Source organism: Rhizobium sp. WSM409 (assembly GCF_057653825.1).
This window is the reverse complement of sequence record NZ_CM172794.1, coordinates 4,031,328-4,257,604: the sequence shown is the minus strand read 5'-3', so window position 1 is coordinate 4,257,604 and position 226,277 is coordinate 4,031,328. Positions and strand designations below refer to the sequence as shown.

The window sequence follows — 226,277 nt, the reverse complement described above, 5'->3', positions numbered from 1 at the left end:
AAAGGCCAGCGCCTCGCGCAGTGAGCCACCGGGGACATAGGCGAGCTGGGGAACGAAGAGCATGTCGTCGATCGGCGGCAGGCCTATCGTGCCGCTGCCGCACGGCCAGAGGCCGGCCATCGCCTGGAAGAGCAGCTTGCGATTGACGCTGTGATCGCCGTTGATCATGATTTTTTCGCCGGCTTTGATCACGACATTGGTTTCACGCAGACGGAAACCGCCGCATTCCTCGATGTCTTCACCGATCTTGGCGACGATCACCACGTCCTTCAGCGTCAGCGTGTCGGGCGCGGCGTTTTCATAGGCGATGCTGTCCTTCAGGTCGAAGTCCTCTTCCATCTCGACCAGCGCCTGGCGGAAATCGGTGACGCGCATCAGCGTGGCGCGCCATTCGGCGATCGGGCCGAAATTGGACACATACCAGCGCAGCGCCGTGTTGACCTGGTTGAAGGCACCGACGGACATCATCAGCTGGCCGAGGGTGAGTCCGCCGGAGAAATAGGCGGGGGCGGCAACGATGATCGGAATGACGATCACCAGCCAGCCATAGCCGGCCGAAACCCAGGTGAGATTGGTATTGGCCATAGCAAGCCGCTTGACGACTGTCAGGACCGAGCTGATATCGGTGTTGATGCGCCGACGCTCGTTCTCCTCGCCGCGGGCAACGGTAATTGCCGGCATGTTCTCATTGGCATGCATCAGCGTGAAGCGAAGCTCGGCTTCTTTCGAAAAACGGTCGGCATTGAGCTTCACCAGCTTGCGGCCGACCACCTGGCTCAGCACCGAGGCGGAAGCGGCATAGAAAATCGCTGCCCAGACCATGTAGCCTGGAATGGAGAAGCTATGGCCGCTGATGCGGAAGATGAAGCCGCTCGAAAGCTCCCAGAGCACGCCGATGAAGCTCACCAGAAGAATGGTAGACTGCAGCAGGCCGAGAACCAATCCCGTCGTGCTTTCGGCAAGGTTGCGGGAATCCTCGTGCAGACGCTGGTCCGGATTGACGCCGATCAGGCCGCTGGAGGCGAGCCGCAGCGCTCGCTTGCGCTTCAGCCACTGGTCGACCAGGTCGCGCGACAAACCTTCGCGCATATAGAGCGCCGTCATCTGATTCAGCCAGGCCTGCAGCACGTTGAGCAGCAGCAGCGTGCCGGCGATCATCGCGAAGATTTCGAGCTGGTGGAAGAATTCGCCGAGGTCGCGGCGCTCCAGCGAGTCGTAGAAAGGAGCATTCCACTCGTTCAGGATGACCTGGCCGTAGGACGTCGCCAGGATGACGAGGATCAGCACGGTGGCCAGAAACAGCACCTTGCCACGCACTTCCGAATTCCAGAATGCTGAGAACATGACGCCGAGGCGATATGTCAGGCTTAAATCATACCCTACCCTATCCTGCCTTCCGATGCCCGGCTTCCTCTCGATCTTATCTGCCATTACGCTTTTCCAAATCGCCCATGCCCCTATAAATAACATGGTGGCGTTACCGGTCTATCAACAGATTCTATCAGTCATTAAAGTGTGATGATGCTTGCATGAGTTTCTCCTGCATGTTTTCGCCAGTTGATTCGCAATCAGACTGGGTCTAATTAAGGCCTCCGTGGTGATTTGGCCGGCCGGCTTGCAGCCACGTTAAAAAAGTCGCTAAAGGGCCGCGTGCGGACCGGTAGCGATTTTTGTCGCCGCCGGTTTTTTGTTTTTGATCGAGTGACCGCAATGCCCATCAAGATCCCCGATACGCTGCCCGCCTTCGAAACCCTGGTTCAGGAGGGTGTGCGGGTGATGACCGAGACGTTGGCGATCCGTCAGGATATCCGACCGTTGCAGATCGGGCTGCTCAATCTCATGCCGAACAAGATCAAGACCGAACTGCAGATGGCCCGCCTCGTCGGCGCCTCGCCGCTGCAGGTGGAGCTGTCGCTTGTCCGTATCGGCGGCCACAAGGCGAAGAATACGTCCGAGGACCATCTGCTTGCCTTCTACCAGACCTGGGAAGAAGTAAAGCACCGCAAGTTCGACGGCTTCATCATCACCGGGGCACCGATCGAGCTTTTGCCCTATGAGGACGTCACCTATTGGGCGGAGATGCGGGAGATTCTCGACTGGACGGAAACGAATGTCCATTCGACGATGAACGTCTGCTGGGGCGCGATGGCGGCGGTCTATCATTTTCACGGCGTTCCGAAATACGAGCTGAAAGAGAAGGCCTTCGGCGTCTACCGCCACCGGAATCTGAAACCTTCCTCGATCTATCTCAACGGCTTTTCCGACAATTTCGAAGTGCCGGTGTCGCGCTGGACCGAAGTGCGCCGCGCCGATATCGAGAAATCCGAAAGCCTGGAGATCCTGATGGAGTCGAGCGAAATGGGCGTCTGCCTCGTGCACGAGAAGAGAGGCCGGCGGCTCTACATGTTCAACCATGTCGAATATGATTCCACCTCGCTTTCCGACGAGTATTTCCGCGACGTCAATGCCGGGGTGCCGATCAAGATGCCGCACAATTACTTTCCGCATAACGATCCGGCGCTTGCGCCGCAGAACCGCTGGCGCAGCCATGCGCATCTTTTGTTCGGCAACTGGATCAACGAAATCTACCAGACGACACCCTTTGATGTGGAAGAGATCGGCACCGACCTCTGACCGTTGCCGAGCGCGCCGCGAGCTGGTTCCGCCGCATTGCTGCTGCGGCTTTTCTTTCTGATCCGCCGGTTGCGGATCGAAGCAAATCCGGGCAGGTTCCTGTCCTGAACCCTACCACGCCGCGCGTCTTCGTCGGACGTGCAATGCACACTTTGAATCGCTGCAAATTCCCCAAATCGATTCCGAATTGCGGAATTTGCAGCAGAGATAGAATGGACGGACGATCATGTCGGATAAGTTGGAGCGGGACGTTTTCGGGCAGACGAAGGCGGGTGAGACCGTCTATCGGGTCGAGATCAAGGGGGGCGGGCTGACGGCCAAGATCCTGAGCTGGGGCGCGGTCATCCAGGATCTGCGTCTCGAGGGACATGACGCGCCGCTGCAGCTCGGCTTCGACGATTTCGACAGCTACCCCCTCTATTCATCCTATTTCGGCGCGACGCCCGGCCGCTGCGCCAACCGCGTCGGCGGCGGCAGGTTCACGCTTGACGACAAGGACTATCAGCTCGAACTGAATGAAAACGGCGTGACGCATCTGCATGGCGGCAGCGACAATATCGCCAAACGCAACTGGACGATCGTCGAGCATGACGTCGACCGCGTAGTACTGAAGATCGTCGATCCCGATGGCCGCGCCGGCTATCCCGGCAATTGCACCATCCAGGCGACTTTCCGGGTGCATGGCAATGGTGAACTGTCGATCACCTACGAATCGACCAGCGACCAGCCGACGCTCGCCAATGTCTGCCAGCACGCCTATTTCAATCTCGACGGCCGCGAAGATGCGCTTGGCCATGACATCATGATAGCCGCCGATCACTATCTGCCGACCGATGAGAAGCAGGTGCCGACCGGTGAAATCCGTCCCGTCGAGGGCACGGAATTCGATTTCCGCGAGATGGCGCCGATGAAGCGTTTCGTCGGCAGCGAACAAGTGTCCTACGATCATAATTTCTGCCTGTCCGCCGAGCGCACCGCCAAGCGGAGCGTCGCGCTTGCCCGCAGCCTCTATTCCGGCGTGTCGCTGGAAGTGCGCAGCACCGAGCCAGGCGTGCAGTTCTATGCCGGCTTCAAGCTTGACACCGGGGCTCCGGGCATCGGCGGGCGCAAATACGGTCCGTTCGCCGGCTTCTGCCTGGAGACGCAGGTCTGGCCGGATGCCATCAACCACCAAGGTTTTCCGAATGCGGTTCTGCGCCCCGGCGAAGTGCTGCGTCAGGAGACGGATTATATCTTCACCAAGAACTGAGCATCCTCCAGCGCCGGCGCGTTTCTAAACGCGCGGCGCTGCGGACGCACGACTGTCAAATTTGAGCGCTATGAAACCCTTGCCGGTCCGCCCGGCGAGGGTTTTTTGATTCCATGCTCGATTCCGACTTGCCGATTGGTTCTATATAGGTTCTATTGTGTGCCCATGGATAGAACCAGTCTGATAGCGGAACTGAACAGCCGCGGCCTGCGTGACGAGGCACTGACCGGGCCGCTTTACAAGCGGCTGGCGCAGACGCTGACTGGCCTCATTCAGGAAGGGCTACTGAAGCCCGGCACGGCGCTGCCGGGCGAGCGCGACCTTGCCGAGGCTCTGAAGCTCGGCCGTGTCACCGTGCGCACCGCCTATCGCGATCTGATGGCATCCGGTGCACTGGAAGCGCGCCATGGAAGCGGTACTTTCGTATCGAGCAGGGTGGAGCGCATGGAACAGTCGCTGTGGCGGCTTTCCTCCTTCTCCGCCGACATGCGCTCGCGCGGGCGTCTGCCGGCCGCACGGATATTGTCGCGGGCGGTCAATACGCCGTCGCCGGAGGAATCCTTCCTGCTCGGCCTCGGCGGTGACGAGCCGGTGCTGAGACTCGACCGCTTGCGCCTTGCCGATGGCCTGCCGCTGGCGATCGAACGCGCCGTGGTGCCGATCAAGTTCCTGGGGCACGATGCCGGCGGCGAGGGATCGCTTTACGATGCGTTGACGGCCAGCGGTCACAGGCCCGTCCGCGCGCTGCAGCGGCTGACGGCGGTCACGCTCGACCCGTCCTCCGCGGCGATCCTGAACGTCAAATCAGGCGCGCCGGCGCTTCTGATCGAACGTGTCTCGCGCCTGGAAGACCAGCGCGTCGTCGAATACACCCGCTCGCATTATCGCGGCGACGCCTATGATTTCGTTGCCGAATTGAGAATCGGAGATGACCTATGAATGACAACCAGTCACTGATGCTGCAGGAAGCCGGCCAATCGCCCGAGGTGGTGGCCATGCTGCTCGAAAAGGAAAAACCGGTCTTTGCCGAGATCGCCCGGCTGTTTTCGTCCGCCCGCCCGAGCGTGGTGACGACGGCGGCGCGCGGCTCCTCGGACCACGCTGCCACTTTTTTCAAATATCTCTTCGAGATCACCTGCGGCGTTCCGGTCGCCTCGGTCGGCCCGTCGATCGCTTCCGTCTATGGTGCGGCGCTGCATCTGAAGGGCGGTGTCCATTTCACCGTCTCGCAGTCGGGTGCCAGCCCCGACATCGTCGCGCTGCAGGATGCGGCGAAGAAGGGCGGAGCGACGACGATCGCCGTCGTCAACGTCACCGACAGCCCACTTGCGAAGCAGGCCGATATTGTTCTCGGTCTCAATGCCGGCGCGGAAAAGAGTGTCGCGGCGACAAAATCCTTCATCGCCTCGGTTGCAGCCCTTTCCGGGGTAACGGCTGCGATCGGCAGTGCGTCCGATTTGGCGGCTGCGCTCGGCAAGCTGCCGGAGGCACTGTCGGCGACCGCCGGGATCGACACGGCGGCAGCCGAGGAGGTGCTCTTCAACGCGACCTCGCTTTATACGGCCGGCCGCGGCCCGGCTTTCGCGATCGCGCTCGAAGCGGCGTTGAAGGCCAAGGAAACCTCCGGCCTGCATGCCGAGGCCTTCTCGCTGGCGGAACTGATGCATGGTCCGATGCGTCTGGTGCAGCCGGGCTTCCCGATCGTCGCCTTTGCGCCCGACGATGCGGCCTTCGCCAACAATGTCCAAGCGCTGGAACGCCTGCAGAAACTCGGCGCCACCACCGTCGGCTTCTCGACGCAGCCGCTCTCCGGTGTCCATCTGCGCGCGCCGACGACGGGCAACGGCCTCGTCGATCCGCTGGTGTCGCTGCTCGTCTATTACCGGCTGATCGAGTCGGTGACGCGCCGCAAAGGCTTTGATCCCGACAAGCCGGCAAACCTGCTCAAGGTGACGGAGACGGTCTGATGGTCCGCAAGATCTTCCTCGGCGCCCGCATCTTCGACGGCGAGCACTTCCATGACGACAAAGCCCTCATCGTTGCCGGCGGCCGCGTCGAAGCGATCGTCGCGAGAAACGATCTGCCGGACGGCGAAGTGGTGACGCTTGCCGGTGGTGTTCTGTCGGCCGGCTTCATCGATGCGCAGGTCAATGGCGGCGCCGGGCGGATGCTGAACGACGAGCCTTCCGCCGCCTCGATGGACATTATCGCCGGCGGGCACCGGCCCTATGGTACGACGTCGCTGCTGCCAACGCTGATCACCGATACATCAGAGGCCTCCATTGCCGCGATCGAGGCGGCCAAGGAGGCAGTGAAAATGAACCGCGGCGTCGCCGGTCTGCATCTCGAAGGTCCGCACTTGGCGCCTGCGAGGAAGGGCGCGCATCTGGCCGAACTGATGCGGCCGGTGGAGGACCGCGACGTCAAGGCTTTCATCCGGGCGCGCGAGGCGATCGGCACGCTGCTGGTCACCATGGCCGCCGAGCAGGTGACGGTTGCCCAGGTGCGCGAACTTGCGGAAGCCGGCGTCACCGTCAGCATCGGCCATTCCGATTGTTCGAGCGAGGCGGCGGAAGACCGTTTCGATGCCGGCGCGCGGGGCGTCACGCATCTCTTCAACGCCATGAGCCAGCTGGGACACCGTGCGCCCGGTCTTGTCGGCGCGGCAATCGATCATCCCTCAACCTGGTGCGGCATCATCGCCGATGGCCATCACGTAGATCCGAAGGCCTTGCGCACAGCGCTCCGCGCCAAACGCGGCGAAGGCAAGCTGTTCTTCGTCACCGACGCGATGTCGCTCGTCGGGTCGGAGAAGGATTCGTTCACGCTGAACGGGCGCACCGTCCGGCGTGAAAGGGGCGGCTTTTGCTCGAAGCTGGTGCTGTCCGACGGCACGCTGGCCGGTTCCGATGTCGACATGATCTCGACGATCCGTTACGGCGTCACCTATCTCGACCTGACGCTCGCCGAGGCCTTGCGCATGGCGACCCTTTATCCCGCGCGGTTTCTCAGGCTTGCCGATCGCGGCCATCTCTCGCCGGGCGCGCGTGCCGATCTCGTGCATCTCACCGATGCGCTTGCCGTCACCGCCACCTGGCTCAGCGGCGAAGCGGCCTAAAATCAAGGAGAAGTGGGATGACCGACATTACCGATGCCTATTTCTCCAACCTCATCGGCCGGCTGGAGGAACTGAAGCAGACGCTTGCCCAGCCGATGGCGCAGGCAGCAGCCGTCATCCTCGATGCTGCCCGAGGCGACAAGCGTGTCTATGTCTTCGGCACCGGCCATTCGCATATGCTGGCGGAAGAGGTGCACTATCGTGCCGGCGGGCTCGCCTTCACCGTGCCGGTGCTCGTCGGCTCGGCCATGTTGCATGAGGGCGCGGTCATCAGTTCGGTTTATGAGCGCACGCAAGGCCTGGTGCGGCCGATGCTGGAGCGTTACGGGATGCAGCCGGGCGATGTCATCATCATCGCCTCCAATTCGGGCGTGAACGCCGCGCCGATCGAGGCCGCCGACTATGCGCGCGAAATCGGCGCAAAGGTGATTGCCATCACGTCGATCGCCTATTCCTCAGCGATCGCCAATGGCCGCCGGCGGCTTGCCGACGTGGCCGATGTGGTGCTCGACAACGGGCTGCCGCCGGGTGACGCCGTTGTCGATCTCGAAGGCACGGGGCTCCGGGTTGGGCCAGTCTCGACGGCCGTCGGGGTGACCGTCATCAATGCGATCTTCGCCGAAGTCGCCTCGGAGCTTTCGAAATCGGGCGATGCGCCAATTTATCTCAGCGCCAACATGCCGGGTGCCGCCGAGATCAACCAGAAGCTCGTCAAGAAATACCGTCCGCGCAACCCGCATCTCTAGAGCACGATGCCGAATAGTGTGGCGGCGGATACAAAAAAGGCCGGCGCGAGCCGGCCTCTTCGATAGGCTGAAACTAGGATCAGTCCTTGGCGCGTTCGACGTAGGAATTGTCTTCCGTGGCGATGACGACGCGGGTGCCGGCATTGATGTGCGGCGGCACCATGGCGCGCACGCCGTTCGACAAAATCGCCGGCTTGTAGGAGGACGATGCCGTCTGGCCCTTGACGACCGGTTCCGTCTCCATGATTTCGAGCGTGACGTGGCGCGGCAGTTGGAGCGCCAGCGCAATACCTTCATGCATCGAGAGGATGCAGGACATGCCTTCCTGCAGATAAGCCTTGTCGTCACCCATTGTGGCGACATCGACGACGACCTGATCGTAGCTCGCCGGGTTCATGAAGTGGAAGCCTTCGCCGTCTTCATAGAGAAACTGGAAGGAGACGTCTTCGACGAAGGCGCGCTCGACCTGTTCGGTGGTGCGCCAACGCTCGGAAACCTTCACGCCGTCGACGATGCGGCGCATGTCGACCTGGGTGACCGGCGTGCCCTTGCCCGGATGAAAGTTCTGGGCGGTGAGAACGACGTAGAGCTTGCCGTCGACATCGAGAACGTTGCCCTTGCGGACCGAAGAGGCGATGACCTTGACCATAAGACTTCCTTGTAACTCGGCTTTCGGCGTCGTAGATGACTGTCGAGACGCCCCGAAGACGCAAATGTTTTTCTTTGGGGCGCAACTAACCTAAAATCCGGGAAATAGCCACCCCCCAATACCGGCTTCTCCGGCCAAGAAAGCTTGGAATGAACTCTTCGGCGAAAGCGTCCCCCTGGTGGACCCCGTCCGTGCATGCCGACCGCCGTCCGTTCCTGATCGGACGCAATGCGATCCAGGCGGCGTTGCGCGGGTTTTTCGCGCGCGAGGATTTCATCGAGGTGGATACGGCGGTGCTGCAGGTCTCTCCCGGCAATGAGGCGCATCTGCATGCCTTCGCCACGGAAGCACTGACGACGGATGGGCAAAAGGCGCCGTTCTACCTGCACACCTCGCCGGAATTTGCCTGCAAGAAGCTGCTTACGGCGGGCGAGGAGCGCATCTCGTGTTTCGCCCATGTCTATCGCAACCGCGAGCGCGGGCCGCTGCATCATCCTGAGTTCACCATGCTCGAATGGTATCGGGCCGGCGAAAGCTACGAGAGTCTGATGATGGATTGCGTGCGGATCCTGGCGCTGGCGGCGGAAACGGTGAAGACCGGGAAGCTTGCCTATCGCGGCGGCGAGAGCGACCCTTTTGCCGGGCCGGAGCGGATCAGCGTTGCCGAAGCGTTCCAACGTCATGCCGGCATCGATCTTCTCGCCTCGGTCGCCGCCGACGGTTCGACTGACCGCGACCATCTGGCGGCCGAGACGAAGCGCGTCGGCATGCGTGTTGCCGATGACGACGGCTGGGCCGATCTCTTCAGCCGGGTGCTGGTCGAAAAGATCGAGCCGCATCTCGGTTTCGGCCGCATCACCATTCTCGACGAATATCCGGTCTCGGAGGCGGCCCTTGCCCGTCCCTCGGCACGCGACGCGAGGGTTGCCGAGCGTTTCGAGCTCTATGCCTGCGGCGTCGAGCTTGCGAACGGCTTCGGCGAACTCACCAATGCTGCCGAACAGCGGCGACGGTTCGAGATCGAGATGGCCGAGAAGGCGCGGGTCTACGGCGAGACCTATCCTATCGACGAGGATTTCCTCGCCGCGCTATCGCTGATGCCCGAGGCAAGCGGTATCGCGCTCGGCTTCGACCGGCTGGTGATGCTGGCGACGGGAGCATCACACATCGACCAGGTGCTTTGGGCGCCGGTGGCGGAGTACGGACGATGAATGTCGTCAAACCGATCAAGAGCGTCGACGATCTTGTGAAAGCAGGGCTGGTCGCGCCTGCCGATCGCGTAGCGCTCGAGGAGGTGGCGGCGCGTTACGCGGTTGCGCTGACGCCTGCGATCAGCAAGCTCATCGATCGAGCCGACCCCGATGATCCGATCGCTCGGCAATTCGTGCCCGATGCGGCCGAACTCACGATCGCCCCGGAAGAACGCGCCGATCCGATCGGCGATCATGCCCACAGCCCCGTCGAAGGCATCGTTCACCGCTATCCCGATCGTGTCTTGCTCAAGGCCGTGCATGTCTGCCCGGTCTATTGCCGCTTCTGCTTCCGGCGCGAAATGGTGGGGCCGCAGGGCCTCGGCACGCTCGATGCGGCGGCGATGCGGGCAGCTTTCGATTATATCCGCGGTCACGAGGAGATCTGGGAGGTCATCCTCACCGGCGGCGATCCGCTGGTGCTTTCTCCGCGCCGGCTCGGCGAGATCATGGAGGCGCTTGCCGGGATCGCGCATGTGAAGATCATCAGGTTCCACACGCGTGTTCCGGTCGTCGACCCCGAGAAGATCGATGCGGCGCTGATTGGCGCGCTGAAGGCGAGCGGCAAGACGGTCTATGTCGCGCTGCATGCCAACCATGTCCGCGAACTGACGCCGGAAGCGCGGGCCGCTTGCGCCCGTCTCGTTGATGCCGGCATCGCCATGGTCAGCCAGTCGGTGCTGCTTAAGGGTGTCAATGACGATCCCGACGTGCTGGCGAAGCTGATGAAGGCCTTCGTCGAAATCCGCGTCAAACCCTATTATCTGCATCATCCGGATCTGGCGCCCGGCACCAGTCATTTCAGAGTGACGATCGAGGAGGGGCAGGAGATCGTCGAGGCGCTGCGCGGGCGGATTTCCGGTCTCTGCCAGCCGGCCTACATCCTCGATATCCCCGGCGGTCACGGCAAGGCCGTCATCAGTGGAAGCGCGATGCGGGCGACAGGCGACGGATGTTATTCCGTCACCGATTATCGTGGCGGCGAGCATTCCTATCCGCCGGCCGATTGAGACAAACGCGGCGTTTGCGTGTCATTTCTGTACTCTCCACGCCAGAAACCAGACTGTGTCGCAGTATCGAAATTATCTTAAGTCATTGATATAATGTGGTTGTTTACGACAATCCGGGAATGATCGCTAAAATCGTAACTATGAGCCTCAGTCATATTTAACTCAATAAATTAGCGGAATGTTCTGTTTTCCGCACTAAAAGAACGCTCATGACAAGGCGATGAACGCCGGTTCGGGATCATGAGAATCTTGGAGTGATGGGATGAATAAGGCAATCCGCGACCTCGTAGCCAAATTCGGCAAGCTTCCTGGGTCGATCGACCAGGTCGCCGACGACGCCGATCTTTATGCGGCAGGTTTGACGTCCTTTGCTTCTGTGCAGTTAATGCTTGGCATCGAAGAGGCCTTCGACATCGAATTTCCCGACAATCTCCTCAACCGCAAATCCTTCGCGAGCATCTCGGCCATCGCCAGGACCGTCGATCTCATCCGGGACAGCCGGAAGGTCGCCTGATGAATTTCCCCGTCAAGATCATGCAGGACGGTCTTGTTGCAAGGGTGGCCCGCGTTGCTGAAATCGCGGCGAAACACGCCGATGCCGTCGACGCCGAAGCCCGTTTCCCCAGGGAAGCCGTGGACGCGATGAAGGCCGAAAGGCTGCTCGGCATCCAGGTGCCGCGCCATTTCGGCGGCGAATCCGCCTCGATCACCGAGATCGCCGAATTGTGCTCGATGCTCGGCCAGGCCTGCGCCGCGAGCGCCATGGTCTTCGCCATGCACCATATCAAGCTGTCGAGCCTCGTTGAACACGGCGCCGACAGCGAATGGCATCGCAGCTTCATGCGCCGCATCGCCGCCGAACAGCTGCTGATCGCATCCGCCACCACCGAAGGCGGTATCGGCGGAAATCTGCGCAACAGCATCTGCGCGGTCGAGGTCGATGGCGACACGTGCCGCCTCGAAAAGGATGCGACTGTCATTTCCTATGGCTCGCACGCCGACGCCATCCTTATCACCTCGCGTGCCCACGCGCAGGCGGCTTCCTCCGATCAGGTGCTGACGGCCTTCCTCAAGGACCAGTACACGCTCGAGAAAACGCATGTCTGGAATACGCTCGGCATGCGCGGCACTTGCTCCGACGGCTTCCTGTTCAAGGGCGAAGCGCCGGCTTGCCAGATCCTGCCGAAGCCTTTCGCGGAGATCGCGGCGCAGTCCATGCTTGCCTCCTCGCACCTCTTATGGAGCGGCGTCTGGTACGGCATCGCCGTCGACGCCGTTGTGCGCGCCCAGGCTTTCGTGCGTGCTGCCGCCCGCAAGGCGCCGGATGCCCAGCCGCCGGGCGCGCTACGCCTCGCCGAGGTTTCGAACCTGCTGCAGATGGTGAAATCCAACGTGGTTGCCGGCCTCAAGGCCTATGAGGATGCCAAGGCCGATGCCGACAGGCTGTCTTCGATGGGATTTGCGGTGGCGATGAACAACGTCAAGATCGCCTCGTCCGAGATGATCCTGGAAATCGTCAACCATGCCATGCTGATCTGCGGCATCATGGGCTACAAGAACGGCACGCCCTTCAGCCTCGGACGCCATCTGCGCGACGCGCATTCCGCACAGCTCATGATTTCGAATGACCGCATCCTCGGCAACACGTCGAGCATGCTTCTTGTCCATAAGCAGGACACTAGCCTACTGGGGTGACAGTCATGGATATGCAGACCTCGTTTCTGGACCGGCTTTTCGAATCCGGTCTGCTGATCGATACCGGCATCGACGGGCTCTACGGCCGCAGCGGCCAGTTCGAAGACGTGATCGCTGCCTTCGAGCGCCTGATCGACACGTTCGGCGGCGCCGATGGTGCCGAAGCCATGCGCTTTCCGCCCGGCATGAACCGCGCCTTCTTCGAGAAGAGCGGCTACATGAAGAGCTTTCCGCAGCTCGCCGGCACGGTGCACAGCTTCTGCGGCAGCGAGCTCGATCATGTCAGCCTGCTGCAATGCATGGAAGTCGGCGAAGACTGGACCAAGGGGCAGGAGGCGACCGACATCGTGCTGACGCCGGCTGCCTGCTATCCGCTTTATCCGACGATCGCCAAGCGCGGCAACCTGCCGAAGACCGGCGGCCTCTTCGACCTGCAATCCTATTGCTTCCGCCATGAGCCGTCGAAAGATCCTGCCCGCCAGCAGCTGTTCCGCATGCGCGAATATGTGTGCATGGGCACAGAGCTGCACGTTACCGACTTCCGCCAGCGCTGGATGGATCGCGGCGTCGAGATGATGAAGGCCGTGGGCCTCGAGGTGACGATCGACGTTGCCAATGATCCGTTCTTCGGCCGCGCCGGCAAGATGCTCGCCAATAATCAGCGCGACCAGAACCTGAAGTTCGAGCTTCTGATCCCGATCACCTCGGCTGCCAACCCGACCGCCTGCATGAGCTTCAACTACCATCAGGATGCCTTCGGCACGAAATGGGGTCTCAATCTCGAAGACGGCAGTGTCGCGCACACCGCCTGCGTCGGCTTCGGACTGGAGCGCATCGCCCTTGCCCTCTTCCATCATCACGGGCTCGATGTGAAGCAATGGCCGGCCAGCGTACGGAAAGCGCTGTGGGGCTGAGCAAATCGATGACGTCGTTATTTTCGGGGGTATTTTCGGGAATCGACCCGGAAACCTACCGGGCGCATGCGCTGCATTCCGGCGAGCGCGCCTGGCCGGAAACCAATTGTTATGTCGATCTCTGGATCGAGGTTCTGGCGACATCAGGCGTTGCGCCAGAGGCGATGCTGGGTTTTACCCTGACGCAGGATTTCGAGGGCGACCAGTTCACCTTCTTCAAGGTGCCGCTCGAGGATCTCGAAGCGCTCTACGGCATTCGTGCGACTGAGCTTGCCATCTACGACCGTGTCGAACGCCATGTCGAGGTTCAGATCGCGCGTGCCCGCCTTTGCCTGATCGAAATGGATTCTTTCTACATGCCGGATACGCGCGGCACCGCCTACCGGCAGGAGCACGGCAAGACGACGGTTGCGATCAACCGGCTGGATGTTGCGGCCAAGCGCGTCGATTATTTCCACAATGCCGGTTATTTCCGTCTCGAAGGCGAGGATTTCGACGGGCTGTTTCAGCTGCATCTGACGGAAAACGACGCGCCGTTTCTGCCCTATACGGAATTTGCACGATTCCCGGAAAGGCCGGCAGACGACGCGCATCTGCGCGCGACCGCGCGGCGACTTGCCGGTTTTCATTTTGCCCGGCGTCCCCGCGAAAACCCGATCCGCGCCTTTGCCAGCGTCTTTCCGCAACAGGTCGAAGCGGTGGCGGAACGGCCGTTCGGCTTCTTCCATAAATACGCCTTCAACACGCTTCGCCAGGTGGGCGCCAATTTCGAGCTGGCGGCCGATTACCTCGCCTGGCTTTCCCCTGGTGAATTCGCGGCTGCCGCCGAGCATGCCGGGCGTATTTCGGAGGTGGCGAAATCGGTGCAGTTCCAGCTTGCCCGCGCCGTCACCCGCAGGAAGTTCGAGCCGTTGCAGGCAGCACTTGATCCGGCCGCCGATGCATGGGATTCCATGATGGCGTCGCTTGCGGGGCGAATCTGAGGCCGGAGATCTGACCATGCGGGGGCGTTTGGCGAGCATCGGTGCCGAGGAAAGTCTACTTTCCGAAGGCTGGAACCTGATCCTGACGGAGCCGGGCGCCTGCGCCGTGCCGCACGACATCCCGCTCTCCGCACAATTCATTCCAGCACCCGTTCCCGGCACCGTCGCCGCCGCGCTCGAAAAAGCCGGGCTCTTCGACCGGGAAAATCCCGAGCCGCTGAACACGCGGGATGCCTGGTATCTCTGCCGGCTTTTCGATGCCGAGCCCGGCGACGCGATCCTGCGTTTCGCAGGGCTGGCAACGCTCTGCCATGTCTTCCTGAACGGCCAGGAAGTCCTGTTTTCCGAGAGCATGTTCACGGCGCACGAGATTCCGGTGACGCTTTCGGGCGGCGACGAACTGGCGCTGTGCTTCCGGGCGCTTGGGCCCCGCCTGTCGGAGCCAGGCCCGCGCGCGCGCTGGCGGCCGCAGATGATCACGCCGGCGGGCTTGAAGAATTTCCGCACGACGCTGCTCGGCCATATGCCGGGCTGGTGCCCCGATATCCATGCCGTCGGGCCATGGCGGCCGATTTCGATGGTGCGGCGTCATCCCGTCTCGATCGACAATGTCTCCATCCGCGCCGTATTGGAGGAGAGTGGCGTCGGCCGTCTCAGCGTGTCCCTGCATAGCAATGCCGAGGATCCGGCGATGCTGCTGCGCTGCGGCGGGATGGAGCAGCCCTTCGAGAAGGTCGGCGACAGTCATTACTCGGCTATCCTCAAGCTTTCCGACATCGAGGCCTGGTGGCCGCATACGCATGGTGCTCCGCGTCTCTACGCGCTGACACTGGTTTCGGACGGGGTGGAATATCCGCTCGGCAGGACCGGCTTTCGACGTATCGACGTCGACCGTGGTGCCGATGGCGACGACTTCGCGCTTCTCGTCAACGGCGAACGCATCTTCTGCCGTGGTGCCGTGTGGACGACGGCCGATATCGTGCGATTGCCGGGCGGGCGGGCGGATTATGAGCCGCTCCTGCGGCTTGCCGCTGCAGGCGGCATGAACATGATCCGCATCGGCGGCACCATGGCCTACGAAACGCCTGATTTCTTCGCACTCTGCGACGAGCTCGGTCTGCTCGTCTGGCAGGACTTCATGTTCGCCAATTTTGATTATCCACGCAACGACAAGGCTTTTCTTGGTCACGTGCATGCGGAGGTCGAGGAATTCCTCCACGGCGTGCAGGCGTCGCCTTCGTTGGCCGCGCTCTGCGGCGGCAGCGAAGTCCACCAGCAGGCGGCAATGCTCGGCCTGCCGGCGGAATTCTGGAGCGGGCCGGTCACCGATGAAATCATCCCGGCGGTCGTCGCGCGCATGCGCCCCGATGTGCCCTATGTGCCGAACTCGCCCTATGGCGGAGCGATGCCCTTTTCGCCGAATGCCGGTATTGCCCATTATTACGGCGTCGGCGCCTATATGCGGCCAATTGCCGATGCGCGCCGCGCCGATGTGCGTTTTGCCTCCGAAAGCCTCGCCTTCGCGCATGTGCCGCAGCAAAGGACGCTGCAGCGTCATCTCGATGTGCCCGCCGTCCACAGTCCGCTGTGGAAGGCCCGCGTGCCCCGCGACCGCAGCGCATCGTGGGATTTCGAGGATGTTCGCGATTTCTACCTGCAGCTTCTCTACGGTTTCGATCCGGCTGAGCTGCGCCGCGAAGATCCGGAACGCTATCTCGATCTCTCCCGCGCCGTTACCGGCGAGGTGATCGAGGAGACTTTTGCCGAATGGCGGCGCAAGGGCTCCGCCTGCAACGGCGCACTCGTCTGGACGCTGCAGGACCTGTTGCCCGGTCCCGGCTGGGGAGTGATCGATTCCACCGGAGAGCCGAAGCCTGTCTGGTATGCGATGCGCCGTGCATTCCGGCCGGTGCAAGTGGTCTTCACCGACGAGGGAACGAACGGTCTCGACGTGCATGTCGTCAACGAGACGGATGCCGCGCTTGACGTGGAGCTCGAGGTCGTCTGCCTGCGCGGCGGAAAACAGCAGGTCGTCAGCGGCAGCAGGGCCTTCAAGCTGGCGGCAAGAGACACGGAGCGTCTTGCCTGCACCGCGCTGTTCGGCGCCTTCTTCGATACGACCTATGCCTTCCGTTTCGGGCCGCCGGCGCATGATGCCAGTGTGGCGCGCCTGCGCTCGCTGGCAGACGGCGCCATTCTCGCAGAGAGCTTCCACTTCCCGTGCGGACGGGGGAAGGCGCTGCATGACGCAGGGATCGAAGCATCATTCACCAGAGACGGCGACGACTGGTTCGTCGATCTCAGGACCGACCGGCTGGCGCAATCGGTGCATATCGACGTCGAAGGCTATCGGGCCGACGACGACTGGTTCCACCTTGCCCCCGGCGCGATGCGGCGTGTGCAGCTCCACGCGCTGTCCGGCGTGGAAAGCGATACTCCGCCTGCGGGCGAGATCAGAAGTCTAGGCAGTTCGCATCGTGTCGCAATCGAGGGCTGACGCCCCTGCGAAGGATGATGCCGATCCATTGGGAAAGAGCGTGATTTGAGAACGATATACCGCTTTCTGCGCGCCCATGTTCTGCAGCGGCTGATCCCGCGGTCGCGTCTTGCCTTCAATCCGCGCAGGCCGGTGGAAATCGTCGGCTATCTCTCGATGGCGGTCGGCGTTGGCGAATCGGCAAGGCTCTGCGCCGGCGCATTGACGGAAGCTGGGCGGGCGATTTCGCTCTCCGACGTCAGCACGCATCCTGACGAGAATTCCTTCGCCGGATGGACACCGTCGCATCTCTCCGCCGAACCCGCGGGGAGCCGGATCTGGCATCTCAATCCGCCGATGCTGCCGCGCGCGATCCTGAAGAAGGGCGTTGCGAATTTCACCCGCGCTTTCAACATCGGCTATTTCGCCTGGGAGCTCGAAGTCGTGCCGGCGGAGTGGCGCAATGCGATGCATTACATGAATGCCGTCTTCGTGCCGTCGGAATTCACCAGGCGGGCGATTGCGCCCCTCACTGCGGCACCGGTCATCGTCGTTCCGCATCCCGTCACCGAGAAGCCGGCGACCGAAGGAATGCGCCAGAAATTCGGCATCGAGGAAGACGCGTTTCTCGTCAGCTTCATCTTCAGCGCCGGGTCCTCGATCAACCGGAAGAATCCGCAGGCCGTCATCGAGGCCTTCAGGATATTTGCCGCCGAATGCCCCAGCGCCTTCCTGTTGATGAAGGCCAGCGGCAATATCGACAAGGATGAAGGCCTGCGAGAACTGATCGGCTCGGTCGCTGGCGACAGCCGGATCAGGATCGTCACCGACAGGCTGTCGGACTCCGAGATCAACGGCCTGATCCGCTGTTCCGACGCCTATCTTTCGCTGCATCGTTCCGAGGGTTTCGGGCTGACGGTGGCCGAGGCGATCATGCAGCGTACGCCGGTCGTTTCCACGGCCTGGTCGGGCACGGTGGATTTCTGCGATCCCGACAATAGCTGGCTGGTTGCCTCTCCCCTCATTCCGGTGGTCGATACCCATCCCGAATTTGCCGGGCTCGAAGGCGCGGTCTGGGCCGATCCCTCACCCGAGGCAGCAGCCGGGCATCTGAAGGATATCTTCCTCGCGCCTGAGCGAGCGCGTGAGAAGGCCGAGAAGGCGCGGGAGTTCCTGCTGCGCTACCTCGCCGAGAACAGCTATGACAAGGCGCTCAAGGCGCTGGAGGCGATGCAGACCGCCTAAGGTGACGTCGTCACTCCGCTTTATTTTAACATTTTCGCATTAGAGATGGCAGGTATGCGGCGGTAGGCCGATCCTGACGGATGGACAGATGTCGAAGGGTATTATCGCAAACTCGGTGATGAACGGGGCGGCAGGCATGCTGCTGCTTCTGACGGGCTTCGTTTCCTCGATCATAACCGCACGGTTGCTCGGGCCGGAAGCCAACGGCATCGTCGCCTTTTCGCTCTGGCTGGTGGTGACCGGCGCCTCGATCGCCGAGCTCGGCTCCAGCATCACGCTGCTGAAGACATTGCCGCAACTTTCGGCGGAAGGCTTCGACGCGCGCCGCCGGCGAGGTTTTGCCGCCATCCTCGTCAGCTTCATGATGTTCTCGACCGTCGTGCTGCTGGCGCTCTACGCGCTGTTCTTCCTGACCTCCGAAAAGATGCACTGGGCCGACACGGCGCCATCCGTCGCTCTGGTCACGGGCGTGCTGTTCTTCGTCCAAGCGATCGGTTCCTTCGTCAAATTCTACCTGATCGGCGAAAAGAAGCTGGGCGCCTTCTTTAAGCTGACGGTCGCCGTCTCGATCGTGCAGCTTGCCGGCGTTGCCGTCGGCGCCGTTTTCTACGGCGTCGAAGGCGTACTCGTCGGCTATGCGCTCGGCCAGCTGGTGCTGTTTTTCGCCACGCTGCCGATCCTTCTGGCGCGGCGCGACTGGTGCGGGGTCTCGCTGAAATATCTCGCCTCCTCCTCCGTCATCCTGTCGATCCAGTTCATCATCGATTCCATTTTCCTCAACCGGCTCGAGCTGCTCTTCCTGCAGCAGTTCTGGTCGGTGGAGATGGTCGGCTATTATGCCGTCGGCCTGTCGATCGCCAATATCGCGCTGCAACTGCCGATCCAGATGACCGGCAGCCTGCTGCCCTATTATTCCGAGCGACGGCACAGCAGCGACGATTCGACATTGCCGGTCGAGGTCTTTACCGCCGTTACCCGCAGCATGGCCTATATCGTGCTGCCGATGAGCCTGGGGCTTGCCGCGATCTCCAGCGAACTGGTGCTCGTGGTGTTCGGCGAAGCGTTCCGCCGCAGCGGGACGGTGGTGGCGCTGCTTGCGCTTGTTGCTCCCGCCTATACCTTCATGCAGATCCTCAGCCTCTACCTGCTGTCGATGGACAGGGCCCGCTCCCGCCTGAACATCAGTGTGATAGGTGGCCTACTGATGGTAGCGGGTTGTTTACTGATCGTACCTAGGCTTGCGGCCGAGGGCGCCGCACTCGTGCGCATCCTCGTATTCGTAGCGATGTCGGTGATGATGATCAGACAGACAGGATTCGGATCCCAGCTTTCGGGTCTCTACGCAAGCTTGACGAAGGTGACGCTCGCCTCCGTGCTGTGTGCTTGCGGAGCGATTTCCGTGCTGGAATTCGTCCATGGTCCGGCCGGATTGGTCGGCGCGATCATCGCCGGCGCATTCGCCTATTTTGCAGCACTCCGGGTGCTGCGCGCCGTGCCAGGCGAGGATGTCGAAGTCATGCGCTCCATTCTCGAGAAGATGCCATCCCTGCTGCGGCGACCGGTCGGCCAGGCGATCAATTTCATCGCGCCACGGCTTCCCGGCGATCCCGATCGCGCCAAGGTCGCGCCCGGCGAATTCTCGCTGGAACCGGCCGAGGGCGCGGGACGCAGCGCCGCCCTGCCTGTGGTCTTCGACGGTACGATCGGGCTGTTCATGCCTGAAAATCCTCTCGCCAAGAAACGTTCGGCCGCCGTGCTTTTCGTCAGCCCCTGGGGCTTCGAGGAGATGTGCAGCCGCAAATTCTTCCGGGTCGCGGCCGAGCACTTCTCGGATATCGGCGTGCCGAGCCTGCGCTTCGACTATCGTGGCACGGGCGATGCGCTTAATTTCGACGCACTGCCGGCGAGGCTGGAAACCTGGGAAGATTCGATCCGCGCGGCCGCCGACAAGTTGAAGTCGCTGAGCGGCTGCGACCGTATCATCCTCATCGCACAGGGCCTCGGCGCGACGCTTGCCCATCGCGTCGGTTCCTCGATCGAAGGCGTCGACAGCCTCGTCATGCTGGCGCCGGTGCTGAGCGGCCGGGCCTATCTGCGCGAACTCAACATGTGGTCCAAGATCATCGATGCCGATCTCGGCCTCGGCAAGGAGCATGTCCAGACCACCAAGGTGCAGATCGCCGGGCTCGTCATGCCCGAAGAGATCGCCGCCGAGCTCGGCAAGCTCAACATCACCTCGCCGCAGGGGCTCGCAACCTCCCGCTACCTGATCCTCGAACGTCCTGCCAAGGCCGACGATACCGGCTTTGCCGATGCGCTGAAGGCGCTTGGTGCCGATGTCGAGCAGAAGGCCTTCGAGGGCTATGACGAGCTCGCCACCAATCCGCTGTTTGCCAAGACGCCGATGGCTGTCGTCGGGCTGCTGACGACATGGCTGGAGACAACGACGACGCAGACATCCGCCGCCCATTCGCCGGCGGCGATCGACAACCCGCTGCTTGCCGGCGATGATTTTGCGGAAACGCCGGTCCGTTTCGGAAGCCACAATCATCTCGTCGGCGTCGTCAGCCGGCCGCTCGGCGAGATCAAGGGTAACGCCGTGCTCTTCCTGTCGACAGCCTATGACCGGCATGCCGGCTGGGGACGGACGACGGTAGACATGGCGCGCGAGCTCGCCCGCCAAGGCGTCGTTTCGCTGCGCTTTGATTCCGCCAATGTCGGCGACAGCCCGCCGCGGCCGGATGCGCCGGAACAGGTGCTTTATTCGGATACCCAGACCGGGGACGCGGTCGCCGCGCTCGACCTGCTCGAAAGCGTCGTCGCCGGCCCCGTCATGGTCGCCGGCCGATGCAGCGGCGGCTATGTCGCCTTCCGCGCCGGCGTTGCCGACGAGCGCTTGAAGGCTGTCGTGTCGATCAATCCGTTCGTCTATTACTGGGATCCTGACATGCCGGTGCGCAGGGAGCATGTCGTCTCCGTTCCCCGCAGCCTCGATGATTACAGCCAGCGCCTGGCGCGGCTCGACACGCTGAAGCGGCTGCTGCGCGGCCAGGTGGATGTCGTCTCGGCGTTGCAGAACATCGTCATCGCCGCCGGCCGCCGGCTGTCGCCGTGGATCGCGCCGGTGCTCGAGCTGCTTCCCGACCGGCGCCATATCGCCCGCGAGGTCCGGCACTCCTTCGCGCTGTTCGGCAAGCGCAAGGTGCCGCTGACGCTGATCTACAGCGAGGGCGATGTCGGGCTCGACCATGTCTACTTCCACTTCGGGCCGCGCGGCGCCAGGCTTTCCCGCTATCCGAACGTGCGCCTGCTGATGCTGCCGGATGCCGACCACAATCTGACGCCGCCGCAATCGCGCAAATTCGTGCTCGACGAGATCATTCGTCTCGCCAGAGCATGACCGGATTTCAGCTAAAGCATGTTGCGCAAAAGTGGGCAGCGGTTTTGCGCCGAAGACATGCGGCAAACAAAGACCTGAATTCCGGCAAGCGAATCTGAAAGATCGCGGCGCGCTTTAGGCGGGATCAGCTGCTTTCCGCGGCAACGACATCAAGCGATCTGTAGAGATCGATATAACGTCCGGCGACGATATCCCAGGAATAGCCGCGGGCGGCGTCGAGAAGCTCGGTGCGAACGGTCTCCGGCTGGCGCGAAAGGCCTTCATAGGCCGCTTCGATCGCCGTGGCGGCGCTCTCAGGATTGGTGAAATCGGCAAGCATGATTGCGGGATGCCGGGCGGCAAGCGTCGCAAAGGCATCGTTGGCGTTCAGCACCGGCAGGAGGCCGGCGCTCATCGCCTCCAGCGCCACCAGGCCGAAACCTTCATATTCCGAGGCGGAGGCGAAGAGCGAGGCTTCTGCGATGATGCGCCGGATGGTGTCGTTCTCGGGCGACACATGCAAGGTGACGCGGCCGGAAAGATGACGGCTTTCGATTGCGCCTTCGACATCCGCCCGGTTCAGGTCGGATTCGGCGCCGACAATGTCGAGATGCCATTCCCGGTCGCGGGTCTTCAGCTTGGCCATCGCATCGAGCAGGTGATCCAGCCGTTTGTTTACCGAAAACCGGCCGATCGTGACGATGCGGCGCTTTGCCCGACGCGAAGCGGTGTCGGCGAATTTGGCGATATCAGCGCCATTTTCGATCAGAAGGCTGTCGGGCACGATCTCGGAAAACTGCTTGAGGTCGGAGGCGCTGCAGCAGACGACGCGGCGGTAAGCCATCGCCGAAGCGCGGGTCAGCGTCCGGAACCAGATCTTCTTGATCGTCGCGTATTTCCGCGTGTGGAAGAAGCCGCCATGAGTGGTGACGATCATCGGCTTGCCGTGCAGCAGCCGGCCCCAGGCGAGCGCATCGAAGAAGAAGTCGATGGCATGGACATGGACGAGATCGGCATCGGCGAGATGGCGGAAAACCTCAGGCGCCAGCGGATAACGGCTGGTGCCGAACCAGGGAATGCGCACCACCTCGATACCGTCGATACCTTCGCGAGGCGGCAGCTTATCCTCTGGGGCGGTGAAGAGCGAATCCAGCGTGACGACGCGCACGCGATAACCGCGGCGTACCGTCTGGCGGGCGAGATTGGCGACCACGTCTTCGAGGCCGCCGCGGTTGGGCAGGAACTGGCGCACGACATGGACGATCAGCGGGGCTGTTTCCAACTGCGGCTTCGCGCGCGCCCAATCTGCCTCGACGATCGACATTTTCCACCTATCGCTGCACGTGCCGGCCTGCGCTGACGCGGGCCCGTGATAGCAACGACCAGACATGCCCGGCGTTAAGGCGCGGTTTAGGCGACGTCCTGCCAAGGCGATTCTTCGCGAAAAAGGTTAACCGTGTCTGACGGGGATTCAGAGCGTTTCCGTTTTTCTCGAATCACGGAAACGCTCTATCTCTTTTGTTTCACGCAATTCCGGACGCAAAACCGCTGCGCACTTTTGCTGGAATTGCTCTAGAACGCCTTGAAGGTTAGCGTCGTCAGCGAGCGGATGATGCCGGGAATATTGGCGATGTTGTCGTTGATGAATTTGCCGATATCCTGGCCTTCCTCGATATAGACCTTCAGCAGCAGATCGTAGTCGCCGCTGGTCGAATAGAGCTCCGAGACCAGTTCGGTCTGGTAGATGGCGTCGGCGACATCATAGGTCTTGCCGGGTGCGCATTGGAGCTGGACGAAGATCGGCTTCATGGAGATTTCCTGCAAAGTTGTTTGGATCGCATAATGGTCGAAAGCGCCATGCCGATGCAAGCCGTTCGTCACGCAGTCAGATTGGCGGCCGCTTCGGCGATGATCCAGTCGCGAAAGGCGGCAAGTGGCGCATAATCGGCACGCTCGGGCGGAAAGGCGAGATAATAGCGCTCGCGGCTCTCCATTTCACGGTCGACAGCGGCGACGAGATCGCCGCGCCTGATCTCCTCCTGCATCAGGAATGTCGGCAGCAGGGCGACGCCGAGGCCGGCGATCGCCGCCTGCGCGGCGGTGGCGAACTGATCGAAGAGCATGCCGTGCACATTTTCGAAGGAAACGCCGTTGCCGGCGAACCATTGCTCCCAGGCGTCAGGGCGCGTCGTCAGGTGCAAAAGCGGAGCAGCGAGCAGATCCTCTGGCGCTTTGATCGCATATCGCTTCAGAAAATCCGGACTGCAGGCCGGCACCGTGCGCTCCGACATCAGAAGCGCGAGTTCGGCGCCCGGCCAGTGCGGGTGGCCGAAATGGATGGCGGCGTCGATCGAATCGAGGCGAAAGTCGAAAGGCGAAAGCCGGGTCACCAGATTGATGGTCACGCCGGGATTGGCGACGAGAAAGCGTCCCAGGCGCGGCGCCAGCCAGCGCGTGCCGAAGGTCGGCAGGATGGCGAGATTGAGCGTGCCGCCATGCGGATTGGCGCGCAGGTTCAGCGAGGCGCTCGATATCCGCCGCAGCGCTTCGCGAATCTCGCGGGCATATCCGTCACCGGCAAGCGTCAGCAGCATGGTCTGGCGTTCGCGCAGGAAGAGCTCGACGCCAAGCTGCTCCTCCAGCGCGCTGACCTGGCGGCTGACGGCGCTCTGCGTCAGATCGAGTTCGCGCGCCGCTGCCGTCACGCTGCCGGTGCGGGCAACCGCCTCGAAGGCGGCGAGATGCGAGATCGATGGCAGAAAACGTCTAGACGTCAGCATGGTCATTCCGTTTCAGAATGGGCTATTTCCGAAATAGCGATATTTGCCGCTTTCTGGCGCGTGTAAAGAGGTTCATCCTGCAAAAACGGAATGAGCCGGAGTTTCCCAATGCCGCAAGCCTTCGTTTCCCCAGACCGCATCCGATCACTGTTTACCGAGTCGATGTCGCAGATGTACCGGGCGGAGGTGCCGCAATACGGCACGCTGATCGAACTGGTGGCGGATGTGAATGCCGGCTGCCTCGAAAACGATCCTGACCTGCGCGATCGCCTGGCCCGCGCCGGCGAGCTGGAGCGCATCGATGTCGAGCGTCACGGCGCTATAAGGCTCGGTACGGCCGACGAGCTTTTCACCATCCGCCGGCTGTTTGCGGTCATGGGCATGCAGCCGGTCGGCTACTACGATCTTTCGGTCGCCGGCGTGCCGGTTCATTCCACCAGCTTCCGGCCGATCGACGAGGCAGCACTCAACGTCAATCCATTCCGCGTCTTCACCTCGCTGCTGCGACTGGAACTGATCGAGGACGAAGGGCTGCGCGGCGAAGCCGAAGCCATTCTGGCGAAACGGCGGATCTACACGCCGCGCGCCGTCGCGCTGATCGAGCGCCACGAGCAGAACCGCGGCCTGACCGAGGCGGAAGCGACGGAATTCGTCGCCGAGGCGTTGGAAACCTTCCGCTGGCATGGCGAAGCGACAGTCAGCGCCGACACCTACAAGCGCCTGCACGACGCCCATCGGCTGATCGCCGACGTCGTCAGCTTCAAGGGACCGCACATCAACCATCTGACGCCGCGCACGCTCGATATCGACGCCGTCCAGGCCCGCATGCCGGAACGCGGCATCACGCCGAAGGCTGTCATCGAAGGGCCGCCGCGCCGTCATTGCGATATCCTGCTGCGACAGACGAGCTTCAAGGCGCTGGAAGAAACGATCGCCTTTTCCGATGATGACGGTGCGATTCAAGGGACACATACCGCCCGCTTCGGGGAGATCGAACAGCGCGGCGTGGCGTTGACGGCGAAGGGCCGGGTGCTCTACGACCAACTGCTCGCCTCGGTTCGCGGCGAGGTGCAGGTGGGCGCCGGCGGCGCCAAGGCCGGCGCCTACGATCACGAACTCGCTGCGCGTTTCAAGGCACTGCCGGATAGTTGGGACGAGCTGCGCAGGGCGGGTCTGGCCTTCTTCCGCTATTCCGCGACGCCTGCGGGCATTGTCGCCGCGGCCGGCAGCACGCTGCCCGGCGATCCGGAGGCGCTGATCGCCAAGGGTTATCTCGCCTTCACCCCGATCGTCTACGAAGACTTCCTGCCCGTCAGCGCGGCCGGCATCTTCCAGTCGAACCTCGGTACCGACCAGCAGCAGAACTATGCGACCCGCTCGAACCGTGACGCCTTCGAGGCAGCACTCGGTGCTACCGTTCAGGACGAGCTGGCGCTTTACGCCGAACGCCAGGCCGCATCGCTGGATTCGGCGCTGGCCGCGCTCGGCCTTGCGGGCCTGCCGTTGAAGACCGTTGCGTGAAATGGCAGGTTCAACACTTTCTTTTTTGCATTAGAGTATCCGCGATTTCGCTCTGATCGGACTGAGCCATGCTGAATGATCCGCGCTCCCACGGCCTCTGGGAAAAGACAGCGCCCGAAGCGCCGACGACCTCGCCTCTCGACGGCGCGGTATCGGCCGACGTCGTCATCGTCGGCGGCGGTTACACCGGCCTCTCTTCCGCCCTGCATCTTGCCGAAGCCGGGTCGAAGGTGGTGTTGCTGGAGGCGAAGGAGATCGGCTTCGGCGGTGCCGGGCGCAATGTCGGGCTGATCAATGCCGGCATGTGGGTGATGCCGAACGATCTGCCCGGCGTGCTCGGCCCGGTGCATGGCGAACGTCTGCTCGATCTGCTCGGCAATGCGCCGAAGCTGGTCATGGAGCTGATCGACAAACATCAGATTGCCTGCGAACTCGAACGGAACGGCACGCTGCATTGCGCGGTCGGCGCGGGCGGTCTGAAGGAGATCGAGGATCGCGCGGCGCAATGGTCTGCCCGCGGCGCAGCCGTGACGCTGCTCGACGCGGCGGAGACGGCAAAACGCATCGGCAGCGATGCCTATTCGGGTTCGCTGCTCGACAAACGCGCCGGCACGCTGCAGCCGCTTGCCTATGCGCGCGGCCTTGCCCATGCCGCCGTCAAGGCCGGCGTCGCCATTCACACATCCAGCCCGGTCATCGCGACGGAGCGCAATGGCAGCCGCTGGACCGTGAAGACGGCAAGCGGCGAGGTCAGCGCGGAGTGGATCATCGTTGCAACGGATGCCTACAGTACCGGCCCGTGGGAACAGGTGCGCAGCGAACAGGTGCATCTGCCCTATTTCAATTTCGCCACCGTGCCGCTGGGCCACAATCTGCGCCAGTCGATCCTGCCTGGGCGAGAAGGCGCATGGGATACCAAGGAAATCCTCTCCTCCTTCCGCATGGACCAGGCCGGCCGTCTCGTTTTCGGCAGTGTCGGGGCGCTGCGCAATACCGGACTGGCCGTACACAAGGGCTGGGCCAAACGCGCATTGAAGCGGCTCTTCCCTGTAATCGGCGACGTCGAATTCGAGTGTGAATGGTATGGCCAGATCGGCATGACCGACAATGCGCTGCCGCGCTTCCACAAGTTCGCACCTGGTGTCGTCGGCTTTTCGGGCTACAATGGCCGCGGCATTGCCCCCGGTACGGTCTTCGGCCGTACGCTGGCGGAGCATATCCTCGGCCGGCTTCCGGAAGCCGATCTGCCGTTGCCGCTGACTTCGCCCACCGAGCCAAGCTTCCGTGCACTCAAGGAAATATGGTACGAAGCCGGCGCTCAGGTCGCCCATTTCGCCGATGCCCGCTTCTGAGAAGCGATGCACGCTTCTGAGAATAATAAGATTGGAAACACGACAATGACCATCGCCGTCCTCGATCTCGCCACCGAAACCGCCAAGCTGCTTGCCGAACTCGGCGTCGATGCCGGCCGCTATCACGGCGGCACGCTTTCCGTCACCTCGCCGGTCACCGGCAAGGAAATCGGCAAACTCAGGGAACATTCCGTTTCCGAGACGAAGGCGGCGATCGAAGCGGCGCATCAGGCCTTCCTCGAATGGCGTGCCGTGCCGGCGCCGAAGCGCGGCGAACTGGTCCGCCTGCTGGGCGAGGAACTGCGCGCCTCCAAGGCGGCGCTCGGCCGTCTCGTTTCGATCGAGGTTGGCAAGATCACTTCGGAAGGTCTGGGCGAAGTGCAGGAGATGATCGACATCTGCGATTTCGCGGTCGGCCTTTCCCGTCAGCTTTACGGCCTGACGATCGCCACTGAGCGATCCGAGCACCGGATGATGGAAAGCTGGCATCCGCTCGGCGTGATCGGCATCATCTCCGCCTTCAACTTCCCTGTTGCCGTCTGGTCGTGGAATGCCGCACTTGCGATGGTCTGCGGCAATTCCACCGTCTGGAAGCCCTCGGAAAAGACGCCGTTGACGGCGCTTGCCGTGCAGGCGCTGTTCGAAAAGGCGCTGAAGCGTTTCGTCGCCGAGGGCGGTAGCGCACCGGCCAATCTGTCGACGCTGATCATCGGCGGCCGCGAGGTCGGCGAAGTGCTGGTCGATCATCCGAAGATCCCGCTGGTTTCCGCCACCGGCTCGACGGCCATGGGCCGCGCCGTCGGTCCGCGCCTGTCGCAGCGTTTTGCCCGCGCCATTCTCGAACTCGGCGGCAACAATGCGGCGATCGTCTGCCCGTCGGCCGATCTCGACCTGACGCTGCGCGGCGTTGCCTTCTCCGCCATGGGTACGGCCGGCCAGCGCTGCACGACGCTGCGCCGTCTCTTCGTCCACGAGAGCGTCTACGATCAGCTGGTGCCTAGACTGCAGAAGGCCTACGGCTCCGTCACCATCGGCAATCCGCTCGAAACCGGCACGCTTGTAGGACCGTTGATCGACGGCCAGGCTTTTAAAAACATGCAGGCAGCGCTTGGCGAGGCGAAGTCGGCCGGCGGCACGGTGACCGGAGGGGACCGCGTCGAAAGCGGTTCGACCGAGGCTTTCTACGTTCGCCCGGCGCTCGTGGAAATGCCTGATCAGACCGGACCGGTGGAGCACGAGACCTTCGCGCCGATCCTCTATGTGATGAAATACAGCGATTTCGACGAGGTGCTGGCGCTGCACAATGCCGTGCCGCAGGGGCTGTCGTCGTCGATCTTCACCAACGACATGCGCGAGGCCGAAACCTTCGTCTCCGCCCGCGGTTCGGATTGCGGCATCGCCAACGTCAACCTCGGGCCATCGGGCGCCGAGATCGGCGGCGCCTTTGGCGGCGAGAAGGAGACCGGCGGCGGCCGTGAATCCGGCTCGGATGCCTGGAAGGCCTATATGCGCCGCTCCACCAACACGATCAATTACGGCAGGACGCTGCCGCTGGCGCAGGGCGTCAAGTTCGACGTCGAATAAGCTGGCGGCAAAAGGCTGCAAAAGAGAGGCGGCGCTCGGGAAGCGCCGCCTTTTTTGCCAAATCGAGATTTATTCCCCTGTAATATGAAATATTTAGTCAAGATATTGTGATGGCTTTTCCGACCAAGCCAAACTTGAAATCGGCAGTCAGGAAAAATATACGCCTCTCATCGCCCTTGGAGAGCTCGGGTGACATCGTCACGGAGGCCATCATGAAAATTGCTCTTAACCGTTTTTCGCTCGCGCTTGCCGCTTCGCTTCTCTCCGCCACCGCGCTCGCAGGCAGCGCCCAAGCGCAGGACGAAGGTCTCGTCGTTTACAATGCCCAGCACGAAAGCCTCGGCCGCGAATGGATCGACGCCTTCTCCAAGGAGACCGGCATCAAGGTCACCATGCGCCAGGGCAGCGACATGCAGTTCGCCAACCAGATCATCCAGGAAGGCGACGCCTCCCCGGCGGATGTCTTCCTGACCGAAAATTCGCCGGCAATGACGCTGGTCGATGGCGCGGGCCTCTTCGCCCCCATCGAAAAGGAAACGCTGGATCAGGTTCCGGATCAGTATCGCCCGGCTGACGGCATGTGGACCGGCATTGCCGCCCGTACCACCGTTTTTGCCTATGACAAGACCAAGCTCACCGAAGACAAGCTGCCGAAGTCGATGCTCGATCTGGCAGATCCCGCCTGGAAGGGCCGCTGGGGTGCAGCACCTGCCGGTGCAGACTTCCAGGCCATCGTCGCTGCCCTGCTGCAGCTCAAGGGCGAAGATGCCACCAAGGCATGGCTGAAGGGCCTGAAAGACAATGCCACGCCCTACAAGGGCAACAGCGTCGCGATGAAGGCCGTCAATTCAGGCGAAGTCGAAGGCGCTGTTATCTATCACTATTATTGGTTCGGCGATCAGGCCAAAACAGGCGAGAACAGCAAGAATGTTGGTCTGCACTACATCAAGAACCAGGATCCGGGCGCTTTCGTCAGCGTTTCGGGTGGCGGCATCCTGAAGTCCACGCAGCACATGAAGGAAGCCCAGGCTTTCCTGAAGTTCCTGACAAGCAAGGCCGGCCAGGCAGTCCTCAAGGACGGCGATTCCTATGAATATGCCATCGGCAAGGATGCGCCCTCCAACGACAAGCTCACTCCGCTTGCCGATCTCAATGCCCCGAAGGTCGAAGCTTCGACCCTCGACAGCAAGAAAGTCGTGGAGCTGATGACGGCTGCCGGCCTGATCTAAAGCGTGGCGCGCCACACTTTAGATCTTTCGTTTTCCGCATGTCGTCGTCGCAAAACCGCGGCACACTTTTGCGCGACATGCTTAGACCTTTCTGCCGCAGGCGTCTTCCGGCCAAAACTATTGCATTTGGCTCAAGAAAACCTTAGGGCATGACGATATCCGGCAACCGCCTTTCAAAGGCGGTTGCCTTCCTTTTTCAGCGTGTAAAGGCATCGGCCTTGCTGCAGGACAACAGATTGCTCGCATCCGGCAACCAGGCGCCGGTCGCGCCGAGGGCCACGCGAATGGCTTTGCCGCGCGGACGCATGCCGCACGCTTCGGTGATCCTCCTCGCAACCGTCGTCGCGATCTTCAGTCTCGTGCCGCTCGGCTTCATCGGCTGGGTAACCTACGATGTCGGCTGGGAAACGGTGAAGGCCCTGGTCTTCCGGCCACGCGTCGGCGAACTTCTCGTCAATACGGTCCTTCTGGAATCGATCACCATCCCGGTGTCGATCGCGCTTGCGGTGACGCTCGCCTGGCTGACCGAGCGGACGGACATTCCTTTCGGCCGGCTCTGGGCCTGGCTGGCGATCGCTCCGCTCGCCGTGCCTGCCTTCGTGCACAGCTATGCCTGGGTCAGCCTCGTTCCCGGCATGCGCGGCCTGCAGAGCGGTGTCTTCGTCTCGGTCATCGCCTATTATCCGTTCCTCTACCTGCCGGTCGCCGCAGCGCTGCGCCGTCTCGATCCGGCTATCGAGGATGCCGCGGCCTCGCTGGGCCTCAATCCCTGGCGCGTCTTCTTCCGCGCCGTGCTGCCGCAGCTCAGGCTCGCCATCTGCGGCGGTTCTCTGCTGATCGCGCTGCATCTGCTTTCGGAGTACGGCCTGTTCGTGATGATCCGGTTCGACACGTTCGCGACGGCGATCGTCGACCAGTTCCAGTCCTCCTACAACAGCCCGGCCTCCAACATGCTCGGCGGCGTGCTCGTCGCCTGCTGTCTTTTTCTGCTCGGATTCGAGGTGTTGGTGCGCGGCAACGAACGTTATGCCCGCGTCGGCGCGGGTTCGCCACGCCCGACGGACCGCCGCCGCCTGGGCTGGTTGGTGGTGCCCGCCGTTTTGCTGCCTGTCCTCCTGGCGGTTCTGACGCTCGGCGTCCCGTTGGTGACGCTTGGCCGCTGGCTCTATCTCGGCGGCACCGATATCTGGCGCATCGAGGTCGGCAGCGCCTTCCTGCAGACGATCGTGCTTGCCGTCGTCGGCGGCGTGCTGGCGACGATTGCGGCAGCACCGATGGCCTGGCTTTCCGTGCGGGCGCCCGGCCGCCTCCAGCGCGTGCTCGAAGCCTGCCACTATTATGTCGGCTCGCTGCCGGGCGTCGTCGTGGCGCTGGCGCTGGTGACCATCACCGTGCGTCTCGTGCTGCCGCTCTATCAGACCTTCGCAACGCTGCTCGTCGCCTATGTGATGCTTTTCCTGCCGCGCGCCATGGTCGGGCTGCGTGCCAGCATCGCCCAAGCGCCGGTGGAACTGGAGCGCGCCGCGATGGGTCTCGGCCGCACCCCGGGCCAGGCGGTGCGGCAGATCACCATGCGGCTTGCCGCACCCGGAGCGGCTGCCAGCGTCGCGCTGGCCGCACTCGGCATCACCAATGAACTCACGGCGACACTGATGCTGTCGCCCAACGGCGTCGACACGCTGGCGACGAAATTCTGGTCGCTGACCAGCGAGATCGATTATGTCTCGGCCGCCCCCTACGCCTTCATGATGGTCGTGCTGTCACTGCCGCTCACCCTGATGCTCTATACCCAATCGAAACGGACCGCCGGCCAATGACGCTGCTCACGATCGAAAACATCAGCAAGCGCTATGGCCCCGTCCAGGCGCTGAAGGATATTTCGCTCGAAGTCTCGGCCGGAAGCCGCACGGCCGTCGTCGGCCCGTCCGGTTCAGGCAAGACGACGCTGTTGCGCATCATTGCCGGCTTCGAGCAACCCGATGTCGGCAGGGTGACGCTGGACGGCGACCTGCTCGCGGACGGTCCGGCGACAGTACCGGCGCATAAACGCGGCATCGGCATCGTCTCGCAGGACGGCGCGCTGTTTCCGCACTTAAGCGTTGCAGAAAATATCGGCTTCGGCTTCGAACGAAGGGCAGCCGATCGCGAGAAGCGCATCGTCGAGTTGCTCGATATGGTCGAACTCGACCGCGGCATGCTGGCGCGGCGTCCGCATCAGCTTTCCGGCGGGCAGCAGCAGCGCGTGGCGCTCGCCCGCGCGCTCGGCCGTAAGCCGCGGCTGATGCTGCTCGACGAACCTTTCTCGGCACTCGATACCGGCCTGCGTGAAAATATGCGCAAGGCGGTTGCGCGCGTGCTGCAGGCGGCCGGCATCACCACCATTCTCGTCACCCATGATCAGGAAGAGGCTCTGACCTTTGCCGATCAGGTCGCGGTTCTGAGGGAGGGACGGCTGATCCAGGCCGGGTCGCCGCAATCCTTGTACCTGCATCCGCGCGATCGCGAGACGGCACTGTTTCTCGGCGATGCCGTGCTGCTTCCCGCCATCATCCGCAACGGCTTGGCAGACTGCGCCCTTGGCCATGTCGCCGTCGAAGGCAGCCGTCAGGGCAAGGCGGAGATCATGCTGCGTCCCGAGCAGATTCGCGTCGTTGCCGATGAAGGCGATCGCAACTATGGCGGGCGTGTCGTCGAAGTGGAATTCGGCGGCGCAGTCTGCACCGTCGCCGTCTCGCTCGAAGGTGTGGCGTTGCCGCCGATCCTTATCAAGACCTCGAGCGTCGCTCTTCCGGCGCGGGGAGACCTCGTTCGCCTCGATATCGCCGGCAAGGCGCATGTCTTCGAGAACTGATACCATGCGACAGCTCTAAAGCGCGTCACGATCTTTCAGATTCGCTCCTCGCACTTTAGGCCTTTGTTTTTACGCATGTCGTTGTCGCAAAACCGCTGTACACTTTTGCGCGGCATGCTCTGGACCTAGCCGACCTTGCGTACCACTTCTTCGGGCTCGATGCCTTCGAGCCAGCCACCGGTAAAGCCGGCGCGCTCGAGCCCGAGGCGGATGACCGGCGATTGCCGCATCAGTTTCCAGATGAAATCCGAACGGTCGTTCTCGATGGTCATGACGACAAGGCCCTGGTCGATGCCGACGGTGCGGTCGTCGACCCAGCCTTCCGGCCGCTTGGTCTTGACCGTCGGATTGAAGCCGCCGGGAAAACCGCCTTCCAAGAGCAGGTTCGGATAGGTGGTCAGAAGCGCCTTGGTGCCGTCGAGAGCCGCCTGCTTGTCGTAGGGCAGGCAGGCAAGGGCTGCCCAGGGTGCGATCGTGCCGTCATCCGGGCCGAGCGGCGCTCCGCGGGCGGCGTAACCCAGAACCTTCGGCTGGCGGCCGCCACGCATGCGCCGTGTCGGCGGCGGGCCGTCACAGGCAGAGAAACCCCAGATATTCCTGTTGTAGCCGACGAACTGGCCGGGATTGCGTTCGGCATAGTCACGCTGGACGTTGATCATCACCTGCGTGTTGCGGAAATAGTCCCAGTTTCGCTCCGCCATCGGCTTGTCCTGAATGGTGCGGAAATCGATCCAGGCATGCGAGAACAGGTGGATGAACAGCGGCCCGGCATAGAGATAGGACTGCTCGCCATGCAGCATCCAGGAATAGCTTGACGTAAAGGCGTCGTAGCTCGATTGCGGTATCGGGTGCGTCGGCGAAGCGAGCGCCAGCGTATAGAGGATGATCGCCTCGTCGAAGCCATGGTAGCGCCAGCGCAAGAAGCCGGAAGAGGGCTTCCAACCCATGGCAATGGTGTCGCCCTTGTTCAGCGCCCAGCGCCAGTCGACGCGCTCGTAGATGAAGGTCGCGAGTTCCCGGATTTCGGTTTCCGTCTCGTCGTCTTCCCGATTGAAATATTGCGCAGCCGTCAGGATGCCGGCGACGAGCAGCGCCGTGTCGATGGTCGAAAGCTCGCTGTTCCAGGCGCGATGGCCGGTATCCATGTGCAGGAAATGGTAGAAGAAACCGCGGTGGCCGGTCGCGTGGCGTTCCTCGCCCTGGCGCGCCTCGGCAAAGAACCGCAGCGTGTTGACCGTGCGTTCGGCTGCCTCCTCGCGGCTGATCCATAAACGCTCGACACCAACAGGATAAGAGGAAAGCGCAAAGCCGACGGCTGCGATGCTGCACGGAACCCCGCCGATCGACGTATCCGCCACCAGGCCATTTTCGGGATTGGTATATTTCAGGAAGTACTTGAACGCCGAATGCTGCAGCCTGTCGACGAGTGCTGCATCAATGTCTTCAATCCGTTGCAGCATAGGCTCCTACCCAACTGTTGCATCGCCCCATGCTTCAACATGGGGGCCGTCCCCGGGCAAATCAAACCTTTTTGATTCGCAAGGATAAGAGAACACAAAAGGGTGGAATCGGTCGTTAATAATTATCGGCAAAATAATATCTAGCAGAAGTCATATAAGCGGTGCAGCAAAAAAGACGGTCCGCGCGCCACCGGCGCGGGTTATTTTCCCGCAATACTTGTTATCCTGATGCTTTGGAGAGTGGTTTTTTCGCGTTCAGGCGGCTTCATCGACCCTCACCAGATGGCCTGCCGTCACTTCCCGGTATCGGCGTGGCGGCGCGACGTAGCCGACCGGGCGGACAGGGCTCTTGAGCTCGTCGGTTCCGAGGTTGCGCTTGATGCCGCGCCGTGAGGGGTCGGGAACCGGCACAGCTGCCATCAGCTTCTTCGTGTAGGCATGCTGCGGGTTGCTGAACAATTCCGCACGTGGACCGATCTCGACGATCTCGCCGAGATACATCACCGCGACGCGGTGGCTGACGCGCTCGACCACCGCCATATCGTGAGAAATGAACAGGAAGGCGAGGTTGAGGCTTTGCTGCAGGTCCATCAGCAGATTGCAGACCTGTGCCTTGATCGAGACATCGAGGGCTGAAACGCTTTCGTCGGCGACGATCACCTTCGGATCGAGTGCGAGCGCGCGGGCGATGCAGATGCGCTGGCGCTGACCGCCGGAAAATTCATGCGGATAGCGTTTCATCATATCGGGTTTCAGCCCGACGCGTTCGAGAAGATCGGCCGCCTTGTCGCGGGCCTGGGCGCCGGTGCCGAGGCCGTGTTCGGTGATGGGTTCGGCGACGGCCGCGCCGACGGTCATGCGCGGGTTGAGGCTGGCGAAGGGATCCTGAAAGATCATCTGGATGCTGCGGCGCATCCGTCTGAGACTGGCCGCGTCAAGGCTCAGCACATCATAACCGTCGAGGCTGACACTGCCGCCGTTCGGCTGGACGAGGCGGGTAATCGAGCGACCGGTGGTCGACTTGCCGCAGCCGGATTCGCCGACGAGCGACAGCGTCTCGCCCTGGAGGAGATCGAAGGAGACATCCTCGACCGCATGGATCGCGCCGGTCTTGCGGCCGAGCAGGCCGCCGCGGATGTCGAAACGGGTAACGAGGTTCTTGACTTCGAGGATCGGTGTTCGCCGGCGGTCGACGGTATCGGCCACCTCGATCGGCTCGCGGCGTTCGCCGGTCGTGGTATCGACGACTGGGAAACGCAGCGGCCATTTCCGGTCGGCCATCGAGCCGAGGCGCGGCACGGCCGAGAGCAAAGCGCGGGTATAGGGATGCCTGCCGCGATGGAAGATGTCGTCGGTCGTGCCGGTTTCCACCGCCTCGCCGCGATACATGACGATGGTGCGGTCGGCGATTTCGGCGACGACACCCATGTCGTGGGTGATGAAGAGAACGGACATGCCCTCTTCTTCCTGCAGCATCTTGATCAGGTCGAGGATCTGGCCCTGGATCGTCACGTCGAGTGCTGTCGTCGGCTCATCGGCGATCAGCAATTTCGGCCGGCTGGCGAGCGCCATGGCGATCATCACGCGCTGGCGCATGCCGCCTGAGAACTGGTGCGGATATTCGTCGAAGCGCGAGGCGGCGTTGGGGATGCGGACCTTTTCCAGCAGGCGCACGGTTTCGGCCCGCGCCTCGGCCTTGCCGATATCGCCGTGGCAGGTCAGCGCTTCGGAGATCTGGCGGCCGATGGTGAAGATCGGATTGAGGGAGGTCATCGGCTCCTGGAAGATCATGGCGGCGTCGTTGCCGCGCACCCGGCGCATCTCCTTTTCCGAAAGGGTGAGAACATCCTTGCCGTTCAAGGTGATGGCGCCATCGATGCGGCTCGATCCCTTGGCGAGAGAAGCCGCATGATCGAAAGGGAGGTGACGCTCTTGCCCGAGCCGCTTTCGCCGACGATAGCCACCGTCTCGCCTGGCATGACGTCGAAGGAGACGTCGCGCACCACCGGCTTCCAGTCGCCATCGACGAGGAAGGAGGTCGTCAGGTTCCTGACCGAGAGAACCGGGGAGGCGGGGGCTGAAGAAACATCAAGCATGTCGTTGCCTTGTTCTATCTGGTTCACGTCTTCAAAGGCGTGGCGAAGGAGGCCGAAGGCCTGCCTTCAGCAATGCGGGCCGCTTCCAGCGCCGCGATCTTTTCATCGATCTCGCGCCTGTCCGTCATGCCGTTCGGATTTTGCCGCGTCGCCATCGTCTCGGCGACATGCAGGTAACGTTCACCCGCCACCGCGTGCAGGCGAACAAGTTCGGCGAGCGGATCGGGATGATCGTCGGCGCGGAGGCTGAGCCACGGATAATCCTGGTCGCGATGGATGATGAGGGCGGCGGACTGCCTGCCGCGCTTGTCGCCGCCGGCATCCTCGCCTACCTGCATCGCCAGCAGCAGGCGTTCGGCCAGCGGCTTGTCCATTGCCTTGTTGTAGGTGGCAAGTGTTTCGGCGACGACGTCGGGACCCGCGAGCATGTTGCCGGCGACCGAGACGTTTTCGTCGATCAGATGCCCCGCCCAGTCGATGCATGCGGGACCGGTGAAGGCGGCGTTGCGCCCCTTCGCATCGATGAGGTGCAACTGCCGCTGATTGCGGCCGGCGTCACGCCCAGTGAGCTGGGTGATGATCTCCTCCGGCGCCTTGCCTGCAGCCAGCAGCGACAGGCCGTCGACGCCGTAAAGCGGGCTGACGAAGGCCTGGGTAGCAACGGCGCCGATGCCGCCGCGAATATGCGGCACCAGGGCGCCGACGGCAAAGAAGCGGCTCGCGACGGCGATGCCGAGATGACCGGTCGAGGGATCACGGGCGACGATAGACCAGGTCATGACTATCTCCCGATCGCATAGGCCTGCATCAGGCGCGGGGTGGCTGCAGCGCGCAACAGTCCGTCGGCATCGCGTCTCGCGGCGGTCAGCCGGCCGATCGTCCAGGGATCGGCGACCGTCAGCTTGTGACCCTTGCGACGCAGGGCATCAAGGACATCAGGGCCGAAATTCGCTTCCGCCATCAGGCTGCCGGGTTCGCGGGTGCGCGGATAGAAAGAGCCCGGAAAATGCGAGGTGTGGAACAGCGGCTGGTCGATCGCCGCCTGCAGGTTCAGCTTGTGATTGATATAACGCAGGAAGAAGGAAAGCTGCCACTGCTCCTGCTGATCGCCGCCGGGTGTGCCGAAGGCCAGTGTCGGGCGGCCCTCATAGAGGCCGAGCGACGGTGTCAGCGTCGTGCGCGGCCGCTTGCCGGGCGCAAGCGACGTCGGCAACCCTGGTTTCAGCCAGAACATCTGGGCGCGGGAATTGAGGCAGAAGCCGAGGCCGGGCACGGTCGGCGAGGATTGCAGCCAGCCGCCTGATGGCGTGACGGAGACTATGTTGCCGTGGCGGTCGATGACGTCGATATGCACGGTGTCGCCGCGCTTTTCGGAAAGATGCGCCATGGTCGGCTCGTAGACGGCGCCGGTCTTGGAATCCGCGCCGAGCATCTTCATCGTCAGATCATGCTGCGCTTCGAAGCCAGGCACGATGCCGGGGCGAAGATCGAAGGAGGCGTCTGTGCCGACCAGCTTGCGGCGCTCGGCGGCATAGGTCTCCGACAGCAGATGCGCGATGGGAATCTCCGAAAAGTCAGGATCGCCGTAATAGACTTCGCGGTCGGCGAAGGCGAGCTTCATCGCCTCGACGACGGTGTGGACGAAATCGGCGCCAGCGGGATCCATCGCGGCGAGATCGAAGCCTTTGAGGATCGACAGGGTCTGCAGGAAGACCGGACCCTGGCCCCAGGGGCCGATCTTGGCGATCGTCCAGTCATGATAATCATAGGTCAGCGGCTCCTCGATCGTCGCCGACCAGTTCGCCATGTCGGCGGCAGTCAGGACGCCCTTGTGGCGGCTGCCGCTTGCATCCATCACCTCGGCGGTCTTCAGATAATCGTCGATCTTCTCGGCAACGAAGCCGCGATAGAAGGCGTCGCGGGCCGCCTGCACTTGCGCTTCCCGGCCGCTTTTCACTTCCGCCTCGGCGATGACGCGCTTCCAGGTTTCGGCAAGCACCGGATTCCTGAAATTCGCATGCGCTTCGGGCGCGCTGCCGCCTGGCAGCCACGTCTCGTAGGAGGTCGGCCATTCCTTCTCGAAGAAGGCGGCGAGCCCCTTGATGGTGGCGGAGACGCGCGGCAGCATCGGATGGCCGTGCTCGGCGTAATAGATCGCCGGTTCCAGCACATCGCGCACGCTCATCGAGCCATAGTCGCGCAGCATCAGCATCCAGCCATCGAAGGAGCCGGGGATGACGGTCGCAAGCAGCCCGTCGCCGGGGATCAGGCTCAGGCCCTCTGCCGTATAGTGTTCGATCGTCGCACCGGCGGGGGCAGGGCCTTGCGCGCAGATGACCTCGACCTTGTCCTTCTTCTTCGAATAGATCACCGCCGGCATATCGCCGCCCGGACCGCAAAGATGCGGCTCGACGATCTGCAGCACGAAGCCCGTCGCCACTGCCGCGTCGAAGGCATTGCCGCCCTTTTCGAGAATGCTCATGCCGACGGCCGAGGCGATCCAGTGCGTCGAGGTGACGACACCGAAGGTGCCGAGGATCTCGGGACGGGTGGTGAATGCGGTCATGTCAAATGTCCTTTCGAGAAATCATGCTTCGCGCGGATCGAGCGCATCGCGCAGGCCGTCGCCTAAAAGATTGAAACCGATGACGACGAGGAAGATCGCGGCACCCGGCCACATCGCCATCCATGGCGCCTGGGAGAGGAAATTCTTGGCGACGTTCAGCATCGAGCCCCAGCTCGGCGCCGGCGGTTGTTGCCCGAGACCGAGAAAGGAGAGGCTTGCCTCGGCGATGATCGCGGTGGCGATGGTCAACGTCGCTTGCACGAGGATCGGTGCAAAGACGTTCGGCAGGATGTAGCGGGTGATGATGCTCGAGGACCGGAGGCCGATCGAGCGGGCACCCTCGACATATTCTTCGATCTTGACCGAAAGCACCTGGCCGCGCGTCAGCCGCACGAAGACGGGCATGGCGGAAAGGCCGATCGCAATCATCGCATTGGTCAGGCTCGGGCCGAGAAAGGCTGCGAGCGCGATCGCGGTGATGAGGAAAGGCATGGCCAGAAAGGCTTCGGTGATGCGCGAGATCACCATGTCGATCCAGCCGCCGAAATAACCGGAGATAAGGCCGAAGGGCACGCCGATGACAACGGCGATCGCCACCGAGAAGACGCCGGCCATCAGCGAAGCCTGCGCGCCCCAGATCATTCGGGAAAGAATGTCGCGGCCGATGTCGTCGGTGCCAAGCCAATGGGCGGCGGACGGGGCCTTGCGGATCGCCGACCAGCTTGTGGCGTTCGGATCGGGAATCGGAAGGAGGGGGGCGGCAATGGCGAGGATTGCGAAGAAGGCGATGATCGCAAGGCCGACGAGCGCACCCTTGTTGGCCTTCAGCTTGCGCCAGGCACGGCTCGGCGAGCGGTCGATCGCAGAGGGAATGACGGTCTCTCCGATCGCGGTCATAGGGCGGCCCTCATGCGTGGATTGAGCAGGACGTAGAGAATGTCGGCCAAGAGGTTCATCAGGATGAAGCCGATCGCGGTGCAGATCACCACACCCTGGACGACGGCGTAGTCGCGGTTGAAGACGGCGTCGACGATGAGCTTTCCGAAACCCGGAATGGTGAAGATCTGCTCGGTCAGCACGGCACCGGCAAGCAGTTCGCCGAAGAGCAAGGCAGTCAGCGTCACGATCGGCAGCATGGCATTGCGGAAGCCGTGTTCGAGCACGACCGAGCTTTCAGCCAGCCCCTTGGCGCGGGCGGTGCGGATGTAATCGGTGCTGAGGACGCTCAGCATCGCTGAGCGTGTATGCCGCATTAGGGTCGCGGCCAGCGCATTGCCGAGCACGAAGGAGGGCATCAGCATGGTTTCCAGCGAACGCAGCGGATTGCTGAAGAAGGGTTCGTAACCTGATGCCGGCAACCAACCGAGATTGACCGAAACCAGCAGGATCAGCATGATGCCGAGCCAGAAATTCGGGATCGACAGACCGGTCAGCGCGATGATGTTGGCGAGATAGTCGATCATCGTGTTCTTCTTGACGGCCGCCAGGATGCCCATCGGCACGCCGATGACAAAGGCGAAGATCATCGACATGATGGCGAGCTGGATGGTGACCGGCAGCTTTTCGGCGATGAGCTGCAGAACCGGCTGGTTGGTGCGCAGCGAAATGCCGAGATCGCCTTGCAGGGCCGCACCCAGCCAGCGGACATATTGATAGGGCACGGGATCGTTCAGCCGGTATTTCTCGCGCAGGAATTCGAGAACCTGCGGGTCGCGTTCCTCACCGGCCATGGCGAGGATCGGATCGCCGGGCAGCAGCTTCTGCAGCGAGAAGACGAAGACCGAAATGATCAAAAGCGTCGGTATGGCGACCAAGAGCCGTTTGGCGATGTAGGTGTACATGGGCGATCCTGACACGACTGGGGTCATGCGGCGGAGGGTTTCCGCCGCATGATTTGCTGGATCAAAAAGTAGAGCATGATGTCGTCCGAAAACCGCTCACACTTTTCGGCATCATGCTCTAGGGATCAGCCGGCTTTCTTGACGCCGACGAGGCGGATCATGCCATCCGGCGACGGAACGAAGCCGGTGATGTTCTTGTGCAGCGCCCAGATCCAGGACTGATGGCCGAGATAGATGATCGGCAGATCGTCGTTGAGGATGACGGCGGCGGCATCGTATTTCTGCTTGCGCACGGCATCGTCGGTCGAAGCACGAGCTTCGTTCAGCAGCTTGTCCACCTCGGCGTTGCAGTATTTCGTGTCGTTGATGCCGCCCTTGCAGGTGATGAACTGATGGATATTGCCGTCGGGATCGACGCGGCCGGACCAGTCGGAACGGCTGAGCTGATAGTTGCCGGCGGTCTGCTCGCTCAGCAGCGTGGCGAATTCCGTCGACTTCAGGCTGACGTCGAAGCCGGCTTCGCCGACCATCGACTGGATGATCTGCATCATCTGCATGGCAACGGGATTGTTCGGGATCTGCAGCTCGATCGGCACGCGGTCGAAGCCGGCTTCCTTGATCAGCGCCTTGGCCTTGTCGAGATCGCGGGCGGGGACGGGAATATCCTTGTCGAACCACGGGCTGCTCGGCGGGAAGGGCTGGTTGCCGGAGACGGCCGTGCCTTCATAGACGATCTGGTTGACGGCATCGCGGTCGATCGCCAGCGAGAAAGCCTGGCGCAGGCGTTTGTCCTTGCCGAAAGGATTGTCGGCACGCGCGCCGTTGCCGATATTGGTATAGAGCGCCATGTAGCCGGTGCCGACGGCGTCGGCATAGACCAGGCTCGAATCCGCCTTCACGGCTTCAGCATCGGTCGCGGCCAGGCGCTCGATCATGTCGAGATCGCCGGAACGCAGATTGGCGAGGCGCACCGTCGTATCCGGGATCGGCAGATAGGTGAGCTTGTCGATGAAGATCTTGTCCTTGTTCCAGTAGTCCTGGAACTTTTCGAGCACGATGCGATCCTGCTGGATGCGTTCGACGAACTTGAACGGACCGGCGCAGACCGGGTGATCGCCGAACTTGGCGCCGAGCTCCTTGGCGGCCTTCGGCGAGACGATCATGCCGGCGCGGTCGGAAAGCTGGGCAAGAAGGGTGACGTCAGGCGCCTTGAGGGTGAACTTGACCTCGTATTCGCTTGTCGCCTCGACCTTTGCGACCGAGGTCAGCTCGCTCTTGCGGCGTGATTCCGGCAAGGTGATGTTGCGCTCGATGGTGGCGACGACGGCTTCGGCGTTGAACGGGGTCTCGTCATGGAACTTGACGCCTTGGCGCAGCTTCATGGTGAGCTCTTTGCCGTCGGCCGACCAGCTCCATTCGGTGGCAAGCTGCGGCACGATCTTCAGATCCGGCGAGACGTCGACCAGCTTGTCGCACATTGCAGTATAGACGATGCGGCCGACGAAGGTGCGTGACTGCGCGGGATCGAGCACGTCGGCATCGTCCTGCAATCCGATCTTCAGGTCGACGGCGAAGGCAGGAAGCGCAAACAGCGCGCCGGCAACGGTGGCGGTCAGCAATTTGGCGATCTTCATTCCATTCTCCTCTGTTCTGTTTGTTTGGTTTTGGCTTCCATTCCGGCGGTTATGGCCCGCCCGTCTCTCTTCTCCCTGCTCACCTCGCTGTTCAGGCGAGGGTCTTGTCGACCTCCGTTTCGCTATGATCGAGCGAGGTGATGCGGATGAGGCTTTCCTGCAGCGTCAGCAGATGCTGGCGCATCGCTTCGCCCGCCCTGGCAGGATCACGAGCGGCGATCGCATCGACGATCGCCGTGTGCTGACCGAAGGTGACGGGCCGCGTCCGGCTGGCGCTGCGGGCGCGCTCGCGGATCGTCTGCCAGGCCTCGTCCTGGCGCACCCGGTTGATGACGTCGAAGATGGTGAGGAAGAAGCCGTTGCCGGCGCATTGGGCGATCTGGCGGTGCAGCGCCCCGTCCCAGAGTTCGCGGCCGTCGGCATCGGTGCTTTCGTAGATCTTCTTCACCAGATCATACATGCGCTCGATATCGGCGGCCTTGGCGCGCATGGCGGCAAGCTGGGCGAGCTGCGGTTCGATGCGCAGGCGCACTTCCATGACTTCCATGAGATCGGTGCCGGCAACGATCGAGCCGACATGATCGCTCCAGCCGTCGGGGCGCGGGCCGGCATAGGTGCCGGAGCCTTGGCGGCGCCAGATGCGGCCCTCAGCCTCCAGCACTTCGAGGGCACGGCGGACGGCACGGCGGCCGACGCCAAGCATTTCCGAAAGGGTGCGCTCGGTCGGCAGCTTGCCGTCGGCGTCGAGACTGTCGGACCGCAGCAGAGCCCTCAGCCTCTCCAGCGCATAATTCGAATTGCCCTGCGTCTCATCCATCGGCATTCGCTTAAATGGTCCGTACCAATTTTCTATTGGTTCAGTCCAAACCAAATAGCGCCGACCGTCAAGCGCTTTTTTGTGCAAATCCAAATCTGCCCGTTTTTTGCTCAAATCCCGCTATTGCCGCGATACGGGAAAGCAGTCGATCGCGGCGACAGGGCGGCGCCGCGATCGACAATGTCATCCAGAAAATGCAATTGGTTCAGCTGAAGCTCAGGCCAGCGTCGAGCGTGCGGAGAGAAAAACCTGCGGCTCGAAGGCAAAATCCTTGTCGAAAGGATAGGTCGGACGCTGCTTGCGCAGCCGCGGCAGGCGCTCGACGAACTGATCGACGACCCCTGTTGATAGCGCCATCAGGTTCGGATTGGCGATCGGCGCCAGTTCCGGCGAGAGATAGCCCGATTTGACGACGATGATGCTGGCCTTGTGTGGGTCGAGGCCGAGCCGGGTGAAGTCGACGATGTTGTGATAGGGCCGACGCTTGGCGGAGAGCACGAGATCGATACCACTGACCGAAACTACCGCCTGGCGGTCTGTGGGATCTGATGTCTCATGCAGGAACTTGACCGTGAAGCGGCCGTGAACGGGCTTGCTACCCTGGGTGTCGAGCGAGGCGCCGACACTGAGCTCCAGTTCCGCACCGATGCCAGCGGCATAACAGGCCTCGGTCGCCGCCTTGTCGGCGATGCCGGCAAAGACGACGCCGGTGGCGCCCCTGGCAATCAGCTCTGCCAGCACATCAGCCCGGTCCCCAACGCCGCCGCCGGTCGGGTTGTCGCCGGATTCGGCAAGCACCACAGGAGCGGTCGGGCTTGCGATCGCCCTTTCGACACATTCCTCGAGCGTGCCGGTCTTGCAGCCGAAGACAAAGTCTTCGCGCGCATCCCAATAAGCCCTCGCGAGGCGTTTGGCCTCGCGCTCCAGCACGGTGCGGTCGGTGCCGGTCATGATCGCGGCGGCGGTGGCGCGCGGTTCGTCGGCCCAGACATAGCCGACCATCAGCGATGCATCCCAGACGCCGTCGATCGCATCGATCCCGGGCAGCATGTCATAGAGGCTCTTTGCCGGCTCATCGACGGTGCTGGTGCGCTCGCCGGGCAGCACGACCGGGATCGGCACCCAGAGCACGACCGGCCTCTCGCCGGTTTTCAGGCTCTTTACCAGCATGGAAACGGAGCGGCGCATCGTCTCTTCGACATCGATATGCGGCGCAGTGCGGTAGGTGGAATAGATATCGAGCGCATCGATGATGCGTTGCGTGACGTTGCCGTGCAGATCGTAGCTTGCCGAGACCGTGCAATCCTTGCCGACCAGCGCACGGGCCGCGCTGATCCAGTCGCCTTCCGCATCCTCCATGCCCTCGACATACATGGCGCCGTGCATGGCGAGATAGAGACCGTCAAGCGGCAGCATCGGCTTCAGCCGCTCGAGGAATTCACCCTTGAAGGCCTCGTAGGTGGCACGCGAAACCGGGCCGCCGGCGATGGCGCGGGCATGGATCGTCGGCAGAAATTCGGCAGCGTAATCCCTGAGGAAGGCGAAATACGGCGCTTCCAGCAGCGCCGCGCCGCGCAGCACGCGGAAATCCTTCTCCTCGTTCAGGACGGGGTTGTATGTGCTGCATTCGATATGAATGCCACCGACGGCGATGCGCATGGGAAACCTCAGTTGATGTTGGGAGCAGTCAGAAAGTTATGGGCGATGCTGGCAACCCGGCTCCAGCGCCGGTATCGACGCGCCGGGTGCGGATCTGTGTCGGTCGACTGAGTTGTGCTGCGATAAACTGAACATTCGGGATCCGATCCGCAGACGCGTCCTTTTGCCTCGACAATAAGTTTACAAACGAACCAATCAACCAAAATAAATTACAATCTTGATCTTCTAAGCCGGCGTCGAGGTCGAAAGTGCCGTAATCGGTGAGCCTCCGACCGGCTCGGTTTCTTCCGTCGGATGCCGCGGGCCGATTGTTGCCGACAAACGCGGCCGCATCGCCATAAAGAAAAAATCCCACTTCGGGATCCCGAAATTTCCCCGCTTCGGGATCCCGAAATTCGTCGCGTTTTGGGTGGTGTCGCCGCGAGGAAACATCCAATGATTTCAACACCGCAACCAATTTCGGGATTCCGAAGTGCTATATAGATTATGGTGGGGGTCTGGCTGGCCGATGAATTCAGCGCAGCGCCTCGACAGGTTCGCCGAACAGTAAGTCGATGCGCCCACCCACTCAGAGGCTATCCGTCGTATTCTTCGAGAATGGTTATCCAGCTCATGGATTCCTGCCAAAATGAGCTCGGAGCAGCGCAAGGCGTCAAATCTGCTCTTGCCGTGCGTTGGCGCAAGGGCGTCTATCCCGGCGCTAAGCAGACATTTAATTTTATTTGAGAAACTGGAGCGGGCGAAGGGATTCGAACCCTCGACCCCAACCTTGGCAAGGTTGTGCTCTACCCCTGAGCTACACCCGCTCAATCCACATCGGTCCGGGGTAGTTGTTGGACCGTGGGCGCCGCCTCGCGGCGACCGGCGCTATATGGCCTAACGGGTTTTCAAATGCAACAGGGAAATGACGGAGAGGCGAAGAAAAATTCTGGTGTTCGCTGACGCCCGGCGGAAAGGCCGCAAATGCGGGGCAAAGCGTCGGTCGCAAAGATTGCCAAACGATGTGGACCGCCTTAATCAGGACGCCTCGCTTTTTTCCCTTCCTGTCCAATGGATTGCCCGATGTCCGAAAATGCCCCGAAGACAAGAGAAGAATTGTTTGCCTTCCTCGACGGGCTCGGCATCGCCCATAAGACGGTCGACCATGCGCCGGTTTTCACCGTGGCGGAATCGGTGGCCCTGCGCGATGAAATCCCCGGCGGCCACACCAAGAACCTGTTCGTTAAAGACAAGAAGGACAGATATTTTCTGCTGACCGTGGAGGAAAATGCTGCCGTCGACCTCAAGCAAGTGCATAATGCCATCGGCGGCTCCGGCCGGGTCTCCTTCGGCAGGCCGGAGAAGCTGATGGAGTATCTCGGCGTTGCTCCGGGCTCGGTCACGGCCTTCGGTGCGATCAACGATACCGCTGAGAATGTCACCTTCGTGCTCGATGCCGAGCTGATGGCGCACGAGATCGTCAACTGCCATCCGCTATCCAATGATGCGACGACCTCGATTGCGAGCAGCGATCTCATCCGTTTCATGGAAGCGACGGGACATAAGCCACTTGTCTTGAAAGTGACGTCCTGACATACGATTTTAGCGCTAAAGCGCGTCTCGATCTTTTAGATTCGCCTGCCGCGCTTTAGTCTTTGGTTTTGCGCATGCCTTTATCGCAAAACCGCCATACAGTTTTGCGCGACATGCTTTAGCAAAGACGCCGGCAGGATCGGCGCGGCGGGAGATACCTATGAGCGGCAGCGACAACCCCTATAATGCTTCCTTCGGAAATCAGATGACGGCGACGACAAACTTCGGTGCTGCGCCGGAACCCGCGGCTGCGGCCAGCAGCTACATCACGGAGACGACGACCGCGAATTTCGCCAAGGACGTCATCGAGGAATCGCGCAAGCAGCCGGTACTGGTCGATTTCTGGGCACCCTGGTGCGGCCCGTGCAAGCAGCTGACGCCGGTCTTGGAAAAGGTCATCAACGAAGCCAAGGGCCGCGTTCGGCTGGTCAAGATGAACATCGACGACCATCCCTCGATCGCCGGTCAGCTCGGCATCCAGTCGATCCCCGCCGTCATCGCCTTCGTCAACGGCCGTCCCGCCGACGGTTTCATGGGCGCGGTGCCGGAAAGCCAGATCCAGCAGTTCATCGACCGGATCGCCGGTCCGGCCGGCGCCGACGAGGCGGCCGAAATCGAAGCGGTGGTTGCGGAAGCGGCGGAACTGCTTGCCACCGGCAATATCGACGAGGCCGCTCAGCTCTACGGCGCCGTGATGCAGGCCGATCCCGAGAATGCCAAGGCGCTTGCCGGCATGGCCGAATGCATGATCGCCGCCAACCAGCATCAGCGGGCGCGCGAAATTCTGACGGAATTGCCGGAAGAGCTGGCGAAAGACGCCGGCATCCAGGCCGTGCTGATGAAGCTCGAGCAGATCGAGGAGGCCCGCAAGCTCGGTGATCCCGTTGCGCTCGAGCGTGAACTGGCCGCCAATCCCGATGACCACGAAGCGCGGATCAAGCTTGCCAAGATCCGCAATGTCGAAGGCCGGCGCGACGAAGCGGCCGACCATCTGCTGCTGATCATGCGCAAGGACCGTGCCTTCGACGATGACGGCGCCCGCCGCCAGCTGCTGCAGTTCTTCGAGGTCTGGGGCTTCAAGGATCCAGCGACAGTTGCAGCGCGGCGCAAGCTTTCGGCGATGCTGTTTTCGTAGGGCGCCGCGCATCCCGCAGCACGCGCCACGGTCGGTCTATCGCATTGAATCGGTGCAGGATCTTTTCCGAGAACCGATTCCGATTTTCGGCGTACGAGTTAAGTTTCGAGCATCTGCCCTTGCGTTTTCGGACGAGGGCACCACATTCTCGTCAGGACGGGCAAGCCCGTTACAAGAATGCGGGACGGTTTCATGCAAGTCGGGAATGCCAGATACCTGAAGCCGGGCGATCTGCCTGATGCGATCGCTGTCTTCCCCCTGACCGGCGCCCTCCTGCTGCCGGCCGGGCAGCTTCCCCTTAACATTTTCGAGCCGCGCTATCTGGCGATGCTGGATGCAGCACTGACCGGAAACCGGCTGATCGGCATGGTGCAGCCGGCATTCGGCGAACACGAGGACAAGGGCGGCGAGCCCAACCTTGCCGCCGTCGGTTGCCTCGGCCGCATCACCTCTTTCGCGGAGACCGGCGACGGGCGCTATATCGTATCGCTGACCGGCGTCTGCCGCTTCCGGCTGCTGGAGGAGAAAGCGACCAGCGATCCCTTCCGCATCTTCCGTATCGCCCCTTTTATCGCCGACCTCTCGGCCGCGAACGAGGAGGAGGCGGTCGATCGCGCAGCGCTTCTGACCGCCTTCAAGGCCTATCTCGATGCCAACAAGCTCGAGGCCGACTGGGAGAGCGTTGAACGCGCGAGCAATCTGACGCTGGTCAATTCGCTGGCGATGATGTCGCCCTTCGGGCCGGCGGAAAAGCAAGCGCTGCTGGAGGCGCCTGACCTGAAGACGCGAGCCGAGACGCTGATCGCCATTACCGAAATCGTGCTGGCGCGCGTCTTCGGTGACTCTGACACGGTTCTGCAGTAGACTTCAGCCATGGACGAAAAACTCAGCCGCGTCGATCCAAAGTTGCTCGATCTCCTGGTCTGCCCGCTCTCCAAGGGCCGGCTTTCCTATGATCGCGAGCAGAATGAACTTGTCTCGGAAAAGGCGCGGCTTGCCTATCCGATCCGCGACGGCATTCCGATCATGCTGGTGTCAGAGGCTCGCCGTCTTGATGAATAGAGCGTCCTTAGCGTTTCCGATTTCGAGTTATGCGCAAGCGCCTCTTTAAATCGTCTCTCCGGCAAGCAGCCGCGGATTGTCCTTTGCCGTCGTTCCGGCCGCCTGGCCGATGAAGAAGGATTTGAGGCGTGGCAGCCGGTCGACGATGCCGAGTCCGACGTCGCGGGCGATGCGGATCGGCGTTGCGTCGTTGGAGAAGAGCCGGTTCAAGACGTCGGTCGTCACCCCCATACGGAAAGTGTCGAAGCGGCGCCAGGTTTGGTAGCGCTCTAGGATATTGATCGAGCCGATATCGAGGCCGAGGCGATCGGCATCCACGATGGTTTCGGCAAGTGCCGCCACATCCTTGAAGCCGAGATTGAGGCCCTGCCCCGAAATCGGGTGGATACCATGGGCGGCGTCGCCAGCCAGCGCGAAACGCGGCGCGACGAAGGAGCGGGCGAGCGTCAGGCCGAGCGGGAAGGCACGCTTGTCGCCGATCACTTTCAGGCTCCCAAGCTTGTGGCCGAAGCGGCGTTCGAGCTCTTCCTCGAAGATCAGGTCGTCGGCGGCGACCAGCCGGTTGGCATCCGGCGTGCGCTCCGTCCAGACGAGCGAGGAGCGGTTGTTCTTGAGCGGCAGGATGGCGAAGGGGCCGGCCGGCAGAAAATGTTCCTCGGCGCAGCCGTCATGCGGCCGCTCGTGTTCGACGGTCGCAACGATGCCGGACTGGCCGTAGTCCCAGGTGACGGTTCTGATGCCGGCGAGATCGCGCAGTTTCGAGCGCACGCCGTCGCAGGCAACCAGCAGCCGGGTTTCCAGCGCGCTGCCGTCCGAAAGCGTGACGGTGACATGGGTGTCGTGGGTCTTCAGCTCCGTGGCGCCGAGCCCGTGGCGGATGTCGATGCCGAGCCGGTCGCAGGCGCCGCGCAGGGCGGCGACCATCGCAACATTCGGGATCATATGGGCGAAAGGCCGGCCATCGGCCACTTCGCCGTCGAAGGTCAGAAAAACCGGACGCACCGGATCGGATGTCTTGGAGTCGGTAACGATCATTTTGGTGATCGGCTGGGCTTCCGGCTCGATCTCGTTCCAGATGCCGAAGACCTCGAGCATCTTTGCCGCCGCCGCGATGACGGCGGAAGCGCGCGTATCGTTTTTCCAGACATGCTCGGGGGCCGCCTCGACGACGGCGACATTCAGATGGGGTGCTGCCTGTTTGACCGCGACAGCGGCGGAAAGGCCGACATAACCCCCGCCCACAACCAGCATGTCCAACATCGCGCCGCTCCCGTACCTTGTGCCTCAGATGTGCTCTATATAGATCATCGCAACTTCACTTCCTACCGCCGGGAGACATAGAAATGACGCGCGAGACATCAGAGCCTTCGGCGATGGAGACGCTGCTTTCGACGCTCGACCTCGAGCCGATCGAGGTCGATATCTTCCGCGGCCGCAGCCCGAAGGTCGGCTGGCAGCGGGTCTTCGGCGGCCAGGTGATCGGCCAGGCGCTGATGGCGGCGCAGCGCACCATCGAGGGCGAGCGTTTCGTCCATTCGCTGCATGCCTATTTCATGCGTCCCGGCGATCCCTCGGTGCCGATCATCTACCAGGCGGAGCGCATCCGCGACGGATCGAGCTTCAATACGAGGCGCGTCGTCGCCATCCAGCACGGCAAGGCGATCTTCGCGCTGTCGGCCTCCTTCCAGGTGGAGGAGCCGGGCTTCGAACATCAGATTACGATGCCCGATGTCGAGATGCCGGAGGCACTGCTCGGCGAGCAGCAGATCAAGGAACAGTATCTCGCGCACGCGCCGGAGGCGATCCGAAAATACTGGCAGCGCGAGCGGCCGATCGAGATCCGTCCCGTCTCGCTGACGCATTATTTTTCCGACAGGAAGCTCGATCCGAAGCAGGACGTGTGGGTACGTGCCACCGGCCCGGTTCCCGACGACCGGCTTTATCAGGCGGCGGTGCTTGCCTATCTTTCGGACATGACGCTGCTCGATACGTCGCTCTATGCGCACGGAACGTCCATCTTCGACCAGAGCCTGCAGGTGGCGAGCCTCGATCATTCCATGTGGTTCCACAGACCCTGCAAGCTCGACGACTGGCTGCTTTATACGCAGGACAGTCCGTCGGCTTCTGGCGCCAGAGGATTAACCCGGGGTAGCCTATTTACGCGATCGGGTGAGCTGATTGCCTCTGTCGCGCAGGAAGGTCTGATTCGGAAAAAGGCAAATGAATAAATAATGTGCATCTTTTCGAATTTGCGCGTTATTTGTGCGCTTATCGGCCGGTCATTTGCCTGTTTATTGGCATTATTTATTATAACCTTTACTTTTCAATAACTTAAGACATGCCTTGAATCTGGCACGCCCCTTGAATGTATATCGCCGGTCGCTGTTCAGGAACGTCAGCGGCAAGGAGAGTCGGCTCCGCGCCGAGGATAACGAAGGATGGGAAACCAGATGAAAATTGTGATGGCCATTATCAAGCCGTTCAAGCTCGATGAGGTCCGCGAAGCCCTTACGGCGATCGGTATTCAGGGGCTGACCGTAACCGAGGTGAAGGGCTACGGGCGCCAGAAGGGGCACACCGAAATCTATCGCGGCACCGAATATGCAGTCAGCTTCCTGCCGAAGCTCAAGATCGAAATCGCTGTTGCATCGGAACTCGTCGACAGGGCGGTCGAGGCCATCGCGGCATCGGCCAAGACCGGTCAGATCGGCGACGGCAAAATCTTCGTCTATTCGATCGACCATGCCGTGCGCATCCGTACGGGCGAAACCGATTCAGAAGCGCTGTAAGAACGGCAGATCAAGGAGCTTTTTCCAATGTCAATTTCGAAGTTTTCTTCCACCTTTGCGCGGCTTTGCGCAGCTTCGGCCGCCCTTCTGGCGCCGGCCGTCGCTTTTGCGCAGGAGGCTGCACCAGCTGCTGCCACCGCCGCTGCTGCTCCTGCTTTCACCATGGACAAGGGTGACAATGCCTGGATGCTCGTCTCCTCGGCGCTCGTCCTTTTGATGACCATCCCCGGCCTTGCGCTTTTCTACGGCGGTCTCGTGCGCGCCAAGAACATGCTCTCGGTGCTGATGCAGGTATTCATGATCACCGCCGTCGTGGCGCTGATCTGGGTGACTTACGGCTATTCGCTTGCCTTCACCGACGGCGGCTCGCTGAACAGCTTCGTCGGCGGCTTCTCCAAGGCCTTCCTCGCCGGCGTCAATACGTCGTCGCTCGCTGAAACCTTCTCGAAGGGCGTCGCCATTCCGGAATACACCTTCATCGTATTCCAGATGACCTTTGCCTGCATCACGCCTGGCCTGATCGTCGGCGCATTCGCCGAACGCATCAAGTTCTCGGCCGTCATGCTCTTCGTCGTGCTCTGGGTCACCTTCATCTACTTCCCGATGGCACACATGGTCTGGTTCTGGGGCGGTCCGAGCTCCTACACCTCGCCGGCCGGACTGATCTTCTCCTATGGCGCAATCGACTTCGCCGGCGGCACGGTCGTTCACATCAATGCCGGTATTGCGGGCCTCGTCGGCGCCATCATGCTCGGCAAGCGCACGGGCTATAAGAAGGAAATCATGGCTCCGCACTCGATGACGCTGACCATGGTCGGCGCCTCGCTGCTCTGGGTCGGTTGGTTCGGCTTCAATGCCGGCTCCAACCTCGAAGCCAATTCCTACGCCTCGCTTGCCTTCATCAACACCTTCGTCGCCACGGCTGCCGCCGCTGTGTCCTGGTGCATCGTCGAAACCCTCACCCGCGGCAAGGCTTCCATGCTGGGTGGCGCTTCCGGCGCGGTTGCCGGTCTCGTCGCCATTACCCCGGCGGCAGGCTTTGCCGGCCCGATGGGCTCGATCGTTCTCGGCCTGATCGTCTCACCGGTCTGCTACTTCTTCGTCGACGTCGTGAAGAACAAGTTCAACTACGACGACAGCCTCGATGTCTTCGGCGTCCATTGCGTCGGCGGCATCATCGGCGCTCTCGGCACCGGTATCCTCGTCAACCCGGCGCTCGGCGGTGCAGGCATCGTCGATTATTCGACCGCCGATTTCGCAGCCTCCTATGCCGGCACGGCAACCCAGGTCTGGGCTCAGGCCAAGGGCGTGCTGACGACGCTGCTGTGGTCGGGTATCGGCTCGGCGATCCTCTACAAGATCGTCGACGTCGTCATCGGCCTGCGTGTCACGGTCGAAGCCGAACGCGAAGGTCTCGACCTTTCGACCCACGGCGAAGCCGCCTACCACTCTTCCTGATCACAGGGTTTGCGGCGCCCGGCAGAAGGGCGCCGCTTCACGGCCCGTCGCGGCCTATCTAACCATAGACCGCATTTGGCCCGGACCTTTCAAGGTTCGGGCTTTTTTCATTTCCCGGTCCGGAATTGTCGTCCAGGCATGCATGGTTAACATCGCTTTAACCCGGCTCTGATTAGGTAGAGCGGACGCATTTTGGCACGGCGAAGCGTCAGCGATTCGCGTGTCCTCAGGCATTGGACGGGTTAGACACATGGCAAGAAGCACGTCGCCGGCAATGGATGGCCGTCCGGATCGGTTCTCCTTCTCGGCATTCATGCTGCGGCAGATCCAGGCGCTCATCGGCTTTGCGATCTTTCTGCTGCTGGCGTTCTGCGTCGCGGCGCTGGCGACATGGAATGTTGCGGATCCGAGCTATTCCTATGCGACCGCCAACCTGCCGACGAATATTCTCGGTTACAGCGGGGCTGCCTTTGCCGATATCGTCATGCAGTTCCTCGGGCTTGCCAGCGTCGTTTCGATGCTGCCGATCGTCGCCTGGGCGCTGACGCTGATCTCCGGCCGCCGCTTCAGCCGTATTCCGGCCCGTGGCGGCGCCTGGTTGGCCGGTTCGGTGCTTTCCTGCGCCATCATCGGCTGCTTTCCGCCGCCGCTCACCTGGCCGATTCCGAACGGCATCGGCGGCGTCGTCGGCGACATGATCCTGCGTTTTCCCGCACTCTTCGTCGGCGCTTATCCCACAGGCACCTTCGCCATGGTCGTCGGCTGCATCTTTGCCGCGCCGACCGCCTGGATGATGCTCTTTGCCTCCGGCCTGGTCGGCCGCAGCGACGCCGACGAGGAGGTCGAGGAGGAGTACGTCGATACGCGCAGTAGCAAGGCCCGCGTCGTCGGAGACGAGGACGAGGAGGAGGACGAATCCCGCTGGGTCGCTCTTAGCGGTGCCGTGACGCATGCCTGGTACATGAGCCAGGGCCGACTGAGGCGGCTCTTCGGCATGGGGCCGCGCAAGCGGCGCCAGGGCGATTACGAATCACCTTATGATTTTAACGATGACGAGTTCGGTACGCTGAACGAACCCGTGCGCGCCAAGGCGCCGACCGCCCGCGGCGAGCGCATGGAGCCTTCGATGGAACCATCGATGGGGTCAAGAACGGCTTCGCCACGGCGTATCGTCTCCGCGCCGTCGATGTCCATCGATGACGACGACGACAATGACGACGACCTGCCCTTCGATACCGATATGCCGCCGCGCCCGGCCGATATCCTGCCCGACGACGATGAGGACGGCGACTGGATGATCCGCGCACCGGCAAAGGCCGCCGGCAAGCCGGAACCGCGCGTCGTCCCCGTGGTCGCGCGTCCGAAGCCCAGCGCCCGCATCGAGCGGGAGGCGCAGGGCTCGTTCATCCGTCCGGAGGGCTTCCAGCTTCCCTCGATGCATCTGCTCGCCGAACCGAAGAATGTCGTGCGCGACTCCACGCTTTCGGCCGATGCGCTGGAACAGAATGCCCGCATGCTCGAAGGCGTGCTTGAGGATTTCGGCGTCAAGGGTGAGATCATCCATGTCCGCCCCGGCCCGGTCGTCACGCTCTACGAACTGGAGCCGGCGCCCGGCATCAAGTCGTCGCGCGTCATCGGCCTTGCCGACGATATCGCCCGCTCGATGAGCGCCATTGCCGCCCGCGTCGCCGTCGTGCCCGGCCGCAACGCGATCGGCATCGAATTGCCGAACCAGACGCGCGAGACCGTCTATCTGCGTGAACTCATCGCCTCCCGGGATTTCGAGGGCAGCAAGGCGAAGCTCGCCATGGCGCTCGGCAAGACGATCGGCGGCGAAGCTGTGATCGCCGACCTCGCCAAGATGCCGCATCTGCTCGTCGCCGGCACCACCGGCTCCGGCAAGTCGGTCGCCATCAACACGATGATCCTGTCACTGCTTTACCGCATGACGCCGGAACAATGCCGGCTGATCATGATCGACCCGAAGATGCTCGAGCTCTCCGTCTATGATGGCATCCCGCATCTGCTTTCGCCTGTCGTCACCGATCCGAAGAAGGCCGTCGTCGCGCTCAAATGGACCGTTCGCGAGATGGAAGAGCGCTACAAGAAGATGTCGAAGATCGGCGTGCGTAACATCGACGGCTTCAACACCCGCGTCGAGCAGGCGCTGTCGAAGGGCGAGGCGATCTCGCGTACGGTGCAGACCGGATTCGACCGCCACACCGGCGAAGCGATGTACGAGACCGAAGAATTCGATCTGCGGCCGATGCCCTATATCGTCGTGATCATCGACGAGATGGCCGACCTGATGATGGTCGCCGGCAAGGATATCGAAGGCGCCGTCCAGCGTTTGGCGCAGATGGCCCGCGCCGCCGGCATACATGTGATCATGGCGACACAGCGTCCGTCGGTCGACGTCATCACCGGCACGATCAAGGCGAACTTCCCGACCCGCATCTCCTTCCAGGTGACCTCGAAGATCGACAGCCGCACCATCCTTGGCGAACAGGGCGCCGAGCAGCTGCTGGGCATGGGTGACATGCTCTACATGGCGGGCGGCGGGCGTATCCAGCGCGTGCACGGCCCGTTCGTTTCGGATGTCGAGGTGGAAGAGATCGTCTCCTACCTGAAGACCCAGGGCTCGCCGCAATATCTCGACGCGATCACCGCCGATGATGACGAGGATGGCGATTACGGCGGCGGCGGCGGCCCGGCCGGCACGTCCAATCTTTCCGAATCGGAAGATCCCTACGACCAGGCGGTCGCCATCGTGCTGCGCGACGGCAAGGCATCGACATCCTACGTCCAGCGCCGCCTCGGCATCGGCTACAACCGTGCTGCCTCGCTCGTCGAGCGCATGGAGAAGGAGGGCATCATAGGACCGGCCAACCATGCCGGCAAACGCGAGATCCTCGTTCCCACAGAAGGCGACATCCTCGACCGCTGACAGAACAGGCATATATTTCCAATACAGCCGCTTTTCCGGAAACCTGATAGCGCCGAAGCCGTTACCTCTCGCAGGCCGATCGCAACGCCTTGAAGACGCCGCCTTTCGGCAGCATGCAGATCGCATAAAGGAGATTTAGATGAGTCACTCCGATACCTTCCTCTCCGGCCTGACGGTAACGCGCCGCGACCTTCTCGGCGCCTTTGCCGTCGCTGCGATAGCGAGCGCCATTCCCCTTGGTGCTTATGCGCAGGCGGCAGCTCCCGCCTCCGGCACGGCGCAGGCGATCGCCGATCATTTTTCCGGCGTCACGACGATGCAGGGCGAATTCGTGCAGTTCGGCCCGCGCGGCGAACAGACCGGCGGCAAGTTCTTCATCCAGCGCCCCGGCAAGCTGCGCTTCAACTATGACGATCCGTCGCCGATGCGGGTGATTGCCGATGGCAAGAACGTCGCCATCGGCAATATGAAGCTCAAAACCTGGGATCTCTATCCGCTGTCCAAGACCCCGCTCAGCCTGCTCCTCGCGCAGCATATCGATCTGTCGGCGGGCATGGTGAAGGGCGTGAAGGAAGAGTCTGACCTGACGACGATCGCGCTCGGCAACAATACGGTGTTTGGAAACTCGACCATCACCATGATGTTCGACCCGAAGACTTACGACTTGCGTCAGTGGACGATCACCGACAATCAGGGCAAGGACACCTCGGTGATGATCTTCAATGTCAAAACCGGCATGCAGTTCGAGGATCGCGTCTTCCGCGTGCCCTATGAGACCATTCCAGGCACGCCGCAGTCGCGCGATTGAGAGCTTTTCGGTTGATCGCCGGCCGCTTTTACCAGATCCGGATGTTTTCAGGCCGATTGGCTTGAAAACATCCGGATCTCAATCAACGATTTGAGCATGATGTCGTCCGAAAACCGCTCACACTTTTCGGCATCATGCTCGTGGCTGGTTCCCTCGCGTCCGCCTTTGTTTTAAAGCCCTTTCATGAAAGCGCTTCGCGTCGAGCCGCGGTTCGGCCGGCATGCGAGGCATTGGACGCGAGAGGGTATGGGCATGGGTTTTTCGATCACCACCTGGAACATCAATTCGGTGCGGCTGCGCATGCCGATCGTCGAGCAGCTCGTTCTCAAGCACAGGCCCGATATTCTCTGCCTGCAGGAAACCAAGGTGACGAACGACCTGTTTCCGGCGGCACCGCTCAGGGCTTTGGGCTACAATCACATCATCATCCATGGCCAGAAGGGTTATCATGGCGTGGCGATCGCCTCGCGCATTCCGTTGACCGAGGATCACCGGCAGGATTATTGCGGCATCGGCGATGCGCGTCACATCTCGGCGATCTTCGAGCGCGGCAATCGTCGGGTTCGGCTGCATAATTTCTATGTCCCGGCCGGCGGCGACGAGCCGGATCGCACGATCAATCCGAAATTCGGCCACAAGCTCGATTTCATCGAAGAGATGAAGCTGCTGAAAGCCAATGGCGAGGCCAACACTTCAGCCATCCTCGTCGGTGACCTCAACATCGCGCCGCTGGAGCATGACGTCTGGTCGCACAAGCAGCTTCTGAAGATCGTCAGCCATACGCCTGTCGAAACCGAGGGGCTGATCGAGGTGATGAAGCGCGGCGCCTGGCTCGATCTCATGCGTCAGCATGTGCCTGAAAACGAGAAACTCTACACCTGGTGGAGCTACCGCGCCAAGGATTGGGAGGCCGCCGACCGCGGCCGCCGTCTCGACCATATCTGGTCGTCGTCGGATCTCGGGCCGCATCTCAAGCGAATCGAAATCCTGAAAGAGGCGCGCGGCTGGGACCGGCCCTCCGACCACGTACCGGTGACGGCGCATTTCGATTTCTAGGGCGATTCGGTCCAGCTTTTTGTAAAGGGCAGAAGCGCTCTAACTGGGGTCAGTTGAAGCGATAGAATTGACTTGCGGCCTTTGCCGCGAGTTCGGCGAGATTGTCGCGGATGCGGTTCTCGATCAGCCGGGCTGCGTCCGGATATTCTTCGATCAGCCGGTGGAAGAGGGCGCGGGTGATGCGGATGATGCTGGTGTCCTCGCGCGCTACCGCGGTGAACTTGCGCTCCACCAGGGTTACCAGCGCCAGCTCGGAAACCAGGGTTCCGGGACCGGCGATCCCCTCTGTCCTCTGCATGCCGTCGCTGCTCGTCGCGCTCAGCTCCAGGCTGCCGCTGAGGATGACATAGGCACTCTCGGCGGGTGAGCCCTGGCGAAACAGCATCTGGCCGGCAGCGATCATGCGCCGGTCGGCGCCAAAGGCGATCAACCGCAGCTGATCCTCGTTCATGTCCTTGAACAGAGGAAGCTGCGCGAGCATGTGGATGTCGTCGGTCAGCGCCATGCGGGCTTTTCGCCTTAGAGCAATTCCAGCAGAAGTGCGTCGCAGTCTGCGTTCGGAATTGCATGAAAACAAAGAGATAGGCATTTCCGTGATTCGGAGAAAAACGGAACTGCTCTAGGGTATGATCTTGTAGCCGCCGTTTTCCGTGACGAGGATTTCGGCATTGGAGGGATCTCGCTCGATCTTCTGGCGCAGGCGATAAACGTGGGTTTCCAGCGTATGCGTCGTTACGCCGGAATTATAGCCCCAGACCTCTTCGAGCAGCACGTCGCGGGTGACGACCTTCTGTTCGGCGCGGTAGAGATAGCGGATGATCGCCGCTTCCTTTTCCGTCAGTCGGATCTTCTGGCCGTTATCGGTGGTCAGGAGCTTCTGGCTGGGCTTGAAGAGGTAAGGGCCGACGGTAAAGGTCGCGTCCTCGCTCTGCTCATGCTGGCGCAGCTGCACGCGGATGCGGGCGAGCAGCACGGCGAAGCGGAAGGGCTTGGTGACATAGTCGTTGGCGCCGGCTTCGAGGCCGAGGATCGTGTCGGAATCGGTATCGTGGCCAGTCAGCATGATGATCGGCGCCTTGAAGCCGCCCTTGCGCAGCAGCTTCACTGCCTCGCGGCCGTCCATATCGGGCAGGCCCACATCCATGATCAGCAGGTCGATCGGCGTCGCGCGGGCGGTCGCGACACCTTTGCCGGCGTTGGCTTCCTGCAGAACCGTGAATTCCTCATACAGCGACAATTGCTCCGTCAGCGTCTGCCGAAGGTCATCGTCGTCATCCACCAGAAGAATGGTGCGTGCGGTCATGCCGTTTGCGTCCTCATGTTAAGTCCCCTAGTCCTACGCCAAATTCCTGGTTTGGCAAGGATCGGGCAGCGGGCTGTTGCCGGGTCGGTTTCGATATGATTTCAATCGAAGCCCCAGACAAGGCACGACATGCGAGAAAAATGGAAAAAGCAAGGCAGAGGCGGGGTATGACGCCGTCGACGATGGTGGTGCGTGCTGCGCCGGGACGCAAGAACCGGGCGATCGTCCGGCTCGGCGCCATCACCGTGCCCGCTGCGATCGGCCGCTCCGGCCGCACAGTGATGAAACGCGAGGGCGACGGCGCCACGCCGATCGCCTCGATGAGGTTGATATCAGGCTTCCGGCGCGGCGAGCGGAATGGCCGGCTCGTCACTCCGCTTTCCATCCGCCGCATCCGCCCCGACATGCTCTGGTGCGATCAGTCCGACAGTGCCAGCTACAACCGCCTCGTCCGGGCGCCGTTTTGCGCAAGTCATGAGGAAATGCGGCGCAGCGACGGGCTCTACGATATCTGCCTGGTGATGGACTGGAACATCTCCTCGCGTGCGCGCAATCGCGGCTCGGCGATCTTCTTCCATCTCATCAGGCCGGGCTACGAGCCGACGGCGGGCTGCGTGGCGGTAAGCCTGCGCGACATGCGCCGCCTGCTGCCTCACCTTCGAAAGGGAACGATTGTCCGCGTCGTCTGATTGTCTTCCGGATGCGGTCGCCTATATGCTGTCGGTGACCGAACGCTCCGGCTGAAATGCGTTCAGGGACGTCCGCAAGAGCGGGCGCAATTCATGCCTCGTCCAATTCTTCAAACTCCCGGAGATATATTGTGACCGCTCAACCTATCATCACTTTCCATGACGGACATTCCATTCCGCAAGTCGGCCTCGGCGTCTGGCAGACGCCGCAGGACATTGCCGCTCCCACCGTGCGCACGGCGATCGCCGCCGGCTATCGTCATATCGATACGGCTTCCGGCTACGACAACGAAGAGGGTGTCGGCGAAGGCATCCGCTCTTCCGGCCTCGACCGCAAAGACATCTTCGTCACCACCAAACTCAGGAATACCGATCAAGGCTATGACAATACGCTGCGTGCATTCGAGGGCAGCCTGAAGAAGCTCGGTTCCGAGTACGTCGACCTCTACCTCATTCACTGGCCGTCGCCGCATCGCGGCCTCTATACAGAGACCTGGAAGGCTTTCGCCCGAATCCGGGAAGAGGGTCGTGCCCGTTCGATCGGCGTGTCGAATTTCAATCCCGAACATCTCGAGCGTATCATCGGCGAGACCGGCGTCGTTCCCGTCATCAACCAGATCGAGCTGCATCCCGATTTCCAGCAGAAGGTGGCGCAGGAGGCTCATCAGAAGCTGAATATCGCCACCGAATCCTGGAGCCCGCTCGGCCAAGGTAAGTTCATCTCGAACGCCGATATCGGTCAGATCGCCAAAAAACATCAGAAGACGCCGGCTCAGGTGATCATTCGCTGGCACATCGATACCGGCCTCGTCGTCATCCCGAAATCGGTGACGCCGTCGCGCATCGAGGAGAACTTCCAGGTGTTCGACTTCAAGCTCGATGCCGACGACATGGCCGCGATCGCCAAACTCGACAGCGCCGGTGCCCGCATGGGACCGGATCCGATAACGGCGACCTTCTGATCGTCGTCTCAATCATTGCCAAGGCAATCAACGGCCGCCTCGGGAGAGATTACCCGCGGCGGCCTTTGTATGACGGGCCTGCCGCTTCAATAATTACATTTGGACGAGCCGTTGGTCGGGGTAAAACCGAAGTTGCAGGCATTGTTCAGGCGCTGCGGACGCCCGATCGAACCGGTATAATCGTCCGAAGCGAAGGCGCGCGAGGGATACCAATAGCCATTCGAGCTCTTGATATAGCCGGGCCGGGCGCTGCTATAGCCACGATAGCCATTGAGAGACGGTGCCTTGTTTTGCGCGACCTGTTGCCACAAGCCGGAAGAGACCGTGATCGGCGGTGCTGCCGGATGGATCGGCGCAGCCGCGGCGGCATCGATCGATGCCAGCGATACGAACAGGCCCAGGATGGTTTGCGGCAGGCGTCCTGCCATTTTCTGTCTCATGGCTATTCTCCCAGATCACACAACGCGGAACTTTGCTCCTGCATAATTCCTTAAATCGGAATCGATTTAAGGATGAAATTATGCAGCAATCCAAAGTGTTACAGCGTCCTTTGCGCGTCTGAAAAGACCCGCGCGCTGTAGCGCCGCCAGGCCAATGATCGCCGAAACCGGCAATGGACGCCCGAAAGCGTGTCTGTCGAAAGTCGCGCGAGATGCGTCTGAAAGCGCCATCTCGATGAAGCCACAGGCACTCTCCGATGTCGATTGCCCGAACGGGTGAAATCGAGAACGCGGGTCATTCACTGACGAGCCCATGGGAGCATTATCCACCAGGTGCCGAAGGCACGGGGTGCCATAAATGCGAAGCCCACCGATGCGCAGGGGCATCGGTGGGCTTTTGATTGTTATCCGTTTCGACGGATCAGTTCCACTCGCGGATATCGACGAAGTGCCCGGCGATCGCGGCTGCAGCGGCCATTGCCGGCGAGACGAGGTGCGTGCGGCCCTTGAAGCCCTGACGGCCCTCGAAGTTGCGGTTCGAGGTCGAAGCGCAGCGTTCGCCCGGCTTCAGACGGTCGTCGTTCATCGCAAGGCACATGGAGCAGCCCGGTTCGCGCCAGTCGAAACCGGCGGCCTTGAAGATCTTGTCGAGGCCTTCGGCTTCCGCCTGTTCCTTGACGAGGCCGGAGCCCGGCACGATCATCGCGTCGACGGTTGAGGCAACCGTCTTGCCTTCGACGACCTTGGCGACTTCGCGCAGATCCTCGATGCGGCCGTTGGTGCAGGAGCCGATGAAGACGCGGTCGAGCGTGATGTCGGTCATCTTCGTGCCCGGCTTCAGGCCCATATAGTCGAGCGCGCGCCACTTCGAGGTGCGCTTGGTTTCGTCCGGAATGTCATCCGGGTTCGGAACGATGCCCTGGACGGAGATGACATCCTCGGGCGAGGAGCCCCAGGAAACGATCGGCGGCAGGCTGGCGGCGTCGAGGACGACGACGCGGTCGTAATGAGCGCCCTCGTCGGTCTGCAGCGTCTTCCAGTAGGCGATCGCCTGTTCCAGCGCCTCGCCCTTCGGCGCGCGCGGCTTGCCCTTGATGTATTCGAAGGTCTTTTCGTCCGGGGCGATCAGGCCGGCGCGGGCGCCGCCCTCGATCGTCATGTTGCAGACGGTCATGCGGCCTTCCATCGACAGCGCGCGGATCGCTTCACCGGCAAATTCGATGACGTGGCCGGTGCCGCCGGCCGTGCCGATCTCGCCGATGATGGCAAGGATGATGTCCTTGGCGGTGACGTGCGGCGGAAGCAGGCCGTCGACCCGCACCAGCATGTTCTTGGCCTTCTTCTGGATCAGCGTCTGGGTCGCCAGCACATGCTCGACCTCGGAGGTGCCGATGCCGTGCGCCAGCGCCCCGAAGGCGCCATGCGTCGAGGTGTGGCTGTCGCCGCAGACGATGGTCATGCCAGGCAGGGTGAAGCCCTGTTCCGGACCGACGATGTGGACGATGCCCTGGCGCTTGTCGCTTGCCGAATAATATTCGACGCCGAATTCGGCGGCGTTGGTGGCCAGCGCTTCCACCTGGATGCGGCTTTCCTCGTTCTTGATGCCGAGATGGCGGTCGGGCGAGGTCGGAACGTTGTGGTCGACGACGGCGAGCGTCTTTTCCGGCGCGCGAACCTTGCGGCCGGTCATGCGTAGGCCTTCGAAAGCCTGCGGCGAGGTGACTTCGTGGACCAAGTGGCGGTCGATGTAGAGAAGACAGGTGCCGTCCGGCTGTTCGTCGACCAGATGATCGTCCCAGATCTTGTCGTAGAGGGTACGCGGTGCGCTCATGGCGTTAAGTCCGTTTTTCTGAAGCTTTTGGAAAATCGAGAATGGCAGATCAGGCTCCGCCGGCCGTCATTCGATCAACGAAGTCGGCTGTTGAGCGCACCAGACACACACGCAAAAAACCGCGCCGGCAGGCGATAGTGATCCTGCAGCACGAAAATATGCGCACCAATGCATCTGAACTTGGATTCCATGGCCTGCATATACCAACTTTCCGCCGCCTGGGCAATGTTCTGCCAAAAGCCCTATGGGGTCAGCAAAAAGCGGTTATAAGGTCGAATATCCCTTGGGTGAAGCCGCTGCTCAATTCCAGCTACAGCTCAGTTCGTCTTGAAAGCAACTATAGCCGACATTGCCCGCCAAGCAGCGTAGGAGTGATCGATAAGATCCCGGGCCTAAGGTACGGCAGTAGCCAAATGATTTTTCTGAGACGATCGCCCAGTGCTCAGCGAGCTTCTTCTTTGCGTCAGCTTCATCCTGAAGGCACTTGTTAGTCTCGACATTCTTTTCATCGGCGTTCAGCATCTTTGAGGTTAGCCGGACACAGAACGAGCCGTCATATTCAGGCAACTCTGCTGCTTGCAGAGAATTCGATGTTGCAACAACGGGTACCAAAAGAAGCGACGCGACCGAAAATTCCAAGAGTGATATTCTCATAGCGTTTTTCCGCGACAGGTCAGCTTTCCCGAATAGCATTTTTCGCCGACAGCCAGCGAAAGACAGCCCATAAGCTGCTGATATGATTTCGTTTCGTTCTTGGTTCCCTTGTATTTCATACAGATTTTCATGTCATCGTCGGTGACCAGGAACCAATGTTTCTGCAATTGCTCCTTGAAGCGATTTTCGAAATTATTGCATTGCATATAGGCAAGGAAACGCTGGGCGGGCTTGATCGGATGTTGCGATACTTCTTCGCAGTAACCCTGGAAGACGGGCAGTTCGGCAGCCTTGGTCGAAAATGATATCGTGCTGATAAGAACAAAGACCGCCAAGAAAAGGGAGATGGGCGCTGTCATTCAAAAATGCTCCAAGATTTTTGCAACCTAAAAATTGCTCTTGGGGAAATGCAAGTAAAAAGTTGATGCATTCACCGCGACTTCATCCATTTCTCCGTCCGCCGGAGCGCCAGCGACAGGCCGATCGTCAGGATCAGATAGATATAGGTGACGATCGAATAGGTCTCGAAGAAGCGAAAAGAGCCGGCGGCATAGACCTTGCCCATCTGGGTGATGTCGGCGACGCCGAGCACGGAGACGAGCGAGCTGTCCTTCACCATCGAGACGAAATCGTTGGAGAGCGGCGGGAAGATCACCCGGATCGCCTGCGGGAAGACGACGGAGCGAAAGCGCCGGTAGCGCGACAGGCCAAGCGCCTTGGCCGCCTCGATCTGGCCGAGATCGACCGACTGGAAACCGGCCCGGAAGATTTCGGCGATGAAGGAGGAATAACCGACCGTCAGCGCGATGATCGCTCGCCACATCAGCGACAGGTCGCGCACCAGGATGGGCTCGGCCATGCCGGATGTCACCAGCGGCGAAATCAGGAAATTATAGGCTGCGACCAGAGCCGGCGCGCCGACGAAGGCGACGTAGAACAGCAGCACGAGGATCGGTATGCCGCGGATGATCTCGATGTAGAATCGCGCAATCTGACGCAGCACCTGGCTGTCGGCCATGCCGAGCAGGCAGATGCCGAGGCCGAGCACGGTGGCGAGCACGAAGGCGACCAGCGTGACGAAGACGGTGACGCCGACACCGTTGACGACGGTGCGGAAGACCTGGGCGTATATATCGTTGGCGACGATGACGACGGCAAGGACGATGCCGATCGTGACGAGGGCGACCAGCCACCAGGGATAGTCGTCCTTGACGTGTCTGTCGGGCGATGGTCGCAAGGCCATCAGCGGCTGCTCGGCGTCATTCGCCCATCTTGTAGTCGAGGAACCACTTCTTGTTCAGCCCATCCAGCGTGCCGTCGGCCTTGAGTGCGGCGATGGCGGCATTGACAGGGGCGACGAGGTCGGACCCTTTCGGGAAAATGAAGCCGAAATCTTCGGTGCCGAGCGGTTCGCCGATCAGCTTCAGGGCGCCGTTCGAGGCATCGACATAACCCTTGCCGGCGGTGCCGTCGGTCAGCACGACGTCGACATCGCCGGCCTTCAAGGCCTGGACGGTGGCGCCGAAGGTTTCGAAGAGCTTGATACGCGGGTTCTGCTCGTTGCCATCAAGCACTTCATAAACGGCGGTGTAGAAGGGCGTGGTGCCGGGCTGCGCGCCGACCAGGCCGTCCTTGAATTCGCCGAAGGACTTGGCATCGGTGAAGCGCTTCTCGTCGCCACGCACCAGCATGAACTGCTGCGAGCGCATATAGGGATCGGAGAAATCCACCTTTTGCTTGCGGTCTTCCTTGATGGTGATGCCGGTCATGCCGATGTTGTACTGGCCGTCGGAAACTGCCTGGATCATCGCGTCCCAGCTGGTGTTCTGGTATTCGACCTTGAAATTCAGCCGCTTGGCGATCTCGTTCATCGCATCATATTCCCAGCCGATCGCCTTGCCGGATTTCGGATCGACGAATTGCAGCGGCGGATAGGCATTCTCGGTGACGACGACGACGCTCTTGCCGCCGAGATCGGGCAGCTCGGCCGCCGATGCGGCGAGGGGTAGAAGAGCAAGGGCGGCGAAGCTCGCAAGAACGGTACGACGAAACAACATTGAACGGTTCCCCAAATTGAACGGCAAAAACTGTCACGGAAGATAGGCCCGAGGCAAGGCCGCCCACTGCGTGCCCGCGCAAAAAATAGAAAAGGCGACCCGAAGGCCGCCTTTCCAAGCAAAGAATTTTGCGTGGCGCAGATCTTATTCTGCTGCCGGTTCCGCTGCAGCGGCGGCTGCTTCTGCGGCGGCCTTTTCAGCAGCGGCCTTGGCTTCCGCAGCTTCTGCTGCTGCCCTCTCGGCGGCGAGCGCCTGAGCTGCTGCAACCTTTTCAGCTTCGATGCGTGCCTTTTCCTCGGCAATGGCGGCGCGCTCGGCGTCGTTGAGCTTGCGGGCGCGGACGCCGGTGTCTTCAACAATACGGGCAGACTTGCCGCGACGGTCGCGCAGGTAATAGAGCTTGGCGCGACGGACCTTACCGCGGCGAACGACGTCGACGCTTTCGATCATCGGCGAGTAGATCGGGAATACGCGCTCGACGCCTTCGCCGTAGGAGATCTTGCGGACCGTGAAGTTTTCCTGCAGGCCGCCGCCGGAGCGGGCGATGCAGACGCCTTCATAGGCCTGAACGCGGGTACGGGTGCCTTCCGTGACCTTCACGTTGACGCGGACGGTGTCGCCCGGGGAAAATTCCGGAAGCGTGCGCTTGGCTTCGATCTTGGCGGCCTGTTCGGCCTCAAGCTGCTGAATGATGTTCATCGTCTTAACCTTTGGTTCTTCTGAAACAGCCAGAGCGCTCAACACTGATCCTTCGGAACTGGCCTCAGGACTTTGCCCGTCAAGGGCGGGAGCGGATTCGCCATTCTTTGTTTGCTGGCAGACGGGGATAAACCCCATTTCCGCGTGCGCCAATACACGAAAGGCCAGGGCTTGTCATCCCTTGGACGGCATTTTTGTCAAAAGGGCTGCAAAATCAGCCGTTTTTCTCACTTTACAGCGCCGATCGTCTTTTCAGACGCGCTAAGGACGCTGTAACATTTTGAATCTCCGCATCGCACTTTCCGATATTCGATCCCGATTTTTGGGCCGATGCGCTAGTCTTTTTCGAGCAGATCCGGCCGCCGCTGCCGCGTCAGCCGCACCGCTTCCTGATGCCGCCATTTCTCGATGGCGCCGTGGTTGCCCGAGGTGAGGATCGCGGGGATTTCCCTGCCCTCCCATTCCTGCGGCCGGGTATAGTGCGGATGTTCCAGCAGTCCGCCTTCGAAGCTTTCGTGCAGGCCGGAAAGATCGTTGCCCATGACACCAGGCAGGATGCGGATGATCGCATCGAGCACGATCAGCGCCGCCGGCTCGCCGCCTGATAGGACGTAGTCGCCGATCGAGACCTCTTCCAGGCCGCGCGCCTCGATCACCCGCTGGTCGATACCCTCGAAGCGGCCGCAGACGATGATGACGCCGTCGCCCGCCGCGAGCTCGCGCACACGCTCCTGCGTCAGCGGCCGGCCGCGCGGGCTCATCAGCAGTCGCGGGCGGGTATCGTTTTCTGAGGCGCTGTCGATCGCACGCGCAAGAACGTCGGCCTTCAGCACCATGCCGGCGCCGCCGCCTGCCGGGGTGTCGTCGACGGTGCGGTGTCTGTCGGTGGCGAAGTCGCGGATCTGCACCATGTCCAGCGACCATTGCCCCCGCTCCATCGCCTTGCCGGCGAGCGAGAAGCCCAGATGCCCCGGAAACATTTCCGGATAAAGTGTCAGCACGCTCGCCCGGAAAGCCATCACTTCTTCTTTTTCGGCTTGTCGGGAGTGAATTTCGAAAGCTCTTCGGGATCTTCGACCAGCCCCGCCGCCAGCGGATCGATCAGCAGCGTGCCGGCCTCGAGGTCGATCTCCAGTACCGAGGCTTCCGAGAAGGGGATCAGCACCGGGCGTTTGCCCGGACCTTTGAGTTCCAGCAGGTCGCCGGCGCCGAAATCGAACACGCCGGTGACCGTGCCATAGCTGACACCCTTGTCGTCACGCGCCTCGAGCCCCTCGAGGTCGGCGTAGTAGAACTCGTCGTCCTCCAGCTCCTCGTCCGGCAGGTTGTCCCGCTCGATATAGAGTTCAAGCCCGTTCAGAGCCTCGGCGGCATTGCGGTCGTTGACGCCGCGGAAACGGACGACGACGACATTCTTCATCTCGCGGATTTCGAGGACTTCGAAGCTGCGGCCGTCCATGCTGTGCAGATGGCCGTAGTCGCCAAGCGCGCCGGGATCGGCCGTATAGGCCTTGGCGCGCACCTCGCCCCGGAGGCCTTGCGCGCCACCGATCGTCGCCATCAGAACGGGGTTTTCAAGCTTGGTCATGGGTTCCTTCATGTGAAGCCGAAAGACAGGTTTCTCATAAACGAAGTGCAGGCGATTGGAAACGAAAACGGGCGGCATGTCGCCATGCCGCCCGCTCGAAGAGAATGTCGCGATTATTCCGCGGCGTCGGCAGCAGCAGCCGCAGCGTCGGCGACCTTCTGAGCCTTTTCGGCGGCGCGTTCCTGGGCGCGCTTACCGGGCTTTGCCTTGACCGGGTTGTTCTTGACTTCGCGCTTGGCAACGCCGGCCTCATCGAGGAAGCGCAGAACGCGGTCGGTCGGCTGAGCGCCGTGTTCGATCCAATGCTTGATGCGCTCGGCGTTCAGCTGAACGCGCTTCTCATCGTCCTTGGCAAGCATCGGGTTCCAGGAACCGAGGTTTTCGAGGAAGCGGCCGTCACGCGGGCTGCGCGCATCGGCGAGAACGACGTGGTAATACGGGCGCTTCTTGGAACCACCGCGGGCGAGACGAATTTTCAGTGCCATGTTCTTTACTCCTTGGGCTTTTCTTGACCGCTATCTTGAGCGGTACGGGTTATCGGGCTGCAGCGCTCTGTTCAGCGTGATCCGCAGCGATCTGCTCATGATGCCGGATGACTTCCTTGATGACGAAGTTCAGAAACTTCTCAGCGAAATCCGGGTCCAGATTGGCGGCTTTCGCCAGCTGGCGAAGGCGTTCGATCTGGTATTCCTCGCGCGCCGGGTCGGCCGGCGGCAAATTGTATTTGGCCTTCAGCACGCCGACCTCTTTGGTGCAGCGGAAGCGTTCGGCCAGCATGTGCACGAGAGCGGCATCGATATTGTCGATCGACTGACGATAGCTCGCGAGCTGGGCTTTGACGTTTGGATCAATCATGGGGCAAGCGATCCTTTCACTTCTTCTTCGGCAATCCGGGCAATCCCGGGAAACCACCGCCAAGGCCCGGCAGCTTGGCGCCGCCGAGGCCCGACAAACCACCCGGCAGACCGCCGAGACCGGGCATGCCCCCACCCGGTTTTCCAAGCCCCGCCGCTTCCGCCTGCTTCTGCAAGGCCTCGAGCTGCCGGGGATCGATATTCGAGAGATCGGGCATGCCGCCACCCATGCCGCCCATGCCGCCGCCGAGCCCCATCTTGCCGGCAAGGCCGCCCATCATCTGTTTCATCATGCCGCCTTTGCCCTTGCCGCCCATCATCTTCATCATGTCCGCCATCTGGCGGTGCATCTTCAGAAGCTTGTTGATGGCGGCGGCATCGGTGCCGGAACCGGCGGCGATGCGCTTCTTGCGCGAATGCTTGAGCAGGTCGGGATTGGTGCGCTCGGCTTTGGTCATCGACTGGATGATGGCGATCTGGCGGCCGAAAAGCTTGTCGTCGAGGCCGGCTGCGGCCATCTTGTCCTTCATGCCGGCCATTCCGGGCATCATGCCCATGATGCCGCCCATGCCGCCCATCTTCTGCATCTGGCGCAGTTGGTCGGCGAGGTCATCGAGATCGAACTTGCCCTTGGCCATCTTGGCGGCCATGGCGGCTGCCTTCTCGGCGTCGATGTTTTCCGCCGCGCGCTCGACGAGCGAGACGATGTCGCCCATGCCGAGAATACGGTCGGCGATGCGGCGGGGATGGAATTCCTCCAGCTCGTTCATCTTCTCGCCGACGCCGATCAGCTTGATCGGCTTGCCGGTGACGGCACGCATCGAAAGAGCGGCACCGCCGCGGCCATCGCCGTCCATGCGGGTCAGCACCAGACCGGTGATGCCGACGCGTTCGTCGAAACTGCGGGCGAGGTTGACGGCGTCCTGACCTGTCAAACTGTCGGCGACCAACAGGATTTCATGCGGGTTCGAGCGCTTCTTGATGTCGGCCATCTCGACCATCAAGGGCTCGTCGATATGCGTACGGCCGGCGGTGTCGAGGATGACGACGTCATGGCCACCAAGCTTTGCGGCTTGAACGGCACGAGCAGCGATATCGGTCGGCGACTGGCCTGATATAATAGGCAGCGTGTCGATATTGGCCTGAGCGCCGAGCTGGCGAAGCTGCTCCTGCGCGGCCGGACGGCGCGTGTCGAGCGATGCCATCAGCACCTTCTTCTTCTCGCGCGTCGACAGGCGATGGGCGATCTTCGCCGACGTCGTCGTCTTGCCGGAGCCCTGCAGGCCGACCATCATGATGACTACAGGGGCAGCGGCATGAAGGTCGACGCCAACGCCTTCGCCCCCCAGCATCTCGATTAGTTCGTCATGCACGATCTTGACGACCATCTGGCCGGGCTTGATCGACTTCAGGATCTCGGCGCCGACGGCCTTTTCACGCACGCGGTCGGTGAAGGAACGCACGACGTCGAGCGCGACGTCGGCCTCCAGCAACGCACGGCGAACCTCACGCAGCGCTGCGGAAACATCGGCTTCCGAAAGCGCGCCACGGCCTGTCAGTCCATTCAGAATGGATCCAAGACGGTCCTGGAGGTTTTCAAACATCGGCTCTTCCTTGATACGTTTCGGGCGGGTTTGGATATGCCCGGAAACGTCGTGCTTTTCCTTGACGAAAACAAGACGCAAAGCCAAAAAGCACCCGAGGGCGCATCGCGCTGTCGGGTGTTGACCTCCGGGATCTTAAGGTCCCGGTCGGCGGCTCGGAGTCATGCGGCTCGTCGCGGATTGGGCGCGATAAACAGGAAAGCCGCGCGAAAGTCAAGGCAATGCGGACAAATGACCGCATGACGGACTTCTCAGAACCCGTGTGACGAGAGGGCGGTGGCGTTCGCCGTCGTCTCACTCAGCGGTTGTGGCAAAAGTACACATTCAAGCAAATCGATGTAATGGCTCGCGCAATCCCCCAGGGTTTAAGGTTTTGACGATAAATATTCCAGTCGGGGCCTGAATTCGCTGGCAACGCCAGTTGCAAATTATTCGGCGTGTGATTCTACTTTCTACTTAAGTGCGTCCTGTAAGATGATTCGTGAATATCCTTGATGCCGAATGAATCGGCGGAGATATCGAATGCTAAATGCTGATATTGAGAGCTGGGCGCTGGCGCGGGCCCATCATATTGTCCTGAACGAAGGCCTGAATCTTGCAAAGGCGGCACAGGATCTGGATCGCAAGCGGTCCCGCTCGCTGGTCTACGAGCTGAGAAAGGTCATTACCGCAGCTATTGTCGAAGCCCATGCTGCGTCTTTCGATCCCGACGGGGCGCAGCGGTAAGAGCCGAACTGCTGCCTCAATGGGTCAGCGGGCCGCAACGCCTGCCCGGCACTCACCCACTGGTAATTCCTTCGCATTTCCGCCATATACACCGGAAAGACAGACGGAATGATACCCATGAGCGCAACGGTCGAATTCGCGAGGATGAACGGGCTTGGCAACAAGATCCTGGTTGTCGACATGCGCGGCCGGCCGGACAAGGTGACCCCGGCGGCAGCGGTCGCGCTCAATGCCGATCCGCACACGGAGTTCGATCAGATCATGGCGATCCATGATCCGAAGGCCGAAGGCACCGATGCCTTCATCGATATCCTGAATTCCGATGGCTCGAAGGCCCAGGCCTGCGGCAACGGTACGCGCTGCGTCGTGCAGGCGCTTGCCGCCGAGACCGGCAGGAAGGTCTTTACCTTCCAGACGGTCGCCGGCATCCTCAACGCCGTCGAGCACGAGGACGGGACGATCTCCGTCGATATGGGTCGGCCGGTGTTCGATTGGGACAAGATCCCGCTGGCGGAAGAATTTCACGACACCAGCCGCATCGAGTTGCAGATCGGTCCGATCGACAATCCGGTGCTGCATTCGCCTTCGGCAATGTCGATGGGCAATCCGCATGCGATCTTCTGGGTGGACAGGGACGTGATGTCCTATGACCTCGCCCGTTTCGGACCGCTGCTCGAAAACCATCCGATGTTTCCCGAGCGCGCCAATATCACGCTGGCGCAAGTGACCTCTCCGACATCGGTGACGACGCGCACCTGGGAACGCGGCGCGGGACTGACGCTTGCCTGCGGCTCGGCTGCATGTTCGGCTGCCGTCAGTGCTGCGCGCACCGGCCGCACCGGCCGCAAGGTGACGATCAATGTGGCAAGCGCCAAGCCACCGGCCACACTTTCCATCGAATGGCGCGAGCGCGACGATCACGTGATCATGACCGGTCCGGCCGAATGGGAATGGTCGGGCAGGCTCGATCCTTCGACCGGTCTCTGGTCGCACGAGGGTACCCGAGAGGCGGAGGCGCAGTGAGCGGCATCGAGGTCATTACCTTCGGCTGCCGCCTCAACACATATGAATCCGAAGTGATGAAGGCGCAGGCTGAGAAGGCCGGGCTCAACAACGCCATCCTGGTCAACACCTGTGCCGTGACCGGCGAGGCCGTGCGCCAGGCCCGCCAGGCGATCCGCCGGGCACGGCGCGACAATCCGCATGCCCGCATCATCGTCACCGGCTGCGCCGCGCAGACGGAAAAGCAAACCTTCGCCGCGATGGCAGAGGTCGATGCCGTGCTCGGCAACGAGGAAAAGCTGACGACCGCTTCTTATCGCGGCCTGCCGGACTTCGGCGTTTCGGCCGAAGAGAAACTTCGCGTCAACGACATCATGAGCGTCAAGGCGACGGCGCCGCAGATGGTCAGGCACATCGACGGCCATGTGCGTGCCTTCATCCAGGTGCAGAATGGTTGCGACCATCGCTGCACCTTCTGCATCATTCCCTATGGCCGCGGCAATTCCCGCTCGGTGCCGATGGGAGCCGTCGTCGATCAAGCCCGCAAACTGGTCGACGGCGGTTATCGCGAGATCGTGCTGACCGGGGTCGATGCCACCAGCTATGGCTGCGATCTGCCCGGTGCCCCGACGCTCGGGCTTTTGGCCAAGACGCTGCTGAAACAGATCCCTGATATCCGCCGCCTGCGGCTTTCCTCGATCGACAGCATCGAAGCCGATGCCCATCTGATGGATCTCATCGCCGACGAGCCCCGTTTCATGCCGCATTTGCATCTGTCGCTGCAGCATGGCGACGACATGATCCTGAAACGCATGAAGCGCCGGCATTTACGCGCCGATGCGTTGCGTTTCATCGAGGATGCGCGCCGCCTCCGCCCCGAGATGAGCTTCGGCGCCGATATGATTGCCGGCTTTCCCACCGAAACCGAAGAGATGTTCGACAATGCCGTGCGATTGGCGGAAGAAGCCAATATCGCTCATCTGCATGTCTTCCCCTATAGTCTGCGTCCGGGCACGCCGGCCGCCCGCATGCCGCAGCTCGACCGGTCGCTGGTCAAGGATCGTGCCGCAAAGCTACGCGCCGCTGGACATAGGCTGCATCAATCCCATCTCGATCGGATGATCGGAACCCGGCAATGGCTGCTTGTTGAAAACAACGGCCTGGCGCATACGGAGAACTTCACGCTGGTCGCAGCCCCCGGCCTTCGTCCCGGCGAACTTGTGCCGGTCACGATCACCGGCCACAATGGCAAGCATCTCGACATGCAATTGACGGCCGCAGCAGCGGCCTGACTTTCACGGAATCCCCATGGCGCTCAGTTTCATCAAAAAGGTCTTCACCTTCGGCAAGCCGGCTGAAGAACCTGTGCCTGCGGCCGTGGAAAGGGAGCTGGAGCCGCGTTCGCGCGACGAAGATCTGCCGGTTGCCGACGATCCGGTGCTGGCCGAGGAAATGGATACGGCCGGCGGACCGGCTGCCGATATTGACGAGGGCGGGGTCGAAGCAGCGGTTGCTGAAGATGATGTCGAATCCTCAATCCTGCCCGCCGCCGACCAGCTGAACGACATGGGTGTCGTGCCGCTCTCATTGCTGGAAGCCGAGGCAGCAGCGGAGGCGGAGGCGGAAGCTGAAATCCAGGCGGTCGCCGAACCCGTTGCGGAAATACCCGCTTCTGTCCCTCTGGAACATCTCCCGCACGAGGCGGCAGATCCTGTGGAGACCGGAGCGCTCGAACAGCCGGCTGACCTCGAAGAGATCGTCGAAAAGCTTCCGGAAGAGGTTCCGGCTGAGCCGGAAGAGATTCCGACTGAGGATGATGCAGGGCTGGATTCGCCCTCCCAGCCAATCTCCCCACCTGTGGGGGAGATGCCCGGCAGGGCGGAGGGGGATAGCCCCGCGGCAGAACCGGAGATTGGCTCTCCCATCCTCCCCAGAGGCTTTGCCACCGGCCCGAAGGTCGTCGAGCCGGAGCCCGTTGTCCTGCAGCCAAAACTCAGCTGGTTCCAGCGCCTGCGCAATGGCCTTGCACGCACCTCTTCGCAGCTGACCGGCCAGATCACCGCGCTCTTCACCAAGCGCAAGCTCGATGACGAGACGCTGCAGGATCTCGAGGACCTGCTGATCCAGGCCGATCTTGGTGTCGAGACCGCCATGCGCGTCACCGACACGCTCGCCTCTGAGCGCTATGGCAAGGATGTCACCGGCGAGGATGTCAGCCGGATCATGGCGTCCGAAATCGCCAAGGTCCTGAAGCCGGTCGCCAAGCCGCTGCAGCTCGACCTCTCGCACAAGCCGCATGTCATTCTCGTCGTCGGCGTCAACGGCACGGGCAAGACCACGACGATCGGCAAGCTTGCGGCAAAGCTTTCCGGCGCCGGGCTGAAGGTGATGCTGGCCGCCGGCGATACGTTCCGTGCGGCGGCGATCGAGCAGCTGAAAATCTGGGCCGACCGGACGAATTCCGAATTCATCGGCACCAAACTCGGCGCCGATGCCGCCGGCCTTGCCTATGATGCCTTCGAACAGGCGAAGGCGAAAAAATGCGACGTGCTGATCGTCGATACCGCCGGCCGCCTGCAGAACAAGGCAGAGCTGATGGCCGAGCTCGAGAAGATCGTGCGCGTGCTCGGCAAACTCGATCCCGATGCGCCGCATACTGTGCTGCAGACGCTCGATGCCACGACCGGGCAGAACGCGCTCAGCCAGGTCGAGATCTTCCGCAACGTCGCCGGCGTCAACGGGTTGATCATGACCAAGCTCGACGGCACGGCGCGCGGCGGCATCCTCGTCGCCATCTCCGCCAAGCATAAGCTGCCAGTCTATTTCATCGGCGTCGGCGAGGGCGTCGAGGATCTGGAGCCGTTCGAGGCCGAGGATTTTGCCCACGCCATTGCCGGACTTGGGCAATGATGCCACAGATATGCCGCCAAAAGCCTGCAGGCCAAGGCCGCGACAGGTTTCCAGGAAAACAGGTTTGAAGAACGCATGAGCACCGAAAGCGATATCACCCCGTCTGCTGCCGACCGGCATCATCCGCTGCTGAAACTGGCGCTGGAACTCGGGCCGCTGATGATCTTCTTCTTCGCCAATCTGCGTGGCCAGTGGCTGGTGGAGACGTTTCCCGCTCTTTCCGAATTGGGCGGACCGCTGTTCGTCGCGACCGGCCTCTTCATGGCGGCGACGATCATCTCGCTGATCGTTTCGAAGGTCGTGCTCGGCCATCTGCCGATCATGCCTTTTGTATCCGGCCTCGTCGTCGTCATCTTCGGCTCGCTGTCGATCTGGCTGCAGAACGAAACCTTCATCAAGATGAAGCCGACCATCGTCAACGCGCTCTTCGGGGTGGCGCTGCTCGGCGGACTGGCTTTCGGCAAGTCACTGCTCGGCTACGTCTTCAACGCCGCCTTCCAGCTCGATGCCGAGGGCTGGCGCAAGCTCACCATTCGCTGGGGCATCTTCTTTCTCTTCCTTGCCGTGCTGAACGAAGTCGTCTGGCGCAACTTTTCCGACGGTACCTGGGTCGCCTTCAAGGTCTGGGGCACGATGCCGATCACCATCATCTTCACGCTGGCGCAGATGCCGCTGGTGCTGAAGCACAGCATCAACCTGGAAACGGAAGGCGAGAAGTGAGCGCTGCAGAGGCCGAATACCGCGTAAGACACCAGACCTTTTGGTTCGCCGCCTGCCTTGCGGTTCTGATCATTCAGATTGCCGCCGAATATATGATGGGCCGCGTGCCGATCTGCGCCTGCGGCACTGTCAAGCTGTGGGAGGGTGGGGTCAATACCAGCGGCAATTCGCAGCATTTGTCGGATTGGTATACGCCGTCACACATCATCCACGGCTTCCTGTTTTACGGGCTCGCGCATCTCATCCTGCGCGGCAAGCCGCTGGCGGCAAGGTTGCTGCTGGCGCTCGTCATCGAATCCGGCTGGGAGCTGCTCGAGAATTCACCTCTCATCATCGACCGCTACCGCACGGCAACGATCGCGCTCGATTATTACGGCGACAGCATACTGAATTCGGCGATGGACACCGTCTTCATGTGCGTCGGCTTCTTCTTCGCGCGGCGCGCGCCGGTGGCGCTCACGGTTGCGATCGCCATCTTCTTCGAGATTTTCACTGGCTACGTGATCCGCGACAACCTGACGCTCAACGTTGTCATGCTGATCTGGCCGGTGGAGGCGATCAAGGTCTGGCAGAGCGGGCTTTAAGGCTTTTCCGGAGACGAAACTACGAAGCCGGCTTGCCGAGCGCCTTTTCCATCGCTGGAAAAAGCCCTTCCTTCAGGCTGATATCGTCGAAGGGGCCGACGCGCTTGTAGAGGATCGTGCCGTCAGGCCCGACCAGATAGCTTTCCGGAATGCCGTAGACACCCCAGTCGATCGCTGCCTTGCCGTTCGGATCGACGCCGATCGCCCGAAAAGGGTTGCCGAGCTCGCCGAGGAAACGCAGGGCGTTGGCGCTCTGGTCCTTGTAATTGATGGCGACGATATTCAGCCGTCCGTCCTTTGCCAGTTCTTTCAAGACCGGATGTTCGTCGCGGCAGGGGAGGCACCATGAGGCGAAGACGTTGACGAGGGTCAGTTTGCCCTTGATTGCCGCATCGGTCAGCGCCGGCAGGTTGGCGCCGTCGAGCGGCGGCAGGTTCAGCGCCGGTGCCTTGGTGCCGATCAGGGCGGAGGGAATTTCTGCGATGTTCTTGCCATGGAAATCCTGGTCGTAGAGCATCTTTGCGGCCGTGGCAGCGATGCCGCCGAAGACGATGAGCGGCAGCAGCGCCAATGCGTAACGGCTCAGCCCGCGCGGCTTGGCGGCGGTGTTTTCCGGCGTGTCGTTCATTCGCCATCCCCCACGCTGTCCTTGGGGCGCGCCGAACGGCGGCGGATGCCGGCAGCCTCAAGGGCTGCAAGTTCCCTGCGGCGGGCGCGGCCGTCGGCCCAGGTCCAGGCCGTGACGGCAATCGTCACCAGGGCTGCAAAGCCATAGGAAGCGTAGACGTAGAAGGCATGCGTCACGGCTATTCCTCCCGGCTCGCCATGCGGGCAGCAAGACGGCGCTGGGCGGCAATGCGGCGGCGCCAGATCTCGTTCCTCATCGCCATGATGTGCAGCGTGAAGAAGAGCAGGGTGAAGGCGATCGCCATGACGAAGAGCGGCCGCAGGAATTCCGGATCGATCGCCGGGCCGTCGAGGCGGAGCACGCTTGCCGACTGATGCAGCGTGTTCCACCACTCGACCGAGAATTTGATGATCGGGATGTTGACGAAGCCGACGAGGATGAGCACGGCGCTGACGCGCGCGGCCTTCGACGGATCGTCGATGGCGCGGCCGAGCGCAATCAGCCCGAGATACATCAGGAAGAGAACGAAGACGGAGGTCAGCCGTGCATCCCAGACCCACCAGGTGCCCCACATCGGCTTGCCCCAGAGCGAACCGGTGACGAGTGCAAGCAGGGTAAAGGCGGCGCCGAGCGGGGCTGCGGCTTTGGCGGAGACATCGGCCAGCGGATGGCGCCAGACCAGCGTGCCGATCGCCGAGACGCTCATGATCGTATAACACATCATCGAAAGCCAGGCCGAGGGCACATGCACATACATGATGCGCACGGTCTCGCCCTGCTGGTAATCGCCTTCGGTGGCGAAGCTTAGATAGAGGCCGACCGCGAAACAGAGTGCGGTGATGCCGGCCAGCCACGGAATGGCGTGCGCCGCCAGCGCCAGAAACCGCGTCGGGTTGGCGAGGTCACTGAATTTGCTGATGGCAAGGCTCGTTTCGCTCATGTCCGCTTCCTTACCTTGAACCGGCTTTTCCCGCAATCGAACGGCCCATCAATCCGCTGTGTTTCGTAGCGCCAGGGCGGCGGCTGCCGGGCCGATGACCGCGAAGAAGAGCGTCAGGGCAATGAGGATCAGGAAGGGTGGCAGGAAGGGGGCGGGATCCTCGACTGCGGCATAGGTGGCGCTGACGCCGAAGATCAGCACCGGAATGGTCAGCGGCAGCACGAGGATCGAGACCAGCAGGCCGCCGCGGGGCAGCGCCACGGCAACGGCAGCACCCACGGCGCCGATGAAGGTGATGGCGGGCGAGCCGACCAGCAGCGTCAGCATGGTCGCGCCGATCGCCGTCTCGTCCATGTTCATGAAGAGGCCGAGCAACGGCGAGGCGATAACGAGCGGCAGGCTGGTGGCCGTCCAATGGGCAAGGCATTTGACCAGCACGGTCAGGACCAGGGGCGTTTCCTGAATCAGCATCAGGTCGAGCGATCCGTCGTCGCGTTCGGCCTGGAACAGGCGGTCGAGGCCGAGAAGGGCGGCGAGCAGCGCGCCGATCCAGACGATGGCGGGGCCGATACGCGACAGCAGTTTGAGATCGGGACCGACGCCGAAGGGAATGACGGCGACGATGGTGAGGAAGAACAGCACGCCGATCAGCGCACCGCCGCCGGCACGGATCGAGAGTTTCAGGTCGCGGAAGAAGAGGGCGGTCATGCGTGGCGGCTCTCTGCATGTGCGGTGGACGGGGTCGCTACGTCGAAAAGCATCAACCCCATACCCCATGATCCACACCGGCAAAGCCCGTCATCTTCAATTCCTGCGAATTCCTCAGCCCCAGCGGCTGATGCGTTGCCGCCAGCACGATGCCGCCCCTTGCCAGATACGCTGTGATCAAATCGGCAAGCAGCCCGTCGGCGTTGGCATCGAGTGCCGCGGTCGGCTCGTCGAGGATCCAGACGGGACGGTGGGCGACGAGCAGTTTGGCGAAGGCTATCCGGCGCTGCTGGCCGGCGGAGAGATAACCGAAGGGAAGGTGGGTGATGCCGGAAAGGCCGACGGCGTCAGCGGCGTCCTCGACGGAAAGGGCGGCAGCGGAGCCTGTATTGCCGAGAAAGCTGCGCCAGAAATCGAGGTTTTCTGCAACCGTAAGTTCGTTCTTCATCGCATTTCTATGGCCGAGGTAGTGGCTTACTTCGCCGGCATGTCTGTCTGCCCCGCTCTCTCCATCGTGAAATTTGACGGTGCCTTTTTCCGGCCTGAGGAGGCCGGCCACGACACGCAACAAAGTGGACTTTCCCGATCCATTTCTACCGGTCAGGACAAGCGCCTCGCCTGCTGCCAAGTGAAAGGAAATGTTAACGAAAATGAGATCCTCACCGCGCCTTGCAGCCAGATTTTCGGCGGTGAGATGCATGCGTCGGCTCTTTCTTGGTTTCGGCTCGCGGCGGGGTCAAAAAATGTCCGATTTTGACTGTGCTCGGGTATGGCAAGTTTTTAGGAAATTATCTATAAGACCTGCAACCACGCCAGCGGTCGGCGTGAATTTCATCCTTGCGCCGAACTTGGAGCGTCTGTTCCACGTGCGGACAGCGGAAATGGCCGTACCCGCATCCTGATGTGCATTAAGTGCATAGGCGTTCGCACGACTGTGTTGGCTATCAGAAACGGGGTATCTCGTGTCTAAATCTCTTGACAGTTTCAATTGTCGTTCCACGCTTTCCGTCAACGGGAAGGACTATGTCTATTACAGCCTGCCCAAGGCTGAGGCAAACGGTCTGGCCGGCGTGTCGAAGCTTCCCTATTCGATGAAGGTGCTGCTCGAAAACCTGCTGCGCTTCGAAGACGGCCAGTCGGTCACCAAGGAGCACATCCTGGCTGTCGCCGAATGGCTGAACAACAAGGGTGCGGTCGAAAACGAAATCGCCTATCGCCCGGCGCGCGTGCTGATGCAGGACTTCACCGGCGTTCCCGCCGTCGTCGATCTTGCCGCGATGCGCGACGCGATGGTGTCGCTCGGCGGCGATCCCGAGAAGATCAACCCGCTCGTTCCCGTCGATCTCGTCATCGACCACTCCGTCATCGTCGACGAATTCGGCACGCCGCAGGCCTTCGCCCGCAACGTCGAGCTGGAATACCAGCGCAACGGCGAGCGCTACCGTTTCCTGAAGTGGGGCCAGCAGGCCTTCAAGAATTTCCGCGTCGTGCCTCCCGGCACCGGCATCTGTCATCAGGTCAATCTCGAATATCTCGGCCAGACCGTCTGGACCAAGGAAGAGGACGGCGAGACGATCGCCTATCCGGATACTTGCGTCGGCACCGACAGCCACACGACGATGATCAACGGTCTCGGCGTTCTCGGCTGGGGTGTGGGCGGTATCGAAGCGGAAGCTGCGATGCTCGGCCAGCCGGTCTCGATGCTGCTGCCCGAAGTCATCGGCTTCAAGCTGACCGGCAAACTCAAGGAAGGCGTCACGGCGACCGACCTCGTTCTCACCGTCGTGCAGATGCTGCGCAAGAAGGGCGTCGTTTCGAAGTTCGTCGAATTTTTCGGCCCCGGCATGGACAACATGCCGCTCGCCGACCGCGCGACGATCGGCAACATGGGCCCGGAATACGGCGCGACCTGCGGCTTCTTCCCGGTCGACGGCGAAACCATCAACTACCTCACCATGTCCGGCCGCACGCATGACCGGATCGCCCTCGTCGAAGCCTATTCGAAGGCCCAGGGCATGTGGCGCGAGGGCGACGGTTCCGAGCTCGTCTTCACCGATACGCTGGAACTCGATCTGAACGATGTCGTGCCGTCGATGGCCGGCCCGAAGCGTCCGGAAGGCCGCATTTCGCTTGAGAACATCGCGACCGGTTTTGCCGGCTCGATGGATGCCGACTACAAGAAGCCCGGCCAGTTGAACAACCGCTATGCCGTCGAAGGCACCGACTTCGATCTCGGCCATGGCGATGTGGCGATCGCCGCCATCACGTCGTGCACCAACACCTCCAACCCGTCAGTGCTGATCGCCGCCGGCCTTCTTGCCCGCAACGCCGTTGCCAAGGGACTGAAGACGAAGCCGTGGGTGAAGACCTCGCTGGCACCGGGAAGCCAAGTCGTCGGCGAATATCTCGCCAAGTCGGGCCTGCAGGCCGACCTCGACAAGCTTGGCTTCAACCTCGTCGGTTTCGGCTGCACCACCTGCATCGGTAATTCCGGCCCGCTGCCGGCACCGATCTCGAAGACGATCAACGACAAGGGCCTTATCGTTTCCGGCGTTCTGTCCGGCAACCGCAACTTCGAAGGCCGCATCTCGCCCGACGTGCAGGCGAACTATCTCGCATCCCCGCCGCTGGTCGTCGCTTATGCGCTTGCCGGCACGGTGCAGACGGATCTGACCAAGGAGCCGATCGGCGAGGACCAGAGCGGCAACCCGGTTTATCTCAAGGACATCTGGCCGACCTCGAAGGAAGTTCAGGAATTCATCCTGAAATACGTGACCCGCGAGCTTTACGAAAGCAAGTATGCCGACGTCTTCAAGGGCGACGTCAACTGGCAGGCCGTTCAGATCCCGCCGGGCCAGACCTATGCCTGGGACGACAATTCGACCTATGTGCAGAACCCGCCCTACTTCGTCGGCATGGGCAAGAAGGGCAGCGGCGTTTCCGACATCAAGGGCGCCCGCGTCCTCGGCCTGTTCGGCGACAAGATCACCACCGACCACATCTCGCCCGCCGGTTCGATCAAGGCGGCATCGCCGGCCGGCGCCTACCTCATCGACCACGACGTCGCCGTTGCCGACTTCAACCAGTACGGCACGCGCCGCGGCAACCATGAAGTGATGATGCGCGGCACCTTCGCCAATATCCGCATCCGCAACCACATGCTCGGCCCGAACGGCAAGGAAGGTGGCTACACCATCCATTACCCGTCGAAGGAAGAGACCTCGATCTATGACGCCGCGATGCAGTACAAGCAGGAAGGCGTGCCGCTCGTCATCTTCGCCGGTGTCGAATATGGCAATGGCTCCTCCCGCGACTGGGCTGCCAAGGGCACCAACCTGCTCGGCGTCAAGGCGGTGGTCGCCCAATCCTTCGAGCGCATCCATCGCTCGAACCTGGTCGGCATGGGCATCATCCCCTTCGTCTTCGAAGAGGGCACGACCTGGCAGAGCCTCGGCCTCAAGGGCGACGAACTCGTCACCATCGAAGGTCTGGAAAAGATCAAGCCACGCGAGAAGAAGATCGCCAGGATCACCTATGGCGACGGCACCGTGAAGGAGGTTCCGCTGCTGTCGCGCGTCGATACGCTCGACGAGGTAGTCTACCTCAACAATGGCGGCATCCTGCAGACGGTTCTGCGCGACCTCGCTGCCTGATTTTTAAGACACTCACATGATAATGGCCGCCGGAGAGCAGTTTCCGGCGGTTTTTCTTTGCGGCGACAGTCTTTAAACGGGGCTCACGATGATTTGTTTTACGCAAGTTCCCGTCTAGCTACGTCTCACCCGTTCGTGACTTTTCGTTTGAACCCGGAAGGATTATTCGTACGTTCATATGTCAGGGCCTCCGGTTCCAACATGCCGTCGGCGCTGAAAAAGAGGTGCAGGTGAATGTCCCCCCGTTTTTTGATTCCGCTGATCGCCGGCGTTGTTCTCTCGGGCCCGTTGCAGGCCGAAGACGGCACACCGAAAGGTGTCGTCGAACTCTTCACGGCGCAGGGCTGCTCCTCCTGTCCTCCTGCTGATGCCGCTTTCCGCAAGCTGGTGAACCAGGGCGATGTCATCGCGCTCGCCTATCATGTCGATTACTGGAACTATCTCGGTTGGGCCGATACGCTGAGTTCCAAGGAAAATACCGAGCGGCAGTATGGCTATGCCAAGACAATGGGCCGCAGCAACGTCTACACGCCGCAGGCGATCGTCAATGGACGCGGCCATCTGGCCGGCGCCGATCTCAATGGCATCAACAGCCAGATCGACACCTATAGCAGCGAAGGCAATGGGCTGACCGTTCCGATCAGTGCCGCGATGCGCGGCGATGAGCTGGAGATCAAGATCGGCGCGGGACAGGGCAAAGCCAATGTCGTGATGGTCTATTTCGACAAGGAAAAGACCATCGACGTCGAAAAGGGCGAGAACAGCGGCCAGAAGATCTCCTATCTCCACAGCGTCACCAATGTCGAAACCGTCGGCATGTGGGACGGCAAGGCGACCAGTCTGACGCTGCCGGCCAGCGTGCTGCAGCGGCCGCAGCTCGAGGGCTGCGCGATTCTGCTTCAATCGGCAACCGCAGACGGCGATCCGGCTGCGATCCTTGGCGCGACCGTGGTGATGGCTGGCAAAAATATCTGAAATTTCATCCGGCTGCGGATGAAATGCTGGGGCGGCCCGGCCGAGCGTATTCGGGGCTGGGGTTAAGGTCGATACGCTCCGCCGGGCCCTTTGGCGCGCTGGCGCCAAACTGGAGCTCATAAATCTCCTGCAAATGAGGCGCTGTTTTGACTGAAATGCGGCGCTGCGGAGAAAGCGTTGGCCTGCCCAGCGCCCTTGCCCGAGAGACGCGCGGCGCTGTAGTGCGGCTGAATGTGACAGCCGGCACTCTTGCAATTTGCGGCAGCTCGGGCAAACTGTCACTCTCCTGTCATATGTGGAGGCCTTGTGAGACTGATGACAGATCAGCCGGATTTGCGACACGGCGAAAGCCGTTCCGTCGACCACAGTTCCTCAGTCGTCGTCGATCTCAGGGAATACAAGCAAAGCAAGGACCCGCTTCCGGTGACCTTCCACCGGCGCGAACTGGACGCGATCCTCTGGATCTACGGTCGGATGGTCGGTGATGGTGAATGGCGCGACTACGCCATCGATCACCTGAAGGACAGGGCGGTCTTTTCCGTTTTCAAGCGTTCCGGTGAAATGCCGCTCTTCCGCATCGAGAAAAACCCGAAGCTCGCCGCCAAGCAGGGCGCCTATTGCGTGATCAGCGTCAACGGCACGATCCTGAAGCGCGGTCACGAGCTGAACCAGGTGCTGAAGGTCTTCGACAAGGCCCTGAAGCTCGTCGACAAGTAAACCATATCAGCCGTTAAACAGCGTGCCGGGATAGGTCGACGGGTCCGGATCTGCGCTCATACCCTCACCGAGGGCGCGCTGCATGAACATCGTATCCAGCCAGCGGCCGTGTTTGTAGCCGGTGCCCTTCATCAGACCAACCTCCTCGAAGCCGGCCGTGCGATGAAGCGCGATCGAGGCGGGGCTGGCGCCGCCGATGACGGCTGCCATCTGCCGAAAGCCGAGGGTGGTGCAACGGATGATCAGTTCGGCGAGCAGCGCCTTGCCGATACCGCGGCCGCGGGCTTGCGGCGCCAGATAAATCGAATCCTCGACCAGCCAGCGATAGGCGGGACGCGTGCGAAAGGCCGACGCATAGGCGTAGCCGAGCAGGGTTCCATCCGCATCGGTTGCGGCAATATAGGGATATTGCTGGCCGACGATCGCCGAAAAACGCAACGCCATCTCGGCCTCGGAGGGCGGCACGATCTCATAGCTCGCGACGCCGTTCAGGACGGATTCGCGATAGATATCGGCAATGGCGGGAATATCGGCTTGTGTGGCGTCGCGCAGGAGGAAGGACATTTTGGCGGCAGGTCCGTTGGCGAGGATGTGTCTTCCTAAAACCATCCCGCGAAAGCCTGCGCAACAAAAAAGGCGGCCTAAGCCGCCTTTTCGATCTCAGTCGGTCCTGCTTATTTACGGTTGCCCATGAACTGCAGCAGGAACATGAAGAGGTTGATGAAGTCGAGATAGAGCGTCAGCGCACCCATGATCGCCTTGCGACCGGCCACGGCAACGTCATCGGCTTCCAGGTACAATTCCTTGATCCGCTGGGTATCGTAGGCGGTGAGGCCTGCGAAGATCAGGACGCCGAGCACCGAGATGGCGAACTGCACGGCAGACGACGCCAGGAAGATGTTGACGATCGAGGCGATGATCAAGCCGAAAAGACCCATCATCAGGAACGAACCCATCGCCGACAGATTACGCTTCGTCGTGTAGCCGTAAAGCGACAGCGCGCCAAAGGAGGCGGCGGTGACGAAGAAGGTCTGAACGACGCTCTGACCCGTGTAGATCAGGAAGATCGATGAGAGCGACAGGCCGACGAGCGCGGCGTAGACCGCAAAGGTCGTCTGGGCGGCGGCCACCGTCATCGTATTGATCCGGAAGCTCAGGAAGAACACCAGAGCGAGCGGCGCCAAAATGACCACCCACTTCAGCGGGCTCACATAGATCGCCTGACCGAAAGCGGTCAGCTCGCCATTGGCGAAGGCGAATTGGAACGACAGATATGCGGCCACACCGGTGATCGCCAGACCCAGCGCCATCAGGTTGTAGACCTTGAGCATATAAGCGCGCAGGCCTTGATCAATCATCTCGCCGGTCTGAGCGCGGCTTTGATAGTTACGAAGATCAGCCATAGTTTCCTCTTACAAGCTCCGATGGAAATACGGTGTCGGGGTTTTCGACCCGGGCGCCGCTGCGGAGCTCCAGCATGCCTGCGGATAATATGAGGCTTTCGCCGTTTGCAAACAAGAGGCTTGCAAAGGCTCGATCGGTTAAATCGCCGTAAGGTGAAGGGTTTGGGTGCCGCTGCCCGGTCAAAGCTCGCGCAAGACGGGTGCCGCCTTCTGCCCGAGGATGCGCCAGGTGCCGATCAGGCCGATGCCGACGGTGAGGACGAGCGCGGTGACAAGCGTCAGTCCCGCGACGTCGGGCAGAAAGGTCGAGGGCAGACGCATGATGCGGGCGACGATGAACCAGGCGGCGACGCTGCCGGCGATCAGCGCGAAGATCGCAGTCGCGAGGCCGAGGATTAGATATTCGTAGCTGAAGGCGCGGATCAGCATGGCGCGCGTGGCGCCGAGCGTCTTCAGCACCACCGCGTCGTGGGTGCGCGCCCGGTTTCCGGCGGCAAGCGCGCCGGCAAGGACGAGGATGGAAGCGAAAAGGGCGACGGAGGCCGCAGCGCGGATCGCGGTCGCGAGCTGTGCGACCAGCTGGTTGACGATATCGATCGCGTCCTTGACGCGCACACTGGTGATCGTCGGATAGGTGTTGGTGACGGTTTTCAGGATCGCCGCATCTTCGGCCGGTGTCGAAGAGGGATCGGTCAGGGTCGCCAGCCACGCATGCGGGGCGCCGCGGAAGGTATTCGGCGAGAAGACCATGACGAAATTGATCGACAGCGATTCCCACTCGACGCGGCGCAGATTAGCGATTTTCGCCGTGATGTTGCGGCCGAGCACGTTGACGGTGACTTTATCGCCGATCTTGAGGCCGAGCTCATGTGCCTCTTCCGAGGAGAAAGAGACGAGTGGCTCGCCGCTGTAATCCTTGTCCCACCATTTGCCTTCGGTGAGGGCGGCGTTGTCAGGCAGGGTTTCGGCATAGGTGATGCCGCGATCGCCGTTCAGCACCCAGCGGCCGGCGGCCGGCACGTTCATCTTGGTGACGTCCTCGCCGTTGAAGGCGATGATCCGGCCGCGCAGCATCGGCACTTCGACGAGCTTGCCCTGCGGCGCTTGGCTCTGGACGAGATTGCGGAAGGCGCCGACCTCGGCGCTTTGGATATCGACGAAGAAGAAGTTCGGCGCACCCTCGTTCATCCGGCCGGTCAGCTGCCGGCGCAGGTTCCCGTCGATCAGGGTCAGCGTCACCAGCAATGCCAGGCCAAGGCCGAGCGAGAGCACGACTGAGGGCGTCAGTGCGCCGGGGCGGTGAATGTTGCCGATCGCAAGCCGCAGTGCCGGCGAATTGACGCGCGGGCTGCGGCGCGCGAGCCAGGCGATCAGCGCGGCGACCAGGCGCAGGACGACGAAGGCGAAGACGATCGCGCCGACGAAGACGACGGCGATGAAGCGGTCATAGGCGGTGAGAATAGCAAGCCCTGCAAGGGCGGCCATGAACAGGGCGGCAAGCAGGATGTAGGGCCAGGAGGGCAGGTGCCGGGCCTCGAAGCCTTGCTCGCGGAAAAGTGCGGTCGCCGGCACTTCGCGGGCGTGGCCGAGCGGCAGGATGGCGAAGGCGAGCGTCGTCAGGATGCCGAAGAGCGTGGCGAGCAGCAGGGCACCGGGGTAGAGGGTCGGCGCGGTCGAGACCGGCAGGAATTGCGCCAGGAACTGCGCGGCCAGCATCGGCGACAGGGCGCCGATGACGAGGCCGATCAGGATGCCGCCGAGAGCGATGATGGCGATCTGGAAGAGATAGATCAGAACGACGACCTGCGCCGGCGCACCGAGACATTTGAAAGTGGCGATGGTGGTGCGCTTGGCATCGAGGAAGGCGCGCACCGCATTGGCGACACCGACGCCGCCGACGATCAGTGCGGTGAGGCCGACCAGCGTCAGGAACTGCGAGAAGCGGGTGATGTTTTCGGTGAGCGAGGGCGCGGCACGGTCGCTGGTGCGGATCGCCCAGCCGGCGGAGGGGAATTCCTTCGAGGCGCGCGCCTGGATGCCCGACATCGCGCCCTTGTCGCCCAGCCGGATCTTATAGGCATGTTCGACCAGGCTTCCGGTCTGGATCAGTCCGGAGGCTTGGAGCGCCTGGCGGCTGACAAGCAGGCGCGGCGCAAAGCCAAAACCTTCCGACAGTGCATCCGGCTCGGTTTTCACCGTGCCGGTGATGCTGAGCTTGACGTTGCCGAGCAGCAATTCGTCGCCCACCGCAAGCCCGAGCCGATCGAGAAGCAGTGGCGCTGCGACCGCACCATAGGTGCCGCCTTGGCCCGAAAGCAGGGCTGCAAGCGAATAGTCCGGCTCGGCCACGAACTTGCCGTAGAGCGGGTAAGCGTCATCGACGGCCTTGACCTCGACCAGCGCCTGATCGGAACCGTCGGGCTTGCGGGCCATTGAGCGCAGGCCTGTCGACACTGAAACGGTGCCGAGGCCTTCGAGGAAACCCAACTCCTCAGGCGTGGCTTCGCGGTTGTTGAGTTCGAAACGGACGTCGCCGGCCAGCAGTTCCTGCCCCTGCGAGGCGATTGTGTCGGTGATCGACTGCGAAACGGAATTGACGGCGGCAATCGCGCCGGTGCCGAGCGCGATGCAGGCAAGGAAGATGTAGAAGCCGCGGATGCCGCCGCGCAGCTCGCGGAGCGCCAGGCGAAAAGCGAGCGAGACGCGTGGGGTGATTATCCTCATGCGATCGCCGCTTCGCTGCGGCGGGCGGCGCTGTCGCCTTCGATCCTGCCGGAGCGGACGCGAATCTGGCGCGAGCATCGGTTTGCGAGCGAGACGTCGTGGGTGACGAGAAGCAGGGTCGTGCCGCGTTCGGCCTGCTTGGCGAACAGGAGGTCGGCGATCTGGCGGCCGGTCTCGGTATCGAGATTGCCGGTCGGCTCGTCGGCGATCAGCAGGGCAGGCGAGGGGGCGAGCGCCCTGGCAATCGCCACGCGCTGCTGTTCACCGCCGGAAAGCTGACCGGGATAGTGGTTCAGCCGTTCGCCGAGGCCGACCGATTTCAGCTCGCGATGAGCGATCTCAAAGGCGTTGCCGACATTGGCGAGTTCGAGCGGCACGGCGACGTTTTCCAGCGCCGTCATGTTGGCGATCAAGTGGAAGGACTGGAAGACGATGCCGATGTTGCGGCCGCGGAAATCGGCGACCTGGTCCTCACTGAGGCTATGGAGCGGGGTATCGTTGATGTTGATCTCACCGCTGTCGAGCTTCTCCAGTCCCGCAAGCACCATCAGCAGCGTGGACTTGCCGGAGCCGGAAGGGCCGACGATGCCGACGGATTCGCCGGCCGCGATATCGAGATCGATGCCCTTCAGCACATGGACGGAGGCGGCTGCGCTGCCAAGGGTCAGATCGGCGCCCTTCAACTCGATAATGGTTTTTGCCAACAGAAATCGCCCTATATAAGTCCGTAATCGAATGGCCGCATAACGGCACTTCGCCAATCTAGGGAAGCTGGAATGAGATTTAAAGTTGCCGCCCTTCAATTCACCGTCATCGCAGTCTCGCTGATCCTTGCCACTGCAGCCAATGCCCGGACGATCAATCTCGTCGGTTTTGGGGACAGTTTGATGGCGGGCTATCAGTTGCCGCCCGGCGACGGCTTTCCGGAAAAGCTGCAGGCGGCCCTGAAAGCGAAGGGCCTCGACGTCGCCATCGCCAATGCCGGGGTCTCCGGCGACACGACGACAGGGGGCCTTGCGCGCATCGACTGGTCGGTACCCGACGGCACCGATGGGGTCATTCTCGAGCTTGGCGCCAATGACGCGTTGCGCGGCATCCCGCCAGAGGAGAGCGCGAAGAATCTCGATCAGATGATTACCCGGCTAAAGGAGCGTGGGATTGCCGTACTGCTCGCCGGTATCATAGCGCCGCCGAACATGGGAGCGGATTATGCCGCACGATTCAACCCGATCTATCAGAAGCTCTCGGAAAAACATGGGCTTCCACTCTATGCCTTCTTCCTCGACGGCGTCGCACTGGAGGCTGGGTTGAAGCTCGACGACGGCATGCATCCAAATACGAAAGGTGTCGACGTCATGGTCGAAAAGATGGAGCCTGCTGTCACAAATTTCGTCGAAACGATTTCTTCTGTGAAGAAATAGGGGCTTGCGCGGTTATTGATTGCATGATTCCGTGTGAGCACCTGCAAAAGATTCGGGGAGTGCTCGTGATGCCGAGACTGTTTACCGCCCTCGAAATTCCGCGCAATGCGGCGATGAGTCTTTCATTGCTGCGCGGTGGCCTCCCCGGAGCACGATGGATCGATGTGGAGAATTACCACATCACCCTGCGCTTCATCGGTGATGTCGACGGCCGCACGGCCGATGAAATCGTTGAACGCCTCGACCGGATCGAGCGGCCGGAATTCCAGTTCCGGCTGGAAGGCATCGGTTCATTCGGTTCGAAGAAACCGCATTCGGTCTGGGCCGGCGTCTCGCAATCGCCTGAAATGTATGCCCTGCAGGGCGAGATCGAGCGGATCTGCCAGCGCATCGGCCTGCCGCCGGATCCCCGCAAATTCATGCCGCATGTGACGCTGGCGCGGCTGAAATCCTCGCGGCTCGACGACGTCGTGCAATATCTGGCCGGACGCGGCAACTTCCACACAGCAACCTTCACCGCACCGCGCTTCGTGCTGCTTTCGTCACGCGAATCGGTCGGTGGAGGGCCTTACCTCACCGAGGAAGTGTTCCCGTTGCACGAGGCACGCTCGACGCCCAGCGTTTCGAGCAGCCTGCAGCAGCCGGTCAAGAGCCTGGTGTAGACCAGTTCGAAACCTTCAGGACCGCCATAATAGGGATCGGGAATATCCTCTCCCGTTCCCAGCGCGGCATCACCGAAAAGGTGGATATTCGCCCCATGCGGCGCGCTCTTTTCGAGCGCCGCCAGGTTGTCGCGGTCCATGGCAAGGATCAGATCGAAATCCATGAAATCCCTCGACTGAATGCGCCGGGCGCGCTGCCCCGATATGTCGATGCCGTGGTTTTTCGCGGTGGCGATCGAACGCCGGTCGGGCGGATCGCCTTCATGCCAGCTGCCGGTGCCGGCGGAAGCGACCGTAAAATCGCCGGTCAAGCCGGCCTCGGCGACGAGGTGGCCAAAAATTCCCTCCGCGAGCGGAGAACGGCATATATTGCCCATGCAAACGAAAAGGATGCTGATGCGTTTCATCGGTGAACCTGTCGGACAGAGAAGAGGAGCATGGCATGAAAATGGAAAAACTGGAACGGACGGCGGTTGAGGCTGAGCTGACCGAGCTTTCGGGCTGGGCGCTCAATGATGCGGGTTCGTCAATATCGAAGACGTTCAAGTTCGCAAATTTCGTCGAGGCTTTCGGTTTCATGACGCAGGCAGCACTTGCGGCCGAGAAGCTCAACCACCATCCCGAATGGTTCAACGTCTATTCCAGGGTGGATGTGACGCTGAACACGCATGATGCCGGCGGGCTGACGGAGCTGGATTTCAAGCTCGCCAAAGCCATGGAGAAGGCTGCGGCGCGACGTGTTGCTTGAAAGCGGGGCCGATTGAAAGGGGCCGATTGAAAGACTGGGCGCCGTCACCATATGTTCGCATGGACAAAAGGGATGCAGGGATGGACGAGGTCAAATTCGGGGAAATCCTGTTGCCGGGCGACGAGGACACGCAGAGCCGGCGCGAGAAGACCGTCAGGCAGAAATTCTGGCCGACATTCCGGCGGGCCGTGCGGCAGATCCCGTTCTCGCGCGATGTCGTTGCCGGTTTCTATTGCGCGCTCGATCCGCAGACGCCGACGAAGGTGCGCGGCGTACTGCTTGCAGCACTCGCCTATTTCGTCATGCCGATCGACATGATCCCGGATATTTTCGCCGTCATCGGCTTTTCCGACGACATCGCCGTGCTCTCGGCTGCCTTCGCCATGGTGCGCGGCCACATCCGGCCGGGCCACTACGAAGCGGCCGACCGCGTTCTCGCCGATCGGCCGGAAGAAGCGATGAAGACGATCTAAAGCGCTCTAGTCACGCTTTAGATCTTTGATTTTCCGCATCACGTCCTACCAAAACCGCTGCCCACGTTTGGGCGACATGCGTCAGGCGATTTCGCGTTCCAGCACCTTGCGGAGCTTGCCGAAGGCAAGCCGGATACGCGACTTCACCGTGCCGAGCGGCAGTCCGGTCGCTTCGGCGATCTCCGAATGCGATTGACCGAGGAAGAAGGCGGCTCGCAGCATGTCGCGCTGTTCCTCCGGCAATTGGCCGACGGCGGCGCGTATCTTGGCGTCGCGATCGTCATTGGCGATGATTTCTTCCGCGCCGATATCGGCCGGCGGCTGCAGGGCCGGATCGGTCTCATCGAAGATGCGGGTGTTGGCGCGCCGCTGCATGTCGATGCGGCGGTTACGGGCAATACGGAAAAGCCAGGTCGAGAGGGAAGATCGCGTGGCATCGTAGAGCTCTGCCTTGTGCCAGAGCACGATCATGATCTCCTGGACCAGTTCCTCGGCCTCGCCTGATGTCATCCTCTGGCGCATCAGCCAGGCCTTCAGGCGGGGTGCGAAATAGTCGAACAGGATGGAAAAGGCCTGCTGGTCGCGATCGTTCGCGACGGCCTTCGCGAGGGCAGCGAAACGCTGTCTTTCCTCGGCATCCATATCCCCTCACCAGCCCCCTACGGCAATAATTTCGTCTCGGATTTCCAAGTCTTACTGAGGTACAACGGATTTGGGAAAGGTCAAACTCTTGCCTGAATCTTTGTGTCTTAAATTCAGCCGAACGGACGGCCAGTGCCATTGGGGCACGGTGTCGCGGTCGATACCGTCAAAGGGGCGAAAATTGACACTCGAGCTGAAATGACACAGGCACATACAAATCGCAGCTATCGTTGACCATTTGGTAACCTGAATTAAGTCAAAATAAAGCAGATCGTGATTATGCGGCGCCCGCTATGATCGCTTCGGGCCTTGAATCGCAAGAACCGGCAGGAATCCATGTTTGTAAAAAGTATCGTATCCGCTCTCGCACTCACCCTTGTTATGGCCGGAGTTGCGACAGCGCAGCAGGCCGCGCCGAACCGCATCCAGCAGTTCCAGGCATGGGGCGCTTACTCCTACAAGTCGGGCAGCAGCACCGTCTGCTACGTGCTGTCCGTTCCGACGGCAAAGCAGCCGGCAAGCGTCGACCACGGCGACAATTTCTTCATCGTCTCCCAACGTCCGGGCCAGAACATCTCCTACGAGCCGCAGGCGATGATGGGCTACACGGTCAAGGAAAATTCGAAGATCAACGTCGTCATCGACAACAAGACCTTCGTAATGTTCACCAAGGACAAGGCCGGCTGGGTCGAGAACGCGGCGCAGGAGCCGGCCCTCGTCGCCGCGATGAAGACCGGTCATTCGATGACGGTCAATGCCGTTTCGCGCAAGGGCACCGGCACCTCCTACAGCTATTCGCTCTCGGGTATCTCGGCTGCGCTGAAGCAGATCGAAACCTGCAAGTAAGCTTTTTTGTTGTCAGAGCTTCGAGGGCCGGCCTTGCGCCGGCTCTTGTCGTTTCCATCTATAGTGACGCGCGGGCAAAATGATGCTAAAGGCCGCGCAACAGCGGACAGATCGCGATATCAGTCGCCGTTCCGCCATTCAATTTCTGCCAATGTGCCGTCATGCACCCGCCAGTCTTCCGGCTTAGCCCTGAAGTTCGCAGGGTTTGCGGGGCGGTTACGTGTTCGAATTCGGGATGAAAGACTATGTCCGTCATGGATGCGATTGATGTCATCACGCCTCAGGCGCCTCGTGCCGCTTCCGGCTTCGAGAAGCCGTCCCTGATCGGGCTGTCACGCGAGGAGATGGGGGCGGCACTCCGGGAAAAGGGTGTGGCCGAGAAGCAGATCAAGATGCGCGTCTCGCAGCTCTGGAACTGGATCTATGTGCGCGGGGTCTCTGACTTCGACCATATGACGAATGTCGCCAAGGACATGCGGGAGATGCTGAAGCAGCATTTCACCATCGAACGTCCCGAGATCGTCGAGGAGCAGGTCTCCAACGACGGCACGCGCAAATGGCTGCTGCGCTTTCCCGCCCGCGGCGCCGGGCGTCCAGTCGAGATCGAGGCCGTCTACATTCCGGAAGAGGGCCGCGGTACGCTCTGTCTTTCCAGCCAGGTCGGCTGCACGCTCACCTGTTCCTTCTGTCATACCGGGACACAGCGTCTGGTGCGCAACCTGACAGCGGAGGAAATTCTTTCGCAGCTGCTGCTTGCCCGCGACCGGCTTGGGGATTTCCCGGACCGTGAAGCGCCGCAGGGCACGATCATGCCTGCCGAGGGCCGCAAGGTCAGCAACATCGTCATGATGGGCATGGGTGAGCCGCTTTATAACTTCGATGCCGTCAAACAGGCATTGCTGATCGCCACGGATGGTGACGGCCTGTCGCTGTCCAGGCGCCGCGTGACGCTTTCTACTTCTGGCGTTGTGCCGGAGATCTTCCGCACCGGCGAGGAAATCGGCGTCATGCTGGCGATTTCGCTGCATGCGGTGCGCGACGATCTGCGCGACCTTCTGGTGCCGATCAACAAGAAGTATCCGCTGAAGGAGCTGATCGAAGCCTGCCGGACCTATCCTGGCCTTTCGAACGCACGGCGCATCACCTTCGAGTATGTGATGCTGAAGGATGTCAACGACAGCCTGGAAGACGCCAAGGGGCTGATCAAGCTCCTGAAGGGCGTGCCGGCAAAGATCAACCTCATTCCGTTCAATCCGTGGCCCGGCACCAATTACCAGTGTTCGGACTGGGAGCAGATCGAGAAGTTCGCCGATTTCATCAATTCGGCAGGCTATGCCTCGCCGATCCGCACACCCCGCGGTCGCGACATTCTTGCCGCCTGCGGCCAGCTGAAATCGGAGTCGGAACGCATGCGCAAGACCGATCGTTTGGCCTTCGAGGCGATGATGATTGCCAATCACGGCGCCGACGACTGATCAGCAAGTTTGATCCTCGCTACAATTCTCCGCGATTGATTTCAGGGGGCACTTTTCCTAAAAGTGCCCCCAAAATCATTCAGGAGGATCCCCATGCGCCCGATTTTGCTCGCTCTTGCCGCCACTTTGGCCCTTTCCCTGCCCGCAAAGGCCGATGATGTCACCGTCGCCGTGACGGCGATCGTCGAACATCCGGCGCTGGATGCGGCGCGCAAGGGCGTTCTCGATGCGCTGACGGCTGCCGGCTACAAGGAAGGCGAGAACCTGAAATTCGTGTTCGAATCGGCGCAGGGCAATCCGGCGACGGCAGCCCAGATCGCCCGCCAGTTCGCCGGTGACGAGCCCAATGTCATCGTGCCGATCTCGACACCCTCGGCCCAGGCCGTCGTCTCCTCGACGCGCGACATTCCTGTCGTCTTCACGGCCGTGTCCGATCCGCTCGGCGCCCAGCTCGTCAAGAACATGGACAAGCCCGGCGGCAATGTCACCGGCCTCTCCGATATGTCGCCGGTCGCCGAGCACCTCGCGCTGATCAAGGAAATCCTGCCCGATGTGAAAACCATCGGCTATCTCTACAATTCCGGCGAGGCGAATTCCGTTTCGCTGCTCGCCGTGTTGAAAGCTGAAGCCGAAAAGGCTGGCCTGAAGGTAGTCGAATCGGCTGCCACCAAATCGGCCGAGGTCCAGGGTGCGACACGCGCGCTCGTCGGCCGCGCCGATGTGATCTACATTCCGACCGACAACACGATCATCTCCGCGCTCGAAGGCGCTGTCGCGGTGGCCGAGGAGAGCAAGCTGCCGCTCTTTACCGCCGATACGGATTCGGTTTCGCGTGGCTCGATCGCTGCCCTCGGCTTCAACTATTATGATGTCGGCAAGCAGACCGGCGAGATCGTCGTGCGTGTGCTGAAGGGCGAGAACCCGGGCGACATCGCGGTCAAGACTGCCGCCGGCAGCGACCTCGTCGTCAACAAGGCGGCGGCCGAGAAGATGGGGGTCACGCTGCCGCAGAGCGTGCTTTCCCGCGCTACCAAAGTCATCGAATAAACAAGGCGACTGCCGTCGCTGATCGAGTTTGCAGCCGCTCCCGTTCCACACGGGGGCGGCTGATGGTATTAAAAGCCTGATGTTTCGCGCAAGGCGCGGAGCGGAAACGGACAGAAGAGGGGCGGAAGCCTTGAGCCAAATCGCATTCTGGGGGGGCGTCGAACTCGGACTGGTCTATTCCTTCGTCGCCCTTGGGGTCTATCTCGCCTTCCGTGTTCTGGATTTCCCTGACCTGACGGTCGACGGCTCCTTTCCGCTTGGCGCGGCGGTGACGGCCGTGCTGATCATTGCCGGCGTCAATGCCTGGCTTGCGGCGCTGATCGCCATGGCGGCCGGTGCCGCCGCGGGCATGGTGACGGCGCTGCTCAACGTGCGCTTCAAGATCCTCAATTTGCTCGCCTCGATCCTGACGATGATCGCATTGTTTTCCGTCAATCTGCGCGTGATGGGCAAGCCCAATGTCGCGCTGATCAATGCCGACACGATGATCAGCCCGTTCTTCGGCCATGGCCTTCGCGATTTCTACGTGCGGCCGCTCTTTGTCGGTGTTCTCGTCGTCATCGCGCTCATCCTGGTCTGGCGTTTCCTTGAGAGTGATGCCGGCCTGGCAATGCGGGCGACAGGCGCCAATGCAAGGATGGCGCGGGCCCAGGGTGTCGATACCAGCCGGCAGATCTATCTCGGCATGGCGATCTCCAATGCGCTGGTGGCGCTCGGCGGCGCGCTGTTTGCCCAGACGAACGGCTTTGCCGACGTCACCTCGGGCGTCGGCACGATCGTCGTCGGTCTGGCGGCCGTCATCATCGGCGAGACGCTGCTCGGGCGGCGTGGTCTGCTGATCGCGCTAATCGGCTGCGTGCTCGGCTCGATCCTCTATCGCATCGCGATCCAGCTGGCGCTTTCGAGCGACGTCATCGGCCTGCAGGCGTCCGACCTCAATTTCGTCACCGCCGTGCTGGTGACCGTGGCGCTCATCCTTCCCCGTTTGCGTGGAGGTGCCGCGTCGTGATCAACCTCAAGAACATCAAGGTCGTTTTCGGGCGCGGCACGCCGCTGCAGAAGCAGGCGCTCTCGGGTGTCAGCCTGACGATCGAGGAAGGCTCCTTCGTCACTGTCATCGGCTCGAACGGCGCCGGCAAATCGACGCTGCTCGGTGTGCTCGCCGGCGATGTGCTGGCAAGCGAAGGGCAGGTGCTGATCGGCAATGCCGACGTCACCCGCAAGACGACGGCGGCCCGCGCTGGGCTGGTCGCGCGTGTCTTCCAGGACCCGCTGACGGGAAGCTGCGGTGCGCTGTCGATCGAGGAGAATCTCGCGCTTGCCGCGCGCCGCGGCGAGCGGCGCGGGCTCGTCTCGGCGCTTGGCGCAAAACGGCGCGATCATTTTCGCGAAAGGATCGCCGAGCTCAATCTCGGGCTGGAGAACCGAATGAAGGACCGCATGGACCTGCTTTCCGGCGGCCAGCGGCAGGCGGTCTCGCTCGTCATGGCGACGCTGGCGGGCTCGGAGGTGCTGCTGCTCGACGAACATACGGCGGCGCTTGACCCCGGCATGGCGGAATTCATCATGGGCCTGACCCAGAAGATCGTTTCCGAGCGCAAGCTGACGACGCTGATGGTGACGCATTCGATGCGCCAGGCGCTCGATTATGGCCACCGCACCGTGATGCTGCATGGCGGCGAGATCGTGCTCGATGTCGCCGGCGACAGCCGCAAGACATTGCAGGTCGAGGATCTGATCGCGATGTTCCGCAAGATGCGCGGCCAGACGTTGGATGATGACGCGTTGCTGATCGGCTAGGCCGACAGCGGGCTGATCGGTTAGCGGGCAGCTGATCGTTTCACGACTCCTCAGAGGCCAGGGGGACCGTCATCAAGAGCAGACTTCCACCAGCACGCGATGGCCGTACTGGTTGAGCCATTCCGGCTGGCATTGTTCGGGGTCATAGTCGTCATCGCCGAAGAACAGTCGATTTCTATCATGGAAGGCGAAACGGCCGTCGCGGTGTCCGCCAAAATGGCCGGCTCCGCCGAAATGATGCGCTCCGAAGCCGCGATCGGCGAAAGTGCCTCCGCCCATATGCGCACCACCGCCGAAGTGGCCGCCGTCCCGCGAGAAGCCGCCACCGCCATGGCCTCCGCCGCCGTGAGCTAAGGCAGGTGTTGTCGCTGTAAGGGACGTGGCTGCAAGCGTCAGCGCAACAACTCCTGCTGTTATGATATTGCGGAACGTAATCATGGACTTATCCTTTCAAGGCAGCTCTTCGTGAGCCGTAAAGGATATGTGGGCAGCGAAGGTGGCGTGGCCTAGCCACAATTGCCGACTTACGATCATATGTTGATCACAAGTAATCGCGCGAAAGGCATGGAATAATTTTGGAAGACGGCGAAATTCGCGGTGACTGCCTGCTCCGGCATGGCGTCTCGCGAATATTGGTGTAGCTGGCGGCGGATCGTTTCACGACCGCGGGCGGATCGATCAACCGACCGCGGGCGGATTGCTGCGCAACCGCGGGATTGCTGCGCAACCGCGGCTATCTCGCCTGGGTGAGCAGGATCTTTGCGGCGAAAACCGAGAAGACGCCGGCGAAGGTGTAGTCCATGCCGCGGAGCACTTTCTTGTTGTTCTGCAGCCATGAGGCCAGCCAGTCGGCGGCAAAGACGACGCTGGCGTTGACCGGCATGCCGATCAGGATGAAGCAGAAGCCGAGAAAGAGCAGCTTTTGGGTGACGGCCGGATCGCCGGCGCTGACGAATTGCGGCAGGAAGGTCATGAAGAAGATGATGACCTTGGGGTTCAGAAGATTGACCCAGAAGCCCGAGGAGATGTTGGAAAGTGGCGTGCCCTTCTGCTCCTCGACCTTGGCGACGGTGAGCTTCGAGCCGAAGCGGATAGCCTGCACCGCCAGCCAGAGCAGATAGGCGGCACCGCCGGTCTTCAGGATCAGGAAGGCGGTCGGCGAGGCGGTGATCAGCGCCGAAATACCAAAAGCGACCAGCATGGTGTGGACGACGATGCCGAGGCTGGTGCCGACGACAACGAAGAGCGCCGCCTTCTTGCCCTGGGCCAGCGCGCGGCTGATCGACAGCGTCATATCGGGGCCTGGGGTTGCCGCAAGCAGCAGCGTCGCGGCGGCGAAGGCGAGAAGGGTCGGCAGGCTGGGCAGGAAATCCATGACACGCTCCGAAAGCCGGAAAGATCCGACGATCTCTTACCCGGCTTTCGGAAAATTACCAATCAAACCTTCTGATGGCGCCGATTACTTCTGTTCGAGGAAGGCCTTGAACTTGTCGGCATAATCCTTGTGCCAGCGTGACAGCGGCGGCCGGTTCTCGACGATATCGCCGGCTGCCCAGAGCATGCGGCGCTCGTCGACCGGACGCGCGACGTCATTGTCGGGGCAGAGAATATAGAAATCGCCGCGTTCGAGGCTCTCGACCATGAAATCGACCGTCTGCTCGGCGGTCCAGGCAGCGGCCGGTTTTTCGGCGCGGTCGCCCTTGGTGAGGCCGGTGAAGACGAAGCCTGGGATCAGAAGATGGGCGGAGATCTTTCCGCCTTCGGTATTGCGAAGCTCGTGCTGCAGCGCTTCGGTAAAGACTTTCACGCCTGATTTGGAGATGTTGTAGGCGGGGTTGCCGGGCGGCGTGGTGATGCCCTGCTTGGAGCCGGTGTTGATGATCAGGCCCGGCTCGCCGTGCGACAGCATCTTCGGGCCGAAGGTGCGCGTGCCGTTGATCACCCCCATCAGGTTGACGGCAAAGATATTGTCCCAGTTCGCCTGCGGGCTGAAGATCGAGGTTTCCGGGCCGATGCCGGCATTGTTCATCAGTACGTGCACACGGCCGAAACGCTGGAGCACGGCGCGCTCGAGCGATTCCAGCGAGTCTCTGCTGGCGACGTCGGTCTCGACCGCCATCACATTCTCCTCGCCGGCAATGGCCTTGAGTTCATTGGCCGCGTCGGCCAGCCGATCGCCGCCGAGATCGGCAATGGCGACGCTCATGCCGCATCCGGCGAAATATTTCGCCGCGGCAAGACCGATGCCGGAGGCGCCGCCGGTGATGACGGCAACATTGGACTTCTTGAAAATGTCTTGAATATTCGTCACGGGGGCAACCTCTCCTCGAGCATTTGCGGACGCTGGCGAATATGGGCTCCGCTTTGGCGCTGTCAAACGGTATCGGCACCATCCCGTCGCACTTGGTCTTGCGTCACGCGCCAATCTCGCTAAAAGTGCCGCGACACCGGGTTTTCGCCGGCCTTTTATGCAACGGACCTCATCATCATGGCATCATACAAAGACGTGAAGAAAGTCGTTCTCGCCTATTCCGGCGGCCTCGACACCTCGATCATCCTGAAGTGGCTGCAGACGGAACTCGGCGCCGAAGTCGTCACCTTCACCGCCGATCTCGGCCAGGGCGAAGAGCTGGAGCCGGCGCGCAAGAAGGCCGAGATGCTCGGCATCAAGGAGATCTACATCGAGGATGTGCGCGAGGAATTCGTGCGCGATTTCGTCTTCCCGATGTTCCGTGCCAATGCCGTCTATGAGGGCGTCTACCTGCTCGGCACGTCGATCGCCCGTCCGTTGATTTCCAAGCATCTGATCGATATCGCCAAGAAGACCGGCGCCGATGCGATCGCCCACGGCGCGACCGGCAAGGGCAACGACCAGGTCCGTTTCGAACTGTCCGCCTATGCCCTGAACCCCGACATCAAGATCATCGCGCCTTGGCGCGACTGGGCGTTCAAGAGCCGCACCGACCTGCTGGCCTTTGCCGAACAGCATCAGATCCCGGTTGCCAAGGACAAGATGGGCGAGGCGCCGTTCTCCGTCGACGCCAACCTTCTGCATTCCTCTTCCGAAGGCAAGGTTCTCGAGGACCCCTCCAAGGAGGCGCCCGAATATGTGCATATGCGCACCATTTCGCCTGAGGCTGCACCCGACAAGGCAACGACCATCAAGGTCGGCTTCGAAAAGGGTGATGCGGTTTCGATCAACGGCGTGCGCATGAGCCCAGCGACGCTCTTGGCTGCGCTCAACAATTATGGCCGCGACAACGGTATCGGCCGTCTCGACCTGGTCGAGAACCGCTTCGTCGGCATGAAGTCGCGCGGCGTCTACGAGACCCCCGGCGGCACGATCCTGCTTACGGCGCATCGCGCCATCGAATCGATCACGCTCGACCGAGGTGCTGCCCATCTCAAGGACGACATCATGCCGCGTTATGCCGAGCTGATCTATTACGGCTTCTGGTTCTCGCCGGAGCGCGAGATGCTGCAGGCGCTGATCGACAAGAGCCAGGAGCATGTCGAAGGCGAAGTGACGCTGAAGCTCTACAAGGGCAATGTCATGGTCATCGGCCGCGAAAGCGACAAGTCGCTCTATTCCGACAAGCTCGTCACTTTCGAAGATGACCAGGGCGCCTACGACCAGAAGGATGCGGCCGGCTTCATCAAGCTCAACGCGCTGCGCCTGCGCACGCTCGCCAAGCGCAATCTCGTGAAGTAATCACGGGTTCCCTTCGAACCGAATATCAGCCCGCCGGCATTGCCGCGCGGGCTTTTTCGCGGAATGAGGTAGCAAACCAGCAACTCTTAGAGCGTCTGGATGACCGGATTTGCGCAAGGAGCAGTAGTTGGCCCAGGGTGAAGGAATGACCGTTACGGGGCCGACTGCCGACCGTCCGCTGTTAGCATACCCGACGAGAAAACGGACATTCGGGCACTCCGCGCCAAGGTCTGGGAATGGCCCAAAGCCGTCGCTAATCATTGCTCTGCAGGCAATAATTTTGGATGTAAGCCTGTCGGTTGAGCGCCTGCTGTGTTCACTGAGCCTCCAGCATTTCAGCAGCCTTTGTGTATCCGCCGCCCATTCCGTCGAGGAAATGAAGATGAGAGCCCTTGTTGCCGGAAGGTACCAGGCAAGTCATGAGCGCGTGGGACTGCCGGTGTAGCCCAAACCTGATGTCACCACGATTTCTGGCGCGGACAAGCAGAGCTTCGACCACTCCGATCTGTTCGGCCGTGCAATCCAGCGTCAAACGTAGAACGTCGTCGTATCTGCGATAGTCCGAATTCGCGACGACATCGGCCCATGCTGCGCCGCTGAGATAGTCTTCGACGTCCTGCGTGATGACGATGTCGTTAGGTACCGGGTGGGAATGTCGCTCTCCTGTGTCGAAAACCGCCACGATTTGCTTGGCAAGCTTCGCGAACATCGTGGACCTCGAATGGTCGCAGGGTTCCACGAGGAGGGAAAGTATTTCGCCGCTCCGGCTGGGGATCGGTGCCCATTCGCAAGTCAGGCCGCTCAGGTTCGCGGAGGTGTCCGTGACGTTGTCGGCGATCCCATACTTTCCGGATTTGATCTGCCGATCAGCCCAGTTAAGTCCGCCGCCAGCAAACATCGAATAGATAGCAGTTTCGGATGCTGAGAATCGAGCAGTACGGACATCTTTACCCCCTGCACGGATTTCTCTCACCGAGACCAGGCCAGCCCGGAGATCAAGCTGGAAGACGTCGCGGACGTGTCCAACGGTCTGCCGGAGCGCCGCCGTCGCTGTTTCCAGTCTGTCGGGATGGAAGGCGAACGCGGCACCGTCGCCTCGAAACACGAATGGGAAATCGAAGCTGTTCCAGGCGTTCCCCAATGCCGCGATGGCCGATGCGCCCGCGTAATTGACGTCCTTGTAGCGTCCCGCATTCACCGCAGAAGTGGAGTTCACGACATCCGTAATCCCGACAAGCCATTCGTCAGGCAATGGCTGGTAGATCGTCGTGTCAAGCAACTCGGCAAAATCATGATGGGCGTGACGTTTAGTGCTGAATCTGAACATTGCATTTCCTCCAGACATTTCGACGTCGCTGTTTGTGCGGATGGCTTGACAGCTCGATGATTGTTGGGTCTGCCCGTTAAACCGGACAGACCCAAAAGGTCGCGCTTAGATGAGATTGGTGACGACGTCGATATTGCCGTGCGTTGCCTTCGAATAGGGGCAAATGCCGTGGGCGGCATCGAGCAGCTCGCGAGCAATCACCGGGTCGATGCCGGGGACGCTGACATTGAGGCGGGCACTGAGGAAGAAGTTGCCATCGTCATTGTTCAGATCGATTTCAGCGTCGACTGATATCCCGGCAGGGAGCTTGATCTGTTTTCTGGAGGCCACCAGTTCGATGGCTCCCATGTAGCAGGCGGACCAGGCGGCTCCGAACAGGTTTTCGGCGGCAGGATGCGGCTGCTTCATCTTGATGTCCAGAAAGCCATCGGCGCTGCGAGCATCGCCATCGCGGCCATTGGTGTTGTGTGTCTTACCAGTGAAGAGAACCTTGGAGGTCATGGCGAAATTCCTTTTGGTAGCTGTTGATGATTGAGCGTCTGCACCGCTGTGCTGACCAAAGACCTACCTCGCCGAGTCCGGGATCGCACGTTATGCGTTGCTAGCTGTTAATAGCTGCGATTAACGGCACACGAGCACCGCATAAGCGAAGCCCGTCCACACGGGGGGCTCGCAGGCCAACGGATGCTGCTTCCGATAAGCATCGGGCCGTTATCAAGATCTCACAACACCTAACGTGTGAACTCCACGTCCCCAGCGTACCCCTTGAAGCAGCACAGTCGTGCAGACGATCAACCTGTTTCCAAGGAGAATGATCATGACCGCTATCAAGACTGACGTTATCGACGAGGATCGCCGTCGCCTTCTGGCTGCTGCAGCGTCCGGCATTGCTGCCCTGGGCATCGCAAGTTTGCTTCCCGCGGGTTCGACTGCCGCAACGGAATCCGATGCCATCCGCCCGTTCCGGGTGAACGTTCCAGAGGCTGATCTCGCCGACCTTCGCTATCGCCTTGCTCACACCCGCCTCCCCGAAAAGGAGACAGTCAAGCGATTTCTCCCAGGGTGTACCGCTCAAAACCACCAAGCAGTTGCTCGATCACTGGCAGAACAAATACGACTGGCGCAAGGTCGAAGCCCGGATCAATGCCGTGCCGAATTTCATCACCGAGATCGATGGGCTGGACATCCATTTCATCCATGTTCGTTCCAAGCACGAGAACGCGCTTCCTCTGATCGTGACCCACGGATGGCCGGGCTCGATCATTGAGCAATTGAAGATCATCGGGCCGCTCACCGACCCGACAGCCTACGGTGGCAGTGCCTCGGATGCATTTCACATCGTCATCCCGTCGATGCCAGGATATGGCTTTTCCGGAAAGCCTGATGCGACCGGCTGGGGACCAGAACGGATAGCGACGGCATGGATCACTCTGATGCGGCGTCTGGGCTACAAGCAATTCGTTGCGCAAGGCGGCGATTGGGGCGCAGTCGTGACCGATATGATCGGTGTGCAGGCTCCTCCGGAATTGCTCGGCATCCATACCAACATGCCAGGAGCGATCCCCAACGACATCAACAACGCATCCTTTGTCGGAGCCCCTGCTCCAGCAGGGCTGTCGGACGAAGAAAAAGCCTCCTACCACCAGCTCGTCTCCTTCTACAAGAATGTCTACTACGCATTTCTGATGGGCACGCGTCCCCAGACCCTCACGGGCTTGTCGGACTCACCCATCGCACTCGCGACCTATATGCTCGATCATGACAGGGCGAGCCTGGCGATGATCGCACGATCATTCGACGGCCAGGATGAGGGTGTGAGCCCTGACGATGTCCTCGACAACGTGACGCTGTTTTGGCTGACAAATACCGGCGTATCCGCCGCGCGGCTCTATTGGGAGAACAAGCTCGTATTCTTCGCTCCGAAGGGCGTCAAGGTGCCGGTCGCAGTCAGCGTCTTCCCAGACGAACTCTACCAGACGCCCCGCGCCTGGGCCGAGAAGGCTTATCCAAACCTGGTTCACTACAACAAGCTTCCGAAGGGTGGACACTTTGCAGCATGGGAGCAGCCGAAGCTCTTCACAGACGAGGTCCGTGTCGGCTTTCGCAGCCTGCGGAAGTCCGGCTGATCTTATCAGGCGAGCGCCCCAACCGGCGCTCGCCGCTCAAGGGATATGTCCATGAACAACACCATGCATCTGATCTACACGGCAATCACCGAAACGACAGGCGGGCGTCAGAACGGGATCGCCCGCAGCACCGACGGCGTGCTCGACATCAGGCTTTCAGAACCCGGTTCGGCCCGAATCGGCACCAATCCCGAACAGCTCATGGCTGCCGCCTGGTCGGCGAGCTTCGCAAGCTCCATGGCGAAGGTCGCCAGAGAGACCGGAGTGAACCTTCCCGCCAACGTCAAAATTCATGCCGAAGTCGATCTGTCATCGGACGACGATCAATCAATCCTCGGCGTTCGGCTCGCCATTCAACTTCCCGGTTTGGAAAGAGACGTCGCTTCCTCTTTGATCGAAGAGTCGCGGCGGATATGTCCTTTTTCCAGGGCTACACGGGGCAATGTCGAGGTCGTATTCAGGATCGGGTGAGAGCGCGCTGCGGCAGTATTCGTCCTCAATAGCCTCAGCAGTGCGATTGGAGTATAAGGAGCCAGTGGGGACGGCTGGGGCAAAGCCATGAACATAGGCGGCGACGTTAAAGCGGAGGAGTTATCCTTCGGTCCGTTCCGTTTGAGTGTCGGCCAACGGCTTCTCGCGAAGGACGGGGTTCCGATAAACCTCGGGGCGCGTGCACTGGACTTGCTGGTCGCTCTCACCCTCGCTCCCAATGTCATCGTCAGCAAGCAAGACCTGATATCCCGCGTCTGGCCTGATGTCATCGTCGATGAAGGCAGCCTGCGTTTCCACATGACAGGCCTGAGGAAGGCGCTGGGCGACGGTCACGATGGAGCACGGTACATCACCACTATTGCCGGACGGGGCTATTGTTTCGTCGCGCCAATCTCACGATCCGGTCTCCTTCGACAAGTCTCCGCCGAACTCGATTTCCGTTACGCTATTCTGCCGGGCCGACCGGATCGCATGGTCGGCCGAGAGCAGGATGTTCTCGCGCTGACCGAAAAGCTGATGGCCTCGCGAATGGTCACCATTGTCGGCGTCGGCGGTGTCGGAAAGACGACCGTCGCCACGGCAGTTGCGCATCACCTCGCTCCCACATTCAAGGGAGCAGTCCTGTTTGCCGATTATGGCATGTTGAGCGATCCGGCTCTAGTCGCGGCCGGGATCGCGTCGATGCTTGGTTTGTCCGTCAGCTCCAGCGATGTACGTCCCAGTTTGATTGCCTACCTCCGCGACAAGCAAATCATGCTGATACTCGATACCTGCGAGCATCTGATTGATGCCATTGCCGATCTCGTGGCCGCCATTGTCGAAGCCGCCCCTCAGGTCTTTCTGCTGGCAACAAGTCGCGAGGCGTTAAGGATCGAGGCCGAAAGCGTCTACCGGCTAGATACCCTCGCTTTCCCCCCGGATGACCTGGAACTTACGACCGACACGATACTTGCCTTTCCAGCGACTCGGCTGTTCGTCGAACGGGCTGCGGCGAGCGGTGCCAATCTCAATCTCAGCGACCAGGATGCCCGCGTCGTCGCGAGTATTTGCCGAAAACTCGATGGTATGGCGCTTGCGTTAGAACTCGCCGCCAGACGCGTCGAGAGCTATGGCCTCCTTCAGACCGCCAAGCTGCTCGATCAGCATCTGACATTGGGATGGGCGGGATCGCGAAACGCACCGCCGCGACAAAGGACCCTACAGGCGACGCTCGACTGGAGCTTTGGACTTCTAACAGACCTGGAGCGCATGGTGCTCCGGCGGCTTGCCGTTTTTGTCGGCGACTTCACCCTCGACGCCGCGCTGGAGGTCATTTCCACAGCGGACATGGCGCCCTCGGCCATATTCGAGGCACTGGACAATCTGGTCGCCAAGTCTCTGCTCGCAACGCGGCCGGCAGGGGCGACGATGCGCTACCGCTTGCTGGATACGACACGTGCCTACGCGCTCCATGCGCAGACGGACGAGGACCGCGCCGGATTGAATGCGCGTCACGCGACCTATTGTCAGCGTTGGCTGGAGCAATTCGGACCGGATTGGCCGACGCTTTCTACGGGGCCTGAGCGATTACCGTATTTCGTGAGCATCAACAACGTGCGGGCGGCACTGGAATGGGCGTTCGGGGAGCATGGCGATATCGACGTCGGCATCAGGCTTGCGGCTGCTGCTGTACCTGTGTTCCAGGTGATGTCACTTTTCCCGGAGTGCCAGCGATGGTCGAAACGGGCGGTTCTTGCACTGGATGAGGCGTTCAGGGGAGGCGTCGAGGAAATGCACCTACAAGCCGGTCTGGGAATTTCCCGGATGTATCTGCAGGGAGGCCGCGAGACACCGCAGATCGCTCTTGGTCGCGCCCTCCATATTGCCGAGGACCGGGGGAACACGCTCGACCAGTTGCGCATACTAGGTCCGTTGCACATGTTCAGCCTTCGGATAGGAGATTTTAACGCCGCTCTTGATTATGCCCGGCGGTGTTCGGCAATCGCCGCCACTCTTGATGACGCCGCCACTGTCGAACTGGCGCACTTCTTCCTCGGCAATTCGCTGCACTTTACCGGTGATCTTCGCCACGCCCGCACCGAACTCGAAGCGGCTACAAGAAGCGAACATCAGCCACAACGAACACCTGCAAGCTACGTCGGCTTCGAGGGAAAGCATCTCGCTGGCGGAATTCTTGCACGGAACCTTTGGCTACAAGGCTACCCGGAGCAGGCCGACGTCCAAGCGCGACAGGCGATCAGCGATGCCGCTAAGTTGGATCACTCGCTGACACTCTGCATCGCACTGCTTGGAGGCATTGCAGTCTTCCTATGGCGGGGCGACGTGCCGAGTGCCGAGGAACACATTGAATGGCTGGTCTCCCGTGCGGGGCTACACAACCTGTCTCCCTACGTGTCGGTGGCTCGGGGTTTCGAAGGCGAACTGGCCATCCGTCGGGGACAGGTGAAGCTGGGGATCGAGACACTCAGACGATGCATCGAGAAGCTTCATGCATCCACCTACGAGGTGTTCACGACGATGCTGGAGCTGTCCCTTGCAAAAGGACTGGCACTGATCGGAGAGCGCGAGGAAGGGATGGCCCGGATCAACAAGACCATCGAACTTGTCGAGAGGAACGGCGACCTTTGCTATATGCCGGAGCTGCTGCGCGTGAAGGCAGGTTTGCTGTCGATCAATTCCGCAACCGACGCCGAGGCTTGCTTGGTCTCGTCTTTGGAAAGAAGTGCCAGCATGGGTGCACATGCCTGGGAGCTGCGGGCGGCAACCGATCTGGCCGCACTGATGGCCAGCGACGGTAGGTTACGCGAGGCTCGGGTACTGCTGACGCCAGTGTGTGAGAGATTTGAAGAGGGTATGGACACGACAGACGTGATGGCCGCAGACACACTACTACAAAACCTGTCATAACCTCGCGAGTAACTGAAGTGGCTGCTTTTGGTGCACAGGGGGACGGAGACCGTGCCCAAGACGATGTCCGCTTTCAGGAAGCTGCGAAGCCGCCCTCTATGGTCGACATGGGCGCGCAAAGCGGCCTTATCCTTCTAAAGCGAAAAAGTTCGCTTAGGGCCGAAATCCGCTCCGCTTTTCGTGCTAATGCAACCACCCTTGACGAATGCCTGCGATTGCCTAGTCTGCAACATCATCCTCCGGAGCATTTCCATGACGCAGTCTTTGCTCTTCGGCGCCTTTCTGGCGGCGCTCTTTTACGTGCTCATTCCGGGACCCGCCTTTCTGCAGCTGCTCGGCATCGGCGCCGGGCAGGGGCGCAAGGCCGGCGCCTTCTTCATGATGGGGCATCTGGTCGGGGATCTCATCTGGTCGTCGCTGGCGCTGATCGCGATCGTCGGCGCAAAGACGATAGGAACCTTGGTCTTCGACCTGCTCGGCCTTGCCTGCGGCTTCTACCTCGCCTGGATCGGCTGGAGCGCCGTCAATGCCAAGCCGAAAGCGGAGGGGCAGGCGCTTGTTGTGGTCGAGCGGCCGTTTCGCCGCGGTCTTATCTTCGGCGTTACCAATCCGAAGGGTTATCCGGTGGCGCTTGCCACCTTCACCGCACTCGTTGCAGGCTCGGCCGGTGCGCTCGATTTCGAGGCGTTGCCGGTGCTGCTTGTCGTGTCGTTCGTCGGTTTCGTGACGGCCGACATCATCCTGATCGGCATCATCGGCGCCGGTACGGTGCGGCGCTTCTATCGTGCCCATGAGCGGCTGATCGTGCGCTGCTCCGGCGTGCTTTTCATGGGATTTGCCGCTCAGGCGCTCTGGCACGCAACGCCCGGCCTGCTCGGCTGGCGCAAGGCCTGACCTAGATTTTCGGCATCATGCCCCGATCAGCCATCCAGGAAATTGACGATCGATTTCAGCGTCTGGACCTCGTCGGCATCGCCGATCGACATGGCGACCTGCAGCTGGTTCTTGTAATAATCGAGGAAATTGAAGCTGGTGCCGTCGGTCACGCTGGAGAGATCGACGATGTTGCCGAGCGGATCGATAGCATGCATCGGCAGCGGTTCGGAGATCGCGGCGTAAGTGTTCTGATCGATCAGGCCGCTGTCGAAACTCTGGCGTGCGTAATTGCGTAGTTCTCCAGGGCTGACCGCGGTGAAATCCGGGCCTTCGCCAACATCGTCTTCGATCTGGAACGAGGCCGGGGCGGGAGCTCTGGTCTCGATTTGAATATCAGAGGTCTTCGAACTTTTTGCGTTATTAGGATTGTTTTTAAAAAGCAAACTCTGAGAAGACCGCACAGAAAAAATTTCCATGGCGCATGTCCCCTTACAAGAAGAACATCGGAAAACTAGCGTCTGTGCGTGATTCGCGTCAATCGTTAACGATTGGTTAATTTTCACGTATCAATTGTTGTCCACCGGATTTGGCAGGCGCCCGCCGGATTTGCGAGGCGAGGCAAAAGGTCCTTCCCGGCAACATACCAATTCTACGACGGCTCTCCTATATTGCCGATTCACTTGCATGCCAAAAAGGAATTCCCCGATGTCCTCTTTCCATGATTTCAATCCAGCGCTGGTGACCTGGGACGGTCTTCACGGTCTGCCGCGTTTCGATGCCTTGAACGACGGCGATTTCGCCGCGGCCTTCGAAGCCGCACTTGCCGCGCATGAAAGGGAGATCGACGAGATTGCCGGAAACGGCGATGCGCCGACATTCGACAATACGGTCGTGGCGCTGGAGATTGCCGGAGACGCACTGTCGCGCGTTTCGTCGCTATTCTGGAACAAGGCGGGCGCGCATACCAATGATGTGATCCAGGCGCTGGAGCGGGAGATCTCGCCGAAGATGTCGCGCCACTATTCGAAGATCGGGATGAATGCAGCGCTTTTTGCCCGCATCGACACGCTCTGGGAGAGCCGCGACAGCCTGGGCCTGACGCTCGAACAGACACGGGTGCTGGAACGCCACTGGAAAGGCTTCGTCAAATCGGGCGCCAAGCTTGAGAAGGCCGAGCAGGAAAAACTCGCCACGATCAATGAAAAGCTTGCCGGCCTCGGGACGCAATTCGGCCAGAACGTGCTGGCCGACGAAAAGGCCTGGGCACTTGTGCTTTCCGATGGCGCCGAGCTCGAGGGCCTGCCGGAATTCCTGCGCGACGCGATGGCGGGGGCAGCGCGCGAACGCGGCGAGGAGGGCAAATATGCGGTGACGCTGTCACGCTCGATCATCGAGCCGTTCCTCACCTTTTCGGAGCGCCGTGATCTACGCGAGCAGGCTTTCAAGGCGTGGGTGGCGCGCGGTGAAAATGATGGTGAGACGGACAATCGCGCCGTCATCAGGGAAACGCTGGCGCTGCGCCATCAGGTGGCGACGCTGCTGGGCTACGGCAATTTCGCCGAGCTGAAGCTCGACAATACGATGGCGAAGACGGCGGAGGCCGTAAACGGCTTGTTGCGGGCTGTCTGGGCGCGAGCGGTGAAACGCGCCGGCGAGGAGGAGATCGATATCGCCGCACTGATCGCCGAGGAGGGCCGGAACCACGAGGTCATGCCCTGGGACTGGCGCCACTATGCCGAAAAGATCCGGGCGCGGAAGTTCGATTTCTCCGAAACCGAGCTCAAGCCTTATCTGCAGCTCGAGAAGATTATCGAAGCCTGCTTCGACGTCGCCGGCCGACTGTTCGGCGTCCGGGCCGTCGAGAAGAAGGGCGTCGCCGCCTATCACCCTGACGTTAGGGTGTTCGAAATCAGGGACCGCGAAGACAAGCTCGTCGCCCTCTTCCTCGGCGATTATTTCGCCCGCAGTTCGAAACGATCAGGCGCCTGGATGAGCTCGCTGCAATCGCAGCACAGGCTGGAACTGAAGAACGGCCGCCACGGCGAATTGCCGATCATCTACAATGTCTGCAACTTCGCCAAGCCGGCGGAAGGCAAGCCGGCGCTGCTTTCGCTCGACGATGCCCGCACGCTATTCCACGAATTCGGCCATGCGCTGCACGGCATGCTTTCGAACGTCACCTATCCCTCGGTTGCGGGCACCGGCGTCTCTCGCGATTTCGTCGAACTGCCGTCGCAGCTCTATGAGCACTGGTTGACGGTGCCCGCTATCCTGAAGCGTTACGCCGTGCATGTCGAAACCGGCGAGCCGATGCCGCAGGCCCTGCTCGACAAGGTGCTTGCCGCCCGGACCTTCAATGCCGGCTTCAATACCGTCGAGTTCACCTCGTCGGCGCTGGTCGACATGGCGTTTCACACGAGAACGGCCGTCGAGGACCCGATGGCGGTGCAGGCCGAGGTACTGGCCGAGATCGGCATGCCGAAGTCGATCGTCATGCGCCATGCGACGCCGCACTTCCAGCACATCTTTTCGGGAGGCTATTCGGCCGGCTATTACTCCTACATGTGGTCGGAGGTGCTCGACGCCGACGCCTTTGCCGCCTTCGAGGAGACGGGAGACGCCTTCAACGGCGAGATGGCGCGCAAGCTCAAGGACAATATCTATTCCGTCGGCGGTTCGGTCGATCCGGAAGACGCATACAAGGCCTTCCGCGGCAAGCTGCCGAGCCCGGATGCGATGCTTGTCAAAAAGGGACTTTCGACCTTCGAGGAATTGACAGGCAGCGACGCCTAAGACAATTTGATGACACGCTATGATGCGGCGGGGCGACAGCCTTGCCGCAGCTTTTGCGCGTTCCCCCCTTTCGCAAACGCAAAAAAAACTGTATGGACGCCCCAAACTAATAGGCGCGTCCTCTAGAGCGTGCGCCCCAGCCTCAGAGATTTCACATATGTCACTTCGCAATATCGCGATCATCGCGCACGTTGACCATGGCAAAACGACCCTGGTGGATGAGCTTCTCAAGCAGTCCGGCTCGTTCCGCGAAAATCAGCGTGTCGCTGAACGCGTGATGGACTCGAACGATCTCGAAAAAGAACGCGGCATCACCATTCTCGCCAAGGCGACCTCGGTGGAATGGAAGGGTGTCCGCATCAACATCGTCGACACCCCTGGCCACGCCGACTTTGGTGGTGAAGTCGAGCGCATTCTCTCAATGGTGGATGGCGCGATCGTTCTCGTCGACTCCTCTGAAGGCCCGATGCCGCAGACGAAGTTCGTTGTCTCCAAGGCGTTGAAGGTCGGTCTTCGCCCGATCGTCGCGATCAACAAGATCGACCGTCCGGATGGCCGCCACGAAGAAGTCATCAACGAAGTCTTCGACCTCTTTGCGAACCTCGACGCGACCGACGAGCAGCTCGACTTCCCGATCCTCTACGGTTCCGGCCGCGACGGCTGGATGAACGTCAATCCGGAAGGTCCGAAGGATCAGGGTCTTACGCCGCTTCTCGACCTGGTGCTCAAGCATGTTCCGGAGCCGACCGTCCACGAAGGTCCGTTCACGATGATCGGCACGATCCTCGAAGCCAACCCCTTCCTCGGCCGCATCATCACCGGTCGTATCAATTCCGGGTCCATCAAGCCGAACCAGGCCGTGAAGGTTCTCCACGCCGACGGCAAGACGATCGAAACCGGCCGTATTTCCAAGATCCTCGCTTTCCGCGGCATCGAGCGCACGGCAATTGACGAAGCGCATCAGGGCGACATCATCGCGATTGCCGGCCTTTCCAAGGGCACGGTCGCCGACACCTTCTGCGATCCTTCGATCACAATACCGTTGCCGGCGCAGCCGATCGATCCGCCGACCGTCACCATGTCCTTCATCGTCAACGATAGCCCGCTGGCCGGCACCGAAGGCGACAAGGTGACTTCACGCGTCATCCGCGACCGTCTCTTCAAGGAAGCGGAAGGCAACGTCGCCCTGAAGATCGAAGAAGCCGAAGGCAAGGATTCGTTCTACGTGTCCGGCCGCGGCGAACTTCAGCTCGCTGTTCTCATCGAAACCATGCGTCGCGAAGGCTTCGAGCTTGCCGTGTCGCGTCCGCGCGTCGTGATGCACAAGGATGAAAACGGCCAGCTTCTTGAGCCGGTCGAAGAAGTCGTCGTCGACGTCGACGAAGAACATTCCGGTGTCGTCGTGCAGAAGATGTCCGAGCGTAAGGCCGAAATGGTCGAGCTGCGTCCGTCGGGCGGCAACCGCCTTCGCCTGCGTTTCTACGCACCGACCCGTGGCCTGATCGGCTACCAGTCGGAGCTGCTGACGGATACGCGCGGCACGGCGATCATGAACCGCCTGTTCCACGACTATCAGCCCTACAAGGGTGTGATCGGCGGCCGCGTCAACGGCGTGCTGCTCGCCAACGCTCCCGGCGAAGCCGTCGCCTATGCGATGTTCAACTTGGAAGATCGCGGCCCGATGATCATCGAGCCGGGTGAAAAGGTCTATGCCGGCATGATCATCGGCATCCATTCGCGCGACAACGACCTTGAAGTCAACGTCCTGAAGGGCAAGCAGCTCACCAACATCCGCGCCGCCGGCAAGGACGAAGCGGTGAAGCTGACGCCGCCGATCCGCATGACGCTTGATCGCGCGCTCTCCTGGATCCAGGATGACGAGCTGATGGAAGTGACACCGAAGAATATTCGTCTGCGCAAGATGTATCTCGACGCAAACGATCGCAAGCGTTTCGAAAAGACGAAGGCGGCGCTCTGAGCGCCATTCAAAGTGCTGCAGCGTCTTGGGTCTCTCGAAAAGAGGCGCGGCGCTGGAGAGAAATCCTCCAAAACCCCGGCCGTCGCGCCGGGGTTTTTTATTGTGCGCCGCGTCGATTCCGTCTTGTGACAATCGTTAAAAAAGCGTTAACTTTTGATCGTCGTCCACATATCAAGTCTGTGGGCAATCGATCACAATGCCTCTGTGCATATGGTTAGTTGCCTTCGGCGGGACCAGAGTAAACGTTATGAAGACGTTGTCGATCGATGTCCGGCGGGCCGAGCCGCAAGATGCCCGAGCCATATCGGAAACACATAGGCTTGCCTGGCAACACACCTATGCAGGCATCATTCCGCATCGCGCACTGACGCAGATGATCGAGCGGCGCGGCGAAAGCTGGTGGCGCAAGGCAACGCGCGGACCGGCGACGCTGCTGGTTCTCGATGTTGCCGGGACAGTCGCCGGCTACGCGACGCTCGGGCTCAACCGGGCCCGCGCCCTGCCGCAGGAAGGCGAGATTTACGAGCTCTATCTTCGGCCAGAGTATCAGGGCATCGGTCTTGGCAGGATGCTGTTCGGCGAAGCGCGCCGGCTCTTGAAGTCGCTCGGCTGCAACGGGCTGGTCGTCTGGTGCCTCGAGGATAACGAGACCGCCAGCCACTTCTACCGCAATCATGGCGGCGTCGATTTCTGCGAAGGCATGGAAAGTTTCGACCACAGGCAATTGAAGAAGATCGGCTTCATCTGGAGCTGAATGGCCATTCAAAGTGCCACAGTGTCCTTCGGCGTCTGAAAAGACGCGCGGCGCCGGAGTCGGCGGTCGCCTATCTCCTATTAGAAACTTTTGATGTGAATGTGGCCCGGTGCAGTCAAGCATTGGTGCTGTGCCATGTTGCGTTGCCACATGAAACTGATTATCTGGCTGCCAGCACATTCAACCTCGCGGGAGCTTCTTATGCGCATCGACGCCATTGCAATCGGTAATAATCCACCTGAGGACGTCAACGTTATCGTCGAGGTTCCGGTCGGCGGTCATCCCATCAAGTATGAGATGGACAAGGAAGCCGGCACACTGGTGGTCGATCGTTTCCTCTATACGCCGATGACCTATCCGGGCAATTATGGTTTCGTGCCGCACACGCTGTCGGAAGATGGCGACCCGATCGACGTGCTGATCGCCAGCACCCGCCCGCTGGTTCCCGGCTGCGTCATCAATGTGCGCCCGATCGGCGTCCTGAAGATGGAAGACAATTCCGGCAAGGACGAGAAGATCATCGCCGTGCCGTCGCCGAAGCTGACGCTGCGCTATGAAAAGGTGAAGGACTACACCGATCTTCCCGAGATCACGCTGAAGCAGATCGAGCACTTCTTCGAGCACTACAAGGATCTGGAACCCGGCAAGTGGGTGAAGATCTTCGGCTGGGGCGACTCCAAGGAAGCAGGCGAACTCATCCTCGAAGCCGTCGAGCGCGCCAAGAAGAAAGGCTGATCGCTCAGCCTAAAAATATCTCGAGCTTTTTTACCAAATCCTCCGGATCGCCGTCGATCCGGAGGATTTTTTTGCGCGCGGTCTCACCCGAGACGAGGCTGACGCTGGACTTGGGAATGCGCAGGGATTTTGCGATCAAAAGGATAAGCGCCTTGTTGGCCTTGCCTTTCTCGGGCACGGCGGTGACGCGTGCCTTCAGGAACGCTTCGCCCTCGCCGTCGGCCTCGATGCCGTCGAGCACGTCTCGCCCGCCATTCGGCGTCAGCCGGACGGCGAGGCGGAGATGGTCATCGAAAAGGCTCCAGGGACGGGTCAAGCGACCAGCGGGTACAGCGTGGTCCAAAGCAAGGTGCGCAGGAAGAAGATGATCAGCAGCAGGATGATCGGCGAAATGTCGATGCCGCCAAGGTTCGGCAGCCGGCTGCGGATCGGCTTCAGCACCGGTTCGGTGACATTATAGAGGAATGTGCCGACCGAATTGACGAACTGATTGCTGGAATTGATAACATTGAAGGCATAGAGCCAGGAAAAAATGGCACTGGCAATCAGGATCCAGGTGTAAATATTCAAAGCCAAATCAATGGTTTGAAACAGCGCAAACATCATCGTCTCCAATTCGTTGTTGACAGACATGTAGACATTGGCGACTAAACGAGCAAGTGCCGTGTGGAAACGCACGGTGAATCATGTTTAACGGGCGGCTTTGCCGCTATTCCGGCACCCGTCTCCTCGGAAAACCTCCATGTCGTTTTCGCCCACCGGAGACCGTTTTGCCGCGTTCCGGCATTCGTCCTACACGCGGTTCTTCTTCGCGCGCTTCCTGCTTTCCTTCTCGCAGCAGATCGTCAGCGTCGCCGTCGGCTGGCAGATGTACGACCAGACGGGCAGCGCGATCTATCTCGGTTTGATCGGTCTTGTGCAGTTCCTGCCGTCGCTGCTGCTCATCCTCGTCACCGGTTCGGTGGCCGACCGGTACAATCGCCGGGCGATCGCCGCCCTCTGCTCGCTGGTGAGCGCGCTCTGCACGCTGGCGCTGCTTGTCATGACTTTGATGGGAAGCTTTACGCCGCTGCCTGTCTTCGCGGTGCTTTTGATCTTCGGCATCGAGCGCGCCTTCATGTCGCCGGCGGTGCAGTCGCTGGCGCCCAATCTCGTGCCGGAGGAGGCGCTCTCCAATGCGATCGCCTGGAATTCGTCGTCCTGGCAGCTCGCGGCAATCACCGGGCCGGTGCTCGGTGGCCTGCTCTACGGTATCAGTGCGCCGACTGCCTATACGGTGGCGGTGATCTTTTCCGTGCTCGGTGCGGCCCTTCTCTACATGATCCCGAAGCCGGTGCAGAAGACGACCGGCGAGACTAAGAGCTGGGCGATGATCCTCGGCGGCTTCAGTTTCATCCGCGCCGAAAAGGTGGTGCTCGGGGCGATCTCGCTCGATCTGTTCGCCGTGCTGCTCGGCGGGGCCACGGCGCTGATGCCGATCTTCGCACGTGATATCCTCACCCTCGGTCCCTGGGGGCTCGGACTGCTACGCGCCGCACCCGGACTTGGCGCCATCGTCATGGCGATCTTCCTGGCCGCCTATCCGCTCAGACATCGCGCCGGCATCTACATGTTCATCGGCGTCGCCCTGTTCGGCATCGGAACGATCATCTTCGGCATCTCGACCAACACCGAGGTCTCGATCGCGGCGCTGGCGTTAATGGGGGCGGCTGACATGGTATCGGTCTATGTGCGCGAGAGCCTGATTGCGCTCTGGACGCCGGATCAGCTGCGCGGCCGCGTCAATGCGGTCAACATGGTCTTCGTCGGCGCTTCGAACGAGCTTGGGGAATTCAGGGCGGGCACCATGGCGGCGCTCTTCGGCGTGGTGCCGGCGGTTGTCATCGGCGGGATCGGGACGCTTGTCGTGGCGGCGATCTGGGCGTCGAGTTTCCCCAAACTGCGTGGGATCGATACGCTCGACGCGCCCACATCGTCGGAATCGATTTAAGGAAGGTTACGCACGAAGAGCGATAGAAGACGTCGCCTTCGCCGTCTTTCCCTCGAAGACGATATCGAGGAATTCGGTCAGCCAGGCTTTCAGCGGTGCGTCGAACAGCATGCGGCCTTCGAGATGTTCGCGGCCCTGCTGGGCGTTCGGCAGGATGAAGCGATGGGCGCCATGCACGACCCAGCGATGCATCATCACCCGGGTCAATTCGGCATGGAACTGCAGGCCCCAGGCGTTGCCGTCGTAGCGGAAGGCCTGGTTCGGATAGGCATCGCCTTCGGCCAAGAGGTCGGAGCCACGCGGCAGCTCGAAGCCCTCGCGGTGGAAATGATAGACCATCTTCGGCCAGTGCATCAGCAGGCGACCCTTCTCGGTCGGGTGCAGCGGATACCAGCCGATCTCCGTCGAGCCGTCGGCATTCGACTGCACCTTGCCGCCGAGATGATGCACCAGCATCTGCGCGCCGAGGCAGATACCGAGATAGGGACGGTTTTCCCGAAGCGGAACGTCGATCCAGTCGATTTCCTTCTTGATGAAGTCATCGGGATCGTTGGCGCTCATCGGCCCTCCGAAGACGACGGCGCCGGCATGGTCTTCAAGTGTTGTCGGAAGCGGCTGGCCCAGAACCGGGCGACGGATATCGAGGCGGTAGCCCTTTTCGACGAGCAATTGGCCGACACGGCCAGGGCTCGACCGCTCCTGATGCAGGACGATGAGGATCGGGCGCCCGTCGCGGTTCAGGTTTTGCTCAGTCGGTATCATCTTGCGCAACCTGGACATCTGTCACCCTGGCGGCGGCCTCCTGCCGCTTCTGGATGCGCTCGCGCGAGGAGACGCCGAGCAGATCGGCGATACGCCAGATCACATGGTCTTCCATCTCGCTGCGCTCGCCATCGGCATAGACGATGTCCCAGAGGACGCCGATCAGCTCGAGGCGTTGCTCGGTATTGAGATGGCGTTTCAGGTCGGCGGTGAAGCGATAATAGTCGACGGCGGAGCTTTCGGCCTCAAGGCCGGCGGCTATCAGAGCATCGAGCTGCTTGCCGTCGAGTGCATACTGCTCCTTCAGAAGCTTGCGCAGCCGCTTCTTTTCGCTGGCTTTGATCTGACCGTCGGCCTCCATGACCTGCATGCAGAGCGCTGCCACTGCGATGCGGGGATCATCAGGGGCAAAACCTTTCTTCGGGTGGTCGGCGGTGAGATTCTGGAAGAATGCCTGAAAGCGTTCGAACATGCGGTTTTCGTTCCATTTCAAAAAAGGCGGAGCCGTGTCTTGGGTTCCGGTTCCACCCTGGGATCGCGAACGCCGGGATCATCCGGCAGTCCGCCAAAGAAAGGTTTTGCCTCGCTCGGTGCGGGCGCCTTATCGCTTACGGCCGGTTCGACGGGTTTCGGTTTTGCCGATGTCGGTGCTGGTGCCGGTGCTGGTGTGGGGCGCACAGCCTCGGCAATCGTCGCGGCGCGTTCCAGCTCAATGATGCGATGGTCGTTAACCGGGCTTTCCGGCCTGACGTCACGCAGCGGCGGCAACGTCTTCAAAGCCGTTTCGATCGAGGCCGGCGCCGAACCGTCTTCGAGCGCACCCTCGATCTGGCCGAAGGGCGCCTTCCACTCGAAGGCATCGAGACGGCCGGTCACCGGCGATACCGGCAGCCACTTGTCGGACACGAAGCCGTCTGCAACCCAGGCCGGATCGCGCGGCGCCTTGAGCGCCTGGGCCAGCCAATGGCGCACGCGACCCTGGTCTCCGGTTTCGGCTTCTTCGATGTCGGCCAGCAGCAGGTAGGCGGCTTCACGCGGCTGCATGCGGGCCGCCGCTTCCGCCTTGGCGCGCGCCTTGGCGAATTCCTGCGCGTCGAGGGCTGCCTGGGCGACGACGAGAAGAGATTCGACGTTGTTCGGGCGCTGCCCTTCCAGCCGCTCAGCGCGCTTCAGCCGGTCGAGCGTGGAATCGCCGCTGCGGGCCCTCACATAGGCTTGTCCGATCTCAGGATGAGGTGCGGATTTCCATGCCTGTTCGAGGATCGAGGCGGCCTTGCGCACGCCGCCTTCGCGAAACAGCGCTTTTGCGGCAATGAGGGCCGCCGGAATGAAATCGGCGGCAAGCTTCAGCGCCTGCAGCGCATCGTCGCGGGCACCCGTCGGGTTGCTTTCCAGCTTCTCGCCGGCGCGCGCCGTCAGAAGGACGGCGTGCAGACGGTTGGCTTCGGACTTCTCGACGACGCGGGCAGCCTTTTGCTGTTCGAGCAGGCGGATCGCATCGTCCCAGCGGCCGGCTTGGCTGCGATATTCGAGCGTCGCCTGTGCGGCCCAGGGAAGATATGGCGCGTTGTCGGCAGCCTTTTCGGCATATTGGCGGGCGGCCTCGTTGGCCCCGAGACGGCGGGCTTCCAGATAGAGGCCGCGCAGACCGAGTTCGCGTGTCTCGGGATCGTTGGCCATGGCCTCGAACTTGGCGCGTGCCTCATCATGGCGGCCTTCGATCAAGGCGGCCTGAGCCTCAAGCAGGTTGATCAGCGGTTCCTGATCGGCGCGGATCAGGCCGCGCGAGCGGGCAGCCATCTTGCGGGCGAGCAGCGCATTGCCGGCGCCGGCAGCGATCAGGCCGGTCGACAGCGCCTGATAACCGCGGTCCCGCTTGCGGGCGCGGAAATAACGCGTCACCGAATGCGGCGAGGTCCAGACCAGACGGACGAACCACCAGGCGATCATTACGGCGGCGACGAGGGCGATGATCGCGCTGGCGGCTACGATCAGTTTCGTCTGGTAGATCTGGCCTTCCCAGATCAGCGAGAGGTCGCCGGGACGATCGGCGAGCCAGGAGAAGCCATAGGCAAGAAGCAGCACGAAGAGGGCGAAGACGACAAGGCGGATCAGCATGGTCTCATCCCTCCTTGCCGGTGCCGGAGACCGCTTTCGACAGCGCCCCGCCGACCAGTTCCTCGACGCGGATGCGCGCTTCGAGCGATTGCTTGAAGGCGGCGGACGCCTGTTTGCCGAGGGCGGGCAGGCTGTTCCATTCGGCGGAAGCGCCGGGCAGGTCGCCGTTCTTCACCTTCTCCTCCATGCGGGCGGCAATGGCTTCGACGCTTTCACCCTCGATATTGCCGACGGGACGGACGCTCACCAGCGACTTGGCACTCGACATCAGCCGGTCCGACCAGCTTTGATTCGGATCCGGCTGGTTGACGGCTTCGACGATCGCGGTGGCGACATCGGGAACCTCGCCCACCAGCTCGGTGCGTGAGGGAATGCCGGTTTCGGCAAAGGCTCTAAGGTCGGCGACGGCTGGATCGTCGGGTGCGACACCGGCGAAAGTGTCGAGTTCGGCCAGGAACGGGCCACCGCGATCGATCGCCGCCTTCAGGGCGGCAGCCGCGATAGCCCGGGCAACGGCGACGTCCTCGCGCGGCTCGTTCAGCTTCTTTTCGGCCTCTTCGAGGCGCTTGGCGATATCGGCGCCGTTCGTCGTCTGCTGCTCGGATGACTGGGTAAGCGTAGAGCGCAGTTGGTCGACCTGACCGGTCAGCTCCGCAATCTTCTGGTTGAGTGCCTCGACATTTGCCGAATCGGCCGGTGCGCCGGCTGCGGGGGCCTTTGCAGCCGTTTCCAGCGCAGCGACGCGTTTCGCAAGCTCGCCGTCATCTGTGCTCGCCGGATTGGCGGCAAGGTTGGCGACGGACTGCTTCAGGCCGTCGATCTCACCGGCAAGATCGGCCGTCTCCGGCGAGGTCGTCTGCGGTGCGGAGGAGCCTGGGAGGTAACCGGCATACTGGATAGCGCCGGCGCCAAGCAGCGCCACGAGGCCGCCGAAGATGCCCGCGGCAATGAGACCGGAGGTGCCGGCGCTCTTCGGCGCAGGCTGTTCGGGAGGAGGGGTAAAGGACGGTTCTGGAGCTGCCGGTTCCTCCTCCGGGGCGTCCATCACAGGCTTCTCTTCATATTCGGCATGCGACGCAGTCTCGGTTTCGGACGGCAGGCCGACATCGGCCGCAGCGGTGCTGTCGGCGTCGGCAGTTTCCTTGTTCACCGGTTTTTCGGTATCGGCCGCAGCGGCGAATTCCTGTGCATCGAGGTCGATCGTGACCGGCTCGTCGGCGCTCTTCGAATGGCGTGGCGGGTTTCCCGATACCATGAGGTCCTCTTTATCCTGCATTGCAACGAAACTAGACAGTGATGCCAGTTAAGGGAAGAGGTTAGATCAAATTTGGGCGGTTGGAGCCTTCAAAGCAGCGACAGAAGACTTTTCTCATCCGCCATCGGTGAAATTGTTACGTTTTTTTGGAGTGCCGCCGGAACGGCCTTTGCCACCGCCTCGCTAAGGCAGAGAAGGCGGATCCCACTGTGTTCCGGCCCGGCTGATAGGAGTTCCGGCAGACGAAAGAAATCCTCAGCCGTCTGGCGGGAATAGAAGAGGATGGCATCCGGGTAACTGTTAGCGAAGATCGCGTCGATCTCGGCGGGATCGGGGACGGCCGGCTGCATGCGGTAGCATTCGGCGACGGAAAAATGGATGCCGAGTTCGCGCAATCGCCTTTCAAAAGTCTCGGCGCGCGGGGTGCCAGCGAGGTAGAGCAGCGTGCCCGGTTTTTCCGCCGCGACGAGATCGGCGAGATCGCGGCCATTGCCCTGGGATGAGGCGACCGATCGGAAGCTGAGGCTGCGCGCCTCTTCCGCCGTCGTTTCGCCGACCGCAAAAAGCGGGCGGGCAAGATGCGGGTGAAGTTGCTCGCCGAGTGCGGAGAGGACCCTGATGGCTTCGGCGCTGGTCACAGCGATTGCGCCGTCGGTGGTTGTAAGCGCGGCTGCGGCTTCGGCGCTGTCGTGCAGCGGCTGACGCAGCGGCAGCAGCAGCGGCTCATGGCCCAAATCGCGCAAACGTTGTGCGGTTCTAGTCGCCGAATGCGCGGGGCGGGTGACGAGCACGCGCATGGCCGCTTCAGTGCCAGTCGTCGAAAAAGGCGCTGCCGGCCCTGGCGCGCACGTCCTGGCCGGCGCGGGTGCCGAGTGCTGCAGCATCGCGGCGGTGGCCGTCGGTCGTTACCGCATGCTGGCTGCGGCCGTCGGGGGTGATGATGAGGCCGGAGAACCGGATCAGGTCGCCTTCGCAGACGGCATAACCGCCGATCGGCGTGCGGCAGGAGCCGTCGAGTGCGGCGAGGAAGGCGCGTTCGCAGGAGACGGTGTCGAAAGTCGGGCCATCGTTAACTGGCGCCAGCAGATCGTCGACCCTGGCATCGCCGATACGGCTTTCGATGCAGATCGCTCCCTGCGCCGGCGCCGGCGGGAAGGTGTCGGGATCGAGGATATCGGTCAGCACGTCGACCTTGCCGAGACGCTTCAGGCCGGCAAGCGCCAGCAGGGTCGCATCCACCTCGCCCTCTTCGAGCTTGCGCAGGCGGGTTTCGACGAGGCCTCGGAAGGTGATGACGTTGATGTCCGGCCGCATGCGGCGGATCAGCGCCTGGCGGCGGAGCGAGGAGGAACCGACGGTGGCGCCATGCGGCAGGTCGATCAGTTTGCGCGCGGTGCGGCCGATGACGGCGTCGCGGATATCCTCGCGCGGCAGATAGGCAGAGAGATAAAGCCCCTCGGGCAACTTCGTCGCCATATCCTTAGCGGAATGCACGGCGAAATCGAGCTCGCCGGCGGTAAGCTTCTGTTCGAGCTCTTCGGTGAACAGCCCCTTGCCGCCGATCTCGGCCAGCGACCGGTCGGTGATGCGGTCGCCCTTGGTCGTCAGCACGACGATCTCGAACATGTCTTCGGGCAGATGATGCGCCGCCATCAGCCTGTCGCGGGCCTCATGCGCCTGGGCAAGCGCCAGCGGGCTGCCTCGCGTGCCGATCCGGAAAGGTTTTGTTTGCATCCGTTCTATTCCGTTGTTACCGGAGTTCTCGTAAACGGGTTTCCATCCCATCGCAATCAACGAACAGGCTTCATGGTTCCCTTTCTGCGCATCCTTGGCATCGAAACGAGCTGCGACGAGACCGCCGCGGCGGTCGTCGAGCGCGATGCTGAGGGGCATTCCAACGTGCTGTCGGACGTGGTGCTTTCCCAACTCGACGAACATAGCGCCTATGGCGGCGTGGTGCCCGAGATCGCCGCACGCGCCCATGTCGAAGCGCTGGACGAGCTGATCGAGGAGGCGCTGAACCGCGCCAATGTGTCGCTCGATGATGTCGACGCCATAGCCGCCACGTCGGGGCCGGGGCTGATCGGTGGGCTGCTGGTGGGGTTGATGACCGGCAAGGCGATCGCCAGAGCTGCCGGCAAGCCGCTCTATGCGATCAACCATCTCGAAGGCCATGCGCTGACGGCGCGGCTGACGGACGGGCTTTCCTTTCCCTATCTGATGCTGCTCGTCTCCGGCGGCCATACCCAGCTCATCCTGGTGCGCGGTGTCGGGCAATACGAACGCTGGGGCACGACGATCGACGATGCGCTGGGCGAAGCCTTCGACAAGACGGCAAAGCTGCTCGGCCTGCCCTATCCCGGCGGCCCGGCGGTGGAGCGGATGGCGCGGGACGGCAATCCCGATCGGTTCGATTTTCCGCGGCCGCTGGTCGGCGAGGCAAGGCTCGACTTCTCCTTCTCCGGCCTGAAGACGGCAGTGCGGCAGGCGGCGCAGGATATCGCGCCGCTCAGCGATCAGGACGTGGCGGATATCTGCGCCTCGTTCCAGAAGGCGGTTTCGCGGACGCTGAAGGACCGTATCGGCCGTGGCCTGCAGCGGTTCAAGACGGAATTTCCCGCGACATTCCCTGCTACTGGCCCAGCGACTGGCGAAAAGCCGGCGCTCGTCGTTGCCGGCGGCGTCGCCGCCAATCTCGAACTGCGCGGCACACTGCAGGCACTGTGCGACAAGAACGGCTTCCGCTTCGTCGCGCCACCGCTGCACCTCTGCACCGACAACGCCGTGATGATCGCCTGGGCAGGACTGGAACGGATGGCGACCGGTGCCGCACCGGATACGCTCGACGTGCAGCCGCGTTCGCGATGGCCGCTCGATTCCAATGCGGAAACGCTGATCGGCTTTGGAAAACGAGGGGCCAAGGCATGAGTGAAAACATCGCCGTCGTCGGATCGGGGGCTTTCGGCACGGCGCTTGCCGCCGTCATCGCGCTTGCCGGCCGCAGCGCCGTGACACTCGTCGGGCGTAATCCGGCGCTGATTGCCGATCTGAAGAGCGAACGGCTGCATGATGCGGTGCTGCCCGGCATTCTCCTGCCCGATACGCTGGAATTTTCCGCCGAGGCGGATGCGATCGCTGGTGCCTCCATCGTGCTTTTTGCGATGCCGTCGCAGGCGCAGGCCGATGCGACGCGGCAATACGGCCCTTACCTTGCCAAGGATGCCGTGGTCGTCACTTGCGCCAAGGGCATCGAGCGGGCGACCGGCAATCTTTTGACCGACATGCTGGAACGGGAACTGCCGGATCATTCCGTCGCCGTGCTCTCCGGTCCGGGTTTTGCCGCCGATATCGCCAAGGGCTTGCCGACGGCGATGGCGATTGCGGCAGCCGACATGGAGATCGCGGAGCGGCTCGCTCAGGCCATATCGGGCCGGACCTTCCGGCTCTACGCCTCCAACGACCGGATCGGTGTGCAGCTCGGCGGCGCGCTGAAGAATGTGCTGGCGATCGCCTGCGGCATCGTCGAAGGCCGTGGCATCGGCGATTCGGCGCGTGCGGCGCTGATTGCGCGCGGGCTTGCCGAGATGTCGCGTTTCGTCGTCGCCAAGGGTGGACAGGCGGATACGGTGCGCGGGCTTTCCGGCCTCGGCGATCTGGTGCTGACGGCGACGAGCCATCAGTCGCGAAACCTGCGCTTCGGCATCGCGCTCGGGCGCGGCGAAAAGACCGATTCCCTGCAGGGTGCGCTGGTGGAAGGCGCGTTTGCCGCTTCCATCGCCTCGCGGCTTGCGGCGGAATTGAAGGTCAGCATGCCGATCACCGATGCCGTTTCCGCCATCATCGACGGCAAGCTCGATATATCAGAGGCGATAGAGCAGCTGATGACGCGTCCGATCACCACCGAATAGGAGACAGACATGCTTTTCGCCCTTCTCTGCAAGGATAAACCGGGACACCTGAACGTGCGCATGGATACGCGTCCGACGCATATCGAGCATCTGAACAAGCTGAATGCCGAGGGTACGCTGAAGATCGCCGGCCCGTTTCTCGATGACGACGGCAAGCCCTGCGGCAGCCTGATCATCGTCGAAGCGGAATCGAAAGAGGCGGCGCGTGCGCTTGCCGATGCCGATCCCTATGCCAAGGCCGGACTATTCGAAAGCGTCGACGTCAAGGCCTATAACTGGGTCTTCAACAAACCGGAGGCGTGAGCATGGCGCACTGGCTCTATAAATCCGAACCCGCCTCCTGGTCCTGGGAGCAGCAGAAGGCTGCCGGCGAAAAGGGCACGGAATGGACCGGCGTCCGCAACTATCTGGCGCGCAACAACATGCGGGCGATGCAGATCGGCGACAAAGGGTTCTTTTATCATTCCAATGATGGACTGGAGATCGTCGGCATCGTCGAAGTCTGCGCCCTGTCGCATCCCGATTCTTCCGCCAAGGGCGATCCGAAGTGGGATTGCGTCGATATCCGCGCCGTCATGGACGTGCCGAAGCCGGTGACGCTGAAGGATGTCAAGGCGAGCGAGAAGCTCGCCAAGATGGCGCTCGTCACCTCGATGCGGCTTTCGGTGCAGCCGGTCACCGAGGAAGAATATCTCGAAGTCTGCCGGATGGGCGGACTGGACAATCCGCCGCGTTGAAGACTGATCCGCAAGCCTTCATCCGCGCCAATACCAGCCTGATGCCGCCGCCGCATGTGCCGGAGATTTCGCTCTATCTGGCAAGCGAGGCGCATGAGCTCTGGTTGAAGACGGAGGAGGAACTGGAGGCGATCGGCCTGCCGCCGCCCTTCTGGGCTTTTGCCTGGGCAGGCGGGCAGGGACTGGCGCGCTACGTTCTCGATCATCCCGAGACCGTGCGCGGCAAGCGGGTGCTGGATTTCGCCAGCGGTTCCGGCCTTGTCGGCATTGCGGCTGTGATGGCCGGTGCCCGGGAGGTCATGGCTAGCGATATCGATCCCTGGGCGGAGGCGGCGGTCCGGCTGAATGCCGAGGCCAATCGCGTTTCGCTCGGATTTATCGGCGCCGATCTGATCGGGCAGGCTGTCGATGCGGATGTCGTGCTTGCCGGCGACGTCTTCTACGACCGCGCTTTCGCCGATGCGCTCGTTCCCTGGTTCGCAAAGCTGGCAGCTGACGGCAAGTGGGTGCTGGTCGGCGATCCCGGACGCAGTTACCTGCCGCGGGATCGGCTGGAATTCTGCGCGGTTTATGAGGTGCCGGTAACGCGGGCGCTGGAGGACAGCGAAATCAAGAAGACGACGGTGTGGCGCTTCGCTCGGCACGAGATATCCAAAATGTTCCCGACGAACTTAGCCTGACATCACCGAGCTGGCTTATGACGGGATAGCGTGCATATTCACACGGGCTATCCGCAGAGCGTTGATCAACGGGGGAACTTATGACGATCTACGACGAGCTTCGCAAAGCACCGTTCAACCTCGACGACGCTGCGATATCCTGGACCCGCGACGTCTATGCCTCGCTCGATCTCGATGACAAGATCGGCCAACTCTTCACCTTGATCATGATCGGGACGGATGAAGAGGATTTCAAACGCATTGCTTCACTAAGACCGGGTGGCGTAACCCGCTTCTTCACGGCCGACCTCGAGCTCGAGCGGCGGGTCATCTCCGACCTCGTGGCCAAGAGCAAAGTCCCGCCCATCATCAGCGCAGACCTCGAAGGCAGCCGTCATTCCTTCGCTTTCGGCACTCCGGTGCTGGGCCAACTTGGCCTTGCCGCCGTCGACGACGTTCAGGCGACCGAGAAAAGTTCAGAAATCTTGGCACGCGAGGGCCGCGCGATGGGGGTGCGCTGGTCCTTCACGCCGGTCATCGACATAAATACCGCGTTCCGATCACCGATTGTCGGTACGCGGTCATACGGCTCCGATGTCAACAAGATCGAGCGGCACGCGGTTGCCCATGTTCACGGTCTCCAACGAAATGGCGTTGCGGCGACCGCAAAGCACTGGCCGGGCGAGGGATATGACGACCGCGATCAGCACCTCGTTACGACGACCAATCCGCTTTCCATGGACGAGTGGAAGGAAACCTTCGGTCGGCTCTATAGAACGCTGATCACCGAAGGCGTGTTGGCAATCATGAGTGGGCACATTTCCCTTCCGGCCTATATTCGATCGAAGATGCCCGATGCCGGGCTTGAAGCTTTCCGACCGGCCTCGGTTTCCCGGTTGCTGAACGTTGATCTTCTCCGAGACGAACTCGGCTTCAATGGTATCATCGTCTCTGACGCGACACCCATGGGAGGGCTGTCCGCCTGGGGCCACCACCTCGATACGCTGCCTGATATCATCGCAAATGGCTGCGACATGATCCTCTTCAGCGATGAACCTGAGGAGGATATGGCAGCGGTCAAGGCTGCCGTCGAAGATGGGAAAATTACTCCGGAACGACTTGAGGAAGCGGTTCTTCGTGTGCTGGCGCTCAAGGCGCATCTCAAACTTTTTCAACCGTCAGACGTCCTCCCCGATGCGGCGGAAGTGCGCCAGCTGCTTGCGCATCCAGACAATGTCGCTGCATCAAGGGAATACATCGGCCGCTCACCTACGCTTGTGAAGGACGTCAATGGTATCTTTCCGCTCGATCCGGCGAAAACAAAGCGCGTGCTGCTGGTCGACGGCGGCATCATTCATCCGCTCATGCCGCAGCCACTGGAATTCTTGCTACCCGAGCTGTTGCGGAAGGAAGGTTTCGAAGTCACGATCGACCGATCGGACATCGTGCCGACCCCCGACGACTTCGACCTCGTCCTCTACGCGCTAGGCGACGAGTCGCTGCTCGTGCGAGGTCGGATATTCGTCGACTGGCATAAGATGGGTGGTGGGGGCCTTTTCAAGGCCATGTACCGACCCTGGACGAATATTCCCTCCGTAATGATCTCCTTTGGGCATCCCTATCACCTTTACGATGCGCCGCGCGTACCGGCCTATATCAATGCGTACTCCACCATGGACAGCGTCCAGGAAGCCGTCGTTGATTGTATGCTCGGTCGCAAGCCCTTCCTCGGCACCAACCCGGTAGACCCTTTCTGTGGCCTTGAAGATGCGCGTTATTGAAGTCGTCGGGAGCAGAGGCTGCCGGCCTATTGGAACGGGGCAACAGGCGCGTTCCGATCATTCGCGATCGCCCCGACCAGAAGATGTCAGCCGGCGATCAAAGGCGGCTTCATACACCATCGTGGCGGCAAGATCAGCCAACGCCGTTCCGACTGCCTTGTAGCGAGTGATCTCATCGTTGGACGTCCGCGCGCGTCGGCGTGTTCGCATCATGGCCAGCGCTTTACTCACTTGAGGAAAGGGAGAATGATATCTGCAGTCCGGCGGTCTTTTGGTGAAGCTCGCTTAGTCGGAACGATCAGATCGCCGCACGTCCCACAGCGAGTTCCAAGGTTCAAAATGCAGCACTTCGACACAGATGCGCTCGCGACCTTCGTGGCAGTGGCCGACGCCGGTGGCTTTACTGCAGCAGGGACGAGGATCGGCAAGTCGCAAGCGGCCGTCAGTCTCATCATCGCCCGTTTTGAAGAACAGATCGGGCGGAAGCTGTTTGACCGGACAAGACGCGGCGTGCACCTGACTGAAACAGGCGAGATCTTGATTGGCTATGCCCGCCGTATCATTGCGATCGAGGACGAGGCGCTGGCAGCGCTCGATCCAGGTGCCATGCGCGGCTATGTCCGTCTTGGAATGCCGGACGACTACATCGAGCTATTTGGCAAGCCTTTGATCGAAGAGTTTTCGCGCGCCAATCCCCGTATCCAAGTCGAGATCCAGTGCGACTTCTCCCGCTCCCTCGAGGCGATGGTCGAACACGGCACTATCAATCTCGCTATCATCACTCGTGCACCGGATTCGATCGTCGGCGAGTTGCTGCGTCGCGAGCCGCTGGTCTGGTGCGGACCTCCAGATGGGCAGATTGAGCGGCAGCGCCCCCTCCCTCTTGCCTTGTTTCCGGAGAAGGATTGTCGAGCACGGCCCCATATCGTCCACGCTCTCACCCAGGCCGGCATCGGATGGCGAGCGGCATGGACATCCTCACATCTGCCGTCGATTCAGGCGGCGCTGGATGCGGGTGCCGCGGTTACAGCTTTGCCGGCCTCGGTTGTCGCTTCGCGACACCGCCGTCTGACCGCGGAAGCCGACGGCCTGCCGTCGCTGAAACCGCTCGAGATCGCCCTTCTCGTTCCACATGGCGCGCGCGCCGCTGTTCGCACGGTCGCCAGCTTCGTCCGCTCGCATTTTCAGCAGCTTTGACACTATCTACTGGTCGCCGTGATCAGGGTCGCGATCCGGTAAACGGCCAGTTGCAAGGCATATGGTTTTCAGGATCCCAAAACAGCAAATTGGCTAGGCCGCCATGTCTCTTGCTGCGTCTTCAAAAATACCGATCATCTCGTCGATAACGCCATCGGTGTGGGCATTGGAAAGATAGAGACGACCGAAGGCAAACGGCATGATCAACAGCCCGCGGCGGCGCAGCGCCTCATGAAGTTTGAGGGTCATGACGGCATTTGCCCTGTCCAGCGTCTCTGCGTAGTTCGAGGGCGGGCTATCGGCAAACCAGATTGTGAACACAGACCCCTCCCCAGAGGTTGTAACCGCCCTGCCATGACTAGCAAAAGCTGAATTTATGCCATGCCTTAACCGCTCGCCGCGCGCCAGCAAGGCAGCGTAATCGAGGTCTCTCAGAAGCTGAAACGTTGCGGTGACGGCGGCTGTGGCCACAGGATTGCCGCTGTAAGTCCCGGCGCGGTTGACTGTACCCTCTTCTGCAAGCGCCATGAGGTCGGGTCGACCGACGACAGCGGCCACGGCGACGCCACTGCCGATGGCTTTGCCGACGGTGGCCAGATCTGCTTCCACCTCCATGCTATGCCCCGTCAGCCCGAAACGCGTGCGAAATCCCATCAGCACTTCGTCGAGAATGACAAGCGCGCCATGGCGCCGCGCCGTCGCTTCCACATGAGCAAGATACCCGGGCGCTGCCGGGATGCATCCCGCATTGGCCAGCATCGGTTCCAGGATGACGGCAGCGATGCCACTGTTTTCCGCGAACAGTTGATCGACGTCATCGAAGTCGTTGAAGCGCAGCAGCGTGGTTCGCTCGTGCACTGGCCTTGCATTTGTGAGCATTGCCGCATCGGCGGATCCCGCCTGGCCCAGCGTGACGTCGTCATACCAGCCATCATAGCCGGCAGCCATTTTTGCGATATAGGAGCGGCCGGTGGCAGCGCGAGCGAGCCGGCAAGCGAGATGAACAGCCTCACTACCGGTATTGGTGAAGATCGCCCGCGAGAGGTGTCGTGTCGCAGCGGTCAGCACGCTGGCAGCTTCCTCCTCTCCAGCATGGGCAAAGGCCGGCATCGGCCCGTTGCGCAGGGCGGCAGTGACGGCCTCGACAACCAGCGGATTCGCATGGCCGATCACCGTCGCCCCAAATCCGAGCGCCGTATCGATATACTGGCGCTGTCTGTCGTCCCAGATATAGGCGCCTTGGGACCGTCGGGCGACAAAGGGTTTGCCGTCCATCGGTGGCAAGGCCCGCCCGGCGCTGGAGATTCCCCCAACCAGATGTGTCGACATAATGTTTGTCCATTCGTAACGGCCGGTACCTGGCCTAGAACCCGAAGTAGCGCGGCAGCCATTCCGTCGTCTCCGGAATGAAGGCGACGAGCAGGAGGCAGATGTTGCTGGTAATGAAGAACGGGATAAGCCTGCGCGTAACCGCGTTCACGCCGACCTTGGCGACGTTGCAGACGACGAAGATGTTGGTGCCCACCGGTGGCGTGAACAATCCGATACCCAGTGCCATGGTGAAGATCAGACCAAGTTGATAGGGCTGAAGCCCGGCTTCGATGCCGATCGGATGTAATATCGGTGCGAGGATGATCAATGAAGGCCCAAGGTCCGCCCAGGTGCCGACGAAGGTCAGAAGCGCCAGAATCAGTAGGATGGTGATTGTCGGACCGGCTCCCCAAGCATGAAGGAGCCCGGCGGTCCATTGCGGTATCTGTTCGACGGTCAATATCCAGGAGAATGGAACCGAGACAGCCATGATGATCATAATTGCGCCGGTCATGCGCACCGTCTCCACCCCGATCTTCCAAAGGCCAGCCAAGGTAATTTCGCGGTAGAGGACGCCTCCGACCAGAAGAGCCCAGACCACTGCCACGAAAGCAGCCTCCGTCGTTGTCGCAAGCCCGCTCAGCATGGAACTGAGAACCGCAATTGGCATCATTAACGCAGGCAGTGCCCGCAAAAGGTGCTTGCTGAAGCTTGTTACGGTCGGACGGGTCTCCGACTTTGGAAAGTTCTCCTTCACCCCGACCCACCAGGCCGTGAGCATGAATGTGACCGCCAACATAAGACCCGGAATGATGCCTGCTGCAAATAGCCCACCAATCGATGTATCCGTTATGACCCCGTACATGATCATCACAACGCTCGGCGGCAGGATGATGCCGAGCGTGCCGGCTGCGGCCGTAACTGCTGCAGCGAAGTCTCTTGGATAGCCCCGTTCGGCCATCGCCGGGATCATGATGGCGCCGACAGCACCCGTGTCGGCCGTGGCCGATCCGGTGATACCACCATAAATCATGCAGGTCGCGACATTGACGACACCCAATCCTCCTCGCACCCATCCGACCATGTCATTGGCAAGGTCGATGATCCGGCGTGTCAGGCCACCCTCATTCATGATGCCGCCGGCGACGAGAAACAGCGGGATGGACGCCAATGAAATGGAATCGGCTCCCATATAGACCTGTTGCGCAAACCAGGAGGGTGGGAGCGGAACCAGGCCGAAATAAATGACGACAAGGGTGGAAAACGCGATCGACCATGCGACCGGCACACCAGTGTAGAGCGTGATGGCAAAGACGCCGAAGAGAACCAGAAGTGTCATTGCCTACGCTCCCGGAATGCCGAAACAATACGAGCAATGGCGATGACGGCGAGAGTGGCGCCCATGAAGACGATGATGCTCTGAACGGTCCAACTCGGCGCGCGCATAACGGGGGTCGGAACAAATCCCGTGCGCGCAAGCATGGCCTTGCCGCTCCTCAGAAAGGCGGCGGCAACGGTGAGCAGGATGAGATTGTGATAGATGCGAAACCAGCGGTTCCGGCCACTGGTAGACGTGTTGCCGTCGATGGAAACGTTTTCGCCGGCGACCTCCGACAGAACAGCACCAATCGCGGTCGTCCACAAGAACAGGATGCCGACCATTTCAAATGACCAAGTGATTCCGGAAAGACCGAGATACCGGCCTACGGCACCAAGCCCGGTAGAAAGGATTAGGGCGACGACAACGAAGACACCAACGATCGTCATCACGAAGACCGCTGAAGAAGCGAGGCGTTTCATGGGGCTTTCCATCAAAGGAGGACGTGGCTGCACAGGCAACGAATACGGCAAGGACACGTCGGGGGACCGATCGAATCCTCGCCGCAGGCATTGCCTATTTTCCGGCTGCTGCCGAGCGCACGGACGACACCAGATCGTCGCCCCATTCCGCCCCGAATTTCACATAGACAGGATCAACCATCGCACGGAAGGGTGTCGTGTCCACCGTCGTTACGGTGACGCCCTTCGACTTGAGGTCCTCAATGACCTGGGCATAGACTTCGTCGAGTTTTCCGCGGTACCAGATCGTCGTCTCTTCGACTGCCTTGGTCACCGCAGCCTGGTTTTCCGGGCTCAGAGCGTCGAAGCGCTCCTTGTTCATGAACCAGTAATTCGGCGTCCAGATATAGTTCGAGACCGATAGGAACTTCGCGCTTTCGTACCATTTCTGATCCGCGAAATCGCGTATTTCCGGCTCCACGCCGTCGACCACATGCGATTGCAGCGAGGTATAGACTTCCCCGAAAGGAATCGATTGCGGCAGGGCACCCAACTGTTCGATGGTTGCAAGAATGACGGGGTTCGGCGGCGTCCGCAGCTTCAGACCCTTGATATCCTCCGGCGTGGCGATTGATTTGCTGACGGTTGCAAATTGACGGAAACCGGAATCAAGCGCGCCGAGCATCTTGAAGCCGTTGTCGGCACCCGTATCGAAGACCTTTTTCCCGATTGGTCCGTCGAGAAAGGCGTGCGCCGCTTTTGCATCGGAAAACAAGAAGAACGGCAAGGTGACGACGTTGAGCTTCGGATCGATCGCATCCGCAACGCCGCCTAGCCCGATATCGATGGAGCCGGAACCGACACCATCGGCGATCGGTCCCTCATCGCCCAACTGACCATCTGGAAAAATCTGGACGGTAAGGCCGCCCTTGGTTTCGCCGGCGAGCTTGTCGGCGAACATGACGACGGCCTCCTGAATGAGGCTCTTCGAGCTTGACGCGTGGGCGAGCCGAAGAGTTTCGGCATTCGCTTGGCCGGTGCAAAGCAACAGGATGCCGGCGATGGTGGACATGGAAAGGCGACCGGCGTGAGCCCGCATGATATTGAATTCTAACATGTTACCCTCTGTGTCATTGTTATGACCAAGAGTATGTGCGGCCTTTCTCAGGGGTACAATCGGTAAAGCAACGTCTTCGATCAGGAAACGTTATGTTGCTATATCAGATCGTTATGCTGCGCCGCTTGTCACGCACCTGTCCCAAATTAACCCATTAATTAGCATTCGCTTGCATGCGCGGACTGCGATGCTACCGTCGCCGGCATCGTGGGGGATCGCGTATGACAATTGAAGAGCTGATCGATTTACAGGAAGCAGGCTCAAGAGCGCGGGTGCTCGGCCTGAAGGCTCATGAAAACCCATACCTCGCCGCCCATAGGATGCCGACTGGTGATACCGGTGCTCTCGGGGATTGGCTTGCGCGTCACGACGCGTGGAAGTTCGGTTGGGAAGCGGAGGACGCTAGCCGCGAAGGTAGGATTGCTGCGCACTTCAAGGAGCTGATCTCGATTGCCAAACGAGGTGCGCTCGATGCGTAACGTTAGGTTTTCCTGCCTCGTCACGGCGAAGGATCGGCACCTCTTTCACCATCGGATTACCAGCGTTCAGGTCTATTCGAAGAGCGGCGAGATCACCATTTCCGGCACCAGCACCAGGCCCTTGTCGGTTATCCGGATTTCAGGGATGACCGACAGCGGGATAAGGTTGAAGCCCATATAGGCGATGGTGCAGCCTGCCTTTTCCCATTCGAGCTTCAAGGCCTTTACCTCGTCGGCGACCTGGTGCACGCGCTTGTCGGACAAAAGCCCGGCGATCGGCAGCGGCACCATGGCCGTCACCTTGCCGTCCATCACGACACAGACGCCACCCTGCTTTTCTTCGATCGCGTCGAGCGCCACCTGCATGTCCGCGGCATTGGTGCCGGCGACGATGATGTTGTGGCTGTCGTGGCCGACCGAGGATGCGACAGCGCCTTGTTTGAGCCCGAAGCCATTGAGCAGTCCGTGGGCGACATTGCCGGCAGACTTGCCGTGACGTTCTACCACCGTCACGAAGCAGAGGTCGTGCTTGTCGAAATGGGTTTGCCAGTCATTGGCCGGTTCCAGCGTGACGGTGACATGGCCGAGGGTGATGCCAGGCAGCTCCGTCTTGATCGTATGAGCGACGACCGTCTCTATCGGTAGGTCCGGTGTCAGCTTGAGATTTTTTGGCAGCTTGACCGTGTGGTAGGCGGCGTCCGGATAGCGATACGGTTTCGACAGGGCTTCGTCGAGGATCGGCGTGATCTTCTTGCCGTCGACGACGAGCTCGCCGCCATACCAGGTGCTAACAGGCGTAAGGTCGTCGCTGAGAAGCACCAGGTCGGCGCGGCGTCCGCCGCCCAGACCGCCGATTTCGCCTTCCATGCCGAACCGCGTCGCGCCGTGCAGCGAACCCATCGCCCAGGCCTGTTCCGGCCTCATGCCGTATTTCACGGCTTCGCGCGTTACCCAGTCCAGGCCGAAGGCGAGCAGATCTTCCGCATCACGGTCGTCGGTGCAGACGGCAACGCGCTTGTGGGAGGCGCCGAGCTCGGTGATCGTCTTGATCGCCTGCGGCAGCGAATGCCAGGGGGTCGTCGGCGGGCCGCCGCGCAGGAAGATCCACACGCCGGCTTCCAGCAGGTCGTCGGCAATGTCGCGGTCGATAGCTTCATGCGTGTCGGTGACGCCGGATGCGGCATAGGCGGCAACGAACTCCCGTCCGTAGACATGGCCCGACACCGGCCTGCCGCGCTCGAGTGCTGCAGCCAGGATCGCATGGCTGCGCTCGTCGCCCATTGCAACGGGGACAAAATCCATCTTCTCACCGAGAGCCACGGCTTCCGGCCACTTGTCGAACAGGGCGGCGATCTTGTCCGGTGTCAGGTCGCCACCGGCTGTTTCCAGATCCGGCGTCGTCGCCGGCACGGTGCTCGGCACGGTCAGGAAGATCGACAGCGGCGCCTGCCGTGCATCCTCGAGCATGGCCTCGACGCCGGCGACGTCCATGACATTGCCGATCTCGTGGCTGTCGCAGAAGATCGTCGTCGTGCCGTTGAGGAGCGCCGCTTCGGCATAGGCGCAGGCCGTCACCATCGAGGATTCGATATGGATATGCGGATCGACCAGACCGGGCGCGATGATGCCGCCCCTGGCGTCGTAGAGCTTGGCGCTCGCGCCCCTGTAGCTGCCGGCCGGCTTCACGGCTGCGATGCGGCCCCCCGAAATCCAGACTTCGCGTCCGTCGAGAAAGCGCTCCGAATAGGTGGACAAGACGCGTGCGCCCTGGATGACCAGGTCGGGTTCGCGACGAGCGGAGGCGACATCGGCAAGACGGCGGGTCATGGTCGAGAGCGGCTGAACGGAGAAGCGGGTAAGCGTGCTCATGTAAACCTCATTTCCAGGCTCGGGGAGGACTGGCGAGATTGTAAGGAACGCCGCCGGCGGAAGGAAGCACGAATAGTTCTTGTCTCTGGCCTCAAACGGATGCCAGTCAGCGTTTCCCGCGAACTGCCAGAACGGCTTCCGCAAAGGTGTCGATCTGGCTGGCCTGCAGCCCGGCGACATTGATGCGTCCGTCCTCGACGATGTAGATCGCGTGCTGCTCGCGCAGCATCACGGCTTCTCCGGGTGTCAGGCCGATCAGCGAAAACATGCCTTTGTTCTTGGCGAGGAAATCGTAGTCGCTGCCATTGGTGAAACGCCGGAACGAGGCAGCAAGCCCCTGGCGCAGCGACAGAATGCTGGAGCGCATATCGTCCAGTTCGGCGCGCCAGTCGGCCGAAAGCGCCGGGTCTTCCAGGACGGTGCGAACGATAGCCGCGCCATGATCCGGCGGCATCGAATAGACGAGACGGGCTCGCACTGTGAGTTGCGCCTTGGCTGCATCCGCCCGATCCGCGTTCGCGGCGAGAATGAATGCGGCACCCGTACGCTCGCGATAGATTCCGAAATTCTTCGAGCATGACGAGGAGACGAGCATTTCCGGAACCATGCCGGTGAGCAGCCGTACCACGAAGGCATCGTCCTCGAGACCCTCGCCAAACCCCTGATAAGCGATATCGACCAGCGGAACGAGCCCGCGCTCGGCGATGATCTCTGCCAGCGCCTGCCATTGCGAACGGCTCGGGTCGGCGCCGGTCGGATTGTGGCAGCAGCCGTGCAGCAACACGATGTCGCCCCGCTCCGACCGTGAGAAATGATCGAGCAGGGCGTCGAAATCCACCTCGCCTGTTCGGCGATCGAGGTACGGGTAAGTGACGACCCGAAGCCGGTTGTCTTCGAGGATCGACACATGGTTCACCCAGGTCGGGTCGGGCACATGGACCGCAGCACCCGGGCGCGCCAGGGAGATCAGGCCGGCGAGCACCGTCAAGGCGCCTGCTCCGCCCGGCGTCTGGATGCCGCGAATTCGCTCCCACGGCGCGGCTTCGCCGAAGACAAGCCTGCCGATGAGATCGCAGAAAACAGGATCTCCGGCCGGGCCGACATAGGCTTTGGTCGTCTGCGCGGTATGGATTCGCTTTTCTGCCTCCCTCACCGCCCGCGGGATCGGCGTCGTACCGGAGGCGTCCCGGTAGACTCCGACGCCGAGATCGATCTTGTTCGAACGACTGTCCTGCCGGAAAATCGGCATCAACGACAGGATCTTGTCGGCTGGCGGCATTATCAGATCATCGAACATGGTTCTCTCCGGTCAGGGGAATTGCGGGCGGCGATGAAATGCCGGCGCTTCATGATGCGGCCGCAGCGCAAATCAGCCGGCCCGCCTATTTCAGGGCGCCGATCTTGTTCTCGATGGTCTCGAGAAATGCGCCGGACCGCACGATCTCGAGAGCCGGTGTGGTCTGCTTGGGCATGTAGCTGTCCTCCTGCTGGAACGGGATCGCGTCGCGAAGCGCGTCATAGAGCGCCTGGCTGCCGGTCCCGAGCTTGTAGCCGCCGAGTGCCTCTTCGGTCAGGAAGATGGCGCGGGCCGCAAGCAGGCATTCGACACCAAGGATCTTCGGCATGTTGTCGACCACCTGACGCGTCTTGCGGCATGCCCATGTCGCCATCGAAACATGGTCTTCCTGGCTGCTCTTGGTCGGGATGGTATCGGCAACGGCGGGGAAAGCCAGCGTCTTGTTTTCCGATGCGACGGACGCCGCAGCCGTCGAGATGATGCCATAGCCGTAATTCAGGCCGATCGGCTTGCCGGCAAGGTTCGGCGGCAGGCCGTAGTTCAATGTCGTGTCGCAGAGCGAGAACAGGCGGCGCTCGGAAATATTGCCGATTTCCACCAAAGCGATGGTCAGCAAGTCCATGGCAAAAGCGATGGGTTCGCAATGAAAGTTGCCGCCGGACAGAAATTCCAGCGCGCCGAGTTCGTTCCAGAAGACGAGCGGATTATCGGTCGCGGCGTTGAGCTCGCGCGTGATCAGCTCCTTGGCGTGCTCCAGCTGGTCGCGGCAGCTTCCATGCACCTGCGGCAGGCAACGGAAGGAATACTGATCCTGGATTCGAGCGGTGTGTTTCGGATGCAGGATATCGTCCTCGAGGCGCACCGCACGCGCCGCCTCGGTCGTGCGACGGCTGCCTTCGATAATGCGACGGATATTTTCCGCAGTTGCGATCTGCCCGGGCTGCTTGCGCACAAGATGAATGCGGGGATCGAACGCCGCCTGCTCGCCGCGGATCGCCTCCAGACTGAGCGCGCCGGCCGCATCGGCTGTCTTCATCAGCATCTCGGCGTCGTGGAGGTTGAGAACCGCCATGGCCGCGCAGAGGCTGTTGCCATTGATGAGGGCAAGGCAGTCCTTCGCCTTGAGATCGAAAGCAATTGGGAAAATGCCGGCTTTTTCCAGCGCCTGCGGCGCCGGCATGCGTTCGCCCTGGTAATAGGCTTCCGCCTCCTCATAGCCGATCAGCACCGAAACCATGTGCGCGAGCGGCGCCAGATCGCCAGACGCGCCGACCGACCCCTGGATCGGCACCACAGGGTGAACGCCGCGGTTCAACATCTCAACAAGACGATCAACCACCTCGATCCGCAGGCCGGAAACTCCGAGGCAGAAGGCGTTGATGCGGACGGCCATCATGGCGCGGACGATTTCTTCCGACGCCGGCTCTCCGATGCCGGAGCAATGAGAGAGCACGATATTGCGCTGGAAGCGGTCGTTATCGGCCTGGTTGATGGCATAATCCTTGAGCTTGCCGACGCCGGTATTGAAACCGTAGGTCGGCGGCGCGTTTTCGGTCAGCCAGTTTTCCTCGATATAGTTTCTCACCTTGATGATTTCGGCGCGGGCTGCATCGGCGAGCGCGACCTTGGCGCCCTGGCGCGCGATGCGAACGGTATCTTTGATCGTCAGGCTGTCACCGTCTAGAATTATGGCGTTCATCTCGATGTCCTTGAAGCTCGATAGGTGTGAGAAAGTAAGTGCCGAAATCGAACACGCGCGCCGGGAGCGCAGCCTGTCTCGATCGCAGCGGTAATGCCGCCAGTCACGGCGACGTAGTTTTCCGCGACGCCTTCTTCGGTGGCGATGGTTCCTGTCATGACGGCGTCGAAATCGCTCATGATGTCTTCAGATCCTCAGTGCGCATGATGGGGAAGCCGTGGCACACGGCTTTGGTGGCGTCCCGAAGCCGCTCGACCAATTCCGCTGCTTCGGGTTCCGGCATGGAAATCGTTTCGAGATAACGGGCTGCCAGCCCGCCCGGCCCTTCGAGCGGGAGAAAGTCGTCGGCCAGACGCCGGACCTGCAACCGTTCCGCCTCCAGCTCGGCTGCCTTGATCTTCTCGTAAAATTCAATCTCTGCCGTGTTCCTGCGGCCTTGACGCAGGGTTAGCCGAAGATGTCGCAACGGCAGGACGAAATGCGAGCGCCATTCGCCGGCACGTTCCAGAAGCCGCTGCATCTCGCCGTCATCCGCGCCGTGTCCGTCACTATCCGCGAGAGCGAAGAACAGCAGTGACGGCACGTCCACCGCATGACGTGTCTGGGCTTCGAGGCACCAGGACGCGATGCCGGGCTCGCCGTAGAGCCGGACAATGACATCGAAGACATTGGCACAGAAAGCAGCGCGCCTCGCAGCTCCGCTATCCTGTCCTGAGCGCGCGTTGCCGCTTGCCAGCGTTTTTTCTGCCAATGCATCAGGGGCTTTTTCCATCACGCTTGTTCCGCCGTCTTCATTCCGGGCGCCGGTTCGTCGTGAGGGAAATGACAGGCCGCGAATTGGCCGTGGGGCATCGATGCAAGCTTCGGTTCCTGTTCCGCACAAACCGCCTGAGCGCGTGGGCAACGCAGGCGGAACCGGCATCCGGACGGCGGCGCGCTCCGCGACAAGGCCTGCGTCGGCGTTGTGCTCGGCACGATCTTCCGGCTGGCATCGGGAACCGGGACTGCTTCCAGCAGCATGCGGGTATAGGGATGCGCCGGACGCTGATAGATGGCATCGCCGGTTCCGATCTCGACGATCCTGCCCATGTAGAGGACCGCGACCCTGTCGCTGACATTGCGCACGACGGCGAGATCGTGGGAAATGAAGATCAGCGCCAGGTTTCGCTTCTGGCGGATATCCTGCAGAAGATTGATCACATGCGCCTGCACCGAGACGTCGAGAGATGCAACCGGCTCGTCGCAGACGATCAGCTCCGGCCCAACGGCAAGCGCCCGCGCGATCGCAATACGCTGGCACTGGCCGCCGGAAAACTGATGCGGCCTGCGGCCCTCCACCATCGTCCGGCTCATGCCGACATCGTTGAGCGCACGATCGACCCTTTCCAGTCTTTCCGCTTTGTGGATGCCCTGGATCTCGAGGCCTTCTCCGACGATATCCTGCACCTTGCGGCGCGGATTGAAGGAAGAAATCGGATCCTGGAAGATCATCTGCAGCTTGCTGCGGATGGCGCGAAGATCGGAAGCAGACAGATCGGCAACATTCAGGCCGTCATATTCGACGTGGCCGTCGACACGCGTGTCCGCCTTCGGCAGAAGCTTCAGAAGGGCACGGCCGATGGTCGTCTTGCCGCTGCCCGACTCTCCGACGAGACCGAGTGTTTCCCCAGGAGCCACGTCGAAGGAGACGCCGTCGACCGCAACAAAGATCTTGCCGCCGCGCCGGTATCTGACTGAGAGATCGCGTACCTTCAAAAGCGCGTCGTCGCGCAGGAAAGCAGCGAAGGCATGCGTTGCGGCACCTGTATCGACGGCTTGGCCGGAAGCCTCGTCATTCATGACAATGCCCTCCTTTCGACCGCGGTGTCGGCTGCATCGCCGGTTTGAACAGGCACATAGCAGGCGAAGCGGTGCTTGCCGTCCGCACTGGTCGTCATCGGCGGCATCGAGACATGGCAGCGGGCCTCGGCGGCGGGACAGCGCGGTGCGAACGGGCATCCCGGCGCGGGGTTGGCGAGATCGGGCGGACGGCCCGGGATCGTGCGCAGTTTCGTGTGAGCCGGCTGGTCCATGCGCGGCATCGCCGAAAGCAGAGCCTCGGTATAGCGATGGCGCGGATGGGAAAAGACGGTGTCCGTCGGGCCGTATTCCACGACATGCCCGCCATAGAGCACGAGGATGTCGTCGGTGCGTCCGGCGACGATGCCCAGATTGTGAGTGACCAGGATCATCGACATCTGCCGCTGCTGCTGGATAAGCTGCAGCAGATCGAGAATTTCCTTCTGAACCGTCACGTCGAGCGCGGTCGTCGCCTCGTCGGCGATCAAGAGATCCGGCTGGCAGGCAAGTGCCGTGGCGATCATGATCCTCTGCTTCATGCCGCCCGAAAACTGATGCGGATAATGCCCGTAACATTCCGCGGCATCGGGAATGCCGACGCTTGCCAGCAGCTCGATCGCGAGTGCCTTCGCCTTCGCCTTTCCGAGCCGCAGATGGAAGCGGCTTGCCTCTTCGATCTGCCGTCCCACCCGCACGAACGGATTGAGGGATGTCATCGGGTTCTGGAAAACCATCCCGAACTTGCGGCCTAGAAAAGCGCGGCGTTTCGTCTCGTTAAGCGTCGACAGATCGGTCCCGTCGACAAGGATGCGGCCGCTTGTTTTCATCCCCTCCGGCGCAATGCCCATGATCGTCTTGACCAGCATGGATTTGCCCGCGCCGGATTCTCCGACGATGCCGAGCGTCGTGCGCGGCGGGATGCTGAAGCTGATGTCATGCAGCACGCGGATCGGCCCGAACGGCGACCTGAAATGACAGGAGAGCTCGTGACAATCGAGGACCGGGGTGGTGTTCGCTGCCTCGTTCATATCAGAGTTCCCTGCCGCGATGGTTCATGCGACGGGCCAGACAATCCCCGACCGTGTTGAGCGAGTAAACTGTTAGAACGATGGCGACGATTGGTCCGAAGATCAGCAGTGGAAAGCGGCTGAGCAGGTCGGTCGAGCTGGCGATCATCCCGCCCCAGCTCGGCGCCGGCGCCGGAATGCCGTAACCGAGAAAGCTCAGCGATCCCTCTGTGATGATCAACCCCGCCATCAGCGGCGGAACGATGGCCGTCAGCGCCGGAACGAGATTGGGCAGGATCTCGCGCAGCAGAAGCCGCATGTCCGATGCGCCCATGGCGCGTGCCGCCAGCACGTAATCACGGTCGTTCTGGGCAATCACGCCGCCTTTGGCGATGCGTGCATACGTTCCGATGTCGAGCAGGCCAAGCGCCAGCATCATCGTGAAAACCGAATTTCCGGTCACCGATATCAGCGCCAGGATGACGAGGATCGGCGGAAGCGACGCCATGGAATTGGCATAGAGATCGACGATCCGCTCGACCGGGCCGCGATAGAAGCCGGCCAGCATCCCGAGGATCATGCCGATCACCAGCGAGATCAGCGTCGCGACCGAGACGATGGCGAGCGTCGTTCGCGCACCGTAGAGCACCCGGGACAGGATGCTGCGCCCGAGCGCATCGGTTCCGAACAGGCCGTTCAGGCTCCATTCCGGGCCTTGCGAGAAATCGCCATAGGGGAAGCTTGCCCGAACGAGACCCGGAATGAACTCCACGAAAACCGAGGAGATGATCAGGACCGTCAGGAACACGAAGGCGAACCATTCCATCGGATGGCCGCTCGGCATGCGGAAACGCGCGGTCTTCGGCATCGCGGCATTCAACGTCTCCGCCAATGCGACCGCTTCGCCGGGCACGAGGTCCGTTTGTGTTGGCTGGAGGCGGCTCATGACACGTCCACCCGCGGATCGATAAGCGCGTAACCGAGATCGACCAGGATGAAGATGACGACGAAGATCACCACCGTCAGCGACAAGATGGCCTGCATGACGGGCAAGTCGTGGCTGCTCACCGCATTGAGAACGGTCCAGCCGATGCCGGGCACCGCGAAATAGCTCTCGACGATGAAGGAACCGCCGAGCAGATAGGTCATCGACAGACCCATCACCGTCAGCACCTGGGGAGAGGCCGGGCGCAGCACGTGGCGCATCAGGATATAGCGCGTCGGCAGGCCCTTGGCCCTGGCAACGAGGACATAGTCCTCCTGGAGGACCGCGACGAACTCGCTGCGGCTCACTCTGTAGAAATAGGCTGCCTGATGCACGCTGAGGCACATCACCGGCAAGGCGACGTAATAGAGATTGCCGATCGGATCGTCACTGAAGGTAACCCAGCCGGTCGCCGGCAGCCAGCGCAGCACGATTGCGAAGACGAAGCCGAGCAGAACCACAATGACGAAAGTCGGGATCGACAGCATGACCGAGGACACCGCCCGCAGCACCGTATCGACGATGCCGCCCGGCCGGCTGGCGGTATACATGGCAAGCGGCACGCCGATCAGGAGCGAGACGAACATGGCAAGCAGCGCAATTTCGAACGTCACTGCCGCCCGGTCGACCAGGAGTTTTGCCACGGACTGCTGGCTGAACATGGTCTGCCCGAGATCTCCCTGAAGAAGCCGTCCGAGCCAGCCGAGATAACGTTCCCAGACCGGCAGATCGTAGCCGTAGCGGCTGTTCAGCGCATCGATCTGCGCCTGCGTCGCGTTCTCTCCAAGGATCAGCTGCGCCGCCGACCCCGGCATCAGGCTCGACAGCGCCGTCGCCGAGAACGTGACCAGCAGGAAGACCGGAATGCCGGCCAGAAGCCGGACGCCGACCGCTTTCAGATAGGAGAGATTGGCAATTCGCAACGATCGGACTCCGATTGTCAGGTGGAACATCCAATGCCGGACTGGACCGGCATCCGGATTTCGCAAAACGAGATGGCAGAGCGGCCAGCCTCCGGGATCAGAGCGCCTTCCATCTGTCCTCGGCATCGAGCCAGCCGCTGTCCCGCTCCAGCGAGGCCTTCTGCTCGGCAGGCGTCATGCCGCCCATGCTGTGCTCGTCCGCGTAACGCGTGCTGCGGTCCTTGAAGACATGCCGACCGTAATCCATCATGCCATACATCGATCCCTTCTCGAGATAGTGCATGGTCACCAGGTTGAAGCCGAGCGCCTCGATTTCCTCGAGCCGCACGAAGGGCACGCCGTTGACGGTCGCGACATCGCCGAACATCTTCCAGCCGGGCAATTCCTTGGCCACCTTCCGGCATTCCTCCAACGTGCGCAGGCCGTGCACATAGGTCATCTCAGCGCCGAGTGCTGCGGCGCGCACGCAGCGTTCGATAGCGTCGTCCAGCCCCTTTTCGAGCTTGGATTCAGTGCGTGCGATAACCACGCAATCGGTGCCTTGACAGGCTTCGATCGAGGCCTTGATCTTGGCGAGCCAGAGCTCCTGCGAGACGACCTCGTGCGGCACGTTTCCATCGACCTTGCCGGCAAGCGTCGCCGCCTCCATGGCGCGGCCGAACCGCGCGTAGCCGCGTTCATTGGGCGTATCCTCGATCAGGATCGCTCCGGCGCCGGCTTTGGCGAGACGATAACAGGTGCGGAAGGTCTGGACGACATCGCCGAAACCGTCATCGGCATCGATGACCAGTGGCAGAGGCGAATAGTCGGCGATGCGGTCGGTCGCGTAGACCAATTCCTCCTGATTGTGCAGGCCAAGATCCGGCACGCCGGACATGCTGAATCCCAGTGATGCGCCGCTGAGCAGGATCGCCTCGAAGCCGGCCATTTCCGCCGCCTTGGCGGAGTAGCAATCCCAGACGCAGGGCGTGAACACCTGCTTGCGGGAAACCAGGTCCCGAAACTTCACCTTCTCGCGATTGCCGATCATCGTCATCCACCTTTTCCGATCGCCCCGCATCGCAGGGCTCATTCTGTCGTCTTAACGTCTTTGGCTTGTACGGTCGTCCAGCCCATCGACCGGCCCTTCGCTGCCCGCCCGGATCTTCCGGGCGAGCCTGCACGTCGTGATCTGGAACCCGCTATTTCTGGCAGACATCCGTGCAGACGTAGAGGAACTGCTTTTGCAGGATGCCGCCGTTCGAAGGAACGACGCCGCCGGTATTGTCGCGCAGCAGCAGCGAGCGCGTCTGTTCACCGAAGATGTAAAGCGGCATTTCGGTTGCGACGAGCTTCTGAACCTTGACATAGGCGGCTTTGACAGCGGCAGGGTCGAGGGTGGAGCTGGCCTCCTTCAATGCAGCGTCCATCTCGGCGCTCTTGTACTGTCCCCAGTTGAAAGCACCGCCGGAACTCAGCAGATTGGAAATGTTCGGCTCGGCGCCGTTCGACACCAGCACCCCGCCTTCGACGCAGATGTCGAAGTCGAGCTGCGTCTTGCATCGCTGGATCAGCGAGGCCTGGTCGACCTCGACGATCTCAGCCGAGGCGCCTTCATAGCCGGTCAGCACCTGCTGGATGTAGGCGGCAAGACGCTTCAGGTCCGAGTTGGTATAGGTGACGATCTTGATCGAGAACGGCTTGCCGTCCGCCTTCAGAGCGTCGAACAGTTCCTGCGCCTTCTTCGGATCATAGGCCGGAAGAGATGAAGCGCTGTCGAAATAGGGCGAATTCTCTCCAAAGTAATTGCTGGGTGCCTTGTATCCGGGCATCTGCGTGAAGGCCTGCATCAGCCGCGCGCGGTCGATGGCGGAATAGAAGGCCTCGCGGGCGCGAACATCCGTGAAGATACCCTTGGCCTGGTTGAGATAGGCGCGGTTGATGCCGCGGATCGGGATCTCGCGGGTCGCAACCCCCGGCGCCGTTGCGTTCGAGCCGAACTGATAGGGATAACCGGCCATCATCGTTGCACCACCCTGCACGACGGTGGCGATGCGGCTGTTGGTTTCGGGAATGATCGCGAACTTGATCGTCTCCAGATAGGGGCGCGGCTGATCCCAATAACCGGGATTGCGGGCCATGGTCATCGATATGCCCTGGTTCCATTCGGTCAGCGTAAAGGCGCCGGCGCCCACCGGCTTGATGTCGGTCTTTTCCTTAGCGGCCTTCAATGCTGCCGGCGAGGCGATGAAGGGGCACAGCTCGGCGACCTGGGCTGCGAAATTGGCGTTCGGGGAGGACAGCTTGATCGTCAGCGTCTGCGGATCGACGACGGTGATCGCCTTGTTCCATGAGGATATGAACGGCTGCGCCGGTGAAAGCGTGGCCGAATCGGCGGCGCGGTCCCAATTGTATTTGACGGCTTCCGCATCATAGGGCGTCCCGTCTGTGAACTTCATGTCCTTGCGAAGCTTCAAGGTCCAGGTCACGGCGTCTGTGCTGGTCAGGCTTTCGGCCATGCCGCCGGTCACGACGCCCTTGTCGTTGACGTAGACGATAAAGCCGTAGACGGCGTCGAGCACATCCATCGGCCCGCCGGGATAGGTGCCGGCGGAGATCGCCGGATCCCAGCTCTTGATGTCCGAACCGTTGATAATGGTCATCGCGCCGCCGCTAACGGGTTTTTCCGTCTGCGCGGCGGCTTGAGACGCGGCGAGCATCACGGGTGCGGCCGCCATGAGCGACAACAGCAACACGGCGGCGCCGCGCATGAACAGGCTCTGCAACCTTCTGGAACGATTGTCTGACAACATCACTCTATCTCCTTTTTTTTGAGTTCCCCTGGGGGAGTGATTGTGCGTCGTTGTTTTGCATGCGGTTGACATGATGGCCCGGCAGCTTTCAGCGCTGCTCTTCATGGCTCAGTCGTTATGATCCTCCGTCCAGCGCCGGACCGTCGGATGATGAAGCCCGAATTGATCCAGCGCACGCCCCACGGTCTGGTCGACCATTTCGGCGATTGATTTCGGCAGCGTGTAAAAGCTCGGCACCGGCGGCATGATGACGGCGCCGTTGCGTGTTGCCTGGTCCATCAGCGCGATATGGCCCGCATGCAACGGCGTTTCCCGCACCATCAGCACCAGCCGGCGGCGTTCCTTCAGGCAGACATCGGCGGCGCGCACGATCAGATCGTCCGCATAACAATGCGCGATCCCGCTCAGCGTCTTGATCGAGCATGGCGCAACCAGCATGCCGTCGCACCGGAAGGAACCGGAGGCAATCGAAGCGCCGATATCCCCGTGGCTGTAGACCCGGTCGGCGAGGCCACGGATTTCGTCTGCGGTCTTTCCCGTCCCTTCGGCCAGTGCCGTGCGGATCGCCGCGGGCGATATGACGAGATGCGTCTCGACATCGTCGAAGTCCCGCAGCATCTCCAGCGCACGCAGTCCGTAGATTGCACCGGAAGCCCCTGATATGCCGATGATCAATCGCCTCAAATCAGCATCTCCGGCTTGACGCGCAACAGCAGCTTGCGCATCCGTTCGTAGGAATCCGGCGGCGGAAGCGCCTTGTCGAACCCTTCCCTTCGATCGCCCGGCTTCATCGTGGCGTCGTAGCCGACCTTGGCGATCACGCCGCCGTCTTCCTGAGGCTCGGACCGGTCTGCCGGAAGGTCCGTGACGATGAGAATGTCGCGCTCCGCGCGCATGCGCGTCATCTTTGCCAATTCGACGGCATCGAGATCCCAAGGGTCGACATCGCTGTCGACGATCGTGATGTTCTTGACGATGCTGACCGCACCCCAGCAGATCGACATGATGCGGCGTGCCTGTCCCGGGCGGGGCGCATCGATCTGCACGACCACGTTGTTCCGTCCGCTGCCTGATGCGGTGACGGCAACCTCGCCGACATTGAGAACGGACCGCCGGATGACGGCCTTGAGGCTGGCGGCGATCGGCACCGCGCCGAGATAGAGGTGCTCCATGTGGTAACCGGGCTCGATCACCTGCAACATCGCGTCGGAGCGGCAAGTCATGCATTCAAATCTGACGCGCACCCCGGAACCGTAATCCTCGTACATGCCGTGATATTCTGAGACCAACCCTTCAAGGATCGGCTCGTCGATATGAATATGACCTTCGAGCACGATCTCCGCCTCTGCAGGCACGGCAAGATCGATCGACTTGCAGCGGACAAGCCGCACCGGCTCGCCGAGCAGCGATCCGGCGCAGTGCATTTCATCGTCACCAAGCCCCAGATAGAAGCAGGCGGCAAGCTGAATGGCTGGATGCGCGCCGAGGACGACGGCGAAGGGGAGCGGCTCGCCTTTGGCGCCCGCCTTGCGGGCCATGATGGCGAGATGATGGTTCGGTGCAATTCCGATCATCGCCTCGTTCGGACCAAGCACCTTGATGCGGGCATAGGACGCGTTGCCCAAGCCCGTTTCAGGGTCGCGCGCCACGATCAGACCCGCGGTAATGTAAGGACCGGTCTCCTTGGAAAAGAAGGTCGGGACTGGAAGCCGGGTCAGGATGTCGTCCTGGAAGAGCTGTTGCTGTACCGGCGCATCGTCCACGAAGACTGGCGGCACCGGAGAGGCGATCGAGGACAGCAGCTTTTCCTGGATATCGCTTTTCGCGACGTCAAGCGCCAGGGCGACACGATCGAGATCCGACAGGATGTTGCCGAAGATCGGCATGTCGTGACCTTTGATGCAGTCGAGCCGCACCGCCGCCTTTTCATCGACGATGGAAAGAATGGCCGATACGTCGTGGATCGGGTCGACCTCCTCCGAAATCACCAGCAGCTGACCGCGACGGTCGAGCTCCTGAAGAATGCCCCGACACGACTGATCGCTTTCGCTGCGTGGCATTGCAGCGCCGGCCGTCCCGGATGTCATGGCCGGGTTTTCAAGCGGATCAGGGTGATCATTCATCCGGCAATCCTGTAAAAGTCATTTCCGAGGGCTGTTTTGAGGCGGCAAGTATCAGCCGCAGGCCGGAGGCTGGGTAGCTCGAAAATCGTGAATTGGAGGATAGGAAAATCAGAATGCTCGGTGCATGAGCGCGATTCGATACGATATGTTTTTTAGATCACGCCTGTCGGCCGAAGACGGCAGCGAGTGACTGGATCATCGTCCGCTCGGCCTCGGACAGCGTCCTTTCGCCGGAGAAAATCACCGAGAGGTTTCCGGCGATGACGTCCTCCGTAATCGGCGCCGCGGTGAGGCGGCCGCTGTCGATATCCTGCTGGACCGAGGACACCGGCAGGACCGTACAGACCGGCAAACGGCGGACCATGGCGATGGCCAATGGCAGGGAACCGACGTCCATGACCGGCTCGACACACAGATGCCGCGCGCTGGCGGCTGCCATGAACGCCTGATGGATACTGAGATGCTTGATTCCGAGAACCAGCGGAAATCCGCAAACTTCCGCGAGTGGAATCTCCGTTCGACCGGCAAGGTCCAAGGCCGGATTGGCAACGACCGACAGACGCTCGCTCGGCCCGAGATGGATCCGGGCCATCTGCGTCTGGACGGCACCGACAATAGCCAGATTGAGCTCTCCCGCACGTACCTGGTCGTGAAGCGCAGCGTTGGAACCTTCTATGATTCTCAGCCGGTATTCGGGATGGCCAAGGCGGGTTGCCGTCAGCGCCTGCGCCACCTTGTCCGTCATGACGCTATCATGCCCCGAACTCGGCAGCATGCCGATCGAGATGGTCGCCTGTGTGTGGGCGGCAATATCCAGACTGGCCCGAAGGAGGCTATCGATGCGCTCTTCGATCTCCAGGGTGAAGGGAAGCAATGCCTTGCCGGCCTTCGTGCTCTCGGCACCGTTGCGCCGCCGTTCGAACAGGGGTTGCCCGACAACTGCCTCGATCTTCTGAATCTGCGTCGAAACGGAAGGTTGCGTGATATGCGCCGCGCGCGCCGCCGCCGAAATACCTCCGCTGAGATGCGCAAGGTTGAAGTAGTGCAATTGACGTGCCGTCAACTGCGGCCGGAAGACGATATTGGCCTCCGTTGCCTCCAGATTTTTCTTGAGGTTACAAAGCAGGGCGGACACGACCTCCTGGTCCGGCCTGTTTGCGCGCACGCCCAAGGTGCTCGACAACGGCGGATCGAGGGGCTCCAGATGCAGGCGCGCAAGTCCGAGCCGGTCGGCGACCATACTGCGGGGCATCAGGAATCGCATTTGCGGAAACTCGTTGAGCAGCCGATGAAGGTCTGCCGGCTCCTCATCCATCAGGATCATGCGGTCGCGGATGCCATGCTCGTCCGCATATCGGGTGACGGCATCGCGAAGCGCCTGACGCATTTTCAAAACGACAAATTTCTGATTGGGGGAGCGAAGATCAACCGCGGCCTCCGCCGTTCCGACGGAAAACCAGACCTCATCGTAGAAGGGCGTCATCGTAGGCAGGTTCGCGGATGGCACGCCAGTCACATAGCCGACTTCGATTTCCATCGAACCCGTGTTGCCCGGGATTTCCGCGGCCCCCTCTTCAACAAGGGATTTTCCTCGTGCGTCTGCAAACATCACGTCGATCAGCAGGTCGGGCCGCTCGCGTTCCATATCTTCGACGGTACGTCCGATCGCCTTCGAAAACCGGCCGATGGAGAAACTGAGATCGAGGCGAATATTGATGCGAAGATGGTCCGTGTCCCCGTTCCGCATCCGACGCACGAACCTTTCGCGATGAAGGATGGCCGTTGCCTGCTGAAACAGCCAGAAGGCTGCCGGTAAAGGACTGAGGTGACCGCTTTTCCGAATGAAGAGCTTGAGTTGAAGTTCATTTTCCAAAGTACGCAGACTTGATGTCAGCGCCGAAGGAGCAATCCCAAGCTCGCGCGCGGTCTCTGCCAGCGTCGGGCTCTGACAGGCCAGCACGAAATGGGCCAGTTGCTGGATTTCGATGCGCGGCGGATTTGTAATCACTGCGGGTCTGTATCGGATTTGCACAAGGGGCTTACCCGACTATGGCATACAAAGCGTTGTACCGCACGAATATCAGCGCCGGCCCGTTGCTTCCCCTTCGCCCCAAAGACATCAGCCTGCGATCAAGACTGCCTCATACACCATTGTCGCGGCGGCAAGATCGGCCAACGCCGTTCCGACTGCCTTGTAGAGAGTGATCTCATCGTTGGACGTCCGCGCTGGAACATCCCGGCGGCACAGCTCGTCGAGTGTCGCACGCACCGCATCTGCGGAAATGACGCGGGCCCCGATCGGCTGAACCAGATCGCCTGCTTCGTGAAGGGCTTCGTGCGTATCGATATAGACCGAGGAGCGCCGAAGCGCCTCGTCATCGGCCTCGCGCATCGCCGGGGTGAAGCCGCCGATCAGATCGACATGGGTGCCCGGCCGCAGCCATTCGCCGCGGATAAGCGGTGCTGTCGCCAGCGTCGCTGCGCTGACGATATCGGCTTGCCGCACTGCTGCTTCCAGATCCGTGACGGCAGCGACCTGGAGCCCTTGTTGCCGGAGGCTCTGCGCCAGCCGTTCGGCGCTGGCGGGATCGATATCCCAGATATCGACATGCGCGATCGGCCGGACGGCGCGGTAGGCATCGGGTATGAGGCTCGCGACGCGGCCTGCGCCGATCACCAGCAGGCGGCGGGCGTCTTTTCGAGCAAGATAGTCCGCGGCAAGGGCCGATGCCGCTACCGTACGGCGCGCTGTGATCGTGTTTCCGTCAAGGAGCGCAAGCTGCATCCCGGTCCGGCCATCATAGAGCATGTAAGTCGAGGTCAAACCGGGAATGCCGCGCACCGTGTTGCCGGGAAAGACGGTGACGATCTTGATGCCAAGGTAGCGCTCCGGCCGGTGCGTTTCATGCCAGGCCGGCATCAGAAGCAGCGTCGCATCCGGCTCACCGCTATTGGCTATCGTGTGGTGATGCCGTACCGGCACGACACAGCCTTCGGCAAATGCTTGCCGCAGGGTCGCGACCAGTGGGCCGAAAGGGAGAAGCTCGCCCGTTGTCCGGGCATCGAGAATACGGATTTGTGTGTCGGTCATTGAAGCGATCTCCCGGTAAATTCTGACTGCTGGATAAAGCGAATTCTGTGTGATTGAACGAGAGCCGCGTCGCCGCTGCGTGGCGCACCAGCTTTTTAACCGGCATCGGCCCTTTGGACACTTCGTTGCGATCGGAATACGGAGCATTGAGCACCGCTCAGCCAAACGCCGCCTTCTTCTCCAGAAATCTGGCGTATTGCGTCAGCGGATAGCACAGGGCGAAGAAGATCACTGCGACGAGACCGTAGACCTTGAAAGGTTCGAAGGTCGCGTTGTTGATGGCGTTTGCGGTTTTCAGCAGTTCGTCGAAGCCGAGGATCGAGGCCAGTGCGGTGCTCTTGATCAACTGGACCAAGAACCCGACGGTCGGCGCGCGCGTGATCCGGAAAGCCTGCGGCAGGATGATAAGGCGAAGTTCGAGGAGACGATGCAAGCCCAGGCTGGCTGCGGCGTCCCATTGCCCGCGCGGCACCGCCTCGACGCCGCTCCGCCAGATTTCGGCAAGATAAGCGCTGGCGTAGAACGTCAGGCCGCAGACGGCGGCGGTCCATGACTCGATCCGGAAATCGAGCATCGGCAGGCCGAAAAACATCAAAAAGAGCTGCATCAGGAGCGGCGTTCCCTGAAACAGGGCAATGTAGCCGGACGCGAAGCTGCGCGGCCAGCGTGTTTTCGATATCCGCGCAGACAGGATGGCCAGGCCAACGATGGCGCCGCCGGCAAAGGCTGCGAGCGAAAGCATGAGGGTCCAGCGTGTCGCGAAGACAAGATTGCGCAGAATGTCCCAGAAGGTGAACTCAATCATGTCAGACCGGCTCCCAGAAAACGGCGTTTCCCGGCGACAAGCAGCCGGCGAAGTGCGGCGGACATCGAAAGATAGATCAACGTCGCCACCAGATAGGTCTCGAAGGAGCGGAAGGTGCGCGATTGAAGCAGATCGGCCTCCTGCGCCAGCTCGCGGACGGATATTTGCGAAACCACCGCCGATTCCAGCATCATGATGATGATCTGGCTCGTCAGCGCCGGAAAAATGATGGCGATCGCCTGCGGCAGGATGATCTTGAAGAACACCAGCCGAGGCCTGAGGCCGAGTGCCTGCGCAGCCTCTTTCTGGCCTCTCGGTATGGCATCGAGCCCGGCCCCGACCACCTCGATCGTGTAGGCGGCCATGTTGAGGGTCATGGCAAGGACGGCGGCAGTGATCGGATCGAGGCGAATGCCGAGGCTAGGCAAGCCAAAGAAGATGAAGAACAGCTGCACCAGAAATGGCGTGTTGCGCATGATTTCCACATACAGGCCGACGACCTTGCGCAACCATGGATAAGGTCCCCGGCGCGCAGCCGCGCCGAGAATGCTGAGAACGATCCCGAGGACCGATGTGGAGACCGTCAGTGCAAGCGTCGTGCATGCGCCATAAGCCAGAGCTCCCATTCCGTCCCAAAGCCAATTGAAATCGAGGCTGTATCTCATCGCTTGTCCTTTGGAGCCGGATGATCCGGGCCGGGTCGGCCCGAAATCCCGATCCGCCTCTCAACCAAAGAATTGGAGCATGATGCCACCGCAATCGCTTGCAGTTTTCGGCATCACGCTCTGGTGAGTGGGAGGCCGCCCTCGTCAGTCCTTCAGGTTTTCAGGGTTGAGCGGCGCTTTCAGCCAGCTCTTCGAGCTTGCGTCGAGCGAACCATCGGAGATCATTGCGGCGACGCTGTCATTGACGACTTTCTTCAGGCCTTCCTCGCCCTTGCGGAGCGCGATGTGTGAGGGGGAGCTGAGGAGCTGGAATTTCTGCTCCGGCTTCAGTTCGTCCTGTCGTGCCAGAACCTGCGCACCGACATCGTTGCCGACGACCATCAGCTGGGTCTGGCCGGATATGAAGGCCTGGATGACCGAATTATAGTTCTCGAAACGCTGGATCGCAGCCGAGCCGGGGGCGACGGCCGTCAGCGACGTGTCTTCGAGCGTCCCACGATTGACGGCAACGGTCTTGTCGGCGAGGTCTTCCTTGCCGCTCACCTTCAGCGCAGCCGGACCGATGACGGCGATATAGTAGGGGGCGTACGGGGCGGCAAAATCGATAACCTCGGCACGCTCCTTCGAATAGCCGACGCTCATCAGCAGGTCGACGCGGTCGTCGTTCAGGTAGGCGATCCTGTTCTGGCCGGTAACGCTGACGAGATTGAGTTTCACGCCGAGCCCGTCGGCGATCTTCTGGGCGACGTCGACGTCATAGCCCTTGATGCTCATATCGGCGCTTGCCGAAGAGAAGGGCGGGAAATCGGAGAAGATGCCGATGTTGATTTCGCCTGCGGCCTTGATATCGGCAAGTTCGTCGGCCTGCGCGGCCCCTGCCAGGATGCCGAAAACGGCAATTGCCGCGGTGGCGGTGTAACGCAACTTCATAAGAGCAGTCATGTCGTTCCCCTTTTTGAGACGTGTTGTGCGACAGGTGATGGATGGCAGCGGGCACGAGGCACGCTGCCATTGTGGAGCTGGTTCTCAGGTCAGCTTTGTCCTGACCGCGGGACTGAACATCGCGAGGCACAGGAGTTCGAACAGGACCTGCGCGGCGATCTGCGCGGTGTTGGTGGTGTTGTCGTATTGCGGCGCGATTTCCACGACGTCGCCGCCGATGAGGTTGATGCCTTTGAAGCCGCGCAGCAGGGTCAGGGCCTCCCTCGGCTGAAGCCCGCCGACTTCCGGCGTGCCGGTTCCCGGAGCGAAGGCCGGATCGAGGCTGTCGACGTCGAAACTGAGATAGGTCGGACCGGCGCCGACAACCTCTAGAGCCTTTGCGATCACAGCCTTGAGGCCCATCTCCGCCACCTCTTCGGCGTGGATGACGGTCATGCCGGAGACAAAGGAGAACTCCCAGAGATATTCGCCGCCGCCGCGGATGCCGATCTGGATCGTACGCTTCGGATCGAGCACGCCCGCCAGAACCGCCTCGCGGAAGGGCGCGCCGTGATGGAACTTCGAGCCCTCATAGGGACCAGCGGTGTCGCAATGAGCGTCGATGTGGATCATGCCGACCGGCTGGCCGGCCGCCAGGCCCTTGAGGATGGCGCCGGAGATCGAATGGTCGCCGCCGACCGACAGCGGGATAACCCCGGTTGCCGCGATCATCCGGTAGCAGGCCTCGATGTCGGCATGGCACTCGGCGAGGCCGAACCGGCTGCGCATCGGCACGTCGCCGACATCGGCGACCTTTAGCCCTCCCATCGGCGCGACACGCAGAACATGCTCGTAGGGACCGATACGCTCGATCGCCCGGACGGCCCGCGGCCCCAGCCGCGCGCCGGCGCGATTGGTGACGCCGAGGTCCATCGGCACGCCGATCAGAGCCACGTCAAGCGCCTCAAGCACCTCGGGCCGCAAGCCGTTCTCGATGAAACGGGCATCCAGAAAGGTCGCAGGATCGGCGAAGGGCCATTTGCGGCTGTCGCCGTCCTTGAATACGCTCGCCGCCACGGCGCGGAAGTGCGGATCTTCCATCTCCCCGCCTGCAGCGCTGCCGAAGCGCTTTCTCAAGTCTTCCAGAAAATCCCGGTCAATGGTCAAGGCAGGCTCCCACGGTATTGATGCTGCCATCATCATCAGCGCCGCCCACTTCTCTTGGAACCGCGAAAATTCGAGAGGGGATATAACGATTCTTGATAGCTCAGATCCGCCGAGGCTCAGCGATGCGGGTAGCTCGTTCATCGGGATGTTCAGAAAACTTTATAACCCGGCGAGAATTTTCCCACTACCGCGGCTGGCAACCTCCAAGCAGTCTCCGATGCGAACGGCCCGGCAGAGGGCCGACAGCAAAGGGAACCTACCATGTTGCACGATATGACACGCCGCCGCTTCCTCGGATCCGCCGCCGCCGCGGGGATTGCCAGCACGATGACCGGGTTTGCAAGATCCGCCGCAGCCGGTAGCGGCAATCTCACCGCCGTCGAATGGGGCGGCGATGTCGTCGAAGCGATGAAGCAGATTGCCGCCGACCAGAATGCGGCGACATTCAACTGGGTTCTTCACCAGGGCGGCGCGGGCGCCATCCTGCCGAAGATCAAGGCCGTCTGGCCGAATGTCGACTACGACTATGTCGCCGGCTGGGAAGGCTCGTTCAACAGCATGGTGAAGGAGGATTGGCTCGAGACCATCAATCCTGCAGATGTTCCCAACCTTGCGAATATTCCCGAGAAAATCATCATTCGTGACGGCAAGGGCAATATCAAAGCCGTCCCGCGCGCAGTTGGCGGCATGTATTTCGGTGCGCGAACCGACACGGCTCCGATCACCGTGAAGACCATCGATGATCTGCTGAGCCCCGATCTCAAGGGCGCGATCTGCTGGCCAGGCCCGACACAGAGCATGATGCTCCAGATCGTCGCGCTCGCCCTTCACGCCGGCGGCAGTGAAACGAATATGGAGCCCGGGTGGAAGCTCATGACGGAATTGGCGAAATCCGGCAATATCGGCCGCGTTGCCGTCACCGATATCGATTTCACCAATTCGCTGACGTCGGGCGAGACCTCCGTCGGCTTCTTCGCCGAGCCCGGCTGGGCGGCGGTGGCCAAAAACTTCCCGGTTACGCGTTTCACCAAGGACAGCAACTTCAAGGCCTTCCTCTACCAGAGCGGTTTCGGCGTCCTGAAGAATAGGCCAAGCACCAAGGCAACGCTCGATTTCGTCAACTTCGCGATCAGCCCGGACATGAACTCGCTCTACGCCAAGGTGGCTGGCGAAGCGCCGTTGAACAGCAAGGCGGTCACACCCGACAATCTCAAGCATCTGTCCTTCACGTCGGACGAGTTTTCGAGCTTCGTCTATGTGCCGGACTACAATGTCGTTCTCGAACAGCAGGATGCCTGGTCCAAGCGCTGGGAGCAGGATATCGCCCCGTTGCTCTAAGACACCTCGCGGCAGGTTGTCGTAGGCGCGGGCTTCGACAACCTCCCTTTCTCATGGCCCGCAAGGGCGAGGAAAAGGCTGTTCCATCATGACTAAGGTAAGGCGGCAACCCGTCGCCATTTCAATTCCGGATCGCCGAGATGCTGCCCTGACGCTCGGGCCAGCCCTGCTGGTGTTCGCATTCGGTTTTCTGTCACCGCTCATCAATCTGGCAATCGAAAGCTTGAAGGAGTTTACGCCGGGGCGTGTCGGCTCCGTGGAAAATGCCGCGGCAACGGTTCAAAACTATTACGAGCTTGCAAACCAGGCGTTTGCAAGCGTCCTGCTGACGACCTTCTGGATTGGAGGAGTTGCCGCGATCATCGGCCAGCTTGTGGCATTCCCGCTGGCCTATTTCATCGTGCGGCGGATTTCGCCGCGGATGCGCACGCTCACCCTCGGCTTCTTGATTACGCTTGTTCTTTCCAGCGTCCTGATCAAGACGTATGCGATCGAACTGACCTTCGGGTCGGTCGGCATCTTCCGACCCTTCCTCTTGACGCTGGGCCTTTCGCCCAACAGCCGCGAATATATTAATATCGTCGTTATTGCGGGTCTGGTTCACTCGATCATACCGGTCGCAACGCTAACGCTGATTGGCGCGATGCAATCGATCGATCCGCGTCTGCTCGATGCGGCCCAGTCGCTCGGCGCGCCGGGATGGAAAGCCCATCTGTCGATCACGCTTCCCCTGAGCTTCCCGGCTCTGATCTCAAGCACGCTCGTGTCGCTGACTTTTGCGATCAGCGCCTTCGTCATTCCCATGGTGCTCGGGAGGGGCCGGGTGCTTTTCATGTCGAATGTCATCTACACCCGGTTCAGCGATATCGCCAACTACCCGAGCGGTGCGGCGATCTCGCTCGTCATGCTTGCCGCGGCCTTGGCGGTCGTCGCTGTCATAACGTTTGCGCAGGCGCGGAGGGTTTCCCGATGAGCATGCAGTCTCTTGCCGCGAGAACCGGAGACCGGATCGCCGGTTCCCTTGCCTACGGTGTCATCGGCCTTGGATTGGCGTTCCTCGCCATCCCGTTGGTGATAACATGCGTCATGGCTTTCGACGCCAGGACCTACCTCGGCCCGATGCCGCCACCTGCCTTGTCGCTTCACTGGTTCGAACGGCTCGTCTCCCAGGCGGATATCCTTACCAGCCTGCGCACCGGCCTCATCTTGGCGGTACTCACGACGGTTCTGTCCGTCACGATTGGAACTGCGGCGGCTGTGGGTCTTGCCCGGGGCAATTTTCCAGGAAAGGCAGCGCTGACTTCGGCCTTTCTCTCGCCGCTCATCGTCCCGCCGGTTGTCATTGGATTCGGCCTGCTGCTTTTCCTTTCCAAGGCCGGCATCACAAATGGTATGGCGCGCCTGCTGCTCGGCCACGTGATCGTGACGTTGCCCTATTGCATAAGGACCAGTCTCGCCAGCCTTCTCGGCAGCGACCAACGATTGACGGAAGCCGCAATGGTTCTCGGCGCCACCGAGCGCCAGGCCTTCTGGACCATAACCCTGCCGCTCATGCGGACGGGCGTCGTCACCGGCGCGATCTTCGCCTTCGCAATTTCGATGGATGACGTATCGATCAGTCTGTTTCTGAGCGATCCGTCCGCAACGACCTTGCCTGTTACGCTGGTCAGCAACATGCGCGCGGCTTTCGATCTGACGATCGCTGCGGCGGCCGTGGTCCTGATTGCCGTCACTGCGTTGCTGATCGTCGTGCTGGACCGTGTCGTCGGCTTTGACACTGTCGTGGGCCAAGGTTTGTTTCGTTCATGAGGACAATACGATGATTTCTGCCGTGGAATTTCAAGGGGTCAGCAAGCGCTTCGGCGAAACTGTCGCCCTCGGTGATATCTCCTTCTCTGTGAACCCAGGTGAAACAATCGCACTGCTTGGACCGAGCGGCTGCGGCAAGACCACCATTCTTCGGCTCATTGCCGGATTCGAGCGGCCCGACAAAGGCTCGATCCTGATCGACGGCGAGCCGATGGCCGGATTGAAACCCTATGAGCGCAATGTCGGGCTGCTGTTCCAGCACTACGCTCTTTTCCCGCATATGACAGTCGAACAGAACATCGGTTACGGACTTCGCCATCGCAACCATCCGCCGGGGCAAATACCGCGCCGCATTGCCGAGATGCTTGAGCTCGTCCGGCTCGTCGGTTTCGGACAGCGGCGGCCGCACCAGTTGAGCGGCGGACAGCAGCAGCGTGTTGCGCTTGCGCGGGCGCTCGCCACCCATCCGAGCCTCGTTCTTCTGGATGAACCTCTGTCGGCCCTCGACGCCAAGCTTCGGCATGAGCTGCGCACCGAATTGAAGGATGTGCTCGCCGCGGTCGGCTCGACCGCAATCGTGGTAACCCACGACCAGGAGGAGGCGATGAGCCTGGGAGAGCGTATCTTCGTGATGAACCGCGGGGCAATCATGCAATCCGGCAAGCCGGATGATGTGTATTGGCGTCCAGACTCACGTTTCGTCGCGGATTTCATGGGTCGGACGAATTGGATTCATGGCTCGATTTCGGCCGCGGGCGGAACGGCCCGCAAATTTCGCTCCGAATCCGGCTGGGAGTTTCCGGTCGCGTCCACGGCAAATCTTTCAGGTGCCGCCGAGATTTGCGTGAGGCCGGAAAGCGTCGAGATATCGTCCGGCGCTCCGGCTGCCGGAGCCATGACCGGACGCGTTGCCGACGTCGTGACACTCGGTGCCTTCAGGCATGTCGTTCTGGACCTCGTCAGTGGCGACCGGATAATCTCGGCTTGCCCTAACCGTCCAGACATAGCCTTCGCTCGGGGGCAGGAGATCAGCGTTTCCATTCCGCCCGAGGCATGCGTCCTCTTCGCGCGATAAGCTGGCATTGATGGGGCGCAGCTTGTGCTGCGCCCGGGGGCTAAGGGTCACCAGTTGCCGGAAGAACATGGTTCGTCCAATATCCGCTTATAGGCGGAGAGGCCCTCGGCTATCGAGCGCCACAAAGTATGGAATGCGGCTTCTGATGCTTGATCTTGATTCCTATCTGCTTCGTGCATTTCTGACCGTCGCGGAGATCGGCACCGTCAATGGAGCAGCCGTCAAGCTGAACAGAACGCAGGCCGCCGTGAGCATGCAGATCCGCAAGCTGGAGGAGCTTGTCGGCGTTACGCTGTTTTCGCGTTCGTCAAAGGGCCTCGAGCTGACGAGCCATGGGCAGATCATGCTGGCTTATGCCCGCGAAATGGTCGCCCTCAGCGACGAGGTCGGGAAAAGGCTGACAGGCAAGATGATCGAGGACCGCATTCGCCTCGGCGTCGTCGAGGACTTCGCAGCTGGCCACCTGATCGACATTCTTAGTGCCTTCAGAGCCCAGAACCCGAAGGTCGAGATCGACATCATTGTCGAGCCGAATCGCCGCCTCGCCAGCCTGTTTGAAGACAGGAAGCTGGATCTCGTGGTTTGCGACATCACCTGCCTCTCGCGAAAACCGACCCTGATCTGGACCGAATATTTGATGTGGACGGTGAGATCCGACTTTGTGGCGGATACGGAAAAACCGCTTCCGATCATCATGTTCGAGGAGGAGTGTCCCTGGACGCTTCCGACGATTGCGGCTCTGTCCCAGCGAAACATCAAGTGGAAGACGGCGTGCGTCGCATCGACGCTGGTGGCCATGGCGACCGCGGTTCGCGTCGGTATCGGTATCGCGCCAATGATGCTCACGACGAAACCGGAGGGCTGCCGGACGCTTGACCGATCGGCGGATCTGCCCGGTCCGGTGCGCATCGAGATCGGTCTGTATGCTCAATCCGAGTCGGCCGAAGGCGCGCGCTATCTTGTGGACTTCATTTCGCGGCATACCGCCATATTGTCCAGCTAGAGCCTTTCCTGGTCAGATTGCAGCATTCTGCCGGAGCAGGTTTTCGTCAGGGCAGAGGCGATTGGCGACGGGCATACCTCTTGGTACGTCCGAGCCGATCGCCTTTGGCCTGGCGGAAAGATGCCCGGCCCTTCGGGTTGGCTGAAACGGGCCGGCTGATCGACCGGCCGGCTTGGCCGTAGAGCCGGGCTACGACACGCGCCGGCCGGTCGACCATCCGACTCCGTTTGAGCCAACAGAATGCTTCAATCTGACCAGGAAAGGCTCTAGGAGCGTTCAGCTTCCATTATATCGGCTCAAATTAATTCGCTCTACCGAAGTGGCGGGCGAAGCCCCACAGTGATCGGATGAAGGGTCGACGACCCAATATCAAGCATTGGAAGTCTGCGAATACGATGATGGGGCAAGCCAAAGTTGACGAAACTCTCCTCGCAGATGCCGCCTATCTGCCCGGCCAGGTCGCAAACCTGACGAGGGGAGCGAGCGTGACGGCGCAGACCAACGAAATACTGGAACGCATCAATGACATGCTGCTGCGCGAAGGTACCGACAAGTCAGAGATCATTCTCGCCAACATCTGGCTCAGGGACCTTGCCTCATTCGAGGAAATGAACAGAGCCTGGGATGCTTGGATGCCGGATAGCGGAACGCCACGGCGGGCGACGTTTGAGGACAAGAATCTCCCGCCGATGTGCGCCATCCGTATCGACGTAGCCGCGTCGCGAAAGAGTGGGGCCGGGCAAATTTGAGCCGCCTGCATTCGTCATCCTGCTCTAAAGCGCGTCCCGACCTTTCAGATTCGCTCCTCGCGCTTTAGGTCTTTGTTTTAGGCGTGTCGTTGTCGCAAAACCGCGGCATACTCTTGCGCGACAGGCTCTAAGGCCGGATGACGCAGACATTGGCCTCATAGGAGCAGGGATCGTCCCGCACTGCGATATCGATGACCTTTGCTTTCGGGGCCAGCAGCTCCGGCCGTGCTGTAGGATAGCCATAGCCGTTGCCGCCGACATAGGTCCCGCCATCGACCTGATAGACATAGGAAGAGCCGGCATAAGTGCCGCCGCCGTCACCACCCTGCGTTTGGGGCAGGACGACGATGAGATTGTTGCGGGCTATGCGATTTGTCGCCGGCGATGAAAACTGTTTCAGGAACGGCATCCGTTCTTTGCGGTTCCGATATCGATAGGCATTGTCGAAACGGATGCCGCGATCGCGCCAGATGGCACGTTCGCCGAGGAGTAATCCGCCGTGGAAAGCGTGACGATGGCCGGGAAAGCGATGATCGTTGCGGCGGTCGCCGGCTTCGGCGGGAAGTGCAGCAAGCACGGACAGGGCAAGCAGGGCGACTGCGGACAGACTGCGAAACATGGGTGGCCGGCCTCCGGAATTCCGATCCCTAACAAATCGTTAACGCCAGATTGCGCCAAAAGCCGGAGCTTGTCCATTCAGGTCGGACAACCGGCACAAAATTTGAGCGGAAGAGACCAGTTTTGTTAGCCTGCAAACTTCCCGGTAACGCGAATCGATTAAATTAAAAGCAGACAGCGATTGTGCTTGTCGTCGGCGTTCCCGGTGATTAAACGTCGCAATTGATGCAACGCACACAGAGAATTTTGTCATTCGTGTGGTTGACTGAGCATGCTCCGAAATCCGGGAGCGCAGAGAAGCCGCCGCGAGGTTCTGATGGCGAACGTGACAAATAACCGGCCCCTATCGCCGCATCTGCAAATCTACAAGCCTATTCCCACTATGGTCATGTCCATCGTCCACCGCATTACCGGTGGCGCGCTCTACGTCGGCACGCTGCTCGTCGCCTGGTGGCTGATCGCGGCGGCAAGCGGCCAGGGCTCCTATGACTGGGCCAACTGGGTGCTCGGCAGCCTTCTCGGCAAGCTCGTGCTTCTCGGCTATACTTGGGCGCTGCTGCACCACATGCTCGGCGGCTTCCGCCACTTCATGTGGGATCTCGGTTATGGCTTCGGGAAAGAGTTCTCGACCAAGCTCGCCATCGCCAACATCATCGGGTCGCTCTGTCTGACCGTGCTGGTCTGGGTGATCGGCTTCCTCATTCGCTTCTGAAGGTCCTCTCATGGATATGCGCACCCCCCTCGGCAAGGTTCGCGGGCTCGGCTCCGCCAAGGACGGAACGGATCATTTCTGGCGCCAGCGGCTGACGGCCGTCGCCAATGTTCCGCTGATCCTCTTCTTCGTCTTCTTCATGCTCGCCTATGCCGGCGCGCCCTATGCGGATGTGGTTCGCGCGCTATCGAACCCCTTCGTCGCCGTGGTCATGGGGCTGATGGTAATCTCCGGTGTCATCCACATGAAGCTCGGCATGCAGGTCATCATCGAGGATTACGTGCACGGCGAATTCGGCAAGATCGTTCTCCTGATGCTGAACACGTTCTTTGCGATCCTGATCGCCGGCCTCTGTCTCTTCGCCATTCTGAAAATCGCATTCGTAGGATAAGCTGATATGGCACCGACTTCACCCGCCCAGAACGGCAAAGCCTACAAGTATGTCGATCACTCCTACGACGTGATCGTCGTCGGCGCCGGCGGCGCCGGGCTGCGCGCCACGCTCGGCATGGCCGAGCAGGGTTTCCGCACGGCCTGCATCACCAAGGTATTCCCGACCCGCTCCCACACGGTCGCGGCCCAGGGCGGTATCGCCGCTTCGCTGCGCAACATGACGCCGGATAGCTGGCAGTGGCACCTCTACGACACCGTCAAGGGCTCCGACTGGCTCGGCGACGTCGACGCCATGCAGTATCTCACCATGGAAGCGCCGAAGGCGGTCTATGAGCTCGAGCACTACGGCGTGCCGTTCTCGCGCAACGAGGAAGGCAAGATCTATCAGCGCCCGTTCGGCGGCCACATGCAGAATTACGGCGAAGGCCCGCCGGTACAACGCACCTGCGCCGTTGCCGACCGTACCGGCCACGCCATCCTGCATACGCTCTACGGCCAGTCGCTGCGCAACAATGCCGAGTTCTTCATCGAGTATTTCGCGCTCGACCTGATCATGTCGGAAGACGGCAGCCGCTGCACCGGCGTCATCGCCTGGTGCCTCGATGACGGTACGATCCATCGCTTCGCCGCCAAGATGGTGGTGCTGGCGACCGGCGGCTACGGCCGCGCCTATTTCTCGGCAACGTCGGCCCATACCTGCACCGGCGACGGCGGCGGCATGGTGGCGCGTGCCGGCCTGCCGCTGCAGGACATGGAATTCGTTCAGTTCCACCCGACCGGCATCTATGGTTCGGGCTGTCTGATCACCGAAGGCGCGCGCGGCGAAGGCGGTTATCTCGTCAACTCCGAGGGCGAGCGCTTCATGGAGCGTTACGCGCCTTCGGCCAAGGACCTTGCCTCGCGCGACGTCGTTTCGCGCTGCATGACACTGGAAATCCGCGAAGGCCGCGGTGTCGGCAAGGCGAAGGACCACATCTTCCTGCATCTCGATCATCTCGATCCAGCCGTTCTTCATGAACGCCTGCCGGGGATTTCCGAGAGCGCCAAAATCTTCGCCGGTGTCGACGTTACACGCGAACCGATCCCGGTTCTGCCGACCGTTCACTACAATATGGGCGGCATTCCCACGAATTATTGGGGCGAAGTGCTGAACGCCGACGGTGCCAATCCGGAACGGATCATCCCCGGCCTGATGGCTGTGGGCGAGGCCGGCTGTGCCTCGGTGCACGGCGCCAACCGTCTCGGCTCCAACTCGCTGATCGACCTCGTGGTCTTCGGCCGCGCCGCTGCGATCCGCGCCGGCGAGGTGATCGACCGCGCAGCGCCGATCCCGCATCTCAACGTCGCCGCCTGCGACAAGATCATGGACCGCTTCGACGGTCTGCGTCACGCCAGCGGCGGCACACCGACGGCGGAACTGCGCGAGAAGATGCAGCGCGCCATGCAGGAAGACGCCGCGGTGTTCCGCACGCAGGAATCGCTGGAGTCGGGCTGCCAGCGCATCTCGGCAATCTGGGGCGAGATGAAGGACATCAAGGTCACCGACCGCTCGATGATCTGGAACTCGGATCTGGTCGAGACGCTGGAGCTGCAGAACCTGATGGCCAACGCCATCACGACGATCTACGGAGCCGAGGCCCGCAAGGAGAGCCGCGGTTCGCATGCCCGCGAAGATTATACCGAGGGTGCATTCGCCGGCCGCGACGACGTCAACTGGCGAAAACACACGCTCGCCTGGGTGAACGAGGCAGGCGATGTGAAACTCGACTATCGTCCTGTTCACACCGAGCTCATTGCCGAAGGCATCGATCCGCACAAGATCGAGCCGAAGGCTCGCGTGTACTGATCTCAAGAGGAACCGGACATGGTTGAACTCGCTCTCCCCAAGAATTCTCAGATGCGCGAAGGCAAGGTCTGGCCGAAGCCGGCGGGTGCCAAAAACACCCGCGAGTTCCGCGTCTACCGCTGGAGCCCGGACGACGGTCAGAACCCGTCTATCGACACCTTCTATATCGATGTCGACGATTGCGGGCCGATGGTGCTCGACGGTCTGCTCTACATCAAGAACAAGATCGACCCGACGCTGACGCTGCGCCGTTCCTGTCGCGAGGGCATCTGCGGCTCCTGCGCGATGAATATCGACGGCACGAACACGCTTGCCTGCACCAAGGGCCTCGACGATATCAAGGGCGCGGTGAAGATCTATCCGCTGCCGCATCTGCCCGTCGTCAAGGATTTGGTACCCGACCTCACCAACTTCTATGCCCAGCATCGTTCGATCGAGCCATGGCTGAAGACGGTGTCGCCGGCGCCGGCCAAGGAGTGGAAGCAGAGCCATGAGGACCGGCAGAAGCTCGACGGCCTCTATGAATGCATCCTCTGCGCCTGCTGCTCGACCTCCTGTCCGAGCTATTGGTGGAATGGCGACCGCTATCTCGGTCCGGCCGTTCTGCTGCAGGCCTATCGCTGGCTGATCGATTCCAGAGATGAGGCGACCGGCGAGCGTCTCGACAATCTCGAGGATCCGTTCCGCCTCTATCGCTGCCACACGATCATGAACTGTGCGCAAACCTGCCCCAAGGGCCTCAACCCGGCCAAGGCGATCGCCGAAATCAAGAAGATGATGGTCGAGCGCCGGGTTTGATCAACCTCGGTACCGATGGCGGAATAGACGGCTTCGATTCCGAAGCCGTCACCGAGATTCGGTCGCGGTGCACGAACAGGGCATCCGCATCGATCCCGGTGCAATCCTTCTGCAAGATGCGGTGAGACACTATTCCAGGACATTGCGCGAGTTCGACAGGGATCCTGACTGAGATGAACGCGCTCAACACCTTGCTGACAAATTCTATGTGCAGGAAGTTTTGCAGCAGGACAGTTGAACTGTATCGTTTTTCGGTTAGTTGTTGTCACGGGCAATTTATGCAGCACGACTTGATTAACCAAATCGAATTACGATAATCGGACTTGTCTCACGCCCGTTTCTCTACGGCGACAGCCGAATTCAGGAGTATGATGATGCAGTTGCGATATGCGATGACAGGTCTGGTGGTGGTTCTGTCGCTAGCCGGTTGTCAGCGTACGGCATATGATTACAGCTCCAACGCCAGTGCCGGCCCGGCGCCGTTGACGGCGCAGCCGGTGCCCTCGGTGCAGGGCGGGCAGCTTCCGCCGCCGACCGGCGGCTCACAGTTTCCGGCCGCGCCGACGACGACGGCGCCGATGCCGGGCGCTGAGCCTGGTGCAATGGCCGCGAATGCGCTCGATATCACCAAGGAATCGATGGTCGGGAGCTGGCGCGTCAACGGTAGCTGCGACATGTTCCTAACGCTCACCAATCTCGGCAGCGGTTCGCGCGGCGGAACGCGTGGCTGTGTCGGCGAGCTGACGGCGATGGGCTCCTGGGAGGTCGCCGGCAAGCAGGTGCTGCTCAAGGACCGCTCGGGCAACCAGCTCGGCAGCGTCTACAAGACGGCCGACAACCGCTTCCAGGGACAGACGAGCACAGGCCAGTCGATCAGTCTCAGCCGGTAAATGTTCCGGCGGGTTCTCCGCCGTTGACTGACAGGCGGATATGCCCTCATGCAACCAATGCCGGATTATGCGCTCAGCGTCTGCGAACAGCTTAAAGCGCTGACCGCATCGGGCGCCCTTCAGGCCGATTCTGCCCAATTGGACGTGGCAAAGAGCCTCGACCGGGTGCTCGCCGGTCTGAAGCAGCGGCGGCCGGCGGCAAAGTCGAGCGCGCTCGGCTGGCTGTTTGCCGCCAAGAAGAAATCGGCCGACGGCATCAAGGGGCTTTATATCCACGGCAGCGTCGGGCGCGGCAAGACCATGCTGATGGACATGTTCTTCGCGATGGCGCCGTGCAGGAAGAAACGGCGGGCGCATTTCCACGAATTCATGGCGGATGTGCACAACCGCATCGCCGCGCACCGGCTGAAGCTCAAGAACGGTGAGACGAGGCAGGCCGATCCGATGCCGCCGGTCGCCGCAGCGCTTTACGACGAGGCAGAACTGCTTTGCTTCGACGAGTTCACGGTCACCGACATCGCCGATGCGATGATCTTGTCGCGGCTGTTCTCCGAGCTTTTCGCGCGCGGATGCGTGCTGGTCGCGACCTCGAACGTCGAGCCCGACAATCTCTACGCGGATGGTCTCAATCGCGGCCTCTTCCTGCCCTTCGTTGCCTTGCTCAAGCAGTATGTCGATGTCGTTACCCTGGATTCGTCGACCGACTACCGGATGGAGAAGCTGAGCAGCCAGCCGGTCTACCTGGTGCCGATCAACGAGCATAACGACATGGCGATGGATGCGTCCTGGACCCAGGCGCTGCATGGGCGCAAGGCGCAGCCGCTGGATATTCCGATGAAGGGGCGCCACATCCATGTGCCGCTCGCCGTCGACCGCATGGCGCGTTTCTCTTTCGCCGATCTTTGCGACAAACCGCTCGGGGCGGTCGACTTCCTGGCCATCGCCGAGCGCTACGATACGGTCTTCGTCGATCACATTCCCTTGCTCGGGCCGGAAAAGCGGAACCAGATCAAGCGGTTCATCATTATGGTCGATACGTTTTACGATCATGCTGTGCGGCTTTACATTTCCGCGGCGGCGATGCCGGAGGAACTGCTGCTACAACGTCGGGGCACCGAGGGCTTCGAATTTGACCGCACGGCTTCGCGCCTGTTCGAGATGCGCAGTGCGGAATATCTTGCGCTGCACCATCAGAAACGCGCCGCAGAGTAACAATCTGGTGACAGAATGTATTACGTTTACGTAAGAATTTTTGGATCTAAACGATTGAAAACGCTGCATCAAAAATAATGCATTGCCATTTTTAGGCTTTGGGTCTATGCGATTGCGTCATTGGGCGGTGCCTTGCGCGTCCGTTCGACGAATTTGATCGCAAAGGAAACAGCGAAATGGCGCGTAACAAGATCGCACTCATTGGTTCTGGCATGATTGGTGGCACGCTGGCGCACCTCGCCGGCCTGAAGGAACTGGGCGACATCGTTCTCTTCGACATCGCGGACGGCATTCCCCAGGGCAAAGGTCTCGATATCTCCCAGTCGTCGCCGGTCGAAGGCTTCGACGTCAATCTGACGGGTGCCAGCGACTATTCCGCGATCGAAGGCGCTGACGTCTGCATCGTCACGGCAGGCGTCGCCCGCAAGCCCGGCATGAGCCGCGATGACCTTCTCGGCATCAACCTCAAGGTCATGGAGCAGGTCGGCGCCGGCATCAAGAAATATGCCCCGAACGCCTTCGTGATCTGCATCACCAACCCGCTCGACGCCATGGTCTGGGCGCTGCAGAAGTTTTCCGGTCTTCCGGCCAACAAGGTCGTCGGCATGGCTGGCGTTCTCGACTCCTCGCGCTTCCGTCTTTTCCTCGCCAAGGAATTCAACGTGTCCGTCCAGGATGTCACGGCCTTCGTTCTCGGCGGCCACGGCGACACGATGGTGCCGCTCGCCCGCTACTCGACGGTCGGCGGCATTCCGCTCACCGATCTCGTCACCATGGGCTGGGTCACCAAGGAGCGCCTCGAAGAGATCATCCAGCGCACCCGTGACGGCGGTGCCGAAATCGTCGGCCTGCTGAAGACCGGCTCGGCCTATTACGCGCCGGCCGCCTCGGCAATCGAGATGGCCGAATCCTACCTCAAGGACAAGAAGCGTGTTCTGCCTTGTGCTGCCCACCTCTCCGGCCAGTACGGCGTCAAGGACATGTATGTCGGCGTTCCTACCGTCATCGGCGCCGGCGGCGTCGAGCGCATCATCGAGATTGATCTCAACAAGACCGAGAAGGAAGCCTTCGACAAGTCCGTCGGCGCAGTCGCCGGTCTCTGCGAAGCCTGCATCAACATCGCGCCTGCCCTGAAGTGATTGGCGCTGAAGTAATCGAAATAGGGATAGACCCATGAACATTCATGAATATCAGGCCAAAGCTCTGCTGAAGGGCTATGGCGCCCCGGTTGCCGAGGGTGTGGCTATTCTCAAGGTTGAAGAAGCCGAAGCTGCCGCCAAGTCGCTTCCCGGTCCGCTTTACGTGGTCAAGAGCCAGATCCATGCCGGCGGCCGCGGCAAGGGCAAGTTCAAGGAACTCGGTCCTGACGCCAAGGGTGGCGTTCGCCTCGCCAAGTCGATCGACGAAGTAGTCGCCCACGCCAAGGAAATGCTCGGCAACACGCTGGTGACCGCCCAGACGGGCGACGCCGGGAAGCAGGTCAACCGTCTGTATATCGAAGACGGCGCCGACATTGCTCGCGAACTCTATTGCTCGATCCTTGTCGACCGCTCGGTCGGTCGCGTGGCCTTCGTCGTATCGACCGAAGGCGGCATGGACATCGAGGCCGTCGCCCACGACACGCCCGAGAAGATCCACACGATCGCCATCGATCCGGAAGCCGGCGTGACGGCTGCCGACGTTGTTGCGATCTCTAAGGCACTTCAGCTCGATGGTGCTGCCGCCGAAGACGCCAAGACGCTTTTCCCGACGCTCTACAAGGCCTTCGGCGAAAAGGACATGGCTCTGCTGGAGGTCAATCCGCTGATCGTCATGAAGGATGGCCATCTGCGCGTCCTCGATGCCAAGATGTCTTTCGATGGCAATGCGCTTTTCCGTCACGACGACGTCAAGACGTTGCGCGACGAGACCGAAGAAGACGCCAAGGAAATCGAGGCCTCGAAGTGGGACCTCGCCTATGTCGCGCTCGACGGCAATATCGGCTGCATGGTCAACGGCGCAGGCCTCGCCATGGCGACGATGGACATCATCAAGCTCTACGGCAAGGAGCCGGCCAACTTCTGCGACGTCGGCGGCGGCGCCGGCAAGGAGAAGGTTGCTGCGGCTTTCAAGATCATCACCGCAGACCCCAAGGTCGAAGGCATTCTCGTCAACATCTTCGGCGGCATCATGAAGTGCGATGTCATTGCCGAGGGCGTCATTGCCGCGGTCAAGGAAGTCGGCCTCAAGGTTCCGCTCGTCGTGCGCCTTGAAGGCACCAATGTCGAGCTCGGCAAGAAGATCCTGAACGAGTCTGGTCTGGCGATCACGGCGGCTGACGACTTGGACGATGCGGCCAAGAAGATCGTTGCGGCGATCAACGGCTGAGAACGATCATGGCCTTCCAGTCCACGCCCTCCGCTGCTCATTTCCGCCTCCACGCCTTCGCCGGCGTGTGGGAAGGGGACGAGCGTGTCGCGGCGTCGGCGTGGACGAGTGAAGGCAAGGCCAGTGCGGAGTTTTCCGGCGAGGCGTTGTTCGGCGGGTTCTTCCTCGAGCAGCGCTATCGCCAGACGCGCGATGGTGCTGTTTCGTTCGAGGCGCGAAATGTTTTCGGCTTCGATGCTTCGGACAAGGCCTACAAACTCTACCAGTTCGACACCGCAGGTTTTGCGCCGCCCGTGCCGGCGTCCGGCGAGTGGAACGGCAATGAGCTTGTGCTGATGAAGACTTCGCCGCGCGGCAGCCAGCGCACCATATTCACATTTGAAAATGAAGACTGCTACCGGATGGGCGTCAGCTTTTCGCCTGCAGGCAGCGATACTTGGCAGGAGGTCGTCAGCGGCGTCTATCGTCGTGCGTCCCCCACGTCTTCCAACCTCTCCTAAACAAAGGCCTCGCATGTCCATTCTCGTCAACAAAGACACCAAGGTTCTCGTTCAGGGCCTAACCGGCAAGACCGGAACCTTCCACACCGAACAGGCGCTTGCTTACTACGGCACCCAGATGGTCGGCGGTATCCATCCGAAGAAGGGTGGCGAAACCTGGACCGGCGCGAAGGGCGAAAGCCTGCCGATCTTTGCAACCGTTGCCGAAGGCAAGGAAAAGACTGGCGCCAACGCGTCTGTCATCTATGTTCCGCCGGCCGGAGCCGCCGACGCGATCATCGAGGCGATCGACGCCGAGATCCCGTTCATCACCTGCATCACCGAAGGCATTCCGGTCATGGACATGGTGCGCGTCAAGGCTCGCCTCGACCGCTCCAAGTCGCGCCTGCTCGGCCCAAACTGCCCGGGTATCCTGACGCCGGAAGAATGCAAGATCGGCATCATGCCGGGCTCGATCTTCCGCAAGGGTTCGGTCGGTATCGTTTCCCGCTCGGGCACGCTAACCTATGAAGCCGTGTTCCAGACCTCCAATGAAGGTCTCGGCCAGACGACGGCCGTCGGTATCGGCGGCGACCCGGTCAAGGGCACCGAGTTCATCGACGTCCTGGAAATGTTCCTGGCCGACGAAGCCACCCAGTCGATCATCATGATCGGCGAAATCGGAGGTGCGGCTGAAGAAGACGCAGCCCAGTTCCTCAAGGACGAAGCCAAGAAGGGCCGCAAGAAGCCGATGGCCGGCTTCATTGCCGGCCGTACGGCGCCGAAGGGCCGCACCATGGGCCATGCCGGCGCCGTGGTTTCCGGCGGCAAGGGCGATGCGGAATCGAAGATCGCGGCGATGGAATCGGCAGGCATCAAGGTATCGCCCTCTCCGGCCCGCCTCGGCAAGACGCTGGTTGAAGTCCTCAAGGGCTAAGCCACCTATATAGACCGGGCGGAGGAACGGCATCTGCGCCCTCCGCCCGGCCTCGACAACACGAAACCAGCAGATGCGCCGCGGACAGGCGGCAATCGAATGCGGCAGCCGGCCATCAAGCCGGCAAATTCATCAAAGTCAGGAGGCGGACGGAAGCGTCCGCATATCACCATGGCACGGCAAGAAGCCAACGAGCAGTTTCAGATCACCTCGTTTCTGGATGGCGCCAACGCTGCCTATATCGAGCAGCTCTACGCGCTGTATGAAGAGGACCCAGCATCGGTCGACGATCAGTGGCGGTCTTTCTTCAAGGCGCTGGAGGAGGATCCCAGCGATGTGAAGAGGGCGGCCAAAGGGGCTTCCTGGCGCAAGAAGAACTGGCCGCTTCAGGCCAGCGGCGATCTGGTGTCGGCTCTCGATGGCGACTGGGGCATCGTCGAGAAGGTGATCGAGACCAAGGTCAAGGCCAAGGCCGAAGCTCAGGGCAAGCCTGCCGACAGCACCGAGGTGCTGCAGGCGACGCGCGATTCCGTGCGCGCCATCATGATGATCCGCGCCTACCGCATGCGCGGTCACCTGCATGCCAAGCTCGACCCGCTCGGCATCGCCGCTCCCGTCGACGACTATCATGAACTGTCGGCGGAGAATTACGGTTTCACGGCCGCCGATTACGATCGCAAGATCTTCATCGACAACGTGCTCGGCTTGGAATACGCGACCATCCGCGAGATGATCGAAATCCTCGAGCGCACCTATTGCTCGACGCTCGGCGTCGAATTCATGCATATCTCCAATCCGGAAGAGAAGGCGTGGATTCAGGAGCGCATCGAAGGACCGGACAAGGGTGTGGCCTTCACGCCGGAAGGCAAGAAGGCGATCCTTGCCAAGCTGGTCGAAGCCGAAGGCTACGAGCAGTTCCTCGACGTCAAGTTCAAAGGCACGAAGCGTTTCGGTCTCGACGGCGGCGAATCGCTGATCCCGGCGCTGGAGCAGATCCTCAAGCGCGGCGGTCATCTCGGCCTCAAGGAAGCCGTGTTCGGCATGGCCCATCGCGGCCGTCTGAACGTGCTCTCCCAGGTCATGGGCAAGCCGCACCGGGCGATCTTCCATGAGTTCAAGGGCGGCTCGGCCGCTCCCGATGAGGTCGAGGGCTCGGGTGACGTCAAGTACCATCTCGGCGCCTCCTCCGACCGCGAATTCGACGGCAACAAGATCCACGTTTCGCTGACGGCGAACCCGTCGCATCTCGAAATCGTCGACCCCGTCGTCATGGGCAAGGCCCGCGCCAAGCAGGATATGAACGCCACCGTCTGGGACGGCGACATCATCCCGCTTTCCGAACGCGCCAAGGTTCTGCCGCTGCTGATCCATGGCGACGCGGCCTTTGCCGGCCAGGGTGTCATTGCCGAAATCCTCGGCCTTTCCGGTCTGCGCGGCCATCGCGTCGCCGGCACCATGCATGTGATCATCAACAACCAGATCGGCTTCACCACAAACCCGGCCTTCTCGCGCTCGTCGCCTTATCCGTCTGACGTCGCCAAGATGATCGAGGCGCCGATCCTGCACGTCAACGGCGACGATCCGGAAGCCGTGGTTTATGGGGCGAAGATCGCCACCGAATTCCGCATGAAGTTCCACAAGCCTGTTGTGCTCGACCTGTTCTGCTACCGCCGCTACGGCCACAATGAAGGCGACGAACCGTCCTTCACGCAGCCGAAGATGTACAAGGTGATCCGCGCCCACAAGACCGTGCTGCAGCTCTATGCGGCCCGTCTCGTCGCCGAGGGCCTGCTCACCGACGGTGAAGTCGAGAAGATGAAGGCCGACTGGCGCGCCCATCTCGAGCAGGAGTTCGAGGCCGGCCAGCACTACAAGCCGAACAAGGCCGACTGGCTTGATGGTGAGTGGTCGGGACTGCGCACGGCCGACAATGCCGACGAGCAGCGCCGCGGCAAGACCGCCGTGCCGATGAAGACGCTGAAGGAGATCGGCCGCAAGCTCTCTGAGATCCCGGCGGGCTTCAACGCACACCGGACGATCCAGCGCTTCATGGAAAACCGGGCCAACATGATCGCCACCGGCGAGGGTATCGACTGGGCGATGGCCGAAGCGCTCTCCTTCGGCGCGCTCTGCGTCGAAGGCAGCAAGATCCGCCTCTCCGGCCAGGATTGTGAACGCGGCACCTTCTCGCAGCGTCACTCGGTTCTCTACGATCAGGAAACCGAAGAGCGCTACATCCCGCTCGCCAATCTTTCGCCGACGCAGGGTCGCTACGAAGTCATCAATTCGATGCTTTCGGAAGAGGCCGTGCTCGGTTTCGAATATGGCTATTCGCTCGCCCGCCCGAATGCGCTGACGCTCTGGGAAGCCCAGTTCGGCGATTTCGCCAACGGCGCGCAGGTGGTCTTCGACCAGTTCATCTCGTCGGGCGAACGCAAGTGGCTGCGCATGTCGGGCCTCGTCTGCCTGCTGCCTCACGGTTATGAAGGTCAGGGTCCCGAACACTCCTCGGCCCGCCTCGAACGTTTCCTGCAGCTTTGCGCGGAAGACAACATGCAGGTCGCCAACGTCACGACGCCGGCAAACTATTTCCACATCCTGCGCCGGCAGCTGAAGCGCGACTTCCGCAAGCCGCTGGTCCTGATGACGCCGAAGTCGCTGCTGCGCCACAAGCGGGCGGTCTCGACGCTTGCCGAAATGGCCGGCGAATCCGCCTTCCATCGTCTGCTCTGGGACGATGCCGAGGTGATCAAGGACGGCCCGATCAAGCTGCAGAAGGACAACAAGATCCGCCGCGTCGTCATGTGCTCCGGCAAGGTCTATTACGATCTTCTCGAAGAGCGTGAAAAGCGCGGCATCGACGACATCTATCTCTTGCGCGTCGAGCAGCTCTATCCGTTCCCGGCGAAGGCGCTGATCAACGAGCTGTCGCGCTTCCGCAATGCCGAGATGGTCTGGTGCCAGGAAGAGCCGAAGAACATGGGCGCATGGTCGTTCATCGACCCCTTCCTCGAATGGGTGCTCGCCCATATCGATGCGAAGTACCAGCGCGTCCGCTATACCGGCCGTCCGGCCGCCGCCTCGCCGGCGACGGGCCTGATGTCCAAGCATCTGTCGCAGCTCGCCGCATTCCTCGAGGATGCATTGGGCGGTTAAAACAAGGGGGCGCGCAATGGCTTATTTCTTTCTGAGACTGCAGCCGCCGCGCCCCACTTTCCCGCATGACGGGACCGGGGAGGAAATGGCGGCGATGAAACGCCATGCTGAATACTGGCATCGGATCGCCCTTGCGGGATCGGCTATCGTCGTCGGACCCGTCTTCGAGGGTGAAGGCGCCTGGGGCATGGCGATCGTCGAGGTCGAGGATCAGGCGGCGGCGCAGCTTCTTGCCGACGGCGATCCGATCATCGCTTCCGGTTTCGGTTTCCGCTTCGATATCCTGCCGATGCCCTCGATCATCTCGCGGCCGCCCGCCGTCTGAAACGCATAAACGAAAACACACGAAATCAGGATCTGAACAATGGCCACAGAAATCCGCGTTCCAACTCTCGGTGAATCCGTCAGCGAGGCAACCGTCGGCACCTGGTTCAAGAAGGTCGGCGACGCCATCAAGGCCGACGAGCCGATTCTCGAGCTTGAAACCGACAAGGTGACCATCGAAGTTCCAGCACCCGCCTCCGGCACGCTTTCGGAAATCGTCGTTGCCGCCGGCGAGACCGTCGGTCTCGGCGCGCTGCTCGGCCAGATCGCCGAAGGTGCTGCCGCTGCTGCCGCGCCGGCTGCTGCTGCACCGGCCGCCGCGCCCGCCCAGCCGGCCCCGGCTGCTGCTACCCAGCCAGCGCCAGTTGCCGCTGCTGCATCGTCGTCATCGAGCGCTTCCGTCTCCACCATGCCGCCGGCACCGGCGGCTTCGAAGATGCTTGCCGAAAACAACCTTTCTGCCGATCAGGTCGACGGTAGCGGCAAGCGCGGCCAGGTGCTGAAGGGCGATGTCATCGCCGCCGTCGCCAAGGGCATTTCCGCTCCGGCGGCCGCGCCCGCAGCAACGCCTGCCGCCGCGCGGGGCCCGTCGACGGTCGAGGATGCTTCGCGCGAAGAGCGCGTGAAGATGACGCGCCTGCGCCAGACGATCGCCAAGCGCCTCAAGGATGCGCAGAACACCGCCGCCATGCTGACCACCTACAACGAGGTGGACATGAAGGCGGTCATGGATCTGCGTAACAAGTACAAGGACATTTTCGAGAAGAAGCACGGCGTCAAGCTCGGCTTCATGGGCTTCTTCACCAAGGCGGTGACGCATGCGCTGAAGGAACTGCCGGCCGTCAACGCCGAAATCGACGGCACCGACGTCATCTACAAGAACTACTGCCATGTCGGCATGGCCGTCGGTACGGACAAAGGCCTCGTCGTTCCCGTCATCCGCGACGCCGACCAGATGTCGATCGCCGAAATCGAGAAGGAACTCGGCCGTCTTGCCAAGGCAGCTCGTGATGGCTCGCTCTCCATGGCCGACATGCAGGGCGGCACCTTCACCATCACCAATGGCGGCGTCTACGGTTCGCTGATGTCTTCGCCGATCCTCAACGCGCCGCAGTCCGGCATTCTCGGCATGCACAAGATCCAGGAGCGGCCGGTTGCGATCGGCGGCCAGGTTGTCATCCGTCCGATGATGTATCTGGCGCTGTCCTACGATCACCGCATCGTCGACGGCAAGGAAGCGGTCACCTTCCTCGTGCGCGTCAAGGAAAGCCTGGAAGATCCGGAACGTCTGGTTCTCGATCTCTAAGGGAGCGCTTTCGATGCGGAACCGGATCATGCGAGCGGCGCGCCTTCTTCTTTGCGCTGCCGCCGCGCATATTCCGGTCGCCGCATCGGCTGCCGGCTGGGATATCGGCAAGGCAAGCAGCAATTTCGACCTGGTGGCGCTCAGCGATGCCGAGCTTTCCGACCGGTCGATCGGCGTCATCCATATGGGCAATGTCGAGCTGACATCGGGGCGCATCGTTGCGGCCGATCCGCTCGCCCAGCCCGACCGTCCGGCACTCGCAAGAACGGTTGCGCCTGGCGAGTATCCGGTAACGCTCTACCAGGCCTTCGGGCGCGTCGCGGCCGCCAGCATGCGGTTTGCCGAGGGCAAGCCGGATCGTTGGGAGCTTGCGGTCCTGCCCGGGCAGGACCCGGCGACGCTGAAGGACGGCGAGATCTTCGGTTATCCTGTCGATGCCGGCCTCGGCTGTTACATGGACGTCGATACGCTTGATCTGATCGGAGAGCGCGAAAAGCAGGTGCAGGCGCAGAAACCGGATTCCGACGTCAACTATTACGACGACGTGCTGGCGTCGGACCTGGAAGCCAACAAGGACATCTATGCGCTGCACCGGCCGGTCGCCGGTAAGAAGGGCAATGTCGCGGTGTTCTGGAGCGGCTGGGGCGACGGTTTCTATCCAGCCTTCTGGGGGCTCGACAGGGATGGCCGTGCACTGGTGCTGTTGACGGATTTCAGCGTTGTCGAGAACGCCGACGGGCGGAGGGAGCCGAAGCTGCAATGAGCGGAAGGATCAGGACCACGGCGAGACGGAAAGGCGTGGCTGCAATCGCAGCCGCCGCGTTTTTCGTCGTTCCGGCCTCCACCTTCGGTGCCGCATGCAAGCAGGAGCAGGCTGTCTATGTCGATCGCGATGGTGCCTATGAATTGCGCTTTGCACCGCTGAATTCTCCATCGGCGGCCGCCAGCAACCAGTTCAAGGTCAGCGCGCTGAAGACACCTGTCGTGATGGAAGGTTATGTCATGCCGTCGGAAGATCCGGTGCGCGCCATCGGCATCCTGATGTTCAACTGCCCCGAGGGTGATGCGACCGGCGCCGATCTCAATGCCTGCACGGTCTGGCAGGGCGCCGTCTATGGCATGGATGCCGAGGGCGAGATGGACAATCTGCAACCCGAAGGCGCTGAAGCGGCTGAAAAGCTCGTGCTTCCCGGCCTTGGTCCCGCCATCCGCGAATCCAGCGCCTGGGGCGAGGGCAAGGCCGTGGTGGCACCGTGGGACGTGCTGACATTCAAGGAGTGTGCGACATGAGCGATACACCTGTTGTTCTCATTACCGGCGGAAGCCGGGGTATCGGCGCCGCGGCTGCACGGCTCGCGGCACGCCAGGGCTGGCGTGTCGCGGTGAACTACGCCGCCAACCGTCAAGCCGCGGATGCCGTCGTGGCTGCGATTGTCGAGGATGGCGGCGAGGCCGTGGCGATCCAGGGGGATGTCGGCAAGGCTGCGGATATCGTCTCGATGTTTACGACGGTCGACCGGCATTTCGGCCGGCTCGACGGGCTCGTCAACAATGCCGGCATCGTCGATTATCCCCAGCGCGTCGACGAGATGTCGGCGGAGCGGATCGAGCGCATGCTGCGCGTCAATGTGACAGGCTCGATACTCTGCGCCGCAGAGGCCATACGTCGCATGTCGAGCCGGCATGGCGGGCAGGGCGGGGCGATCGTCAACATCTCGTCGATGGCGGCGATCCTCGGTTCGGCGACGCAGTATGTCGATTATGCCGCCTCGAAGGCGGCGATCGACACGTTCACCGTCGGGCTGGCGCGCGAGGTCGCAGCCGAGGGTATCCGTGTGAATGCGATAAGGCCCGGCGTCATCGAAACCGACCTTCATGCCTCCGGCGGCCTGCCGGATCGGCCGCGGGAACTGGCGCCGTCGATCCCGATGCAGCGCGCGGGCACGCCCGCGGAGGTGGCGGATGCGATCCTCTATCTTCTGTCACCTTCGGCTTCCTATATCACCGGCGCGATCCTCAATGTGAGCGGCGGCCGCTAGAACGACAGGGCGAAAAACAGCCTGCAATATATTCTCGAATTCTACGGCCAGATATCGCGCGCGGCCGATTAAACGAAAAATCCAAAGGGAAAGAAGCAATGTCCTACGATGTGATCATTATCGGAACCGGCCCGGGCGGCTATGTCTGCGCCGTCAAGGCGGCCCAGCTTGGCCTCAAGGTCGCCGTCATTGAAAAGCGGGCGACCTATGGCGGCACCTGCCTGAACGTCGGCTGCATTCCGTCGAAGGCGCTGCTGCATGCCTCCGAAATGTTCCATCAGGCCGGCCACGGGATGAGCGCGCTCGGTATCGATGTCCTGGCGCCGACGCTCAATCTCGGCAATATGATGGCCCACAAGGATGCGACGGTGAAGTCGAATGTCGACGGCGTCGCCTTCCTCTTCAAGAAGAACAAGATCGATACCTTCCAGGGCACCGGCAAGATCGTCTCGGCCGGCAAGGTCTCCGTCACCGCCGAAGATGGCAAGGTGCAGGAGATCGAAGGCAAGAACATCGTCATCGCCACCGGCTCCGATGTCGCCGGCATTCCCGGCGTCCAGGTCGAAATCGATGAAAAGACCATCATCTCGTCCACCGGCGGCATCGCGCTGGAGAAGGTGCCGGAAACGCTGATCGTCGTCGGCGGCGGCGTCATCGGGCTCGAGCTCGGTTCCGTCTGGTCGCGCCTCGGCGCCAAAGTCACCGTCGTCGAATATCTCGACACCATCCTTGGCGGCATGGACGGCGAAGTCTCCAAGCAATTCCAGCGCATGCTGGCCAAGCAGGGCATCGATTTCAATCTCAGCGCCAAGGTCACCGGCGTTGAAAAGGCCGACAAGGGCGCCAAGGTCACTTTCGAGCCGGTCAAGGGCGGCGACAAGGTGACGCTCGACGCCGAGGTCGTGCTGATTGCCACCGGACGCAAGCCATACACGGCGGGCCTCGGCCTCGAAGAGGCCGGTGTTACGCTCGACAATTGCGGCCGTGTCGAGATCGACGGTCACTACAAGACCAATGTCGCCGGCATCTATGCGATCGGCGATGTGGTCAAGGGTCCGATGCTGGCGCACAAGGCGGAAGACGAGGGCGTGGCGCTTGCCGAAATCCTCGCCGGACAGCATGGCCATGTGAACTACGAGGTCATTCCGAGCGTCGTCTACACCCAGCCGGAAATCGCTTCGGTCGGCAAGACCGAGGAAGAGCTGAAGGCGGCAGGCGTCGCTTACAAGGTCGGCAAGTTCCCATTCACGGCGAACGGCCGCGCTCGCGCGATGCTGGCAACGGACGGCTTCGTCAAGATCCTTGCCGACAAGGAAACCGACCGGGTGCTCGGCGGCCATATCGTCGGCTTCGGCGCCGGCGAGATGATCCACGAGATCGCCGTACTGATGGAGTTCGGCGGTTCCTCGGAAGATCTCGGCCGTACCTGCCACGCGCATCCCACGATGTCGGAAGCGGTGAAGGAGGCTGCGCTCGCAACCTTCTTCAAGCCGATCCATATGTAATCTTACATATTCGTAACAAAGCATACAGCCGCTTGCCGGAAGGCAGGCGGCTGTTTTAGTTGTTGCGTATCGTTGAGTTCAGCATCCGTGAAGGTCCAGAAATGCAGCAGCCATCCATCGTGAGTTACAGCCTGAGCCAGCGTTTTCTTCACTGGGCCGTGGCGCTGCTGATCTTCTTCAACCTGCTGTTTCCCGACGGCATGAATATCTGGCATCGGCTGATGCGCAGAGGCCAGGTGCCGACACCGGAGCAGATTTCGTCGGCAAATATTCATGCCTATGTCGGCATCGCCATCCTGCTGCTTGCCTTCCTCAGGCTCGGGCTGCGTTTTACCAAGGGCGTTCCGGATGAGATCGCGCAGGAGCCGGCGATCTTCCGTCTTGCAGCGAGGCTTGCCCATGCCGGCCTCTACATCCTGATCTTCGCGATGCCGCTTTCAGGCATCGCCGCCTACTATTTCGGTATCAATCCCGCCGGTTCGTTCCACGCGGATGTCCTGAAAATCATTCTCTGGGCGCTGATCGCGGCGCATGTCGCCGGCGCCCTCGTCCATCAGTTCTATTGGAAAAGCAATGTTCTGCGCCGCATGACGCTCGGCTGATCGCCGGCATAAGCGATCACATGCGCCTTGGCCCGTTAATCGATGAGGTGGCACAAATGGGAGTTTGATTTAGCTTATAGTTGGTTCGCAACGCATCCCGTTCCATGGAAAAGACGCCTTCCCTCCGTCACTCCAGTTTCCTTGGAATTCGGAGAAATCCGATGTGAAGGTTATAACCAGATTCCCGTGGCCGTACTTGTCTTGCCAAACGAGATTGCGCGTTAAATCATTTCCATCACCGTCGTCGCTCGGCTCAGCCAGCAAGCCAGTGACAGTCTGCCCTTCCTCGAAGAATACGTAGCTTCCCCTTATCTTGCCGTCTGTGACACTCGGACCGAACGTTGTCTGCGCCTCTGCCATGATGCCGTTCGACAGGAGTTCCCCGCAATATTTTCCCAGCGGAAATCGATTACTCTGGGTGGCGGTGGCGATGCATGGGATAGCGGAAGCGGCAAGAATCGCGACCATTCGTAAACTGCGAATAGCTTTCAATTTGTGCTTCCGCGGTGGCGGCAAAAAGTTGGGCCGATTTATAGTTTCCATCTCCGGCGAAATTAATTCGCTTCCCGAACCAGAGCTTGTTTTCACGCCGCCCATCCGGTGCACAAGGCCGACTTTGCCAAGCATGTCCGCTCCGTCAATCTTGGCACTGAAGGCTTAATTTACAGCTGTTACGGTGAAGCCCTGCTGGCGCAGCAGTTCGATGACGCCGTCCTTGCCGGGCAGATGCAGGGCACCGACGGCCATGAAGACGTTGCCGCTGTCGAGGATGGGCGCTGCGCGCTCGGCCATCACCTTGTTGCGGTCAAGGATGACGCGCTGCTCGAAGGCGGCATAATCGCTGTTTTCACCTTCCTCCTCCGGTGTCACGGTTTTCAGCATCGGCATGGTCATGCCGATATCACCCGAGAGGTAGAGGTCGGTCATCGTCTCGACGACATCGCTCATCTTGTCGCCGAGTTCCAGCGTCTCGATCAGCGATTTCAGATGGAATTCGACCGGCAGATCGGCCATGGCCTGGATCTGCTCGGCAAGGGTTTCCAGCCCCTTGACCTGTTTGCCCTGAGCAATGGCATCGGTGGCGATCTTCTGGTCGAGGAACTGCGCGCCTTTTGCCTTGCGGGCGATTTCGCAGGCCGGCAGGGCGACGGCGCTGGAAATCATCCAGGGCCGCATCCGGGAAACGGCGCTGATCGGGATACCGCGCTGCTTGAGGCCGGTTTCGAGACGCTTGTAGTCCTCGGGAGAAAGCAGCTTGTCGATCGTCGTGCCGTCGGTGAACATCGTCAGTTCCGGCTTTGCAAGCAGGGCGGCGGTCGCCTTCCGCTCATCGAGGATCTCGTCGGATTCGATGATGATCGTGTCGGCGGCATCGTGGGCTGCCTGGGCGCGCGGCGGCAGGGCCAGCACGCGCGGATCGGTGACATGCATGCTGCCGAGCAGCCACGAGGGTGCCAATCCCGGCTTCTCGATCTTCCAGAAGATACCCTTGCCGTTCGGCGTGGCGTCGGCTTCCTTCAGCGCCTCTGCGTAGCGGGCAGGGTCGTTCTGCTGCAGCTCGACCATCAGATTGCGGCCGGTGCAGGCGACGTCTTCGGCCGCTGCCGGCCTTGCCGTCAGGAAGGCGGCAAACAGGGCGGCAAGAAGCAGCATGTGAAAGGCTGCGATCAGCCAGAGCAACAGATTGGCCGGCACTGCGAGGTAAGACGTCCGGCGGCCGATTGATGTCGTCATGATGGGTGTTCCGATCACATGCTATAGGCTTCATGCTCTACGCCCGGCTTGCGCATATTCCTTTAAGAGAATGCCTTAACGAGAGCTTAAAGCGCCTCACATTCAATCGCATCCATGCGATGCGCTTTAAGCCTATCGTTTATGCATGTCGTTGCCCCAAAACCGCTGCGCACTTTTGGGCGACATCCATTACGCTCGCGGATGCGCCCGATCATACACCTCGAGCAGCCGCGATGCATCGACGCCGGTATAGACCTGCGTTGTGGAAAGGCTGGCATGGCCGAGCAATTCCTGGATGGTGCGCAGATCGCCGCCGCCGGCAAGCAGATGGGTGGCGAAGGAGTGGCGCAGTGCATGCGGTGTCGCCGTCTCCGGCAGGCCGAAGGCGCTGCGCATCTTCTGCATGGTGCGCTGGATGATCGCCGCTTGCAGCTTGCCGCCGCGGGCGCCGCGAAACAGCGGCTCGCCAGCCTCGAGATGGTATGGGCAGAGCGTGCGGTATTTCTCGACCGCGTCGAAGACCACGGAGAGCAGCGGCACCAGCCGCGTCTTGTTGCCCTTGCCGGTGATGCGGAGAGTCGTCGCGCCCTTCTGCAGGTCGGCGGGAGTAAGATCCAGCGCTTCGGAGATGCGCAGGCCGCAGCCGTAGAGCAGCGTCATAACCGCCGCATCGCGCGCCGCAATCCAGGGTTCGTCATGGAGCTGGGCGTCGTCGCTGACGACGGTGATCGCCTGGGTGTCCGACAGCGGCTTGGGCAGCGATTTCGGCTGTTTCGGCGAGCGCACCGCGGCAGCACCGGCGGCGTTGACCAAGCCCTTCTTTTCGAGATGGCGCAGCAGCGAGCGAAGACCGGCGAGATTGCGACCGAGCGATCGGGCGCCGGAGCCCTGCTTTCGCCGGGCCGCCAGGAAGGCGCGGAAATCGGCGGAGCGCAACTCCCTGATATCGCCAAGCGTCACCGGGCCGGCGAGATGGCCGGTCAGAAAGGTCAGAAACTGGCGGGTATCGCGCTCGTAAGCGTCGAGCGTGTGCTCGGAAAGACGGCGCTCACTGGCGAGGTTTTCGAGCCAGGCGGCCCGTTCCGTCATCAGGCGCGGATCGGCGATAACAAGCAGTTCGTTCACGTTGCGGGCCTTGATTTTGCCTTCAAGTCCGCCAATTTGGAGCAGGAACAGTTATGGAATTGCTAATGCCGGCCAAGCGTTTGTCATCCTTCGATCATATTCTATTGCGATAGCTTATACCCCATAGACAGGATCTTTCATGGCACGGCGCGATTCCATGACGGCTTTCGGACAGCTCGCGGAAGCGATCGCTCTCGTTTCACACGGAAAGCCCGGTCATATCGTCGATACGCTGATTGCCGAACGCGGCCAGAGGATCGTGAAAAATCCGCTCTGGCCGGTTATGCGGCCGTTCCTCTACACGCTGCTGCGCTATAACAAGGCGCTCGAATTCGCCAATGCGGTCGCCAAAATGCCGGGCTTCCAGTCGTTCGAATATCTGAGCGATGTGCTGAGGCTCGACATCGGCATCACCAATGGTGAACGCATTCCCGATACCGGCGGCTTCATCCTCGTCAGCAACCATCCGACCGGAATTGCCGACGGCGTTGCCGTGTTCGATCTCTTGAAAACGCGCCGGCCGGACATGATGTTCTTTGCCAATCGCGATGCCATCCGCGTCAATCCGCGCTTTGCCGAGATGATCATTCCCGTCGAATGGCGGGAGGAGCATAAGAGCAAGCTGAAAGCGCGCGAAACGCTGCAGCTGACCAACCATGCGGTGAAGGAAGGCAAGGCGACAGTGCTCTTTCCCTCAGGCCGTATCGCCTATTGGGCGAACGGCCGGCTGAATGAACGTCCGTGGAAGACCTCGGCCGTCGGGTTGGCGCGCAAATACAATCTGCCGATCCTTCCCATTCATATGACGGCACGCAATTCCGGCCTGTTCTACTGGCTGGCGAAATGGTCTACCGAGCTTCGCGACATGACCGTGTTCCACGAATTGTTGAACAAACGCGGCGACCGCTTCGATTTCGTCATCGGCAATCTCATTCCGGCCGAACAGCTGGACGGCGACCTCAATGAAGTGACGAAGGCGCTGGAGAAACATACGGTGCAGGACATGGCTAGAGATGGTGACGCGAGTTTCGCGCCGGTCGGTCTGCCGGTTGCGGCGACGCGCCGCGAGATTCCGGTTCCTGCAATCTAACCACCGGCATTGCCATGACAATTGATATCCTGAGGCTCCGCGATCGATTGCCGCAGGAGATCGCAGATCTTGAAAGCGAGGCCCGGCGTGAGGGCCATCGCCATGTCGCCCGCCTTATCGACGAATGGTCGGCCGGCGCCGTCAGGTTCGATCGTGACGGCGAAAGGTTGCTTGGCGCCTATGTCGACGACGCGCTCGTCGGCATCGGCGGCATGACTGTCGACACCGCCATGTCAGGAGCGTTGCGGATGCGGCGTTTCTACATTCGTCCGGCAATGCGCGGGCGCGGCATCGGCCGGATGCTTGCCCTGGCTCTGGTCGATCATGCGCGTTCCTTCTGCACTGTCGTCACCGTTCATGCGGGAAACGATGGTGCAGCGAAGTTCTGGGAGTCGCTCGGGTTTCAACCCCACGGACGAGATGGATATACGCATCTGCTCGCGCTGCAGCGCCATAGCGATGATCCAGCGGCTTTGCATTTGCGCCGGTGTGCTACGCCCCGATCTCCTTGAGGCGGATGGCCTGGCGCGCCAGCAGCCGCTCGACATCGGCAATATCAAGCGCCGAGAGCTTGGCGCCCGGCTTGCGCAGGGTGGCGGACTTGATCACACCGCGCTTGGCAAGCACATATTTGCGCGAGACAAGACCGATGCCCTGCTGCTGTTCGTAGCGGGCGAGCGGGAGATAGGCATCGAAGATCGCATGGGCGCGATCGGGATTTCCGGCGGCATAGGCCTCGACGACACCAACCATCATCTCGGGATAACAAAAGCCGGTCATGGCGCCATCGGCGCCGCGGCCCATTTCTTCGGGCAGGAAAAGCCCGCCATTGCCGCACAGGATGGAGATACGCCGCATGGCGCCCTTGTCGCTGGCGGCGCGAAGTGCCGAGATTTTCGAAAGACCCGGCCAATCCTCATGCTTGAGCATGACGCAGTTTGGCACCTCGTTGACGATGCGCTCGATGACCTTGGGCGCAATCGTCACATTGGTGGTGAGCGGATAATCCTGCAGCACGAAGGGCGTATCGCCCAGGGCCTCGCCGACCGACTGGTAGAAGGCGAAAGCCTGATCGTCGGTCTTGACGGTCCAGGGTGGCGCGACCATGACACCGGCGGCACCCTCACCCATGACGGCTTCGGCGAGCTCGCTCATTGGCGCAAGCCCTGGCGCCGAAACGCCGACGACGACGGGGAGGCGGCCATCGAGTCGCTTCAGCACCCTTTCGACGACTATCCGCGATTCCTCGGCCGTCAGCTTCGGGGCCTCGCCGAGCTGACCAAGCACCGTCAGGCCGGTGACACCGGCACCTTCGTAGAAATCGACCATGCTGTCGATGCTGGCGAGATCGAGCGCGCCGTCATCGGTGAAGGGGGTTACGGCGATCACATAGACGCCCTTGGCATCTTCAGTCAGTCTGGCCATTGGTGCTCTCCAATTCAGCGGCCGAAGAACAGCGCTTCGGCATTTCGAACAAAAATCTTTTCAGCAACCGCGGGGTCGTCGATGGTGGCCTGCATGGTCTCTACTAGCTCAGTGTCATCGGGCATGCCGTCCCACAATTCGGTGTGCGGCCAATCGCTGCCCCAGAGCAGCCTTTCCGCATGGCTGGTGGCAAGGGCGCGGCCGACCTCGGCAAAACCGTCGTAATTCACGTCCTTCGTCAGACGATAGGGCGCGGTTACTTTGACGTAGGCCTCGGCTCTGTCCATCAGTCTTTTCAGCGCATCGACATGCAATGATCTCGTCTCTCTGGCAAGCGGAATGAAGCCGAGATGATCGATGACGATGGGCAGGCGGATGCCGGACAGCGTTGCTGCAATATCGGAAAGTTGTTCGGGATTGATCTGCAATTGCAGCGACCAGCCGAGAGGGGCAATACTCTCCGCCAGTGTCCTGGCGGCGGCGAGCGGGAGGCCGCCCTTGTTGCGCGTATTGATCCGCACGCCGCGCACGCCGAGCCGGTCGAGCCGCTCTATCTCGGTTTCTGTAGTTTCGGGATCGATGACGACGACGCCGCGCAGACGATCTGGATAGGCGGCAAGCGCCTCCAGCAACACCCTGTTGTCGCGGCCATAGACGCTTGGCTGCACCAATATGCCTCTGACAATGCCAAGGCTGCCGGAGAATTCGATCCAGTCGGAAATCGTCGCGATGTCAGGCGTGTAGCTGCGTGGGGTGTTGAGCGGAGCGCCGGTGCGAAAGACGTGGAAATGCGTGTCGACCGTGCCTTGCGGCAGTGCCGCCCGAGGCAGCCGCGTCAGCGGCCGGTGGGGCAGGCAAAGCGGTGCCTCGATATCAGCGGCGCTCATCGCGCGTCGAACTCCTCGCTTTGCAGGAAGTCGAAGTCGGCGCCTTCGTCAGCCTGGAGCACGCGCTCCTGATAGAGCCTGGCATAGCCGCGCGCCGGGGCCGGGGAGGGCCGGTTGACGACATCAAGCATGCGGCGATCGAATTCCGCCTGGTCGATGTCAAGGTCGATGCGCCTGCCCTCGACGTCGAGGCGAATGCGATCGCCGGTGCGGACGATCGCCAGAGGGCCGCCATCGGCGGCTTCAGGCGCGATATGGAGGATGATCGTGCCGAAGGCCGTGCCGCTCATGCGGGCATCGGAAATCCGCACCATGTCCTTCACGCCCTGCCGCGCGAGCTTGCGCGGGATGGGTAGATAGCCGGCTTCCGGCATGCCGGGCGCACCTTTTGGCCCGGCATTGCGCAGAACCAGGATGTCATCGGCATGGACGTCGAGATCGTCGCTGTCGATGCGCAGCGTCATATCCTCGACGGAATCGAAGACCACGGCGCGGCCGATATGCTGGAGCAGATCCTTGGAGGCTGCGGATTGTTTGATGACGGCGCCACGCGGCGCAAGATTGCCGTGCAGGACGGCGATCGTTCCGATCGGCTTCAACGGTTTCTCGACGGTGCGGATGATGGTCTGGCCCGGCTCGTCGACGACAGCGTCGATGATTTCGCCGATCGTTTTGCCGTAGACCGTCGGGGCGCTGCCGTCGATTTCATGGCGCACCGCCTTCAACAGAGCCGGGACGCCGCCAGCCTCGTGGAACTGCTCCATATAATGCTGGCCGGAGGGCTGCAGGTCGACGAGCAGGGGAATGCTCCGGCCCAGCCGGTCGAGCTCGGCCATGTCGAGGCGCAGGCCGAGGCGGCCGGTGATTGCGGCAAGGTGGACGACGGCATTGGTCGAGCCGCCCATCGCCTGAAGCGCGACGAGGCCGTTGCGGACTGCCTGCGGCGTCAGGATATCGCGCACCGTCGGCGCGGCCTCATCCATGGCGAGACGCGCAGCGACACGGCCCGTCTCCTCGGCAAGGCGAACCCGTTCGGATTCGACGGCGGGCGCCGAACCGGCGCGGGGAAGGCAGAGACCCATGACTTCGGTCAGGTTCGCCATGGTGCTCGCCGTGCCCATCACCGTGCAGGTGCCGATCGAGCTGGCCAGCTTGTTGTTGACCTCGGCGATCTCGGCCTCGTCGATCTCTCCGGCGCGGAAGCGCCCCCAGAAACGGCGACAATCCGTACAGGCGCCAAGCCGTTCGCCCTTGTGGTGGCCGACGGCCATCGGGCCGGTCGGCAGGAAGATCGCCGGTATCTCGCTGCTTGCGGCGGCCATGATCTGGGCCGGCAGGGTCTTGTCGCAGCCGCCGATCAGGACGACGGCATCCATCGGCTGGGCGCGGATCATCTCTTCCGTTTCCATCGCCATCAGATTGCGCAGATACATCGAGGTCGGCGAGGCAAAGCTCTCATGGATCGAGATCGTCGGAAACACCATGGGCATCGCACCCGTCAGCATTACGCCGCGCTTGGTTGCCTCGATGAGTTGCGGCACATTGCCGTGACAGGGGTTGAAATCACTGTAGGTGTTGGCGATGCCGACGATCGGACGGTCGAGCGCATCGTCCGAATAACCCATGGCCTTGATGAATGCTTTGCGCAGGAAAAGGGAGAATCCCTGATCGCCATAACTCGTCAGCTTGCGGCGAAGACCGTTCGACAAAGCTGTTCCTCCCTCGCCAAATTGATCCATGGCCGTGGCGTCAGGGTAGAGGGATACGGAGGATTGTCAATAAATAAGATGGTGTCACTGTATCGTATTTTTGAATTTCTTCGGCGATCACCATAAAATACAATAGGAATCTCCGCAATTCGCGCTTTCGTTCAGCAATCAGATGATTGGCTTTTGTGAGGAGGCAGGATAGATTATTGATAAAATAGGATTGAATGCAGAGGAAGCGCGATGATGGGAACGGAACGACGGCGTATCGGTATTATCGGTGCCGGCTGGGTCAGTGCCTACCATCTGCCTGCATGGATGCGGCAGTCGAAAAGAGCCGAGGTCGTGGCGATCGCCGACCCGTCGCTGAGCGCCGTCGAAGCCCGGCTTGCCGCCTTCGATATCGCGCGCAGCTATGCGAGCGCGCAGGCGATGCTGGATGCCGAGCAGCTCGATGCCGTTGATATCTGCGCGCCGCGGGAGTTCCATGTCGAACTGGTTCGGCTGGCGGCAGCAAAGGGCCTCGACATCATCTGCCAGAAGCCGCTCGCGCCCTCTTACGGCGAGGCGGTCGACCTGCTGGAAGGACTTTCCGGCAGGGGCAGGCTGATGATCCACGAGAACTGGCGGTTCCGCGCCTATTATCGGCGGCTGAAGGCGTGGATTGACGAGGAGCTAGCCGGCGAGATCCGGCAGGTGCAGTTCGAATTCCTGTCCAGCGGCATGATCGCGGATGCGGAGGGAAAGAGGCCGGCGCTGGTGCGCCAGCCGTTCTTCCGGACCCAGCAGCGATTGCTGGTCATGGAGGTCATGATCCATCATCTCGATGCGCTGAGATATCTTCTGGGCGAGTTGGAGGTGGTCAGTGCACGGCTTGAGAGGAGCAATCGCGATATCGTCGCGGAGGATGTCGCAAGCGTCGTCCTGCGCCGGACGAGCGATGGCGTTCTCGTCACCGTCAATGCCAATCTCGCCGTGCATGGCGCGCCGCCGTCGCCGCGCGATCACCTGCGCATCTTCGGGGCGCTCGGCACGCTCGAACTGAACGGCAATCTGCTCTCGGCCGAGGGTGCGAAGCAGCGCCGGGAGAGCTTCGATCCTGACGAGACCTACCAGGGCGCCTATGACGCGACCATTGCGCATTTCCTCGACAGCCTCGATGGAAAGGTGGCGATGGAGACATCGCCGGACGATAACATCAAGACGCTTGCCCTTGTCGAGGATATCTATCGCCTGAGCCGGTTCGACCCGGAACGCAATCCACTGTAACATGGCTCGCCGTTAGAGCGCCGCGCGTCCGACAGGACGCGCTAAGGACGCTCTATCACATTAAATTGGCGCATAATCCTTTTCCGAAAATCGACTTCGATTTTCGGGGTTATGCTTCAGAGGAGATGACATTTGCAGACGCTCAACGAAAGCCGCGAAGACGGCATCGAGCATGATGATTTAAGTATTGCCCGCGCGCTGGAGGAAGACATCATTTTCGGGCGGCTTGCGCCCGGAACCCGCCTGACCGAAGACACGCTTCTTGCCCGCTTTCACGTCACGCGCCATTTCGCCCGGCAGGCGATCGTGCAGCTCGAGACGATGGGCATCGTGGTTCGGGAGCGCAACAAGGGGGCAACGGTGCGTTCGTTGACGGCTCGCCAGGTCCAGGAAATCTACGACGTGCGGGAATTGCTGCAACGGCAGGCGGCGCTGTGGATAAAGCTGCCGGCGCCCGAGGCATTGATTGAGGAACTGCTGGCGCTGCATGAGGAGCATGGCCGCCACATCGAATCCGGCTATCTCAGGGGTGTGCACGAGGCCAATGACAAGTTCCACCTGACGCTCTTTAGCGCCTGCGGCAATGCGCATCTCGTGCAATCGATCGAGCTCTATATGCGGCTCAGCCTGCCGGTGCGTGCCAATTCAATGTCGAGCAAGGAATCGCTACGCATCTCGCATGAGCATCACCGGCTGATGATCGAGATGCTGCGTGGCGGGGATAACTGGGTTCTCGCCCAGCTCTGCGTCGACCATCTACAGCCGAGCAAGAAACGTTATCTTGCCTATGTCAGCGAGAATTGACCGGGCCGTTTAATGGGAGCGCAATCTTTCGATTGCGCTCCCTTCGCCTACCGGCTCACCAATCGAGACGCAGGAGAGACACGCCTTGACGTGGTAGGGAGACCTTGAGCCCGATCTTACCGTCGTCGACCTTGACCGATGCCTGACCGTCGATCTCGGCGAGTTTTCCCGAGGCTTCCAGCCTGGCATAGTCTTCGCCGGTCGGATTCTGCGGCTTGCCCATCGCCTTCCAGACGCCGAAAGCGTTGGAATGCTCCTCGTCCATCCTGAAATGCTTGAGCGAGGCGGACTTGCCGTCCCAGCCGTCGAGATTGACCGTGATATTGGCGGACGGCCCGGCTTCATCATCGTCGTGGTAGTGCCAGACGAGAATGGAAACGCCCTTGTCGTCGCGGGTTGCCACGACGTTGACATCGGGCTTGCCGCGAACGCCATGGCTCATGATATCTTCGATGTCGCGGCGATAATCGCTTTCCGATTCCAGCCATTCACCGCCGAGTTTGCCGAGCATGCGGAAGCCGTTGAGAACAGCCTTATCGACGCCATTGGTGGCAAGATCGCGGAAGCCGTCGAAATAGGGCTGGTCGTCGAAGAGGAAGGCCCAGGTCACCGCGCCTTCGATGTGGATGTTGGCGCGTCTTGCAAGCTCGTAAGTGCGGATCATACTCTCGACCACATAGACGCCGTAAAGCGGACCGTTGCGATAGCCGTTCTGGGGATGGACGCGTGCGGAGCAGGCCGCACAGCCTTCCGGATCGGATTCGCCGATCACCACAGGCAGGTGCCGGAGTTCCGGAAACTCATTGATGATGGCAAGGTTCGTCTCGATGTCGCGGAGCTGCTTGTGCAGGCCCATCCGCACGTGACCCTCGTAGATCACAGGATTGCCCTTGGCGTGGAAGGCGAGGAAATCGATCGGCGACTTGTTCTCGACCACGTGCCTGAGGAAGGCGCGCAGAAAGGTCTGGGCCTTTTCATTGGCAAAGGCGCCGCAGGTGTGCGGGCCGCCGACGCGGGCATTGGGCAAGGCACGCTTCAGGGCCTTGGCGCTGACATCATACATTTCGCAGAATTGCGGGATGGTGCCGGTCCAGTAGTGGCCGTCCGGCTCGTTCCACACTTCCCACGGCCAGCTTGAAACGACGTCCTCGCCATATCTCTCGGCAAGATGCCGTGCCCATGCTTCGATCAGGTCGCCCCATTTCTTCAGGTCCGTCGGCGGGGCCGTCCAGCCGGTGGTGATCGTCGCGTATTTGTCGGCCGGCTCCCATTGGTGGCGATAAGGGCCGTCGAAATCGGAGAGCGTCTCCGGCGTGAAGCCGATCTGGATGAGCGGAATGTTGCCGGCTTCGACATAGGTGTCGAAGATCTTGTCGACGATCGTCCAATCATAGACCGGATTGCCGTTCGCATCCTCGGTATAGGCATTGGTCGAACCCCATTTGAGGGCAGGCAGGCCGTCGCCGCTGGTCAGAAGATTGTGCGCACGGATGCGGGGCGGCTCCGGGCTCAGCTCGGTGAGTTCCTTCAGCAGCTTCCTGCCGTGCGGGGAGTAGGTGTAGTTCGGCTCGTCGTAGCCGAACCAGTTCCACAAAGGTTGGTATTTGCCGGTTGGCCGGTTGGCGTGAACGGAGATTGTCACGTCATAGGGGCTGCTCATTCTGGTGTCCTCTTGAACGGTCATGCCAAAGCCTCCTCCCGAAAGCAGCCGACCTGTCTGGTGATGAAGTGCGGCCTCTTGGGAGGGCGCCGCGCTCGCCGCAAAAGCTAAGCCAAACGCTCACTTTGTCAATAATATAAAAAAGCACATCGCTGCCCTGCGCCAAAAATGCCTGAAAATGCGCTATTTTTTATGACAAGCAAAATTATTAGTTGCCGTTTCTCAAAAAATTGTCGATAACTACGGCGTGAGTTCACCCGCCGCCGAGGAGTGCATGTGCCCTACGGCACGCGCAGGCAGGGGTTCGCTGGACGCCATCGTCAATTGATTACGGGAAGCGCTCGCCGCGGCGAGTTGAGGAGGAGGAACATCCGATGAAGTTCCGTAAATATGCAGCCTTTGCCTTATTGTCGCTCATGGCCCTTCCGGCATTTGCGCAGGATTTCATTGCCGGCATACCGCGCAACGAAACGCTGATCATCCAGGGCACGCCGCAGCAGAATGCCGACTGGTTCAACGTCTGGGCTCCGGGCGGCGGGGCGGCGGCAAACCTCAACGGCCTGCAGCAGCTGACCACCGATACGCTGTGGTTCATCAATCCCGAGGGCGGCAAGGATGCCTGGCAGAATGCGCTTGCCAGCGAACCGCCGAGCTACAACGCCGATTTCACCGAGATGACGGTAAAGCTGCGCAAGGGGATCTTCTGGAGCGACGGTGTCGAATTTACCAGCGACGACGTGGTCTATACCGTGCAGACGCAGATCGACCATCCCGGCATGGCCTGGAGCGCGCCCTTCACCGTCAATGTCGCGAGTATCGAAAATCCTGATCCGCAGACCGTCGTCTTTCATCTGAAGAAGCCGAACTCGCGCTTCCACACGCTGTTCACGGTGCGTTGGAATGCCGCCTGGATCATGCCGAAGCACGTCTTCGAGAAGGCCGCCGATCCGCTGTCCTTCAATAATAATCCGCCGGTTTCGCTCGGGCCCTACCAGCTGCAGAGCTATGACAAGGGCGGCAACTGGACGATCTGGAAGCTGCGTGATGACTGGCAGCGCACGTCGATCGGCCTGGCTGCGGCACAACCGCCTGAGGTCAAATACGTCGTCTATCGGGCCGCCGGCAATCCGGAAGCGCGCGTCATCGAACAGCGCAACCACAATCTCGACGTCATCAACGACATGGCGCCCGAGGGCATGTTCTCGATCATGCGCGACAGCAAGAGCACGGCCTCCTGGCTGAAGGGCTTTCCTTTCGCACATCCGGACCCGACGCTGCCTTCCGTTCTCTTCAATACGAAGAAGGCGCCCTTCGACAATAAAGACGTGCGCTGGGCTCTCGCTCTACTGATCGATATCCGCGAAGTGGCGCTCGGCTCCTACCGCGGCGCGGCCAATATCGCCGCCCTTGCCACGCCGCCGACGGGTTCCGCCCCGGACGACTATTACGCACCGATGCAGGACTGGCTGACGAATTTCGAGCTCGACACCGGATCCCGCAAGATCAAGCCCTACGATCCCAACATCTCGGCGCAGATCGCCAATATGGTGCGCAGCCAATGGGCCGATCAGATCCCGACCGATCCGGCCAAGCTGCAGCGTACATTCGGCTTCGGCTGGTGGAAGAAGGACGTTCAGGCTGCAACCGAGCTGCTGCAGAAGGCTGGTTTCAAGAAAAGCGGCCGCCAGTGGGTGAAGCCTGACGGCACGCCCTTTACGATCCGCCTGCAGGTGGAAGGCGATGCCATCCCGACGCTTGCCCGCGCCGGCACGGTGATCGCCCAGCAATGGTCGCAAGCCGGCATCGCCACCAAGGTCGATGTCGCCGGCCCGACCAATGGCCAGCGCCTCAGCACCGGCGATTTCGAGACGGCGATCTACTGGAGCATCGAGACCTGGGGCGGTCATCCCGACCTCTCCTTCTTCCTCGACAGCTATCATTCGGAGTTCATCAAGCCGGTCGGGCAGATCCAGCCGCCGCGCAATCTGCAGCGCTGGCAGGATCCGCGTCTCGACCAGTTGATCGAGCGCAATCGGTCGATCGCCTTCGATTCGCCCGATGTCGCCAAGCTCGGCCAGGACTTCCTGAAGCTTGCCGTCGAGGAAATGCCGATGATCCCGCTGATGGCCTACAACAAGTTCGCACCGCTCGATACGACCTACTGGACCAACTATCCGAGCGCTGACAATCCCTATTCGGCCTCGGGTCCGAACTGGTCGAACATTCGCTACATGGTGGTCGGGCTGAAGGCCAATCCGGATGCGCCGAAGCCTTGATCGAGGCACAACAAAGGAAACAGCCGGCCGCCGGCTGTTTCCGTTCTGCTATTGAAGGGTCGATGTCATGAACGGCTTTCTGATCTATGCGGCAAAACGCTTTCTGCAATTTCTCTTCGTGGTCTTCACCGGCATCACGCTGGCCTTCCTGATCGCGCATTTTTCGCCGGTCGATCCGATCGAGCAGACCGTATCGCTGTTGACGAGCTTCGGTTCCACCGATCCGCAGGCCGTCGAAATCCTCCGCGAATTGCTGCGCGAGCTCTACGGCACCGGCGGCCCGCTGCTGGAGCAGTATTTCACCTTCTGGGGCCGTGTCCTGACCGGCGATTTCGGCCCGTCGCTTTCGTCTTTCCCGACTCCGGTGATGACCGTTATCGGCCGGGCACTGCCCTGGACCGTCGGGCTTCTGACGCTCGCAACGATAATTTCCTGGATCATCGGCAATTTTCTCGGCGCGCTTGCCGGCTATTTCCGCAGCAGCAAGCTGCTGAAGGTCGCCGGCATCGTCATCATGGCGCTGCAGCCGATCCCGACCTACATCATCGGTCTCAGCCTGGTGATCCTCTTCGGTTTCATCTGGCCGATCCTGCCGATCAGCGACGGCGCGCAGGTCAATCTCGCGCCGGCCTTCAACTGGGCCTTCATCAGCTCGGTGATCGAACACGGCATCCTGCCGGCCCTGACCCTCGTGCTCGTCGGCATCGGCGGCTGGTTCATCTCGATGCGCTCGCTGGTTTCCAACATCGTCACCGACGACCACGTCGTCTATGCCGAACTTGGCGGCGTGCGCTCGCGCAGCATCTTTTCGCAATATGTGGCGCGCAACGCCATGCTGCCGCAGGTCACCGGCCTGGCGCTCAGTCTCGGCAATGTCTTCGGCGGCGCCGTCATCGTCGAGTTCGTCTTCAATTATCCCGGGATCGGCAAGCTTCTGATCTCCGGCATCTATTCCGGCGATTACAGCCTCGTGCTCGGTGTCACCACCATCGCCATCATCGCGGTTGCCGCCGCGGTCTTCGTGATCGACATCATCTATCCGCTGATCGATCCACGCGTGAAACTGGGGTAATCCGCGATGTTCAAAGTCCTCAGAGACCTGCTGCGCTACAACAAGGAGTTCCTGCTCGGAACCATCCTGATTTCTATCATCCTGGCGCTGATCGTGGCGTCGTTCTTCTCGCCCTATGACGAGAATGCCATCTATGTCGTTGCGCCCGACATGCCGCCTTCGGCCGAATTCTGGCTCGGCACCACCTCGCGCGGCCAGGAGGTTTTCTGGCAGATCGCCGCCTCGATGCGAAATACGCTGTTCTTCGGTATCATCGTCGCCTTCGTCAGCCGCATCATCGCCATCGCCGTCGGGCTGATCTCCGGCTATATCGGCGGCCGAACCGACCAGATCATCATGGCGGTCAACGATACGCTCGGCGCACTGCCGAACATTCCGATCCTGCTGCTTCTGGTCTTCGTGCTCCGCGACCAGATGACGTGGTTCATGCTGGCGATCACCGCAGCGCTGCTCGGATGGACACATGACAGCCGGCTGATCCGGTCCGTCGCCCTGTCTCTCCGTCAGCGGGAATTCACCCGGCACGCGGTCTTTTCGGGCATGCGCACACCGCAGATCCTCATCCGCGAACATCTGCCCTATGTCATGCCGATCGTCTTCTTCACGACGATGAACAACATGATCTGGGCGATCGGCCTCGAAGTGACGCTCTCGGTGCTCGGATTTTCCGACATCAACCGGCCGACGATCGGCGGCATGATCTACTGGGCCAATGCGCATTCCGCGATGGTATCGGGCATATGGTGGTGGGTCGCCTTTCCGATGCTCTTCGTCGTCATCCTCTTCCTCGGCCTGTTCATGCTCGCCATGTCGGTGAACGAATATATCGACCCGCGCTCGCGGCTCGCCCGCATGGGAGCTTGAGGAGATGCAGAACCTGATGAGGACGCAGCCTTTGACCCTTGCCGAAAACACCATGGACGCACTGACGATCGACGGGCTGAAATGCTACTACGTCAACGACTATTTCGGTGTGCGGCGGGAAATCCGCGCAGTCGACGATATCAGCCTGACCATCCGCAAGAACGAGATCTACGGCATTGCCGGCGAATCCTCGAGCGGCAAGACATCGCTGATCAAGACGCTTGCCGGCGCCATCCGCCCGCCGATGCGCGTCGTCGGCGGAACGGTGAAATTCAATTTTGCCGACGGGCCGATCGATGTCTACGGCGAACCGGCGAAGATGAAGGCGGCACGCTGGCGTCACCTCTCCTACATCATGCAGGGTTCGATGAACGTGCTGAACCCGGTCAGAAGGGTCAAACACGCCTTCACCGATTTCGCCTCCCGCCATATGAACCTCGATCCCGCCGCCTTCCGCGCGCGCGTCGAGGCGCATCTTGCCAGGCTGCATCTCGATCCTCATGTGCTCGAAGCCTTTCCGCATCAGCTTTCGGGCGGCATGCGCCAGCGTCTGACGATCGCCCTTGCCACCGTCTGCGAGCCGGAATTCATCATCGCCGACGAGCCGACGACGGCGCTCGACGTGCTTGTCCAGCAGGACGTGCTGGCGCTGATCAAGGAAGTGCAGACCCGCCTGCAGTCCTCGGTCATCTTCGTGACCCACGACATGTCTGTGCATGCCGCCATCACCGACCGGCTGGCCATCATGTATGCGGGACGGCTGGCGGAGGAGGGGCCGACGCAGGCGATCTTCGACAATCCCCAGCATCCCTACACCGTCCACCTGATCGGCAGCCTGCCGCGCATTGGCGACGTCTCGACGCGGAAAAGCCTCAAGGGCAAGCCGCCGGCACTTTCGGATCCGCCTTCGGGATGCCGTTTCCATCCACGCTGTCCGATCGCGATCGACAAATGCGCACGTGAAGTGCCGGCGATGCTGCCGAGCGCGACGGGAGGGCGGGTCGCGTGCTTCCGTGCCGGGGAGTACCAGATCCAATGAGCAGCAATCTCCTCGAACTCGACCATGTGACCAAGCTCTTTCCGATCGGCGGTTTCTTCTCGCGCGAAAAGATGAAGGCGGTCGACGATGTCAGCTTTGCGCTTGCCGCCGACAAACCCGAGATATTCACGATCGTCGGCGAATCCGGCTCCGGAAAATCGACGCTGGCGAAGATGATCCTCGGCAGCGAAAAGGCCGATCGGGGCAGCATTCATTTCGACGGCACGGATGTGAAGGCGGTGCGGTCCCGCAGGGATCGCGAGGCTTTCATGGCCAAGGTCCAGCCGGTCTTCCAAAATCCATTCGAGGCCTTCAATCCGCTGACCCGGATCGACGAGTATCTGCTGGCCACCGCGCATCGCTTCAAGGGGGCAAAGAGCCGCACCGAGAAAGAGGCGCTTGCCGACGTTGCCCTCCAACGCGTCGGCCTGTCGATGGCGGAGATAAAGGGCCGCTTCTCGCACGAGCTTTCAGGCGGCCAATTGCAGCGCATCGCTGTCGCCCGTGCGCTGATACCCGAGCCGAAGCTGATCGTGGCGGACGAGCCGGTCTCGATGGTCGACGCATCGCTTCGCATGTCGATCGTCAATCTCTTCCGCGATCTGCGTGATGCGCTCAACGTCTCGATCGTCTACATCACCCATGATCTTGCGACCGCCTATTATATTTCCGACCGCGTGGTGATCATGCGCAAGGGCGTGGTGGTGGAGAGCGGCGATGCCAGGGACGTGCTGGAACATCCGAAACACGCCTATTCGATCGCGTTGAAGAACGCCGTTCTGCCGCCCGATCCTCGCGAGGCATCGGCGATCCTGCGTCTGCGGCAGCGCAATGCCGAGACAAATGAAGCCACTTCCGGCAGTGGCGACCGACTTGCCAGGTGAAGCGCAATTCTGAGCTTCACTGTTTAAATCGTTGCGACCAGCCGGAACGCGTCGCTGCGTCTTTGCGGTTCCAATTCCATCGATTTGCGGGCATGGTCTCGCGCGATGAGCACAGATTCGTCCGATCTCTTTGGCGCGCTTTTCGAGGCACCGCCCGCGAACCGAACGGTTCCCGTGCTGGTGCCGATGCCGGCGCCGAAACCCTATTCCTATTCGGTGCCGGATGGCATGGCGGTCGAGCCCGGCTCGGTCGTGCAGGTGCCGCTCGGGCCGCGGCAGGTGATCGGCGTCGTCTGGGACGGCGGCGAGGACGGCGTCGATCCAAAGAAGCTTCGGCCGATCAGCCATGTCTTCGATTGCCCGCCGCTTGCCAGGGAGATGCGGGATTTCATCGATTGGGTGGCGACCTATACGCTCTCGCCGCCCGGCCTCGTCGCCCGTATGGCGCTGCGGGCGCCGAACGCCTTCGAGCCGGAACCGATGGTGGAGGGGCTGAAGCTCGTCGGCGGCGAACCGGAGCGGATGACGCCGGCGCGCGCCCGGGTGCTCGATACCGCCTCCGACGGCTTTTCCTGGACACGCAGCGGCCTTGCGCATGCGGCGGGTGTCTCGACGAGTGTCGTCGACGGGCTAATCACGCTCGGCATTTTTGAGGCGATATTCCTGCCGCCGCCGCCGGTCGTTGCGATGCCGGATCCGGATTTCGCCGCCGCACGTCTCGAAGGGCCGCAGAAGCAGGCGGCAGAAGAGATCGTTGCCGATGTCCGCAAGGGCGAATTTTCGGTGTCGCTGATCGACGGGGTAACCGGCTCCGGCAAGACCGAGGTCTATTTCGAGGCGATTGCCGAGACGCTGAAACGCGGTAAGCAGGTGCTGATCCTGCTGCCGGAGATCGCGTTGACGGCCAGTTTCATGGAGCGCTTCCAGGACCGCTTCGGGGCAAAGCCTGCCGAATGGCATTCCGATCTTGCGCCGCGCATGCGTGAAAAGGTCTGGCGCCAGGCGGTGACCGGCGAAGTGCGGGTGGTGGCCGGCGCTCGCTCGGCGCTCTTCCTGCCCTTCGAGGATCTCGGCCTGATCATCGTCGACGAGGAACACGATCCCGCTTACAAGCAGGAGGATCGCGTCTTCTACAATGCTCGCGACATGGCCGTCGTGCGCGGCCGCATCGGTGATTTTCCCGTCATTCTGGTGTCGGCGACGCCGTCGGTCGAAAGCCAGGTCAACGGGCAGAGCGGACGCTACAGCACCGTCCACCTGCCGACGCGTTTCGGCGATGCGGCGATGCCGGACCTGCATCTGGTCGATATGCGCAGGCACGCGCCGGAGCGGGGCGGCTTCCTGTCGCCTGTGCTGATCCGGGCGATCGGCAAGACGGTGGACAAGCGCGAACAGGCGCTGCTGTTTCTCAACCGGCGCGGTTATGCGCCGCTGACGCTCTGCCGGGTCTGCGGCCATCGGTTCCAATGCCCGCAATGTTCGAGCTGGCTGGTCGAGCATCGTTTCCGCAAGCAGCTGCAATGCCATCAATGCGGCCATGCCGAGCGCACGCCCGAGGCATGCCCAGAATGCGGCACGCTCGATCATCTCGTCGCCTGCGGGCCAGGCGTCGAGCGCATCGCGGAGGAGGTGGAACGGCATTTTCCGGAGGCGCGGACGATCGTTCTCTCCTCGGATATCATGGGTGGGGTGAAGCGGCTGCGGCTGGAGCTGGAAGCGATCGCCAAGGGCGAGGCCGATATCGTTATCGGCACCCAGCTTGTGGCAAAGGGGCACAATTTTCCGCTGATGACGCTGGTCGGCATCGTCGATGCCGATCTCGGCCTTGCCAATGGCGACCCGCGCGCGGCCGAACGCACCTTCCAGCTCTTGTCGCAGGTGACGGGCCGGGCCGGGCGCACCGGCCTCAAGAGTCATGGGTTGCTGCAGACCTATCAGCCGCAGCATCCTGTCATGCAGGCAATTGTCTCCGGCGATTCCGACGCTTTCTACGAGCGCGAGATCACCGAACGCGAACGCGCCATATTGCCGCCTTTCGGTAGGCTGGCGTCGATCATCGTTTCGGCCGAAACCCGCCACGACGCAGAAAACCATGCGCGCGGCATGCGCAACGCCGCACCGCAGGTGTCAGGTATCTCGGTGCTCGGTCCGGCCGAAGCGCCGCTCGCGCTGGTGCGCGGCCGCCACCGCTTCCGTCTTTTGGTCCACGGCCGGCGGAACTCGGACATGCAGGGCTTTCTGCGGGCGATGCTCTCACAATCGCCCAAAGAGCGTGGATCGGTGCAGGTGCAGCTGGATATCGATCCGCAGAGTTTTCTCTAAATCAAATGAAGTCGCCATTTCCTCCTTTTTCGGCCCATGCCATAAAACACTGATTCATCCGGGTGATTTGGGGCTGATGCATGGAGTTTTACTTTCCGACCGAGCTTGGCGAGCAGCTTGCCTTTTGCTCCGCGGCTTTCACGGCGCTTGCCGGCTTCATCATGATGTTCGCGCCGGGCCATACTTTCCGTCTTCTCGGTCTGCAGGCGCAGGAGGGGCGGCCGGAAGGCTTCGGCGAGGGACGCTCGATGGGCGGTTTCTATCTCGGTTTCGGGCTGTCGGCGATCATGCTCGCCCAGGACTGGATCTACATGGCGCTCGGCGCCTCCTTCGCGATGGCGGCCTTCGCCCGTGTCATCTCGATTCTGTCCGATAAGGGGAGTAATCTCGTCAACTATTTACTCCTGGTTGTGCAGATCGCTTTGGCCGCGCTACCGCTGCTCTACGTTTTCGGCTTCACCCAGACGTGACTCTTACTGCCGGCAGACGGCTTCTTCGGCCTGCTTTCAGGCCATTGCGCGATTTTGCAGACAGAAATTCATGCGAAAGGCGTATTCGGGCATTACGCGTGTTGCGAGTCCGAACATCCTATGTTAGACGGACCCCGAATTTCGGAAGAAGCAAGAGGCTTCTCTTGTGATTTCTGGGGGAAATCAAAACGAATTCAAGATCATAGGTTCGGCGCCCGCCGAGAGCCGGATTTTGGGTTGAAATCAGGGAAATTTGTGCCAGTGGCAGACACGTCCCAGCTTACTTCTGGTGTTGCCGAACGCTATGCCTCGTCGCTTTTCGAACTGGCGCTCGAGCAGGGCGCCGTCGACAGCGTCACCGCCGATCTTGATCATTTCCAGGCTATGCTGGATGAGAGCGCCGATCTGAAGCGCTTCGTCGCAAGCCCGGTTTTTTCCGCTGAAGACCAGCTGAAGGCGATCGTCGCCATCAGCGAGAAGGCCGGTATCAGCGGTTTCTTCGCCAATTTTCTGAAGGTCGTGGCGCGCAACCGCCGCCTGTTCGCCCTGCCGGGCATGATCAAGGCCTTCCGCATCATCGCCGCGAACCATCGCGGTGAAATCTCCGCCGAGGTCACCTCGGCGCATGCGCTTTCGCAAGCGCAGGAAACCGAATTGAAGGTGGCACTCAAGAGCGTTACCGGCAAAGACGTGACGATTGCCGTCACGGTTGATCCGTCAATTCTTGGTGGCCTGATCGTGAAGGTCGGGTCCCGTCAGATTGATACGTCTCTTCGTACCAAACTCTCTACCCTTAAGCTCGCATTGAAAGAGGTTGGCTGATGGATATCCGCGCCGCGGAAATTTCCGCAATTCTCAAAGACCAGATTAAAAATTTCGGCAAAGAGGCAGAAGTCTCGGAAGTCGGCCAGGTTCTCTCCGTCGGTGACGGTATCGCTCGTGTCTACGGTCTGGACAATGTCCAGGCCGGTGAAATGGTCGAGTTCCCGGGCGGCATCCGCGGCATGGCCCTGAACCTCGAATCCGACAATGTCGGCGTCGTCATCTTCGGCTCCGACCGTGACATCAAGGAAGGCGACACCGTCAAGCGGACCGGCGCCATCGTTGACGTTCCAGTTGGTCCGGAACTGCTCGGCCGCGTCGTCGACGCGCTCGGCAATCCGATCGACGGCAAGGGCCCGATCAACGCGACGCGCCGTTCGCGCGTCGACGTCAAGGCTCCCGGCATCATTCCGCGCAAGTCGGTTCATGAGCCGATGTCGACCGGCCTCAAGGCCATCGACGCGCTGATCCCGGTCGGCCGCGGCCAGCGCGAGCTGGTCATCGGCGACCGCCAGACCGGCAAGACTGCGATCCTTCTCGATGCCTTCCTCAACCAGAAGGCCATTCACGACAACGGTCCGGAAGGCGAAAAGCTTTACTGCGTCTACGTCGCCGTCGGCCAGAAGCGTTCGACCGTCGCCCAGTTCGTCAAGGTGCTCGAAGAGCGCGGCGCACTGAAGTATTCGATCATCGTTGCCGCCACCGCTTCCGATCCGGCGCCGATGCAGTTTCTGGCGCCGTTTGCCGGCTGCGCCATGGGCGAATATTTCCGTGACAACGGCATGCATGCGCTGATCGGCTACGACGACCTGTCCAAGCAGGCCGTGTCCTACCGCCAGATGTCGCTGCTGCTGCGCCGCCCGCCGGGCCGCGAAGCCTATCCGGGCGACGTTTTCTATCTGCACTCGCGCCTGCTCGAGCGCGCTGCGAAGATGAACGACGACAAGGGCGCCGGTTCGCTCACCGCTCTGCCGGTCATCGAAACGCAGGGCAACGACGTGTCGGCCTTCATTCCGACCAACGTGATCTCGATCACCGACGGCCAGATCTTCCTTGAAACCGACCTGTTCTACCAGGGTATCCGCCCGGCTGTGAACGTCGGTCTGTCGGTTTCCCGCGTCGGTTCGTCGGCGCAGATCAAGGCGATGAAGCAGGTTGCCGGCTCGATCAAGGGCGAACTCGCCCAGTATCGCGAAATGGCCGCCTTCGCCCAGTTCGGTTCGGACCTCGACGCTGCGACGCAGCGCCTGCTGAACCGCGGTGCACGCCTGACCGAACTCCTGAAGCAGCCGCAGTTCTCGCCGCTGAAGACGGAAGAGCAGGTCGCCGTGATCTTTGCTGGCGTCAACGGCTATCTCGATAAGCTGCCGGTCGCTTCGGTCGGCAAGTTCGAGCAGGGCTTCCTCTCATATCTGCGTTCGGAAGGCTCCGCCATCCTCGACGCGATCCGCACGGAAAAGGCAATCAGCGACGATACCAAGGGCAAGCTCAATGCTGCTCTGGATAGCTTCGCAAAGTCTTTCTCGTAATCAGGCCCTAAGTTAGGACGGATCACGGATGCCTTCACTTAAGGATCTGAAAAACCGGATCGCCTCCGTCAAGGCGACGCAGAAGATCACCAAGGCGATGAAAATGGTCGCCGCGGCGAAGCTTCGGCGTGCGCAGGAGGCGGCCGAGGCCGCCCGGCCTTATTCGCAGCGCATGGGTGTGGTTTTGGCGAACATCGCCAAGGCCGTCACCGATGCCGACGGCGCACCGACGCTGATGACCGGCACTGGCCAGGACAAGGTCCATCTGCTGGTGGTCTGCACGGCCGAACGCGGTCTTTGCGGCGGTTTCAACTCGCAGATCGCACGCTTTGCACGCGAACAGGTCCGCAAGCTGCTTGCCGAAGGCAAGACGGTGAAGATCTTCACCGTCGGCAAGAAGGGTCACGATATCCTTCGCCGCGAATTCGCCTCTCTGATCATCGAGCGCAAGGAATTGCGCGACGTCAAGCGGGTCGGCTTCGAGAATGCGGATCAGATCGGCAAGCGTATCATCGAGATGTATGCTGCCGGCGAGTTCGACGTCTGCACGCTGTTCTATTCCGAGTTCAAGTCGGTGATCAGTCAGATTCCGACGGCGCAGCAGCTCATCCCGGCTTCAACGGGAGCTGTGCAGGCCGAAGATGCCGCACATGCAGGCGCCGTCTACGAATACGAGCCGGATCCGGCATCGATCCTCGAAGATCTGATCCCGCGCAACATCTCGGTCCAGATCTTCCGCGCGCTCCTTGAGAACGTCGCAGGCGAGATGGGCGCCAAGATGAGCGCTATGGACAATGCGACGCGTAATGCCGGTGAGATGATCAACAAGCTGACGCTGAGCTACAACCGCCAGCGTCAGGCGCAGATCACCAAGGAACTCATTGAAATCATTTCGGGCGCGGAAGCGCTCTGAGGCTAGGAAAAGAGGGTCAGAAAATGGCTGAGGCAGCTACCCCCAAGATCGGCTCTGTCGGCAGAGTCACCCAGGTTATCGGCGCCGTCGTCGACGTTGCTTTCGAAGGCGAACTGCCGAAGATCCTGAACGCGCTGGAAACCAGCAACAACGGCAACCGCCTGGTTCTCGAAGTTGCGCAGCACCTTGGCGAAAACGTCGTCCGTACCATCGCGATGGACTCGAGCGAAGGTCTCGTCCGCGGTCAGGAAGTCGCCGATACCGGCGCTCCGATCATGGTCCCGGTCGGCAACGAGACGCTCGGCCGCATCATGAACGTCATCGGTGAGCCGGTCGACGAAGCCGGTCCGCTGGTTACCGCTCACAAGCGCTCCATCCACCAGGAGGCGCCGTCCTATGTCGAACAGTCGACGGAATCGCAGATTCTGGTGACCGGCATCAAGGTCGTCGATCTTCTGGCTCCCTATGCACGCGGCGGCAAGATCGGCCTCTTCGGCGGCGCCGGCGTCGGCAAGACCGTTCTGATCATGGAATTGATCAACAACGTCGCCAAGGCGCATGGTGGTTATTCGGTTTTCGCAGGCGTCGGTGAACGCACCCGCGAAGGCAACGACCTCTACCACGAAATGATCGAATCGAACGTCAACAAGCATGGCGGCGGCGAAGGCTCGAAGGCCGCGCTGGTTTACGGTCAGATGAACGAGCCGCCAGGCGCCCGCGCCCGCGTCGCCCTGACCGGCCTGACGGTTGCCGAACACTTCCGCGACCAGGGCCAGGACGTTCTGTTCTTCGTCGACAACATCTTCCGCTTCACGCAGGCAGGTTCCGAAGTGTCGGCTCTGCTCGGCCGTATCCCGTCGGCCGTCGGTTATCAGCCGACGCTGGCAACCGACATGGGCCAGATGCAGGAGCGCATCACCACGACGACGACCGGCTCGATCACCTCGGTTCAGGCCATTTACGTTCCGGCCGACGACTTGACCGACCCGGCGCCGGCAACCTCGTTTGCTCACCTTGACGCAACGACGGTTCTGTCGCGCTCGATCGCTGAAAAGGGCATCTACCCGGCGGTCGATCCGCTCGACTCCACGTCGCGCATGCTCGACCCGATGGTCGTCGGCGAAGAACATTACGACGTCGCCCGTAAGGTCCAGTCGACGCTGCAGCGTTACAAGGCCCTGCAGGACATCATCGCGATCCTTGGCATGGACGAATTGTCCGAAGAGGACAAGATTGCTGTCGCCCGCGCCCGCAAGATCGAGCGTTTCCTGTCGCAGCCGTTCTTCGTCGCCGAAGTCTTCACCGGTTCGCCGGGCAAGCTGGTTGCTCTCGAAGACACGATCAAGGGCTTCAAGGGCCTCGTCAACGGCGAATATGATCACCTGCCGGAAGCTGCCTTCTACATGGTCGGCTCGATGGAAGAAGCGGTCGAAAAGGCCAAGAAGCTCGCAGCTGCTTAATGAGCGATGCGCTAGACGAGATATTCTGCTGCGACTCCCTGAAAGGGGTCGTGGCGGATCTTCCGGAACCGGCAGCGCCGACCGTCTATCGCGCCGATAATGGCGTGCTGATGATGGTGGTGGGGCTGGTCCAGAGCGAGGAAGGCCTCGGTTATCTCGACCAAGCGATAATGCACTGCCCGTTCTGCGGGACTAAATTGCAAGATGCGAACGCCATAGCCGAGAAGGTAAGTCACTGATGGCTGACAATTTCAACTTTGAGCTCGTTTCGCCGGAGCGTCTGCTGCTGTCGGAGATGGTGACCGAGGTCGTCATCCCCGCGACTGAAGGCGAGATGACGGTCATGGCAAACCATGCGCCGACGATGACGACGATCAAACCGGGTGTCGTGAGCGTGCGTTCGGCCTCCGGCAAGAAGCAGGACTACGTCGTGTTCGGCGGTTTTGCCGATATCCTGCCGACCGGCTGCACATTGCTGGCCGAATCCGCGGTTCCGGTCGAGGAACTCCACAAGGACGAACTGACGCGCCGCATCGAGGCCGCCCGCAAGGAACTCGAACATGCCGAGTTGCACGAGCACAAGTCGAAGCTCGAGCACTTCATCATGGAACTGACGCACCTGCGCGGCGTCGTTCAACAGGATTGATTACAATCGGTAAGATCCATGAAACGCGGCCGCGATGGCCGCTTTTTTGTTTCTGCCTTTATCTGTCGATGTATGGAAAACAGCACTATCGGCCGAGTTGAAATTAAGCGGCGGCCGCAACAATTCAAAGGGCTAATGCGACCTTTGCGCGTCTGATAAGACGCGTGACGCTGCAGGGCGGCCTACCTCTGGTAGTGATGCCGGCTTCGTCTCAGAAGCCGGTTCCACCGCGCAGCTCGATGACGACCGTCTTGAACAGGATCTTCAGGTCGAGTAGCAGGCTGAAATTCCTGACATAATAGATATCGCAGGCGATGCGAGCGCGGGCTGCCAGGGGCCGCGCCGTCGGGCCGCGCCAGCCGCGCGTCTGCGCAAGGCCGGTGATGCCGGGGCGCATGATGTGGCGGTGGTGGTAGTCCGGCACCAGTTCCTCGTAGAGCCGACCGGCTGCCCGCATATTGATGGCGTGGCAGCGCGGGCCGACCAACGACATCTCACCCCTGAGAACGTTGAAAAGCTGCGGCAGCTCGTCGATATTGGTCTTGCGGAGCACCGAGCCGATGCCTGTCACCCGGCTGTCGCCCTTGACGGTCTGTTGAATGCCGCTCGGATCGCAAGCTTCCGCACGCATCGACCGGAACTTGAAGACCATGATCTTCCGGCCGTTCAGCCCCCAGCGGATCTGGCGGAAAAACACCGGACCGCCATCGTCGAGTTTGATGAAAAGAGCGATTACCAGAAAAAGCGGCGCCAGCACGATGAGGGCGCTGACTGAGGCGACGATGTCGATCAACCGCTTCACGCCCAGCCGCACAGCCATCTTTCTTTCGATAAGGGAAAAGCTATCCGGCTGGCGAATGTTGGAGTTCGCTATAACCAGGGTCTTGGTTTTGTCCTGACGCTGAGACGGATCGAAGCGTGGATTCGTCTTCGAAGTAAAAGCATTCATTACGCAAGGTCCACAAGTTTAGATGCGATACTGAACAGCAGGGAGACAAATACATGGTCACGTATCGTTTGTCATCGGGATAAATAAGAATTTGATAACCCTAAAGACGCCAAAAATGGGAGTATTCCGCGTTAACCTTAACGCCTGTAGTTGCGTTTACGGGAAATTTATACTTTGAAAGGAGTAGCCCGATTGGGTTGACGAGATGTCAGCCGGCTTCCGAAATGGATCGCCGGCTTTTCCAGCAGCGCGTAGCTGAGGGTTGCGACCAGAAGGATGAGCGCTGCCGCCAATCCGCATGACTGCAGCCAGCCAGTGACGACATTTTCCGAGGAAACGCCGAACGAACCCGGGTCGAGCCTCTGGATCAATATCAGGATGATCTCCTGCCAGATATAGATGCCGAAGGAGATCCTTGCGATGTAGCGGACAGGAGCGTTGTCAAGCAGCACGCCTAGGCGTTGTGAATGGCTGAGCGAGACGAGCGCCGTTGCGACTGCCAGTGGAAAGACCGGAAAACCGTAGGGGATTTCGAGCCAGCCGTAGGCTTCGGCGGAGCCGCCGGGCGATATGACGAGGCGGTAGGCGGCAATGGCGAGGGCGAGGAGCGCTGCGGCATCGAACCAGGAGGAGCGCCTTCTTGGCAGCATGACCTCGACGCCGGCGGCAAGCGCGCCGAGCGCGAAGACGGCGAAGAAGCCGATCGGGTTATATCTCGGCATCCACTCCTTCGCCCCGCCCTGCAGGCCATACTGCCAGCCGCGTCCGATGTCGTCGAGCGGAAGGAAGGTCAGGATCAGCACATGGGCGAGGAGTACGCCGGTGATGACGCAAAGCCAGGCGAAGCGGGCAAGCAACGGGCGCTGCCTCAGGAAAGGCAAACGAAACAGCACGAGAAAGCAGACCGGCAGGAGCACATAGCTGGTGACCTCGAAGGGAATGGACCAGAGCGGCCCGTCGGCTTCGACAGGAAACAAGGTGCGCCAATGCCATTGGCTCATGAACAGCAGCCCGGAGACGTAGCGGAGCACAAGCTCAGGCGTCAGCGGCAGAGCCAGCAGCGTCAGGCTGAGGGCGAAGCCGACGGTGGCGGCGAACCAGAAGCCCGGAGTGATGCGCGCCATCCTGCGTATCGTGTAATGCCGCAGGCTCGGCATGTCGCTGGCCGCGTCGAGCGCGCGCCAGAAGGGATGGGCAAGAAGAAAGCCGCTGAGCACGAAGAAGATGGCGACGCCGAAATTGCCGAAGCGGAGGATATTTGCGGCCGGTCCGAGTTCCTCGGGGATTCTGCGCATATCCAGCCGCAGCGCGAAGTGGTGGGCGAGCACCAGCAGACAGGCCGTCGCGCGCAGAAAGTCCGCTCCGGCCAGTCTCTCCTGTTGTCGCATCTTATCCCCCGCCCTGCCCAGAGCATGATGCCGAAAAGTGTGAGCGGTTTTCGGACGACATCATGCTCCGGGGTCTCGGACTTTGCAGCGGAAAGTCACGACGGGCAAGGCAGGCGTTGGGCTCAGTCGAGAAGTTCGTTGGTATAATAGGTGGAGAAGTCCGGCTTCTCCTTGAGTGCGGCGCCATTCGCATCGACCAGAATATCATTCTCGATCAGGAAGCCACCCAGGGCCTCGGCCTTTGCCGGGTCGAGCTTACCGATCACACCGGCCTCGGATTTCAGGAAGTGGCCCTCGATCAATGCCTTCTGAGAAGCCTTTACCAGTTCCGTATTCATCAGTGCGCCGTTGCTTCCAGAGATCAACAGGTCGCAGGCTTCGTCGGGATGGTCGACGGAGTAGGCATAACCCTTTCGTGTCGCCTGGATGAAGGCGCGGGCGTGGTCCCGACTTGCGGAGAGATAGGCGTCGCTGGAGACGATGACCGTCGTCTGCTCGTCGGGAATGCCATAATCGGAATAGTGGAAGCGGCCGATCTTCCGGTTTTCCAGTTCGGCAGCGATGCCTTCCCAGGTGTAGATCTCCAGCGTGAAATCGATCGAGCCATTGTCCAGCGCCTCGTAAGCGGAGGTGCCGAGGGTGACGGTCTTGACGTCGCCTTTGCCGCCGTCATTGCGGATCATCGCGGAGATCAGCGCGCTCTCCCAGGTGCCACCAAAGCCGCCATAGGTCTTGCCGTCGAGGTCTTTCGGGCTCTTGATGTCGTCGCGTCCGCCCTTGAAGATCAGGCGTGCGGTTTCCGTCTGGACGACGCCGTAGACCATCTTCACGTCACCGCCGCCAGCGCGCTGCGTCAGCGTCTCGATCTCGCTGCTGATGCCGAAATCGGCAACGCCGTTCGACACCAGCGTTCCGGCGCTGGTATCGGTGAAGGGAAGAATCTCGACATCGAGCCCGGCATCGGCATAGAAGCCCTTCGCCTTGGCGACATAGATGCCGATATGGTTGGTGTTGGGCGTCCAGTCGAGCGCGATGCGAACCTTTGCGGGCGCCGATTGGGCAAAGGCAGTGCGGCCGGCGACGCTTGCCGCGATGGCGGCGAAGATCGTCTGGCGACGGGTGAGAAGCAGCATGGTGACCTCCTCAGGTCTCTAGAGCATGATGCCGAAAAGTGTGAGCGTTTTCGGACGACATCATGCTCTAACTCTTTAAATTAGAACAGGATTCAGATTTTAGGCCGACCGACCTAAAATCATCCTGTTCTAGCGGATGAAGCAGGGTTTGCAGGATTTCGGTTTCGATCGCCTGGGCCGCCGGCGAGCCGAGATCGGCGATGCTTCTCGGACGGGGCAGGGGAACGCGGAATTCACGGATGATACGCGCTGGACGGGCCGAAAGCACGTAGATCCGGTCGGAGAGGAACACGGCCTCGCGAACATCATGGGTGATCAGCAGCGCCGTCCAGCGGTGCTCGGTCCACATGCCCTGCAGCCATTCCTGGATCTGCGTACGCGTCAGCGCGTCGAGGGCGCCGAAAGGCTCGTCGAGCAGCAGCATGTCCTGGGTCTGGACGACGGTGCGCAGCAGCGCGGCGCGCTGGCGCATGCCGCCTGACAGCGCGGAGGGATAGTGTTGCTCGAAGCCTGCAAGGCCGAAGCGCTCGAACAGCGGCGCGACAGCGGCGCGGGCCGCGCGACGGCTCATGCCTTTCACTTCGAGACCGAGTGCTGCATTGTCGATGATCCGGCGCCAGGGCATCAGCGCATCGCGTTGCGGCATGAAGGCGAAGGAATGCGGCGCCTGTTCCAGCGGCGCGCCTTTGAAAAGCATGGTGCCGGAATCGGGCCGAAGCGCCTGGGTCAGCAGTCGCAGCACCGTCGATTTTCCGGAGCCGGATGGGCCAACGATCGAAACGAACTCGCCGCTTGCGACAGCGAGTGAAATGTCGTCCAGCACCTTCATGCCATCGAAGGACTTCGAGATGTTGCTGAGTTCAACCATTGCATCGCTCATCGGCGCTGCTCCCCGGATGGCTGCCAGGGCATAACGAGGCGCTGGATCATCAGCGTCAACCCGAAGAGGCAGAGTGTCAGCACGGCGCTGACGATGACGGCGGCGAGCACGAGATCGGGACGGAAGTTGTTCTTGGCGTTGAGGATATAGATGCCGAGGCCGCGGGCGGCACCGGCATATTCGGCAAAGATCGCGCCGACGACGGCATAGGTGATCGAGATCCGCAGGCCGGCGAAGAAATAGGGCAGCGAGGAGGGAAGCCGTGCCAGACGGAAAATGCGCCAGCGGCTCGCCTTCATCGAATACAGCAATTCGGCGATGTCGCGGTCAGTCGATTCATAGCCCTGCAGCAAGGCGACGAGCAGCGGGAAGAAGGTGACGAGCGCCACCAGCAGGATCTTCGGCAACAGGCCGAAGCCGAACCAAAGGACGACGAGGGGGGCGATCGCCACCAGCGGCAGGGTCTGGCTGGCGATGAAGACCGGCAGCAATGCCCGGCGCATGAAGGGCACGAAATCCATGAGGATCGAGGCGGCGAAGGCGAAGGCCAGCGACAGGGCGAAACCACCGAGTGTCGCGCCGAGCGTCGGCCAGGTATTGGCAATCAGTCCCTCGCGGTTCAGCCAGCCCTGCATGACGATGCGCGAAGGCGCCGGCAGGATGGACGGTTTGATGCCGGAGAGATCGACATAGAGTTCCCATGCCGCCAAAAAAACGCAGCCGGCGAGCAAGGCGGGTATGCCCCGGTAGAGAGCGGCGCGGAGCGCGGCAAGGCGCGAATCCGATGGTTGTGGCAGTGTCATCAGCGTTCGTTTCAGGCTTTCGTCGGGCACTGCATAATTCCTGAATTCGGAATCGATTTAAGGATAAAATATGCAGCAATTTAAAGTGTTACAGCGTCCTTGGCGCGTCTGAAAAGACGCGCGGCGCTGTATTGGCGGACACTGTGATGTCGAGCGTCACATGTCCCTCGGGGTCGCCGAAGCGAAGGAAGGCCTCACGAATGGTGGAGAAGACCGCGCCGGCGTCGCCAGAGAGCCTGGTGCAGAAATTCTTGGCACGGTCGAAGGTGCCGGAGCGCTTCAGGAAGTCGATGCAGCCGTAGATCTCGTCCATATGGGTACCGGTTCCCATGACGTAGAGCGAGAATTGCGCAGCGGTCGGCTGTCCGGTCTCGGCGGTGGTTTCAACCGCGGCAAGTGCGGCTGTTATACGCTCGGCAAGCGGCTCCGCCTGGCCGAGGGAGGGGTTGACGCCGCAGATGGCGTCGTCGGGCTCGCCGGGGCAGCCGCGTGAAATCGCAGCGGACAGCACGCAATGCTCGCCGGTCTTTGCGGCAGCGACGAAAAGGTCGTGCATGGCGGCGAAGAGAATGTCAGGCGGGCCGACCAGCAGTGTGGAAATGTCATCGGTCTCGATGCGCAGCCGGTCGCGATAGGGATCGAGCGCCGTGACGGCATCGAGAATGATGCCGACGAAATTGTCGGACATCGGATAGAGTGACACTTGTGCGCCTGAGAACATCTGAACCTCGCTCCGCTGGCATTACCCAGATCAGCTTTGAAGGGTCCAGAGGCTTGCGCCTCACATCTCAGCCCCGGCAATACGGAGCCCCCCTGTTATTTGCGCGGAAACTATCACCGGGGTTTTCTCCCCGCAACCGCAAAATTGCGAACCCGTCCGTGCGGTCGGAATGAACCGGATGTGACGGAAAACACCCGGGCGGAGGATCTGCCCGGGTGTTCCCAATGGTTCCGTACCTGCCGGGAACGGAACCGGAGCTTTCTGGCTCAGGCGGCTAGCGCATAACCCCGAAAATCGGAATCGATTTTCGGAAAGGATTATGAGCAGATTCAAAGTGATAGAGCGTCCTTAGCGTGTCTGAAAAGACGCGCGGCGCTCTATGTCGGCATAGGGACGATTGCTGCGGGCGGTGACGAGCGCCTGCGTCCACCATTCCAGCCTCGCCATCATCCGATCGAGCAAACGCATTCCATCGGCGGGATTATCGAGTCGTCCGTCTGGATCGAAGCGGTTCCAAGGTGCGGCAAAGCTGACCGAATCACGGATGGTGACGGCGTGCAGTTCGGCGAAGACCAGCCGCAGCTGTTCGACGGCGCGCAGGCCGCCGGATATGCCGCCATAGGAAACGAAGGCGACCGGCTTGCCCTGCCAGGGCTCGAAGAAGAAATCGATGATCGATTTCAACGGGGCGGTGAAGCTGTGATTATATTCCGGCGTGACGATGATGAAGGCGTCGGCCATGCCAAGCCGTCCGGCGAGCCTGTCGACTTCTAGGTGCGTCACATCGCGGTTGGCCGGCAGCGCGAAGTCGAGCGGGTCGATGATGTCGATATCAAACTGCGGGAAGCGGAGGAGCTCCTGCGTCAGCCATTTGACCACCCGGTCGCAGATGCGGCCCTCTCTCGTGCTTCCGTAGATGACAGCCAGCCTGGTTGGTGTTTGCATGCGTCGCTCCTTGTTGCGATTGGACTTTACGATTGCAGGAGCAAGGGTTATAAAACCTCAACTAATCTTGAGGTCAAGAGGCGATGGATACAATTCCGGCAGCGCCGCTCGGCAAGCTCCTGACGGTCGGCGAAGTGGCGGCGCGCAGCGGCCTGGCCGTCTCGGCGCTGCATTTTTACGAGACCAAGGGGCTGATCTCGAGCATCCGCTCCCGCGGCAATCAGCGGCGCTATGGGCGCGATGTGCTTCGCCGGCTCGGCATCATCAAGGTGGCGCAGCGTGTCGGCATTCCGCTTTTGGAAATCCAGGCGGCGTTCGAGTCCCTGCCGCAGGGACGCACGCCGACCGTGGCCGACTGGCAGACGCTGTCGGCGCTGTGGAAGGATGATCTCGACGCGCGAATCAGGCGGCTTAGCCTGCTGCGCGACCGTCTGACCGGCTGCATCGGCTGCGGCTGCCTGTCGATCGAAAGCTGTCCGTTGCGCAATCCCTGTGACCGGCTCGGCAAGGAAGGGCCGGGCGCGCGACTTCTGGAGGCCGAAAACTAGTCTTCCGCCGGAAGGTACGTCTTTCCGGAAAGATCGATGCGCGCCTTCCTTTCGGTCGGCGCGCTCATATGTTAAGGGCGAATGACACAACCGGCGGCACTGTCCGCGAGGAGGACGGCTTCGTGTTCCATCCCAGACTGTTCGAAAATCGCAATGTTGTGGTGACCGGCGCCGGCCGCGGCATCGGCCTTGAAGTGGCCCGGCAGTTCCTGGACTGCGGCGCGAAGGTGATCGTCCATACCGGGCGCAAGCCGGGACGCGACCTGCCGGATTTCCTGCTGACGGCTGAATCCGAAAGACGGGCGCTGCTGCTTAATGCCGATTTCTCTGCAGTCGGTGGCGCAGCGCAATTTGCCGAGGATACTCTCGCCTTCTTCGATAAGGTCGATGTGCTCGTCAACAATGCCGGCACCATGCTTGGTCGTTTTCCCGCCGCCACACTCACCGACGCAGAATATGAGGCGGTCGTGCGGCTCAACCAGACATCGGTGGTGGCGCTGACGCGGGCGCTGCTGCCGGCATTGAAGGCGGCCGAGGGCGCTGCCATCGTCAACACGGTTTCGATTTCGGCGCTGACCGGCGGCAGCCCCGGTTCCTCGATCTATTCGGCTTCGAAAGCCTTCGTTGCGACCTATTCCAAGGCGCTTGCCCGTGAGCTTGCACCGGACGGAATCCGCGTCAATTGCGTGTCGCCAGGCACGATCGAGACGGATTTCCATGAGCGCTATTCCTCGCGCGAAAAGCTGGAGCAGACGAGAAAATCCATCCCCCTGCAGCGGCTCGGCACGGCGGAGGATTGTGCTCCGGCCTACCTATTCCTGGCGGCTCCCTCGCTCTCGGGCTACATCACCGGACAGGTGATCGAGATCAATGGAGGTCAGCTTATCTGCTGATTTGTTTGGACTTTTTTTGACATTTCATCACTTTTGACCAATTCGCTTGTGCGAATATGCTATTGTGCTGATCTACCTCATTGCCTACCTTCCGAGATACCGAATGCCGTTGCCCAAACCCGAGCCGGGGATGACCGGCCAGGAATTGCACACACTCGCTGGAAAAGCCCACGAAGCGAGCGATCTGCTGAAAGCGTTAGCGCACCAGACCCGACTTCTGATCCTCTGCATATTGGCGAACGAGGAGCGGACGGTGGGTGAGATCGAAAATATCCTCGGCATCCAGCAGGCAATGGTCTCGCAGCAGCTGGCGCGGTTAAGGCTAGAAGGCCTGGTCCATACGCGCCGCCAGGGCAGGCTGGTCTATTACAGCATCGGCAATGTCAGCGTGCTTGCCTTCCTCGAATCGCTGTTCGATCTTTTTCCGGTTGCAGAAAACAGTTAGAGCATGATGCCGAAAAGTGTGCGCGGTTTACGGACGACATCATGCTCTATTTCTTTGATTTAGATCAGGATTCAGATTTTAGGCCGATCGGGCCTAAAATCATCCTGATCTAGAGATCGCCCTTGCAGAGCACGGCTGCTGCGTCAAAGATGAACTGACCCGGATGATGTCATGCCGGATCGGGAGACCGGATGATCGACAAGCTGGAATTCTTCATCGCCCTTGCCAATGAAAAGCATTTTGGCCGCGCCGCGGAGGAGTGCGGGATCTCGCAGCCTACGCTTTCGGCCGCCATCCGGCAGCTCGAGGATCAGCTCGGCGTCATGCTGGTGCAGCGCGGCTCGCGGTTCCAGGGGCTGACGCCGGAGGGGCAGCGTGTGCTCGAATGGGCCCGGCGCATCGTCGGCGATGCCCGCACCATGCGCGAGGAGATGCGCGCCGCGCGCCGCGGCCTTTCCGGCCACATTCGCCTCGCCGCCATTCCGACCGCGCTTGCCATGCTGTCGCGCATCACCACGCCCTTTCAGGAGCGGCACCCCGGCGTGACCTTCTCGATCGTCTCGCGGAATTCGCTGCAGGTGCTGAGCATGCTTGAAAACCTCGAAATCGATGCCGGCATCACCTATCTCGAAAACGAGCCGCTCGGCCGGGTCACGACCGTTCCCCTCTATGCCGAGCGCTATAATCTGATCACGGCTGCCGGCAGCCCGCTATCTGATCGCGACAACGTGACCTGGCGGGAGATCGGCGACCTTCGGCTTTGTCTATTGACTGCCGACATGCAGAACCGCCGCATCATCAACCGCCACTTGACGGAAGCAGGCGCCACAGCGCATCCGACGCTCGAATCCAACTCGATGATCGTGCTGTTCTCGCATGTCAGGACCGGACGCTGGGCGAGCATCATGCCGCGCAACGTTGCAAAATCCTTCGGATTTCCAGTGGAAATCCGCATGATCCCGATCGTCGAGCCAGAGGCGCATCATCTGGTCGGCCTTGTTGCGCCTTATCGCGAGCCCTTCACGCCGCTTGTCTCGGCTTTGCTGCATGAAGCGAGAGTGCTCGTGCAAGATGAAGAACTTTGATAGAAAAAACCTATCAAGCAACGAGATAGCTTTATTGATCGCCGGCTGCTTCCCTGAGATGGTGGTTACGGAATAGCACTCGGCTGGGGGAGGCCCGCTATTTCGCAACGAGCAAGCCGCCGGGAGGGCTGCCTTATGACCATTCATATCGCCGAAGGCGATATTGCAGCACGCACCCGAGCCATCATCGCCGATCTTCGCTTTCTCGAAGGGCCGCTGCTTCCCATTCTGCACGAGGTTCAGCAAGAATTCGGCTATGTGCCGCAGGAGGCCATGCCTGTTATTGCGGAGGAATTGAACCTCTCCCGCGCCGAGGTGCATGGCGTGGTGACCTTCTATCACGATTATCGCGACCATCCCGCCGGCCGGCATGTGCTGAAGCTCTGTCGCGCTGAAGCCTGTCAGTCGATGGGCGGCGATGCGCTGGCCGAACGTGTCAAGGCGCTGCTCGGCATCGATTTTCATCAGACGACGCTCGATGGCGGCGTGACGCTGGAGCCGGTCTACTGTCTCGGGCTCTGCGCCTGTGCGCCGGCGGTGATGCTCGACGGCGAGGTTTATGGCCGGGTCGACGATCAGACGGCGGCGGAACTCGTCGCGGAGGCACGCCGATGACGGTCAGGATATATGTTCCGCGCGATGCCGCAGCGCTGGCGCTCGGGGCCGAAAAGGTGGCAAAGGCGATTGCCCAGGAGATCGCCGCCCGCGGCTTCGATGCCGAGATCGTGCGCAACGGCTCGCGCGGAATGTTCTGGCTGGAGCCGTTGGTCGAGGTCGAGGTTGCCGGCAAGCGCATCGGCTACGGGTCGGTGAAGGCGAAGGATGTGCCTGATCTGTTCGATGCCGGGATGATTGATGGAGGCGAGCATCGGCTCTGTCTCGGGGAGGTTGAAGACCTCCCGTTCCTCAAGGAACAGACCCGCCTGACCTTCGCCCGCTGCGGCGTCACCGATCCGCTTTCGCTGGGCGATTACGAGGCGCATGGCGGTCTTGCCGGCCTTCGCCGCGCCGTTTCGATGACACCAGTCGATATCGTCAAGGAAATCACCGATTCCGGCTTGCGCGGACGCGGCGGTGCCGGCTTTCCCACCGGCATCAAGTGGAAGACCGTTCTCGAGGCCGCCGGCGAACGCAAATATATCGTTTGTAATGCCGATGAGGGCGACAGCGGCACCTTTGCCGACCGGATGATCATGGAGGGCGATCCCTTCGTGTTGATCGAGGGCATGGCGATATCAGGGCTCGCGACCGGGGCGACCAAGGGTTTCGTCTATACGCGTTCGGAATATCCGCATGCGATCGCTGTCATGACCGAGGCCGTCGGCATCGCGCGCGAGGCCGGCATTCTCGGACCATCGGTGCTCGGCTCCGGCCACACCTTCGATATCGAGGTGCGCGCCGGCGCCGGCGCCTATGTCTGCGGCGAGGAGACGGCGCTGCTCAACAGTCTCGAAGGCAAGCGCGGCATCGTGCGTGCCAAGCCGCCGCTGCCGGCGCATAAGGGGTTGTTTAACTGTCCGACCGTCATCAACAATGTGATCTCGCTGGCTTCGGTGCCCGTTATCATGGAAAAGGGTGCGGCCTTTTATCGCGATTTCGGCATGGGCCGCTCACGCGGCACCATCCCACTGCAGATTGCCGGCAATGTCAGATATGGCGGCCTCTTTGAGACGGCCTTCGGTCTTTCGCTCGGAGATATCGTCGACAGGATTGGTGGCGGTACAGTGACGGGACGGCCGGTCAAGGCCGTGCAGGTCGGCGGACCGCTCGGCGCCTATTTCCCGCGGGCGCTGTTCGACACGCCATTCGATTACGAATCCTTCGCCGCCAAGGACGGCCTGATCGGCCATGCCGGCATCGTCGTCTTCGACGACACGGCCGATATGCTGAAGCAGGCGCGTTTCGCGATGGAATTCTGCGCCGTCGAAAGCTGCGGCAAGTGCACGCCCTGCCGCATCGGCTCGACGCGCGGCGTGGAGACGGCCGACAAGATCGCTCACGGTATCGAGCCGGAGAAGAACCGGGCGCTGCTTGCCGATCTCTGCAACACAATGAAGTTCGGCTCGCTCTGTGCGCTGGGTGGGTTCACGCCCTATCCTGTGATGAGCGCCATGACGCATTTCCCGGAGGATTTTTCGCCGGCACCTCTGGTGGAGGCGGCGGAATGACGCGTTTTTCATGGAACGCCTGCGCTGACCTCACCATCTCAAGCAAGGAGGCCAATCATGTCTCTCATCCATGAAATCGACTACGGCACTCCTGCTTCGAAATCCGAGGTCATGGTGAAGCTCACCATCGACGGACAGCAGATCAGCGTGCCGGAGGGCACCTCGATCATGCGCGCCTCGATGGAGGCCGGCATCAAGGTGCCGAAGCTCTGCGCCACCGATATGGTCGACGCTTTCGGCTCCTGCCGGCTCTGCCTCGTCGAGATCGAGGGCCGCAACGGAACACCCTCCTCCTGCACGACGCCGGTGGCGGCAAACATGGTGGTGCACACGCAGACGGGGCGGTTGAAGGATATCCGCCGCGGCGTGATGGAACTCTATATTTCCGACCATCCGCTCGACTGTCTCACCTGCGCGGCTAACGGTGATTGCGAATTGCAGGACATGGCGGGCGCCGTCGGCCTGCGCGACGTACGTTACGGCTATGAGGGCGACAACCACGTCAAGGCGCGCAGCAATGGCGACATCAATCTGAAATGGATGCCGAAGGACGAGTCCAATCCCTATTTCACCTATGATCCCTCGAAATGCATCGTCTGTTCGCGCTGCGTGCGCGCCTGCGAGGAAGTGCAGGGCACCTTCGCGCTGACGATCGAGGGCCGCGGCTTCGGCTCGCGCGTTTCGCCCGGCATGCACGAGCATTTCATCGATTCCGAATGCGTCTCCTGCGGTGCCTGCGTCCAGGCCTGCCCGACGGCAACGCTGACGGAGAAATCGGTGATTCAGATCGGCCAGCCGGAGCATTCGGCTGTGACGACCTGCGCCTACTGCGGCGTCGGCTGTTCCTTCAAGGCGGAGATGCGCGGCGAGGAACTGGTGCGCATGGTGCCGTGGAAGGACGGCCAAGCCAATCGCGGCCATTCCTGCGTCAAGGGACGCTTCGCCTACGGCTATTCCACCCACAAGGACCGCATCCTCAATCCGATGATCCGCGAAAAGGTCAGCGATCCCTGGCGGGAAGTGAGCTGGGACGAGGCCTTCGCGCATGTGGCGCTGGAGTTCCGCCGCATCCAGTATCAATACGGCCGCGAGGCAATTGGCGGCATCACCTCGTCGCGCTGCACCAATGAGGAAACGTATCTGGTGCAGAAGCTGATCCGCGCCGGCTTCGGCAACAACAATGTCGACACCTGCGCCCGCGTCTGCCATTCGCCGACCGGTTACGGCCTCGGCCAGACCTTCGGCACGTCGGCGGGCACACAGGATTTCGACAGCGTCGAGCATTCCGACGTCGTCATCGTCATCGGCGCCAATCCAACCGATGGGCATCCGGTGTTCGGCTCGCGGCTGAAGAAGCGGCTGCGCCAGGGCGCCAAGCTCATCGTCATCGATCCGCGCCGCACCGATATCGTCCGCTCGCCGCATATCGAGGCCTCCTATCACCTGCCGCTGAAGCCCGGCACCAATGTCGCGGTCATGACGGCGCTGGCGCATGTGATCGTCACCGAAGGGCTCTTTGACGAGGCGTTCATCCGCGAGCGCTGCGACTGGTCGGAGTTCGAGGACTGGGCCGCCTTCGTCGCCGAACCGCAGCACAGTCCCGAAGAGACCGAGATCTTCACCGGCGTGCCGGCGGCGGATCTGCGCGACGCGGCAAGGCTCTATGCCAAGGGCGGCAATGGCGCAATCTATTATGGCCTCGGCGTCACCGAACACAGCCAGGGCTCGACCACGGTCATCGCGATCGCCAACCTGGCGATGGCGACCGGCAATATCGGCCGTCCCGGCGTCGGCGTGAACCCGCTGCGCGGCCAGAACAATGTGCAGGGCTCCTGCGACATGGGCTCGTTCCCGCACGAATTGCCGGGCTACCGGCACATTTCCGACGATGCGACGCGCGATATCTTCGAAAAGCTCTGGGGCGTGAAGCTCAACAACGAGCCGGGCCTGCGTATTCCGAACATGCTGGATGCAGCAGTCGACGGCTCGTTCAAGGGCATCTACATCCAGGGCGAAGACATCCTCCAGTCCGATCCCGATACCAAACATGTCGCGGCCGGGCTTGCGGCGATGGAATGCGTCGTCGTGCAGGATCTGTTCCTCAACGAGACCGCCAATTACGCCCATGTCTTTCTACCGGGCTCGACCTTCCTCGAGAAGGACGGCACCTTCACCAATGCCGAGCGCCGCATCAATCGTGTGCGCAAGGTGATGTCGCCGCGCAACGGCTATGGCGACTGGGAAGTGACGCAGAAGCTTGCCCAGGCGATGGGGCTCGACTGGAATTACACCCATCCGTCGGAGATCATGGACGAGATCGCCGCGACGACGCCGAGTTTCGCGATGGTCTCCTACGACTATCTCGACAAAATGGGCTCGGTGCAGTGGCCCTGCAACGAGAAGACCCCGCTCGGCTCGCCGATCATGCATGTCAATGGCTTCGTGCGCGGCAAGGGCAAGTTCATCCGCACCGAATATGTGGCGACCGACGAGCGCACCGGTCCGCGCTTCCCGCTGCTGCTGACAACCGGCCGCACCCTCAGCCAGTACAATGTCGGGGCGCAGACACGGCGAACCGAGAATGTCGTATGGCATGCGGAAGACCGGCTGGAAATCCATTCGCACGATGCCGAGCAGCGCGGCGTTCGCGACGGCGACTGGGTGAAGCTCGGCAGCCGCTCCGGCGACACGACGCTCAGGGCGCTGATCACCGATCGCGTCGCGCCGGGTGTCGTCTACACGACCTTCCATCATCCCACGACGCAGGCGAACGTCATCACCACCGATTTCTCCGACTGGGCGACGAACTGCCCGGAATACAAGGTGACGGCGGTGCAGGTCTCGCCCTCCAACGGGCCGAGCGAATGGCAACTCGAATATGACGAGCAGGCGCGTCAATCGCGCCGCATCGCCGGCAAGCTCGAGGCAGCGGAGTGACGATGCGGGGGCGGCTCTGTAAGCAGGAACGTGGATCATGACCTTCACCGTCACTGCCCATGCCCCCGAAACCGCCTGCCGCAACGGCATCCTCCAGACCGGTTCGCGCATCGTGCCGGAAGAGGTGCCGATCGCCTTTTCCTACGGCGGCAGTTCGCATGCGGTGATGATGGCAACACCTGCGGATATCGAGGATTTTGCCGTCGGTTTCAGCCTGACCGAAGGGATCATTGCCGGGCCGGCGGAGATATCGGGCATCGAGGTCGTCGAGGGTGAGCAGGGGATCGATGTGCAGGTGAGCCTGGTCGATGATGTCGCCGATCGGTTGCGGGCACGACGCCGCAGCATGGCGGGACCGGTCGGCTGCGGGCTCTGCGGCATCGAATCGATCGAACAGGCGGTACGGCCGGTGCCTGACGTTTCGACATCGCCGCTGGCGCTGTCGCATGCGGATATCGTCCGCGCCGTTTCGCTTCTGAACGAGGCGCAGCCGCTGCATCGTGAGACGCGGGCGGTGCATGGCGCCGGGTTCTATCTTCCCGGCAGGGGGCTGATTGCCGTGCGCGAAGATGTCGGTCGGCACAATGCGCTGGACAAGCTCTGCGGCGCCGTCATCGGCGCCAGTGAAAGAGGCGGGGACGGCGCCGTCGTCGTCACCAGCAGGCTTTCCGTCGAGATGGTGCAGAAGGCGGCGATCCTCGGCAGCCCGGTGCTCATCGCCATATCGGCGCCGACGGCTCTCGCCATCCGCACGGCCGAAGAAGCCGGCATGACGCTCGTCGCGCTGGTGCGCGGCGAGGATTTCGAGATTTTCACCCACCCGCACCGCATCTCGCCCGGAAGCATTGCCGATGTCGCATGATACCAAGACCAAGCTCGTCTATATGGCAAACCAGATCGCCACCTTCTTCAAGAGCCAGCCGCAAAGCGAGGCCGCGCAGGGGGTCGCCACCCATATCAATAAATTCTGGGACCCGCGCATGCGGCGGCAATTGTTCGAAATTCTGGAGAATGAGGAGAACGGCCTGGACGCGCTCGTGCTTCAGGCCGTTCCTCTGATTAGAAAGCCAGAGCCGGTGACACACCAGGTCCCATAGTCTGGATCGGCCCATGCGCGAAGGGGAGGCGGGAGCAACCTGCCTGCGCATATGTCGGTGACAGTAAAATCTGAGAAAAACCAAGTCTGAGCCAGGAGGAGTTGTTCATGACTGCAGCGGAAACACGTACAGACGGGGCGTTGGCGGGGGTAGGCCTGCTCGATCGTGAAAGGATCGTCGCAAGGCCCGGGTTCAATCGGTGGCTGGTGCCGCCGGCAGCGCTCGCCATCCATCTCTGCATCGGCATGGCCTATGGTTTCAGCGTGTTCTGGCTGCCGCTTTCCAAGTCGCTCGGGATCACGGCCTCGACGGCCTGCCCTGATCTGACACTCGCCTCGGCGCTGTTCACCACGACCTGCGACTGGCGCGTTGCCGACCTCGGCTGGATCTATACGTTGTTCTTCGTTCTACTTGGCTCATCGGCCGCCATCTGGGGCGGCTGGCTTGAGCGCGCCGGTCCGCGCAAGGCGGGCGTCGTTTCCGCTTGCTGCTGGTGCGGCGGCATCATTCTTGCGGCGATCGGCGTCATTACTCATCAGCTCTGGATGATGTGGCTCGGTGCCGGCGTCATCGGCGGCATCGGTCTCGGCCTCGGTTACATCTCACCGGTCTCGACACTGATCAAATGGTTTCCCGACCGGCGCGGCATGGCGACCGGTATGGCGATCATGGGCTTCGGCGGCGGTGCGATGATCGGCGCCCCATTGGCCAACCTGCTGATGAATGCCTTCAAGACCGACAGTTCGGTCGGCGTCTGGCAGACCTTCATCGTCATGGCGGTGATCTATTTCGTCTTCATGATGGGCGGCGCCTTCGGCTATCGCATTCCGCCGGCCGGCTGGCGTCCCGAGGGTTGGACGCCGCCTGCAGCCAAGAGCACGATGATCACCACCAAACATGTGCACCTCAGCAATGCCCACAGGACAAAACAGTTCTGGCTGATCTGGGCGGTGCTTTGCCTCAACGTTTCGGCCGGTATCGGCGTTATCGGCATGGCCTCGCCGATGCTGCAGGAAATCTTCGCCGGTTCGCTGATCGGCCTGCCGGATGTCGGCTTCGCCCAGCTCGACGCCGGGCAGAAGGCATCGATCGCCACGATCGCCGCCGGTTTCGCCGGCTTGCTGTCGCTCTTCAACATCGGCGGACGGTTCTTCTGGGCGTCGCTGTCCGACAAGATCGGCCGCAAGAATACCTATTATTGCTTCTTCGTCCTCGGCATCGTGCTCTATGCACTGGCGCCCACTTTCGCAGGCATGGGCAACAAGGCGCTGTTCGTTCTCTCCTTCGGCATCATCCTGTCGATGTACGGCGGCGGCTTTGCGACGATCCCGGCCTATCTTGCCGATATTTTCGGTACGCAGTTCGTCGGCGCCATCCACGGCCGGCTGCTGACGGCCTGGGCAACGGCCGGCATCGTCGGGCCCGTTGTCGTCAACTATATCCGCGAAGCGCAGATCGCCGCCGGCGTTGCGCCCGGGCCAACCCTCTATACCGGCACCATGTATATCCTCGCCGGCATGCTGGCGCTCGGGCTCATCGCCAATGCGCTGATCAGGCCGCTTTCGGACAAATGGTTCATGTCCGATGACGAGGTCGCCGCGTTGCAGGCGAAGTCGGCCGCCGTCAATGCCGGGCCGACGGGTTCCTTCGGCATCGGCACAGGCGGGCTGGACGCCAAGGCGATGCTTGCCTGGGCCGTCGTCGGCATTCCGCTGCTGTGGGGTGTCTGGGTGACGCTGAGGGCAACCTTCGCGCTGTTCGGCTAAGCCATCAAAGCGCGTCGCATGGGCTTCATGCGGCGGCGCTTTATCGTCGTATACGGCGCAATCCGGTCAAGGTGCCGCCTTGCACCGGTATGGTTCAGAACTCTTCCCAGCTCTGGGCGGTCGCCGCGGCAGCGCCGTGCGCCTTTGCGACACGTGAAACGAGATGCAGCGCCGGCGAGCCCGTTTGTCTTGGCCCCGCTCCGCTGGTCGACTGCGTCTGCCCGGGTAGGCGGAACCTAGCCAGCAGGACACGCAGCGTTTCGGCTTCTCTCGCAAGGCTGAGGCTGGCGGCGGTACTTTCCTCGACCATCGCGGCATTCTGCTGGGTTGCCTGATCCAGCGTATTGACCGCCTGGTTGATTTCCTTGAGGCCGGTTGCCTGTTCCCTGGAGGCTTCGACGATGGCGGCGACATTGCCATTGATATCGCCGACCTGTGCGACGATCGCCTCGAGCGCCTTGCCGGTCTCGCCGACGAGCCCGACGCCGTTCTTGACATGCTCGCCCGACGTGTTGATCAGCGCCTTGATCTCCTTGGCAGCATTGGCGGAGCGTTGGGCGAGTTCCCGCACCTCCTGAGCCACGACCGCAAAGCCCTTGCCGGCTTCACCGGCGCGAGCCGCCTCGACGCCGGCATTCAGCGCAAGCAAGTTGGTCTGGAAGGCGATGTCGTCGATCACGCCGATGATGTTGGTGATCTCGCGCGAGGATTGTTCGATCTGGCCCATGGCCGCGACGGCATTGCGAACCACGACGCCGGAATGTTCGGCGCCCTGCTTGGTCACGGCGACGAGACGCCCCGCCTCATCGGCACGACGGCTGGAATCGTTGACGGTCGTGGTGATCTCCTCCAGCGCGGCGGCCGTCTCTTCGATCGATGCTGCCTGCTGTTCCGTCCGCTTGGAGAAGGAGTCGGCCGATGCGCCGATCTCGCTCGACCCTGCGGCGATCGCACTGGCATTCTGACCGATCGTCTTCATGGTCTCGGAAAGGCCTTTGACAGCGGTGTTGAAATCGTGCCGCAGCTGCTCCATCGATGGAACGAAAGGCGCGTCCACCGTTCTTGTCAGATCGCCTTCGGAAAGATTGCGCAGCGCGGTGCCGAGAAGGGAAATGGCGCTCATGCGCTGGGTAACGTCGGTCGCGAACTTCACCACCTTGTAGACCTTGCCGTCGGCATCGAGGATCGGGTTGTAGGCTGCCTGTATCCAGATTTGCCGGCCACCCTTGCCGAACCTGACAAATTCATTGGCGATGAACTCGCCCTGCGCCAACCGCTTCCAGAAATTGGTATAGTCGGCCGTATCCGTATAGGCACGATCGCAGAACATGCTGTGGTGCTTGCCGGTGATCTCGGCGAGCGAATATCCCATGGCGTTGCAGAAATTCTCGTTGGCGGTCAAGATTTCGCCCGTCGGGGCAAATTCGATCACCGCCTGCGAGCGCGAGATCGCCGCGAGCTTGCCGGAATCCTCCACCGCCTTCTTTTTCGCTGCGGTGATGTCGGCCGCGAATTTCACGACCTTGTATGGTTTGCCTCCTTTGAAAACCGGATTGTAGGACGCCTGGATCCATATTTCCCGGTTGCCCTTGGCAAAGCGCTTGTAGGCGCCGGCGTCATATTCGCCGCGTCCGAGCCGCGCCCAGAATTCGCGATACGCCGCGGTTGCCGTATAGGCCCGCTCGCAGAACATGCCGTGATGCTTACCAACGATCTCGCTCAGGCTGTATCCAAGCGCCTTGCAGAAATTTTCGTTCGCCTTGAGGATGTTTCCTTTGAGATCGAACTCTATGATCGCCTGCGATTTGGAGATGGCATCAAGAATGTAGTTCGAATCGGAGCTTAGACCAAACATTGCTGTCCCTTTGAGATGCGCAGCTTTTGCTGCTTAGGCTGGTAGACGCAAGGGTCGACGAGGAGTGCTGGTCCCGGGACGAACCGTTGGCCGGTTCGCAATCCCAATGTGCCGCAAACATGTCATCCGAACGCTTCACAACCATGCTGACTGGGCATGGTTAATATTGCGTATAAAAGCTTTTGCTAATCTTCTGATATCAGAATCACAGTCGCAGCTGGCCGAGTATCTCACGCAATAAAAAACCGCCCCGGAGGGCGGTTTTTCGATAATTTAGCGGCTTCTCAGAATCAGGCGGCCAGTTCATCCGTCTCGTTTTCCTTGAACATCTTGGCGAGGTTCAGGAAGCAGATCATGCCATTTTCCGAGGCGATGATGCCTTCGCAATAGGCCCGGTCGAAGGAGGCGGTCACTTCCGGCACCGGCTGGACCTGGCTGGACGAGATGGTGAGAATGTCCGAGACGCGGTCGACCAGCATGCCG

At 61.3% G+C, this 226,277-nt stretch carries 213 protein-coding genes, 1 tRNA gene, 2 pseudogenes and 2 riboswitches (2 of these 218 cut by a window edge); of the genes and pseudogenes, 121 read left to right on the top strand and 95 right to left on the bottom strand.

Translation table 11 applies throughout. The features are described 5' to 3' along the window. Positions 1 to 1,470, bottom strand: partial view of an ABC transporter ATP-binding protein/permease gene (locus tag AC25BC_RS20940; RefSeq protein WP_206641106.1) — the 5' portion only. 420 nt of this gene lie to the left of the window's left edge; only the first 1,470 of its 1,890 coding nucleotides appear in the window; the start codon lies at positions 1,468 to 1,470; the stop codon falls past the left edge of the window. 114 nt (positions 1,471 to 1,584) lie between these two features. Beyond that, positions 1,585 to 1,662: riboswitch (SAM riboswitch) on the top strand. 48 nt (positions 1,663 to 1,710) lie between these two features. Between AC25BC_RS20940 and metA the strand changes: the two genes are divergently transcribed. The 6 genes from metA to AC25BC_RS20910 all read left to right on the top strand — a co-directional run bounded on the left by metA (position 1,711) and on the right by AC25BC_RS20910 (position 7,747). Then, the gene (gene metA, locus AC25BC_RS20935; RefSeq protein WP_017995493.1) at positions 1,711 to 2,634 is read left to right on the top strand and encodes a homoserine O-acetyltransferase MetA; all 924 of its coding nucleotides are present in this window, start codon (positions 1,711 to 1,713) and stop codon (positions 2,632 to 2,634) included. Between the two features lie 226 nt (positions 2,635 to 2,860). Further along, positions 2,861 to 3,883, top strand: coding sequence for an aldose epimerase family protein (locus AC25BC_RS20930; RefSeq protein ID WP_113546726.1), 1,023 nt, complete (start codon positions 2,861 to 2,863; stop codon positions 3,881 to 3,883). Between the two features lie 165 nt (positions 3,884 to 4,048). Beyond that, positions 4,049 to 4,822, top strand: a complete 774-nt coding sequence (locus tag AC25BC_RS20925) for a GntR family transcriptional regulator (protein WP_128438339.1) — start codon at positions 4,049 to 4,051, stop codon at positions 4,820 to 4,822. Further along, positions 4,819 to 5,850: an SIS domain-containing protein gene (locus AC25BC_RS20920; protein WP_012759423.1), complete on the top strand. Its 1,032-nt coding sequence runs from the start codon at positions 4,819 to 4,821 to the stop codon at positions 5,848 to 5,850. The genes AC25BC_RS20925 and AC25BC_RS20920 overlap by 4 nt, the downstream gene beginning before the upstream one ends. Further along, a complete protein-coding gene (gene nagA, locus AC25BC_RS20915) occupies positions 5,850 to 7,001 on the top strand; it encodes an N-acetylglucosamine-6-phosphate deacetylase (protein ID WP_012759422.1) in 1,152 nt (383 codons plus the stop codon). Before AC25BC_RS20920 ends, nagA begins: the two co-directional genes overlap by 1 nt. 17 nt (positions 7,002 to 7,018) lie before the next feature. After that, positions 7,019 to 7,747: an SIS domain-containing protein gene (locus AC25BC_RS20910; RefSeq protein WP_012759421.1), complete on the top strand. Its 729-nt coding sequence runs from the start codon at positions 7,019 to 7,021 to the stop codon at positions 7,745 to 7,747. Positions 7,748 to 7,826: 79 nt separating this feature from the next. Here the strand turns inward: AC25BC_RS20910 and efp are convergent, their stop codons facing one another. Beyond that, positions 7,827 to 8,396 (bottom strand): elongation factor P, encoded by a 570-nt coding sequence (gene efp / locus AC25BC_RS20905; protein WP_012759420.1) that lies wholly within the window; start codon positions 8,394 to 8,396, stop codon positions 7,827 to 7,829. Positions 8,397 to 8,545: 149 nt separating this feature from the next. Here efp and epmA point away from each other — a divergent pair, with 149 nt between their 5' ends. The 9 genes from epmA (at position 8,546) to AC25BC_RS20860 (ending at position 21,369) form a co-directional block, all read left to right on the top strand. Beyond that, the gene (gene epmA / locus AC25BC_RS20900) at positions 8,546 to 9,607 is read left to right on the top strand and encodes an EF-P lysine aminoacylase EpmA (protein ID WP_012759419.1); all 1,062 of its coding nucleotides are present in this window, start codon (positions 8,546 to 8,548) and stop codon (positions 9,605 to 9,607) included. Then, complete coding sequence (locus tag AC25BC_RS20895; protein WP_012759418.1) at positions 9,604 to 10,656, top strand: lysine-2,3-aminomutase-like protein; 1,053 nt, start codon at positions 9,604 to 9,606, stop codon at positions 10,654 to 10,656. The genes epmA and AC25BC_RS20895 overlap by 4 nt, the downstream gene beginning before the upstream one ends. Positions 10,657 to 10,918: 262 nt before the next feature. Further along, positions 10,919 to 11,170: an acyl carrier protein gene (locus tag AC25BC_RS20890; protein WP_012759417.1), complete on the top strand. Its 252-nt coding sequence runs from the start codon at positions 10,919 to 10,921 to the stop codon at positions 11,168 to 11,170. Beyond that, a complete protein-coding gene (locus AC25BC_RS20885) occupies positions 11,170 to 12,351 on the top strand; it encodes an acyl-CoA dehydrogenase family protein (protein ID WP_012759416.1) in 1,182 nt (393 codons plus the stop codon). The genes AC25BC_RS20890 and AC25BC_RS20885 overlap by 1 nt, the downstream gene beginning before the upstream one ends. Before the next feature lie 5 nt (positions 12,352 to 12,356). Beyond that, the gene (locus AC25BC_RS20880) at positions 12,357 to 13,265 is read left to right on the top strand and encodes an amino acid--[acyl-carrier-protein] ligase (protein ID WP_012759415.1); all 909 of its coding nucleotides are present in this window, start codon (positions 12,357 to 12,359) and stop codon (positions 13,263 to 13,265) included. Beyond that, on the top strand, positions 13,256 to 14,248 hold the full coding sequence (locus tag AC25BC_RS20875) for a DUF1839 family protein (RefSeq protein ID WP_017995482.1): 993 nt from the start codon (positions 13,256 to 13,258) through the stop codon (positions 14,246 to 14,248). The genes AC25BC_RS20880 and AC25BC_RS20875 overlap by 10 nt, the downstream gene beginning before the upstream one ends. Positions 14,249 to 14,264: 16 nt before the next feature. Beyond that, positions 14,265 to 16,745 (top strand): glycoside hydrolase family 2 protein, encoded by a 2,481-nt coding sequence (locus AC25BC_RS20870; protein ID WP_128438338.1) that lies wholly within the window; start codon positions 14,265 to 14,267, stop codon positions 16,743 to 16,745. 45 nt (positions 16,746 to 16,790) lie between these two features. After that, positions 16,791 to 17,969 carry a glycosyltransferase family 4 protein gene (locus AC25BC_RS20865; protein ID WP_012759412.1) on the top strand — a complete coding sequence of 393 codons (1,179 nt, stop codon included), beginning with the start codon at positions 16,791 to 16,793 and terminating at the stop codon, positions 17,967 to 17,969. A gap of 88 nt (positions 17,970 to 18,057) precedes the next feature. Continuing rightward, positions 18,058 to 21,369, top strand: a complete 3,312-nt coding sequence (locus tag AC25BC_RS20860; protein ID WP_012759411.1) for an oligosaccharide flippase family protein — start codon at positions 18,058 to 18,060, stop codon at positions 21,367 to 21,369. 124 nt (positions 21,370 to 21,493) lie between these two features. Here AC25BC_RS20860 and AC25BC_RS20855 read toward each other — a convergent pair whose 3' ends face one another. The 3 genes from AC25BC_RS20855 to AC25BC_RS20845 all read right to left on the bottom strand — a co-directional run bounded on the left by AC25BC_RS20855 (position 21,494) and on the right by AC25BC_RS20845 (position 24,134). Beyond that, positions 21,494 to 22,672, bottom strand: a complete 1,179-nt coding sequence (locus AC25BC_RS20855; RefSeq protein ID WP_128438337.1) for a glycosyltransferase family 4 protein — start codon at positions 22,670 to 22,672, stop codon at positions 21,494 to 21,496. Between the two features lie 248 nt (positions 22,673 to 22,920). Then, on the bottom strand, positions 22,921 to 23,157 hold the full coding sequence (locus AC25BC_RS20850; RefSeq protein ID WP_012759409.1) for an Lrp/AsnC ligand binding domain-containing protein: 237 nt from the start codon (positions 23,155 to 23,157) through the stop codon (positions 22,921 to 22,923). Between the two features lie 68 nt (positions 23,158 to 23,225). After that, complete coding sequence (locus tag AC25BC_RS20845; RefSeq protein WP_041935595.1) at positions 23,226 to 24,134, bottom strand: LysR family transcriptional regulator; 909 nt, start codon at positions 24,132 to 24,134, stop codon at positions 23,226 to 23,228. A gap of 84 nt (positions 24,135 to 24,218) precedes the next feature. On the opposite strand from AC25BC_RS20845, the gene hglS reads away from it, so the two are divergent. The 6 genes from hglS to AC25BC_RS20815 all read left to right on the top strand — a co-directional run bounded on the left by hglS (position 24,219) and on the right by AC25BC_RS20815 (position 32,665). Further along, positions 24,219 to 25,649 carry a 2-oxoadipate dioxygenase/decarboxylase HglS gene (gene hglS, locus AC25BC_RS20840; RefSeq protein WP_113546732.1) on the top strand — a complete coding sequence of 477 codons (1,431 nt, stop codon included), beginning with the start codon at positions 24,219 to 24,221 and terminating at the stop codon, positions 25,647 to 25,649. Between the two features lie 68 nt (positions 25,650 to 25,717). After that, complete coding sequence (locus AC25BC_RS20835) at positions 25,718 to 27,001, top strand: NAD(P)/FAD-dependent oxidoreductase (protein ID WP_012759406.1); 1,284 nt, start codon at positions 25,718 to 25,720, stop codon at positions 26,999 to 27,001. Positions 27,002 to 27,046: 45 nt separating this feature from the next. Next, positions 27,047 to 28,585: an L-piperidine-6-carboxylate dehydrogenase gene (amaB, locus tag AC25BC_RS20830; RefSeq protein ID WP_012759405.1), complete on the top strand. Its 1,539-nt coding sequence runs from the start codon at positions 27,047 to 27,049 to the stop codon at positions 28,583 to 28,585. A gap of 212 nt (positions 28,586 to 28,797) precedes the next feature. Further along, on the top strand, positions 28,798 to 29,814 hold the full coding sequence (locus AC25BC_RS20825; protein ID WP_128438336.1) for an iron ABC transporter substrate-binding protein: 1,017 nt from the start codon (positions 28,798 to 28,800) through the stop codon (positions 29,812 to 29,814). A gap of 149 nt (positions 29,815 to 29,963) precedes the next feature. Further along, the gene (locus AC25BC_RS20820) at positions 29,964 to 31,631 is read left to right on the top strand and encodes an ABC transporter permease (protein ID WP_128438335.1); all 1,668 of its coding nucleotides are present in this window, start codon (positions 29,964 to 29,966) and stop codon (positions 31,629 to 31,631) included. Continuing rightward, on the top strand, positions 31,628 to 32,665 hold the full coding sequence (locus AC25BC_RS20815) for an ABC transporter ATP-binding protein (protein WP_012759402.1): 1,038 nt from the start codon (positions 31,628 to 31,630) through the stop codon (positions 32,663 to 32,665). The genes AC25BC_RS20820 and AC25BC_RS20815 overlap by 4 nt, the downstream gene beginning before the upstream one ends. A gap of 125 nt (positions 32,666 to 32,790) precedes the next feature. On the opposite strand, the gene AC25BC_RS20810 is transcribed toward AC25BC_RS20815, so the two are convergent. From AC25BC_RS20810 to AC25BC_RS20760, 11 genes and pseudogenes are all read right to left on the bottom strand, one after another. Then, positions 32,791 to 34,125 (bottom strand): glucoamylase family protein, encoded by a 1,335-nt coding sequence (locus tag AC25BC_RS20810; protein ID WP_012759401.1) that lies wholly within the window; start codon positions 34,123 to 34,125, stop codon positions 32,791 to 32,793. 255 nt (positions 34,126 to 34,380) lie between these two features. Continuing rightward, a pseudogene (locus AC25BC_RS20805) lies at positions 34,381 to 36,221 on the bottom strand (ABC transporter ATP-binding protein). Between the two features lie 23 nt (positions 36,222 to 36,244). Beyond that, entirely contained in the window at positions 36,245 to 37,000 is a 756-nt protein-coding gene (locus tag AC25BC_RS20800; protein WP_012759399.1) for a DUF1028 domain-containing protein, read from the bottom strand. Positions 37,001 to 37,002: 2 nt separating this feature from the next. Then, entirely contained in the window at positions 37,003 to 38,787 is a 1,785-nt protein-coding gene (locus AC25BC_RS20795; protein ID WP_128406547.1) for a gamma-glutamyltransferase family protein, read from the bottom strand. Positions 38,788 to 38,808: 21 nt separating this feature from the next. Beyond that, positions 38,809 to 39,684 (bottom strand): ABC transporter permease, encoded by an 876-nt coding sequence (locus AC25BC_RS20790; RefSeq protein ID WP_012759397.1) that lies wholly within the window; start codon positions 39,682 to 39,684, stop codon positions 38,809 to 38,811. Beyond that, positions 39,681 to 40,628: an ABC transporter permease gene (locus AC25BC_RS20785; RefSeq protein WP_012759396.1), complete on the bottom strand. Its 948-nt coding sequence runs from the start codon at positions 40,626 to 40,628 to the stop codon at positions 39,681 to 39,683. The genes AC25BC_RS20790 and AC25BC_RS20785 overlap by 4 nt, the downstream gene beginning before the upstream one ends. A 125-nt stretch (positions 40,629 to 40,753) precedes the next feature. After that, a complete protein-coding gene (locus AC25BC_RS20780; RefSeq protein ID WP_012759395.1) occupies positions 40,754 to 42,262 on the bottom strand; it encodes an ABC transporter substrate-binding protein in 1,509 nt (502 codons plus the stop codon). Between the two features lie 91 nt (positions 42,263 to 42,353). Beyond that, complete coding sequence (locus AC25BC_RS20775; RefSeq protein ID WP_012759394.1) at positions 42,354 to 43,085, bottom strand: FadR/GntR family transcriptional regulator; 732 nt, start codon at positions 43,083 to 43,085, stop codon at positions 42,354 to 42,356. A gap of 210 nt (positions 43,086 to 43,295) precedes the next feature. Then, positions 43,296 to 44,738, bottom strand: coding sequence for a M81 family metallopeptidase (locus AC25BC_RS20770; RefSeq protein WP_012759393.1), 1,443 nt, complete (start codon positions 44,736 to 44,738; stop codon positions 43,296 to 43,298). A gap of 28 nt (positions 44,739 to 44,766) precedes the next feature. Then, positions 44,767 to 45,195 carry a hypothetical protein gene (locus tag AC25BC_RS20765; protein WP_164902313.1) on the bottom strand — a complete coding sequence of 143 codons (429 nt, stop codon included), beginning with the start codon at positions 45,193 to 45,195 and terminating at the stop codon, positions 44,767 to 44,769. A gap of 274 nt (positions 45,196 to 45,469) precedes the next feature. Further along, a tRNA-Gly gene (locus AC25BC_RS20760) sits at positions 45,470 to 45,544 on the bottom strand. Positions 45,545 to 45,800: 256 nt separating this feature from the next. Here AC25BC_RS20760 and AC25BC_RS20755 point away from each other — a divergent pair. From AC25BC_RS20755 to AC25BC_RS20740, 4 genes are all read left to right on the top strand, one after another. Then, on the top strand, positions 45,801 to 46,310 hold the full coding sequence (locus AC25BC_RS20755; protein WP_128406549.1) for a prolyl-tRNA synthetase associated domain-containing protein: 510 nt from the start codon (positions 45,801 to 45,803) through the stop codon (positions 46,308 to 46,310). Positions 46,311 to 46,470: 160 nt separating this feature from the next. Next, positions 46,471 to 47,445, top strand: coding sequence for a thioredoxin (trxA, locus tag AC25BC_RS20750; protein WP_128438334.1), 975 nt, complete (start codon positions 46,471 to 46,473; stop codon positions 47,443 to 47,445). A 177-nt stretch (positions 47,446 to 47,622) separates the two neighbouring features. Beyond that, a complete protein-coding gene (locus AC25BC_RS20745) occupies positions 47,623 to 48,309 on the top strand; it encodes an LON peptidase substrate-binding domain-containing protein (protein WP_017995461.1) in 687 nt (228 codons plus the stop codon). Positions 48,310 to 48,318: 9 nt separating this feature from the next. Next, positions 48,319 to 48,507 (top strand): Trm112 family protein, encoded by a 189-nt coding sequence (locus tag AC25BC_RS20740; protein WP_012759389.1) that lies wholly within the window; start codon positions 48,319 to 48,321, stop codon positions 48,505 to 48,507. A gap of 45 nt (positions 48,508 to 48,552) precedes the next feature. Here AC25BC_RS20740 and AC25BC_RS20735 read toward each other — a convergent pair whose 3' ends face one another. Beyond that, positions 48,553 to 49,767: a ubiquinone biosynthesis hydroxylase gene (locus AC25BC_RS20735; RefSeq protein WP_128438333.1), complete on the bottom strand. Its 1,215-nt coding sequence runs from the start codon at positions 49,765 to 49,767 to the stop codon at positions 48,553 to 48,555. 83 nt (positions 49,768 to 49,850) lie between these two features. On the opposite strand from AC25BC_RS20735, the gene tesB reads away from it, so the two are divergent. From tesB to AC25BC_RS20705, 6 genes are all read left to right on the top strand, one after another. Further along, a complete protein-coding gene (gene tesB / locus AC25BC_RS20730; protein ID WP_128438332.1) occupies positions 49,851 to 50,735 on the top strand; it encodes an acyl-CoA thioesterase II in 885 nt (294 codons plus the stop codon). 210 nt (positions 50,736 to 50,945) lie between these two features. After that, positions 50,946 to 51,296: a P-II family nitrogen regulator gene (locus tag AC25BC_RS20725; RefSeq protein WP_003543684.1), complete on the top strand. Its 351-nt coding sequence runs from the start codon at positions 50,946 to 50,948 to the stop codon at positions 51,294 to 51,296. Positions 51,297 to 51,323: 27 nt separating this feature from the next. Beyond that, complete coding sequence (locus AC25BC_RS20720; protein WP_012759386.1) at positions 51,324 to 52,754, top strand: ammonium transporter; 1,431 nt, start codon at positions 51,324 to 51,326, stop codon at positions 52,752 to 52,754. A 250-nt stretch (positions 52,755 to 53,004) separates the two neighbouring features. Further along, entirely contained in the window at positions 53,005 to 55,701 is a 2,697-nt protein-coding gene (locus AC25BC_RS20715; RefSeq protein WP_128438331.1) for an FtsK/SpoIIIE family DNA translocase, read from the top strand. A gap of 139 nt (positions 55,702 to 55,840) precedes the next feature. Next, positions 55,841 to 56,509: an outer membrane lipoprotein carrier protein LolA gene (locus AC25BC_RS20710; RefSeq protein ID WP_012759384.1), complete on the top strand. Its 669-nt coding sequence runs from the start codon at positions 55,841 to 55,843 to the stop codon at positions 56,507 to 56,509. A gap of 252 nt (positions 56,510 to 56,761) precedes the next feature. Further along, entirely contained in the window at positions 56,762 to 57,565 is an 804-nt protein-coding gene (locus AC25BC_RS20705; RefSeq protein ID WP_113546785.1) for an exodeoxyribonuclease III, read from the top strand. Positions 57,566 to 57,614: 49 nt separating this feature from the next. Here AC25BC_RS20705 and AC25BC_RS20700 read toward each other — a convergent pair whose 3' ends face one another. Beyond that, on the bottom strand, positions 57,615 to 58,070 hold the full coding sequence (locus AC25BC_RS20700; RefSeq protein WP_017995456.1) for a cyclic nucleotide-binding domain-containing protein: 456 nt from the start codon (positions 58,068 to 58,070) through the stop codon (positions 57,615 to 57,617). A gap of 114 nt (positions 58,071 to 58,184) precedes the next feature. Continuing rightward, entirely contained in the window at positions 58,185 to 58,868 is a 684-nt protein-coding gene (locus AC25BC_RS20695) for a response regulator transcription factor (protein ID WP_017995455.1), read from the bottom strand. 167 nt (positions 58,869 to 59,035) lie between these two features. Here AC25BC_RS20695 and AC25BC_RS20690 point away from each other — a divergent pair, with 167 nt between their 5' ends. Both AC25BC_RS20690 and AC25BC_RS20685 read left to right on the top strand, forming a co-directional pair. Next, on the top strand, positions 59,036 to 59,557 hold the full coding sequence (locus AC25BC_RS20690) for a L,D-transpeptidase family protein (protein WP_128438330.1): 522 nt from the start codon (positions 59,036 to 59,038) through the stop codon (positions 59,555 to 59,557). 131 nt (positions 59,558 to 59,688) lie between these two features. Beyond that, positions 59,689 to 60,519 (top strand): aldo/keto reductase, encoded by an 831-nt coding sequence (locus tag AC25BC_RS20685; protein WP_017995453.1) that lies wholly within the window; start codon positions 59,689 to 59,691, stop codon positions 60,517 to 60,519. A gap of 86 nt (positions 60,520 to 60,605) precedes the next feature. On the opposite strand, the gene AC25BC_RS20680 is transcribed toward AC25BC_RS20685, so the two are convergent. From AC25BC_RS20680 to ffh, 12 genes are all read right to left on the bottom strand, one after another. Beyond that, positions 60,606 to 60,959, bottom strand: a complete 354-nt coding sequence (locus AC25BC_RS20680) for a hypothetical protein (protein ID WP_017995452.1) — start codon at positions 60,957 to 60,959, stop codon at positions 60,606 to 60,608. Positions 60,960 to 61,380: 421 nt separating this feature from the next. Beyond that, positions 61,381 to 62,790: a 3-isopropylmalate dehydratase large subunit gene (gene leuC, locus AC25BC_RS20675; protein WP_017966174.1), complete on the bottom strand. Its 1,410-nt coding sequence runs from the start codon at positions 62,788 to 62,790 to the stop codon at positions 61,381 to 61,383. A 300-nt stretch (positions 62,791 to 63,090) separates the two neighbouring features. Continuing rightward, entirely contained in the window at positions 63,091 to 63,444 is a 354-nt protein-coding gene (locus AC25BC_RS20670) for a hypothetical protein (RefSeq protein ID WP_012759377.1), read from the bottom strand. Beyond that, on the bottom strand, positions 63,441 to 63,803 hold the full coding sequence (locus AC25BC_RS20665) for a hypothetical protein (protein ID WP_113546737.1): 363 nt from the start codon (positions 63,801 to 63,803) through the stop codon (positions 63,441 to 63,443). The genes AC25BC_RS20670 and AC25BC_RS20665 overlap by 4 nt, the downstream gene beginning before the upstream one ends. A gap of 71 nt (positions 63,804 to 63,874) precedes the next feature. Continuing rightward, a complete protein-coding gene (locus AC25BC_RS20660) occupies positions 63,875 to 64,687 on the bottom strand; it encodes an amino acid ABC transporter permease (protein WP_012759375.1) in 813 nt (270 codons plus the stop codon). 16 nt (positions 64,688 to 64,703) lie between these two features. Beyond that, positions 64,704 to 65,501, bottom strand: coding sequence for a basic amino acid ABC transporter substrate-binding protein (locus AC25BC_RS20655; RefSeq protein WP_011653909.1), 798 nt, complete (start codon positions 65,499 to 65,501; stop codon positions 64,704 to 64,706). Positions 65,502 to 65,645: 144 nt separating this feature from the next. Further along, positions 65,646 to 66,200, bottom strand: coding sequence for a 50S ribosomal protein L19 (gene rplS, locus AC25BC_RS20650; protein ID WP_012759374.1), 555 nt, complete (start codon positions 66,198 to 66,200; stop codon positions 65,646 to 65,648). Between the two features lie 335 nt (positions 66,201 to 66,535). Then, a complete protein-coding gene (gene trmD, locus AC25BC_RS20645; protein ID WP_128438329.1) occupies positions 66,536 to 67,219 on the bottom strand; it encodes a tRNA (guanosine(37)-N1)-methyltransferase TrmD in 684 nt (227 codons plus the stop codon). Beyond that, positions 67,219 to 67,788 (bottom strand): ribosome maturation factor RimM, encoded by a 570-nt coding sequence (rimM, locus tag AC25BC_RS20640; RefSeq protein WP_012759372.1) that lies wholly within the window; start codon positions 67,786 to 67,788, stop codon positions 67,219 to 67,221. Before rimM ends, trmD begins: the two co-directional genes overlap by 1 nt. Before the next feature lie 113 nt (positions 67,789 to 67,901). After that, positions 67,902 to 68,273 carry a 30S ribosomal protein S16 gene (rpsP, locus tag AC25BC_RS20635; protein ID WP_003543667.1) on the bottom strand — a complete coding sequence of 124 codons (372 nt, stop codon included), beginning with the start codon at positions 68,271 to 68,273 and terminating at the stop codon, positions 67,902 to 67,904. Between the two features lie 49 nt (positions 68,274 to 68,322). Beyond that, positions 68,323 to 68,643, bottom strand: coding sequence for a chorismate mutase (locus AC25BC_RS20630; protein ID WP_003543666.1), 321 nt, complete (start codon positions 68,641 to 68,643; stop codon positions 68,323 to 68,325). A gap of 16 nt (positions 68,644 to 68,659) precedes the next feature. Then, complete coding sequence (gene ffh / locus AC25BC_RS20625; RefSeq protein ID WP_017995448.1) at positions 68,660 to 70,246, bottom strand: signal recognition particle protein; 1,587 nt, start codon at positions 70,244 to 70,246, stop codon at positions 68,660 to 68,662. 501 nt (positions 70,247 to 70,747) lie between these two features. On the opposite strand from ffh, the gene AC25BC_RS20620 reads away from it, so the two are divergent. The 6 genes from AC25BC_RS20620 to AC25BC_RS20595 all read left to right on the top strand — a co-directional run bounded on the left by AC25BC_RS20620 (position 70,748) and on the right by AC25BC_RS20595 (position 76,188). Then, entirely contained in the window at positions 70,748 to 70,972 is a 225-nt protein-coding gene (locus tag AC25BC_RS20620; RefSeq protein ID WP_017962453.1) for a hypothetical protein, read from the top strand. 117 nt (positions 70,973 to 71,089) lie between these two features. Continuing rightward, positions 71,090 to 71,995, top strand: coding sequence for a diaminopimelate epimerase (gene dapF, locus AC25BC_RS20615; protein WP_128438328.1), 906 nt, complete (start codon positions 71,090 to 71,092; stop codon positions 71,993 to 71,995). Further along, positions 71,992 to 73,266, top strand: a complete 1,275-nt coding sequence (mtaB, locus tag AC25BC_RS20610) for a tRNA (N(6)-L-threonylcarbamoyladenosine(37)-C(2))-methylthiotransferase MtaB (RefSeq protein WP_012759366.1) — start codon at positions 71,992 to 71,994, stop codon at positions 73,264 to 73,266. Before dapF ends, mtaB begins: the two co-directional genes overlap by 4 nt. 16 nt (positions 73,267 to 73,282) lie before the next feature. Continuing rightward, positions 73,283 to 74,884 carry a signal recognition particle-docking protein FtsY gene (ftsY, locus tag AC25BC_RS20605; protein WP_012759365.1) on the top strand — a complete coding sequence of 534 codons (1,602 nt, stop codon included), beginning with the start codon at positions 73,283 to 73,285 and terminating at the stop codon, positions 74,882 to 74,884. 75 nt (positions 74,885 to 74,959) lie between these two features. Then, entirely contained in the window at positions 74,960 to 75,604 is a 645-nt protein-coding gene (locus tag AC25BC_RS20600; RefSeq protein ID WP_128438327.1) for a septation protein A, read from the top strand. Next, complete coding sequence (locus AC25BC_RS20595; protein ID WP_017995444.1) at positions 75,601 to 76,188, top strand: DUF2585 domain-containing protein; 588 nt, start codon at positions 75,601 to 75,603, stop codon at positions 76,186 to 76,188. The genes AC25BC_RS20600 and AC25BC_RS20595 overlap by 4 nt, the downstream gene beginning before the upstream one ends. 19 nt (positions 76,189 to 76,207) lie before the next feature. Here AC25BC_RS20595 and AC25BC_RS20590 read toward each other — a convergent pair whose 3' ends face one another. From AC25BC_RS20590 to ccmA, 5 genes are read right to left on the bottom strand one after another with little or no spacing between them, the layout of a single operon-like run. Further along, positions 76,208 to 76,816, bottom strand: coding sequence for a DsbE family thiol:disulfide interchange protein (locus tag AC25BC_RS20590; protein ID WP_012759362.1), 609 nt, complete (start codon positions 76,814 to 76,816; stop codon positions 76,208 to 76,210). Then, positions 76,813 to 76,992: a heme exporter protein CcmD gene (gene ccmD / locus AC25BC_RS20585; RefSeq protein ID WP_012759361.1), complete on the bottom strand. Its 180-nt coding sequence runs from the start codon at positions 76,990 to 76,992 to the stop codon at positions 76,813 to 76,815. Before ccmD ends, AC25BC_RS20590 begins: the two co-directional genes overlap by 4 nt. A 2-nt stretch (positions 76,993 to 76,994) precedes the next feature. Further along, positions 76,995 to 77,756 (bottom strand): heme ABC transporter permease, encoded by a 762-nt coding sequence (locus AC25BC_RS20580; RefSeq protein ID WP_128438326.1) that lies wholly within the window; start codon positions 77,754 to 77,756, stop codon positions 76,995 to 76,997. 48 nt (positions 77,757 to 77,804) lie between these two features. Next, positions 77,805 to 78,464: a heme exporter protein CcmB gene (ccmB, locus tag AC25BC_RS20575; protein ID WP_128438325.1), complete on the bottom strand. Its 660-nt coding sequence runs from the start codon at positions 78,462 to 78,464 to the stop codon at positions 77,805 to 77,807. Positions 78,465 to 78,516: 52 nt separating this feature from the next. Continuing rightward, positions 78,517 to 79,164 carry a heme ABC exporter ATP-binding protein CcmA gene (ccmA, locus tag AC25BC_RS20570; protein ID WP_012759358.1) on the bottom strand — a complete coding sequence of 216 codons (648 nt, stop codon included), beginning with the start codon at positions 79,162 to 79,164 and terminating at the stop codon, positions 78,517 to 78,519. 262 nt (positions 79,165 to 79,426) lie between these two features. On the opposite strand from ccmA, the gene acnA reads away from it, so the two are divergent. The 3 genes from acnA (at position 79,427) to AC25BC_RS20555 (ending at position 83,809) form a co-directional block, all read left to right on the top strand. Continuing rightward, on the top strand, positions 79,427 to 82,117 hold the full coding sequence (gene acnA / locus AC25BC_RS20565) for an aconitate hydratase AcnA (RefSeq protein WP_012759357.1): 2,691 nt from the start codon (positions 79,427 to 79,429) through the stop codon (positions 82,115 to 82,117). A 234-nt stretch (positions 82,118 to 82,351) separates the two neighbouring features. Beyond that, the gene (locus AC25BC_RS20560) at positions 82,352 to 83,092 is read left to right on the top strand and encodes a DUF1223 domain-containing protein (RefSeq protein ID WP_012759356.1); all 741 of its coding nucleotides are present in this window, start codon (positions 82,352 to 82,354) and stop codon (positions 83,090 to 83,092) included. A 315-nt stretch (positions 83,093 to 83,407) separates the two neighbouring features. Then, on the top strand, positions 83,408 to 83,809 hold the full coding sequence (locus AC25BC_RS20555; RefSeq protein ID WP_041935591.1) for a DUF2794 domain-containing protein: 402 nt from the start codon (positions 83,408 to 83,410) through the stop codon (positions 83,807 to 83,809). Between the two features lie 6 nt (positions 83,810 to 83,815). Here AC25BC_RS20555 and AC25BC_RS20550 read toward each other — a convergent pair whose 3' ends face one another. The 4 genes from AC25BC_RS20550 to AC25BC_RS20535 all read right to left on the bottom strand — a co-directional run bounded on the left by AC25BC_RS20550 (position 83,816) and on the right by AC25BC_RS20535 (position 88,640). Further along, entirely contained in the window at positions 83,816 to 84,373 is a 558-nt protein-coding gene (locus AC25BC_RS20550) for a GNAT family N-acetyltransferase (protein ID WP_128438354.1), read from the bottom strand. Positions 84,374 to 84,483: 110 nt separating this feature from the next. After that, positions 84,484 to 85,212, bottom strand: a complete 729-nt coding sequence (locus AC25BC_RS20545; protein ID WP_012759353.1) for a Bax inhibitor-1/YccA family protein — start codon at positions 85,210 to 85,212, stop codon at positions 84,484 to 84,486. Between the two features lie 180 nt (positions 85,213 to 85,392). Then, positions 85,393 to 87,936 (bottom strand): ABC transporter permease, encoded by a 2,544-nt coding sequence (locus AC25BC_RS20540; RefSeq protein ID WP_128438324.1) that lies wholly within the window; start codon positions 87,934 to 87,936, stop codon positions 85,393 to 85,395. Next, positions 87,933 to 88,640: an ABC transporter ATP-binding protein gene (locus AC25BC_RS20535; protein WP_017995437.1), complete on the bottom strand. Its 708-nt coding sequence runs from the start codon at positions 88,638 to 88,640 to the stop codon at positions 87,933 to 87,935. Before AC25BC_RS20535 ends, AC25BC_RS20540 begins: the two co-directional genes overlap by 4 nt. A gap of 72 nt (positions 88,641 to 88,712) precedes the next feature. Between AC25BC_RS20535 and AC25BC_RS20530 the strand changes: the two genes are divergently transcribed. Continuing rightward, on the top strand, positions 88,713 to 89,357 hold the full coding sequence (locus tag AC25BC_RS20530; RefSeq protein ID WP_017995436.1) for an arylesterase: 645 nt from the start codon (positions 88,713 to 88,715) through the stop codon (positions 89,355 to 89,357). Between the two features lie 68 nt (positions 89,358 to 89,425). After that, positions 89,426 to 90,019, top strand: a complete 594-nt coding sequence (gene thpR, locus AC25BC_RS20525) for an RNA 2',3'-cyclic phosphodiesterase (protein ID WP_128438323.1) — start codon at positions 89,426 to 89,428, stop codon at positions 90,017 to 90,019. Here thpR and AC25BC_RS20520 read toward each other — a convergent pair. Further along, on the bottom strand, positions 89,926 to 90,426 hold the full coding sequence (locus tag AC25BC_RS20520) for a low molecular weight protein-tyrosine-phosphatase (RefSeq protein WP_128438322.1): 501 nt from the start codon (positions 90,424 to 90,426) through the stop codon (positions 89,926 to 89,928). The two genes, thpR and AC25BC_RS20520, sit on opposite strands and share 94 nt — an antisense overlap. 35 nt (positions 90,427 to 90,461) lie before the next feature. On the opposite strand from AC25BC_RS20520, the gene AC25BC_RS20515 reads away from it, so the two are divergent. Together AC25BC_RS20515 and AC25BC_RS20510 are read left to right on the top strand one after the other, a co-directional pair. Beyond that, complete coding sequence (locus tag AC25BC_RS20515; protein ID WP_012759348.1) at positions 90,462 to 90,767, top strand: 4a-hydroxytetrahydrobiopterin dehydratase; 306 nt, start codon at positions 90,462 to 90,464, stop codon at positions 90,765 to 90,767. An 80-nt stretch (positions 90,768 to 90,847) separates the two neighbouring features. Continuing rightward, entirely contained in the window at positions 90,848 to 91,240 is a 393-nt protein-coding gene (locus AC25BC_RS20510; RefSeq protein WP_012759347.1) for a YkvA family protein, read from the top strand. A gap of 81 nt (positions 91,241 to 91,321) precedes the next feature. On the opposite strand, the gene AC25BC_RS20505 is transcribed toward AC25BC_RS20510, so the two are convergent. After that, entirely contained in the window at positions 91,322 to 91,882 is a 561-nt protein-coding gene (locus tag AC25BC_RS20505) for a sigma-70 family RNA polymerase sigma factor (protein WP_012759346.1), read from the bottom strand. A 336-nt stretch (positions 91,883 to 92,218) separates the two neighbouring features. Here AC25BC_RS20505 and AC25BC_RS20500 point away from each other — a divergent pair, with 336 nt between their 5' ends. The 6 genes from AC25BC_RS20500 to AC25BC_RS20475 all read left to right on the top strand — a co-directional run bounded on the left by AC25BC_RS20500 (position 92,219) and on the right by AC25BC_RS20475 (position 97,404). After that, entirely contained in the window at positions 92,219 to 92,728 is a 510-nt protein-coding gene (locus AC25BC_RS20500; RefSeq protein ID WP_003543638.1) for an invasion associated locus B family protein, read from the top strand. Between the two features lie 245 nt (positions 92,729 to 92,973). Then, entirely contained in the window at positions 92,974 to 94,203 is a 1,230-nt protein-coding gene (rlmN, locus tag AC25BC_RS20495) for a dual-specificity RNA methyltransferase RlmN (RefSeq protein ID WP_128406556.1), read from the top strand. Between the two features lie 93 nt (positions 94,204 to 94,296). Next, positions 94,297 to 95,250, top strand: coding sequence for an ABC transporter substrate-binding protein (locus AC25BC_RS20490; RefSeq protein ID WP_018481768.1), 954 nt, complete (start codon positions 94,297 to 94,299; stop codon positions 95,248 to 95,250). Positions 95,251 to 95,380: 130 nt separating this feature from the next. Continuing rightward, positions 95,381 to 96,259, top strand: a complete 879-nt coding sequence (locus AC25BC_RS20485; protein ID WP_487778528.1) for an ABC transporter permease — start codon at positions 95,381 to 95,383, stop codon at positions 96,257 to 96,259. Next, positions 96,256 to 97,050: an ABC transporter ATP-binding protein gene (locus AC25BC_RS20480; protein ID WP_003543634.1), complete on the top strand. Its 795-nt coding sequence runs from the start codon at positions 96,256 to 96,258 to the stop codon at positions 97,048 to 97,050. Before AC25BC_RS20485 ends, AC25BC_RS20480 begins: the two co-directional genes overlap by 4 nt. Positions 97,051 to 97,149: 99 nt before the next feature. Beyond that, complete coding sequence (locus tag AC25BC_RS20475) at positions 97,150 to 97,404, top strand: hypothetical protein (protein ID WP_164902984.1); 255 nt, start codon at positions 97,150 to 97,152, stop codon at positions 97,402 to 97,404. A 379-nt stretch (positions 97,405 to 97,783) separates the two neighbouring features. On the opposite strand, the gene AC25BC_RS20470 is transcribed toward AC25BC_RS20475, so the two are convergent. Together AC25BC_RS20470 and AC25BC_RS20465 are read right to left on the bottom strand one after the other, a co-directional pair. Further along, positions 97,784 to 98,425 (bottom strand): LysE family translocator, encoded by a 642-nt coding sequence (locus AC25BC_RS20470; protein ID WP_018243951.1) that lies wholly within the window; start codon positions 98,423 to 98,425, stop codon positions 97,784 to 97,786. Positions 98,426 to 98,509: 84 nt separating this feature from the next. Beyond that, the gene (locus AC25BC_RS20465; protein WP_128438321.1) at positions 98,510 to 99,361 is read right to left on the bottom strand and encodes an SDR family NAD(P)-dependent oxidoreductase; all 852 of its coding nucleotides are present in this window, start codon (positions 99,359 to 99,361) and stop codon (positions 98,510 to 98,512) included. Positions 99,362 to 99,538: 177 nt separating this feature from the next. Between AC25BC_RS20465 and AC25BC_RS20460 the strand changes: the two genes are divergently transcribed. Further along, positions 99,539 to 100,762, top strand: a complete 1,224-nt coding sequence (locus AC25BC_RS20460) for an argininosuccinate synthase (protein WP_113546749.1) — start codon at positions 99,539 to 99,541, stop codon at positions 100,760 to 100,762. Positions 100,763 to 101,078: 316 nt separating this feature from the next. Here the strand turns inward: AC25BC_RS20460 and AC25BC_RS20455 are convergent, their stop codons facing one another. Beyond that, entirely contained in the window at positions 101,079 to 102,089 is a 1,011-nt protein-coding gene (locus AC25BC_RS20455; RefSeq protein ID WP_128438320.1) for a DUF3095 family protein, read from the bottom strand. Positions 102,090 to 102,194: 105 nt separating this feature from the next. After that, the gene (locus AC25BC_RS20450) at positions 102,195 to 102,590 is read right to left on the bottom strand and encodes an Ohr family peroxiredoxin (RefSeq protein ID WP_128438319.1); all 396 of its coding nucleotides are present in this window, start codon (positions 102,588 to 102,590) and stop codon (positions 102,195 to 102,197) included. Positions 102,591 to 102,906: 316 nt separating this feature from the next. Between AC25BC_RS20450 and AC25BC_RS20445 the strand changes: the two are divergent. The 4 genes and pseudogenes from AC25BC_RS20445 (at position 102,907) to AC25BC_RS20430 (ending at position 108,508) form a co-directional block, all read left to right on the top strand. Then, positions 102,907 to 104,215 (top strand): annotated as a pseudogene (locus tag AC25BC_RS20445) (epoxide hydrolase family protein). Positions 104,216 to 104,266: 51 nt separating this feature from the next. Beyond that, complete coding sequence (locus AC25BC_RS20440; RefSeq protein WP_012759336.1) at positions 104,267 to 104,686, top strand: Ohr family peroxiredoxin; 420 nt, start codon at positions 104,267 to 104,269, stop codon at positions 104,684 to 104,686. 87 nt (positions 104,687 to 104,773) lie between these two features. Continuing rightward, entirely contained in the window at positions 104,774 to 107,614 is a 2,841-nt protein-coding gene (locus AC25BC_RS20435; RefSeq protein ID WP_012759335.1) for an ATP-binding protein, read from the top strand. Between the two features lie 252 nt (positions 107,615 to 107,866). Then, positions 107,867 to 108,508, top strand: a complete 642-nt coding sequence (locus tag AC25BC_RS20430; protein ID WP_003543626.1) for a LysE family translocator — start codon at positions 107,867 to 107,869, stop codon at positions 108,506 to 108,508. A 26-nt stretch (positions 108,509 to 108,534) separates the two neighbouring features. On the opposite strand, the gene AC25BC_RS20425 is transcribed toward AC25BC_RS20430, so the two are convergent. Then, positions 108,535 to 108,966 carry a hypothetical protein gene (locus tag AC25BC_RS20425; protein WP_012759333.1) on the bottom strand — a complete coding sequence of 144 codons (432 nt, stop codon included), beginning with the start codon at positions 108,964 to 108,966 and terminating at the stop codon, positions 108,535 to 108,537. A 229-nt stretch (positions 108,967 to 109,195) separates the two neighbouring features. On the opposite strand from AC25BC_RS20425, the gene AC25BC_RS20420 reads away from it, so the two are divergent. The 4 genes from AC25BC_RS20420 to ppa all read left to right on the top strand — a co-directional run bounded on the left by AC25BC_RS20420 (position 109,196) and on the right by ppa (position 114,750). After that, entirely contained in the window at positions 109,196 to 111,283 is a 2,088-nt protein-coding gene (locus AC25BC_RS20420; protein ID WP_113546754.1) for a M3 family metallopeptidase, read from the top strand. A 157-nt stretch (positions 111,284 to 111,440) separates the two neighbouring features. After that, positions 111,441 to 113,261 carry a translational GTPase TypA gene (gene typA / locus AC25BC_RS20415; protein WP_012759331.1) on the top strand — a complete coding sequence of 607 codons (1,821 nt, stop codon included), beginning with the start codon at positions 111,441 to 111,443 and terminating at the stop codon, positions 113,259 to 113,261. A gap of 247 nt (positions 113,262 to 113,508) precedes the next feature. Continuing rightward, positions 113,509 to 114,015: a GNAT family N-acetyltransferase gene (locus AC25BC_RS20410; protein WP_003543622.1), complete on the top strand. Its 507-nt coding sequence runs from the start codon at positions 113,509 to 113,511 to the stop codon at positions 114,013 to 114,015. 201 nt (positions 114,016 to 114,216) lie between these two features. Next, positions 114,217 to 114,750, top strand: coding sequence for an inorganic diphosphatase (gene ppa, locus AC25BC_RS20405; RefSeq protein WP_012759330.1), 534 nt, complete (start codon positions 114,217 to 114,219; stop codon positions 114,748 to 114,750). 4 nt (positions 114,751 to 114,754) lie between these two features. Here the strand turns inward: ppa and AC25BC_RS20400 are convergent, their stop codons facing one another. Both AC25BC_RS20400 and AC25BC_RS20395 read right to left on the bottom strand, forming a co-directional pair. Beyond that, positions 114,755 to 115,066, bottom strand: coding sequence for a DUF167 domain-containing protein (locus AC25BC_RS20400; RefSeq protein ID WP_113546756.1), 312 nt, complete (start codon positions 115,064 to 115,066; stop codon positions 114,755 to 114,757). Then, entirely contained in the window at positions 115,063 to 115,353 is a 291-nt protein-coding gene (locus AC25BC_RS20395; RefSeq protein ID WP_003543619.1) for a YggT family protein, read from the bottom strand. The genes AC25BC_RS20400 and AC25BC_RS20395 overlap by 4 nt, the downstream gene beginning before the upstream one ends. Positions 115,354 to 115,492: 139 nt before the next feature. Between AC25BC_RS20395 and AC25BC_RS20390 the strand changes: the two genes are divergently transcribed. Next, positions 115,493 to 116,740, top strand: coding sequence for an MFS transporter (locus AC25BC_RS20390; RefSeq protein ID WP_128438318.1), 1,248 nt, complete (start codon positions 115,493 to 115,495; stop codon positions 116,738 to 116,740). Between the two features lie 6 nt (positions 116,741 to 116,746). On the opposite strand, the gene AC25BC_RS20385 is transcribed toward AC25BC_RS20390, so the two are convergent. The 6 genes from AC25BC_RS20385 to hemC form a co-directional block, all read right to left on the bottom strand. Then, entirely contained in the window at positions 116,747 to 117,520 is a 774-nt protein-coding gene (locus AC25BC_RS20385) for a glutamine amidotransferase (RefSeq protein ID WP_113546758.1), read from the bottom strand. After that, entirely contained in the window at positions 117,489 to 117,974 is a 486-nt protein-coding gene (locus AC25BC_RS20380; protein ID WP_012759325.1) for a tellurite resistance TerB family protein, read from the bottom strand. The genes AC25BC_RS20385 and AC25BC_RS20380 overlap by 32 nt, the downstream gene beginning before the upstream one ends. A gap of 17 nt (positions 117,975 to 117,991) precedes the next feature. Next, positions 117,992 to 119,620 carry a heme biosynthesis protein HemY gene (locus AC25BC_RS20375; RefSeq protein ID WP_128438317.1) on the bottom strand — a complete coding sequence of 543 codons (1,629 nt, stop codon included), beginning with the start codon at positions 119,618 to 119,620 and terminating at the stop codon, positions 117,992 to 117,994. A gap of 4 nt (positions 119,621 to 119,624) precedes the next feature. Beyond that, complete coding sequence (locus AC25BC_RS20370; protein WP_206642359.1) at positions 119,625 to 120,896, bottom strand: COG4223 family protein; 1,272 nt, start codon at positions 120,894 to 120,896, stop codon at positions 119,625 to 119,627. 68 nt (positions 120,897 to 120,964) lie between these two features. Further along, a complete protein-coding gene (locus AC25BC_RS20365; RefSeq protein WP_128438315.1) occupies positions 120,965 to 121,672 on the bottom strand; it encodes a uroporphyrinogen-III synthase in 708 nt (235 codons plus the stop codon). Positions 121,673 to 121,679: 7 nt separating this feature from the next. Next, positions 121,680 to 122,609: a hydroxymethylbilane synthase gene (gene hemC, locus AC25BC_RS20360; RefSeq protein ID WP_128438314.1), complete on the bottom strand. Its 930-nt coding sequence runs from the start codon at positions 122,607 to 122,609 to the stop codon at positions 121,680 to 121,682. Between the two features lie 72 nt (positions 122,610 to 122,681). On the opposite strand from hemC, the gene tsaD reads away from it, so the two are divergent. The 7 genes from tsaD (at position 122,682) to AC25BC_RS20325 (ending at position 129,157) form a co-directional block, all read left to right on the top strand. Beyond that, the gene (tsaD, locus tag AC25BC_RS20355; RefSeq protein ID WP_128438313.1) at positions 122,682 to 123,803 is read left to right on the top strand and encodes a tRNA (adenosine(37)-N6)-threonylcarbamoyltransferase complex transferase subunit TsaD; all 1,122 of its coding nucleotides are present in this window, start codon (positions 122,682 to 122,684) and stop codon (positions 123,801 to 123,803) included. Beyond that, positions 123,800 to 124,783, top strand: coding sequence for an NAD(P)H-dependent glycerol-3-phosphate dehydrogenase (locus AC25BC_RS20350; RefSeq protein ID WP_128438312.1), 984 nt, complete (start codon positions 123,800 to 123,802; stop codon positions 124,781 to 124,783). The genes tsaD and AC25BC_RS20350 overlap by 4 nt, the downstream gene beginning before the upstream one ends. Before the next feature lie 9 nt (positions 124,784 to 124,792). Continuing rightward, on the top strand, positions 124,793 to 125,086 hold the full coding sequence (locus tag AC25BC_RS20345; protein ID WP_003543605.1) for a YciI-like protein: 294 nt from the start codon (positions 124,793 to 124,795) through the stop codon (positions 125,084 to 125,086). Between the two features lie 2 nt (positions 125,087 to 125,088). Further along, complete coding sequence (locus AC25BC_RS20340) at positions 125,089 to 125,520, top strand: EVE domain-containing protein (protein ID WP_003543603.1); 432 nt, start codon at positions 125,089 to 125,091, stop codon at positions 125,518 to 125,520. Then, positions 125,517 to 126,200 carry a class I SAM-dependent methyltransferase gene (locus tag AC25BC_RS20335; RefSeq protein WP_128438311.1) on the top strand — a complete coding sequence of 228 codons (684 nt, stop codon included), beginning with the start codon at positions 125,517 to 125,519 and terminating at the stop codon, positions 126,198 to 126,200. The genes AC25BC_RS20340 and AC25BC_RS20335 overlap by 4 nt, the downstream gene beginning before the upstream one ends. Positions 126,201 to 126,280: 80 nt before the next feature. Beyond that, a complete protein-coding gene (locus AC25BC_RS20330) occupies positions 126,281 to 127,960 on the top strand; it encodes a glycoside hydrolase family 3 protein (protein WP_128438310.1) in 1,680 nt (559 codons plus the stop codon). Between the two features lie 339 nt (positions 127,961 to 128,299). Continuing rightward, complete coding sequence (locus tag AC25BC_RS20325) at positions 128,300 to 129,157, top strand: LysR substrate-binding domain-containing protein (protein WP_012759314.1); 858 nt, start codon at positions 128,300 to 128,302, stop codon at positions 129,155 to 129,157. 93 nt (positions 129,158 to 129,250) lie between these two features. Here AC25BC_RS20325 and AC25BC_RS20320 read toward each other — a convergent pair whose 3' ends face one another. The 4 genes from AC25BC_RS20320 to AC25BC_RS20305 all read right to left on the bottom strand — a co-directional run bounded on the left by AC25BC_RS20320 (position 129,251) and on the right by AC25BC_RS20305 (position 133,364). Then, a complete protein-coding gene (locus AC25BC_RS20320) occupies positions 129,251 to 130,486 on the bottom strand; it encodes an aspartate aminotransferase family protein (RefSeq protein WP_128438309.1) in 1,236 nt (411 codons plus the stop codon). A gap of 34 nt (positions 130,487 to 130,520) precedes the next feature. Further along, positions 130,521 to 131,807: a TRAP transporter large permease gene (locus AC25BC_RS20315; protein WP_113546764.1), complete on the bottom strand. Its 1,287-nt coding sequence runs from the start codon at positions 131,805 to 131,807 to the stop codon at positions 130,521 to 130,523. After that, positions 131,804 to 132,268: a TRAP transporter small permease gene (locus AC25BC_RS20310; RefSeq protein WP_128438308.1), complete on the bottom strand. Its 465-nt coding sequence runs from the start codon at positions 132,266 to 132,268 to the stop codon at positions 131,804 to 131,806. The genes AC25BC_RS20315 and AC25BC_RS20310 overlap by 4 nt, the downstream gene beginning before the upstream one ends. A 94-nt stretch (positions 132,269 to 132,362) precedes the next feature. After that, positions 132,363 to 133,364: a TRAP transporter substrate-binding protein gene (locus tag AC25BC_RS20305; RefSeq protein WP_487778527.1), complete on the bottom strand. Its 1,002-nt coding sequence runs from the start codon at positions 133,362 to 133,364 to the stop codon at positions 132,363 to 132,365. Positions 133,365 to 133,585: 221 nt separating this feature from the next. Here AC25BC_RS20305 and AC25BC_RS20300 point away from each other — a divergent pair, with 221 nt between their 5' ends. Next, positions 133,586 to 133,843 (top strand): CrpP-related protein, encoded by a 258-nt coding sequence (locus AC25BC_RS20300; RefSeq protein ID WP_128438307.1) that lies wholly within the window; start codon positions 133,586 to 133,588, stop codon positions 133,841 to 133,843. 72 nt (positions 133,844 to 133,915) lie between these two features. On the opposite strand, the gene AC25BC_RS20295 is transcribed toward AC25BC_RS20300, so the two are convergent. The 19 genes from AC25BC_RS20295 to speB form a co-directional block, all read right to left on the bottom strand. Then, positions 133,916 to 135,712 carry an adenine deaminase gene (locus AC25BC_RS20295; protein ID WP_128438306.1) on the bottom strand — a complete coding sequence of 599 codons (1,797 nt, stop codon included), beginning with the start codon at positions 135,710 to 135,712 and terminating at the stop codon, positions 133,916 to 133,918. 106 nt (positions 135,713 to 135,818) lie between these two features. Then, a complete protein-coding gene (locus tag AC25BC_RS20290; RefSeq protein ID WP_128438305.1) occupies positions 135,819 to 137,009 on the bottom strand; it encodes an amino acid aminotransferase in 1,191 nt (396 codons plus the stop codon). 85 nt (positions 137,010 to 137,094) lie between these two features. Next, entirely contained in the window at positions 137,095 to 138,708 is a 1,614-nt protein-coding gene (locus AC25BC_RS20285) for an HAL/PAL/TAL family ammonia-lyase (RefSeq protein WP_012759306.1), read from the bottom strand. Further along, a complete protein-coding gene (locus tag AC25BC_RS20280) occupies positions 138,705 to 138,887 on the bottom strand; it encodes a hypothetical protein (RefSeq protein WP_012759305.1) in 183 nt (60 codons plus the stop codon). The genes AC25BC_RS20285 and AC25BC_RS20280 overlap by 4 nt, the downstream gene beginning before the upstream one ends. After that, the gene (locus AC25BC_RS20275) at positions 138,884 to 139,480 is read right to left on the bottom strand and encodes a TIGR02444 family protein (protein ID WP_128438304.1); all 597 of its coding nucleotides are present in this window, start codon (positions 139,478 to 139,480) and stop codon (positions 138,884 to 138,886) included. The genes AC25BC_RS20280 and AC25BC_RS20275 overlap by 4 nt, the downstream gene beginning before the upstream one ends. Further along, a complete protein-coding gene (locus AC25BC_RS20270) occupies positions 139,480 to 140,547 on the bottom strand; it encodes an ABC transporter ATP-binding protein (protein ID WP_012759303.1) in 1,068 nt (355 codons plus the stop codon). Before AC25BC_RS20270 ends, AC25BC_RS20275 begins: the two co-directional genes overlap by 1 nt. Beyond that, positions 140,544 to 141,575, bottom strand: a complete 1,032-nt coding sequence (locus AC25BC_RS20265; RefSeq protein ID WP_012759302.1) for an ABC transporter ATP-binding protein — start codon at positions 141,573 to 141,575, stop codon at positions 140,544 to 140,546. The genes AC25BC_RS20270 and AC25BC_RS20265 overlap by 4 nt, the downstream gene beginning before the upstream one ends. Before the next feature lies 1 nt (position 141,576). Next, complete coding sequence (locus AC25BC_RS20260) at positions 141,577 to 142,500, bottom strand: ABC transporter permease (protein ID WP_012759301.1); 924 nt, start codon at positions 142,498 to 142,500, stop codon at positions 141,577 to 141,579. After that, positions 142,497 to 143,492, bottom strand: a complete 996-nt coding sequence (locus AC25BC_RS20255) for an ABC transporter permease (RefSeq protein ID WP_041935587.1) — start codon at positions 143,490 to 143,492, stop codon at positions 142,497 to 142,499. Before AC25BC_RS20255 ends, AC25BC_RS20260 begins: the two co-directional genes overlap by 4 nt. A gap of 67 nt (positions 143,493 to 143,559) precedes the next feature. Further along, the gene (locus AC25BC_RS20250; protein WP_027689410.1) at positions 143,560 to 144,498 is read right to left on the bottom strand and encodes an isocitrate lyase/PEP mutase family protein; all 939 of its coding nucleotides are present in this window, start codon (positions 144,496 to 144,498) and stop codon (positions 143,560 to 143,562) included. A gap of 145 nt (positions 144,499 to 144,643) precedes the next feature. Continuing rightward, positions 144,644 to 146,254 (bottom strand): ABC transporter substrate-binding protein, encoded by a 1,611-nt coding sequence (locus AC25BC_RS20245; protein WP_012759298.1) that lies wholly within the window; start codon positions 146,252 to 146,254, stop codon positions 144,644 to 144,646. A gap of 108 nt (positions 146,255 to 146,362) precedes the next feature. Then, on the bottom strand, positions 146,363 to 146,938 hold the full coding sequence (locus tag AC25BC_RS20240; RefSeq protein ID WP_012759297.1) for a UbiX family flavin prenyltransferase: 576 nt from the start codon (positions 146,936 to 146,938) through the stop codon (positions 146,363 to 146,365). Beyond that, positions 146,935 to 148,377, bottom strand: a complete 1,443-nt coding sequence (locus tag AC25BC_RS20235) for a UbiD family decarboxylase (protein WP_012759296.1) — start codon at positions 148,375 to 148,377, stop codon at positions 146,935 to 146,937. The genes AC25BC_RS20240 and AC25BC_RS20235 overlap by 4 nt, the downstream gene beginning before the upstream one ends. Positions 148,378 to 148,534: 157 nt before the next feature. Further along, positions 148,535 to 150,385 carry a LysR family transcriptional regulator gene (locus AC25BC_RS20230; protein ID WP_012759295.1) on the bottom strand — a complete coding sequence of 617 codons (1,851 nt, stop codon included), beginning with the start codon at positions 150,383 to 150,385 and terminating at the stop codon, positions 148,535 to 148,537. A 111-nt stretch (positions 150,386 to 150,496) separates the two neighbouring features. After that, complete coding sequence (gene lhpI, locus AC25BC_RS20225; protein WP_012759294.1) at positions 150,497 to 151,468, bottom strand: bifunctional Delta(1)-pyrroline-2-carboxylate/Delta(1)-piperideine-2-carboxylate reductase; 972 nt, start codon at positions 151,466 to 151,468, stop codon at positions 150,497 to 150,499. Positions 151,469 to 151,625: 157 nt separating this feature from the next. Beyond that, positions 151,626 to 152,273 carry an amino acid ABC transporter permease gene (locus tag AC25BC_RS20220; RefSeq protein ID WP_128438303.1) on the bottom strand — a complete coding sequence of 216 codons (648 nt, stop codon included), beginning with the start codon at positions 152,271 to 152,273 and terminating at the stop codon, positions 151,626 to 151,628. After that, positions 152,270 to 152,938, bottom strand: a complete 669-nt coding sequence (locus AC25BC_RS20215) for an amino acid ABC transporter permease (RefSeq protein ID WP_012759292.1) — start codon at positions 152,936 to 152,938, stop codon at positions 152,270 to 152,272. Before AC25BC_RS20215 ends, AC25BC_RS20220 begins: the two co-directional genes overlap by 4 nt. 144 nt (positions 152,939 to 153,082) lie before the next feature. After that, complete coding sequence (locus AC25BC_RS20210; RefSeq protein WP_012759291.1) at positions 153,083 to 153,880, bottom strand: transporter substrate-binding domain-containing protein; 798 nt, start codon at positions 153,878 to 153,880, stop codon at positions 153,083 to 153,085. An 84-nt stretch (positions 153,881 to 153,964) separates the two neighbouring features. Next, entirely contained in the window at positions 153,965 to 155,026 is a 1,062-nt protein-coding gene (gene speB / locus AC25BC_RS20205) for an agmatinase (RefSeq protein WP_041935586.1), read from the bottom strand. A 261-nt stretch (positions 155,027 to 155,287) separates the two neighbouring features. On the opposite strand from speB, the gene AC25BC_RS20200 reads away from it, so the two are divergent. From AC25BC_RS20200 to AC25BC_RS20175, 6 genes are all read left to right on the top strand, one after another. Beyond that, complete coding sequence (locus tag AC25BC_RS20200; RefSeq protein ID WP_012759289.1) at positions 155,288 to 156,364, top strand: extracellular solute-binding protein; 1,077 nt, start codon at positions 155,288 to 155,290, stop codon at positions 156,362 to 156,364. Positions 156,365 to 156,452: 88 nt separating this feature from the next. Beyond that, on the top strand, positions 156,453 to 157,337 hold the full coding sequence (locus tag AC25BC_RS20195) for an ABC transporter permease (RefSeq protein WP_027689403.1): 885 nt from the start codon (positions 156,453 to 156,455) through the stop codon (positions 157,335 to 157,337). Then, complete coding sequence (locus tag AC25BC_RS20190) at positions 157,334 to 158,173, top strand: ABC transporter permease (RefSeq protein ID WP_128438302.1); 840 nt, start codon at positions 157,334 to 157,336, stop codon at positions 158,171 to 158,173. Before AC25BC_RS20195 ends, AC25BC_RS20190 begins: the two co-directional genes overlap by 4 nt. Before the next feature lie 10 nt (positions 158,174 to 158,183). Continuing rightward, positions 158,184 to 159,248: an ABC transporter ATP-binding protein gene (locus AC25BC_RS20185; RefSeq protein ID WP_012759286.1), complete on the top strand. Its 1,065-nt coding sequence runs from the start codon at positions 158,184 to 158,186 to the stop codon at positions 159,246 to 159,248. A 133-nt stretch (positions 159,249 to 159,381) separates the two neighbouring features. Further along, positions 159,382 to 160,251 carry a LysR substrate-binding domain-containing protein gene (locus tag AC25BC_RS20180; RefSeq protein WP_017995383.1) on the top strand — a complete coding sequence of 290 codons (870 nt, stop codon included), beginning with the start codon at positions 159,382 to 159,384 and terminating at the stop codon, positions 160,249 to 160,251. A gap of 395 nt (positions 160,252 to 160,646) precedes the next feature. After that, complete coding sequence (locus AC25BC_RS20175) at positions 160,647 to 161,000, top strand: RidA family protein (RefSeq protein WP_012759284.1); 354 nt, start codon at positions 160,647 to 160,649, stop codon at positions 160,998 to 161,000. A 127-nt stretch (positions 161,001 to 161,127) separates the two neighbouring features. Here AC25BC_RS20175 and AC25BC_RS20170 read toward each other — a convergent pair whose 3' ends face one another. Continuing rightward, on the bottom strand, positions 161,128 to 161,619 hold the full coding sequence (locus tag AC25BC_RS20170; RefSeq protein WP_012759283.1) for a hypothetical protein: 492 nt from the start codon (positions 161,617 to 161,619) through the stop codon (positions 161,128 to 161,130). A 315-nt stretch (positions 161,620 to 161,934) separates the two neighbouring features. On the opposite strand from AC25BC_RS20170, the gene sdhC reads away from it, so the two are divergent. From sdhC to AC25BC_RS20080, 18 genes are all read left to right on the top strand, one after another. Next, positions 161,935 to 162,330 (top strand): succinate dehydrogenase, cytochrome b556 subunit, encoded by a 396-nt coding sequence (gene sdhC / locus AC25BC_RS20165; protein WP_012559217.1) that lies wholly within the window; start codon positions 161,935 to 161,937, stop codon positions 162,328 to 162,330. Positions 162,331 to 162,340: 10 nt separating this feature from the next. Beyond that, positions 162,341 to 162,721 carry a succinate dehydrogenase, hydrophobic membrane anchor protein gene (sdhD, locus tag AC25BC_RS20160; RefSeq protein ID WP_012759282.1) on the top strand — a complete coding sequence of 127 codons (381 nt, stop codon included), beginning with the start codon at positions 162,341 to 162,343 and terminating at the stop codon, positions 162,719 to 162,721. 6 nt (positions 162,722 to 162,727) lie between these two features. Beyond that, positions 162,728 to 164,569 carry a succinate dehydrogenase flavoprotein subunit gene (sdhA, locus tag AC25BC_RS20155; RefSeq protein ID WP_012759281.1) on the top strand — a complete coding sequence of 614 codons (1,842 nt, stop codon included), beginning with the start codon at positions 162,728 to 162,730 and terminating at the stop codon, positions 164,567 to 164,569. 18 nt (positions 164,570 to 164,587) lie between these two features. Further along, complete coding sequence (locus tag AC25BC_RS20150) at positions 164,588 to 165,367, top strand: succinate dehydrogenase iron-sulfur subunit (RefSeq protein ID WP_003567268.1); 780 nt, start codon at positions 164,588 to 164,590, stop codon at positions 165,365 to 165,367. A 374-nt stretch (positions 165,368 to 165,741) separates the two neighbouring features. Then, entirely contained in the window at positions 165,742 to 166,257 is a 516-nt protein-coding gene (locus AC25BC_RS20145) for a protease inhibitor Inh/omp19 family protein (protein ID WP_011653815.1), read from the top strand. 48 nt (positions 166,258 to 166,305) lie between these two features. Beyond that, positions 166,306 to 167,469, top strand: a complete 1,164-nt coding sequence (gene zapE, locus AC25BC_RS20140; RefSeq protein ID WP_017995379.1) for a cell division protein ZapE — start codon at positions 166,306 to 166,308, stop codon at positions 167,467 to 167,469. Between the two features lie 176 nt (positions 167,470 to 167,645). Further along, positions 167,646 to 168,608, top strand: coding sequence for a malate dehydrogenase (gene mdh / locus AC25BC_RS20135; RefSeq protein ID WP_003543522.1), 963 nt, complete (start codon positions 167,646 to 167,648; stop codon positions 168,606 to 168,608). 34 nt (positions 168,609 to 168,642) lie between these two features. Further along, positions 168,643 to 169,836, top strand: coding sequence for an ADP-forming succinate--CoA ligase subunit beta (gene sucC, locus AC25BC_RS20130; protein WP_012759279.1), 1,194 nt, complete (start codon positions 168,643 to 168,645; stop codon positions 169,834 to 169,836). Between the two features lie 8 nt (positions 169,837 to 169,844). Then, on the top strand, positions 169,845 to 170,336 hold the full coding sequence (locus AC25BC_RS20125) for a DUF1579 family protein (RefSeq protein WP_012759278.1): 492 nt from the start codon (positions 169,845 to 169,847) through the stop codon (positions 170,334 to 170,336). Between the two features lie 13 nt (positions 170,337 to 170,349). Then, positions 170,350 to 171,252 (top strand): succinate--CoA ligase subunit alpha, encoded by a 903-nt coding sequence (sucD, locus tag AC25BC_RS20120; protein ID WP_012759277.1) that lies wholly within the window; start codon positions 170,350 to 170,352, stop codon positions 171,250 to 171,252. Positions 171,253 to 171,423: 171 nt separating this feature from the next. After that, entirely contained in the window at positions 171,424 to 174,408 is a 2,985-nt protein-coding gene (locus AC25BC_RS20115) for a 2-oxoglutarate dehydrogenase E1 component (protein ID WP_012759276.1), read from the top strand. A 16-nt stretch (positions 174,409 to 174,424) separates the two neighbouring features. Further along, complete coding sequence (locus AC25BC_RS20110; protein ID WP_113547572.1) at positions 174,425 to 174,733, top strand: YciI family protein; 309 nt, start codon at positions 174,425 to 174,427, stop codon at positions 174,731 to 174,733. A gap of 39 nt (positions 174,734 to 174,772) precedes the next feature. Further along, entirely contained in the window at positions 174,773 to 176,038 is a 1,266-nt protein-coding gene (odhB, locus tag AC25BC_RS20105; protein WP_128438301.1) for a 2-oxoglutarate dehydrogenase complex dihydrolipoyllysine-residue succinyltransferase, read from the top strand. A gap of 13 nt (positions 176,039 to 176,051) precedes the next feature. Then, a complete protein-coding gene (locus tag AC25BC_RS20100) occupies positions 176,052 to 176,801 on the top strand; it encodes a DUF4241 domain-containing protein (RefSeq protein ID WP_128438300.1) in 750 nt (249 codons plus the stop codon). Then, on the top strand, positions 176,798 to 177,328 hold the full coding sequence (locus AC25BC_RS20095; protein ID WP_128438299.1) for a hypothetical protein: 531 nt from the start codon (positions 176,798 to 176,800) through the stop codon (positions 177,326 to 177,328). Before AC25BC_RS20100 ends, AC25BC_RS20095 begins: the two co-directional genes overlap by 4 nt. Beyond that, a complete protein-coding gene (locus AC25BC_RS20090; protein WP_012759271.1) occupies positions 177,325 to 178,077 on the top strand; it encodes an SDR family oxidoreductase in 753 nt (250 codons plus the stop codon). The genes AC25BC_RS20095 and AC25BC_RS20090 overlap by 4 nt, the downstream gene beginning before the upstream one ends. A gap of 98 nt (positions 178,078 to 178,175) precedes the next feature. Further along, the gene (gene lpdA, locus AC25BC_RS20085; protein WP_128438298.1) at positions 178,176 to 179,582 is read left to right on the top strand and encodes a dihydrolipoyl dehydrogenase; all 1,407 of its coding nucleotides are present in this window, start codon (positions 178,176 to 178,178) and stop codon (positions 179,580 to 179,582) included. A gap of 101 nt (positions 179,583 to 179,683) precedes the next feature. Beyond that, on the top strand, positions 179,684 to 180,184 hold the full coding sequence (locus tag AC25BC_RS20080) for a cytochrome b (RefSeq protein ID WP_128438297.1): 501 nt from the start codon (positions 179,684 to 179,686) through the stop codon (positions 180,182 to 180,184). Between the two features lie 69 nt (positions 180,185 to 180,253). Here AC25BC_RS20080 and AC25BC_RS20075 read toward each other — a convergent pair whose 3' ends face one another. The 3 genes from AC25BC_RS20075 to AC25BC_RS20065 form a co-directional block, all read right to left on the bottom strand. Then, the gene (locus tag AC25BC_RS20075; protein WP_012759268.1) at positions 180,254 to 180,811 is read right to left on the bottom strand and encodes a hypothetical protein; all 558 of its coding nucleotides are present in this window, start codon (positions 180,809 to 180,811) and stop codon (positions 180,254 to 180,256) included. A 30-nt stretch (positions 180,812 to 180,841) separates the two neighbouring features. Beyond that, the gene (locus AC25BC_RS20070) at positions 180,842 to 181,918 is read right to left on the bottom strand and encodes a TraB/GumN family protein (RefSeq protein ID WP_017995369.1); all 1,077 of its coding nucleotides are present in this window, start codon (positions 181,916 to 181,918) and stop codon (positions 180,842 to 180,844) included. A 189-nt stretch (positions 181,919 to 182,107) separates the two neighbouring features. Further along, on the bottom strand, positions 182,108 to 183,043 hold the full coding sequence (locus AC25BC_RS20065; protein WP_062941246.1) for a tyrosine recombinase XerC: 936 nt from the start codon (positions 183,041 to 183,043) through the stop codon (positions 182,108 to 182,110). A gap of 139 nt (positions 183,044 to 183,182) precedes the next feature. On the opposite strand from AC25BC_RS20065, the gene AC25BC_RS20060 reads away from it, so the two are divergent. After that, positions 183,183 to 184,133 (top strand): GNAT family N-acetyltransferase, encoded by a 951-nt coding sequence (locus tag AC25BC_RS20060; protein WP_128438296.1) that lies wholly within the window; start codon positions 183,183 to 183,185, stop codon positions 184,131 to 184,133. 14 nt (positions 184,134 to 184,147) lie between these two features. Next, positions 184,148 to 184,645 (top strand): GNAT family N-acetyltransferase, encoded by a 498-nt coding sequence (locus tag AC25BC_RS20055; protein ID WP_128438295.1) that lies wholly within the window; start codon positions 184,148 to 184,150, stop codon positions 184,643 to 184,645. Here AC25BC_RS20055 and AC25BC_RS20050 read toward each other — a convergent pair. From AC25BC_RS20050 to AC25BC_RS20040, 3 genes are read right to left on the bottom strand one after another with little or no spacing between them, the layout of a single operon-like run. Further along, positions 184,626 to 185,558, bottom strand: a complete 933-nt coding sequence (locus AC25BC_RS20050) for a dihydrodipicolinate synthase family protein (RefSeq protein ID WP_128438294.1) — start codon at positions 185,556 to 185,558, stop codon at positions 184,626 to 184,628. The genes AC25BC_RS20055 and AC25BC_RS20050 overlap by 20 nt on opposite strands. Positions 185,559 to 185,572: 14 nt before the next feature. Next, the gene (locus AC25BC_RS20045) at positions 185,573 to 186,445 is read right to left on the bottom strand and encodes an amidohydrolase family protein (RefSeq protein ID WP_012759262.1); all 873 of its coding nucleotides are present in this window, start codon (positions 186,443 to 186,445) and stop codon (positions 185,573 to 185,575) included. Continuing rightward, positions 186,442 to 188,154 carry an IlvD/Edd family dehydratase gene (locus tag AC25BC_RS20040; protein ID WP_128438293.1) on the bottom strand — a complete coding sequence of 571 codons (1,713 nt, stop codon included), beginning with the start codon at positions 188,152 to 188,154 and terminating at the stop codon, positions 186,442 to 186,444. Before AC25BC_RS20040 ends, AC25BC_RS20045 begins: the two co-directional genes overlap by 4 nt. Positions 188,155 to 188,394: 240 nt before the next feature. On the opposite strand from AC25BC_RS20040, the gene AC25BC_RS20035 reads away from it, so the two are divergent. Both AC25BC_RS20035 and AC25BC_RS20030 read left to right on the top strand, forming a co-directional pair. Then, positions 188,395 to 189,420 (top strand): Gfo/Idh/MocA family protein, encoded by a 1,026-nt coding sequence (locus AC25BC_RS20035; RefSeq protein WP_128438292.1) that lies wholly within the window; start codon positions 188,395 to 188,397, stop codon positions 189,418 to 189,420. Between the two features lie 132 nt (positions 189,421 to 189,552). Further along, entirely contained in the window at positions 189,553 to 190,224 is a 672-nt protein-coding gene (locus tag AC25BC_RS20030) for a GntR family transcriptional regulator (protein WP_012759259.1), read from the top strand. Between the two features lie 55 nt (positions 190,225 to 190,279). Here AC25BC_RS20030 and AC25BC_RS20025 read toward each other — a convergent pair whose 3' ends face one another. After that, positions 190,280 to 191,908 carry a GH39 family glycosyl hydrolase gene (locus tag AC25BC_RS20025; protein ID WP_128438291.1) on the bottom strand — a complete coding sequence of 543 codons (1,629 nt, stop codon included), beginning with the start codon at positions 191,906 to 191,908 and terminating at the stop codon, positions 190,280 to 190,282. A gap of 350 nt (positions 191,909 to 192,258) precedes the next feature. Here AC25BC_RS20025 and AC25BC_RS20020 point away from each other — a divergent pair, with 350 nt between their 5' ends. From AC25BC_RS20020 to AC25BC_RS19960, 13 genes are all read left to right on the top strand, one after another. Beyond that, positions 192,259 to 194,160, top strand: coding sequence for an ABC transporter substrate-binding protein (locus AC25BC_RS20020; protein WP_017995362.1), 1,902 nt, complete (start codon positions 192,259 to 192,261; stop codon positions 194,158 to 194,160). 67 nt (positions 194,161 to 194,227) lie between these two features. After that, entirely contained in the window at positions 194,228 to 195,232 is a 1,005-nt protein-coding gene (locus AC25BC_RS20015) for an ABC transporter permease (protein WP_487778526.1), read from the top strand. A 6-nt stretch (positions 195,233 to 195,238) separates the two neighbouring features. Then, on the top strand, positions 195,239 to 196,096 hold the full coding sequence (locus AC25BC_RS20010; protein WP_017995361.1) for an ABC transporter permease: 858 nt from the start codon (positions 195,239 to 195,241) through the stop codon (positions 196,094 to 196,096). 4 nt (positions 196,097 to 196,100) lie between these two features. Continuing rightward, entirely contained in the window at positions 196,101 to 197,135 is a 1,035-nt protein-coding gene (locus tag AC25BC_RS20005) for an ABC transporter ATP-binding protein (protein ID WP_012759255.1), read from the top strand. Then, positions 197,132 to 198,019, top strand: a complete 888-nt coding sequence (locus AC25BC_RS20000; RefSeq protein ID WP_012759254.1) for an ABC transporter ATP-binding protein — start codon at positions 197,132 to 197,134, stop codon at positions 198,017 to 198,019. Before AC25BC_RS20005 ends, AC25BC_RS20000 begins: the two co-directional genes overlap by 4 nt. Positions 198,020 to 198,124: 105 nt before the next feature. Beyond that, positions 198,125 to 200,341 (top strand): primosomal protein N', encoded by a 2,217-nt coding sequence (locus AC25BC_RS19995; RefSeq protein ID WP_012759253.1) that lies wholly within the window; start codon positions 198,125 to 198,127, stop codon positions 200,339 to 200,341. Positions 200,342 to 200,421: 80 nt separating this feature from the next. Beyond that, positions 200,422 to 200,811 (top strand): AGROH133_08824 family phage infection protein, encoded by a 390-nt coding sequence (locus tag AC25BC_RS19990; RefSeq protein WP_012759252.1) that lies wholly within the window; start codon positions 200,422 to 200,424, stop codon positions 200,809 to 200,811. Positions 200,812 to 201,066: 255 nt separating this feature from the next. After that, positions 201,067 to 201,633: a F0F1 ATP synthase subunit delta gene (locus tag AC25BC_RS19985; RefSeq protein WP_012759251.1), complete on the top strand. Its 567-nt coding sequence runs from the start codon at positions 201,067 to 201,069 to the stop codon at positions 201,631 to 201,633. After that, on the top strand, positions 201,633 to 203,162 hold the full coding sequence (gene atpA, locus AC25BC_RS19980) for a F0F1 ATP synthase subunit alpha (RefSeq protein WP_012759250.1): 1,530 nt from the start codon (positions 201,633 to 201,635) through the stop codon (positions 203,160 to 203,162). The genes AC25BC_RS19985 and atpA overlap by 1 nt, the downstream gene beginning before the upstream one ends. Before the next feature lie 28 nt (positions 203,163 to 203,190). Continuing rightward, entirely contained in the window at positions 203,191 to 204,075 is an 885-nt protein-coding gene (locus AC25BC_RS19975; protein WP_017995356.1) for a F0F1 ATP synthase subunit gamma, read from the top strand. Positions 204,076 to 204,098: 23 nt separating this feature from the next. Continuing rightward, complete coding sequence (gene atpD / locus AC25BC_RS19970) at positions 204,099 to 205,535, top strand: F0F1 ATP synthase subunit beta (RefSeq protein ID WP_012759248.1); 1,437 nt, start codon at positions 204,099 to 204,101, stop codon at positions 205,533 to 205,535. Beyond that, on the top strand, positions 205,535 to 205,774 hold the full coding sequence (locus AC25BC_RS19965) for a hypothetical protein (protein WP_012759247.1): 240 nt from the start codon (positions 205,535 to 205,537) through the stop codon (positions 205,772 to 205,774). The genes atpD and AC25BC_RS19965 overlap by 1 nt, the downstream gene beginning before the upstream one ends. Then, a complete protein-coding gene (locus AC25BC_RS19960; protein WP_012759246.1) occupies positions 205,774 to 206,181 on the top strand; it encodes a F0F1 ATP synthase subunit epsilon in 408 nt (135 codons plus the stop codon). Before AC25BC_RS19965 ends, AC25BC_RS19960 begins: the two co-directional genes overlap by 1 nt. Positions 206,182 to 206,392: 211 nt before the next feature. Here AC25BC_RS19960 and AC25BC_RS19955 read toward each other — a convergent pair whose 3' ends face one another. The 7 genes from AC25BC_RS19955 to AC25BC_RS19925 form a co-directional block, all read right to left on the bottom strand. Beyond that, positions 206,393 to 207,130 carry a sugar transferase gene (locus tag AC25BC_RS19955; RefSeq protein WP_012759245.1) on the bottom strand — a complete coding sequence of 246 codons (738 nt, stop codon included), beginning with the start codon at positions 207,128 to 207,130 and terminating at the stop codon, positions 206,393 to 206,395. Between the two features lie 167 nt (positions 207,131 to 207,297). After that, positions 207,298 to 208,518, bottom strand: a complete 1,221-nt coding sequence (locus AC25BC_RS19950; RefSeq protein WP_128438290.1) for an acyltransferase family protein — start codon at positions 208,516 to 208,518, stop codon at positions 207,298 to 207,300. A 122-nt stretch (positions 208,519 to 208,640) separates the two neighbouring features. Next, complete coding sequence (locus tag AC25BC_RS19945) at positions 208,641 to 209,651, bottom strand: ABC transporter substrate-binding protein (protein ID WP_017995354.1); 1,011 nt, start codon at positions 209,649 to 209,651, stop codon at positions 208,641 to 208,643. 67 nt (positions 209,652 to 209,718) lie between these two features. Next, positions 209,719 to 210,531, bottom strand: coding sequence for an ABC transporter ATP-binding protein (locus AC25BC_RS19940; RefSeq protein ID WP_012759242.1), 813 nt, complete (start codon positions 210,529 to 210,531; stop codon positions 209,719 to 209,721). Beyond that, entirely contained in the window at positions 210,528 to 211,334 is an 807-nt protein-coding gene (locus AC25BC_RS19935; RefSeq protein ID WP_026157492.1) for an ABC transporter permease, read from the bottom strand. Before AC25BC_RS19935 ends, AC25BC_RS19940 begins: the two co-directional genes overlap by 4 nt. A gap of 88 nt (positions 211,335 to 211,422) precedes the next feature. Next, positions 211,423 to 212,055 (bottom strand): YkoF family thiamine/hydroxymethylpyrimidine-binding protein, encoded by a 633-nt coding sequence (locus AC25BC_RS19930; protein ID WP_012759240.1) that lies wholly within the window; start codon positions 212,053 to 212,055, stop codon positions 211,423 to 211,425. Beyond that, positions 212,046 to 212,159, bottom strand: a riboswitch (TPP riboswitch). (Overlaps the previous gene by 10 nt.) Positions 212,160 to 212,403: 244 nt before the next feature. Next, entirely contained in the window at positions 212,404 to 213,000 is a 597-nt protein-coding gene (locus AC25BC_RS19925) for an NADPH-dependent FMN reductase (protein ID WP_012759239.1), read from the bottom strand. Positions 213,001 to 213,083: 83 nt separating this feature from the next. On the opposite strand from AC25BC_RS19925, the gene soxR reads away from it, so the two are divergent. The 10 genes from soxR (at position 213,084) to AC25BC_RS19875 (ending at position 223,939) form a co-directional block, all read left to right on the top strand. Then, a complete protein-coding gene (gene soxR / locus AC25BC_RS19920) occupies positions 213,084 to 213,548 on the top strand; it encodes a redox-sensitive transcriptional activator SoxR (RefSeq protein WP_012759238.1) in 465 nt (154 codons plus the stop codon). 122 nt (positions 213,549 to 213,670) lie between these two features. Continuing rightward, positions 213,671 to 214,441: an SDR family NAD(P)-dependent oxidoreductase gene (locus tag AC25BC_RS19915; RefSeq protein WP_041935698.1), complete on the top strand. Its 771-nt coding sequence runs from the start codon at positions 213,671 to 213,673 to the stop codon at positions 214,439 to 214,441. A gap of 103 nt (positions 214,442 to 214,544) precedes the next feature. After that, positions 214,545 to 214,886 (top strand): ArsR/SmtB family transcription factor, encoded by a 342-nt coding sequence (locus AC25BC_RS19910; protein ID WP_012759236.1) that lies wholly within the window; start codon positions 214,545 to 214,547, stop codon positions 214,884 to 214,886. 191 nt (positions 214,887 to 215,077) lie between these two features. Further along, positions 215,078 to 215,971 carry a LysR family transcriptional regulator gene (locus AC25BC_RS19905; protein WP_003543441.1) on the top strand — a complete coding sequence of 298 codons (894 nt, stop codon included), beginning with the start codon at positions 215,078 to 215,080 and terminating at the stop codon, positions 215,969 to 215,971. 135 nt (positions 215,972 to 216,106) lie between these two features. Beyond that, the gene (locus AC25BC_RS19900; RefSeq protein ID WP_012759235.1) at positions 216,107 to 216,586 is read left to right on the top strand and encodes a formate dehydrogenase subunit gamma; all 480 of its coding nucleotides are present in this window, start codon (positions 216,107 to 216,109) and stop codon (positions 216,584 to 216,586) included. Then, a complete protein-coding gene (locus tag AC25BC_RS19895) occupies positions 216,583 to 218,139 on the top strand; it encodes a formate dehydrogenase beta subunit (RefSeq protein ID WP_012759234.1) in 1,557 nt (518 codons plus the stop codon). Before AC25BC_RS19900 ends, AC25BC_RS19895 begins: the two co-directional genes overlap by 4 nt. Before the next feature lie 57 nt (positions 218,140 to 218,196). Next, a complete protein-coding gene (fdhF, locus tag AC25BC_RS19890; RefSeq protein ID WP_012759233.1) occupies positions 218,197 to 221,076 on the top strand; it encodes a formate dehydrogenase subunit alpha in 2,880 nt (959 codons plus the stop codon). A gap of 37 nt (positions 221,077 to 221,113) precedes the next feature. Continuing rightward, the gene (gene fdhD / locus AC25BC_RS19885; protein WP_012759232.1) at positions 221,114 to 221,938 is read left to right on the top strand and encodes a formate dehydrogenase accessory sulfurtransferase FdhD; all 825 of its coding nucleotides are present in this window, start codon (positions 221,114 to 221,116) and stop codon (positions 221,936 to 221,938) included. After that, positions 221,928 to 222,173 carry a formate dehydrogenase subunit delta gene (locus tag AC25BC_RS19880; RefSeq protein WP_012759231.1) on the top strand — a complete coding sequence of 82 codons (246 nt, stop codon included), beginning with the start codon at positions 221,928 to 221,930 and terminating at the stop codon, positions 222,171 to 222,173. The genes fdhD and AC25BC_RS19880 overlap by 11 nt, the downstream gene beginning before the upstream one ends. A gap of 107 nt (positions 222,174 to 222,280) precedes the next feature. After that, positions 222,281 to 223,939, top strand: coding sequence for an OFA family MFS transporter (locus AC25BC_RS19875; protein ID WP_012759230.1), 1,659 nt, complete (start codon positions 222,281 to 222,283; stop codon positions 223,937 to 223,939). Positions 223,940 to 224,033: 94 nt separating this feature from the next. On the opposite strand, the gene AC25BC_RS19870 is transcribed toward AC25BC_RS19875, so the two are convergent. Beyond that, complete coding sequence (locus AC25BC_RS19870) at positions 224,034 to 225,794, bottom strand: methyl-accepting chemotaxis protein (RefSeq protein ID WP_012759229.1); 1,761 nt, start codon at positions 225,792 to 225,794, stop codon at positions 224,034 to 224,036. A gap of 290 nt (positions 225,795 to 226,084) precedes the next feature. Next, positions 226,085 to 226,277 carry the final stretch of a chemotaxis protein CheW gene (locus tag AC25BC_RS19865; RefSeq protein WP_003543427.1) on the bottom strand. The gene runs 284 nt beyond the window's last position, so 193 of the gene's 477 nt are visible here — the last part of the coding sequence; the start codon falls outside the window, past its right edge — the gene reads right to left on this strand; its stop codon occupies positions 226,085 to 226,087.

Excerpts from the sequence above, each read along its gene's own strand:
- metA (WP_017995493.1), top strand. The coding sequence starts at position 1,711 with ATGCCCATCAAGATCCCCGATACGCTGCCCGCCTTCGAAACCCTGGTT.
- AC25BC_RS20930 (WP_113546726.1), top strand. The coding sequence starts at position 2,861 with ATGTCGGATAAGTTGGAGCGGGACGTTTTCGGGCAGACGAAGGCGGGT.
- AC25BC_RS20925 (WP_128438339.1), top strand. The coding sequence starts at position 4,049 with ATGGATAGAACCAGTCTGATAGCGGAACTGAACAGCCGCGGCCTGCGT.
- AC25BC_RS20920 (WP_012759423.1), top strand. The coding sequence starts at position 4,819 with ATGAATGACAACCAGTCACTGATGCTGCAGGAAGCCGGCCAATCGCCC.
- nagA (WP_012759422.1), top strand. The coding sequence starts at position 5,850 with ATGGTCCGCAAGATCTTCCTCGGCGCCCGCATCTTCGACGGCGAGCAC.
- AC25BC_RS20910 (WP_012759421.1), top strand. The coding sequence starts at position 7,019 with ATGACCGACATTACCGATGCCTATTTCTCCAACCTCATCGGCCGGCTG.
- efp (WP_012759420.1), bottom strand. The coding sequence starts at position 8,396 with ATGGTCAAGGTCATCGCCTCTTCGGTCCGCAAGGGCAACGTTCTCGAT.
- epmA (WP_012759419.1), top strand. The coding sequence starts at position 8,546 with ATGAACTCTTCGGCGAAAGCGTCCCCCTGGTGGACCCCGTCCGTGCAT.
- AC25BC_RS20895 (WP_012759418.1), top strand. The coding sequence starts at position 9,604 with ATGAATGTCGTCAAACCGATCAAGAGCGTCGACGATCTTGTGAAAGCA.
- AC25BC_RS20890 (WP_012759417.1), top strand. The coding sequence starts at position 10,919 with ATGAATAAGGCAATCCGCGACCTCGTAGCCAAATTCGGCAAGCTTCCT.
- AC25BC_RS20885 (WP_012759416.1), top strand. The coding sequence starts at position 11,170 with ATGAATTTCCCCGTCAAGATCATGCAGGACGGTCTTGTTGCAAGGGTG.
- AC25BC_RS20880 (WP_012759415.1), top strand. The coding sequence starts at position 12,357 with ATGGATATGCAGACCTCGTTTCTGGACCGGCTTTTCGAATCCGGTCTG.
- AC25BC_RS20870 (WP_128438338.1), top strand. The coding sequence starts at position 14,265 with ATGCGGGGGCGTTTGGCGAGCATCGGTGCCGAGGAAAGTCTACTTTCC.
- AC25BC_RS20860 (WP_012759411.1), top strand. The coding sequence starts at position 18,058 with ATGTCGAAGGGTATTATCGCAAACTCGGTGATGAACGGGGCGGCAGGC.
- AC25BC_RS20855 (WP_128438337.1), bottom strand. The coding sequence starts at position 22,672 with ATGTCGATCGTCGAGGCAGATTGGGCGCGCGCGAAGCCGCAGTTGGAA.
- AC25BC_RS20850 (WP_012759409.1), bottom strand. The coding sequence starts at position 23,157 with ATGAAGCCGATCTTCGTCCAGCTCCAATGCGCACCCGGCAAGACCTAT.
- AC25BC_RS20845 (WP_041935595.1), bottom strand. The coding sequence starts at position 24,134 with ATGACCATGCTGACGTCTAGACGTTTTCTGCCATCGATCTCGCATCTC.
- hglS (WP_113546732.1), top strand. The coding sequence starts at position 24,219 with ATGAGCCGGAGTTTCCCAATGCCGCAAGCCTTCGTTTCCCCAGACCGC.
- AC25BC_RS20835 (WP_012759406.1), top strand. The coding sequence starts at position 25,718 with ATGCTGAATGATCCGCGCTCCCACGGCCTCTGGGAAAAGACAGCGCCC.
- amaB (WP_012759405.1), top strand. The coding sequence starts at position 27,047 with ATGACCATCGCCGTCCTCGATCTCGCCACCGAAACCGCCAAGCTGCTT.
- AC25BC_RS20825 (WP_128438336.1), top strand. The coding sequence starts at position 28,798 with ATGAAAATTGCTCTTAACCGTTTTTCGCTCGCGCTTGCCGCTTCGCTT.
- AC25BC_RS20820 (WP_128438335.1), top strand. The coding sequence starts at position 29,964 with ATGACGATATCCGGCAACCGCCTTTCAAAGGCGGTTGCCTTCCTTTTT.
- AC25BC_RS20815 (WP_012759402.1), top strand. The coding sequence starts at position 31,628 with ATGACGCTGCTCACGATCGAAAACATCAGCAAGCGCTATGGCCCCGTC.
- AC25BC_RS20810 (WP_012759401.1), bottom strand. The coding sequence starts at position 34,125 with ATGCTGCAACGGATTGAAGACATTGATGCAGCACTCGTCGACAGGCTG.
- AC25BC_RS20800 (WP_012759399.1), bottom strand. The coding sequence starts at position 37,000 with ATGACCTGGTCTATCGTCGCCCGTGATCCCTCGACCGGTCATCTCGGC.
- AC25BC_RS20795 (WP_128406547.1), bottom strand. The coding sequence starts at position 38,787 with ATGACCGCATTCACCACCCGTCCCGAGATCCTCGGCACCTTCGGTGTC.
- AC25BC_RS20790 (WP_012759397.1), bottom strand. The coding sequence starts at position 39,684 with ATGACCGCGATCGGAGAGACCGTCATTCCCTCTGCGATCGACCGCTCG.
- AC25BC_RS20785 (WP_012759396.1), bottom strand. The coding sequence starts at position 40,628 with ATGTACACCTACATCGCCAAACGGCTCTTGGTCGCCATACCGACGCTT.
- AC25BC_RS20780 (WP_012759395.1), bottom strand. The coding sequence starts at position 42,262 with ATGAAGATCGCCAAATTGCTGACCGCCACCGTTGCCGGCGCGCTGTTT.
- AC25BC_RS20775 (WP_012759394.1), bottom strand. The coding sequence starts at position 43,085 with ATGCCGATGGATGAGACGCAGGGCAATTCGAATTATGCGCTGGAGAGG.
- AC25BC_RS20770 (WP_012759393.1), bottom strand. The coding sequence starts at position 44,738 with ATGCGCATCGCCGTCGGTGGCATTCATATCGAATGCAGCACATACAAC.
- AC25BC_RS20755 (WP_128406549.1), top strand. The coding sequence starts at position 45,801 with ATGTCCGAAAATGCCCCGAAGACAAGAGAAGAATTGTTTGCCTTCCTC.
- trxA (WP_128438334.1), top strand. The coding sequence starts at position 46,471 with ATGAGCGGCAGCGACAACCCCTATAATGCTTCCTTCGGAAATCAGATG.
- AC25BC_RS20745 (WP_017995461.1), top strand. The coding sequence starts at position 47,623 with ATGCGGGACGGTTTCATGCAAGTCGGGAATGCCAGATACCTGAAGCCG.
- AC25BC_RS20740 (WP_012759389.1), top strand. The coding sequence starts at position 48,319 with ATGGACGAAAAACTCAGCCGCGTCGATCCAAAGTTGCTCGATCTCCTG.
- AC25BC_RS20735 (WP_128438333.1), bottom strand. The coding sequence starts at position 49,767 with ATGTTGGACATGCTGGTTGTGGGCGGGGGTTATGTCGGCCTTTCCGCC.
- tesB (WP_128438332.1), top strand. The coding sequence starts at position 49,851 with ATGACGCGCGAGACATCAGAGCCTTCGGCGATGGAGACGCTGCTTTCG.
- AC25BC_RS20725 (WP_003543684.1), top strand. The coding sequence starts at position 50,946 with ATGGGAAACCAGATGAAAATTGTGATGGCCATTATCAAGCCGTTCAAG.
- AC25BC_RS20720 (WP_012759386.1), top strand. The coding sequence starts at position 51,324 with ATGTCAATTTCGAAGTTTTCTTCCACCTTTGCGCGGCTTTGCGCAGCT.
- AC25BC_RS20715 (WP_128438331.1), top strand. The coding sequence starts at position 53,005 with ATGGCAAGAAGCACGTCGCCGGCAATGGATGGCCGTCCGGATCGGTTC.
- AC25BC_RS20710 (WP_012759384.1), top strand. The coding sequence starts at position 55,841 with ATGAGTCACTCCGATACCTTCCTCTCCGGCCTGACGGTAACGCGCCGC.
- AC25BC_RS20705 (WP_113546785.1), top strand. The coding sequence starts at position 56,762 with ATGGGTTTTTCGATCACCACCTGGAACATCAATTCGGTGCGGCTGCGC.
- AC25BC_RS20700 (WP_017995456.1), bottom strand. The coding sequence starts at position 58,070 with ATGGCGCTGACCGACGACATCCACATGCTCGCGCAGCTTCCTCTGTTC.
- AC25BC_RS20695 (WP_017995455.1), bottom strand. The coding sequence starts at position 58,868 with ATGACCGCACGCACCATTCTTCTGGTGGATGACGACGATGACCTTCGG.
- AC25BC_RS20690 (WP_128438330.1), top strand. The coding sequence starts at position 59,036 with ATGACGCCGTCGACGATGGTGGTGCGTGCTGCGCCGGGACGCAAGAAC.
- AC25BC_RS20680 (WP_017995452.1), bottom strand. The coding sequence starts at position 60,959 with ATGAGACAGAAAATGGCAGGACGCCTGCCGCAAACCATCCTGGGCCTG.
- leuC (WP_017966174.1), bottom strand. The coding sequence starts at position 62,790 with ATGAGCGCACCGCGTACCCTCTACGACAAGATCTGGGACGATCATCTG.
- AC25BC_RS20670 (WP_012759377.1), bottom strand. The coding sequence starts at position 63,444 with ATGAGAATATCACTCTTGGAATTTTCGGTCGCGTCGCTTCTTTTGGTA.
- AC25BC_RS20665 (WP_113546737.1), bottom strand. The coding sequence starts at position 63,803 with ATGACAGCGCCCATCTCCCTTTTCTTGGCGGTCTTTGTTCTTATCAGC.
- AC25BC_RS20660 (WP_012759375.1), bottom strand. The coding sequence starts at position 64,687 with ATGGCCTTGCGACCATCGCCCGACAGACACGTCAAGGACGACTATCCC.
- AC25BC_RS20655 (WP_011653909.1), bottom strand. The coding sequence starts at position 65,501 with ATGTTGTTTCGTCGTACCGTTCTTGCGAGCTTCGCCGCCCTTGCTCTT.
- rplS (WP_012759374.1), bottom strand. The coding sequence starts at position 66,200 with ATGAACATCATTCAGCAGCTTGAGGCCGAACAGGCCGCCAAGATCGAA.
- trmD (WP_128438329.1), bottom strand. The coding sequence starts at position 67,219 with ATGGCTTTCCGGGCGAGCGTGCTGACACTTTATCCGGAAATGTTTCCG.
- rimM (WP_012759372.1), bottom strand. The coding sequence starts at position 67,788 with ATGACCAAGCTTGAAAACCCCGTTCTGATGGCGACGATCGGTGGCGCG.
- rpsP (WP_003543667.1), bottom strand. The coding sequence starts at position 68,273 with ATGGCACTGAAAATTCGTCTCGCCCGCGGTGGTTCCAAGAAGCGCCCG.
- AC25BC_RS20630 (WP_003543666.1), bottom strand. The coding sequence starts at position 68,643 with ATGATTGATCCAAACGTCAAAGCCCAGCTCGCGAGCTATCGTCAGTCG.
- ffh (WP_017995448.1), bottom strand. The coding sequence starts at position 70,246 with ATGTTTGAAAACCTCCAGGACCGTCTTGGATCCATTCTGAATGGACTG.
- AC25BC_RS20620 (WP_017962453.1), top strand. The coding sequence starts at position 70,748 with ATGAATCGGCGGAGATATCGAATGCTAAATGCTGATATTGAGAGCTGG.
- dapF (WP_128438328.1), top strand. The coding sequence starts at position 71,090 with ATGAGCGCAACGGTCGAATTCGCGAGGATGAACGGGCTTGGCAACAAG.
- ftsY (WP_012759365.1), top strand. The coding sequence starts at position 73,283 with ATGGCGCTCAGTTTCATCAAAAAGGTCTTCACCTTCGGCAAGCCGGCT.
- AC25BC_RS20600 (WP_128438327.1), top strand. The coding sequence starts at position 74,960 with ATGAGCACCGAAAGCGATATCACCCCGTCTGCTGCCGACCGGCATCAT.
- AC25BC_RS20590 (WP_012759362.1), bottom strand. The coding sequence starts at position 76,816 with ATGAACGACACGCCGGAAAACACCGCCGCCAAGCCGCGCGGGCTGAGC.
- AC25BC_RS20580 (WP_128438326.1), bottom strand. The coding sequence starts at position 77,756 with ATGAGCGAAACGAGCCTTGCCATCAGCAAATTCAGTGACCTCGCCAAC.
- ccmB (WP_128438325.1), bottom strand. The coding sequence starts at position 78,464 with ATGACCGCCCTCTTCTTCCGCGACCTGAAACTCTCGATCCGTGCCGGC.
- ccmA (WP_012759358.1), bottom strand. The coding sequence starts at position 79,164 with ATGCATCTCACCGCCGAAAATCTGGCTGCAAGGCGCGGTGAGGATCTC.
- AC25BC_RS20560 (WP_012759356.1), top strand. The coding sequence starts at position 82,352 with ATGTCCCCCCGTTTTTTGATTCCGCTGATCGCCGGCGTTGTTCTCTCG.
- AC25BC_RS20555 (WP_041935591.1), top strand. The coding sequence starts at position 83,408 with ATGACAGATCAGCCGGATTTGCGACACGGCGAAAGCCGTTCCGTCGAC.
- AC25BC_RS20550 (WP_128438354.1), bottom strand. The coding sequence starts at position 84,373 with ATGTCCTTCCTCCTGCGCGACGCCACACAAGCCGATATTCCCGCCATT.
- AC25BC_RS20545 (WP_012759353.1), bottom strand. The coding sequence starts at position 85,212 with ATGGCTGATCTTCGTAACTATCAAAGCCGCGCTCAGACCGGCGAGATG.
- AC25BC_RS20540 (WP_128438324.1), bottom strand. The coding sequence starts at position 87,936 with ATGAGGATAATCACCCCACGCGTCTCGCTCGCTTTTCGCCTGGCGCTC.
- AC25BC_RS20530 (WP_017995436.1), top strand. The coding sequence starts at position 88,713 with ATGAGATTTAAAGTTGCCGCCCTTCAATTCACCGTCATCGCAGTCTCG.
- thpR (WP_128438323.1), top strand. The coding sequence starts at position 89,426 with ATGCCGAGACTGTTTACCGCCCTCGAAATTCCGCGCAATGCGGCGATG.
- AC25BC_RS20520 (WP_128438322.1), bottom strand. The coding sequence starts at position 90,426 with ATGAAACGCATCAGCATCCTTTTCGTTTGCATGGGCAATATATGCCGT.
- AC25BC_RS20515 (WP_012759348.1), top strand. The coding sequence starts at position 90,462 with ATGAAAATGGAAAAACTGGAACGGACGGCGGTTGAGGCTGAGCTGACC.
- AC25BC_RS20510 (WP_012759347.1), top strand. The coding sequence starts at position 90,848 with ATGGACGAGGTCAAATTCGGGGAAATCCTGTTGCCGGGCGACGAGGAC.
- AC25BC_RS20505 (WP_012759346.1), bottom strand. The coding sequence starts at position 91,882 with ATGGATGCCGAGGAAAGACAGCGTTTCGCTGCCCTCGCGAAGGCCGTC.
- AC25BC_RS20500 (WP_003543638.1), top strand. The coding sequence starts at position 92,219 with ATGTTTGTAAAAAGTATCGTATCCGCTCTCGCACTCACCCTTGTTATG.
- rlmN (WP_128406556.1), top strand. The coding sequence starts at position 92,974 with ATGTCCGTCATGGATGCGATTGATGTCATCACGCCTCAGGCGCCTCGT.
- AC25BC_RS20490 (WP_018481768.1), top strand. The coding sequence starts at position 94,297 with ATGCGCCCGATTTTGCTCGCTCTTGCCGCCACTTTGGCCCTTTCCCTG.
- AC25BC_RS20475 (WP_164902984.1), top strand. The coding sequence starts at position 97,150 with ATGGCCGTACTGGTTGAGCCATTCCGGCTGGCATTGTTCGGGGTCATA.
- AC25BC_RS20470 (WP_018243951.1), bottom strand. The coding sequence starts at position 98,425 with ATGGATTTCCTGCCCAGCCTGCCGACCCTTCTCGCCTTCGCCGCCGCG.
- AC25BC_RS20460 (WP_113546749.1), top strand. The coding sequence starts at position 99,539 with ATGGCATCATACAAAGACGTGAAGAAAGTCGTTCTCGCCTATTCCGGC.
- AC25BC_RS20455 (WP_128438320.1), bottom strand. The coding sequence starts at position 102,089 with ATGTTCAGATTCAGCACTAAACGTCACGCCCATCATGATTTTGCCGAG.
- AC25BC_RS20450 (WP_128438319.1), bottom strand. The coding sequence starts at position 102,590 with ATGACCTCCAAGGTTCTCTTCACTGGTAAGACACACAACACCAATGGC.
- AC25BC_RS20440 (WP_012759336.1), top strand. The coding sequence starts at position 104,267 with ATGAACAACACCATGCATCTGATCTACACGGCAATCACCGAAACGACA.
- AC25BC_RS20435 (WP_012759335.1), top strand. The coding sequence starts at position 104,774 with ATGAACATAGGCGGCGACGTTAAAGCGGAGGAGTTATCCTTCGGTCCG.
- AC25BC_RS20430 (WP_003543626.1), top strand. The coding sequence starts at position 107,867 with ATGACGCAGTCTTTGCTCTTCGGCGCCTTTCTGGCGGCGCTCTTTTAC.
- AC25BC_RS20425 (WP_012759333.1), bottom strand. The coding sequence starts at position 108,966 with ATGGAAATTTTTTCTGTGCGGTCTTCTCAGAGTTTGCTTTTTAAAAAC.
- AC25BC_RS20420 (WP_113546754.1), top strand. The coding sequence starts at position 109,196 with ATGTCCTCTTTCCATGATTTCAATCCAGCGCTGGTGACCTGGGACGGT.
- typA (WP_012759331.1), top strand. The coding sequence starts at position 111,441 with ATGTCACTTCGCAATATCGCGATCATCGCGCACGTTGACCATGGCAAA.
- AC25BC_RS20410 (WP_003543622.1), top strand. The coding sequence starts at position 113,509 with ATGAAGACGTTGTCGATCGATGTCCGGCGGGCCGAGCCGCAAGATGCC.
- ppa (WP_012759330.1), top strand. The coding sequence starts at position 114,217 with ATGCGCATCGACGCCATTGCAATCGGTAATAATCCACCTGAGGACGTC.
- AC25BC_RS20395 (WP_003543619.1), bottom strand. The coding sequence starts at position 115,353 with ATGTTTGCGCTGTTTCAAACCATTGATTTGGCTTTGAATATTTACACC.
- AC25BC_RS20390 (WP_128438318.1), top strand. The coding sequence starts at position 115,493 with ATGTCGTTTTCGCCCACCGGAGACCGTTTTGCCGCGTTCCGGCATTCG.
- AC25BC_RS20385 (WP_113546758.1), bottom strand. The coding sequence starts at position 117,520 with ATGTCCAGGTTGCGCAAGATGATACCGACTGAGCAAAACCTGAACCGC.
- AC25BC_RS20380 (WP_012759325.1), bottom strand. The coding sequence starts at position 117,974 with ATGTTCGAACGCTTTCAGGCATTCTTCCAGAATCTCACCGCCGACCAC.
- AC25BC_RS20375 (WP_128438317.1), bottom strand. The coding sequence starts at position 119,620 with ATGCTGATCCGCCTTGTCGTCTTCGCCCTCTTCGTGCTGCTTCTTGCC.
- AC25BC_RS20370 (WP_206642359.1), bottom strand. The coding sequence starts at position 120,896 with ATGCAGGATAAAGAGGACCTCATGGTATCGGGAAACCCGCCACGCCAT.
- AC25BC_RS20365 (WP_128438315.1), bottom strand. The coding sequence starts at position 121,672 with ATGCGCGTGCTCGTCACCCGCCCCGCGCATTCGGCGACTAGAACCGCA.
- hemC (WP_128438314.1), bottom strand. The coding sequence starts at position 122,609 with ATGCAAACAAAACCTTTCCGGATCGGCACGCGAGGCAGCCCGCTGGCG.
- tsaD (WP_128438313.1), top strand. The coding sequence starts at position 122,682 with ATGGTTCCCTTTCTGCGCATCCTTGGCATCGAAACGAGCTGCGACGAG.
- AC25BC_RS20350 (WP_128438312.1), top strand. The coding sequence starts at position 123,800 with ATGAGTGAAAACATCGCCGTCGTCGGATCGGGGGCTTTCGGCACGGCG.
- AC25BC_RS20345 (WP_003543605.1), top strand. The coding sequence starts at position 124,793 with ATGCTTTTCGCCCTTCTCTGCAAGGATAAACCGGGACACCTGAACGTG.
- AC25BC_RS20340 (WP_003543603.1), top strand. The coding sequence starts at position 125,089 with ATGGCGCACTGGCTCTATAAATCCGAACCCGCCTCCTGGTCCTGGGAG.
- AC25BC_RS20330 (WP_128438310.1), top strand. The coding sequence starts at position 126,281 with ATGACGATCTACGACGAGCTTCGCAAAGCACCGTTCAACCTCGACGAC.
- AC25BC_RS20325 (WP_012759314.1), top strand. The coding sequence starts at position 128,300 with ATGCAGCACTTCGACACAGATGCGCTCGCGACCTTCGTGGCAGTGGCC.
- AC25BC_RS20320 (WP_128438309.1), bottom strand. The coding sequence starts at position 130,486 with ATGTCGACACATCTGGTTGGGGGAATCTCCAGCGCCGGGCGGGCCTTG.
- AC25BC_RS20315 (WP_113546764.1), bottom strand. The coding sequence starts at position 131,807 with ATGACACTTCTGGTTCTCTTCGGCGTCTTTGCCATCACGCTCTACACT.
- AC25BC_RS20310 (WP_128438308.1), bottom strand. The coding sequence starts at position 132,268 with ATGAAACGCCTCGCTTCTTCAGCGGTCTTCGTGATGACGATCGTTGGT.
- AC25BC_RS20305 (WP_487778527.1), bottom strand. The coding sequence starts at position 133,364 with ATGTTAGAATTCAATATCATGCGGGCTCACGCCGGTCGCCTTTCCATG.
- AC25BC_RS20300 (WP_128438307.1), top strand. The coding sequence starts at position 133,586 with ATGACAATTGAAGAGCTGATCGATTTACAGGAAGCAGGCTCAAGAGCG.
- AC25BC_RS20295 (WP_128438306.1), bottom strand. The coding sequence starts at position 135,712 with ATGAGCACGCTTACCCGCTTCTCCGTTCAGCCGCTCTCGACCATGACC.
- AC25BC_RS20290 (WP_128438305.1), bottom strand. The coding sequence starts at position 137,009 with ATGTTCGATGATCTGATAATGCCGCCAGCCGACAAGATCCTGTCGTTG.
- AC25BC_RS20285 (WP_012759306.1), bottom strand. The coding sequence starts at position 138,708 with ATGAACGCCATAATTCTAGACGGTGACAGCCTGACGATCAAAGATACC.
- AC25BC_RS20280 (WP_012759305.1), bottom strand. The coding sequence starts at position 138,887 with ATGAGCGATTTCGACGCCGTCATGACAGGAACCATCGCCACCGAAGAA.
- AC25BC_RS20275 (WP_128438304.1), bottom strand. The coding sequence starts at position 139,480 with ATGGAAAAAGCCCCTGATGCATTGGCAGAAAAAACGCTGGCAAGCGGC.
- AC25BC_RS20270 (WP_012759303.1), bottom strand. The coding sequence starts at position 140,547 with ATGAATGACGAGGCTTCCGGCCAAGCCGTCGATACAGGTGCCGCAACG.
- AC25BC_RS20265 (WP_012759302.1), bottom strand. The coding sequence starts at position 141,575 with ATGAACGAGGCAGCGAACACCACCCCGGTCCTCGATTGTCACGAGCTC.
- AC25BC_RS20260 (WP_012759301.1), bottom strand. The coding sequence starts at position 142,500 with ATGAGCCGCCTCCAGCCAACACAAACGGACCTCGTGCCCGGCGAAGCG.
- AC25BC_RS20255 (WP_041935587.1), bottom strand. The coding sequence starts at position 143,492 with ATGTTCCACCTGACAATCGGAGTCCGATCGTTGCGAATTGCCAATCTC.
- AC25BC_RS20250 (WP_027689410.1), bottom strand. The coding sequence starts at position 144,498 with ATGACGATGATCGGCAATCGCGAGAAGGTGAAGTTTCGGGACCTGGTT.
- AC25BC_RS20245 (WP_012759298.1), bottom strand. The coding sequence starts at position 146,254 with ATGTTGTCAGACAATCGTTCCAGAAGGTTGCAGAGCCTGTTCATGCGC.
- AC25BC_RS20235 (WP_012759296.1), bottom strand. The coding sequence starts at position 148,377 with ATGAATGATCACCCTGATCCGCTTGAAAACCCGGCCATGACATCCGGG.
- lhpI (WP_012759294.1), bottom strand. The coding sequence starts at position 151,468 with ATGACCGACACACAAATCCGTATTCTCGATGCCCGGACAACGGGCGAG.
- AC25BC_RS20220 (WP_128438303.1), bottom strand. The coding sequence starts at position 152,273 with ATGATTGAGTTCACCTTCTGGGACATTCTGCGCAATCTTGTCTTCGCG.
- AC25BC_RS20215 (WP_012759292.1), bottom strand. The coding sequence starts at position 152,938 with ATGAGATACAGCCTCGATTTCAATTGGCTTTGGGACGGAATGGGAGCT.
- AC25BC_RS20210 (WP_012759291.1), bottom strand. The coding sequence starts at position 153,880 with ATGACTGCTCTTATGAAGTTGCGTTACACCGCCACCGCGGCAATTGCC.
- AC25BC_RS20200 (WP_012759289.1), top strand. The coding sequence starts at position 155,288 with ATGTTGCACGATATGACACGCCGCCGCTTCCTCGGATCCGCCGCCGCC.
- AC25BC_RS20195 (WP_027689403.1), top strand. The coding sequence starts at position 156,453 with ATGACTAAGGTAAGGCGGCAACCCGTCGCCATTTCAATTCCGGATCGC.
- AC25BC_RS20190 (WP_128438302.1), top strand. The coding sequence starts at position 157,334 with ATGAGCATGCAGTCTCTTGCCGCGAGAACCGGAGACCGGATCGCCGGT.
- AC25BC_RS20185 (WP_012759286.1), top strand. The coding sequence starts at position 158,184 with ATGATTTCTGCCGTGGAATTTCAAGGGGTCAGCAAGCGCTTCGGCGAA.
- AC25BC_RS20180 (WP_017995383.1), top strand. The coding sequence starts at position 159,382 with ATGCGGCTTCTGATGCTTGATCTTGATTCCTATCTGCTTCGTGCATTT.
- AC25BC_RS20175 (WP_012759284.1), top strand. The coding sequence starts at position 160,647 with ATGATGGGGCAAGCCAAAGTTGACGAAACTCTCCTCGCAGATGCCGCC.
- AC25BC_RS20170 (WP_012759283.1), bottom strand. The coding sequence starts at position 161,619 with ATGTTTCGCAGTCTGTCCGCAGTCGCCCTGCTTGCCCTGTCCGTGCTT.
- sdhC (WP_012559217.1), top strand. The coding sequence starts at position 161,935 with ATGGCGAACGTGACAAATAACCGGCCCCTATCGCCGCATCTGCAAATC.
- sdhD (WP_012759282.1), top strand. The coding sequence starts at position 162,341 with ATGGATATGCGCACCCCCCTCGGCAAGGTTCGCGGGCTCGGCTCCGCC.
- sdhA (WP_012759281.1), top strand. The coding sequence starts at position 162,728 with ATGGCACCGACTTCACCCGCCCAGAACGGCAAAGCCTACAAGTATGTC.
- AC25BC_RS20150 (WP_003567268.1), top strand. The coding sequence starts at position 164,588 with ATGGTTGAACTCGCTCTCCCCAAGAATTCTCAGATGCGCGAAGGCAAG.
- AC25BC_RS20145 (WP_011653815.1), top strand. The coding sequence starts at position 165,742 with ATGCAGTTGCGATATGCGATGACAGGTCTGGTGGTGGTTCTGTCGCTA.
- zapE (WP_017995379.1), top strand. The coding sequence starts at position 166,306 with ATGCAACCAATGCCGGATTATGCGCTCAGCGTCTGCGAACAGCTTAAA.
- mdh (WP_003543522.1), top strand. The coding sequence starts at position 167,646 with ATGGCGCGTAACAAGATCGCACTCATTGGTTCTGGCATGATTGGTGGC.
- sucC (WP_012759279.1), top strand. The coding sequence starts at position 168,643 with ATGAACATTCATGAATATCAGGCCAAAGCTCTGCTGAAGGGCTATGGC.
- AC25BC_RS20125 (WP_012759278.1), top strand. The coding sequence starts at position 169,845 with ATGGCCTTCCAGTCCACGCCCTCCGCTGCTCATTTCCGCCTCCACGCC.
- sucD (WP_012759277.1), top strand. The coding sequence starts at position 170,350 with ATGTCCATTCTCGTCAACAAAGACACCAAGGTTCTCGTTCAGGGCCTA.
- AC25BC_RS20115 (WP_012759276.1), top strand. The coding sequence starts at position 171,424 with ATGGCACGGCAAGAAGCCAACGAGCAGTTTCAGATCACCTCGTTTCTG.
- AC25BC_RS20110 (WP_113547572.1), top strand. The coding sequence starts at position 174,425 with ATGGCTTATTTCTTTCTGAGACTGCAGCCGCCGCGCCCCACTTTCCCG.
- odhB (WP_128438301.1), top strand. The coding sequence starts at position 174,773 with ATGGCCACAGAAATCCGCGTTCCAACTCTCGGTGAATCCGTCAGCGAG.
- AC25BC_RS20100 (WP_128438300.1), top strand. The coding sequence starts at position 176,052 with ATGCGGAACCGGATCATGCGAGCGGCGCGCCTTCTTCTTTGCGCTGCC.
- AC25BC_RS20095 (WP_128438299.1), top strand. The coding sequence starts at position 176,798 with ATGAGCGGAAGGATCAGGACCACGGCGAGACGGAAAGGCGTGGCTGCA.
- AC25BC_RS20090 (WP_012759271.1), top strand. The coding sequence starts at position 177,325 with ATGAGCGATACACCTGTTGTTCTCATTACCGGCGGAAGCCGGGGTATC.
- lpdA (WP_128438298.1), top strand. The coding sequence starts at position 178,176 with ATGTCCTACGATGTGATCATTATCGGAACCGGCCCGGGCGGCTATGTC.
- AC25BC_RS20080 (WP_128438297.1), top strand. The coding sequence starts at position 179,684 with ATGCAGCAGCCATCCATCGTGAGTTACAGCCTGAGCCAGCGTTTTCTT.
- AC25BC_RS20075 (WP_012759268.1), bottom strand. The coding sequence starts at position 180,811 with ATGCTTGGCAAAGTCGGCCTTGTGCACCGGATGGGCGGCGTGAAAACA.
- AC25BC_RS20070 (WP_017995369.1), bottom strand. The coding sequence starts at position 181,918 with ATGACGACATCAATCGGCCGCCGGACGTCTTACCTCGCAGTGCCGGCC.
- AC25BC_RS20060 (WP_128438296.1), top strand. The coding sequence starts at position 183,183 with ATGGCACGGCGCGATTCCATGACGGCTTTCGGACAGCTCGCGGAAGCG.
- AC25BC_RS20055 (WP_128438295.1), top strand. The coding sequence starts at position 184,148 with ATGACAATTGATATCCTGAGGCTCCGCGATCGATTGCCGCAGGAGATC.
- AC25BC_RS20050 (WP_128438294.1), bottom strand. The coding sequence starts at position 185,558 with ATGGCCAGACTGACTGAAGATGCCAAGGGCGTCTATGTGATCGCCGTA.
- AC25BC_RS20045 (WP_012759262.1), bottom strand. The coding sequence starts at position 186,445 with ATGAGCGCCGCTGATATCGAGGCACCGCTTTGCCTGCCCCACCGGCCG.
- AC25BC_RS20035 (WP_128438292.1), top strand. The coding sequence starts at position 188,395 with ATGATGGGAACGGAACGACGGCGTATCGGTATTATCGGTGCCGGCTGG.
- AC25BC_RS20025 (WP_128438291.1), bottom strand. The coding sequence starts at position 191,908 with ATGACCGTTCAAGAGGACACCAGAATGAGCAGCCCCTATGACGTGACA.
- AC25BC_RS20020 (WP_017995362.1), top strand. The coding sequence starts at position 192,259 with ATGAAGTTCCGTAAATATGCAGCCTTTGCCTTATTGTCGCTCATGGCC.
- AC25BC_RS20015 (WP_487778526.1), top strand. The coding sequence starts at position 194,228 with ATGAACGGCTTTCTGATCTATGCGGCAAAACGCTTTCTGCAATTTCTC.
- AC25BC_RS20010 (WP_017995361.1), top strand. The coding sequence starts at position 195,239 with ATGTTCAAAGTCCTCAGAGACCTGCTGCGCTACAACAAGGAGTTCCTG.
- AC25BC_RS20005 (WP_012759255.1), top strand. The coding sequence starts at position 196,101 with ATGCAGAACCTGATGAGGACGCAGCCTTTGACCCTTGCCGAAAACACC.
- AC25BC_RS20000 (WP_012759254.1), top strand. The coding sequence starts at position 197,132 with ATGAGCAGCAATCTCCTCGAACTCGACCATGTGACCAAGCTCTTTCCG.
- AC25BC_RS19995 (WP_012759253.1), top strand. The coding sequence starts at position 198,125 with ATGAGCACAGATTCGTCCGATCTCTTTGGCGCGCTTTTCGAGGCACCG.
- AC25BC_RS19990 (WP_012759252.1), top strand. The coding sequence starts at position 200,422 with ATGGAGTTTTACTTTCCGACCGAGCTTGGCGAGCAGCTTGCCTTTTGC.
- atpA (WP_012759250.1), top strand. The coding sequence starts at position 201,633 with ATGGATATCCGCGCCGCGGAAATTTCCGCAATTCTCAAAGACCAGATT.
- AC25BC_RS19975 (WP_017995356.1), top strand. The coding sequence starts at position 203,191 with ATGCCTTCACTTAAGGATCTGAAAAACCGGATCGCCTCCGTCAAGGCG.
- atpD (WP_012759248.1), top strand. The coding sequence starts at position 204,099 with ATGGCTGAGGCAGCTACCCCCAAGATCGGCTCTGTCGGCAGAGTCACC.
- AC25BC_RS19965 (WP_012759247.1), top strand. The coding sequence starts at position 205,535 with ATGAGCGATGCGCTAGACGAGATATTCTGCTGCGACTCCCTGAAAGGG.
- AC25BC_RS19960 (WP_012759246.1), top strand. The coding sequence starts at position 205,774 with ATGGCTGACAATTTCAACTTTGAGCTCGTTTCGCCGGAGCGTCTGCTG.
- AC25BC_RS19955 (WP_012759245.1), bottom strand. The coding sequence starts at position 207,130 with ATGAATGCTTTTACTTCGAAGACGAATCCACGCTTCGATCCGTCTCAG.
- AC25BC_RS19950 (WP_128438290.1), bottom strand. The coding sequence starts at position 208,518 with ATGCGACAACAGGAGAGACTGGCCGGAGCGGACTTTCTGCGCGCGACG.
- AC25BC_RS19945 (WP_017995354.1), bottom strand. The coding sequence starts at position 209,651 with ATGCTGCTTCTCACCCGTCGCCAGACGATCTTCGCCGCCATCGCGGCA.
- AC25BC_RS19940 (WP_012759242.1), bottom strand. The coding sequence starts at position 210,531 with ATGAGCGATGCAATGGTTGAACTCAGCAACATCTCGAAGTCCTTCGAT.
- AC25BC_RS19935 (WP_026157492.1), bottom strand. The coding sequence starts at position 211,334 with ATGACACTGCCACAACCATCGGATTCGCGCCTTGCCGCGCTCCGCGCC.
- AC25BC_RS19930 (WP_012759240.1), bottom strand. The coding sequence starts at position 212,055 with ATGTTCTCAGGCGCACAAGTGTCACTCTATCCGATGTCCGACAATTTC.
- AC25BC_RS19925 (WP_012759239.1), bottom strand. The coding sequence starts at position 213,000 with ATGCAAACACCAACCAGGCTGGCTGTCATCTACGGAAGCACGAGAGAG.
- soxR (WP_012759238.1), top strand. The coding sequence starts at position 213,084 with ATGGATACAATTCCGGCAGCGCCGCTCGGCAAGCTCCTGACGGTCGGC.
- AC25BC_RS19910 (WP_012759236.1), top strand. The coding sequence starts at position 214,545 with ATGCCGTTGCCCAAACCCGAGCCGGGGATGACCGGCCAGGAATTGCAC.
- AC25BC_RS19905 (WP_003543441.1), top strand. The coding sequence starts at position 215,078 with ATGATCGACAAGCTGGAATTCTTCATCGCCCTTGCCAATGAAAAGCAT.
- AC25BC_RS19900 (WP_012759235.1), top strand. The coding sequence starts at position 216,107 with ATGACCATTCATATCGCCGAAGGCGATATTGCAGCACGCACCCGAGCC.
- AC25BC_RS19895 (WP_012759234.1), top strand. The coding sequence starts at position 216,583 with ATGACGGTCAGGATATATGTTCCGCGCGATGCCGCAGCGCTGGCGCTC.
- fdhF (WP_012759233.1), top strand. The coding sequence starts at position 218,197 with ATGTCTCTCATCCATGAAATCGACTACGGCACTCCTGCTTCGAAATCC.
- fdhD (WP_012759232.1), top strand. The coding sequence starts at position 221,114 with ATGACCTTCACCGTCACTGCCCATGCCCCCGAAACCGCCTGCCGCAAC.
- AC25BC_RS19880 (WP_012759231.1), top strand. The coding sequence starts at position 221,928 with ATGTCGCATGATACCAAGACCAAGCTCGTCTATATGGCAAACCAGATC.
- AC25BC_RS19875 (WP_012759230.1), top strand. The coding sequence starts at position 222,281 with ATGACTGCAGCGGAAACACGTACAGACGGGGCGTTGGCGGGGGTAGGC.
- AC25BC_RS19870 (WP_012759229.1), bottom strand. The coding sequence starts at position 225,794 with ATGTTTGGTCTAAGCTCCGATTCGAACTACATTCTTGATGCCATCTCC.